Here is a 226,345-nt window from a genome sequence, read left to right on the forward strand (position 1 = left end):
TGCTGGTGCAGCTTGCCGAGGCGCCCCGGCGCACCCTGCGGATGACCGAGCTGGCCGCCGCCGTGTTGCTGTCGCGGTCGGGGGTGACCCGGATCGTCGATCGGCTGGAGCGAGTCGGGCTGGTCCGCCGCAGCGCGGTGGAGAACGATGGCCGCGGGGTCGCGGCCATCCTCACCGAGGCGGGTCTGAACCGGCTGCGCATCGCGTCCCGGACCCATCTCGCCGGCGTGGTGACGCATTTCGCCGACCGGTTGAACGCCGACGATCTGGCTGCGCTGGAACGGATCAGTCGCCGGCTGGTCGATTGACCCCCCGGCCCCGGCCTGCGCCCCGCTCGACCCGGTCCGCGGCCCGTCCGGATCCGTCGGCCCGCTCCGCGCCGATCCGTTCGGCGAGCTTCTCCAGCTCCCCGCGCAGGTAGTCGCGGGTCGCGACCTCGCCCACCGCGAGTCGCAGCGCGGCGAGCTCCCGGGCCAGGTACTCGGTGTCGGCCTTGGTCCGCTCGGCGCGCCTGCGGTCCTCGTCGAGCGAGATCCGGTCCCGGTCGTCCTGCCGGTTCTGCGCCAGCAGGATCAGCGGCGCCGCATAGGCGGCCTGGGTGGAGAACGCGAGGTTGAGCAGGATGAACGGGTAGGGGTCCCAGCGCAGCGACACCGCAAACAGGTTCAATGCGATCCACACCACGACGAGCACGGTCTGGATCGCCAGGTAGCGGCCGGTACCGAGGAACCGGGCGGCTCGCTCGGACAACCGCGCAAACTCCTCCGGATCCACATCGAGCCTGCGCCTGCCGAGGCGCGGCTGGTCGAGCCTGCGACGGGTGCGCAGCTCAGGCATGGTCCCTACCTCTCGCGGGCTCGTTCACGGCGCCGTGGCGGTGGCCGTCCCCGCGGTCCGGATGTCCCGTGCCGAGGCCTCCGACGACACCCCCGATCGGTTCGGTCAGCTCGTCGCGCCAGCCCCGGGGCAGCAGGTGGTCGAGCACGTCGTCGACGGTGACCGCGCCGAGCAGATGTTCCCCGGCGTCGACGACCGGGCCCGCGACGAGGTTGTAGGCCGCGAAGTAACGGGTGATCTGGGCGAGCGTCGCATCCGGTGACAGCTGCGCGAGCTCGCTGTCGACCAGGCCCGCCACCAGCTCGAACGGCGCCTCCCGCAACAACCGCTGGGCGTGCACGCAACCGAGATAGGGCCCGGTCGGCGTCTCCGTCGGGGGCCGGCAGACGAACGCCATGCTCGCCAGCGCGGCCGGGATGTCCGGGTTACGGATGTGCGCGAGCGCCTCGGCGACGGTGGCATCGGGGCGAAGGATGATCGGTTCGGGGGTCATCAGCCCGCCCGCGGTGTCGGCCGAGTACCGCAGCAGCCTGCGGACCGGTGCCGACTCCTCCGGCTCCATCAGGGCAAGCAGCCGGTCGGACTCGTAGGCGGGCAGCTCCCCGAGCAGATCGGCCGCGTCGTCGGGGGCCATCGCGCCGAGCACGTCGGCGGCGCGCTCGGCGCCCAGGTGACCCAGCAGCTGCCGCTGATCGGACTCCGACAGCTCCTCGAACACATCGGCCAGCCGTTCGTCGTCGAGGGCGTCGATGACCTCGTGCTGACGCTTGACCGGCAACTCGGAGAGCGCCGCGGCGACATCGGCGGCCCGCATCGTCTCGAACACCGCGAGCAGCCCCTCGGTGCCCTGCCGGTCGGACAGGGTCAGCCCCCGCACCGCCCGCCACGCCACGATGCTGACCGCGCCGCGCCGGGTCAGCCGGGTCCGCCGCGGGCGCACCGCGAGGCGTCCGACCACCCAGTCGCGGGAGCGGGTCGGCTCGATCGCCGCATCGACGACGACGACCTCCTCGCCGGAGTCGGCGAGCCGCACCGGAGCGTCGATCACCTGGCCGACGAGCAGCGCCTCGTTCGGGCGCTGACGGAACCCGCGCAGGCTCACCGAGCCGGTGGCCAGCGTGACCGCCTCGACGTCGATGCTGGTGACCCGCAACATCGGCACGAAGATCCGCCGCCGGGTGACCAGCTCGACGACGAGCCCGAGCACCCGCGGCGGGTTCGGATCGACCCGCAGCGAGATCACGACGTCACGGACCTTGCCGATCCGCTCGCCCCCGGGCCCCATGACGGCCAGACCCACCATGCGGGCCACGAACACCTGCGCCGTGCCCATGGTCACAGCCTAGGACCGCCGGGTGCGCGCGTCTGCGCACGTCACTCTAGGGTCAACGCGGTGCGGAACCTTCGATTCGACGTCGTCGACGTGTTCACCGAGCGGCCGTACGCCGGCAACCCGCTGGCCGTCGTACACGGGGCCGACGAGCTGGACCCACCGTTGGACGCCGCGGCCATGCAGGCGATCGCCGCCGAGTTCTCGCTGTCCGAGACCGTTTTCCCGCTGCGCCCGACGCTCCCCGGGGCCGACTACCGGGTGCGGATCTTCACCCCGGCCGTCGAGCTGCCCTTCGCCGGGCATCCGAGCGTGGGCGCGGCGTGGGTGCTGGCCAGGGACGGGGTGATCGGCGGCGGCGAGGTCGTGCAGGAGTGCGGCGCGGGCCTGCTTCCCGCCCGCATCGACGCCGTCGGGGCGCATATCCGCGGTGGCGCGGTCGAGGTCGGCGACGACGCCGACGCCGCGCTGCTGGCCGCTGCGGTCGGGCTGGGGCTCGACGACATCGACGGTGCGGCGGCCGCGGGCGTCGCCTCGGCGGGGGTGCCGTACGTCTTCCTGCCGGTGCGTCCGGACGCGGTGGCCGGTGCGGTCTGCGACGACGCCGCCGTGCGGGCGCAGACCGAGGGGGTGACCGGGCTCGTCGTCTTCCACGCCGACCAGGGGTGCGAGCGCGTCCACCTGCGGATGTTCGCGCCCGGTGCGGGGGTGCCGGAGGATCCGGCGACCGGTTCGGCCGCGGTCGCGCTCGCGGTGTTCCTCGTCGACCGCGGGCTGCTCGAACCCGAGGGCGAATCGAGCTTCACCATCGCCCAGGGCGCCGAGATCGGCCGGCCGTCGACGCTGCACGTCCGGGTGCGCGCGCGGGCGGGCCGCGCGACCGAGACCTGGGTCGGTGGCGGGGTGGTCGCGGTGTCCCAGGGCGAGCTGGTGGCCGTTCCGCCCGGCGGTACTGCCGGGTAACGGCCGCTCACCTCGGCTGGGTGAGAAACCAATCACCCTGTGGCGCCACCGCGGCGCGGACGTGCCAGCATTCTGGGAACCCGCGCCGACCTCGACGAGGAGTTTCCCTGTGAGCACGCCCAATCGCGCCCGCCGTTCCTGCCTCGCAGTGCCGGGATCGAGCCAGAAGTTCATCGACAAGGCCCGCACCCTGCCCGCCGACCAGGTCTTCCTCGACCTGGAGGACGCCTGCGCCCCGCTGGCCAAGGCCGATGCGCGCAAGACGATCGTGGCCGCCCTGAACGAGGGCGGCTGGGGCGACCGGATCCGGGTCGTCCGGATCAACGACTGGACCACCGAATGGACCTACCGCGACGTCACGGAGGTCGTGGAGGGCGCCGGGGCCAACCTCGACGCGATCATGCTGCCGAAGGTCCAGACGCCCGAGCAGGTCGTCGCGCTGGATCTGCTGCTGACCCAGATCGAGAAGACCATGGGCTACGAGGTCGGCCGCATCGGTATCGAGGCGCAGATCGAGAACGCGCTGGGGCTGACCAACGTCAACGCGATCGCCACGGCGTCCCCGCGCGTCGAGACGATCATCTTCGGCCCCGCCGACTTCATGGCCTCGATCAACATGCGCTCGCTGGTGGTCGGCGAGCAGCCGCCCGGCTACGACGTGGGCGACGCCTACCACCACATCTTGATGAGCATCCTGATGGCCGCGCGCGCACACGACAAGCAGGCCATCGACGGCCCGTACCTGCAGATCAAGGACGTGGACGGGTTCCGCAGGGTGGCCGGCCGCTCGGCCGCGCTCGGCTTCGACGGCAAGTGGGTGCTGCATCCCGGCCAGATCGACGCGGCGAACGAGACGTTCTCCCCGGCCCAGTCCGACTACGACCACGCCGAGAACATCCTCGACGCCTACGAGTACTACACCTCCGCGGCGGGCGGGGCGCGCGGCGCGGCGATGCTGGGCGACGAGATGATCGACGAGGCCAGTCGCAAGATGGCCCTGGTCATCGCGAGCAAGGGCCGCGCGGCCGGCATGCAGCGCACCGACCGCTGGACCCCACCTGCCGAGTGAGCACGTGCGCGGCAGCTGGTGCCGGAGTACCACTTACCGCGCACGACCACCCGTCGCCGACCGCCCTCAGGAGGAACCACCATGGCCCGGCTCGCCCAGACCGCCGGTCTGACCGAGATCCAGCAGGAGATCCTGTCCACCGTCCGCACATTCGTGGACAAGGAGATCCTTCCGCACGCGACGGCGCTCGAGCACGCCGACACCTACCCCCAGGACATCGTCGACGGGATGAAGGAGATGGGGCTGTTCGGCCTCACCATCCCGGAGGAGTACGGCGGGCTCGGCGAGTCGTTGCTCACCTACGCGCTGGTCGTGGAGCAGATCGCGCGGGGCTGGATGAGCGTCTCCGGTGTGATCAACACGCATTTCATCGTGGCGTACATGATCAACCAGCACGGCACGCCCGAGCAGAAGCAGCGCTACCTGCCGAGGATGGCCACCGGCGAGGTGCGCGGCTCGTTCTCCATGTCCGAGCCCGACCTCGGCTCCGACGTCGCCGCGATCAAGACGAAGGCCGTGTCGGACGGTGACGAGTTCGTGATCGACGGCACCAAGATGTGGCTGACCAACGGCGGCACCTCCAACCTCACCGCGGTGCTGGTCCGCACCGACGAGGGGGCGGCGAAGCCGTACCAGAACCTCACCACGTTCCTCGTGGACAAGCCCACCGGCTATGGCGAGGTCGCGCCCGGACTCATCGTGCCCGGCAAGATCGACAAGATGGGCTACAAGGGCGTGGACACCACCGAGATGGTGTTCAAGGGTCACCGGGTGCCCGCAGGGCAGATCCTCGGCGGCAAGCGGGGCGCCGGTTTCGCCCAGATGATGGACGGCGTCGAGGTCGGCCGCGTCAACGTCGCCGCCCGCGCCTGCGGTATCTCGATCCGCGCCTTCGAACTGGCGGTCGAGTACGCACAGCAGCGCAGCACGTTCGGCAAGCCGATCGCCGAGCACCAGGCCGTCGCCTTCAAGCTCGCCGAGATGGCCACCAAGGTCGAGGCGGCGCACCTGATGATGGTCAACGCCGCGCGGCTGAAAGACTCCGGCAACCGCAACGACGTCGAGGCCGGGATGGCCAAGCTGCTCGCCAGCGAGTACTGCGCGGAGGTTACCCAGGAGGCCTTCCGCATCCACGGCGGTTACGGCTACTCCAAGGAGTACGAGATCGAGCGGCTGATGCGGGAGGCGCCGTTCCTGCTGATCGGCGAGGGCACCTCGGAGATCCAAAAGACGATCATCAGCCGCGGCCTGCTGCGGGAGTACAGGCAGCGCACCTGACCCTGTGAGTGCGTAACAGTGTCAGAACACTGTTACGCACTCACGGCCCCGGGTGACCTCGCGGTATCGGGCCGCGGATCGTTCGTCCCGCTCGCGATGATTGCGAGTGGGCACTGCGGCGCACCTGCATCCGTTGGCATGATGTGGACGCCTGATGCCCAGGCGTTCCGATTCCAAGGAGACGGCCGTGACCACCCCGTTCGGGGGCCCCGCGCGAACTGCGCCAGGGCTACCCAACCTTCCCACTCCGCCGACCGGGTGGCCGGTCGGCTCCTACGCCACCTATGCGGAGGCACAGCGGGCCGTCGACCATCTGGCCGACAGCGATTTCCCGGTTCGCGACGTCACGATCGTCGGCGTCGACCTGATGCTCGTCGAACGCGTCATCGGACGGCTGACCTGGGGCCGGGTGCTGCTGTCCGGTGCCGCGTCCGGCGCCTGGTTCGGCCTGTTCGTCGGCCTGCTGCTCGGCCTGTTCACCACCGCTGCCAGCCCACTGGGTCCGATCCTGGTCGGCCTGGCCAGCGGTCTGCTGTTCGGTCTGGTCTTCGCCGCCGTCGGTTACGGCGCGAGCCGCGGTCGCCGCGACTTCACCTCGGCCAGCCAGATGGTCGCTGGCCGCTACGACGTGCTCTGCCAGCCCCGCAATGCCGAGAAGGCTCGGGAACTGCTCGCCAAGCTGGCGATGGGGTCCAACCCCGGGACCTGATCGGCGTCCCGGTCACCGCCCCGACCGGCGAATGTCTCGGATTGATCTCAGCGCCGGGGGCACCGATTGCGGGTCCGAGCGCTCCGTCCTAGGTTCGACCCAACGGCACATGCCGTGACCGCAATCACAGGCCGGTCACACCACTGGGGGGCGCCCACTCGGGTCGGTTGGGCGGGCGGAGGGGGCGGGATGAGAAAGCCGTTGGATCGACGGGGACGGCGAAGGGTGGGCCGGCGCCGCAGGCTGGCCGCGGTCGCGAGCGGCGCCCTGCTGGCCGCGGCCATGCTCGCAGGCTGCGCCGCCGAGGCAAGCGGCCCGCCGGTCCTGAACTTCTACACCCCCGCCGACAACGCGAGCGGCTACGCCGCCGCGGCCGAGGCGTGCACCGCCGAGGCGGGCGGCCGCTACCGCGTCGTCCAGCAGACCCTCCCCAAGTCCGCCGACGACCAGCGGCTGCAACTGGCGCGCCGGCTGGTGGCCGGTGACCCGGCCGTCGACCTCATGGGCCTGGACGTCATCTGGACCGCGGAGTTCGCCGAGGCCGGCTGGATCGAGCCGTGGCCTGAGGATGCGGCCGCCGCGGTCACGGAAGGCACCCTCAAGGGCCCTCTCGAGACTGCGATGTACCAGGGCAGGCTGTGGGCCGCGCCGCTGAACACGAACACCCAGCTGCTGTGGTACCGCACCGACCTCGCCCCGACGCCGCCGCAGACGTGGGACGAGATGATCGATATGTCGGAGCGGCTGAACCAGCAGGGCCTGCCGTCCTATATTGAGGTTCAGGGCGCGCAGTACGAGGGCATCGTCGTCTGGTTCAACACGCTCATGACCAGCGCCGGTGGCCAGATCGTCTCCGAGGACGGCAAGGTGCTCCTCGACGACGGGGATGCCGCGCGGCAGGCCGTGGAGATCATGCACCGCGTGGCGACCTCGCCCGCCGCCGACCCGTCGCTGTCGGTGGCGCAGGAGAACGACGGCAGGCTGGCGATGGAGGCCGGGCTGGCGGCGTTCCAGGTCAACTACCCGTTCGTCAACGCCTCGATCAACACCCCGCCACCGGACGGCGGGGGCGGCGGCACGTTCATCGACGAGCAGGGCCGTCCGACCAACGTCGACACCGGCCGCCGCGTCGTCGACGTGTTCGCGTGGGCCCCGTACCCGCGGGTCGACCCGAACGAGCCCGCGACCGTCACCATCGGCGGGCTGAACATCGGCGTCAGCACCACCGGTGGGGACCAGGGGCTGGCGTTCGAGGCAGCCCAGTGCCTGCGCAACCGGGAGAACCAGCTGCGCAACGCGCTCGAGGGCGGCGTCCCTCCGACGTTGGAGGCGCTGTACGACGACCCGGCCTTCCAACAGGAGTACCCGGCGTGGGAGGCCATCCGGAACTCGCTGCAGAACGCCAGCGTGCGGCCGAAGACGCCGGCCTACACGAGCATCTCGATCGTCCTGGCCGACCTGCTCAACCCACCCATGCAGATCAACCCGGAGACGATCGTTCCCGTGATGGCCGAGCAGGTGGAGCGTGCCGTGAACTCCGAAGGGCTGGTGCCGTAATGAGTGCGCAGGCGACCGCACCTGCGGCAGAGACCGGGAGAGCGGCGCAGGGGCGGCGGGGCAGACCGCCGGTGTCGGAGGGCGCGCGCGCCGAGCGGCGGTTGGCCTTCCTCCTCTGCACCCCCGCCGTGCTCGTCATGGTCGCGGTGACGGCATACCCGATCGTCTACGCCATCTGGCTCTCACTGCAGCGTTACGACCTCCGGTTCCCCGGCGACCGCACGTTCATCGGGCTGACCAACTACGTCACCGTGCTGTCCTCCGGGTACTGGTGGAACGCGTTCGCCGTGACAGTGATCATCACAGTCATCTCGGTGGCGATCGAGTTCGTGATCGGGCTGGTGCTGGCGCTGGTCATGCACCGGACGATCGTCGGCCGCGGCCTGACCCGCACCGTCGTGCTCATCCCGTACGGCATCGTCACCGTGGTCGCGGCGTTCAGCTGGCAGTTCGCGTGGACGCCGGACACCGGCTACCTGGCGAACCTGCTCCCCGAGGGCAGCGCCCCGCTGACCGACCAGGTGTCGGCGATCTCGGTGATCATCCTCGCGGAGGTCTGGAAGACCACACCGTTCATGGCGCTGCTGCTGCTGGCCGGCCTCGCGCTCGTGCCCGACGACCTGCTCAAGGCCGCGCAGGTGGACGGCGCCGGGCCGTGGCAGCGGCTCACGCGGATCATCCTGCCGATGATGAAGCCGGCGATCCTCGTGGCGCTGCTGTTCCGCACGCTCGATGCGTTCCGGATCTTCGACAACATCTACATCCTGACCGACGGCTCGAACGGCACGGGATCGGTGTCGATCCTCGGCTACAACAACCTGTTCCGGGCGTTCAACCTTGGGATCGGGTCGGCGATCAGCGTGCTGATCTTCATTGCAGTGGCGCTCATCGCGTTCCTTTTCATCAAGCTGTTCGGCGCCGCGGCACCGGGCTCGGAACCCGAGAGGCGTTGACATGGCGATCGGACAAGCTCGGAGCACCGGCGACAAGAGTAAGTGGGCCGTCGCCAACACGGTTGTACTGCTCTACGCGCTGATCCCGGTGCTGTGGATCCTCAGCCTGTCGTTCAAGCCGGCCAGCAGCATCACCGACGGGAACTTCATTCCGCGCGAATGGACGCTGGAGAACTATGCGCAGGTCTTCCAGGTGGACCTGTTCACCAGCGCGCTGCGCAACTCCATCGGCATCGCGATCATCGCGACCGTTCTCGCGGTGATCATCGGCACGATGGCCGCCTACGCCGTCGCCCGGCTGCGGTTCCCGGGCAAGAAGCTGCTGATCGGGGTCTCGCTGCTCATCGCGATGTTCCCGCCGATCTCGCTGGTCAGCCCGCTGTTCGACATCTGGCGGGGGATCGGGCTGTTCGACACCTGGCCCGGCCTGATCATCCCCTACATCACGTTCGCGCTGCCGCTGGCGATCTACACCCTCTCGGCGTTCTTCCGAGAGATCCCCTGGGAGCTCGAGAAGGCGGCGAAGATGGACGGCGCCACGCCGCTGCAGGCGTTCCGCTCGGTGATCGTGCCGCTGGCCGCGCCGGGCGTGTTCACCACGGCGATCCTGGTGTTCATCTTCTGCTGGAACGACTTCCTGTTCGCGATCTCGCTCACCTCGACCAGCGCCTCGCAGACGGCCACCGTCGCGATCGCCAACTTCACCGGGGCCAGCGAGTTCGCCGAGCCGACCGGCTCCATCGCGGCGGCCGCGGTGCTGCTCACCATCCCGATCATCGTCTTCGTGCTGTTCTTCCAGCGCCGGATCGTCGCCGGCCTGACCTCCGGCGCAGTGAAGGGTTGAAAGGTACCGACAATGGCTGACATCGTCCTGGATCACGTGACCAAGCGGTACCCCGACGGCACCGTCGCAGCCAACGACATCAATGTCGAGATCGCCGACGGGGAGTTCATCATCCTCGTCGGACCGTCGGGCTGCGGGAAGTCGACGGTGCTGAACATGATCGCCGGTCTGGAGGACATCTCCGACGGCGAACTGCGCATCGGCGGCAACCGGATGAACGAGCGCGCACCCAAGGACCGCGACATCGCGATGGTGTTCCAGTCCTACGCGCTCTACCCGCACATGACCGTGCGGGAGAACATGGCCTTCCCACTCAAGATCGCAAAGATGGACAAGGCGGAGATCAACCGCAAGGTCGAGGAGACCGCCATGATCCTCGATCTCAGCCAGCATCTGGACCGCAAGCCGGCGAACATGTCCGGCGGCCAGCGGCAGCGGGTGGCGATGGGGCGGGCGATCGTCCGCAACCCCAAGGCGTTCCTGATGGACGAGCCGCTGTCCAACCTGGATGCGAAGCTGCGGGTCCAGATGCGCACGATGGTCGCGAAGCTGCAGCAGCGGCTGTCCACCACGACGGTGTACGTCACCCACGACCAGACCGAGGCGATGACGCTGGGCGACCGGATTGTCGTGATGCGTGGCGGGGTGGTGCAGCAGATCGGTTCGCCGCAGCACCTCTACGACCACCCGGCGAACCTGTTCGTCGCGGGGTTCATCGGTTCGCCCGCGATGAACTTCCTGCCCGCGCGGCTGGAGAACGGGGCGCTGCGCACCGCGCTGGGTGACCTCGCCCTCTCCGACGAGTTGCGTCGCACGCTGGAGGATGCCGACGCGCCCCGCGAGGCGATCGCGGGCATCCGCCCCGAGGACTTCGAGGACGCCGCGCTCGTCGAGGACCATGTGCGTGCCCGTGGCTCGGTGTTCACCGCGGAGGTGGACGTGCTGGAGTCGATGGGGTCGGACAAGTTCGTCTACTTCAAGATCGAGGGTGAGCAGGCGATGTCCGAGGACCTGGCCGACCTTGCCGCCGACGCCGGCACCGCCGACGTCCCGGAGAGCGCGGGGCATCTGGTCACCCGGTTCGCCGCGACGTCGGTGGCGACCGAGGGCAAGCGCTGCGAGGTGTGGGTCGACACCGACAAGATCCAGGTCTTCGACCCCTCCACCGGGGCGAACCTGACCATCCCCCGGCCCGCCCCCGCCCCCTCGTCCGCGAGTCGTGGTATTTCCGCGACCGAGTCGGGGTAAAGCCGGGACCGAGTCGGGGTAAAGCCGGGACCGAGTCGCAGCGACTCGCGGGGCTCTGGCTCGCGGGGGTCAGTGGGGGCGGCCGGGGTCGGCGCGGAGGCGGGCGACCACCTCGTCGTCCCAGCGGTGGGTGCGCAGGAGCTGGTAGCGCTGACAGGCCAGCTGCAGATAGGCCTCGGCGTCGGTGCGGCCGTCGATCAGCTCGGCCTCCCGCAGCATGCGCACCACCGGCTGGAACTCCTCGGACCACCACCGGCGGGCGACCGTCTCCCGGTCGAGGTAGCGGCGCTCGTGTTGCATCAACCGGAACCCCCACGCCTCGACGGTCTCGCTGAGCTCGGCGTGGCTCCAGGGGTCGGTGACCCGGATCGAGTCCAGCGCCGGACCGGTCAGCGGGACCCGGTCCAGGAACACCCGGCGCAGGTCCTTCGTGATCAGATCGCCGCGGTACTCGACCCCGGCCGCGTCCAGCCGCGTCATCACCTCGGTGACCCTGGCTTCGATCACGCGCAGGCCGACGGCATGCGCGACCGAGACGCGGTGGTGGCCGTCGCGGACGAAGTGCAGCCCACCCACCCGGTAGACGTCGATCGGCGGAATGACCTCGCCGCGCCGCTGGGCCCGGGCGAGCCGTTCCCAGCGTTCCCGCGTGCGCTGTGAGCGCGGCCGGAACCAGCGGTCGAAGTCGGTGGTCCGATCGACGCTGCCGACGATGGAGTCCAGCGGGATCACCTGCAGTCCCAGCCGCCGCTCGCCGGTGCGCCCCAACGCGGCCACGACCTCGTCGAACGGCAGGATCTCGGAGACGTCGTCGGGCTCGCGGCGCAGCCACGACGCCAGCCGGGAGAGCACCTGGCGGCGGCGCACCCGCAGGAAGTCGTTCTCGGCGTCGGCGTGGCTGAACCCGGTGTCCATGTCACCAGCACCTCAGGACCGTGACCGGGCGCCCGCGGGGATGATCGAGGACGCGGACGGGCACAGGCTCACCCTAGGTGTGGTCACCGGCCGCAGGGAACCTGCGCGGGCGCGTCCGCTTGGGTGCGCCGCCCACGTGCGCCAGGATGCGGACGTGCCCGGACCCGATTCGAGCCGGCCGTTGGGGCCCGCGAGCCTGCCCCGCGCCTTCGACGCCCACGCCCGCAGCTACGACCGGCTGGTGGCCGCCAACCCGCGCTACCACGACCACCTCCGGCTCTCCGCGCGCCGGATGGGTCTGGCCCGGGGTTCCGGTCTGCGGCTGCTCGACGTGGGTTGCGGCACCGGGGCCTCGACCGCCGCGCTGCTCGACGCGGTGCCGGGTGCGCAGGTCGTCGGGGTCGACGCGTCGGCGGAGATGCTCGCCCAGGCCCGACGCAAGAACTGGCCCCCGGGCGTGCAGTTCGTGCACTCGCGGCTCGAGGATCTCGACCGGGCCGGGGTCACCGGCCCCTTCGACGGCATCCTCGCCGCCTATCTGGTGCGCAACCTCGCCGATCCCGACGCCGGCCTGCGCGCGATGCACGATCTGCTGCGGCCCGGCGCGCCGCTCGCGGTGCACGAGTACTCCGCGCGCGACTCGCTGCGCAGCCGGATGGTCTGGGACGCGGTGTGCTGGGGCGTGATCATCCCGATGGGACGGTTGCGCAGCGGTTCCGGCGATCTCTACCGCTACCTGTGGCGCAGCGTCCGGGCGTTCGACGGGGTCAGGTCGGTCGCCGAGCGGATGGGGCGGGCGGGCTTCATCGATATCCGCACCCAGACCGTGACGGGTTGGCAGACCCATATCGTGCACACCTTCCTCGGCAGGCGTCCCGCCGGGCCGGATCCGTCACCCGGCGCGGCTGACGAGCTCGCCGACCTCGAGACCCCGCCGGTGGGCACCCCGAGCGTGGACTGAGCGATGCTTGCGGAGCGAACCTCGGCACTGAGCGATGCTTGCGGAGCGAACCTCGGCACTGAGCGATGCTTGCGGAGCGAACCTCGGCACTGAGCGGTCATCAACGCTGAGTGATCAGCGGCTGCGCAGCGCGTAGCGCCGCTCGGCGTAGGCGATGTCGTCACGCCACAGCCGCGTCGCGGCCCCGGCCATCAGCGGGCGCAGCGTCCCGGCGATCCGTCGCGCGTGCCGGAACCCGCCTCGCTGGGAATGCGCGACAACCGCCTCGATCACGGCGGTGCGCGGGCGCCCGTCGGGTCCGGAACGCAGCGGGGTCGCGTGGGTCTCGACGACGCTGCCGGCGCCCTCACCGTCGACGATCTCCATGGTCACCGTCCGCGGGTCCGGACAGCTGAACGCGGCGACCACGGGGACGCCGAGGCGCTTCGACACCCGGAATGTCACCTCGACGAGAAAACGGTCTTCGGTGGGCGGGCAGTCGAGCGGCGGGGCGCTCGCCACCTGCAGCGCCGCGAACGAATACGGGTGGAACCAGGCGCCGTGCCAGGGATCGAGCCGGTTGGCGATGACGTCCTCGGGCTCGCAGGCGCCGATGACCGTCGCGACGGTGTCGAAGCTGGCCGCCGGATCGGGCCGCGGGCCCAGCACCGGGGCGGCGGTGGGTGGGTCCGCGCCGTCCAGCCGCACCCACGCCAGCACCCCGTCGTCGTAGGCGGGTAACGGACGCCAGTCCGGCCGCCCGCACGGGCGCAGGGCGAGCCCATGCCAGCGGCAGATGAGCCGACCCTCGTGCACGGCGGCGTCGGCGAGCGGGGCGCCGAGATGCGGGCAGGCGCCGGGGCCCACGTGTAGTGCGCCGGAGCCGTCCCGCCAGGCCACGAGCTCGCGACCGGCCACGACCCGGCCGAACGCGCGGCCCGGCCGCACCTCGCGGCTGCCGGCCAGCACGTACCAGCCCCCGGAAGGGCGGGCGAGCGCCCGGCGCAGGGCCGCGGCGATGACCGCGGGCACGGCGTCGGCGAAGGTCGGCCGCTGCTGCGTCCACGCGACGGTGCGCAGCCGGCGCAGCGGGTTGCGCGGCAGATACTCCCTCACCGCGCCGAGGCTAGGGCGGTTCGAGCGGATACCGGAATCGGCCGGTGTCGTCCCGGACCCGCGGGATGAGCCGTGAGCCACCCGGGATCGACTCGGCAGCGCTCCGGTACCGGCCCCGGCGCACCCGTGCTGCCGGTGGTCGCGTTCCGGCCGGCGAGCCGGTCACCGGTCTAGAGCCACTGGTTCTTACGGAAGTTGCGGTACAGCACCACGCAGATCAGCGCGATGACGATGAGTACGGCCGGGTAGCCGAACGGCCACTTCGTCTCGGGCATGACGTCGAAGTTCATCCCGTAGATGCCCGCGATCATGGTGGGCACGGAGATCAGCGCGGCGTAGGCGGTGATCTTGCGCATGTCCTTGTTCGACTGCATCGTGTGCTTGGTCAGGATCGCATCGACCAGCGTGGTGAGCAGCTCGTCGAAGCCCGCGACCCGCTCGGCGACGGTGCTGAGGTGGTCGTCGACGTTGCGGAAGTAGGACCGCACCTCGTGCGGGACCAGCGCGGAGTAGCCCTCGGCCAGCTTGCGCACCGGCGCGACCAGCGGCGTCACCGCCCGGCGCAGCTCGAGCACCTCGCGCTTCATGACGTAGATCTGCTCGGCGTCCATCGCTGAGCGGGGATTGAAGACCTCCCCTTCCATCTCGTCGATGTCGTCCTCGATCGCCTCGGTCACCTCGAGGTAGCTGTCGACGACATGGTCGGCGATCGCGTGCAGCACGGCGGCCGGGCCGAGCGCGAGCTGCTCGGGATCGGCCTCCAGCTTGCGGCGCACGTCCCGCAGCGCGCAGTGCTGTCCATGCCGGACGGTCACCACGAAATCGCGGCCGAGGAAGACCATCACCTCGCCGGTCTCGACGATCTCGGTGGCCGTCCGAGGCTCGGCGTGACCAACGTAACGCACCGTCTTGAGCACCATGAACAGTGTGTCGTCGAAGCGCTCCAGCTTGGGCCGCTGGTGCGCGTGCACGGCATCCTCGACGGCGAGCTCGTGCAGGCCGAAGATGTCGGCGATGCCGGTGATCTGCTCGTCGGTGGGCTCGTGCAGGCCGATCCAGACGAACCCCTCGCCGCGCCCGCGCACCTCCGCGACCGCGTCGTCGTGGGTCCAGCGGCCCGGCAGGCGCCGGCCGTCCACATAGACGGCGCAATCGACGACATAGGCCGAAACGGGCACCCGCAGCCGCGGCAGCGCGGTGTGGGTACGGCCGGTCAGGCGGGCACGAGCTGCAGCGGACCGGGTCGAAGACAGCGACGGCACGGCGAAACCTCCTGGCAGGAGACGGACGCAAGGCCCGCGGAGGGCGCTTGCACAGGACGACACGCAGGCGTCGCGTCCCCTGGGCGGCTTCCCGTGCCGCTCAGCCGGTGCCGATGCGCACAGGCGTGGGGACGCGGCAGGTACTGCAGCCGGGTGCTGACTGCACCGCGCTCACCTCCTCACCTGTGATCGCCGGCATCGGTCCGGCGGCTGGTCCGCGGGTTAGATTACCCGCTACACGAAGGTATCGGCGTTGGGAGGCGTTGACGTTGCAGTTCGGGCGGTATTTCGAGGAGTTCGAGGTCGGGGCCATCTACAAGCACTGGCCCGGCAAGACGGTCACCGAGTACGACGACCACCTGTTCTGCCTGCTGACCATGAACCACCACCCGCTGCACATGGACGCGCACTACGCGGAGGAGACGACGGACTTCAAGCGCAACGTCGTCGTCGGCAACTACATCTACTCGCTGCTGCTGGGCATGTCGGTGCCGGATGTCTCGGGCAAGGCCATCGCCAATCTGGAGGTGGAGTCGCTCAAGCACACCAAGCCGACCTTCCACGGCGACACGATCTACGGCGAGACCGAGGTCCTGGACAAGTCCGAGTCGAAGTCCAAGGACGACCGTGGGGTCGTCTACGTCGAGACCCGCGGCTACAAGCAGGACGGCACGGTGGTCTGCACGTTCCGGCGCAAGGTCATGGTGCCCAAGCGCAGCTACGGCGATACCCGCGGCGGTGAGCAGCCGGGCCGCCCCACCCCGCAGACCTGAGTGTCAACCGGGCAAGGCGTCCCATTCGGTGAGGGCCTCCACCAGCCCCTCGACGAGCGGGAGCCGGGCCAGCTCGGTGGCGTCGACCCAGCGCACGTCGGCGGCGTCGTCACCGGCGCGCAGCCTGCCGCCCGCGGGCTCGCAGTGATAGTCGGCGATGCGGTAGGGCCCGCGGACCACCTCGCCGGCGAGCGGGCCCGCCCGCACGACCAGGCCCGTCTCCTCGGCGGTCTCGCGCACGACGGCCTCGTGGTCGGTCTCCCCGGGCTCCACGCGGCCGCCGGGGACGGCCCACAGCCCGGCCCCGGGCTCGTTCGCCCGCCGCACCAGGAGCAGCCGACCCGACCGGTCGCGCACGATCGCCCCCACGCAGGGGACATCTCCGCTACCCTCGGTCATCAGCCAGAACGGTACGCTCCCCGCGCGCCGGTACCCTGACGCGGCGTGGTGCGGTAGGAATGATCACGCCAGAGTCCCTCGTGCCGGAACGAACGGTGGTTGCGTTGAACCTCAAGAAGATTCTGACGCTGCTCGGAGTCGCTCTCGTAGTGTTCTTCATCGTCACCCAGCCGACCGGGGCGGCCAACGCCTTGGGCAACATCGGCACGATCCTGCGGGATGCCGCGAACTCCGTCACCAGCTTCTTCACCCAAGTGGTGAGCTAGTCCGGTGCTCGCTCCCCGCGAGATCGACGAGTACCTGCTCCCCACGGAGCGCAGGGTCATCCGGGTGCGCCAGCACTGGGCCGTCATGGGCAAGCACATCGTCCAGACCCTGGGGTTCCTGGTGCTCGTGGTGATCGGTGAGCGGCTCCTGCCGGACAGCATGCTCATCGACAACCTGGCCTTCTACCTCGCGCTGGTGGCCGTGATCCGATTCACAGTCGTGACGATGCTGTGGTGGATCGAACGCATCGTGATCACCGACAAGCGCGTAATGCTGGCCGAGGGGATCATCACCCACAGCGTCGGGATGATGCCGCTCGGCAAGGTGACCGACCTCACGTTCCAGCGCAGCCTGTTCGGCCGGATGTTCGGCTACGGGACCATGGTCGTGGAGTCGGCAGGCCAGATCCAGGCGCTGAACCGCATCGACTACATGCCGCGCCCCGAGGAGATCTACGAGGCGTTGTCCGAACTCGTATTCGGCGAGAAGGGCAAGACTCGCGCGACCGGCATGCTCGTGAAGTCGCGCTGGCGCAGGTGAGCGCGGACGCGCCCGATAGCGTGGACGTCGTGGCCCGCATCGACCTGCACACCCACTCGAGCGCGTCGGATGGCACCGACACGCCCGAGGAACTGGTCGCCGCGGCGTCCGCGGCGGGTCTCGACGTCGTCGCGATCACCGACCACGACACCACCGGCGGCTGGGACCGGGCCGCCGCGGCGCTGCCGCCCGGGATGCGGCTGGTCCGCGGCGCCGAGTTCTCCTGCGTCAGCGACGACGGCCACGGCCGCGACATCTCGGTGCATCTGCTCGGCTACCTGTTCGACCCCGGGCACGAGACGGTTGTGGCCGAGCAGCGGCGGCTGCGCGCCGAGCGCATGCGGCGGCTGCGGCTGATGACCCAGCGGATGGCCGACGCCGGCTATCCGGTGGATGTCGACACCGTGCTCGGGCTGCTGGCCGATGGGGCCAGCGCAGGTCGGCCGCATCTGGCCCGGGCGCTGGTGGCGGCCGGGGTGGTTTCGTCGCTCGACGAGGCGTTCGCGAAGCTGCTCTACACCGGCAGCCCGTTCTACGTGCCGAGGACCGACACTCCGCTGCGGCGCGCGGTCGAGATGGTGCGCGAGGCGGGGGGTGTGACGGTGTTCGCCCATCCGCTGGCGCGCAAGCGCGGCCGGGTCGTCGAGCTCTCGGTGATCCGCGACCTGGCCGCGGCCGGGCTGACCGGGATCGAGATCGACCATCCCGACCACACCTCGTCCGACCGGGCGATGCTGCGCGAGCTGGCCGCCGAGCTGGGTCTGGTCGGCACCGGATCCAGCGACTACCACGGCACCAACAAGACCATCCCGATCGCCGCGGAGACCACCGACCCGGATGCGTTCGAGGTGCTCGTGGCGAAGGCCGACGGGGTCGAGGTCCTCACGGGGTAGCGGGCGGGCCGATCACGCGGGCCGCTACGTTGACGGGCATGGGCGCGAACGGTGGGCAGCTCGGGCTCGATTTCGGGGCCGGTTTCACCGCGAAGCCCCTGGTTCGCGTCACGCCGGCCCGGCTGGCGCTGTGGGCGCAGTGCCCGCGCCGGTTCCGGATGACCTACCTCGATCGCCCGACGCCGGCCCGCGGCGGGGCGTGGGCGCACAACACCCTGGGCGCGGTCGTGCATCTCGCGCTGCGGTCGCTGTTCGAGCTGGCCGCGGCGCGCCGCACCCCGCAGGCCGCCGCGGCCCTCGTCGACCGGCACTGGTCGTCCGAGGGATTCCGGGACCGGGCGCAGGCCGCGGAGTATCGCGACCGGGCCCGCGGCTGGGTGGCCGACTACGCCGCCGACCTCGACCCCGATGTCGAGCCGGTCGGCGTGGAGCGGTGGGTGTCGGCCCCGGTGGGCGGTCTCATCGCGGAGGGTCGGGTGGACCGGATCGACGCCCGCGGAGGCGAGCTGGTCATCGTCGACTACAAGACCGGCCGGCACCCGCTCGACACCACCGCTGCCCGCGACTCGCGGGCGCTCGCGCTCTACGCCACGGCCGCGCGGCAGCTACTGCACCGCCCGTGCACCCGGGTGGAGCTGCACCACCTGCCGACCGGGCGGGTGCTGGCCTGGGAGCACGACGCCGCGTCGCTGCGCCACCATGTCGAGGGGGCCGAGCGCGCCACCGCGGCGATCGAGGCCGCCACCGCGGGTCTGGATTCCGGCGACGACCCGGAGGCGCTGTTCCCGCCGCGCCCCTCGTCGCGCTGTTCGACGTGCGAGATGCGCAGGCTCTGCCCGGAGGGACGGGCGGCGAGCCCGGTCCTCGAGCCGTGGGCCCTGCTGGCGCCGTGAGCCGATCCGCACGGCACCCGGCCCGGGCTCGCCGCCTCGGCCGCGCGGGTCGGATGTTGCGTGGCTGCTCCGGTGCCCTCGCCGGCGGCCTGGTGATGCTCGCGGTGCTGCTGCTGGCTGGATGGCTCCTCACGACCCGGACGGGATCGGCAGGACCCGGCACGGGGATGCTCCTGGGTCACTGGCTTGCCGCCGTGGTGGCCGTCGCGGCCCAGGTCGTCGCCGATCACAGGGTGGATCGGACGGGCACCCTCGCCGCCCTCGGTGTGCTGGGGGTCGGCGCGGCAACGCTGGGAACCTACTGGTTGTAGCCCCCGTGAGTGCGTAACAGTGTTAGAACACTGTTACGCACTCACGGGGGGCGGAGTGCTGCAAGTCCGGTGCCGCGCTGTTCCAGCACGATCGAACCCTGGGCGGCGAGCGCGACCGGGCCGGTCCACCCGCCGCGGTCGATCGGGATCGTTCGCTCCACGACTCCGTCGACCGGGTTGACGACCTGAACCCCGCCGGGCACCGGCACCAGCAGCGAGCCCGCGTAGCCCGCGCCGGGGCCGAGGGTGCCGGTGAGGGTCCAGAGCGGGACGAGATCGGTGCGGTCGAGCGCGACGGTCCGCGAGCCGGTCCACCAGTAATACCGGCGCTCGTCGCTCGTCGTGGGCGCCACACCGCCGGGGGGATCGGATCGCAGGTCGGTCACGGGCACGTCGATCGGGACGAGCCCGACCTGTGTTCCGGTGTTGTCGAGAATCAGCAGCCGGGCCGGGTCGGGTAGCACCACCGCCGCCCGGTCGGCCGATACGACCAGGATCTGCGCGCCGGACCCGGGGAGCAGCGTGGAGGATTCGACCTCCGGCCGGGTCGCGTCCTGACCGTCGGGTTTGAGCACGGTAAGCCGGTCGCCGGCGTCGGACGCGCACCGCTCCAGCACGGCGAGCCTGCCCTGAGCCATCGCGAACGACCCGTACCGGCAGCCGGGACGCGGTTGCCTGCCCGGCTGCTCGGGGGTGCGCACCTCGCCGTACTCGAGGGTCTTGACCAGGTCCGAGCGCCATACCTCGAGGTACTCCGGCCCGGTGGCCGCGACGAAGCTGCCATCGCTGATCATCCGGGTGCCGGACCGGACATCAGGGTTGCGTTGCGCGACCCGGGCGCCGGTGGTGGCGTCGAGCTCGGTGAGGTCGCCGCAGTCCGTGTCCCGGCCGGAGCCCCCGCCGACACCACTGTGAAACAGCGCCAGAACCCGGCCGAACCCCTCGGCCGCGGCACAGAGCGGCACGTTCCGGGTGTAGCTCCAGCGGGCGGTCCCGGTCGCGGCGTCCCGGCCCACGACGGTCGAGCCGTCGGCGGTGACGACCACCGGCCCGGCGACGAGCGGGGCGGCGGTCGCCCCGCTGGCTGCCCGCCACGCCTCGATCAGCTGCTGCGGCACCGCGACGGCTGGGGCGGGGGGTGTCGCGGCCGCCGGGCTGGCCGTCACCGTCGTCGTATTGGCCGCCGGGCTCTGCCGCCAGTACAGCACCGCGGCGGTGACCAGGAGGACGACCAGCGAAGCGGCCGCCAGGACGTCACCACGGCGGCGCCGCTCGGGCCTGGTCGGACGCGGCCGGGGCACGAGCTAGCTGGCGGCGGCGTCCGGAGCGGCCTGGTCGGAACCACCGCTCCCGCCCTGGGCGCTGCCCCCGCGCCCGGACCTGCCGCGCCTGCGCCTGCGGGTGCGCGTGCCCTGCCCATCGGCCGCGGCGTCGGGCCCGTTGGCCGGTGCGGTCTCCGTGCCGCCGGCGAGGACCACCCCGCCCCGGCTGCGGGTGCGCTGGCGCGGCTGACGCGCGCGGCGCTCGCCGTCCCCCGCGGCGGCGCGGCGGCTCCGGTTGCGGCGCCTGCTCGACTCGGGATGGTCGCCCTCGACGTCGACGTACTCGGCGTCGAGCCCGGCCCGGGTCCGCTTGGACAGCGGCAGCCGCCCGGTGGCGTCGGCCGAGATCTCGAGGTCGGCGTACAGGTGCTCGGAGGTGGAGTAGGTCTCCACCGGCTCGTCGATGCCGAGCCCGAGCTCGTCGTTGACCAGCTTCCAGCGGGGGATCTCGTCCCAGTCGACCAGGGTGACGGCCACGCCTTCCTTGCCGGCGCGACCGGTGCGGCCGATCCGGTGCACGTAGGTCTTGGCGTCCTCGGGGCACTGGTAGTTGACCACGTGGGTCACGTCGCTGACGTCGATGCCGCGGGCGGCGACGTCCGTGGCGACCAGCACGTCGACCTTGCCGGAGCGGAACGCCCGCAACGCCTGCTCGCGGGCACCCTGGCCGAGGTCGCCGTGTACGGCCGCGGCCGCGAAGCCGCGTCCCGCGAGGTCGTCGGCCACCCGCTGCACCGTGCGCTTGGTGCGGGCGAAGATCATCGTCAGGCCGCGGTCCTTTGCCTGGAGCACGCGGGTGAGCAGCTCGACCTTGTCCATCGCGTGCGCCCGGTAGACGAGCTGACGGGTGCGTTCGTGGATGGAGCCCTGGTCGGCCTCCTCGGCGCGGATATGCGTCGGCCGGTTCAGGAACGTCCGGGAGAGCTGGATGATCGGGCCCGGCATGGTCGCCGAGAACAGCATGGTCTGGCGCTGGTCGGGCAGCATCCGAAGGATGCGTTCGACGTCGGGCAGGAAGCCGAGGTCCAGCATCTCGTCGGCTTCGTCGAGGACGAGCGCACCCACCCTGCCGAGCGCCAGGTGGCGCTGTTCGGCGAGGTCGAGCAGCCGGCCCGGGGTGCCGACGACGATGTCCACGCCCTTGCGCAGCGCCGCGAGCTGCGGCTCGTAGGCCCGGCCGCCGTAGATCGCGGTGACCCGCACACCGAGGTGGCGGCCCGCGTCGGCGAGATCCTTCGCCACCTGCACGCACAGCTCGCGGGTGGGGACCACGACGAGCGCCTGCGGGACGTCCCTGGTCCGGTCGGCGGCCTCGCCCTCGGCGGTCGCTGCGGGGCGCTCGGCGGGCGGGATGATCCGCTGCAGCAGCGGGACACCGAAGCCGAGGGTCTTACCGGTGCCGGTGCGGGCCTGGCCGATCACGTCCTCGCCGGCGAGCGCCAGCGGCAGGGTCAGCTCCTGGATGGCGAAGGTGCGCTCGATACCGGCCTCGGCCAGCGCCTTGACGATCTCGGGGCGCACACCCAGCTCGGCGAACGTGGGCGAGTCGGGGCGGGTGGGGGCGCCTGCCTGCAGCGGGTGGGCCTCTTCGATGCCGGTCTCGGCGGCGCCGAGGTCACCGGCGTGCGGTTCGCAGTCGGACTCCGAGGCGGCCGCAGGCGCGGTCGTCGATGTCGTCGCGGTAGTTGAATTGTCGTTCGGGACGGACAGAATGATCGCCTCTCTCCGCGCACAGGAGCCCAAGGCCGGCCCGTCGACCGCGGCGTCTGGACGCTCGGGCGGGAGAACCGGCGAGGCGCTGCACGCACCAATGCGTGGCGGATCGGCTCGGAGATGTCACTGTGTTCGAGATGTCACGGTGTTCTCAAGCCGGCTCCGTCGGTAAGGGCGCGCGCCCAGCAGAGCGCTGCGCTGCGTCACAGGGTACCCGCTCGCGGTGGCCGCGGGGGAGTCCGGACACCGGGGCGAGCCGGGTGATATGCGCCGCTATCCGTGAGAAAACACCGGAACATTCCACCCGGATCACCGCATACCAGCCGAAATAACGGCCGGTCAGTGGACCGGTGGACCTCCACCCGAGACTAGGCTCGCCCCATGGTGGGCGATATCAGCGTCGGCGCTGCGAAACGGCTGGTTCCGGCGCAGGCCACGGTGGATCTGCTGGGGGTGTTGGCCTACGGCGAGCTGTCGGCGTTCGATCGGCTCGCCGCGGACGCCCGCACGGCGCCGACGCTGACCGGCCGGGCGCAGCTCTCGGTGATGGCGGCGGCGGAGATCGGGCACTTCCGGCTGCTCGAGGAACACCTGTGCGGGCTCGGTGTGCCGGTCGAGGAGGCGATGGCCCCGTTCGTCGCGCCGCTGGACTCCTACCACGCGTCCACCGCCCCGCGCAGCTGGCTGGAGTCGCTGGTGAAGGCGTATATCGGCGACGGGCTGGCGGCCGACTTCTACCGCGAGGTCGCGGGCTGGGTCGACGACGCCACCGGCAAGCTCGTGCGGCAGGTGCTCGCCGACACCGGGCACAGCGCTTTCGCCGAACGCGAGGTGCGGGCCGCCTGCGAGGCCAACCGGCAGGTGCACGACCGGCTTGCGCTGTGGGGACGCCGGCTGCTCGGGGAGGCTGTCACCCAGGCTCAGCACATCGTCGCCGAGCGTGACGAGCTCGCGGACTTCATCGTGCGCGGGTCCGGCGACGCCGAGGGGCTCGCCGCGCTGATCAAGCGGCTGCAGTCCAACCACGGCAAGCGGATGACCCGCCTCGGGCTGACGTGAGGCCCCGGTTCGTGGACGGCATACTGGATGCGGGCGGTCTCGCGGCCGGGGCATCGCCGTCCTCGGTTAGCCTGGGCCGCGATTGGCGTCGAGGCGACCTCGTCTCGGCTCGCGAACCAAATGTGTGACCAGGAGGTCCCGGTGGAGGTCAAGATCGGTATCGCGGAGAGCACCCGGGAGCTCCTGGTGTCCAGCGAGCAGACCCCGGACGAGGTCGAGAAGCTCGTGAGCGACGCGCTGAAGTCCGGCGACGGGTTGCTGAGCCTGACCGACGACAAGGGGCGCCGGTTCGTCGTGCCCTCGGCGCGAATCTCCTACATCGAGATCGCGCCCGCCGACATCCGCAGGGTCGGCTTCGCCGTCGGCTCCTGACCTCGGAACGCACGATGACCGGCTGAGCGGCGCAGGCTCAGTCGTGCACGAGCGGGAAGCCCGCGAGGCCCTTCCAGGCCAGCGCCGACATCAGCGCCACGGCTTCGTCGCGGGGCACGCAGCGCTGGGTGTCCAGCCAGTACTGCGCGGCCACCTGGCTCAGACCCACCAGACCGACGGCCAGCAGCCGGGCGCGGTCGGCGTCCAGCCCGGCGTCCTCGGTGACGACGTCGGCGACGGCGTCGATGCACCGGGTCAGCGCCCCGTCGATGACGGCCGCCGCCTCCGGCTCGCCGCGCAGGTCTGATCCGAACACCAGCCGGTAGGCCTGCCCCTCGCCGGCCACGAAATCGAAGTACGCCGCGACGGCGGCGTGCACCCGGTCGCGGTTGTCGGCGTTCGTGCCGATCGCGTGCTGCACCCGCTCGGCGAGCTCGTCGGCGTAGGTGGTGAGCAATGCCCGGTAGAGTTCGAGCTTGCCGGGGAAGTGCTGGTAGAGCACCGGTTTGCTGACCCCGGCCCGCTCCGCGATGTCGTCCATCGCGGCCGCGTGGTAGCCCAGGTCGGCGAACACGTCGCGCGCGGCGACGAGCAGCTGAGCCCGTCGGGCAGTGCGCGAGAGGCGGGCCCCGCGATGCACCGGCGTCGTTGCCGTGTCCGTCATCCGACCCCCTGATCCAACCCGACCGTCGGCTCACCCTACCCGCCGGTAGCCCCGCCCGCCGCCCCGATCGTCCCGCGAATCGCGGTATTTCCGCGGGTGAGTCCCGGTGCCGCCGGACACCTTAAGCTCGGTCTCGACCGACGAGCGCCCCGCGCTCCCCTCCGGGATCACCGTGCGAACGGGAGGTAACGCCATCAGCGCGACGTCCGAGGCTCGGCGTGAGGACATCACGCGGCCGTTCCGGGACGCCATCGGTCTCGCTCCGCTCGGGGACGGCCGGTACGTTGCCGAACTCGGATCGGTGTGGGCGATTGGCGGCAAGGCACACGGCGGGCTGTTGCTGGTGCTGCTGGCCCGAGCCGGGCTGGCCCGGCTGAACGGCGATGGTGCCGGCAACGGGTCGGCGCCGCACGAGCCGCTGGCGATCGGAGCCGAGTTTCTCCGCGCCCCGGACCGCGGCCCGGTGGAGCTGCGCACCGAGGTGCTCAAGCGGGGCCGGACAGCGTCGGTCGCGGCGGTCCGGCTGCTCCAGGACGACCGGCTGATGCTGACGGCGACCGTGACCGCCGGGCGGCTGCCCGACGAGGCCCCGCGCTGGGCCGATCTGCCCGAGCTGCCCGCCGAACCCCCGGCCGAGGCGGTCGACCCGGCCGGCCAGGGCTTGATCCCGGCCAAGGGTCTCGCCACGGCGTGCGATGTGCGCGTCGACCCCGCGACGATCGGTTTCGCCCGGGGCGAGCAGGCCCCACCGGTGATTCGCGGCTGGGCCCGCCCGCTCGGCGAGGACCCCGACGTGCTGTTCGCGCTGCTGGCGGGCGACATCCTGCCGCCGTCGGTGTTCAACGTGGGGGGCTCCCTCGGCTGGGCCCCGACGGTGCAGCTCACCGCGCTGCTGCGGGGCCACCCGGCGCCCGGCTGGCTGCGGTGCGAGTCGCGGTCGGTCATGGTCGCCGGGTCATGGTTCGACGAGGACGTCACGGTGCTCGACTCGGCGGGCCGGCTGGTGTGCCAGGCCCGGCAGATCGCGCTCTCCCCATTGCCCGAGGACTCGTCGCGGTAAGACCGGTGCGGCCGGACTACCGTCGCGGCATGACACGGATCGCGGTGCTCGGAGCGGGGAAGATCGGCGAGGCGTTGTTGGCGGGACTGCTCGCCGCCGGTCGCTCGGCCTCCGACCTCATCTTCACGGAGCGGCACCCCGAGCGGGCCGCCGACCTCACGACCCGGCTCGGTGTCGAGGCCGCCGACATCACGGCCGCCGTCACGAAGGCCGACGTCGTCGTCGTCGCGGTGAAGCCGCAGGACATCGCTCCGGTGCTCGCCGAACTGGGGGCGGCGCTGCGGCCGGGCACACTCGTGGTGTCGCTGTGCGCGGGCCTGCCGACGGCGTTGTTCGAAGGCGGGCTGCCGGCGGGGACGCCGGTCGTGCGGGTCATGCCGAACACGCCCATGCTGGTCGGGGAGGCGATGAGCGCGGTATCGGCGGGCGCCCACGCCACGGACGAGCATCTGGCCGTCGCCGAGGAGATGCTGGGCGCGGTCGGGCGGGTGGTCCGCGTCCCGGAGAGCCAGCAGGACGCCGTGACGGCGCTCTCGGGCTCCGGTCCGGCGTATTTCTTCTTCCTGGTCGAGGCGATGATCGATGCGGGGATCCTGCTCGGCCTGCCCCGCTCCGTGGCCGCCGACCTCATCGTGCAGTCCGCGTTCGGCGCGGCCCGGATGCTGCGCGACTCCGACGATCACCCGGTCATCCTGCGCGAGGCGGTCACGTCCCCGGCCGGTACCACGATCGCCGCGATCCGCGAGCTGGAGCGGCACGGCGTGCGCGCCGCGCTGATCGCGGCGATCGAAGCGGCCCGGGATCGATCGGTGGAGCTGGGTCGCTCGATGCAGCGGGACTGACCTGATTGTCGGTCCATCCATCACCCTGACGCGCGGACGAAGGACACGTTCAGGTGTACTGCCATGTCGAGCAGTCACAGAAGCACCGCTAAACTCAGAGGGAACACCGACCCCCACGGGTCGGTGAGATAGGGAAGGCGGTGTGTGGATGCCGTCCGAGCAGCCCGAGCAGCTCAATCTGGCCCAGGTGCAGTTCCTGACCGTGGCCGAGGTGGCGGCGATGATGCGGGTGTCCAAGATGACCGTGTACCGGCTGGTTCATGGCGGTGAACTACCCGCCGCGAGAGTCGGGCGCTCGTTCCGCGTGCCGAAGCGCGCTGTCGAGGACTACCTGCGCAACGCCTACTTCGACGCCGGTTGATTCGCCTGGCCCGGCCGTCGCAGCCGCTGCGAGGGGCGCGGGTAGGATTCGTGACCAGTCATCGTCGCGATGTTCTGCGTGCCCGGCATGCCGCTTCGAGCGGTCCGGCCGCAGTCTTGCGCATCACCGGTTCGCCATGACAGGAAGGACTGACGCATGGGCTCAGTCATCAAGAAGCGCCGCAAGCGGATGTCGAAGAAGAAGCACCGCAAGCTGCTCCGCAAGACTCGGGTCCAGCGTCGCAAGCTCGGCAAGTGACGCGGGTCGGCGGCTCCTGGCCGAGCGGCCGGTTCGTCGTCGGCGTCGTGGTTTCGACGCCATGAGTTCCTCCCGGGTCGTCCCTTCGTCACGGCCCGGGGGGCTAGCATTCGGGGTCCGTGCGTCGGCTCTCCCTGCGAGGTCAGCTCGTTGGCACCTTCCGTTGTCCTGGTGACCGGGGTCAGCAAGTTCCTCGGTGGCAACCTCGCTGCCAGGCTCGCCGCCAACCCGGATATCGACCGGGTGCTCGGCGTGGACACCGTTCCGCCGCCCCGGGATCTGTTGCGGCGCATGGGACGTGCGGAGTTCGTCCGGGCCGATATCCGCAACCCGCTCATCGCCAAGGTCATCTCCACCGGTGCGGTCGACACCGTGGTCCACGCGTCGATCTCGGCCAATCCCGCGTCGTCGGGTGGCCGGACGACGATGAAGGAGATGAACGTCATCGGCACCATGCAGCTGCTCGCGGCCTGCCAGAAGGCGCCGAGGGTGCGCCGCGTGGTACTCAAGTCGACGACCGCCGTCTACGGCTCCAGCTCGCGCGACCCGGCGGTGTTCGACGAGTCGATGACGCCGCGGGACATGCCGTCGGGCGGATACGCCAAGGACGCCGCCGAGATCGAGGGCTATCTGCGCGGGTTCGCCCGCCGTCGCCCCGACGTCGGGGTCACCGTGCTGCGGTTCGCGAACTTCGTCGGACCACGGATCGACACGGTGCTCACCCGATACTTCGCGCTCCCCGTGATCCCCACCGTGCTCGGCTACGACGCCAGGGTGCAGCTGCTCCACGAGGAGGACGGGCTGGCCGTCCTCGAGCGCGCCTCCTGCGCGGAACTGCCGGGTGTGTTCAATGTGGCCGCCGACGGCGTGCTGCTGCTGTCCCAGGCCATCCGGCGCGCCGGGCGGGTGCCGCTACCGATCCCGAGCCCGCTGGTGGGGCCCGTCGGTCAGCTGTTCCGGTCCGCGCGGATCGTGGACTTCTCCCCCGAGCAGATGCGTTTCCTCAACTTCGGCCGCGTCGTCGACACCCGGCGGCTGCGGGAGGACTTCGGGTTCACCCCCCGATGGACGACGCCGCAGGCGTTCGACGACTACGTGCGCGGCCGGGCGCTGCGACCGGTGGTCGGGCCGGAGCAGATCGCGTCGCTGGAACGCGGCGTCCGCGCCGCGGCCCGGGCGCTCGCGCCGACACGCAGCGGTTGACCAGGAGTTTTGGGGGACGAAGGGAGCAACCGTGCCGGAAGCACGCGTCATCCCATTGCACGCCGAGGGCGGGGACCGGTGGCGATCGGGGCCCGTCGGGCGCGGCGGTGACCACCGCACCGACGCGCGGCGAGAGGCACAACCGTCACCGGCCGATGGGCCGGGACAGGCCGAACCACCGCCGGCGTGGGAGGCCGCGCTGGAGGATGTGCTGGCGTTCCTCCGCCGCAGGCTGGCCGGTGACTACCAGGTCGACGAGTTCGGCTTCGACCAGGACCTCACCGAGAACGTGCTGCTTCCCGCGCTACGCCCGCTGTACCAGAAGTGGTTCCGGGTGGAGACGATCGGCCTGCATCACGTGCCCGCGGAGGGCGGTGCGCTGGTGGTCGCGAACCATTCGGGGACGCTGCCACTGGACTCGCTGATGACCGCGGTCGCCCTGCACGACGACCACCCGGCGCGGCGGAACGTGCGTATGCTCGGCGCCGATCTGATCTTTCAGTTCCCGGTGCTTGGCGCGCTCACCCGCAAGCAGGGCGCCACCCTGGCGTGCAACCCCGACGCCGAGCGGCTGCTGGCCTCGGGCGAGCTCGTGGCGGTGTGGCCGGAGGGCTTCAAGGGCATCGGCAAACCGTTCCGGGACCGCTACAAGCTGCAGCGCTTCGGCCGCGGCGGATTCGTCTCGGCGGCGTTGCGCACCGGGGTTCCGATCATCCCGTGCTCGATCGTCGGCGCGGAGGAGATCTATCCGAAGATCGGTGACGTCAAGCCGCTGGCCCGGCTGCTGGGGGCGCCGTACTTCCCGGTCACGCCGCTGTTCCCGCTGTTCGGCGTGCTGGGAATGGTCCCGTTGCCGTCGAAGTGGTACATCGAGTTCGGCGAGCCGATCCCCACGGACTCCTACCAGGCCACCGACGCCGACGACCCGATGCTGGTGTTCAACCTGTCCGACCAGGTCCGCGAGATCATCCAGCACACGCTGTACCGGCTGCTGAGCCAGCGCCGCAATACCTTCCTGGGCTAGCGTCGGCGGTAGGCGAGCCCGGCGGCGACCGCCCCGACCACCGCCCCCGCCCCGAGGACGGTCGGCACCCCGATCCGGGCGGCCTTGCGGCCGGTCCGGAAGTCGCGGATCTGCCAGCCGCGCTCCTTGGCGATTTCGCGCAGCTCGGAGTCGGGGTTGACCGCCACCGCGGTACCCACCGCCGACAGCATCGGGACGTCGTTGACGGAGTCCGAGTACGCGCTGCAGCGCCGCAGGTCGAGGCCCTCGGCGGCGGCCAGCGCTCGGACCGCGTGCGCCTTCGCGGGTCCGTGCAGGATCTCCCCGACGAGCCGCCCGGTGTAGTGGCCATCGACGCTCTCGGCGACGGTACCCAGCGCGCCGGTCAGCTCGAGCCGCCGCGCGATGATGAGCGCGAGTTCGACCGGAGTGGCGGTGACCAGCCAGACTCGCTGGCCCGCGTCGAGGTGCATCTGGGCGAGTGCGCGGGTGCCGGCCCAGATCCGATCGGCCATCAGCTCGTCGTAGATCTCCTCGCCGAGCGCGACGACCTCGGCCACCGGACGGCCGGCGACGAACGACAGCGCGGTATCGCGGTGCCCGGCGATTCCGCTCCGGTCCTCGCGCCCGCCGACCCGGAACTTCAGCTGTTCCCAGGCGAACCCGGCGAGGTCCGCCGTGGTGAAGAACTTGCGCGCGGCCAGTCCCCGGGCGAAGTGGAAGATGGACGCGCCGACCATCATCGTGTTGTCGACGTCGAAGAACGCCGCCGCGGTGAGATCGGTGGGCGGGGCCTCGGCCGAGGCGGCCGACTCGCCCGCGGCCAGTGCCGCCGCGGCGGATGCCTCACCGGCGCGCTGGGCGGGGTCGCGCGCGGCCGGGTAATCGTGCAGAGTGGACGATTCGGCGACACCATCCACCGTGGGTCGTCCGTCGTCGCGGGGGTCTGGTTCCCCGGGGCTGCCAGCACCCTCTCCAACCACCTGCGGGCCTCCGATAGACCGAATGACGAACCTCCTCAGCCTACTGTCGCCGCCCGGTCGTGAAAGCGATGTGTCACGTTCGGCGAGCGCCGCGCCACCGACAGCGTCCATCGGTGCAGGATGACGAGGCCGCCGTGGTTTCGGACGGCGGCCTCGTGTCCGGCTCGGGGTCAGCCGATCGTGATGCCCGGCAGCCCCGGTAGCAGCGGTGGCAGCGTGATCGGTGGCAGCAGCGAACCGGAGCCCTCCCGGCCGCTGGTCGGAGCCGCCGTGGTGGTGTCCCCGGCCGAGGGGGTGCCGTCCCCGACCCCGACCCCACCGAGCGGGGTCTGATCGGGCGTGAGGCCGGACAGCAGGCCGCCCTCGGAGCTCGGCTCGGTGGGCTCGGCGGCCTCGCCGGGATCGGTCGAGGTGGCCGGACCGCTGCCGGGCGAGCTGGGGGACACTCCTGGCGACGACGGCTGCGAGGTACCCGTCAGGCCCGTCGCGGCACCGGCATCGGGCCGCGGGATGCAGGCGCCCTCGGCCGGGAGTGGGCCGAGATCGTCGACGGCCCCCGAGGTGACCTCGCTGCAGGACATCCGGGTCCGCAGCGCGTCGGCACGATCCTGCAACCGCTCGAGCAGCACCATGGACTGATCCGCCTCGGCCACCGTCGGGATGGGCAGCGCGGCGCGGAGGGCGGCCAGCCGGGCGGCCTGCGTGGCGGCCCACGTCCGAAGGTCCATCAGCCATGCGCCCGTGGCCTGCGGATCGGCGAGCAGCATCCGCGACCCTTCGCTCGCGGCGGAGTCGAACTCGCCAATGGTGGACTCCAGCAGCGCCGGATCGGGGGCCGAGGTCCGTTGCCGGGCCACGAGCTGCTCGACCTCATCCAGCCGGATGGCGGCGAGATGCAGGTGGCGGCGGGCCCTCGCCTCGTCATCGAAGGTCATGGCCAGGCTCGCCGACTCGGCGATCCGCTTGATCCCGTACAGCGCCTCACCGGGCAGCGCGTCGCGACTGGCGAACACCCCGCCGCCGGCGATCACGATCATGAGGAGCAGCGCGGCCGCGGACAGCACACCGACGCGCCTGCGCGGGCTGCGGGTGCCGGGGCGGGTCCGGTCGGCCGCTCGCCGCGGCAACGTGTGCCGGCCCCCGCGCCTGCGCGGAATACCGTGGCTGACCGTCGTGGCGGCGGTGCCGGGCCCGTCGTCGGGCGGCCCGGCCGCGGGCACGGGAGGCAGCTGCACCGTTCGCTCGGTGTCGGTCTCGTCGCCGACCGAAGGCGGTGCGGCGTCGAGCGGTGGGGTCTGGCCGGGCGGTGCGGTCTGGCCGGGGGGCGGCGTCGGGGAGTCCTCGTCCTGGTCGGTGCCGCTGTGTTCGGCCAGCGCGGCGAACAGCCGCGCGCGCATCCGCGCCGTCGCATCGGGATCTGGGGACAGCGACGTCCGGCTGCGGTCCAGCGCGGCCGCCAGCGCCACCTCGTGCGCCAGCTCGTCCGCGGCGGGAGGCCCGGTTGTTGCGGCGTCCTCGTCCGCGGCGAACCGCTGTTCGTCCTTGCCCTGTCCCGCGGGCATGTTGGCCGTCCTCACTGCATCCCTGCGCCGTCGTCGAGCACTGCGCATTGCTGACGTATACCCGCACAACGAGGCTGCCGGCCCGGGGTTACGGGGAACGGACCGTTCACCGCATCGAGTTGTTCATTCGTCGCTCGCGTAACGCCGCGGGTCGACCGGACGATGTCGTTCGCGTTCATCGGATGCCGTCCGGAAGCAGCTGGGCGAGCCGGCGGACCGCGCGGTGCTGAAGGGCCTTGACAGCGCCCTCGTTGCGGTTCATGAGTTGCGCGGTCTCCGCGACGGACAGGCCCTGGAGGAAGCGCAGCTGAATGCACTCCTGCTGGTCGGGGTTGAGTTTGGCGATGCAACGCAGCAGCTCGTCGTTGGTCGCGTTGGTGAGCACCTGCTGCTCGGGACCGTTGATGCTCGGGGCGTAGTCGACGATCTCGGCGGTGGTCGACTCCAACCGGTACCGGCTGGACTTGACGTGGTCGAAGATCAGGTTGCGGGCGATGGTGACGAACCAGGCGCCGATATCGCGGCCCTGATAGCTCACCGAGCTGATTCGGCGCAGGGCCCGCACGAAGGTCTCCTGCGTGATGTCCTCGGCCAGCGTGCGGTCGCCCGTCCGGAACAGCACATAGCGGTAGACGACCTCGTGGTAGCGGTCGAACAGCTCGCTGAAGGCCGAGATGTCACCCGCCTGGCAGGCCTTGACCAGTGCCCAGGAACCGCCGTTCTCGGCGGATGCGGCGGGTTCGGGGGCAGCCCCTGCGGCGCGCTCCGCCCGCTGCGGTCCCGGATCGGCGCCCGGAGGGGTGGCCTGCCGCTGCGGCGCGACGAGCGGGGCGGCGCCGGGCTGCGCGGCAAGATCGTCAATTCGGCCGTCGACCCTGTCGTCGCCGCGGGGAAGGCGGGGGAGCGGCATCGGCGCGCCGGGGGGCAATCCTTCGGACGGTCGGGGGCCGCCGCGGCCCTGGGCGGCTTCGAGGTGGTCAGCAGATCCGCCGGGCGCCGGAGGCGGAGGCAGGTGTGCGTCCGCGCTCCCCCGAGGGCGGACGGGTTCGGTGCGGAGCAGCCGCTGCGGTCGCATCGGTCGGGTCATGGCTCCCGGCGGGCCCGGTGCGGGGCGAGGCACGGCGTGAAGGCCGGCGGTGCGCTGGCGACAACAGGCTGCATGCCACTCCCTTGGGTGAGGCTCGCGTCGAACCGCAGGGTCCGGGCGTTAGATCATGTGTAGCGGCGGAGCATACAAACGGCCTAGGCGGCCCCTGCCGCACCGTGCCGTCGGATCCCTCCGTTCCCGGTGAGCGGCTGACTACGCGCGGTCAGCGTCATCGTGCCCGAGCGTGTCTGCCGTCACGCACCGGGGGTCGGCTCGGTGCACGCGGCGACCCTCCCGCCCCGGTCCGTGACACACTCGCGGCGCCACCCGTCGACCCTGTCGAGCCGAGGAGACCGCCGTGAACGGCGCAGACAGCGCATCCGTGCCCCGGGGCGGTGGCGCGGCACTCACCAGCCCGACGCATCTCGCGGACCTCGTCGGGTGGGTCGCGCAGCGGACCCCCGACCACCCCGCGGTCGTCGATGTGACCGCCGAGCTCACGCTGACCTGGGCCGAGCTCGACGCGGCCGCGGCGGCCGAAGCGGTCAGGCTGCGCGCGGCGGGCGTCGGCCCCGGCGACCGGGTCGTGGTGCTGCTCGGCAACGGCGCGGCCTTCTGCGTGGCCCTGTTCGGCGCGTTGCGGGCCGATGCCGTGGTGGTCCCCGTCGGGCCGTCCGCCGCGCCGCGCGAGCTGGACATCATCGCCCGGGAATGCATGCCGACCGTGATCGTCGCCGATCCCGGCGGGCATCTGGCCGCCGCGGCGGGTTCCGGCCTCGGCGCCCGATGGCTGCCGGCGCCGGACGTGGCTTCCGGCCCGGTCTCGGGCAGCGGTCCGGATTCATCGGTGAGCGGCGCACCGGAGGTCGTCGTCCCGTCGGGTGGGCAGCGCGGCGGCGAGGCGGTCGCCCTGCTCGTCTACACCTCCGGGACGACCGGCGTGCCCCGCGGCGTGCAGCTGTCGCATCGCGCGCTGCTGGTCAACCGCGAGCAGACGGCCGCGCTGCGCCCGAGCCCCGTGACACCCGTCGACCGGGTGCTGCTGACGCTGCCGCTGTTCCACATCTTCGGTCTCGGCGCCGGCCTGCTGCAGGTGTGCTGGGCGGGCGCGACCGTCGTGCTCACCGAGCGGTTCGACCCGGAGCAGGTGCTCGACACCCTCGTCCGGCACCGGGTCAGCGGCGTCGCCGGGGTGCCTTCGATGTACCGGGCGCTGCTCGACCTGCCCGCGGGGAAGCTGCGCGAGGCCTTCGCCGGGGTCCGGCTGTGCACCGCCGGCGGGGCGCCGCTCCCCGCGGGCTGGCTGGCCGAGTTCCGGGCGGTCACCGGGCTGGAGATCTTCGAGGGCTACGGGCTGACCGAGACCGGGCCGGTGCTCACCAGCACGCTGGTCGGTGGGACGGCCAAACCCGGTTCGGTCGGCCGCCCGCTGCCCGGCATCGAGCTGCGGCTCGTCGACACCGACGGCGTGGCGCTGGCCGAGCGCGAACCCGACGAACAGGGCGACGTCCTGTCCGATCCCGCGGAGGACACCGGGCTCATCGCGGTGCGCGGCCCCAACCTGTTCTCCGGGTACTGGCCCGATGGGTGGGGTGGCCCGGACGACGAGGGCTGGTTCCGCACCCCCGACGTGGGGTACCTCGACGCCGATGGCGACCTGCATCTCGTCGACCGGTCGTCGGACCTCGTCATCGTCAGCGGCTTCAACGTCTACCCGCGCGAGGTCGAGCAGGTACTGGCCGAGCTCGACGCGATCGTCGAGGCGGCCGTCGTCGGCATCCCGGACGAGCGGACCGGTGAGGCGGTGAAGGCCGTGGTCGTGCGGGCCGAGGGAAGCGGACTGTCCGAGGACGAGATCCGCACGCACTGCGCCGCCCGGCTGGCCCGCTTCAAGGTGCCCGAGGTCATCACGTTCGTCGACGCGCTGCCGCGGACCCCGACCGGCAAGGTCGCGCGCCGCCGGCTGTGAACGCCCTCGGGAAAAGGGGAGAACATGTCCGATGGACCCCGGGTCACCGTGCTGACCCGCGACGGGTGCACCGCCTGCACGGCGGCGGAGGCGGACGTCGAACGGATCTGCGACGAGCTCGGCGTCGGCTGGGTCGCGGTCGACGTCGATGGGCAGGCCGAGCTGCGCGCCGAGTACGGCGACCGGGTTCCAGTGATCATGGTCGACGGCCGGGAGCACGGCTTTTGGCGGGTGGAGGAGGCGCGGCTGCGGGCCGCGCTGGCCTGCTGACCGAGGAGGTACCACCAGTGCGGAGGGTTCGGCGATGGGCGGCAACCGGCGTGCTGGCGGCTCTGGTCTGCGGCCTCGCGGCCTGTTCCGACGCGGCCACCGGTCCGGCGGCGGCCACGGCCGCCGCAGACCCGCCACCGGTCACGGCGCAGGCCGAGGCCCCGCAGCCGGCGAGGTCGGGCGACGGCGTGACGACGAGCGCCGACGTGTTCGGCCCGGAGTGCGACCGGCTGCCGCAGGGGGAGGCTCCCGGCTCGCCGGCCGCCACGAGCGCGCAGCCGGTGGCCGGTGCGATCGCCGCCAACCCGTTGCTGACCACGCTGGCAGGCGCGGTCGACGCCGTCCCGGGGCTGGCTGACGCGCTCGACACCCAGGAGGGAGTCACCGTCTTCGCACCGGCCGACCCGGCGTTCGACGCGCTGCGGACGCAGCTGGGGGACCAGCGGTTCGAAACCCTGCTCGACAGCCCGAACGAGCTCGATGCGCTGCTGTCCTCGCACGTGGTTCCCCGGCGCCACACCGCCGCGGACCTCGTCGCCGCGGGCCGGGTCACCCAGCTCGCGGGCGGTACCGTGCGGATCGGCGGGACCGCGGCCGCGCCGACCCCGACCGACGGCGCGGGCGCGATCGCCACTGTGCTGTGCGGCAACATTCCCACGGCCAACGCGACCGTCTTCGTGATCGACAAGGTGCTCGTCCCGGCCGGCTGACGAACGCGATGAACACCACACCCGGCAGGCCCGCGACTGCGGCCTGGGTCACGAGTGAGGCGCCGAGCTGCCCAATGACCCTCCGGAGCGCGTCGAAACGGGCGGTGAACGGCTGTTGCCGGGCGGTCACCGGCCCCTTTCGAGGGCCCCGACCACCGGGCCGGACCGCGACCAAGATCGCTACTTTGTGCGTGCCTTCACAAGCGGCTACCGTGTTCCTCAGACGCCAGCCCACAGGCCCCGGTCGCTCCCGGGTCTCGCCTGCTGCGCCCGATCCGCATCCTGTCGCGGACCGTAGAGAACGGACGAACTCGAGGAGACGCCAGCGTGACGTTGCGATCGCACGCAGGTTCCTCGGCCCGCGCCGGCGGCGCCTCCCGGACGGCCGCGAAGCTGGCGCGCTCGATTCCCGAGGCCACCGTCGCGCGGCTGGCCGTGTACCTGCGCATCCTGGGTGAGCTCGCCGAGCAGGGCGCGGACACGGTGTCCAGCGAGGAGCTCGCCGCGGCCACCGGCGTCAACTCCGCCAAGCTCCGCAAGGACCTGTCCTACGTCGGCTCCTACGGCATCCGGGGAGTCGGCTACGAGGTCGTGCCGCTGCACCACGAGATCGAGCGGACGCTGGGGCTGGACCAGAAACAGGCCGTCGCACTGATCGGGGTGGGTAACCTCGGCCACGCGCTGGCGGGTTACGGCGGGTTCGGCGGTCGTGGCTTCCCGGTGACGGCGATGTTCGACGTGGACCCCGATATCGTCGGCATCCGCATCAACGGCATCCTTGTCGATCATGTACGCGATATCTCCGCGGTGTGCGCCGCGCGCGGGGTGACCATCGGCATGATCGCCACACCCGGCTCGGCCGCACAGGCGGTCTGCGACCAGTTGGTGGACGCGGGCGTCGAGTGCATCCTCAACTTCGCGCCCGTCGTGCTCCAGGTCCCGGATCGGGTCGAGGTACGCAAGGTCGACCTCGCGGTCGAGCTGCAGATCCTGGCATTCCACGTGGCGCGCAGACGGGTCGCGGGTACGGACGGGTCCGAGCCGGCGAAGGGTGCGACGAACGGATCGGTGGTGCTGCCCCGGTGAGCAGGCTTGCGAGCGAGTCGATGACCTGGCTCCTGCGTGGGATGCTTCCTGAGCGCGGCGAGGGAGTGCGATGAGCGTCTTGGTGGTCGGGATGTCGCACCGCAGCGCGCCCGTCGAAGTGCTGGAACGGGCTGCTGTGGGCGGCGAGGACGTCGCCAAGCTGTTGGACGAGATGCTGCGTGGCGAGCACGTGAGCGAGGTCGTCCTGCTCTCGACGTGCAACCGGATCGAGGTCTACGCGGTCGTCGACGCGTTCCACGGCGGTCTCGCGGACGTCTCCGCGGTGCTCGGAAGGCACACCGGCCTTCCGCTGGCCGAGCTCACCGAGCACCTCTACGTGCACTACGCCGCGTCCGCGGTGGCGCACCTGCTGTCCGTCGCCGCCGGCCTCGACTCGATGGTGGTCGGGGAGTCGCAGATCCTCGGCCAGCTGCGCGGCGCGTACGCGGCTGCCGACGAGGCCGGTTCGGTCGGTCGGGCGCTGCACGAGCTGGCCCAGCACGCGCTGCGGGTCGGCAAGCGGGTGCACGCCAGCACCGGGATCGACGCCGCGGGCGCGTCCGTCGTCTCCGAGGTGCTCGTCGACGCCGCACGGGTGCTCGGCCGCACCGTCGGGGATCTCGCCGGCACCAAGGCCGTCGTCGTCGGGGCCGGTGCGATGGGCGCGCTCGCCGCCGCGCACCTGCGCCGCTGCGGGGCCGCCGAGATCGTCGTGCTGAACCGCACGCCGGACCGGGCCGATCGGCTTGCCGAGAAGAGCACCGCCCAGGGCACGCCCACCCGCGCCGGGCGGCTCGCCGACCTCACCTCCGAGCTGGTCGACGCCGACCTGATGGTGGCCGCCACCGGCGCGATCGGCGCCGTCGTCGAACGCGCCACGGTCGCCGAGGCCACCGCGGCGCGCCCCGACCGGCCGCTCGCGGTCTGCGACCTCGGGCTGCCGCGCGCCGTGGATCCCGGCGTCGCGACCGTTCCGGGGGTCACCGTCATCGACCTCATCACGTTGCAGCGCAGGCTCACCCGCGGAACCAGCGGGGGCGCCGTCGCCGCGGCCAAGGCGATGGTGGCCGAGGAGACGCAGGCCTATCTCGCGGCGCAGCGCTCCGCCGAGGTCACCCCGACCGTCACCGCGCTGCGCAGGCGGGCCTCCGAGGTCGTGGATGCCGAGCTGCTGCGGCTGTCGGCGCGGTTGCCCGATCTCGACGAGAACGTGCGCGAGGAGTTCACCCGCACCGTCCGCCGCGTCGTAGACAAGCTGCTGCACACCCCGACGGTGCAGGTCAAACGGCTGGCGGAGGGCCCGGACGGCGGCAGCTACGCCCTGGCGCTGCGCAAACTGTTCGAGCTTGACCCACAGACCCCCGCGGCCGTCGCCACCCCGCTGAGCGGGGACGGCGTGCTGGCCGCGATCGAGGCCGAGCTCGCGCCCGGCGATGAGGAGGCCGGACGATGAGCCCGATGTCGCAGACCCAGCCGTTGCGGGTCGGCACCCGCGGCAGCGCGCTCGCGATGGCCCAGGCAGGAGGGGTCGCCGATCGCATCCGCACCGCGGGAAGGCCCACCGAGCTGGTGCCGGTGGCCACGCCGGGCGACCAGTCGTCGGCGCCGGTCGCCGAGCTGGGCGTGGGGGTGTTCGTCTCGGCGCTGCGCGACGCACTCGCCGCCGGCGAGGTCGACGTGGCGATCCACTCGTTCAAGGATCTGCCGACCGCCTCCGACCCGCGGCTCGTGCTGGCCGCGGTGCCGGCCAGAGAGGACCCCCGCGACGCGCTGGTCGCTCGCGACGGCCGGGTGCTCGGCGAGCTTCCGGCCGGGTCGCGAGTCGGCACCGGCTCGCCGCGGCGGGCGGCCCAGCTGCGGGCGTTGGGGTTGGGGCTGGAGATCGTCCCGATCCGGGGCAACGTCGACAGCCGGATCCAGAAGGTGCGTTCGGGCGAGCTCGACGCCGTGGTCCTCGCCGCGGCCGGGCTGCGCAGGCTGGGCCGGGTGAACGAGGCATCCGAGCTGCTCGACCCGCTGCAGATGCTGCCGGCCCCCGCACAGGGTGCGCTGGCCGTGGAATGCCGGGCGGGTGCGCCCGGCAGCGCCGAGCACGAACTCGCCCGGTTCCTCGCGGAGACGCTCGACGATCCCGCGGCACGGGCCGCGGCAAGCGCCGAGCGGGCGGTGCTCGCGACGTTGGAGGCCGGCTGCAGCGCTCCGGTCGGCGCGCTTGCCGACGTGGTGTCCGACTGGGAGACGACACCCGGCTCCGCCGGGGAGAGTGACGAGGGTCGGGCGGTCGACCGCCTTTCGCTGCGCGCGGTGGTCGGTACGGCGGACGGCGGGCTGGTGCGCGCCTCCGCGATGGGAGAGATGGACGACGCCGAGAAGCTCGGCGCGGCGCTGGCCGCCGAGCTTCTCGACATGGGCGCCGAGATCCTGCCTGGTACGGCCGGGCGCCCGCAGAACGCTGGATCTGGAGTTGACGAATGAACCGAGCAACCGCAACCCCGGGTCGGATCGCCTTCGTTGGCAGCGGCCCCGGCGACCCCGGGCTGCTGACCGTGCGTGCCCGGGACGTGCTCGCCGGCGCGCCGCTCGTGGTCACCGACCCCGATGTCCCGGAGGCGATCCTCGCCCTCGTCGCCGAGGGGGCCGAGGTGCGGCCCGCCGTCGGCCAGCCCGGCGACGTCGCCCGCGACCTCGTGTCCGAGGCCACCTCGGGCCGCCCGGTGGCCCGGCTCGTGGGTGGTGACCCGCTGACCGCCGACGCCGTCGTGCAGGAGGCCATGGCCGTCGCCAAGGCCGGGGTGGCCTTCGATGTGGTGCCGGGTGTCCCGGCGGGCACCGCGGTGCCCGCCTACGCCGGCGTTCCGCTGGGTTCGGCGCATGTCGAGGCCGACGTCCGCGCCGGGGTGGACTGGGCGCGGCTGGCGTCCGCCCCGGGCCCTCTGGTGCTGCACGCGGCCCCGTCGCATCTCTCCGAGGTGGCGGGCGCGCTGACCGAGCACGGGCTGGCCGAGCAGACCCCCGTCGCGGTCACCGTGCGCGGCACCGCGGCTACCCAGAAGACGGTCGAGACCACGCTGGCCGCCATGGCCGCGGACGCGGCCGAGTTCGAGGGCCCGCTGGTCCTCACGCTGGGCCCGGAGGTCGCCCGGCGGGGTGAGCTGTCGTGGTGGGAGTCGCGTGCGCTGTACGGCTGGCGGGTTCTGGTGCCGCGGACCAAGGACCAGGCGGGGGCGATGAGCGACCGGCTGCGGGTGCACGGCGCGATCTCCGAGGAGGTCCCGACCATCGCGGTCGAGCCGCCGCGCTCACCCACCCAGATGGAGCGCGCGGTCAAGGGCCTTGTCGACGGCCGCTTCCAGTGGGTCGTGTTCACCTCGACCAACGCCGTCCGGGCGATCTGGGAGAAGTTCGCCGAGTTCGGCCTCGACGCCCGCGCCTTCTCCGGGGTGAAGATCGCCTGTGTCGGCACGGCGACCGCGGAGAAGGTGCGCAGCTTCGGGATCACCCCTGAACTGGTGCCGAACATCGAGGAGGCCCAGGAGTCCACCTCGGAGGGTCTGCTCAAGATCTTCCCGCCGTACGACGACGTGCTCGATCCGGTCGACCGGGTGCTGCTCCCGCGCGCCGATATCGCCACCGAGACCCTCGCGGCCGGGCTGCGCGAGCGCGGCTGGGAGATCGACGATGTGACCGCGTACCGCACGGTGCGGGCAGCGCCGCCGCCCGCGCCGATCCGGGAGGCGATCAAGAGCGGTGGTTTCGACGCGGTCTGCTTCACCTCCTCGTCGACGGTGCGCAACTTGGTCGGGATCGCCGGCAAGCCGCACGCCCGCACGCTTGTCGCCTGCATCGGCCCGGCCACCGCGGAGACGGCGCGCGAGTTCGGCCTGCGCGTCGATGTGCAGCCGGAGGAGGCTCGGGTCCCGACCCTGGTGGACGCGCTGGCCGCACACGCCGCCCGGCTGCGCGCCGAGGGCGCCCTGCCCCCGCCGCGGAAGGTCAAGGCGCGCAGGCGCTGACGCGCCCGTGAGCGGCGAGTACCGCTGGAGCGGTACTCGCCGCTCACGAGCCGTAGGCTGGGGCGATGGCCTTTCCCACGCAGCGCCCGCGCCGGTTGCGGACGACGCCCGCGATGCGCAGGCTCGTCGCCGAGACCGATCTGCGACCGCGGCATCTCGTGCTGCCGATGTTCGTCAAGGAGGGCGCCGCGGAGCCGGTGCCGATCGGGTCGATGCCCGGTGTCGTCCAGCACACCCGCGACTCGCTGCGCAAGGCCGCGGCCGAGGCGGTCGCGGCCGGGGTCGGCGGGCTGATGCTCTTCGGTGTCCCGGTGAAGCGGGACGCCGCCGGTAGCGGCGGCACCGGCCCCGGCGGCGTGCTCAACGTCGCGCTTCGCGACCTGCGCGCCGAGGTGGGTGACGCGACCGTGTTGATGGCCGACACCTGCCTCGACGAGTTCACCGACCACGGCCACTGCGGTCTCCTGGATGCCCAGGGCCGGGTCGACAACGACGCCACGCTCGCCGTCTACGCGGAGATGGCGGTGGCCCAGGCGGCGGCCGGGGCGCATCTCGTCGGCCCGAGCGGGATGATGGACGGGCAGGTGGGCGCGATCCGGGGCGCGCTCGACGATGCCGGGTACGCCGACACCGGTATTCTCGCCTACACGGCCAAATACGCCTCGGCGTTCTACGGACCGTTCCGGGAGGCCGTGGAGTCGCAGCTGCGCGGCGACCGCAAGACCTACCAGCAGGACGGCGCCAACGTCCGGGAGGCGCTGCGCGAGCTCGCCCTCGACCTCGACGAGGGCGCGGACGTGGTCATGGTGAAGCCGGCGATGGCCTACCTCGACGTGCTTCGCGCCGTCGCGGAGAACGCCGATGTCCCGGTGGCCGCCTACCAGGTCTCCGGGGAGTACTCGATGGTCGAGGCGGCCGCGGCGAACGGTTGGCTGGACCGGGAGCGGACGATCCTCGAGACGCTGACGGGTATCCGCCGGGCCGGCGCCGATATCGTGTTGACGTACTGGGCCACCGAGGTCGCCGAACGTCTGGGATGACGCCGCCGGCCTGGCCGGACGGTGCGCGGCGGCGTCGGCACGGATGTTCCCCCGCGGGACCCGAGGTAACGGGCCTGTCACGGCGGTGACCGGTTGTCGCGCTTTCGTGGACATGACCGGTTCCGCGGCTCTACGTTCTTTCGTCGTGACGACTCCTCCCGACCCGAGCTGGCAGGGTCAGCCCGACTGGCAGGCTCCGCACAACGTGCCGCCGGGATACGGGACACCCGCCCCGCAGCAGGGCGGCTATCCGCAGCCTGGTGCACCGTCCGGATGGGGCCCTCCACCGGGAGCCGAGCCCGGCTACGGACCGCCCGCCGGGTACGGGCAGCCCGGTCACGGGCCCCCTCCGGGATACGGCCCACCGCCCGGGGCCCACCCACCGCCACCCGGCGGCTCCGGGCTCAGCATCGCCGCGGTCAGGTCCGCCTACGCCGACGCCCGGCCGCCCAAGGAGGTGCACCAGGCGTTCCGCGCGCTGATGGTGGCGCTGGCGATCGGCGTGCTGTCGTCGATCGTCGGGCTGGTGTTCACCGCGATGCTGCTGTCCAACCTGTCGGGGGGCTACGGGCTCGGCGGCTCGGTTTTCAGCCTGATCATCACCTTGATCATCTACGGGCTGGCCGTGTTCGTCGCCGTGCAGATGCGCGCGGGCCGCAGCTGGGCACGCACGACGATCGCGGTGCTCGGTGGTATCGGTCTGGTGCTCGGGGTGGTCGGGCTGTTCGCCTCGTTCGGGCTGGCCGCCGCGGTCTACGGTGGGCTCTACACGACTCTGACGCTGCTGCTCAACGTTGTTCAGCTGGCGCTGATCGCCGCCGCGCTGTACCTGATGTTCCGCCCGAACGTGAATGGGTACTTCCGGTGATCGGGCCCCGTGCCCGGATCGGCGCCGCTGAGGTCGAAGTGATCACTCGGCCGGGCCGGGCTGGAGATGGAGAGCGTTGACGTCCTCCCCCGCCGGACGGCGGGGGGTTCCGGCCGCTACGCCACCGGGGAAGGGGTGCGCGGTGCTGAGGTTCGCGGTTCACCGCGGTGGGCATCCCCGCCGCTCCCCGCGCGGTCACGGCCCGTCCGGCCGCGATGTTCCGGGCTGTGTTCAGATCGGCGTTGCTCATCTGCCCGCGGGTGCGGTAGCCCAGCTGTTCGACCGCGAGGTTCCATACGTACCGGGCGTGCCCACAGTGCGCGAGCAGGGCCTGCTCCTGCTCGCGGGTGGGGTACATCCGGAACCGCACGCCCGCACCGTCCCACGACCCACCCACAGCTTCGCGAAGGGAGGGAGCACCAGTCCGCCGCCCGCTGAAGCGGGCGGTCTCCTGGTGCAACTCTGATGACCCATGATCCCGCTTCCCCCGACGACCGTTCGCAGCCCGGCGGTGGCTGGCAGCAGCCCTACCCAGGGGGTTACGGTCAGCAGCCGCCGCCCGGATGGGGGCCCGGCGGCCCGGGCGGCCCGCCGGCCGGATACGGCGGCCCGACCGGCCCTTCCGGTTTCGGGAACCCGCAGGACCAGGCCAGAGGGTTCTTCACGGCTCTGTTCGACTTCGGTTTCAACCGGTTCGCGACGCCCGCGGTGGTGAAGGTCGTCTACATCATCGGGACGGTGGTCCTGACACTCGCCTATCTCGCCGCGATCGTGACGGGATTCCTCGACAGTTTCGGGCTCGGTCTGCTGGCGATCCTTGGCGGGGCACTTGTGTACCTGTTCTACCTGACGCTGTTCCGGATCACGCTCGAGTTCTACTACGCTGTGGTCCGCATGTCGGAGGACATCCATCACCGGCGTTGAGGCCCACGGTGTCCCCGCTTGGACACATCGATTGATCAGCCATACGGTGGCGCAGTGAGCACACCGCCGGACCCGCAGGGCCAGCCTGGCCAGCACCCGGATCGGCCGGCCGATCCGGGTCGCGAGCAGCAGCGCCGCGAGCAGGAGACAGGGCAGCCCGGGGGCGTCCAGCACCCGGGCACCGGCCAGTACCCCGAATACGGGCAGCAACCCTACGGCCAGTACCCGTATGGCCAACAACCCTACGGCCAGCCCCCGTACGACCCGTCCCAGTACGGCCAGCAGCCGTACGCCGGTCAGTACGGTCAGTACGGTCAGCCGCCCTACGGCGGGCAGTACCCGTACAACCCCTATGCCGCGACGCCGGCCGGCCTCGACGAGCAGGTGCAGCCGGTCTCCCGGCCGCCCACGGTCGTGCTGGCGCTGGTGCTGCTGGCGCTCAGCGCGCTGCCGTTCATCGTGAGCGGGGTGCTGTTCCTGACGATCCCGATCAACTTGGACGCCCTGCCGCCGGAGCTCAACCTGGACGCGGCGATGGCCGAGGCCGGGGTGACCCCGGAGCAGTTGATCGGGGTCTTCCGCGCACTGGCGGGGGCCATGCTGGCGGTGGCGCTGCTCTACGTGCTGTTCGCGGTGTTCGCGTTCCTCGGCCGCAACTGGTCGCGGATCGTCGTCACGATCATGACGGCCGGCTTCGCGATACTGCTGCTGCTGGGCATGTCCAGCGGGGTGGACGCGGCGAGCCAGGGCATTCTGGTGGCGATCCTGGTGCTGTGCGTCGGCGGCACCGTCCTGCTCTACCTGCGGCCGTCGAACCAGTTCTTCACTGCCCCCCGCCGGTAGGGGCCCGGCCACCCACACCACCGACCGGCTGCGAGACTGGTGGCCGTGAGTTCGTCGCCGAGTTCGCCCTCCACCCCCGCCCCGCCTGCTGCGCAGGCCTCCGCCCAGATGTTCGAGCGGGCGAGCAGGGCCATCCCGGGCGGGGTCAACTCCCCGGTCCGGGCGTTCAACGCGGTCGGGGGAACGCCGCGGTTCATGGTGTCGGCGCGCGGGCCGTGGCTGACCGACGCCGACGGCGTCCGCTACGTCGACCTGGTCTCCTCGTGGGGCCCGATGATCCTCGGGCACGCGCATCCGGCCGTCGTCGAGGCAGTGCGCGCGGCGGCGGGCCACGGGCTGTCGTTCGGCGCCCCGACCCCGGCCGAGATCGAGCTCGCCGAGGAGATCATCGCCAGGGTCGCGCCCGTCGAGCAGGTCCGGCTGGTGAACTCCGGAACCGAGGCGACGATGAGCGCGATCCGGCTGGCCCGCGGCATCACCGGCCGTCGGGTGATCGTCAAGTTCGCGGGCTGCTACCACGGCCACGTCGACGCCCTGCTGGCTCAGGCGGGCTCGGGGGTGGCGACGCTCGGACTGCCGACCAGCCCCGGCGTCACCGGGGCCCAGGCCGCGGACACGGTCGTGCTGCCCTACAACGACCTCGATGCCGTCCGCGCGGTATTCGCCGAGCGCGGCGCCGAGATCGCCTGCGTGATCACCGAGGCCGCCGCGGGCAACATGGGCGCGATCGCGCCCCGGCCGGGCTTCAACGCGGGCCTGCGCGAGATCACCCGCGAGCACGGCGCGCTGCTGGTGATGGACGAGGTGATGACGGGTTTCCGGGTCTCCCCGGCCGGCTGGTACGGGCTCGAGGGCGTGCCCGGCGACCTCTACACGTTCGGGAAGGTGATGTCGGGCGGGCTGCCCGCGGCGGCGTTCGGCGGGCCCGCGGCGCACCTGGCCCACCTGGCCCCGGCCGGGCCGGTCTACCAGGCCGGGACGCTGTCGGGTAACCCCGTCGCGGTGGCCGCCGGGCTGGCCACCCTGCGCCACGCCGACGAGGCCGTCTACGCCGCGCTGGACGTCAACGCGCGCAGGCTCGGCGGGCTGATCGGCGAGGCGCTGACCGCGGCGGGGGTTGCGCACCGCGTGCAGTACGCGGGCAACCTGCTCTCGGTGTTCTTCACCGCCGATGAGGTGCATGACTACGCCGGCGCGCAGGCGGCCGAGACGTTCCGCTTCCCGGCGTTCTTCCACGCGCTGCTCGAACGCGGGGTGTACCCGCCGCCGAGTGCGTTCGAGGCGTGGTTCGTCTCCGCGGCCCTCGACGACGACGCGTTCGCGGTCATCGAGTCCGCCCTGCCCGATGCGGCGAAGGCCGCCGCCGCCGCGAAGCCGACGGCATGAGCACCACGACCCTGGTGCATCTGTTGCGGCACGGCGAGGTGCACAACCCCGGCGGGGTGCTGTACGGGCGGCTCCCCGGTTTCCGGCTCTCGGAGAACGGCCTCGCGCAGGCCGAGAAGGTCGCCAAGGCGCTGGCCGAGAACGACATCACCGTCGTGCTCGCCTCGCCGCTGCAGCGGGCGCAGGAGACCGCGTCGCCCCTCGCCGCGACGCACGGCGTCGAGATCGTCACCGAGGAGCGGCTCATCGAGGCCGCCAACCGGTTCGAGGGCAAGACGTTCGGGGTGGGCGACGGGGCGCTGCGGCGTCCCCGGAACTGGCCGCTGCTGACCGACCCGTTCACCCCGTCCTGGGGCGAGCCCTACCGGCGGATCGCCCATCGGATGTTCGCCGCCGCACACCGTGCCCGGGAGCTGGCCGGCGGCCATGAGGCGGTATGCGTGTCGCATCAGCTGCCGATCTGGACGCTGCGTCGCTTCCTGCTCGGGCAGCGGCTGTGGCACGACCCGCGGCGCAGGCAGTGCGCGCTGGCGTCGCTGACCACGCTCGAGTTCACCGACCATGAGCTGACCGGGTTGCGCTACAGCGAGCCGGCCGGCGCGAGCGACCCGGCGGTGACCGGCGCATGATCCGGCTGCTGACGCTGATCGCGGCGCTGCTGCTGCTCGCGGGCTGCGCGACGACGGGCAAGGACGCCGTCGCCGTCGGCGGGGAGTTCCAGTTCGTCGCGCCCGGCGGGCAGATGACCATCACCTACGACCCGCCGGAGTCCCGCAGCAGGCTCCCGCAGCTGTCGGGGGAGAGCCTGCTGCACCCGGGGCAGACGATCGGCGTCGGCGACCACGCCGGCAAGGTGCTCGTGATCAACATCTGGGGTTCCTGGTGCGGGCCGTGCCGGGAGGAGATGCCCGATCTCCAGTTCGTGCTCGACCAGACCCGGGCCGACGGGGTGGCCATGATGGGCATCGACGTCCGCGACGACCGGGCCGCCGCCGCCGACTTCGTCCGAGACCGCGGGCTGACCTTCGACTCGATCTACGACCCACCCGGGCGGGCACTGTTTCAGCTGCGCGGGTACCCACGCAACGTCGTGCCGTCGACGATCGTGCTGGACCGCCGGCATCGGGTCGCGGCGGTCTACCTCACCCAGATCCGGGTGAGCGAGCTGCTCCCGCTGGTCGAGCGCCTCGCGGCCGAACCGGCCGTGTGAGTACGGTTCCACTACATCTTGTAGAACCCGGTGGGCGGGCCGGATGCCGGCACACCTAACCTGGTGGTCGATGGACCCCACGACCACCCTCGCGATGTCGGGACCGCTGCTGGTCGCGGTCGCGGTCGCGGCGCTTGCCGGCGCGGTGAGTTTCGCCTCACCGTGCGTGGTCCCGCTGGTCCCGGGCTATCTCGCCTATCTCGCCGGTCTCGTGGGCGCCGACGCCCCGCCCGCGACCCCCGCCGAGGCGGCTCGCCGCCGGGCGGGCCGGTTCCGCGTCGCCGGGGCGGCCGCGCTGTTCGTCGCCGGGTTCACCGCCGTGTTCGGCACGATCCTGGTCGGGGTCGTCTGGCTGGCCGACACGCTGGTGCGCAACGAGGTCGTGCTGCAACGCGTGGGCGGCATGGTGATGATCGTGATGGGGCTGGCGTTCGTCGGGCTGCTGCCCGCGCTGCAGAACGAGCGCCGCGTGCACTGGGTGCCGCGGGCGGGCCTGTGGGGCGCGCCGTTGCTCGGCGCGGTCTTCGGGCTCGGCTGGGTGCCGTGCGTGGGCCCGACGCTGGCCGGGGTGGTCGCGGTCGCCGCCGGGACGGGCGGTGGTTCACTGCGCGGGATCGTGCTCACACTCGCCTACTGCGCCGGGCTGGGGGTGCCGTTCGTGATCATCGCGTTGGGCGCGTCCCGCGCCGTGCGGGCGCTGGGCTGGCTGCGCCGGCACACCCGGGCGATCCAGGTCGGGGGCGGCGTGCTGCTGGTCGCCGTCGGCGTGCTGCTGGTGACCGGGCTGTGGGGCGGCCTGCTCGCGCAGCTTCAGGTATCCATCGCCGGCTTCACCCCGGCCTTGTAGCGCAGGCGCCGATGAGTTCGCCACCGACCGCGTCGCCGTCGCCGCCCGAGGCGGCGCCGGGTGCCGCGCCGCCGCCGCGCAGGCCGTCCGCGGCGACCCGGATGCTGGCGTTCGGCCGCAACACCTGGCGCGGGCTCACCAGCATGCGCACCGCGCTGGTACTGCTGTTCCTGCTGGCGGTGGCGGCGCTGCCGGGGGCGCTGCTGCCCCAGCGATCACTCAACCAGTCCCTCGTCGACGAGTACTTCGCCGACTACCCGTGGCTCGCGCCGATCCTCGACGACCTCGGCTTCTTCGACGTCTTCGCCGCGCCCTGGTTCGCCGCGATCTACCTGCTGCTGATGATCTCGCTGGTCGGCTGCGTGCTGCCGCGGACCGTCGAGCATCTGCGCGGGATGCGGGCCGCGCCCGTCGCCACCCCGCGCAATCTGTCCCGGCTGCCGCACCACGCATCGGCCGTGCTGGACGCGGACGCCGACACGGTGCTCGAGCGGATCCGCGGCCGGCTCGGCGCCGGCCGCCGGTTCGGCTGGCGGACCGCCGTGCGGGAGGAACCCGGCGGAGTGCGCACGGTCTCCGCGGAGAAGGGCTACCTGCGCGAGGCCGGCAACCTGGTGTTCCACCTCAGCCTGGTCGGGCTGCTGATCGGCTTCGCGGTCGGCAAGCTTTTCGGCTACGAGGGCCAGGTCATCGTGCTGACCGGGGGCGGCCAGTTCTGCAACTCCTCGATTCTGGGCTACGACTCGTTCCGCGCCGGATTGCGCGTCGACGGCACCCAGCTCCACCCGTTCTGCGTCAAGGTCGACGACTTCGAGGCCGACTACCTGCCCAACGGCCAGCCGGACAGCTTCCGGGCCGATATCGGCTACCAGACCGCCGCCGACCTGGCCGCCGGGCACACCGACCGGTGGACGCCCTATCCGCTCGCGGTGAACCACCCGTTGCGTATCGACGGGTCGCGGGTCTACCTGCTCGGCCACGGCTACGCGCCGCGGTTCACCGTGACCTGGCCCGACGGCCAGCAGCGCACCGGCGAGATCCAGTGGAAGCCCGTCGACCAGGTCACCCTGCTGTCGGAGGGGGCCACCAAGTTCGAGCGTCCCGGGGTGACCGATCCCGAGCAGCGGCGCACGAACCAGCTCGCGGTGACCGGGCTGTTCGCGCCCACGAGCTCCGGCGGTGCGCTGGTCACCTCGGTCTTCCCCGACCTGCGTGACCCGGAGGTCGCGGTCGACATCCTGCGCGGCGACCTCGGTCTCGACGACGGCCGCGGGCAGTCGATCTTCTCGGTGGACCAGAGCAAGGTCGAGTCCGGTGAGCTCGTCCGGGTGGCGCGGGCCAACCTCGCGCCGGGTGAGCAGGTCGCGCTCGACGACGGCACGACGGTGCGCTTCGACGGCGTCCAGCAGTGGGTGTCGCTGCAGATCAGCCACGACCCGGGCCAGTCGGCCGTGCTCGTGTTCGCGATCACGGTGCTGCTCGGGCTCGGCCTTTCGCTCTCGATCAAACGCCGCCGGTTCTGGGTCCGGATCCACCCCGGGGACGGGGCCGGACGCAGCACCGTCGAGCTCGGCGGGCTGGCGCGCACCGACCAGGCCGGCTACGGCGAGGAGTTCGACCGGCTGCGCGCCGACCTGCTGGATACCGACCTGCCGGGCACCGGCCTGCCGGGCCCATCGAACACGGACCCTCCACCCGACACTCACCCTGGGGACACCTGATGCCGATCGATCCGGTCCTCGCGCTGTTCAGCGACCGCCTGTTCTTCGGCGCGGTCGCCGTGTACACGCTGGCGATCCTGCTACACGCGGCGGAGTACGTGGCCGCGCGAGAGACGGTGCGCGCACCGGCGCTGGTCGGGGCGGGTGATGCGGCCGACGGGGCCGGAGCTGATGGGGCGGGAGCTGCCGGGGCCGAGCCCGCCGGCCGCTCGGGCTCGGAGCGGTTCGGGCGGATGGCCGTGTCGATCACCGTGCTCGGTGTGCTGCTGCACGGCGCGTCGATCGTGCTGCGCGGGCTCGCGACCGAGCGCTGGCCGCTGGGCAACATGTACGAGTTCACCGCGGCGATCTGCCTGGCGGTGGTGGTGACCTGGCTGGTGGTGCTGCGCCGGTCGCCGTCGCTCCGCCTGGCCGGCGCCTTCGTGCTGCCGCCGGTGTGGATCCTGATGTTCCTCGGCGGCACGGTGCTGTATGCGCAGGCCGCGCCCGTGGTGCCCGCGTTGCAGTCCTACTGGCTGGCCATCCACGTCACGACGGTGACGATCGCGTCCGGGCTGCTGGTGGTCGCCGGCGTCGCGAGCCTGCTGTACCTGCTCAGCGGCTCAGGGAAGGCCGCGGCCCTGGTGGCGAAGCTGCCCTCGGCCGCGGCGCTCGACCGGCTCGCCTACCGGGTGACCGCCGTGGCGTTCCCGATCTTCACGTTCGCCGTGATCGCCGGGGCGATCTGGGCCGAGGCGGCCTGGGGCCGGTTCTGGGGCTGGGACCCGAAGGAGACGGTCGCGTTCGTCTCGTGGATCATCTACGCCGCCTACCTGCACGCGCGGGCGACCGCGGGCTGGCGCACCACCCGCGCGGCGTGGATCAACTCTCTGGGGCTGGCCACCGTGGTGTTCAACCTGTTCTTCATCAACATGGTGGTCGCGGGGCTGCACTCCTACGCCGGGATCGGCTGATCGCGCCCACCTGATCTCGACCATGACCGTAGGCGGGACTAACGTCGCTGTACGTGAGTGAGCGAGAGCCGCAGGACTACCCGGACGGCTCAGTGGGCCGCTACGTCCGCGAGCGCTGGGGGACCGAGCCGTCGGCCACGCACCGTCCGCGCGACCGCGCGCCCGTGCCGCCCGCTCCGCGCCCGGAGCCCGAGTTCGAGTCCCGGCCGACGCCCCGGCAGTACCTCGATGCACCCGCGCGTCCGGTCGCCGAGGTCTGGGGTAGGGCGGCGGATCCGCGTTCCGTCGAGGACCTCGAGGCCGAACTCGAGGCGCCGAACCCGCCGCACGGGGCGGGCCCGGGTGCACCCAGGCGCACCGAGCCCGGGACCCCGGCGCAGGCCGCGCCGCCCCCGGCCGAGCCGCCGGCTGGGCCGCCCTCGGCTGGGCCGCTTCCGCCACCCCCGGCCCCGTCGCCCCGCCCGCCGCGGCCCAGCGGTTCGGGGTGGACCGATCCGGGCGCTGTGGCAGCGCAGGAGGCGCAGCGCGCCCGGATCGGGGAGGCCGATCTGGCCGGTGCCGCCGATCTGTCCTCGGCCCGGTTGTTGCGCCCCTCGAAGCGTCCGCCGCAGTCGGGTTGGCGCCGGGTCGTCTATCGGCTGTCCGGGCGGCTGATCAATCCGGGGGAGAGCCCCGCCGATATCCGCAAGCGCGAGCTCACCACCCGCGTCAACCAGCCCCTCCTGGGCTGCTACAAGATCGCGATGCTGAGTCTCAAGGGCGGCGTCGGCAAGACCACGATGACCGCGACGCTCGGCGCGACGTTCGCATCACTGCGCGGTGACCGGGTCGTCGCCGTCGATGCCAATCCGGACCGCGGCACGCTCAGCCAGAAGATTCCGCTGGAAACCAGCGCCACCGTGCGGCACCTGCTGCGCGACGCCCAGCGCGTGCGCCGCTACACCGACGTGCGCGCGTACACCTCTCAGGGTCCTTCGCGTCTGGAGGTGCTGGCGAGCGACCAGGACCCCGCGGTCTCCGAGGCCTTCAGCGAGGACGACTACCGGCGCACGGTCAACCTGCTCGAGCACTTCTACAACATCGTGCTCACCGACTGCGGCACCGGCCTGATGCATTCCGCGATGTACGGCGTGCTCGGGGTGGCGGATCAGCTGATCATCGTGTCGTCCGGATCGATCGACGGCGCCCGCAGCGCGTCGGCCACGATGGACTGGTTGGATGCGCACGGGCACGCCGATCTGGTGGCCAACGCGGTCGCAGTGATCAACTGCGTGCACCGGCGGGCGGGTGGGGTGGATCTGGACCGGGTGGCGGAGCATTTCGCACTGCGGTGCCGTGCGGTCGTGCGCGTCCCGTTCGATGCCCATCTGGAGGAGGGCGCGGAGGTGGATCTGGATCGACTCGATCCGGCGACCCGGATCGCGCTGCTGGAACTGGCCGCGTCGGTGGCCGACGGCTTCCCGTCCTGACGTCAGGTTGTGGGTGGGTCCTCCCGGCGCCGGACGGTCTCGTCGAGATGACGCAGGAAATCGGGGTCGTCGTCAGGTCCGCTGACCCGCGACCGAACGGCGCCACCGGATGGCCGCCACAGCGCGTGCCGGAGGCCCGGCCGGCTGCTGTTCCGTTCGGTGTTCATCGCCTTCCACAGCAGCAACGTGATGATCACGGCACTCGCGAGCGTGACGAGGAACAGCATCACAACCACCTCCGGCACGAGGTTAACCCAGGTGTGGCAAGATCCGGGTGAAGAGCCCGGCGGGTACCGAGCTCTCCCTCGGCCGACCGGGTGCTCAGCCCCGCGTGGGTACGGTCGCCTCGCTGGTGAGTTCGGCGAGCATCCCGCGAACTTCGGACTCACGGAAACGGCGGTGTCCACCGGGTGTACGGATCGAGCCGATCCGACCGGCCGACGCCCATCGGGTCACGGTCTTCGGGTCGACGCGGAACAGGGTCGCCACCTCGCCGGGGGTGAGCAGCCGCTCGTTCTGGTTCTGGGTCGGAGTCGACATCCGTGCCTCCAGGTCGTTGATTACCGGGCTATCGTGACAGCTCGGACCGTGGGTACTCGAACGGTTGTCTGAAGGTAAAGGGCTCTTAAAGGACGAATCGGACGGTTCCGGGTGGGGGTGCCACCGCCAACGCCCCGGCCCGCGGGCGGCCGTACCCTCGGGGTATGTCCAACCCCGCGTCCGAGCCGCCGGGCACCCGGCGGGATCACCCACCAGGGCTGGCCGCGACCGTCGCGCTCTACACGCTGGCCCGACTCGCGCTCGTCGCCGTCATCGGCGGGTTGCTGATGTTCGCGGGCGTCCCGCTGCTGCTGGCCATGCTGATCGCGCTGATCGTCGCGCTGCCGCTGTCGATGTTCCTGTTCCGCGGGCTGCGCGGCAGGCTCGACGCCGCGATCGCCGTCGCCGAGGAGCGACGTTCGGCGGAGCGCGAGGCGCTGCGGGCCCGGCTGCGTGGGGAGGTGGCGCCGGGCTCGGACGAGGGCTCAGACGAGGGCACCGAGCGCCAGCCCGACGCCGGTCGCGGCTGACCACACCAGCAGCAGGATCCCGGTGTCGCGCAGCACCCGGATCAGCTTTCGCCCATCCGCCCCGCCGAGGACCCGGCGCACCTGGGTGATGCCCAGCGGTAGCGCGAGCAGGCCGAGCGCCATCGGCAGGCTGCGCAGCGCGGACAGCAGCGAGAGGACGAACGGCAGGATGACGATCGCCGCGTAGAGTCGGCGGGTGTCGGCGTCGCCGAGCAGCACGGCCAGGGTGCGCTTGTCCGCCAGTTCGTCGGTCGGGATGTCGCGCAGGTTGTTGGCCACCAGCACCGCGCAGGTCAGCACCCCGACGCCGACGGCACCGACGATCGCGAGCGGCCCGGGGGCACCGCTCTGGGTGATGACCGTGCCGAGCACCGCGATCGGGCCGAAGAACACGAACACCGCAACCTCGCCGAGCCCGGTGTAGCCGTAGGGTCGCTTTCCGCCGGTGTAGAACCAGGCGCCCACAACACAGAGGACGCCGATCCCGAGGAGCCACCACTGCCGGCTCAGCGAGACCAGGGTGAGCCCGGCCAGCCCCGCGACCGCGAACCCGACGAACGCCGCCGTGCGCACCTGTACCGGCGCCGCCGCCTTGGAGCCGACGAGCCGCTGCGGTCCGACCCGGGTGTCGTCGGTGCCGCGGATGCCGTCGGAGTAGTCGTTGGCGAAGTTGACCGCGACCACCAGGGACACCGCCACGACCAGCGCGAGCAGCGCCCGCCCCGGTGCGATGGTGCCGCTGCCGATGGCGGCGCCGGTGCCGACGAGGACGGGAGAGATCGCGGTCGGGAGGGTGCGCGGACGGGCACCTTCGATCCACTGCGCCAGGGTGGCCACCCGCGCAACCTATCCGGCGGCCGGACACGCCCCGACGGCACCGGCGCCGGACACCGCGCTCGCGGCGACGAACTGGCCGGCGCCGATCCGAAGCCAGGCGTTCGGCGCGGTGCCCGTGACGCATTCGACGGGAACGTCGGCCGTGCGCACCGCGATCCCGACCTGCTCGGCGTTCCGGCTCGGTGCGGCGCGGACCGGGACGTTCTCCTTCGCCGCGACCTCCGCCAACCGGGCCGAGCCGGTCCACAGGTAGTCCACGGTCACCCAGGCGTTGTCGCGCAGGCCGAGCGCGTCCCAGAAAAGGCCGTCCGCGAGATCGATCCCCGCCGGGTTGACGACCTTGCGGCCGAACTGGTCCTTGCCGCCGTTGTAGCCGTTGCGGTAGGCGGCCTGGGCCTCGGGAAGACCCTGCGGGAGGTCCGCCCAGTTCTGCCGGACCGTGCCGGGGTTCCAGTAGTCGTCGCGGGTGTTCCACGGGCCGACGTCCCAGACCGGGGCGAACGCGCAGCGGCCGCCTGCCGTGCAGACCTTGACCGAATAGTCGCTCGTCCCGCGGGGGGACAGGGCCCGCCGCGAGGGCAGCGCGACGAAATGGTCTCGTTCGGTGATCACGTGCCCGTTGGCCGTGGTACCGCCGACCAGGCCCTCCCTGGTGGCGAAGACCCGGGAGCTGAGCGTCTTGCGCGGGACGGCCGCGGCGGTGGTCCGCGACGTCGGGTGCGCGGCCTGGCGCAGGTCCCGGACCAGCGGTCGGGCATCCGGCGTTCCGGCCAGTACGAGCCGGCTCTGCACCTCGGTGATGGGTTCGGGGAGCGTCGCGGTACCCGCGGTGTCGCGGTAGGTGGTGCCGGTCGACGTCGAGGGAATCCACTCGGTCCAGTTGCCGCCGGCGCGCCTGCCTCGCACGTCCACGGTCACGGTGCTGCCCGGTGGCAGGTCGGCGACGACCATCGAGTCGACGCGGTCGGTCGGGTGGGCGAGGGTGTGCGGGGCGAGGGTGAGCAGGCCGGTCGAGCGCACCGCGGCGGGGTCGGGGTCCGGGGCGCCCTCCGTCATCGCCGTCCGGCCGGCCGTCCCCGGATGCGCCCCGGGCGGCATGGGCCGGGCCGTGCGCTGGTCGAGCACGACGGCGTCGGCGCGTGTCGTCACCCCGGCCGCCTCGCCGGAGCGCAGGTCCGACGACCAGGTGGTGAGCGGCGGCGCGGCCGCGTAGGCCGGCGCGACGCCGGCGGCCAGCACGCCCGCGACGGTGAGCAGCAGCGCGGTACGCAGCCTCGTCCACATTCTCGCGACCCCCATGACGCGCGACCTGTTACCCGGGTGACGACAGTGGTGCCTGTGCCGTCAGGTGCGAACCACACCGCATGAGCCGGTAGTGGTCAAGAAACAGAGAGTGAGCACACTCGGGGGCGGTGCTCGGTGTCACCGGTTCGGGGCGTCTGCGTCCTCGCTGTTCGTGTCGCCCTTCTCGGCGGTCAGCAGCGCGCGGACGGCGGCCCGGTCGGGCTTGCCGACGCCGCGCAGCGGCAGCTCGGGAACCACCCGCACCCTGCGCGGCACCGCGGCCCGCCCCAGGTCCGCGCGAACGGCCGCGCGCAGGCGCTCCAGGTCGGAGGGCCCGGTCAGCACCAGCGCCGCGCCGACGACCTCGCCCCACTGCGGATCGGGCAGCCCGACCACGCAGGCCGCGCCGACCCCCGGCTGGGCAGCGAGCGCCCGCTCCACCGCGGCGGGGGCGATCTTCTTCCCGCCGGTGACGATCATGTCGTCGGCCCGGCCGAGGACGGTGAGCCGGGTGCCGTCCCAGCGCCCCAGGTCGCCGGTGCGGAACCACCCGTCGGTGAACGCGGCGGCGGTCTCGTCCGGCCTGCCGAGATAGCCTGCGGCGAGGGTGGGACCGCCGAGCAGGATGCGCTCGTCCGCGTCGAGCCGCACCCGCACGCCGTCGAGCGGGATGCCGTCGTAGACGCAGCCGCCCGCGGTCTCGCTCATCCCGTAGGTGGCGACGACGGCGACGCCCGCGGCCTCGGCCCGGGCGCGCAGGCCGGCGTCCAGCGCCGCCCCGCCGACCAGGACGGCGTCGTAGCCGCACAGCGCGTCGAGCGGCGGGCCGCCGGCGTCGAGGATGCGAAGCACCTGGGTGGGCACCAGGCTGGTGCAGCGCCGGGCGCCCGCGGCCTCGCCGGTCAGCCGGGCGGTGGCGGCGGCGAACTCGGCGGGTCGGAAGCCGTCGTGCAGATCCTGCACGACCGGTGGCGCCCCGGCCAGCAGCGCGCGCACGATCACCTGGACGCCGGCGACGTGCTCGGCGGGCAGCGCCAGCAGCCAGCGCGCCGGACCGCCGAGATGCCGCTCGGTGGCCCGGGCCGATGCGGTGAGCGCGGCGGTGGTGAGCATGACGTGTTTGGGCAGTCCGGTGGAGCCCGAGGTGGCGATCACCACCGCCGTGCCGGGGGCGGGTTCCCCGGCGGGGACGGCCCCGGGCCCGGCCACCGGGGCCACTGCGGGGCCGGTGCCGTCCAGAGCGGCGCCCAGGGCGTCGGCCAGCCGCGCGACGGCCCGGGGTGAGCCGTCGACCGGTACCACCTCCAGGGCCGTCACGACCGACCTGCCCGAGGCATGAACACCGTTTCGGAGCCCGCGACCGCGGCATGCGCGGCTCCGGCCTCCGAAACGCTGGTCATGGTGGCGGGGCCGCGGCGAACCCGGATGCCGATCATGTGGCGGTGGTCAGTAGTGCCAGGGGTAGGGCGCCCAGTCGGGCTCGCGCTTCTGCAGGAACGCGTCGCGGCCCTCCACCGCCTCGTCGGTCATATAGGCCAGCCGGGTCGCCTCGCCGGCGAACAGCTGCTGGCCGACCAGGCCGTCGTCGGCAAGGTTGAACGCGTATTTGAGCATCCGTTGCGCGGTCGGCGACTTGCCATTGATCTCCGCCGCCCATTCCAGCGCGACCTTCTCCAGGTCCGCATGCGGGACGACGGCGTTGACCGCGCCCATCCGGTGCATCTGCTCGGCGGTGTACGCGCGGCCGAGGAAGAAGATCTCGCGGGCGAACTTCTGCCCGATCTGCCGCGCCAGGTACGCCGAGCCGTAGCCGCCGTCGAAGGAGCCCACGTCGGCGTCGGTCTGCTTGAACCGGGCGTGCTCCGCGCTGGCCAGGGTGAGGTCCGCGACCGCGTGCAGGGAGTGTCCGCCGCCCGCCGCCCAGCCGGACACCACGGCGATGACGACCTTGGGCATGAACCGGATCAGGCGCTGGCATTCGAGGATGTGCAGCCGCCCCGCGCGCGCCGGGTCGACGGTCTCGGCGGTGTCGCCCGAGGCGTACTGGTAGCCGGTGCGGCCGCGGATGCGCTGGTCACCGCCGGAGCAGAACGCCCAGCCGCCGTCGCGCGGGGACGGACCGTTACCGGTGAGCAGCACGCAGCCGACGTCCGAGGTCTGCCGGGCATGGTCGAGCGCGGTGTACAGCTCGTCGACGGTGTGCGGCCGGAACGCGTTGCGGACCTCCGGGCGGTCGAAAGCGATGCGCACGGTACCGCCCGCGGGGCCCGCGGCCCCGGCGCGGTGGTAGGTGATGTCGGTGAACTCGAAACCCGGCACGGCCTTCCATGCCTCGGGGTCGAACAGCTCGGACACGGCGTCGGTCACGGCGCCGACCCTACTTTCCGCCGTCGGGGCGCCCCCGCGACCGGGCCGGATGCGGCCGATTTGACCGGTGGTATGTGGCATGCCAGTCTCCCGGACCGTGTCGGGGCGGTCACGATGAAGCAGGTCAGGCAGACGTCCACCGTCTATGCCCAGGTGCTCGACGCGCTGCGGGCCGCGGTGATCACCGGTGAGCTGCAGCCGGGCAGTCTGCACTCGGTCGCGAACCTCGCCGGCCAACTCGGGGTCTCCCGCACGCCGGTCCGGGAGGCGCTGATCAAGCTCGCCGGGCAGGGCATGGTCCGCTTCGAGCGCAATCGCGGCGTGCGCATCCTGCAGACCTCGCTGCACGATCTCGAGGAGGTCTTCGCGCTGCGGCTGCTGCTGGAGGTGCCGGCGACGCGGCGGGCGGTCGGACAGCTCGACGCGGCGGGGCGCCGGGAGCTGCGGCGGCTCTACCAGGCGATGGAGCGGGCTGCGAAGGCCGACGACGAGTTCCGGATGCTGGAGCACGACCGGCGGTTTCACCGGGTCGTGCTGGAGGCGTCGGGCAACCGGCGGCTCGCCGAGTTCGTCGACGGCCTTCGCGACATGGTGCTGCGCCGCGGGGTGTCGACCGCCCGGGCCTCGCGCAGCCTCGACGACATCGTCGTCGAGCACCACAAGATCCTCGAACCGATCGAGGCGGGTGACGCCGCCGCCGCGGCCGAGGCGATGCGGGCGCACCTCCAGCACACCGCCGAGTTGCTCATCTCCCAGGAGGCGGGTGCCGAGTCGGGCGGCGTCGATGTCGATCTGGGTTGGACGAGCCACCGTTGACGCAACGGCACGTCGCCACCGATTGACGTGTGGCATGCCACATGCCACGGTCGAGGCGCGTGTGCCAGACACGCGGTCACCCCCTCAGCGCTGAAGGGACCACGATGGCAACTGCGAACAAAGTGAGCGTCATCCCGTGCGGAGCGATGCACGCAGACCTGACCTGGCTGTTGCTCAAGGCGGGGCGGACCATCCGCCCGCGGCAGGAGAAGGACGCCAAGATCGTGTGGTCGGAGGTGCCCACGCACTGCGTTCTGGTGGAGACCGACGGGGGGAAGATCCTCTGGGACACCAGCTGTCCCCGGGACTGGGAGCAGCGCTGGGCTCCCACCGGCTTCCAGGAGTTCTTCCCCTACGACGCGGTCAGCGACGAGGAGTACCTCGACTCCCGGCTCAAGACGATGGGCGTCGGCCTCGACGAGATCGACTATGTGGTCCTGTCGCATCTGCACTTCGACCACGCCGGCAACGTGAAGATGTTCGAGAACACCAACGCCAGACTGGTCGTCAATGACAAGGAAATGGAGTTCGCACACAGTTTCGACGGGCTGTTCAGCGGGGCCCACCTCAAGACCGACTACGAGGGCGTGACGTTCGAGACGGTCTCCGGCGACGCCGAGTTCCTGCCCGGCGTCACGCTGATCGAGTCGCCCGGGCATACCCCCGGCTGCATGTCGATGCAGGTCGAGCTGCCCGATACCGGAACGATGATCTTCACCTCCGACGCTGTCTACATGGGGGACAGCTACGGCCCGCCCGCCGCCCCCGCCGCGATCGTGAACAACCTCGAGGATTGGTTCCGCTCCGTGGAGAAGCTGCGCGGCGTCCAGGAGAGGACCGGAGCTCAGATGATCTTCGGACATGATCCCGATCAGATCCACAAGATCCGGACGGTGCCGGAGGGGGCCTACACATGACAGCCGCCGACCTGACCGAGGAGACGATCTTCACCTGGGGGGCGCCGCCGCTGAAGTTCGGTGCCGGAGCCGCCGACGAGGTCGGGTTCGAGATGTCGCTCTACGGTGTCCGGCGGGTACTGATCATCACCGACCCGGGGATCAGCGCGATCGGGGCGCCGCAGCGCATCGCCGACAACCTCAAGCGCTACGAGATCGAGTCGGAGATCTTCGACGGCGTGCACGTCGAGCCGACCGACGACTCGATGAACAAGGCGACGGAGTACGCCCGCGCGCAGGGCCCCTGGGACGGCTTCGTCGCCGTCGGCGGCGGGTCCTCGATCGACACCGCCAAGGCGATCAACCTGCTCACCAGCCATCCCGGCGAGCTGATGGACTACATCAACAAGCCGATCGGGGCCGCCAAGGCACCGCCGGGGCAGCTCAAGCCGCTCATCGCGATCCCGACGACGGCGGGCACCGGTTCGGAGTCCACCGCGATGTGCGTGCTCGACATCCTGTCGATGAAGGTCAAGACCGGGATCAGCCACTGGCGGTTGCGTCCGACGCTCGCTGTGATCGACCCGCTGCTGACGATGTCGCTGCCGCCGGAGGTCACCGCGTCGGCCGGGATGGACATCGTCTGCCACGCGGTGGAGTCCTACACGGCGAAGTGGTACACGGCGTTCGACCGCAAGAAGCCCGAGGAGCGGGTGACCTACTGCGGCTCCAACCCGGTGTCGGACCTGTGGTGCGAGAAGGCGATGCGGCTGCTCGCGCAGTCCTTCCGCGACGCGGTGCACCGCGGGTCGGAGGACGTCGAAGCGCGGTCGAACATGATGATGGCCGCGACGTTCGCCGGGATGGGCTTCGGCAATTCCGGGGTGCACATCCCACACGCCAACGGCTATCCGATCGCCGGGATGGTGCGCGACTACCGGCCCGCAGGTTATCCGCAGGACGAGCCGATGGTCCCGCACGGGCAGTCGGTCTCGCTGACCGCGCCGCAGGCGTTCCGGTTCTCCTTCGAGTCCGCCCCGGAGCGGCATCTGCGGGCCGCGGAGCTGATGGACCCGCGCGCGGACAGGACGAACGACCCGCGTGAGCAACTGCCGTCGGTGCTCATCTCGCTGATGCGCGACATCGGGATCCCCAGCGGGATCGGCGCCGTCGGCTACACCGAGGCCGACGTACCCGATCTCGTTCCCGGAACGATGAAACAGCAGCGGCTGCTGGCCACCTGCCCGAAGACACCGTCCGAGGACGACATCGCCGACATCCTCACGAAATCCATCTCCAACTGGTAGCCACCTGTGAGTGCGTAACAGTGTTAGAACACTGTTACGCACTCACAGGACAGAAGGACCTGCGACGATGCCGATCTACGTCTATCGCTGTGCCTGCGGGCTCCGCTTCGAGCGGCTGACCTCCCGCGACGCCGCCGAGCCGCCGTGCCCGGACTGCGGCGGGGCGACCCGCAAGATGCCAGCGGGGATCAGTCTCGGCGGCCAGGCCGACCCCGGGCCGGCCAAGGAGCAGATGCCGCAGACCTGGCGCGGGGTCTACGACGGTGACCGGGAGTACATCACCCGGATGCAGCGGCAGTGGGAACGCAGGCAGCGGCTCGAGGCCAAATACCCGGAGCTGGCCGGGGACCAGCGCCCGATCCTCGCCCACGAGGGCCGCTACCACGATGCGCCGCTGCGCGCGGGCGACCCGCTGCCCGGCGCGGGTGCGGGTTCGGCGGGCACCGGCGCGGCCGGGCCCAGCCATGGCCACGGGCACCCGCAGCCGGCGCCCGCGAAACCGGCCACCCCCGCGTCGAAACCGGGTCCCGGTCCACACTGATCGGGTGAGTGTGCCCCCCGCCGACACCCGTGCCTTGACCGCGGATCTCGCCGCCGCCATCGCCGGTGAGGTCCGCTTCGACGCCGCGCACCGCGCGATGTGGTCGGCGGACGCATCGAACTATCGCCGGGTCCCGATCGGCGTGGTGTCCCCGCGCGACGACGCCGACGTCGAGGCCGCCCTCGCGGTCTGCCGGGCGCACGGGGTGCCGGTGCTGCCGCGGGGCGCCGGGACGTCGATCGCGGGCCAGGCCGTCAACGCCGCGGTCGTGCTCGACTTCGTCAGGCACATGAACGGCATCCTGGAGATCGATCCGCAGGCCCGGACCGCGCGGGTACAGCCGGGCCTCGTGCTCGACACCCTGCGCGACGCGGCCCGTCCGCACCGCCTGACGTTCGGCCCCGACCCGTCGACCCACAACCGCTGCACGCTCGGCGGCATGATCGGCAACAACGCGTGCGGCTCGCATTCGGTGGCGTGGGGCAAGACCGTCGACAACGTGGTCGCGCTGGACGTGCTGACCTACCGCGGCGAGCGGGTCAGCCTGGGTCCGGGGCAGCTCACCGGCGCGATCCCCGACCGGTTGCGGGCGCTCGGCGAGCGGCTGGCGGCCGACGTCCGCGCCTCGTTCCCCGACCTGACCCGCCGGGTGTCGGGCTACAACCTCGACCAACTGCTGCCCGGCGATGCCGACCTGGCCAAGGCCCTCGTCGGGACCGAGGGCACCTGCGCGACGGTGCTCGAGGCGACGGTGCGGCTGGTCGAGTCGCCGCCGGTACGGGCGCTGGCCGTGCTGGGCTTCCCGGACGCCTATCTCGCCGCGGATCACGTGATGGTCGTGCGCGAGTACAACCCGCTGACGATCGAGGGGATGGACGCCGGGCTGATCGCGGCGCTGCGCGCGGCCAACCCGGTCGAGCGGGCCGCCCGCGCGCTGCCGTCCGGCGGCGGCTGGCTCTACGTCGAGACCGGCGGCGCGACGGTGGCGGAGGCCGAAGCCGGCGCACACGCCGTCGCCGCGGCGATGAAATCCTACGGCGTCACCAGCGTGGTCGTGAGCGACCCGGCCGCGATGAAGGCGCTGTGGCGCATCCGGGAGGACGGCGCGGGCATCGTCACCCGTCTGCCCGACGGCGGAGAGGCATGGCCGGGCTGGGAGGATGCCGCGGTGCCGCCGGAGAAGCTCGGCGGCTACCTGCGCGAGTTCGACGCGCTGCTTGCCGGCCACGGCCGTCGCGGCGTCTACTACGGACATTTCGGCGACGGCTGCCTGCACGTCCGGATCGACTTCGACCTGCTCACCAGGCGCGGCATCGCGGGCTTCCGCCGCTTCATGGAGGACGCCGCCGACCTGGTCGTCGCGCACGGGGGGTCGCTGTCGGGTGAGCACGGCGACGGCCAGGCCCGCGCCGAGCTGCTCCCGCGGATGTATCCGCCGCGGATCATCGCGGGCTTCGCGGAGTTCAAGGGCATCTGGGACCCCGACGACCGGATGAACCCCGGGCGGATCGTCCGTCCCGCCATGCTGGACGAGGACCTGCGGATCTTCGTCGGGATGCCGGCCATCCCCGACACACCGCAGCTGGCGTTCGGGCACGACGGCGGCAGCTTCGCCAGGGCGACCCGGCGCTGCCTCGGCGTCGGCAAATGCGTGACGGCGTCGGGCGGGGTGATGTGTCCCAGCTACCGGGCGACCGGCGAGGAGATGCATTCCACGCGCGGCCGGGCGCGGCTGCTGTTCGAGATGGCGAACGGGCAGGTGATCACCGGTGGCTGGGAGTCGCCCGAGGTCGCCGAGGCGCTGGATCTGTGCCTGTCCTGCAAGGGCTGCAAGCGCGACTGCCCGGTCGGCGTCGATATGGCGGCGTACAAGACCGAGTACCTCGCGCAGCGCTACCAGGGCAGGCTGCGGCCGGCGTCGCACTACTCGATGGGCGCGTTGCCACGGTGGCTGTGGCTGGTCGGCGCGCTGCCGGCGCGGATGGTCGACGTGCTGAACGCGGCCGCGCGGGGGCCGCTGGGTGCCGTGGCGAAGAGGGTGGGCGGGATCGCCCCGGAGCGGTCGATCCCGCCGATCGCCCGCCGCACGTTCACCTCGGCCTTCCGCGCGGCGCGGCACCGGCGCCGCGGTTCCGGGCGGCGCGGGCGGCTGCTGCTGTGGCCGGACACGTTCACCGACCACTTCGACCCGGCGATCGCGGTCGACGCCGTGTGGGTGCTGGAGTCGCTCGGCTACACGGTCGAGATCCCGCCGCGCGCCGTGTGCTGCGGGTTGACCTGGACCTCCACCGGCCAGGTCGCCGCGGCGCGCGCCGTGCTGCGGCGGAGCCTGCGCACCATCGAGCCGTGGCTAGCCGCGGGCGTCCCCGTCGTGGGGTTGGAGCCCTCGTGCACGGCCGCGCTGCGCGCCGACGGGCCGGAGCTGTTGCCCGACGAACCGTGGACCGCCCGGCTGTCGGAGGGGGTTCGCACGTTCGCTGAGCTGCTCGGTGGGCATCTCGACGATCTGCCGGACTCCGTCGGGGCGTCTGGGGCGAGGGCGCTGGTTCAGGTGCACTGCCATCAGCACGCGGAGTTCGGGGCCGAGACCGATGCCGCGGTGCTCGCCGCGCTCGGGGTGGATGCCGAGATGCTCGACTCGGGCTGTTGCGGGCTGGCCGGCAACTTCGGCTTCGAGAAGGGCCACTACGACGTCTCGATGGCATGTGCGGAGCGCGTCCTGCTCCCGGCCGTGCGGGCCGCGGACCCCGCGGTGACCGTGCTCGCCGATGGCTTCAGCTGTCGTACCCAGCTGCGTCAGGCCGGCACCCGCGAGCCGATGCACCTCGCCCAGCTGGCCGCTCGCGTCCTGGGCCGAAGACCAGACCCAGCGTGATCGGGGCAAGGGGCCTACCGTGGGTCGGCATGTTGGCAATCACCGACAACGCGGCCGAAGCCATCAAGTCCCTGACTGCGAATGCGGATCTTCCGGAAGGGGGTGGTCTGCGCATCGCGGCGACGAACCCCGATCAAGGTTTGGAGCTGTCGCTGGCGGCTCAGCCGGTCGAGCAGGACACGGTCCTCTCCGGAGACGGCGTCTCGGTCTTCCTGGAGGCAACGGCCGCCCAGGTTCTCGACGACATGGTCCTCGATGTCCAACCGATCACGACGGCCGAGGGCAACGAGGAGCTGCGCTTCGCCATCGCCCCGCAGGCACCGGAGGGCGCCTCCGAGGGGTGAGGCCCCACGGGGTCCGATGACCACCGGCCGGTGCGCGCGTGCGGGCACCGGCCCTTGTCGTTCAGCTCTCGGTGAGCCGGCCCGCCGCCACGGACCAGCGTCGGGTGATGCGGACGGTGTCGAGCATCCGGCGGTCGTGGGTGACGAGCAACACCGTTCCGGGGAAGCTGTCCAACGCCTGCTCGAGCTGCTCGATCGCCGGTAGGTCGAGGTGGTTGGTCGGCTCGTCGAGCACCAGCAGGTTGACCTCCTGGGCTTGCAGCAGCGCCAGCGCGGCTCGGGTCCGCTCACCCGGTGACAGCGATGCGGCCGGCCGCGGGACGTGGGCGGCGGCCAGCCCGAACTTGGCCAGCAGGGTTCGGACCTGCGACTCCGACCAGTCCGGCACCGCCTCGCCGAACGCGCGGGCCAGCGGAACGTCGTCGAGGAACAGCCCGCGCGCCTGGTCGATCTCGCCGACCCGCACCCCGGCCCCCAGCCCGGCGCTGCCCTCGTCGACGGGGATGCGGCTGAGCAGGGCGCCGAGCAGCGTCGACTTCCCTGCCCCGTTCGCGCCGGTGATGACGACGCGGTCGGCCCAGGCGACCTGCGCGGTGACCGGGCCGAGGGTGAACCCACCTCGCCGTACCACCGCCCCGTTCAGGCTGGCCGCCACCGCCCCGGAACGCGGCGCCGCGGCGATCGTCATCCGCAGCTCCCACTCCTTGCGCGGCTCCTGGACGGCCTCGAGCCGCTCCATCATCCGCTGGGTCTGGCGGACCTTGGCGGCCTGTTTCTCGCTGGCCTCGACGCGGGTCCTGCGGCTGATCTTGTCGTTGTCGGGGGCCTTCCGGCGAGCGTTGCGGACGCCCTGGCTCATCCAGTTGCGCTGCATGAGGGCGCGGCTGCGCAGGCCGTCCAGCGTGTCGGCGTACTGTTCGTAGGTTTCGCGGGCGTGCCTGCGGGCGATCTCGCGCTCCGTCAGGTAGCTGTCGTAGCCCCCGTCGTAGACGCCGAGCTGCTGCTGGGCCAGATCCAGCTCGACGACCCGGTTCACCGTGCGGGCGAGGAACTCCCGGTCGTGGCTGACGATCACCGTGCCTGTTCCCCGTCCTCCCCGCAGCCCGGCGACGAACCGCTCGAGGCGCTCCAGGCCGTCGAGGTCGAGGTCGTTGGTGGGCTCGTCGAGCAGCAGCACGGCGTAACGGGAGAGCAGCAGGGCGGCGAGCCCGGCCCGGGCGGCCTGCCCGCCGGACAGCGCCGTCATCGGGGTGGCCAGGTCGACGCCGAGGCCCACCTCGGCCGCGACCTCGCCGGCCCGCTCCTCCAGGTCGGCGCCACCGAGGGCGAGCCAGCGGTCGAGCGCGCCGGCGTAGGCGTCGTCGGCGCCGGCGAGACCCTCCGCGAGAGCGGCCGCCGCGTCGTCCATCATGGACTGCGCGGCGGCGACGCCGGTGCGCCGGGCGAGGAATCCCGCGACCGTCTCGCCGGGGCGACGGTCGGGCTCCTGCGGCAGGTGCCCGATGGTGGCCTCGGGCGGGCTGAGGGTGACGGTCCCGGCCTCGGGGACGGCCTGTCCGGCCAGCAGCCGCAGCAGCGTCGACTTGCCGGCGCCGTTGGCCCCGACCAGGCCGACGACGTCGCCGGGGGCGACGACGAGGTCGAGCCCGGAGAACAGCACCCGATCCCCGTGACCGGCGGCGAGATCGGTGGCGTGGAGGGTCGCGCTCATGTCGGTGCAGACAGTAGCCGCCGGAGGTCTGGTCGACCGAGACGCACCGTCGCCGGCCGGTTGATGACAGGGTGGGACGGAGAGCGGACGGAGGAGGAGCCGGTATGCCTGAGTGCTACACCCCGATGCCCACCGACTGGAGCCGCGCGCTCGCCGTCGTCGCCCATCCGGACGACCTCGAATACGGCGGGTCCGGGGCGATCGCGCGCTGGACGGCCGAGGGACGCAGTGTCGCCTACCTGTTGGCCACCCGCGGGGAGGCGGGCATCGACACGTTGCCACCGGAGAAATGCGGTCCGCTGCGGGAGGCGGAGCAGCGGGCCGCCGCCGCGGAGGTCGGGGTCTCGGTGGTGGAGTTCCTCGACCATCCCGACGGCCTGGTTGAGTACGGCGTGCCGCTGCGTCGCGATATCGCCGAGGCGATCCGGCGGCACCGCCCGGAGCTCGTGGTGACCAGCAACCATCGGGAGCGCTGGCCGGGCGGCGGGCTCAACATGGCAGACCATCGCGCGGTCGGGCTCGCCACCCTCGACGCGGTGCGGGACGCCGCCAACCGGTGGCTGTTTCCCGACGCCGGTGAACCGTGGGACGGCGTGCGCTGGGTGGCGATCGCGGCGTCTCCGCTGGCCGGTCATGCCGTCGACATCACCGCGATGTTCGACCGCGCGGTGGCCTCCCTGCGGGCGCATCAGGCCTACCTCGCCGGACTGAGGGGCGCGATGGCCGATCCCGAGGCGTTCCTGCGCCCGGTGGCGGAGGCCGTCGGGGCCGGGCTACCCGGCGCCGAACTGGGCGTGGCGTTCGAACTGATCGACCTGTAGACGAGGCCCTGTGAGTGCGTAACAGTGTTAGAACACTGTTACGCACTCACAGGGGGTCATAGGCTGCGGGAGTGAATCCCTCGACGGCGCAGGCCACGGTGATCGTCGACGAGCTGGTGCGGACCGGCGTCACCGACGCGGTGCTGTGCCCCGGCTCGCGCAACGCCCCGCTGGCCTTCGCACTGCACGCCGCCGATGCCGCCGGACGGTTGCGGCTGCACATGCGGATCGACGAGCGCGCCGGCGGGTTCCTCGCGCTCGGCCTGGCACTGCGCTCGGGACGACCGGTGCCGGTGTGCACGACGTCGGGCACCGCGGTGGCGAACCTGCACCCGGCGGTGCTGGAGGCGGCGCACGCCCACGTGCCGCTGATCGCGCTCACCGCCGACCGTCCGCCGCAGCTGATCGGGGCCGGTGCCAGTCAGACGATCACGCAGCCCGGGATCTTCGGCTCCGCCGTCCGGCTGGCCGCGACCACCGCCGTCGCGACCCGTGCCACCGGTGAGCAGGCCCACTGGCGGTCGGTGGTCGACCGCGTCGTCGCGGCCGCCACGGGTGCGGTCGGCGGTCCGCCGGGCCCCGTGCACCTCAACGCGCCGTTCGCCGAGCCGCTCGTGCCGGACGGGACGGCGGGCTGGCCGGAGGCCCTCGAGGGCCGACCCGACGGCGGTCCATGGACGGCCGCCGTCCCGGGACGACGCAGCGCCCCCGCGCTCCCGCTCGACCCCGGCGCCGCGACGCTGGTGATCGCCGGGCACGGGGCGCCCCCCGGGCTCGACCTCGGCGGCGCCCCGTTGATCGCCGAGCCGTCCTCGGGCTACTGGGCCGACGGGTTGCGCGCGGGCCCGTGGCTGCTGGGCGCGCCGGCCGCGGCGCCGCTGCGTCCGGCCCAGGTGGTGGTGCTCGGACGGCCGACGCTGCACCGTCCGGTCCAGCGCCTGCTGGCCGATCCGGCGGTCGCGGTGTACGCGGTCGACGACCCGGCGGGCGCGCCGTGGACCGACGTCGCCGCGACCGTGCGGGCGACGGGCTCGCTGCCCGCGCTCCGCCCGCCCCGGGAGTGGATCGGCCGCTGGCACGCCGCCGATGCCGCCGCGGCGGCCGCCCTCGACACCGCGCTCGACGGCGCGGCGGCGCCGGGCGGGCCGCGGCTGGCCCGCGCGCTGCTCGCGAGCCTGCCCGGCGGGTCGGTGCTGGTGCTCGGTTCGTCGAACCCGATCCGCGACGTCGCGCTCGCCGCCGTCCCCCGCGCCGGGGTCCGGCTGCTGTCCAACCGCGGGGTGGCGGGCATCGACGGCGTGGTGTCGACGGCCGTCGGGGTGGCGCTCGCCGGTCCCGGCCGGGCCTACGCGCTGCTCGGCGATCTCACGCTGCTGCACGATACGACCGGGCTGGTGATCGGGCCCGGCGAACCCCGGCCCGATCTCACCCTCATCGTGCTCAACGACCGGGGCGGCGGCATCTTCAGCCTGCTCGAACAGGGCGCGCCCGAGCATGCGGGCGCCTTCGAACGGGTCTTCGGCACCCCGCACGCGGTCGACCTCGCGGCGCTGTGTGCCGCGACAGGCGTCGCCCATACCGACCTCGCCGACCTCGCCGACCTGCCTGCCGCGGTCGCGCCGGGGCCCGGACTGCGCATGGTGGAGGTCCGCGCCGACCGCGCCGCCTTGCGGCCGGGACACGCCGCGTTGCGGGCGGCGGTCGACGCGGCGGTCGGACGCGTCGTCGCCGCGGCGGCTTGAGCGACGGAGCCTGAGCGAGGGGGGCCGGATAGGGAGGATCATCTTCCGGTTCAATCAGGATCGCTACGGGAACGGGACGGGAGGTGCGCCGTGCGGGTTTCGGCCGGCAACGTTCGGGCGCAGCTGCCGTTCGCACTGATCGGGATCGCGTGCGTGATCGCCGGCGGGCTGGTGGCCGCGGTGACCGCCTCGGCCCCTTCCCAGCAGGCGTCGTGGGCGTCGGCTTACCTGGTGCTGGTCGGGGGTGTCGCGCAGGTCGGGTTGGGGATCGGTCAGGCGGTCTTCGCCCCGGGGACATCGACGCGGCTCGTCGCGGCACAGGTGATCGGCTGGAACGGTGGCAACGCCGCGGTGCTGCTGGGGACGCTGCTGGGCATCCTCGCGCTCGTCGACGTCGGCGGCGGGCTGCTGGTGGTGACGTTGGCCCTGTTCGTGCACAGCGTGCGGGGCGCCGCACCGCGGCGGACCGGCCTGGACCGATGGCTGCTGCGCGGCTACCGGCTGCTGGTGCTCATCGTGCTGGTGAGCGTCCCCGTCGGGCTGCTGCTCGCCCGGCTGCGGTCTTGACAGCGCGCACCGTCAGCCCTGGTCCGCCGCCTCCAGCGCCTCCCGCACCGCGAGGAGCTTGGCGGCGGCCTCGCGAACCTCGGTGTCGGGGTCGGAGTCGGCGACGATGCCGCAGCCCGCGAACAGCCGCGCGGTGCAGCCGTCGAGCTGGGCGCAGCGCAGCGCGATGCCCAGCTCCCCGTCGCCGGCGGCGTCGACCCAGCCGACCGGCCCGGCGTAGCGGCCCCGGTCCATGCCCTCCAGCTCGGCGATCAGCGAAACGGCCAGGTCGCGGGGGGTGCCACCGACGGCGGCCGTCGGGTGCACCGCCTCGGCCAGCTGTAACAGCGTGGCGGGGGAGGTCGCGTCGAGTCTGCCGCTGACGTCGCTGGCCAGGTGCGAGACGTTGTGCAGGGTGAGGGTCGAGGGCGCCTGCGGCGCGACCAGCTCGGTGCAGTACCGGCGCAGCGCATCGGTCAGCGAGTCGACGGCGAGGGCGTGCTCCCAGCGGTCCTTGGCGGAGGTGAGCAGGGCATCGTCGAGATCGGCGTCCTCACCGGGCCAGATCGTGCCGGCCAGCACCCGCGACGACACGACGTCGCCGCTGCGGCGCAGCAGCAGTTCCGGGGTGGCACCCACCAGCCCGTCGACGGCGAATGCCCAGCACGTCGGGTACCGCCGGGCCAGCCCGCCGAGCAGGAACCGGGCGTCGAGCGGCCGCTCGCCGACGGCCAGCAGGTCGTGCGCCAGCGCGGCCTTCTCCAGTTCGCCCGCGCGCATCCGGCGCACCGCCTCGGCGACCGCGCCGCGGTAGCGGTCGACCGGGAGCAGCCCGTCGCCGTAGCGCAGGGTGCCGCTGGGCCGCACCGGGATGACCGAGCGCACCGGGGGCGGGGCGTCGCCCGCGCCGAACTCGGTGATCCAGGCCTGTCCGGCGCGTCGGCCGACCACGACCCTGGGCACCACCAGCACCGACCCGAGGGAGCGGTCGCTGAAGGTGAAGCTCGCGAACGCGACCGCCCCGGTCCCGGGCCGCCCCACCTCGTCGAGGACCTCGAGCCGGTCGGTGAAGGCGCGCCACCATTCGTCGGCCGCGGCGAACCGGTGCGGGCCCGCGGCGGTGAAGCGGGCGACCTCGCCCCACCCCACGAGACCGTCGGATCCGCGGACCCACGAGAGCGGGCCGCGGTCGTCGGGGAGCAGGTCGAGCAGCCGGCCCGGGTCCTCCACCTCGCGCGTCCGCACGCGCAGCCCAGCCGGCAGCGGGGCTATGGTCACGATCCCGAGGGTAGGGAACCGTGCGCAGGCGCGCGCGTTCGGCCCGGTGGGCGCGGATCACATCATCGCTACACTCGCCTGCCGTGACCAGCAGCGCCAACGAGCTGATCGACGAGGTCGCGGGGTCGGCCCGGACTGCTCTGCGGATCCTGCGCTACCGGCTCCCGGAGCTCGTCGTGGGGCTCGCGGTGCTGATCGCGGTGCTTGCCGGGCTGGCGCTGGTCGGTTCCGCGCTCGACGATCGTTCGATCGATGCCCGCCGCGTCGTCACCACGGCCGAGGTGCTGGAGGGGTCGAGCTTCAGCCGCACCCTGGTGCGGTTCTCGCTGCCGAACGGGCAGGCCGTGGTGCCTGAGCGCGGGGTGCTGCACCCGCGCGGGGTGAGCGTCGGGGAGACGATCCTCGTCGAGTACGACGCGGCCGAACCGGAGCTGGTCCGGGTCGCGGGCCGCGGCACGGTCGACGGCCTGGGGACGGCCGGGGCCGGCGTGCTCGGGGTGTGGGCGGTGCTGGGGCCTGTGGCGTTCTGGCTGCGGCGCCGCCGCACCGAACAGGAGCGGCTCGCTCAGCGCGACGGCGTCGGCGCCGGTTCCGCGGGCTGAGTCACCCGGCCGCCCGCGGCCAGCGCCACCCCGATGACGGTGGCCGCCATCCCGGCCAGCACGATCCAGCCCAGCTGCTCGCCGAACAGCCCGAAGGCCATCACCGCCGTGATCCCGGGGACCAGGTAGAAGTAGCTGGTCACCTGCGATGCCGCGCCCCGGCGCAGCATGAGGAACAGCAGCGAGATCCCGCCGCCGGTGAGCACGAGGATCGACCAGGCGAGGGCTCCGGCCAGCTCGAGGGTCCACGTCACCCGGAACGACTCGAACGCGACGACGAACGGTGCGGTCACCACGATGGACGCGGCGAACTGCACGACCTGGCCGGTGCGCAGGTCGAACTCCGGGCAGAACCGTTTCTGGTAGAGGGTCCCGGCGGTGATCGCGACGAGCGCCAGTGTGGTCAGCCCGACGGTGAGTACCGACAGCCCGTTGGTGGTCAGCTTGGCCGAGACGACCAGCGTCACGCCGAGAAAGCCGAGCACCAGCCCGGTCGCCCGGCGCGCGCCCATCGGCTCGCCGAGCAGCCACCCGACGACCGCGGTGAGCACCGGCTGCAGGTTCACCACCAGCGCCGCCACCCCGGCGGGCATCCCGGCCGCGATCGCCGCCCACACCCCGCCGAGGTAGCCGGCCTGGATCCCGATGCCGGCAACGGCCAGATGCCCGGCCTGTCGCCACCGTGGCCACGTCGCCCGCGCGACCAGCGCGAGGCTGCCCATCAGGACGACCACGCCGGTGTAGCGCAGCAGCAGGAAGCTCAGCGGCTCGGCGTAGGGCGCGGCGTACTTCGCGACGACGAACCCGGACGCCCAGATGAGGACGAACAGGAACGGTGTGGCCCGGACGGCGAGGGAGCCGGGTGCCGTGGGTCTCGTGGAGGTCGTCGATGCCGGGGCGATGGGTCGACCGTAGGCGAGCGAGGGCGGGGTCCGCGAGACCCGGTGCCATCGAGGGTTCGCGGCGATGCGCGTAGCGTTCCGGGCCGGGACGGCGGGCAACCGCAGCGCAGCGACCCGCCGGCCGGCCCCGATGACGAGTGCGAGGAGACCAGTGAGCCGGGCCGATCTCGACAAGGATCCCGACGACGTCGCCGCGATGTTCGACGGCGTCGCGCGGCGCTACGACCTCACCAACACCGTGCTCACCGGTGGCCAGGACCGGCGCTGGCGGGCGCTGACCCGCGAGGCGTTGCGGTTGCGCCCCGGCGAGCGGGTGCTCGACCTGGCCGCGGGAACCGCGGTTTCGACGGTCGCGCTGGCCCGTTCCGGCGCCTGGTGCGTCGCCGCCGACTTCTCACTGGGGATGCTGCGGGCCGGGCGCCGGCGCGATGTCCCGAAGGTCGCGGCCGACGCGCTGCACCTGCCGTTCTGTGACGGCGCCTTCGACGCGGTGACGATCGCGTTCGGGCTGCGCAACGTCGCCGACCCGGATCTGGCGCTCGCGGAGCTCGCCAGGGTCACCCGTCCCGGTGGCCGGCTCGTCGTCTGCGAGTTCGGGACGCCGACCTGGGCGCCGTTCCGGGCCGTCTACCACGACGTCGTGCTGGGCCACCTGCTGCCGGAGGTCGCGCGGCGGGTCTCGTCCAACCCGGAGGCCTACACCTATCTCTCCGAGTCGATCCGGGACTGGCCTGCCCAGCCCGAGCTCGCCGAGCGGATCGCGAAGGCGGGCTGGACCGACGTCGCCTGGCGCAATCTCACCGGTGGCGCCGTCGCGCTGCACCGCGCCCGCCGGCCCTGATGCCCCGTCCGCACCGGTCCGCGGGCCGGATGTCACCTCGATCCACCTACCGGACGCGCACGTTGGGAACGCGCGTCCTAGACTCGGCGGTGACTTCGTGAATCTGTTCACAAGGAGCCGAATGGCCGCGCCCGAACCCACCACCGGCGCCGGGACCCGACGCCCGGACGCCGACGCCGATGTGATTGTCGTCGGGGCGGGCCCCGCGGGCTCGACCGCCGCGACCTACCTCGCCCGCGCGGGGCTCGACGTCCTGCTTCTGGAGAAGACGACGTTCCCGCGCCCCAAGGTCTGCGGCGACGGTTTCACCCCGCGCGGGATGAAGCAGCTGATCGACCTCGGCATCGACTGCTCCGAGCAGAACGGCTGGCTGCACAACAGGGGTCTGCGGGTGCTCGGCGGCGGGGTGAGCCTCGAACTGGAGTGGCCGACGCTTGCGAGCTTCCCCGACTACGGGGCGGTCCGTCCGCGCCAGGACTTCGACGAGCTCCTCGCCCGCAACGCGGTGAAGGCGGGTGCGCGGCTGCACGAGGACACGTCGGTCACCGAGGCGATGATCGAGGAGCGAACCGGCCGGGTCATGGGCGTCGCCGGATACGTCGGCAAGGGCAAGGACCGCAGCCCGGTCAGCTTCCGTGCGCCGCTCACCCTGGCCTGCGACGGCGTTTCGGCGCGGGTGGCGCTGTCGCTGGGCATCGCCAAGCGCGACGACCGCCCGATGGGTGTCGCGGTGCGCCGCTACTACACCAGTCCGCGCACGAACGACGACTTCCTCGAGTCCCACCTCGAGCTGTGGGACCGCTCGGATCCGGCCAGCCCGAAGCTGCTTCCCGGCTACGGCTGGATCTTCGGGATGGGTGACGGCACGTCGAACGTCGGGCTCGGCATCCTGTCCACCAGCCGCGCGTTCGGCTCGACCGACTACCGCGCCCTGCTCAAGTCGTGGCTGGACGGGACGCCACAGGAATGGGGCTACCGCGACGAGAACGCGGTCGGCCCGGTCGGGGGCGCCGCGCTGCCGATGGGATTCAACCGCATCCCGCACTACCGGCCGGGCCTGCTGCTCGTCGGCGACGCCGGCGGGACGGTGAACCCCTTCAACGGCGAGGGCATCGCGTACGCGATGGAGTCGGCGCAGATCGCGGCGCGCTGCGCGGTCCAGGGGCTGGCCCGCTCGGGTGCCTCGCAGGAGGCGGCGCTGGCGGGGTATCCGGCGCAGCTGAGCCAGGCACTCGGTGGCTACTACCGGATCGGTAACGTTTTCTCGCGGCTCATCGGCAATCCGACGATCATGCGGCTGGCCACCCGGCACGGCCTGCCGCGCAAGACTCTGATGGCGTTCCTGCTCAAGTTGCTGGCGAACCTGTACGACCCGAAAGAAGGTGACGTGAGCGACCGGGTCATCGCCGCGATGACCCGGCTCGCACCGAGCGTGTAGTAAGGCTGTCCTGATCGCGCTGCGGCCGCCGCCCGCGCCTAGGGTCGGCCGCCGTATCGAATCCGAAGAACTGACCGCACTCACGACGAGGGTGTGCACGAATGCTCGATCCGTATCTCCCGCTGGTGCTGTTGTTCGCGCTGGCCGGCGCGTTCGCGCTGTTCTCCGTGACGGCGGCCCCCTATGTGGGGCCGCGGCGGTACAACCGCGCCAAGCTCGACTCCTATGAGTGCGGGATCGAGCCGTCGCCGCAGCCGGTCGTCGGAGCCGGTCGCATGCCGATCGCGTACTACCTGACGGCGATGTTGTTCATCCTCTTCGATATCGAGATGGTCTTCCTCTACCCGTTCGCGGTCAGCGCCGATCTGCTCGGCCTGTTCGGGCTGGTGGAGATCGTGCTGTTCATCGTCGCGGTCGGTTTCGCGTACGTCTATGTATGGCGGCGCGGCGGCCTGGACTGGAATTAGGGGAGCACGCAGATGGGCCTCGAAGAGCACCTGCCCAACGGCGTCCTGCTGACCAGCGTGGAGAAGCTAGTCAACTGGACCAGGAAGTCCTCGCTGTGGCCCGCCACCTTCGGGCTGGCGTGCTGCGCGATCGAGATGATGACGACGGGTGCGCCGCGGTACGACCTGGCGCGCTTCGGCATGGAGGTCTTCCGGGCCTCGCCGCGGCAGGCCGATCTGATGATCGTGGCAGGCCGGGTCAGCAACAAGATGGCCCCGGTGCTGCGCCAGATCTACGACCAGATGCCCGAACCCAAATGGGTCCTCGCGATGGGCGTCTGCGCCTCCTCGGGCGGAATGTTCAACAACTACGCGATCGTCCAGGGCGTTGATCACGTGGTTCCGGTCGATATGTACCTGCCGGGCTGTCCGCCGCGTCCGGAAATGCTGATGGACGCCATTCTCAAGCTCCACGCCAAGATCATGGACGAGCCGCTGGGTGCCAAGCGGGCCGCGGCGCTGGCGGCGAGCGGTCACAAGACCGAGCTCGTCCCGTCCTCGATCAAGTACGCGCCGAAGAAGAAGACGGCGGAGATGAAGTAGATGAGCGAGCCAACCGGAACGTCCGGCAACGGCCAGCAGCCGACCGGCGGGCCACAGTCCTCGGCGGAGCGCAGCGGTGCCGCCGAACGGGAGCACCGGGAGCGCGGTGGCCAGACCGCGGAGCCCGGCGAGGTCGAGCAGATCGCGGGCAACGGCGGCACGACGCCCGAACGAGGCACCCGCCTCGCCGCGCCCGCCGGCCGTGCCCGGTCCGGCATGTTCGGGGTGGACGACACCGGGGACACCTCCGGCTTCGGCGGGCTGCGGCTGCCCGCCTACATCCCCGCCCCGGCCGAGCGGCCGTTCGGCGGCTGGTACGACGACTTCGCCGACGACTTCGCCGAGGCCCTCGACGAGCGCGATATCCCGCGCAGCGCGATCCAACAGGTGACGATCGACCGCGGCGAGATCACCTTCTACGTGCAGCGCGAGCGGATCCGTGACGTGTGCCGGACGCTGCGCGACGAGGAGACGCTGCGCTTCGAGCTGTGCTCGAGCGTGTCCGGGGTCGACTACGGCGAGGACGTGCCACAGCGCCTGCACGTCACCTACCACCTGCTGTCGATGACCTACCGGCGGCGGATCCGGCTCGAGGTCGCCGTCGACGTCGACGACCCGCACGTGCCCAGTGTCGTCGAGGTGTACCCCACCGCCGACTGGCAGGAGCGGGAGACCTGGGACATGTTCGGGGTGATCTTCGACGACCACCCCGCGCTGACCCGGATCCTCATGCCCGACGACTGGGACGGTCACCCCCAGCGCAAGGACTATCCGCTCGGCGGGATCCCCGTGGAGTACAAGGGCGCCGAGATCCCGCCGCCCGACGAGAGGCGGGCCTACTCATGAGCACGAGAGACGCGTCAGCGCAGCGAGCATCGGCACCGGGCCACGACGCCTATGCCCCGGCCCGCGAGACCACCGAGGGCACGGTCTTCACCGTCACCGGTGGCGACTGGGACACGCTGATCGACTCCGAGCACGACGACCGGGTCGTCATCAACATGGGTCCGCAGCACCCTTCGACGCACGGGGTACTGCGGCTGGTCCTCGAGCTCGAGGGCGAGTCGGTCACCCAGGCCCGATCGGTGATCGGCTACCTGCACACCGGCATCGAGAAGAACTGCGAGTACCGGACCTGGACCCAGGGCGTCACGTTCGTGACCAGGGCCGACTACCTGGCGCCGCTGTTCAACGAGGCCGCGTACTGCCTGGGTGTGGAGCGGCTGCTCGGGATCGAGGCGCCGCGGCGCGCGCAGGTCGGTCGGGTGCTGCTGATGGAGCTCAACCGGATCGGCTCGCATCTGGTGTGCATCGCCACCGGCGGTATGGAGCTGGGCGCGCTGACCGGTATGACCGCGGGCTTCCGGGAGCGCGAGGAGGTGCTCCACCTGCTGGAGTACCTGACGGGGCTGCGGATGAACCACGCGTTCGTCCGGCCCGGTGGCCTCGCCCAGGACTTCCCGGAGGACTGGAAGGAAAAGGTCACCGACTTCATCAAGCTGATGCGCAAGCGGCTTCCGGACTACGACAACCTGCTCACCGGCCAGCCGATCTGGAAGCAGCGGCTGCAGGGCGTCGGCTACCTCCCGCTCGACGGCTGCCTCGCGCTCGGCGCGACCGGGCCGATCCTGCGCTCGGCGGGTCTGCCCTGGGATCTGCGCAAGGTCGAGCCCTACCTGGGCTACGAGGAGTACGACTTCGAGGTCCCGACGGCGACCGAGGCGGACTGCTACGCGCGGTACGTGCTGCGGGTGGCCGAGATGCACGAGTCGCTCAAGATCGTCGAGCAGGCCGTGGCGAAGATGGAGCCGGGCCCGGTGATGGTCGAGGACCGCAAGGTTGCCTGGCCCGCGCAACTGTCGATCGGCGCGGACGGCATGGGCAACACCCTCGAGCACGTCCGCAAGATCATGAGCCAGTCGATGGAATCCCTGATCCACCACTTCAAGCTGGTCACCGAGGGGTTCCGCGTCCCGGCGGGCCAGGTCTACTCGGCGGTGGAGTCGCCGCGCGGAGAGCTGGGCTACCACCTCGTCTCCGACGGCGGCACCCGGCCGGTCCGCGTCCACCTGCGCGAGCCCAGCTTCGTGAACCTGCAGACCATGCCGGCCATGTGTGAGGGCGGCATGGTCGCCGACGTGATCGCCGCCGTCGCGAGTATCGACCCGGTCATGGGAGGTGTCGATCGATGACGCCGACGGAGCGCCCGGGGGCGGCAGCCGGCGGAGCCGGCGGGGTGGGTCAGCACAGCGAGGGGGAAGGATGACACTGCCCGAGGGCACGCCGGAGACCAACAGCGCCGCGCCCGCGGCACCGCAGGAGCTGACCTGGAAGCCGGTCGTCGAGGAGGGTCCGCCGGCCTCGCCGATGTTCGACGAGCTGACCCGGCAGCGCACCAAGGAGATCATCGCCCGGTATCCGCAGCCGCGCTCGGCGCTGCTCCCGCTGCTGCATCTGGTGCAGTCGGTGGAGGGCTTCGTCAGCCAGGACGGCATCCGGTACTGCGCCGAGGCGCTGGAGCTGAGCACGGCCGAGGTCGCCGCCGTCGTGACCTTCTACACGATGTACAAGCGCAGCCCGTGCGGCCAGCATCTGGTGAGCGTCTGCACGAACACGCTGTGCGCGGCGCTGGGCGGCGACGAGATCTACCGGCGGCTCTCGGAGAAGCTCGGAGTCGGCCACGAGGAGACGGCGGGGGAGCCGGGCAGCCCCGGTTCGATCACCCTGGAGCACGCCGAATGCCTGGCAGCCTGCGATCTGGCCCCGGTCGTCCAGGTCAACTACGAGTACTTCGACAACCAGACGACCGAGTCGGCGACGGAGCTGGTCGAGGCGTTGCAGCGGGACGAGAAGCCGCATCCCACCCGCGGTGCCCCGCTGACCGACTTCAGAACCGCCGAGCTCGAGCTGGCCGGGATCCACGGCGATCTCGAGCAGTCGGTGGAGGGGCCGTCGGCCGCGAAGGAGACACTGCGCGGCGTGCAACTCGCCGCCGAGTGCGGCTGGGTCGCCCCGTCGCTGCCGGCCGAGCCGCCGGCCCTGCCGCCACTGCCGGAGAAGAAGTGAGGTCATGACGACTCCCGATCCGCTCACCCCGGTCCTCACCCGACGCTGGGGTCTGCCGCGCTCCTGGTCGCTGGAGACCTACGAACAGCACGACGGGTACGCGGCGTTGCGCGCGGCGCTGGCCGCGCATCCCGATCAGATCATCCAGCTGGTGAAGGACTCCGGGCTGCGCGGCCGCGGCGGCGCGGGCTTCCCGACGGGCATGAAGTGGTCGTTCATCCCGCAGGGTCCCGACGGCGCAGGCGCCAAGCCGAAGTACCTGGTGATCAACGCCGACGAGGGCGAGCCGGGCACCTGCAAGGACATCCCGACGATGATGGCCGACCCGCATTCGCTGATCGAGGGCTGCATCATCACCAGCTACGCGATCCGCGCGCACTTCTGCGCGATCTACGTGCGCGGCGAGGCGCTGCACTGCATCCGCCGGGTCCAGGGCGCGGTGAACGAGGCCTACGCCAAGGGGTACCTCGGCAAGAACATTCTCGGCTCCGGCTTCGACCTGGACATCGTGGTGCACGCCGGGGCCGGCGCCTACATCTGCGGCGAGGAGACGGCGCTGCTCGACTCGCTCGAGGGTCGTCGCGGTCAACCTCGCCTCAAGCCTCCGTTCCCGGCCACCTCCGGGCTCTACGCCTCGCCCACCGTGGTGAACAACGTGGAGACGATCGCAACGGTTCCCGCGATCGTTGCCGGCGGCTCGGACTGGTTTCGTTCGATGGGCACGGAGCGCAGCCCGGGTCCGAAGATCTACTCGATCTCCGGGCACGTCGAGCGGCCCGGCCAGTACGAGGCCCCGCTGGGCGTCACGCTGCGCCAGTTGCTGGAGATGGCCGGCGGGATGAAGGACGGTGTCCCGCTCAAGTTCTGGACCCCGGGCGGTTCGTCGACCCCGCTGTTCACCGCCGAACATCTCGACGTCCCGCTGGACTTCGAGGGTGCCGCCGCGGCCGGCTCGATGCTGGGCACCACGGCCGTGATGGTCTTCAACGAGACCGTCTCGGTGCCGTGGGCGGTGATGAAGTGGACGGAGTTCTACAAGCACGAGTCGTGCGGCAAGTGCACCCCGTGCCGCGAGGGAACGTACTGGCTCGAACACATCCTGCACCGGATGGTGGCGGGCCAGGGCACCCCCGAGGACGTGGAGACGATGCTCGACGTCTGCGACAACATCCTGGGCCGTGCGTTCTGTGCCCTCGGCGACGGTGCGACCAGCCCGATCACCAGCGGGATCGAGTACTTCCGCCAGGAGTTCCTCGACCTGTGCGCCGCGCAGTCCGCGGTCGCGCAGCCGGAGCAGCTGGCCGAGCTGACCGGAGTGTCCGCATGAGCCTCTCCCCCGAGAAGACCGACGCCCGGCCGGTGCCCGAGGGCTACGTCCGGCTGACCATCGACGGGCTGGAGGTCGACGCGCCCAAGGGCGAGATCCTCATCCGGACCTGTGAGCGGCTCGGGATCATCGTCCCGCGGTTCTGCGACCATCCGCTGCTCGACCCGGCGGGCGCCTGCCGGCAGTGTCTGGTCGAGGTGGAGATGGGCGGGCGGCTGATGCCCAAGCCGCAGGCCAGCTGCACGATGACCGTCGCGGACGGCATGGTCGTCAAGACCCAGCACACCTCGCCCGTGGCCGACAAGGCCCAGCAGGGCGTCATGGAGATGCTGCTGATCAACCACCCGCTCGACTGCCCGATCTGCGACAAGGGCGGCGAATGCCCGTTGCAGAACCAGGCGATGTCGAACGGCCGCACGGACTCCCGGTTCGTCGACCCCAAGCGGACGTTCCCCAAGCCGTTGCCGATCAGCACTCAGGTGCTGCTCGACCGCGAGCGCTGCATCCTCTGCCAGCGCTGCACCCGCTTCTCCGAACAGATCGCCGGCGACCCGTTCATCGACCTGCTCGAGCGCGGCGCGGACCAGCAGATCGGCGTGGCGGCCGACAAGCCGTTCCAGTCCTACTTCTCGGGCAACACCATCCAGATCTGTCCGGTCGGGGCCCTGACCAGCGCGGCGTACCGGTTCCGCGCCCGCCCGTTCGACCTGGTGTCCACGCCCGGGGTGTGCGAGCACTGCGCCTCGGGCTGCGAGCAGCGCAACGACACCCGGCGGGGCACCGTGATGCGCAGGCTCGCGGGCAACGACCCCGAGGTCAACGAGGAGTGGACCTGCGACAAGGGCCGTTTCGCGTTCCGCTACCTGACCTCGAAGGAACGGATCGTGCGGCCGATGGTCCGCGGCGCCGACGGCAGGCTCGCCGAGACGTCCTGGACCAACGGGCTGCGCGTCGCCGCCGAGGGCCTGCTCGCGGCTCGGTCCTCGGGCGGAATCGGGGTGCTGCCCGGTGGGCGGCTCACGGTGGAGGACGCCTACGCCTACGCGAAGTTCGCCCGCGTCGCGGCGCACACCAATGACATCGACTTCCGGGCCCGGCCGCATTCGGGCGAGGAGCTCGACTTCCTCGCCGCGCACGTCGTCGGCACCGGCCCCGAGATCCTCGACTACACCCGCCTCGAGGCCGCGCCCGCGGTACTGTGCGTCGCGTTCGAGCCGGAGGAGGAGTCGCCGATCGTCTTCCTGAGGCTGCGCAAGGCCGCCCGCAAGCATGGTCAGAAGGTGTTCCACCTCGGTCAGTGGACGACGCCCGCGGTGCGGCGCACAGCCACCTCGACCGGGGTCGCGTCGCCCGCGGCCCGCGACAACCTGATCCGCGCGGTCCCCGGGGCCGAGGCCGCGGTGCTCGCCGAGCTGGCCGAGACGGCGCCGCATGTCATCGAGGCGCTGACCGGCGGGGGAGTGATCCTCGTCGGCGAGCGGGCCGCCGAGGTGCCGGGTCTGTACTCGGCGGTGGCGGCACTGGCGCAACGCACGGGTGCCGCCGTCGGCTGGGTGCCGCGCCGCGCCGGTGACCGCGGGGCCCTCGAGGCCGGCGCGGTCCCGACGCTGCTGCCCGGCGGCCGTCCGGTCACCGATGCCGCCGCGCGCGCCGAGATCGAGCGGGCCTGGGGACTGGCCGCGGGCACGATCCCGGCCACCCCGGGGCGGGACACCGACGACATCCTCGGCGCGGCTGCGATGGGTGAGCTGGCCGCGCTCGTGGTCGGCGGGGTGGACCCCGACGACCTGGCCGATCCGGCCGCCGCGCGCAGCGCGCTGCGCGAGGCCGGCTTCCTGGTCAGCATCGAACTGCACGCCTCGGCCGTCACCGAGGTCGCCGACGTCGTGCTCCCGGTGGCGCCCGACGCGCAGCGGGCCGGCAGCTACCTGAACTGGGAGGGCCGCCGCCGCGAGTTCGGGGTGGCGCTGGACGCCAGCGGTGTGCTGCCCGACTGCCGGGTGCTCGACACGCTGGCCGTGGAGATGGACGTCGACCTGTTCACCCAGACCCCGGCGGCCGCGGCGGGCGACCTGGCCCGGCTCGGCCGGTTCGCCGGGACGGCGCCGCCCGGTCCCGCGGCGCAGCCGGCGCGGACCCGCACGCCGGCCTACGGGCAGGCTGTGCTCGCCACCTGGCGGCAACTGGTGGACGAGAGCAGCCTCGCGATCGATGAGCCCGCGCTGGCCGGTACCGCCCGGCCCGCCCAGGTGCGGGTCAACGCCGCGACCGCCGAGCGGCTGGGGCTGACCGAGGGCCTGCTGGCGACGGTGCGTACCGAACGCGGTTCGATCACGCTGCCGGTCGCCGCCGCGGACCTGCCCGACGGAGTCGTCTGGCTGCCGGCGAACTCCGCGGGGTCGCGGGTCCGGGTCGCTCTCGGGGTCGGTCACGGCGAGCTGGTGGGCGTCAGCGCGGCGGGCGGGGCCGCCGGTGCGGCGGACGGGAACGGAGACACGGCATGAACGCGGCGCTCGTGCAGGCGGTGCTGGCACAGGGGGAGGGGATGACCCGAACCCAGCAGCTGCTGGCCGACGACCCGATCTGGTTGATCCTGCTCAAGGTCGTCGCGCTGTTCGCGATCGGCGTCGTGCTCACCCTCTTCATGATCAACTGGGAGCGCAAGGTGGTGGCCCGGATGCAGCAGCGTCCCGGCCCGAACCGGGTCGGCCCCAACGGCTGGCTGCAGTCGCTGGCCGACGGCCTGAAGCTGGCGTTCAAAGAGGACATCATGCCGGCGCTGGCCGACAGGAAGGTCTACTTCATCGCCCCGGTGATCTCCACGATCCCCGCGTTCGTGGCGCTTTCGGTGATCCCGTTCGGCGGCGAGGTCTCGATCTTCGGTGAGCCCACGGTGCTGCAGCTCGTCGACCTGCCGGTCGGAGTGCTGGTCGTGCTGGCCTGCAGCTCGATCGGGGTCTACGGGATCGTGCTCGGCGGCTGGGCATCGGGGTCGCCCTACTCGCTTCTCGGTGCGCTGCGCTCAGCGGCGCAGGTGATCTCCTACGAGATCGCGCTGGGGCTGTCGATCGTCGCGGTGATCCTGTTCACCGGAACGATGTCGACCGCGGACATCGTCGGCGCGCAGGCATCCGGCTGGTTCGCCCTCCTGCTCATCCCGAGCTTCGTCGTGTTCGTGATCTCGATGGTCGGCGAGACCAACCGCGCCCCGTTCGACCTCCCCGAGGCCGAGTCCGAGCTGGTGGGTGGCTTCCACACCGAGTACTCGTCGCTGAAGTTCGCGCTGTTCTTCCTCGCCGAGTACGTGAACATGGTGACCGTCTCGGCGATGGCCACGACGTTGTTCCTCGGCGGGGGGCAGTGGCCGTGGCCGCTGTCGTTCCTCAACAGCAACGGCTGGCTGCAGATGATCGCCTTCCTGATCAAGACGATGATCTTCCTGTTCGTCTTCATCTGGCTGCGCGGCACGCTGCCCCGGTTCCGTTACGACCAGTTCATGAAGCTGGGCTGGAAGGCGCTGGTGCCGATCAGCCTGCTGTGGATCCTGGCGATCTTCGCGATCCGTACCTACCGCACGAGCGCGGGCAGCAGCCTGACCACGCTGCTGGTCATGATCGGCATCGTGCTCGCCGTGGTGGTGGTGGTCGCGTTCCTGGTGCCGGAGCGGCGCCAGCCCGAGGCCGAGGTCGAACTGGCGTCGGACTACCCGGTGCCCCCGCTCGACCTGGCCGTGCCGACACCGCCGCGGCATCGGCTGCGGCGCCGTGCGGCCGAGTCCGCCGACCGCGAACCGGCCGGCGCGCTCAGCGGCCCCCCGAAGGAGACCGAGGATGTTTGATTTCTTCAAGGGCTTCGGTGTCACCTTCTCGACGATGTTCCGCAAGGTCGTCACCGAGGAGTACCCCGAGGACTTCCCGCCCGCCGCTCCGCGCTACCACGGCCGCCACCAGCTCAACCGGCACCCGGACGGGCTGGAGAAGTGCGTCGGGTGCGAGCTGTGTGCCTGGGCCTGTCCCGCCGATGCGATCTACGTCGAGGGCGGCGACAACACCGAGGAGGAGCGCTACTCCCCGGGCGAGCGCTACGGCGCTATCTACCAGATCAACTACCTGCGCTGCATCGGCTGCGGGTTGTGCATCGAGGCCTGCCCGACCCGGTCGCTCACGATGACCAACTTCTACGAGCTCGCCGACGACAACCGCCAGGACCTGATCTACACCAAGGAACAGCTGCTCGCGCCGTTGCTGCCGGGGATGGAGGCCCCGCCGCACCCGATGCGGCTCGGCGAGGACGAGCAGGACTACTACGTGCTCGGCCCGCAGCTTGCTCGCGCCTCCGCGGCGGGTGAGCAGGTCGCGAACGATCCGGTCGGGGAGCAGGTCCGATGATCACCGTGCTGGCCCAGGCGGCGACCGGCGCCGTCACCACCGGGGAGGCCGTTGCCTTCTGGATCCTCGGCCCGATCGCGCTGGCCGGGGCGCTGGGCATGGTCCTCGCGCGCAATGCAGTGCATTCCGCGCTGTTCCTGGCGATGACGATGCTCAGCCTCGGCGTCCTCTACATCGTGCAGCAGGCGCCGTTCCTCGGCTTCGTGCAGATCATCGTCTACACCGGCGCCGTGATGATGCTGTTCCTGTTCGTGCTCATGCTGGTGGGCCGGGACAGCTCCGACTCGATCGTCGAGGTGCTGCGGGGCCAGCGGTTCGTCGCACTGCTGCTCGGCATCGGGCTGGCCGGCTTGCTCGTCGGTGTGATCGGCAGGGCGCTCGTCGACGTCACCCCGGTGGGGCTGGCCGAGAACGCCGCGGGGAGCAACGGCAACATGCCCGGGCTCGGCAGGCTCATCTTCACCGACTATCTGCTGCCCTTCGAGCTCACCTCCGCGCTGCTCATCACCGCGGCGCTCGCCGCGATGGTGCTCACCCACGCGCAGAGCAAGGCCCACGCCAAACGCGGCCAGCGGGCGACCGTGATCGCCAGGCTGCGCGGCGAGCACGCGCGGATCTCCCCGCTGCCCGGGCCCGGGGTCTACGCCACCGGGGACTCGGTGGCCGTGCCCGCGGTCCTGCCGGACGGCTCGATCGCGCCGGAGTCGCTCTCGGAGATCATCGAGTCCACCCCGGTCGAGGAGCTCGAGCCCCCGCCCCGGCCCGACCCGCATGCGCTCACCGGCGGCACGCCCAGGCAGGACGGTAACCAGTGACTCCCACGTACTACCTGCTCCTGTCGGCGCTGCTGTTCTCCATCGGAGCGGTGGGCGTCCTGGTCCGGCGTAACGCGATCGTCGTGTTCATGTGCATCGAGCTGATGCTCAACGCGGTCAACCTCTCCCTGGTCACATTCTCGCGGATCAACGGAGCGCTGGACGGCCAGGTGATGGCGTTCTTCGTGATGGTCGTGGCCGCAGCTGAGGTCGTCGTCGGGCTGGCCATCATCATGTCGATCTTCCGCACCCGTCGGTCCGCCTCGGTGGACGACGCGAACCTGCTCAAGTACTAGGAGCGCTCCCCGTGCCTACCGAGCTCCCCGCCACGGGTGCCGTTGGTCCCGTCACCGGCGTCGCGTCGCTGGCCTGGCTGCTGTTCGCGCTGCCCGCGGCGAGCGCCGTGATCCTGTTCGTCGCCGGGCGGCGGGCGAACCGCTGGGGCCACTGGCTCGGCGTCCTGTCCGTCGCCGCCGCGTTCGTCATCGGCGCGTTGATCTTCGTGCAGACCCTCGGGCTCGACCCCGCACAGCGCACCCGCGAGATCTCGCTCTACGAGTGGATCCCCGTCGCCGGGCTGAACATCGACTTCGGGTTCCGGCTCGACCCGCTCTCGCTGACGTTCGTGCTGCTCATCACCGGGGTCGGCGGGTTGATCCACCTCTACTCGGTCGGCTATATGGCCCCGCATGCCACCGACGGCGGCGAGCCGGCGGACGATTCGAGCAGGCGGCGCTTCTTCGCGCAGCTGAACCTGTTCATCGCGGCCATGCTGCTGCTGGTCCTCGGCAACAACTTCGTGCTGCTCTACCTGGGCTGGGAGGGCGTCGGCCTGGCGTCCTACCTGCTCATCGGCTTCTACCAGAACCGCCCGTCCGCGGCGACCGCGGCGAAGAAGGCGTTCCTGATGAACCGCGTCGGCGACGTCGGGCTCGCGCTGGCGATCTTCCTGATCTGGATGGAACTGGGCACCGTCCAGTACACCGACGTGTTCGCCCGGATCGGAGAGGTGCCCGGCGGCACGATCCTTGCGATCACGCTGCTGCTGTTGCTCGGGGCGTGCGGCAAGTCCGGCCAGTTCCCGCTGCAGGCCTGGTTGCCCGACGCGATGGAGGGCCCGACCCCGGTCTCGGCGCTGATCCACGCGGCCACGATGGTCACCGCGGGTGTCTTCCTCGTCGCCCGGATGAACCCGATCTACAACATCACCGAGACCGGGCGCCTCGCCGTCGCGATCATCGGGGTGATCACGTTGCTCATCGGCGCGATCATCGGCTGCGCCTACGACGACATCAAGAAGGTGCTCGCGTACTCGACGGTCAGCCAGATCGGTTACATGATCCTCGCCGTCGGGCTCGGCCCGGCCGGATACGCGCTGGGCATCCTGCACCTGCTGGCCCACGGCTTCTTCAAGGCCGGGCTGTTCCTCGGTGCCGGTTCGGTCATGCACGCCATGCACGACGAGGTGGACATGCGCCGGTTCGGCGGGCTGGCCCGGTACATGCCGATCACCACGGTGACGTTCGGGCTCGGCTACCTCGCCATCATCGGGTTCCCGTTCCTGTCCGGCTACTACACCAAGGACGCGATCATCGCGGCCACCTTCGGGCAGGGCGGCTGGCAGGGCGCCGTGTTCGGCGGGGTGGCGGTGCTCGCCGCGGGGCTCACCGCGTTCTACATGACCCGGCTGGTGCTCATGACGTTCTTCGGCGAGAAGCGCTGGCAGAACCTGCGCGTCGGGGACACCCCGGACGGCGCGCAGTACCACCCGCACGAGTCTCCCGCGGTGATGACCATTCCGATGATCGTCCTCGCGTTCGGTTCGGTAGCCGCGGGTTTCCTGTTGACCTGGGACGGCGCGCTGGTGCGGTGGCTGCAGCCGACGCTCGGCGAGCTCGAGGAGAGCGCGGCGGGGCCGCTGTCGCACACCGCGGTCGCGATCGTGACCGTGGCCGTCTCCGCGCTGGGCGCGCTCATCGCCTACCTGGTGGTCGGCCGCAGGCCGGTCCCGGTGCAGCGGCCGGAGCCGGTCTCGTTCCCGGTTCGCGCCGCGCGCCGCGACCTCTACGCCAACGCGATCAACGAGGTACTCATCGCCCGGCCGGGGATCTGGCTGTCCCGCGCGCTGGTCTACATCGACAACCGCGGGGTGGACGGGCTGGTCAACGGCACCGCCGCCCTGCTCGGGGGCAGCTCGGGCCGGCTGCGCAGGTTGCAGACCGGGTTCGTCCGCTCCTACGCGCTGAGCATGCTCGGCGGCTCGGTCCTGGTCATCGCCGCATTGCTGGCGGTGAGGTTCGCGTGAGGCGCGCCGTCCTGGCCGAGGTATCGCCATGAACACTGGGGGCTCTGTGCTTCTCCTCGTCCTACTGCTGGTGCCGTTGGTCGGCTCACTGGCGGTCGCGCCGCTGCGAAACGACGACCGGGCGGCAAAGCGCGTCGCCTTCGGGATCGCGATCATCGAGCTCACACTGGCCGGCGTGGCCTGGGCGATGTACTCGGTGGCCGACGCGGCGGCCGGGACCCGCTTCCAGCTCGAGTTCGCCTATCCGTGGATCCCCGCCTTCGGCACCAGCTTCGCGCTGGGCGTCGACGGGATCGCGCTGGTCATGATCGCGCTCACCGCCCTGCTGGTGCCGATCGTGATGGGCTTCTCCTGGGAGGAGAAGCTGCCCGAGGGCCGCAGCGCGGCCAGCTTCTTCGCGTTGCTGCTGGCCACCGAGGGCCTGTTGATCGGGGTCTTCGCGGCCACCGACGTCTTCCTGTTCTACGTGTTCTTCGAGGCCATGCTGGTCCCGATGTACTTCCTGATCGGTCGGTTCGGCGGCCCGCGCAGGCAGTACGCCGCGGTGAAGTTCTTCCTGTACTCGCTGCTCGGCGGGCTGGTGATGCTCGCGTCGGTGATCGGGCTGTTCGTCGTCAGCGGCGAGCGGCTGGGGGAGGGCACCTTCACCTGGGCCGAGCTTCAGCGGATCGCCGCGAGCGTGCCCGAGTCCACCCAGATCTGGCTGTTCCTCGGGTTCTTCCTGGCCTTTGCGATCAAGGCGCCGCTGGTGCCGTTCCACACGTGGCTGCCCGACGCCGGTGCCGAGGCCCCCATCGGGGTCGGTGTGCTGCTCGTCGGCGTGCTCGACAAGGTCGGCACATTCGGGTTCCTGCGCTACTGCCTGCCGCTGTTCCCGGCCGCGTCGCGGACCCTCGCGCCGCTGGTGCTGGTCCTCGCGGTGATCGGGGTGCTCTACGGCGCGCTGCTCGCCGTCGCCCAGAGCGACCTGAAGCGGTTCGTCTCCTACACCTCGGTCGCGCACTTCGGGTACATCGCGCTGGGAATCTTCGCGTTCTCCACGCAGGCCTTCGCCGGGTCCGTGCTCTACATGGTCAACCACGGGCTGACCACCGGCATGCTGTTCATCGTGGTCGGCATGCTGATCGCCCGCGGCGGGTCGCGGCTGATCGCCGACTACGGGGGCGTCGCGAAGCTCGCCCCGCTGCTGGCCGGGACGTTTCTGCTCGCGGGCCTCGCCTCGCTGGCGCTGCCGGGAACCAACTCCTTCGTCAGCGAGTTCCTGGTGCTGATCGGCTCGTTCCCGCGCGAGCCCGTCTACACCATCCTGGCCACGGTCGGGATCATCTTTGCGGCGCTCTACATCCTGTGGGTGTACCAACGCACGATGCAGGGTCCGGTGCGCGGCACCGCCGTGCTGGCGGCCCTCGGCGGTCCGGGCGACGGGCCCGGCACCATGCTCGACCCGGCCGTCGCCGTGAAACGCAGGGGGGTCGGCTTCCCCGACCTGTCCAAACGGGAGATCGCGGTGCTGACACCGTTGATCGTGTTGATCGTGGGCCTCGGGTTCTTCCCGGGCCCCGTGCTCGACGTGATCAACCCGTCGGTGGCCGCCACGATGTCTGAGGTCGGGCTGACCGACCCGGTGGGAGGGGTGTCGCGGTGACCGCGGTTCTCTTGGCCCAGGCGCCCCTGATCGAGGCGCCGCCCATCGATTACGCGGCCATCGCGCCGATGCTCATCGTGCTCGGTGGGGCGTGTGTGTCGGTGCTGGCCGAGGCGTTCCTGCCGCGCCACCAGCGCTGGCCGGTCCAGGTGTCGCTCACCCTGGTGGTGCTGGCCTGCGCCGGGATCACGCTCGGGGTGTATGCGGGCGGCAACCCGGCCGGGCTCACCACCCTCGGTGACACGCTGGCCGTCGACCGACCCACGCTGTTCCTGTGGGGCACGCTGCTGTTCCTCGGTCTGGGGAGCGTTCTGGTGATGGCCGACCGGTCCGTCGAGCCGGGCGGGGCGTTCCTCGCCACGGCGGTGTCCCGGGCGCGGGCGGCGGTCGGGGGCGGCTCGGGAGGCGGTCCGGGCGGTACGGTCGGTCCCGAGGACCGCGACTACGGCCGGCCCGGCGAGGCACCGACCATGCAGACCGAGATCTTCCCGTTCGCCCTGTTCGCGCTCGGCGGGATGATGGTCTTCTGCGCGGCGAACGATCTGCTGACGATGTTCATCGCGCTCGAGGTGCTCTCACTGCCGCTGTACATCATGTGCGGTCTGGGCCGCCGCCGCCGGCTGCTCTCCCAGGAGGCGGCGGTCAAGTATTTCCTGCTCGGCGCGTTCGCCTCGGCGTTCTTCCTCTACGGGCTGGCGCTGCTCTACGGCTACGCAGGCTCGGTGCGGCTCACCGCGATCGCCGAGGCGGCGGCCGGTTCGGACCGGTCCGACGCGCTGCTGTTCGGCGGGCTCGCGTTGCTCGTGGTCGGCCTGATGTTCAAGGGTTCGGTCGCTCCGTTCCACACCTGGACCCCCGACGTCTACCAGGGTGCGCCGACTCCGGTCACGGCGTTCATGGCGACCTGCACCAAAGTCGCCGCGTTCGGCGCCATCATGCGGGTGCTCTTCGTGGCCTTCGGCAGCACCCGCTGGGAATGGCGCGGAGTGCTGTGGGCCATCGCGATCGTGTCGATGGTCGTCGGGGCGGTGCTCGGTCTGACCCAGACCGATATCAAGCGGATGATCGCCTACTCCTCGATCGCGCACGCGGGCTTCCTGCTGCTCGGGGCGATGACGATCACTGAGGCCGGTACCGCGGGCACGCTGTTCTACCTGCTCGCCTACGGGTTCACGACGCTGGCGGTCTTCGCCGTGATCTCGTTGGTCCGCACCGCCGACGGGGAGGCGGGGCATCTGTCGCAGTGGGCCGGGCTGGCCAGGCGGTCGCCCCTGCTGGCCGCGGTCATGACGTTCCTGCTGCTCGCTCTCGCCGGGATCCCGTTGACCAGCGGGTTCACCGCGAAGTTCGCGGTGTTCTCGGCGGCCCTGGAGGACGGGATGGCGCCGCTGGTCGTGATCGCGCTGGTCGCCAGCGCGATCGCCGCGTTCTACTACGTCCGCGTGATCGTCTTGATGTACTTCAGCGATCCGGCGCCGGACGGGCCTACGGTGACGGTGCCCGGTGCCTTCACCACCGTGGCGATCACCCTCGGGGTCCTCATCACGCTGCTGCTGGGCATCGTTCCGTCGCTGGCCTTGGACTGGGCCGGCGGAGGCACGTTCGTAGGCTGACCGGGTGGACACGCACAGCGTCGCCGGCGTCGAGCTCGGCGATCCCGATCTGGCCGTGGCAGCGGCCGACGCCCTGAAACGGGTCGAGGATCTGCTGCACCGCGAGGTGCACAGCGACTACCGGTTCGTCACCGAGACCTCGCTGCATCTCATCGATGCCGGCGGTAAGCGGTTCCGACCGCTGTTCACGCTGCTCGGGGCGAATATCGGGCCGCGGCCCGACTCCGACGAGGTGATCGTCGCGGCGGCCGTCGTCGAACTGATCCACCTGGCGACCCTGTACCACGACGACGTGATGGACTCGGCGACGATGCGCCGCGGGGCGGAGAGCGCCAATTCCCGGTGGGACAACACCGTCGCGATCCTGACCGGGGACTTCCTGTTCGCGCACGCGTCGCGGCTCGTGGCCGATCTCGGGCCGGACGCGGTGCGGATCATCGCCGAGACCTTCGCCGAGCTCGTCACCGGCCAGATGCGCGAGACCCGCGGCCCCGGCCCGGACGACGATCCGGTGGAGCACTACCTCACCGTCATCGCCGAGAAGACCGGCTCGCTCATCGCCACGGCCGGGCTCTACGGGGGCATGTTCTCCGGCTGCACCCGGGCGCAGGTGGATTCGTTGCGCCGGTTCGGCGCGACGATCGGGACCGCGTTCCAGATCTCCGACGACGTCATCGACATCGCCTCGCCGTCGGACAGCTCCGGGAAGACGCCCGGCACCGACCTGCGCGAGGGCGTGCATACGCTGCCGATGCTCTATGCGCTGCAAGAGACCGGCTCGGCCGCCGATCGGCTGCGGGTGCTGCTGGCCGGCCCGATCACCGACGATGCCGAGGTCGATGAGGCCCTCACGCTGCTGCGTGCCGGTTCCGGGTTGGTCCGCGCCCGGGAGACACTCGCCGGCTTCGCGGCCGTGGCGAGAGCCGAGCTGGCGAAGCTGCCCGGCTGCCCGGCCACGTCCGCTCTGGCGGTGCTGACGTCCTATGTGGTCGACCGCACCGGCTGACCTCGAGAGAAGCGGCGTGCCGCGTCATGCCGCGGGGTGGGCCTCCCGATAGGCGGCGAGAACGCTTGCCGGGATGCGGCCCCGGTCGGAAACCTTGTGGCCCGCCCGCAGCGCCCACTCGCGGATCTCGGCGCTGCGCTTCCGGTCGCTACTGGCCCGCCGCATGGCGGTCCGCCGGGCGCCGCCGGGCACCCTGCGCGCGGCCTCGATGAACGGCGCCAGTGCATTACGGAACCGCACAGCGTTTTCGCTCGACAGATCGATCTCGTATGCCTTGCCCTCGACCGCGAAGCCGATAGTTTCCGCCGCCCTCTTACCGTCGAGATCGTCAATGAGGATGACCTCTTCAATGCGTGCCATACGGCCACCGCCTTTCCCTCACGAATAGACGCTGGAAAGGCCACGATAGGCGATATTGCGGGTAGAGGCGAACAGAAACGCTGTGCCACCCCCCACTACGGTTGTAGAGGCGCATTTCTGCGGGTCCAGTGGCCTACCGCGGGCCTCGGCGGGCCAGAGCGCCCGCGGTGCGCGGACTGCGCGCGCCGCGGGCGGTGCCGAGCGCCGAACTGCTGCCGGTCGCCGAACTCGTAATACCGCGACTCGGTCGCGGAAACACCCCGACTCGCGGGAAGAGGTTGGCCTCAGCCCGCGATGGTCCAGGTGTCGCGGCCGTTGAGCAGGGTTTGCAGGTCGGCGGCGGTGTGGTGTTTGGCCTGGTCGAGCTGGTGGCGGACGGCGTCGTCGTAGGTGGTGCGGGTGGTGTCGCGGAAGATGCCCACCACGGTGTGGTTGAGGTCCTGGTCGGACAGCCGCGACAGGGCGAAGGCGAGGTTGTGGTCGGTCTGGTCGTGGACCACGATCTGGGCGGGGTCGATCTCGTCGGTTGCGGCGACGGTGAGCCCGAACCCGTCGCGGACCACGGCGTAGCGGGGCTGGCCGTCGGGGCCGGGGGGGCCGAAGCGGATCGGCTCCCCGTGGGTCAGCGGGATCAGCCGCTGGTCGGCGGTGTCGGGTTTGCGCAGCACGTCGAAGCTGCCGTCGTTGAAGATCGGGCAGTCCTGGTAGATCTCGACCAGGGCGGCGCCGCGGTGCGCGGCTGCGGCGGCCAGGACCGCGGTGAGGTGTTTGCGGTCGGAGTCCAGGGCGCGGCCGACGAAGCCGGCCTCGGCGCCCAGCGCGAGCGAGACCGGGTTGAACGGTTGGTCGATCGAGCCCACCGGGGTGGACTTGGTGACCTTGCCGACCTCGCTGGTGGGGGAGTACTGGCCCTTGGTCAGCCCGTAGATCCGGTTGTTGAACAGCAGGATGGTGAGGTTGACATTCCGGCGTAGCGCGTGGATGAGGTGGTTGCCGCCGATCGAGAGCGCGTCGCCGTCCCCGGTGACCACCCACACGCTCAGGTCCGGGCGGGTGACCGCGAGCCCGGTGGCGATGGTCGGGGCGCGGCCGTGGATGGAGTGCATCCCGTAGGTGTTGAGGTAGTAGGGGAACCGCGAGCTGCAGCCGATCCCGGAGACGAACACGGTGTTCTCCCGGCGGATGCCCAGGGTGGGCAGGAACGCCCGGACCGCGGCGAGCACGGCGTAGTCGCCGCAGCCCGGGCACCAGCGCACCTCCTGGTCGCTGGTGTAGTCGCGGGCGGTCTGCTTGTCTTCGGTGGTGGGGACGCCGTGCAGCCCGCCGATGCCCGGCAGCCCCAGGTTCAGGGCGTTCACGCTGCCTCCTCCGCGCGCACAGATGCCTCGGTCACGATGCCGTCTCCGCGGGTCATGCCGGTACTTCCTGTCTGCCGTGGCCCTGGCCGTTGCCGTTGCCGTGGCCGGGGTGGGCCGGGGTGGGGCCGTCGAGGTGGCCCAGGATCACCTCTTGCAGCTCCTGGGCCCGGAACGGCAGCCCGGCCACCTTGGTGTAGGACCGGGCGTCGATCAGGTAGCGGGCGCGTAGCAGCAGCGCCAGCTGCCCGAGGTTCATCTCCGGCACCAGCACCCGGCGGTAGCGCCCGAGCAGCGCGCCGAGGTTGGCCGGCAGCGGGTTGAGGTGGCGCAGGTGCGCGGTGGCCACCGGGTGGCCGAGGTTGCGCACCCGGCGGGCGGCGGCGCCGATCGGCCCGTAGGTCGAGCCCCAGCCCAGCACCAGCAGCGGCGCGTCCCCGGTCGGGTCGTCGACCTCGAGATCGGGCACCGGGATGTGGTCGATCTTGGCCTGGCGGAGCCGGACCATCCGGTCGTGGTTGTCCGGGTCGTAGGAGATCACCCCGCGCCCGTCGGCCTTCTCCAGCCCGCCGAGCCGGTGCTCGCACCCCGGGGTGCCCGGGGTCGCCCACGGCCGGGCATGGGTGTGCGGGTCGCGCAGATACGGCCAGAACTCCTCCGAGCCGTCGGGGGCGTTGGGTGCGGTGGCGAACCCCGGGTCCACCGGGGGCAGGGCGGCGGCATCGGGCACCCGCCACGGCTCCGACCCGTTGGCCAGCGAGCCGTCCGAGAGCAGGATCACCGGGGTCCGGTAGGTGATCGCGATCGCGGCGGCCTCCAGCGCGGCGTCGAAACAGTCCCCCGGACTCTGCGGGGCGATCACCGGTACCGGCGCCTCCCCGTTGCGTCCGTACATCGCCTGCAGCAGATCGGCCTGCTCGGTCTTGGTCGGCAACCCGGTGGACGGGCCGCCGCGCTGCACGTCGATGATCAGCAGCGGCAGTTCCAGGGCCACCGCCAGCCCGATCGTCTCGGACTTCAGGCTGATCCCGGGCCCAGAGGTGGTGGTCACCCCCAGCGCCCCGCCGAAGCTCGCGCCCAGCGCCGCCCCGACCCCGGCGATCTCGTCCTCGGCCTGGAACGTGGTCACCCCGAAGGCCTTGTGCCGGGCCAGCTCGTGCAGGATGTCGGAGGCCGGGGTGATCGGGTACGAGCCCAGGAACACCGGCAGCCCGCTGGTCTGCCCGGCCGCGACGATCCCGTACGCGAGGGCGGTGTTCCCGGTGATCTGCCGGTAGGTGCCCACCGCCAGCTTGGCCGGGGGCACCTCGTAGGTGACCGCGAAGCTCTCGGTGGTCTCCCCGTAGGCGTGCCCGGCGCGGAAGGCCAGGATGTTGGCCTCGGCCAGCTCCGGGCGGCGGGCGAACTTCTCCCGCAGGAACCGCTCGGTGCCCTCGTGCGGCCGGTGATACATCCACGACAGCAGCCCCAGGGCGAACATGTTCTTCGCCCGCTCGGCGTCCTTCTTGGGCAACCCGGTCTCGGCCAGCGCGCCCCGGGCCAGCGTGGCCATCGCCACCGGATGCACCTGATACTGGGCCAGCGAGCCGTCCTCCAGCGGATCGGCCTCATACCCGACCTTGGCCAGGTTCCGCCGGGTGAACTCGTCGGTGTTGACGATCAACACCCCACCCGGGGGCAGATCGGCCAGGTTCGCCTTCAACGCCGCCGGGTTCATCGCCACCAGCACATCCGGGCGATCCCCGGGGGTGAGGATGTCGTAGTCGGCGAAGTGCAGCTGGAAGCTCGACACCCCCGGCAACGTGCCGGCCGGCGCCCGGATCTCCGCGGGGAAACTCGGCAACGTGGACAGATCATTGCCGAACGCCGCCGTCTCCGCGGTGAACCGGTCACCGGTGAGCTGCATCCCGTCCCCGGAGTCCCCGGCGAACCGGATCACCACCCTGTCACGCTTCTGGACCGTCCGCCCGTTGGCGGGGGAACCCGCCGCTGGACGATCAACGGCGGTATCGCTAGACGTCATGTCGAGGTCAGTCCCTCGGTTCAAAAGTAGGAAGGAGCCAACATGGCGAGGTTAACTCCCCGTGTCTTGTAGTGTCTTCGTACCCTGCCTGAGGTCACAGCGAACCGTTCGGCCCAGCGGAACATCACCGTTTGCTGATCTTCTTCTGCAGCGCCTCGACCCGTTCCTGGAAGGCCGCCGAACGGACGGACGCAGCCTGAGCGCGCACCTCGAGCTCGGTGGCGTCGGCGTGTGCGGTCATCGCGGCGGTGATCCGCATGCTCGCCTTCGTCGTCGTGATCAGGTCGCGCGGCGCCGCGGCGGCGCGGGCCGCGAGGTCCAGGGCGCCGGCGCGCAGCCCTTCGTCGCCGGCGTAGCGGCGCCAGACCAGCCCCACCCGTTCGGCCTCCGCCGCGTCGAGGACGTCGCAGAACAGCGTCATCGCGGCGGCGCCCTGCGGGCCGAGGATCCGATCGATCATCCACGTGTAGCCGCCGCCGGGGTGCAGGCCGAGCTGCATGAAGCGGGTGTCGAATCGGGCGGACGGCCCGGCGAGCCGGACGTCGCAGGCCAGCGCGAGGTTGAGTCCGGCGCCGACGGCGGGTCCGTTCACCGCGGCGATCGTCGGCAGCGGGAAGTTCGCGACCTCGAGAAAGCCCGAGTACACGGTCTTGAGCGTGTCGGGGTCGGCGTTCTGTAGCTCGGAGAGGTCACCACCCGCGCAGAACGCCGGCGGCTCGCCGGTGAGGACGACGGCGCCGATTTCCTCGTCGGCGGCCGCGGCCTGCAGCGCGGCGACGAGCTTCGCCGACAGCTCCAGGTCGAGCGCGTTTCGTCGCTGCGGATTGGACAGCGTCAGGAGTGCGACCCGGTCGCTGATCTCGGTGCGGACCTCGGCGCTCATGACGCGATCCCGGCGAGCACATCGTGATTGGCCATGTCGGTCATCCTGCCCGCTCGATTACCGTCGGCCGGGTGTCAGGTTCGATCTCACAGACCGCTGCCTCTGCTGTCCCTGCCGATGCGGCCGACCGGCCCGTACCGCATCCCGACGCGCCCTCGCCCGGTACTCCCCTTGACCAGCACTATGCCCACTGCTTCGGCTGCGGCGATCTCGAACACGGTCTTCGGATGCGGTTCGTCGCGGGCGAGGACCTGAGCCTGACCGGCACCTTCACGGTCGCCCCGGAGCATCAGGGCGCCCCGGGACTGGCCCACGGCGGCCTGCTCACCACAGCGTTCGACGAGGCGCTCGGTGCGTTGCAGGTCTTCTTCCGGGAGCCCGCGGTGACCGCTGAGCTGAGCACGCGGTTCCGGCGTCCGGTGCCCGTCGGGTCGACCCTGTACCTCGCCGCGCGGGTGGATCGCAAGGAGGGCCGCAAGCTCTGGGTGAGCGCGACCGGCCGACTCGACGCCCCCGACGGGCCGCTCGCGGCGGAGTCCAGCGCGCTGTTCCTCGTCGTGCCCATCGAGCACTTCGTCCGGCACGGCCGGGCGCAGGAGGTGGCGGCCGCGGGACTTCCGGCCGGCCAGTACCGCGAGGTCAACCCCTGACCGGAACGCTGGCCGTCCGAGGGTCGTTCACCCGATGGGACCGATGGTGGGTCCCGGAAGGACGGAACCTCCGGTGCACAGGCACGTGAACGGGCTGAAGACCGCCCTGTTGCTCGGCGGGATGAGCGCGCTCGTGGTGGGGATCGGGTCGCTGTTCGGCCGAACCGGGTTGGTCATCGCGGTGATCGTCGCGTTGGGTGTGAACGGCTTCGCCTACTTCAACTCGGCGAAGCTCGCGTTGCGGGCGATGCACGCGCGGCCGATCACCGAGGCCGAGCACCCGGGGATGTACCGGGTCGTCCGCGAGCTGAGCCAGGCCGCTCGCCAGCCGATGCCGCAGCTCTACCTCAGCCCCACCGATGCACCCAACGCGTTCGCCACCGGGCGCAACCCACGTAACGCCGCCGTCTGCGCCACGACCGGCCTGCTGGAGATCCTCAACGAGCGTGAGCTGCGAGCCGTGCTCGGGCACGAGCTCAGCCACGTCTACAACCGCGACATCCTGATCTCCTCCGTGGCCGGTGCCATGGCCACCATGGTGAGTTTCCTGGCCAATATGGCGATGTTCGCCGGACTGTTCGGGGGCGACGACGAGGATCGGCCGAACCCCATCGCGATGATCCTGATCGTATTGCTCGGGCCGATCGCGGCCGGCGTGGTGCAGATGGCGGTCAGCCGCTCCCGGGAGTACCAGGCCGACGCCTCCGGCGCTCGGCTCACCGGCGACCCGCTCGCGCTCGCCTCGGCGCTGCGCAAGCTGCAGCGCGGGACGCAGCTCGCGCCGCTCCCGCCGGAGCCGCAGCTGGTGTCGCAGTCGCATCTGATGATCGCCAACCCGTTCCGGCCCGGCGAGCAGATGGCGCGGTTGTTCTCCACGCACCCGCCGATCGAGGAGCGCATCCGCCGCCTGGAACGAATGGTCTGAACCCTGATTGTCGGTGCGCTGCGTCATCCTGGTGACGTGCAGGAGATGTCGACGGCCAGCGAGTACGGCCTCCTCCGCGGGCCCGGAACCGGCTTCCGGCTCGACCGTTTCCCTCCTGGCGCCAACCTGGCGCCGTTGGTCGAGCGACATTGGCTGGTCAGCTGGGAGCTGCCCGAGGGACGGACGGGCTCGGCCACGCTGCTGCCCCACCCCTGTGTGAACCTGGTGCTCGACCGGGGCCGGCTGGGAATCGCCGGCGTCGGGCTCGAGCGATTCACCTACTCCTTTCGGAGCCAGGGTCGGGTGTTCGGCACGAAGTTCCGGCCCGGCGGCTTCCGGGGGTGCCTGTCCGCGCCGGTCTCGAGTCTGACGGGGAGGTTGCTGCCCGCCGAGCAGCTGTGGGGGCCGTCCGCCGTCGCGCTGGCGGCATCGCTGACCGGTCCGGTCGAAAACCTGATCGCGCAGGTCGAGGAGTTCCTCCGGGCCCGAATGCCGGCGCCGGACCCGAACGTGGAGCTGGTCGGACAGATCGTCGCGGCGCTGCTGTTCGACCGCACGATCACCCGTGTCGACGACGTGACGGCGCGGTTCGGAGTGGCCCCGCGGACCCTGCAGCGACTGTTCGCGCGCTACGTCGGGGTCAGCCCGAAATGGGTGCTTCGTCGTTACCGGTTACACGAGGCAGCGGCCCGGCTGGCGGAGGGGCACGACCGGCCCTGGGCCGAGGTCGCCGCCGAGCTGGGCTATTTCGACCAGCCACATTTCATCCGTGACTTCACCGCGGCAGTCGGGCTGACGCCGGTCGCCTACGCGCAGCTGTGCCGACGCGAGCAGGCGCCGGTGCGGGCCTGATCGCAGCTGACCGCCCGTCCGGCCGGAGCCGGAGGTTCCCCAACCGGGATCGGCGACCGTCCTGGCTGTGGCCGCCCCTGCTGGGCCGGGGCGGCCGGTCTCGTCAGCGGTAGTTGACGAACTGCAGCGCGATCCCGAAATCCTTGCTCTTGAGCAGCGTGATGACGGCCTGCAGGTCGTCCTTCTTCTTTCCCGAGACGCGCAGCTGATCGCCCTGAATCTGGGCCTGCACGCCCTTGAGCTTCTCGTCGCGGATGGTCTTGCTGATCTCCTTGGCCTTGTCCGCGGCGATGCCCTGCAGGATCTTGCCGTTGACCTTGTAGGTCTTGCCCGACACCGCGGGGTCGCCCGCCTCGAAGGCCTTCAGCGAGATGCCCCGCTTGATCAGTTTCTCCTTGAAGACGTCGACGGCTGCCTTCGCCCGCTCCTCGGTGCCGGACTCGATCGTGATCGCCTCGTCGCCGGACCAGGAGATGGAGGTGTCGGTGCCGCGGAAGTCGAAGCGTTGCGAAAGCTCCTTGGCCGCCTGGTTGAGGGCATTGTCGACCTCCTGCCGATCGACCTTGCTCACCACGTCGAACGACGGGTCGGCCATGTTGTCCTCCTCTAGACCGGGCCCGGAGTGAACCCGGATCATCGGCTGTCGTATCCTTGCTTCCGCGCCAAGCGCACCCCGGCAGGTTGCCCGAGTGGCCAAAGGGAGCGGACTGTAAATCCGTCGGCTTAGCCTACGAAGGTTCGAATCCTTCACCTGCCACACCCTGCGAGAACGGCCCCTGACCAGCGGAAACGCAGGACAGGGGCTGTTTCGTCCCGTCCGGCTCTGTCTGGCTGGCGTCCCCTCTCCACGGGTGTTCACGGACGCGATCATGAAGCACCCTCACGGAGAGCTTGCTCCACCCGCCGGCGCGATGCGTCGTCCTGGCCGGCGATGCACTTCGCGTAGACGCGCAGGAGGACGTTCACGCTGTGGCCGGCCCACTCTGCGACCTGGGGCGCCGGGACGCCGCCGTTCAGCCACGTGGAGACTGCGGCGTGTCGGAGGTCGTATGGGCGACGAGCGAGCGGCGAGACGAACTCCTCGGGCGAGAGGGCAGCAGCGCGAGCAGCCGACCAGATGCGGCCGTACAGGCTCTCGGACAGCGGTCCGCCTCGAACGCCACGGAAGAGCCGGCCGCCGTCGGTCGTGCCGTGCTCGGTGAGGTGCTCCCGCAGGAGTGCAGTCAGCTCAGGCGGCGCCGGGACGATCCGGACCTCATCAACGCCACGATGCTTGAGCTGGCGAGGCTCCCGACGCGTGCCTGACTCGCTCCACGACCGACCGGCAGATGGCGCCGAGGTGCTCAGGTAGAGCTCGCCCCATCCGGACTCCGGCAACGACAGGGCCTCCTTGTGGAGGTCCACCGCCTCCGCCGGGCGTAACCCGGAGTAGTACATGACGGCGAAGAACGCAACGAGCGCGCCGCCTGACTGCTGTTGCCGAACAGCTTTGAGCAACGCCTTGGCCTGGGCGTGGTTCAGCACTACCCGGGGGTTCACCGCCTCGGCGATCTTCGGGCCTTCCAGCGGAGTGACGCGATCGGGTTGCCCTGGAGGTGCCCCAGTTCGACTGCGTACTCCACCGCGTTGTAGAAGATCGCTCGCTTCCGGCTGACCGTCGAAGCGGCGGCCGGTCGCCCGTCCATGCGTAGAGCGAGCGCGTCCAGCGCCGGCCGGAGAACCGCAGGATCGGCGAGATCAGCCACCGGACGTGTGCTCGCAGCGACCCACCGCTCTGCCCGGACCAGGTGGTCGTCCGGGGCGCCGGCAGCACGTCGACGGGCGTTGAAGGACCAGCCGTAGAGCACGGCCCGGAGCGCCGTTGCGCTCGGTCGGCTCTTCGTCGAAGTGAGGAGAGCGGGCGTGACGGTCGCGAGTGCGTCGGCGATCCCCTGCTGGCTCTTGCCCGCCGCATGCGGCCACTTCATGTCCACGTAGGCGCAAGCGTGGTCGTACCAACTGATCCGGACCGGTTCCGTGCGTCGCCGATATACGGGCTGCCCGGTCGCTATGTCGAAGGGCTCACCCTGTCTGGTCAGGCTCAGCAGATCCGCGCGGAAGCTCTCGGCGAGTGCGCGGGTGGTGAAGCTCTCGTGCCACTCCTTACCGGCGACCAGCCAGCGCACGCGGTAGGTTGTCCCGCTCTTCCACGCCCGCTTGCTGATGCCCCAGATCCGCACCTCGTACGTGGCCTCGCCACCGCTGGTCATGCGGCGTCCATCAACCCAGCGAGCCAAGTTTCGAAGTCGTCGCGTCGGATTCGAATCGCCCCGTTCGGGAGCCGAATGCAGCGCGGAGCCTTCCCGACCTGCCGCCACTGGTAGAAGGTCGAGCGGGCCACCTGCAGCTCCGCGCAGAGCTGATCCACCGTTAGCTGCTCGACCACCGTCCGAGCCTTCCGCACGGTCTTGCTCATGCTGCCTCGCTTTCGGTTGCCGAACGGTTCTGGTGGGGTGGCTCGCCCGCGGTGAGGAGGGCGGCGTCGTAGTCGGCGCGCCATCGTTGCCGCTGGTGGATCGCGTGCAGCAGGAGCACGGGGCGGGGTGGGACGTCGGTGTCGCCGGGGCGGGTGCGCTCCCATTCGAACGGGCCGTCGTCGACGGCGTGGGCGGGCTGGATGCCGGCGCGGGCGAGCAGTTGCCGAACGAACTCGGCGCGTTCGGCGCGGTGATCGGTCAGGGACTTGTTCGACCACTTGCGGGAGACGAGGACCCGGCGGCCGGCGATGCCGAGGTGTTCGGGCCGGTGGGCCTTGCCCTTGCAGCGCCCCGAGGTCATGGACAGTCGGGCGCCCTTGGGTTGGATGCCGTAGAGCAGCCAGATCGCACACCGCGGCGAGCACGGAGTGACGGCGAGTTCAGCGGTCAGGCGCCGCACGTGCTCGCGCTTGCGCGCAGAGGTGGTGTCGTCGAGGCCGGCGGCCTGGCCGATGCTCTTGGTCAGGTAGCCGATGCGCCGGCCGGCCTCCTCGGTGCCGCCGAGGATGCCCTTGACGTGCACCTGGGCGCCGAAGGTGACGGTGTGCGCCGGTTCGGGGAGCACGTCCGGGTCGGTGGCCTGCTCCCAGGTGGGCAGGGGTTCGCGGGTGTCGGGGTCGACGAACCCCTTGACCTGGTCGTCCCAGCGGGGCAGCCGGTCGCCGGTGTAGCGGAGCTCGTCGTGGGGCGGCCACCAGACCTGGTGGTAGGTGGCCGCGACGAGGGCGCGGAGTTCGGTGCGGGGGATGGTGCCGCGGATCGCGGCGTGGAGGTGCGGAGCGCCCCGCTTCTGGGGTTCGACGGTGCCGAAGTATTGGACGTCCCAGCCGACGCAGCGGCGGGTGTTCTGCCAGAACCGGTCCACCAGCCGCGGGAAGGGGATCGCGTCGCGGGCGGCGCGGCGGTAGTCGTAGGCGTCGGGGTCGAGGGCGGCGCTGTCGGCGTCCACCCGCCCGTAGGAGTCCAGGGTCAACATGAGGAAGGTGGAGGGCCGGTAGCGGCCGCCGTAGACCTGCCGGAGGGTGCGGTTCTCCACCCGGCGTCGCGGGAGGTTGGGTGCGTCCTGGCGCCGGCGGGTCGACCGCGTCAGCGCGGGGGCGGGGATCGAGCGGGGCCAGCGGGCCGCGGATACCGGCGGCGCGGATCTCGGCGTCCAGTTCCGCGACGACCTCCCGGATCTCTTCGAACGCCTCCTCGTCGCCGTCCTGTCGGGCGGCGGTGTAGGGCGGCGTGCAGGTCCACGCGAGCGGCCAGCAGGTCCTTCTGTGCCTCACTCGGGGCGGCCGGGGTCGGCACGGGCTCGTGCTCGAGGTGCCAGCCCTCGCGGCATTGGACCATCCGCAGCCGCCGCGCCTTGTCCGCGCAGGGCCGGCACTGGTCCTCGCGGGTGGACCCGCAGGGGACCGGGACGACGTCGACTTTCCCGGTGGTGAGGTCGATGCGGCGCAGCGCCAGCGGGCGCACACAGACGCCGTGGTCCTCAGCGAGCTGCCGGGCGACGTCGGTGGACAGGGCCAGGAGGGCCTTCCGCGCGTGGGTGAGCTGGTCCTGATCGATCGATTCGGACGGCCCGTCCGTGGCCGGTTCGAGGGGAGCGGGGTGGGTCACGCGGCCTCCTTCGCGGGGGTCGACGCGACAGGTTGAGAGACGGTCGGGAGGGTTCGCGGCGCGGGAGCGGCGGCGAGGTAGCCGGCCAGGTCGTCGAGGTCGGCATCGGTGATTCGGTAGGCGCGGACCCGCTCGACCGCGCGGCGGCCGTCGGTGCAGATCCAGGCCACGCCGGGGGTCTCCTGGCTGATCAGGTGCGCGGCCGCGACGCGTTCGCGGGCGCCGTCACCGAGGGCAAGGTCGACCTGATCCGGTTCGTCAAGGCGCCGCCTCCGGCGGCGCGGGCCCCGCTCGGCTCGCGCGCTCCTGCCTCCGGCACGCGCGCGGCCGGCGGAACCGGCTACCCGGCACCCCACCAGCCGCCGACAAGCGCTAATCACCCAGGGAAGCCGGGGCGGCCGCGAACCCTCTGCCTACGATGCGCCATGACCAGCAACCGCTCGTACGAGAACCTGCGGGCAGGCCAGCAGCGCTACGCCGTGATCGAGTTCTGCTCTAACGCGGAGGCCGCATGGGCGAAGATCGCGTCACGCAAGTACGACTGGCTCGGCGTGAAGGACTCGATCTTCGTCTTTGGACGTCCCCCGGCCGGTGGGATGACCGGCGGCGGGGCGATGACGATCGGGACACCAGGGGCCGACGGAACGCCAGCAAGCGCAGACCACGTTGTCGAGGTCCGAGTACCGGGTGGCCCTGGACCGAGCCGGCTTCTCCATGCCACGGCCGATTCGGCACGTGCAGAGTACCGAGCGATGCTCGAACAGCTGGGGGAGCCTGACGGCGCCTCGGGGCTGTTTCGCGTCAGCCTGATCACCAACGGGCGTGGAGGATGAGCAGCTCGTCGTACGGCTGCTCCCGAACATCCTGTAGTAGCCATAGCCGTGCCTTCGGCGACTGGGCTCCGCCCAGAGCCGGCACCGCTTCAGAGATCAGCCAGGTGCAGGCTGATCTCCTCACGGCGCGCCGAGACGGCTGCCGGGCCGCGAGGAGATCAGCACGAGGGGCACCGGTGACGTCGGGGACGACGTCCGAAGATGATCATCGAACAGTCTCAGTTCTAGTCTCATTCGCCCCCGTTCGGGCGGTCCCACTGCGGAGGGCCCCGCCGATGCGGGCGCAGGTCAGGACGTGGACGGAGCCGCCCGGCCGCCCGCCTCCAGAGTTGGAAAGCGTGCTGGCACGCTACGAAGTCATCAGGACGAGGCCGTCGTGTTCGGCGAAGTCCGCGTAGTCCTTGGTGTTCAGGGTCGCGAGCGGGAGATCGTTGGCGAGACAGCAGGCCGCGATCCATGAGTCGTTCACGGGCCGTGTGCTGCCGCGGAGTCTCGCGGTGGCGCAGATCCGGCCCCAGGTCCGGGAGGAGGCATCGTCGGAGTCCAGGATCACGACGTGGCCGAGCCAGTCGTCGAGCTGCTCCCGGGTGCGGTGGCCCCAGTGGCGGATCTCGGCCCACTGCCACAACTCGGCCACGGTCACGAACGTGACACACCACGTGGTGCCGATCAGCTTCGTGGCGAGAGGTCCGGCGAGCCGATTCTTGAGGATCTGGGACGAGACGTCGGTGTCCAGGACGACGGGCCGCATCGACTACGCGAGCCCGGCCTGCCGCTCGGCACGGACGAAGGTGAGGAACTCGTCGAGTTCCTCGTCGGAGGCGAACACGTCCCGAGCCATGTCGTCGAGCGACTCGACTGGACGCACACCCTTGCGGCGGGCCAGCTCCTCAACCGACACGCGTGGACGCGGGGTCAGTCTGCTGTCGTCAGCGCTGTTGCTCGTCATGAACGCCTCCTCCCGTGCTCGACACCGAGTATCGCACCTTCTCCGCCGGCGAGGTGATCTGACCTGGCGCGGACTATGCACGGAAGCGGAGGCCGGGGACTTGGAAGAACCGCAGGTCAGGCCCACGTTGTCAGTCCACTGTAAATCCGTCGGTTTAGAGCGCCCGGCAAATGAGGGTCAGCGCAAGCGGCGGGTGGTGGGCCGGGTGGGCCAGCGGTAGAGGCTGCGAGCGCGGTTGATCAAGCGGCGGATCACGGTGAGCGCGGCGGCGAGGCAGAGGTAGAACTCGACGACGACCTTGCGCTGGTCGGTGCAGCGGCGCAGCTTGCCGTAGCCGTTCAGCCAGGCGTGGCAGCGTTCGCTGGGCCAGCGGCGGCCGGCCTGGATCGGAGCGGGTTGGCCCTTGGCGGCGATGTGGGGTTCGAAGCCCAGCACGTGGAGCAGGTCGTGGGTCTTGGCGGACTCGTAGCCGCGGTCCAGGTGCAGGTTCGGGAGGTCGTCGCGGCCCTGGGGCAACGGGCCGATCATGTCGCAGACCCCGGCCAGGGTGGGCTCCAGCAGCGGCGAGTCGTGCTCGTTCGCCCGGGCGGCGACCAGGTGCCGCGGGATCCCGCCGCCGTCGGCCGCGACCGACCGCTTGGTGCCCTGTTTGCCCCGGTCCACCGGGCTGCGTCCGGACACCTCCCCGCCACACGGGGATTTGGTGATCGCCCCGTCCACCGACAGGTCCTCCAGATCCAGGCCGATCATCCGGTCGAACGCGGCCAGCACGATCTTCAGTAGGCCTTGGCGTGGCCGGTTGGGACCCACTCGGCCGGCCGGCGGCGGATGGTGCGGTCCGAGCAGCCCGGGGAGGCGAGCCGTTCGGCGCCGCTGCCGTGCACCAGCGCGGCGAGCACGTGGTCGAACACGACCCGGTCGGGGACCCGGCAGCGGTGACAGCCCCAGGGGTGGGTCGGGGAGAACTCGGGCCGGTGGTCGGCCCCGATCAGGGCGGCGAACTCGCCCCACAACGGCTCGATCAGCGATGCTGGCAACAGAGGCACGGACCCTCCACACGATCATCGGGCGTCAGCACCTCGATAATCTGGTGGGTCCGTGTCTCGCCCTGCAACGACACTCCGGCAACCTCATTTGCCGGGCTAAGCGGGCTTTCGCGCCAGCAGAGCGCTGCGGTCACCGGCATCGGTGAACATGTCCCCGGTGATGACCTCGATCCGGTCGGCCAGCCCGCGCGCTCGCAGGAGAGTGCGCGCGGCGACGTCGACCGGAGCCCGCTCGAACACTCCGGCCCGCGCGTCCGGACGGTCCCGGAGCGCCGCCGCCACGTAGACGCCCGACTCCCGCCCACATCGAGCAGATCCGTCACGGGGATGTCCGCGATGGCGTCGGCGAGGGCCGGACCCAGGAAGGCCCCCGCGCATCCATCGCGGCCGTGAACCGCTGCGCGAAAGCAGCGTCGCCCAGCCGACCCGACCAATCCGTCTCCCGATCGTCGGCTGTGGCACCGGCGCTGGCCCATGCGGCCTGCCGGTCCGTCCGCAGGACGTCGGCGAGTTCGCGCGCGGTCGGTCGCTCGGCGAGCGAGCCGAAGTAGGAGCGCAGGTCGCACTCCGCGACGGCGGCGATGAGGAGGTCGGCCGCGTAGGAGCCGTCGCGGATGCGGTAGAGAGCGGTGGGATCCGGGACTTGAGCGGCAGCCTTGATCACAACCTGGACGACAGGCGTGACGGCGACGGGAGGCGGCGAATCGTGTGGGCAACGATCCCGCAGGCAGCCGGGTTGTTCGCCGTCACGAACATCGACGACATCGTGCTTCTGTCGTTGTTCTTCGGCCGGGCGGGCCGAGCCCGCGGCGGCGCGCTGCGCATCGCGATCGGGCAGTACCTCGGGTTCGGCGGCATCCTCGCGGTCGCGGTCGCCGTGGCACTCGGTGTCCGGCTGCTACCCGAGGCCGTTGTTCCGTACTTCGGGGTGCTGCCGCTCCTGCTCGGGCTGCGTGCCGCGTGGACGGTCTGGCGCGAGCGCGGCGACCGAGGCGACGAGGGCGTCGGTGCGGGCACGGCAGGCGAACCCGGCGCGCTGGCCGTGGCCGCGGTGACCGTCGCCAACGGAGGCGACAACATCGCCGTCTATGTGCCGGTCTTCGCTACCGTCGGCCCCGCGGACCTGACGGTCTACCTGGTCGTCTTCCTGATCCTCGTCGCCGTCTGGTGCCTGGCCGGGCGGTACCTCGCCACCCGCCCGCTGGTCGCGCGGGCCCTCGCCCGGTGGGGGCACGTGCTGCTCCCGATCGTGCTCATCGGCTTAGGCCTGATCATCCTGGTTGACGGTGGCGTCAACCCGTGGGCCTTGAGCCGATGACGACGGTGGCGTCCAGCTCCGCGCAGCGGATGATCCGCGGGATCAACCCGTTGCGCGCCATGGCATCCGCGGTCCGCAGCGCCTGACCCTCGCCGGTCTCGATCAGGAGTGAGCCGCCCGGCGACAGCTGCCGCGGCGCCACGGCGATCACCCTGCGCTGGACGTCGAGCCCGTCCGCGCCGCCGTCGAGCGCCACCGGCGGTTCGTGCACGCGCGCCTCCGGGGGCAACAGCCCGACCGCCTCGGTGGGCACGTAGGGAGCGTTGGCGACCAGGACGTCGACGCGACCGTGCAGGGCGGCCGGCAGCGGCTCGTCGAGATCGCCCTCGTATACCCGAGCGCCGGCGGCGGCGAGGTTGCGGCGGGCGCACCGCACGGCGGCGGGGTCGATATCGACGGCGTACAGCTCGACCCGGTCGCCGGCCGCGGCCAGCGCCGCACCCACCGCACCCGAGCCGCAGCACAGGTCGAGCACGACCGCGCCGGGGCGCAGGAGGACGAGGGCCTCGCGGACGAGGAACTCGGTGCGGCGGCGGGGGACGAAGACCCCCGGTTCCACGGCGATCCGCAGCCCGCAGAACTCCGCCCAGCCGAGAACCTGCTCGAGGGGTAACCCGGCGGCCCGCCGGTCCACCATGGCCTCGAGGTCCGACGGCGTGCGCGCCGCCGCGATGAGCAGGCGCGCCTCGTCCTCGGCGAAGACGCAGCCGGCGGCCCGAAGCCGGGCGACGACGGATCGGGAGTGATCTGACGGGGCAGTAGACACGCGGGCCTCACTCATCGGGACGGCCACACTACCCGCTGGCGGGGCGCGGAGATCGTCGTGGCGGCCGTGTCGATCCGGCTGAGGAGGGTCCGGCGCGCGACGACCGGCTGCGACTGATCTTCACCTGCTGTCATCCCGCGCTGGCCCCGAGCCCCGTCGTGGCGCTCAACCGCGCGGTCGCTGTCGCCGAGATCGAGGGGCCCGCTGCGGCGCAGCCGCAAGGGCGGCGACGGCGGCCTCGTAGCCGAACCGGACCGCCCGCTCCACCCGCGGGACGTCGATGGTCAGCCCCCGGACCCCGGCGGTACGGGCCGGTGTGATCGCGAGCAGGTGCGCCCCGTCGCGGTCGGGGTGGGCGGCGTCGGACAGGAGCGCGAGGCTGTCGGCGTGCCTGCGGACGTCCTGGGCCATCGCACCCAGCCCCGGGACGATCACGTCGAGCGAGCGGGCCCACAGTGGGGTCCGCTCGCCGGGATCGGAGCGGCGCAACTCCGGGACCGTGCGGGTGAGCAGCGCGAGGACGTGGGTGGCCCCGTCACGCAACGCCCGCAGCACCGGAAGCGGATCGCCGACCGAGCCGTCGATCCAGCGCCGCCCATCCAGCTCGACGGGCGGGCCCGCGAGCCATGGGATCGTCGCGGTGGCTCGCATCACCCGTTTCCAGGCGAGCACGGTCGGCAGCCGCTCGAGCACGTGCGGGCGCATGTTCTCGGCGTCGGTGACGACGACGCGCACCGGAACCGGACTGTCGAGCAGGGCGTCCCAGTCTGCGGGCCTGGTGTGCACGAGAACCTCGTCGATCAGGTAGTCGAGCGAGACCATCGGCGCCCGTGCGCCCAGCCGGCGCGGGTCGATGAACTCCTTGCACGCCATGTCGTCGGGGAAGATCCGAGCGGCGTCGTGGCCGCGTCCGAGGACGAGCGCCGAACCGACGAACGCGCCGGCGGAGGCCCCGTAGACGACATCGAAGGCATCGGCCAGCCCGGCCTGTTGCAGCGCGTGCACCATGCCGCCCGCGTAGGCGCCCCGCATCCCGCCACCCCCGACGACCAGCGCGATCCGGTGGTTGTCGGTGCGCGAGCCGGGGCGACTACCGGCCGCGCGGCGGCGCAGCAGGGCATGCAGCACCTCGTCGTCGCCCGACAGCGCGGCATCCGCCTGCCGGGCGGGTTCCGGATTCGGTGCTGCGGCACTCATGACCCGATTCTGACGTCCGCCCGGTGCGGGGCATGACCGGGGACGCCGGCCTGCATGGCGCCGGCGGCATGGACCGCAGCCTGGCGGTGGAGATCGCCACACTGGGATCGACCGCCGGTAGGGTCGCAGCCGTGGCCGTGCTCAAAGTGGAAGCCGAACCGGGGGAGGTCGGGTTCGACCCCGATCGGCTGACCCGGATCGACGCGCATTTCCAGCGCTATGTGGACGACGGCAGGCTGGCCGGCTGGTCGATCGCGGTCGCCCGGCGCGGCCGCGTCGCGCACCTGAGCCATTACGGCCGGCGCGATCTGGAGGCCGGCCTGCCCGTCGAGAGCGACACGCTGTGGCGCATCTACTCGATGACCAAGCCGATCACATCGGTCGCCGCGCTGATGCTCTACGAGCAGGGCGCGCTGGAGCTGACGGATCCGGTGTCGCGCTATATCCCGTCGTTCGCCGACCTGCGGGTCTACGAGGCGGGCTCGGCGCTCAAGCCGGCGACCGTGCCTGCCATCGAGCCGGTGCGCGTCTGGCACCTGCTCACCCATACCGCCGGGCTGACCTACGGGTTCCACCACGCCCACCCCGTGGACGAGATGTACCGGGCAAGGGGTTTCGAGTTCGGTGCGCCGCGGGGCATGGACCTCGCGACGGCCTGCGACGCCTGGGCCGCGCTGCCGCTGCTGTTCCAGCCGGGCACGGAGTGGAACTACTCGGTCGCCACCGATGTGCTGGGCCGGGTCGTCGAGGTCGCCTCGAGACAGTCGCTCGACGTGTTCCTCGCCGAACGCATCCTCGGCCCGCTCGGCATGACCGAGACGGCGTTCTCGGTGCCGCCGGAGGACCTTGACCGGCTGGCCGCGCTCTACTCGCCCAATCCGACGGGCGGGCTGATCCGCAACAAGGCGCTCGCCGAGGCCATCACCCGGCCGCCCTCGATACTCTCCGGCGGGGGCGGGCTCGTCTCCACCCTGGCCGACTACCACCGCTTCACCCAGATGCTGGCCGGCGGCGGCGAGCTCGACGGCGAGCGGCTGCTCGGCCCCCGGACGCTGCGCTACGCCACGCAGAACCACCTGCCCGGCAACGCCGACCTCGACGTATTCGGCAGGCCGATCTTCGCCGAGTCGGCGTTCGCCGGGGTCGGCTTCGGCCTCGGCTTCTCCGTGGTCGTCGACCCGCTCGCGGGTAAGGTCCTCACCAGCCCCGGTGAGTTCGCCTGGGGCGGGCTGGCCAGCACGTCGTTCTATGTCGACCCGGTCGAGGACGTCACCGCGGTGTTCATGACCCAGCTCATGCCCTCGAGTACCTATCGGATCCGCCCGCAGCTGCGGGCACTGGTCGCCCAGGCTTTGGTGGACTGATGCCGAACGCACTCGCCCTCGCCATCCGCGTCGCTGTCGTCGCGGTCGCGCTCTGGGTCTCGACGCTTCTGGTCGACGGAATCGAGCTGGGCGCCGGCACCAACAGTGTCCGGCTCGGCACCCTCGTCGTGGTCGCGATCATCTTCGGCCTGGTGAACGCGGTGCTCAAACCGCTGATCAAGATCGTCGGCTGCCCACTCTACATCCTGACCCTCGGCCTGATCAGCCTGGTGGTGAACGCCCTGCTGTTCATGCTGGTCGGGGTGATCGCCGAGGGGGTCGGGCTGCCGTTCACCGTCACCGGGTTCTGGGCGGCCTTCTGGGGTGCGATCGTGGTCGGGGTCGTCGGGTTCCTCCTGCATCTGGTCATCCCCGACCGCCTCGACCGGCGCTGACGCGCCCGTGCGTGGGACGCAGCGCCGGACCGGTACGTCCCACGCACGAGGCCTACACGGGCCAGGACTCGCGGCGGTACCCCGCGTCCCAGAACATCCACTCGTACCGTGAGGTCGTGCGGAAGTGCTCGCGGACCTGCTCCAGCTCGCGTGCGGTCAGCTCGGCCCCGATCCGCTCGGTCACCGCCAGCACCTCGTCGACGACGACCTGGAAGTCGCTGCCGCCGTACATCGCGATCCAGCGCGCGTAGAGGGGATCAGGCGAGCTGCGGGCCAGCAGCTCCTCACCGACCTTGGCATAGATCCAGTAGCAGGGCAGGACCGCCGCGACGCCCTCGGCATACGAGCCGCCGTAGGTCGTGGCGAGCAGATAGCTCAGGTAGGCCCGCGTCGTCGGGGCGACCGACTCGGCGGCGGCGGCGTCCGCGGAGCTGCCCAGCGCCGCCATCAGCTCGGCGTGCAGATCCTGCTCGGCCGCGATCGCGCCCGCCGCATGCTGGACGAACATGGCCGTATCGCCCTCGACCGGCGCCTTCGCCGCGCACACGGCGAGCGCACGAGCGTAACCGCGCAGGTAGTGCGCGTCCTGGATGATGTAGTGCCGGAACGACTCGCGCGGCAGCGTGCCGTCGGTCAGCCCGGCGATGAACGGGTGCGCCAGCACCTTTGCATAGATTTCGGCGATATCGGACCACAGCAGTTTGGTGATGCTCAGCGTGTCGGTCATCGGGCGAGGCTAACCCGGTTCGAGGAGTGTGAGTGCCGCGCCGCGGGGGTGCTAGGCCGGCAGTGCCCGGAGCCGAGGCGCGGCGAGACGCCTTCGGCAGGGCGCGGCGAGTGAGAGCCTCGTCACTCTTCGGGTATGCGGCGGCGGAGTCATCGGCGCGGTAGTTCACGATGGTGTACTGAGATGCGTCTCAGCGCCGAGCCGCGTCGGCCCGCATTCCCTGACGCGGAGGTCAATCGACAGTGAGTCCCGTTCCCATGGATCATCACGAGAAGATGCGCCTGAGAGCCGCCGCCTTCAGAGTGACCCGCCTGTATCCTGGCCCGGTCGGCGAGGTGCTCTCTCGCGAGCTGCTGAGCTGGGAGGAGTTCGGTTACCGGCTCGGCGGCAGCCAGCTGGTGATGCGGCTGGTCGACCACGTGCTCGCCACGCCGCTCGCCCCGAACGACGCGGCGGCCTGACGCCGGTCCCCGGCGGCAGGGCCGCTCAGGCCCCGGTCAACCGCTCCCGCAGCTCGCGCTTGAGCACCTTCCCCGCCGCTGACACCGGAATATCGTCGACCAGCACCATCTGACGCAGCCGCTTGTAGGGCGTCACCCTCGCGTTGACGGTCTTCATCAGGGCTTGCACGCCCGCATCGTCGAGTCCCGGGGCCACGACGAACGCGACCGGCAGCTCCCCGACGTCCGGATCCCGGCGGCTCACCACCGCAGCGCCGACCACACCGTCCTGGGCGAACAGCAGTTCCTCCAGCTCGCGCGGGTAGACGTTGTACCCCTTGTAGATCAGCATGTCCTTCTTGCGGTCGACGATGCTGAGGTAGCCGTCCTCGTCGAGTGCCCCGATGTCACCGGTGTGCAGCCAGTCGCCGGCCAGCGCGACCGCGGTCTCCTCCGGCCGGTTGTGGTAGCCGATCATCACCTGCGGGCCGCGGACGCACACCTCGCCCGGCTCGCCCGCGGGCAACTCGCGCCCGTCGTCGTCGAGGATGCACACCTGGGTGTCGTAGACCGGGAGCCCGACGGTGCCGGCCTTGCGCACCGCGGAGCGCGCCGCCGGACCGATCGTCACACCCATCGTCACCTCCGTCAGACCGTAGCCTTCGGTGATCACGACGTCGTCGCCGAACCGCCGCTGCAGGGCCTGGATCAGCTCCACGGGCAGAGGTGCGGCGCCCGAGCTGATGCCCCGCACCGACGACAGGTCACGCGACGCGAACTCGGGATGCCGGACCAGCGCCGCGAACAGCGGCGGCGCCCCGGACAGGCTCGTCACCCGGAACCGCTCCGCGTCGGCGAGGTACGCGCCCGGGTTGAAGCGGTCGTGCAGCACGGTCGTCGATCCGGTCAGCATCGGGAGGTTCAACGCGCCGATCGTGCCCATCGCGTGGAACCAGGGCGTCAGGTTGATCGCGATCCCGGTGCCCAGCCGCACCGGATACTCTGCGGCGGATCCGACCTGGTCGAGCCGCAACCCGCCCGCATCATCGAGCGCAGGCACCGAACCGCTGCCCCAGCAGGCGTACTGCAGGGTGTTCACCACGACGTTGCGATGCGGCAGCCGCACGCCCTTGGACCGGCCGGTGGTACCGCCGGTATAGGCCAGATGGGCGAGATCGCGACCGGCGTCGATCTCGGTATCGATCTCGAGGGCCGCGTCGAGCGCGGTTGCCCCGGCGTGGAACGCTTCGAAGTCCCGCGCATCCGGGAGGGCGCCGGTGTCCACCGCGTGCGTCGGGTCGAGCGCCTGCTGCCGGTCCGTGACCAGCAGCAGCCACACCGGCGTGCGGTCCCGCACGGCGACCAGCGCATCCGCGGGGCCAGGGCTCGCGGGCAGCACCCAGCTCACCGCCGCGACGGCGTTGGCGTCGCTCAGCTGCGCGGCAAGCTCGGCGGGCGGCAGCAGGGGACTGGCCGGGGTGAACGCGGCGCCGGCCAGCAGGGTCCCGAAATAGGCGACGGCATACTGCGGACAGTTGGGCAGGTGGATCGCGACGACGTCGCCGCGGCCGATCCCGGCCCCGCGAAGCGCCGCGGCGAACGCGCTCGCCCGCTCGTACAGTTCGGCGAAGCTCAGCTCGCGACCGTAGTAGTGCAGCGCCGTCCGCCCGCCGAACCGGCGCGCGGCGCCCGCGAGGGTCGCCCCCGCGGGGACGGCCGGATAGTCCAGCGTCAGCGCGGCACCGGTGTCCGCGGGCCGGGCCGTCATCGGGTCCCTCCCGGGGTGAACGCGACCGGCAGATGCTTGATGCCGTTGATGAACATCGAACGCAGCCGGTGCGGCTGCCCCGTCGCGTGGATGTCGGGTATCCGGGTGAGCAGCTCGCGGAACATCACCGACATCTCGCGGCGAGCCAGATGCGCACCCAGGCAGAAATGCGGCCCGGGCGCGCCGAAACCCACGTGCGGGTTGGGTGTGCGGCGGACATCGAACGCGTCGGGGTCGGTGAAGTGTGCGGGGTCGCGGTTGGCCGCCCAGTAGAACAGCGCGACCTTGTCGCCGGCCCGCAGCTGCTTGCCGCCCAGCACCGTGTAGGTCTCGCAGGTGCGCCGCATGAAGATCACCGGCGACGCCCAGCGGACGATCTCCTCGACCGCGGTCGGGGTGACGTCGTCGAGATCGGCCAGCCACACCGCGCGCTGGTCCGGATGTTCGGACAGCAGGTGCAGACCCCAGCTGATGGCGTTGCGGGTGGTCTCGTTGCCCGCGACCACGAGCAGGATGAAGAAGCTCGCGAGCTCGTCGGGGGTCAGCCGCTCGCCGTCGACCTCGGCGTTGACCAGGGCGGAGGTGACGTCGTCGGTCGGGTTCGCCATGCGGAACTCGCCGAGCTCGCGCATCAGCCCGGCCAGTTCGGCGCCGGCCTGCAGCAGGGCGGCCGCGATGTTCTCGGCGTCGGGCACGAATTCGGGGTCACCGGCGCCGAGGACGACGTTGGTGCGGTCGAAGACGAACCGGTACTGGCTCTCCGGAATCCCCATCATGTCGCAGACGATCTTGAGTGGCAGCCGGGCCGCGATCTCCGTGACCGCGTCGCACTTGCCGTCGTCGATCACATCGTCGACGATCTGGCGGGCGGTCAGCTCGACATCCTCGGTGAGCTGGCCCAGCCGGCGCGGGGTGAACCCGCGGGAGACGATGCGCCGGAGCCGGGCGTGCCGGGGATCGTCCATGCCGATCATCGATCCGAAGAACTCGCGGAACTCGCCGGGCATGTCGGCGATCGATGTCGAGCCTCGGCCCGAGCGGAAGACCTGCGCGTTCCGGCTGGCCTCGAGGACGTCGTCGAGCCGGGTCAGCGCGTGGAAGCCGGGCCCCGGCGCGACATAGGAGAACTGCGGCTCCGGGTAGAAGGGGATCGGGTCGCGCTCGCGCAGCGCCGCGAAGGCGGCGGCGCGTTCCGCGATCGGAGCGCTCCAGAAGCCGTCGATATCGGACAGGTCGGCCCGATCCGGGCCCACAGTTGTTACCTCAGCCGGCGCCATTGCCGTACCTCCGCCGTCGATCTGACCGGTCAGGGCGAGCATAGTTACCGTTCGGTAGGTTGTGATCAACCTAACGACTGGTGTCCGTCGGATCGTTCGGATGCACTCGGATGGAGCAGGCAGACGCTCAGCCGGCGCCGAGAAGCAGCCCACGTGCGTAGGCGATCGAGACCGCCTCGGTGCGGCTGCCCGCGCCGAGCTTGGCCATCACCCGTGACAGGTGGACGCTCACGGTCTTCTCGCTGATGAACAGCTCCGCGCCGACCTGCTTGTTCGTGCGCCCTCCGGCGACCAGCGCGAGCACCGACCGTTCCCGCGGCGTGAGCGGATCGGGGCCCTTCGCGGCCGGGCGGCGGATCGGCTCCTCGCGGGCGAGGCCGAGCCCGGCGCGCCCGGCCAGCGCCCGCACAGTGGCGGCCAGCGGTGCCGCACCGAGGGACTCCGCGGTCGCCAGAGCCTGGTTCAGCTCCGCTGCGGCCTCGGCGCGGGCGGCGGGGGTCGTCGTCTCGGTACACCCGGCGAGCAGGGCCTCGGCGCGACGCCACCGCGCCATCGCCTGCCGATAGCCGTCCTCGTACCCGTAGCCCTCGACGACCTGCGCCCATGCCTGCGGATCCGAGCAGCCCCGCGCCCGGGAGAGCTCGGCATCGATGCGGCGCAGCCAGGCCCGGCTCTCGACACCCAGGGTGACGCCACGCGGCCGGCCCTTCGCAGCGGTGTCGTGCCCGTCCGCGGCCAGCGCCTCCGCGGCGGCGACCGCCTTTGCGGAGCCACCAGCCGCGAGCTCGGCCTGCGCCGCCACGCCGAGCGCGCAGAGCATGATCCCGGCCAGGTGGTGCCGATCCCACGCGCGCACCCCGCGGAGCGCCTCGTCGACGCGCTCCGCCGCCAGCTCCGGCTGCCCCTGCCACAGCGCCGACTCCGCCCCGGCCTGCCCGATGAGCAGGATCATCTGATCGTCGGTCGGCCCGGTGGCGACGAGCTGGGCGCGGCGGTGTTCGGCGGCCGCGAGGCGACCCCGGCCCACTGTGGTGAGCAGCTCGGCGGCGGCGACCCGCCCCGCGACCGTCGCCGATACCGCCGCCCGGCCGAGCTCCGCGGCGGCCTCGGCGTCGTCCCAGGCGCCGCGCATGAACGCCGTGAGCACGTGCGCGACGCGTAGCTCAAGGCCGTACCCGCTCCACGTCGTCCCGGTGGCGACGGCTCGCGTCTCGCCCGCGACGAACTCGGCCGCGGCCTCGGCCAGCCGTCCGGCGTCGAGCAGCGAGATACCCGTGTTGAAGAACGACCGCAGCTCGACACCGAGATTGCCCGACGCGTGCGCGAGCTGCTTCGCCTCGGCGAGCCGGGCTCTGGCCTGCTCGCCGCGGCCGAGGTTCTCCGCACACAGCGCGAGCGTGACCAGTGCGTCGGCCTCGGCGCCGAGCGCATCGTGGTGGTGGTCGGCACCCGGGGCGGACCCGCGGGCCGATCCGAGCGAGCGGGCCGTGCGGAGGGCGAGCTGGGCACCGCGGCCTGCCTCGGCGACGTCGTCGAGGCAGAGCATCACCCGGGCCGCGACCGCTCGGGCCCACGCCAGCTCGGAGGACTCCGGGGCGTCCTCGAGCACGGTCATGGCCTGCTGGACCACCGGCAGGGCCGCCTCGGCGCGGCCGAGCTCGAGCAGCTGGATCGCATAGCGGATTCGCAGATCGGCAGCGAGGCACGGATCATCGCGCTGGTCGGCCAGCTCCAGCGCGCGGCGGGCGAGCGCCATCCCACGATCGGGATCACCCGTGGCGCTGGCCGCCCAGGCCGCCCACCGGGTGACGATGGCCTCGGGGACACCGGTGAGCCGCTCCGCGTCGGGCACCGCGGGCCACAGGTCGAGTGCTCGTTCGGCATGCAGCAGCACCTCGCCCGGCCCGCCGCGCTGGTCGGCCTCGTCGACGGCGCGGATCGACGCAGACAGCGCCAGCGGCAGGTCGTGCGCGGCGAGCGCGTGGTGAGCGAGCTCGGCGACGCTGCCCGGCGCGTTGCCGGCCTCGGCCAGCAGCGCGGCGTAGGCCCCGTGCAGCCTGCTGCGCTCGCCCGGCAGCAGATCCTGGTAGACGGCCTCGTGCAGCAGCGCATGTCGGAAGAGGTAGGCGTCGTCGGCGCCGGGCGAGTCGGGAACGAGCACGTGGTGGGCCACCGCGTCGCGCAGCGCCTGTTCGAGCTCGTCGGTGCCGAGCCCGGACACCGCGGCCAGCCGATCGTGCCGCACCCGGCGCCCGGCGACCGCGGCGAGCCGCAGTACCCGCTGCGCCGTCGCGGGTAGCCGTTCGAGTCTGGCCAGCAGTACTTCGGCGAGACCGTCGGGCACGGCCTCGCCGGACGCCGAGACCAACTCCTCGGCGAAGAACGCGTTGCCCTCGCTGCGCCGTGCGATGCGGTGCAGGGCTCGCTCGTCGAGACTGCCGTCGGCCAGGCTCCGCACGAGGGCGAGCGCGTCGCCGCGCCCCAGCGGCGTCAGGTCGAGCCGTTCGACGGCCGGCAGCCGCACCAGCTCGGCGAGCAGCGGCCGCAGCGGGTGCCTGCTGTGCAGATCGTCGTCCCGGTAGCTGGCGAGCACGACCAGCCGCTGCCCACCGAGCCGCGACACCAGGAAGACCAGCAGGTCGCGACTGGATCGGTCGGCCCAGTGCAGGTCCTCCAGCACCAGCAGGACGGGGGCCTTGGCCGACAGCTCGGCGAGCCCGGACAGCGCCGCGTCGAACATTCGGAGCTGGCCGAGATCGCGATCGTCCGCCGACAGCTCCGCCCGGGGCCGCCCACCGGGCAGCAGCCTGCGCAGCTCGGGATGCGCGGCGACCACCTCGGGCCGGTCCGCGGCGAGCCGTCCGAGCGCTTCGGTGAACGGGAGGTACGGCAGCGCGGACTCGCCGGTATCGAGGCAGCGACCGGTGAGCACGACGAATCCTGCGGCGCCGGCCCGCTCGGCAGCCTCGGTGATCAGCCGGGTCTTGCCGACGCCCGCCTCGCCCGACAGCAGCACGGCGCAGGCCGAACCAGCCGCCGCCCGGTCGAGCGCGGCGGACAGCACGCGGACCTCGCTGCGGCGGCCGACCAACGGTATTCCGAAACCCAGCCGCGCCACGTCGGTCATGCTCGCACGGCACTCCGACAATCCGCGTCGTTTCGCGCCGCTGCTTGCGGACTCGCTGCTTCCGGGCCCGCTGTCTTCGCGCTCGCGGCGGGAGGTCGCGGGTCCGCTCGTCGATCGGTGCGCCGCCGGTCGGCCCGGGCGATCCGGACCAGCCGGAAGTGCTCGGCCTCGGCCAGCAACCGGTCGCGGCGGGCCATGGCCTCCACGTCGAGGGGGTACTGGGCGATCACGGCCACGACGCTCGTGCTGAGGCATCGGTATCGGCATCGGGCGATCGCGTCGTCCTCGCGGTCGCCGGGGGCTTGCACCCCCTTACCAGCCCCGACGCGGCGTAAGGGCTGCCGGCCGTGCGCATATCGGGCCGGAGCCATCCATGGTCAACCGCGCGGGGCGGCCGGAACTGCGCGAGGATATCCGAGGTACCGCCGAGTTCGGAGAGGAGCACGGGAGCGATGCCCAGTCCCGCCCGGAAGCCGATGCGCCCCCCGCGGCGCAAGGTCAACCCGCTGCACGCCAAACGGATCGAGACGGTCGACTGGAAGGACGTCGCGCTGTTGCGCACGTTCATCTCCGACCGCGGCAAGATCCGGTCCCGGCGCGTCACCGGGCTGACGCCCCAGCAACAGCGCGAGGTTGCCATCGCCATCAAGAACGCCCGGGAGATGGCGCTGATCCCGTACCCGAGGTCCGGACGGACCTGAGCGGTCCCGGGAAGCGTGGCTCGGCTCCGGCCGACCCCCGGGTTCCGCCTGCCAGGGAGGGGTTGTGTAACATCATGCAGGCCCGCCGGGAAGCCGCTTCTGCCACGAAGTCGCAGCGCGACTGCCCGAAGGGTGGTGCCGCCCCTTTAGCTCAGTCGGCAGAGCGTCTCCATGGTAAGGAGAAGGTCTACGGTTCGATTCCGTAAAGGGGCTCGGGCGAGGTGTGTGACCGGCCTCGCGAGGCGGTGTAGCTCAGTCGGTAGAGCAAGCGGCTCATAATCGCTGTGTCGCCGGTTCAAGTCCGGCCACCGCTACCAGACTGACGAGAATCCGAAGGTAAAGCAGGAGGCACCCGCGATGGCCAAGGCCACCGACGTACGGCCGAAGATCACGCTGGCGTGCGAGCAGTGCAAGCACCGGAACTACATCACCAAGAAGAACCGGCGCAACGACCCCGACCGCCTCACCATCAAGAAGTTCTGCCCGAACTGCGGCACCCACCGGGAACACCGCGAAACGCGCTGAGGTGCCCGACCCGTCCTACGTCGGCCGCAGCCTGTCTCCGGCCGAGCCGTACCAGGTGAGCAGGGAGAAGATCCGCGAGTTCGCCTCGGCCATCGGGGAGGATTCGCGGATCTGCCATGAGCTCGACGCCGCACGCGCCGCCGGTCATCCCGACCTCGTCGCGCCCCCCACGTTCGCGGTGACATTCACGATGCCGCTCATCGAGACGTTCCTCCGCGACCCGGATTTCGGCTGGGACTACAGCCGGATGGTGCACGGTGACCAGTCGATCACGCTGCACCGCCCGATCCGCGGCGGCGATGAGCTGGTCACGACGATCCACGTCGAGAACCTCACGACCCGCGCGGGCAGCCACATGCTGACGTTGCGGTGCGAGGTCGCCGATGTCGTGGGCGAACCGGTCGCCACCACCAAGGCCCTGCTCGTCACCCAGGCGACATCGTGAACGCGTCCATGCCCGCCTGGTCCGCGATCGCCAAGGGCGACGAGCTCCCACCGCTGGAGCTACGCCTCACCCGTGCCGATCTGGTCCGGTATGCCGGCGCCTCCGGCGACTTCAACCCGATCCACTGGAGTGACCGCACCGCGGCCGCCGTCGGGCTGCCCGGGGTGATCGCGCACGGAATGCTGACGATGGCGCTCGCCGGGCGCCTGGTGACGCGCTGGGTCGGGGACCCGGCGGCGGTGCGCAGCTACGCGGTGCGCTTCACCCGCCCCGTGGTCGTTCCCGACGACGATGCGGGCGCCCTGCTCGAGCTCAGCGGCAAGGTCGGCGACGTCCGCGAGGCGGAACCGGACAGCTGCCGGGTCGCCACGATCGACATCACCGCCCGGTTCGCCGGCAAGACCGTGCTCGGGCGCGCCGCGGCGGAGGTCGTCCTCCCGGAGTGAGCCTCGAGTTGCCCTGATCGCCCGCCGGGCCGATGCTGCCGAGGTCAACCCCATCCCGGCGGAGGGAGCACGACGTGAAGTTCGGCAAGCTCGTGGACAAGGCCTGGGAGGACAAGACGGCGGCGGAGATCCTCAAGGCGCCCCCGTCGGCCATGGAAGGCCTCAGCGAAAAGCACGACGAGCAACTGAAGGCCCTCGGCATCAAGACGATCGGTGACCTGGCGAACTGGACGTACGCCAAGCGGGCGGCCGCGCTGGCGATGCTCGCCGACACCGACAAGTGAACGCCGGGCGGGGCGCGCTGCGTCCGCGCCCCGCCCGGGTGTCTCGTGACTACCGCGCCTCGGCCAGCAGTTCCGCCATCCGGCCGACGCCGGTGCGCAGGTCGTCGTCGCCGAGGGCATAGGACAGCCGGAAGAAACCAGGAGTCCCGAAGGCCTCGCCCGGGACGACGGCGACCTCGGCATGTTCGAGAACGGCGGCGGCCAGTTCGACCGTGGTCTCCGCGCGGGTGCCCCGGATCTGCTTGCCCAGCAGCTCCCGGACCGCGGGATAGACGTAGAACGCCCCCCGCGGGGTCGGGCATTGAACGCCCGGGATCGCCGAGAGCAGCTCGACGATGGTGCGCCTGCGCCGGTCGAACGCCGCGCGCATCTCGGCCACCGCGTCGAGCGGACCCGCGACCGCCTCCAGTGCGGCGCGCTGCGCGACGTTGCATACGTTCGAGGTCAGGTGGGACTGGAGATTGGTGGCGGCCTTGATGACGTCGGCGGGCGCGGCCATCCAGCCCACCCGCCAGCCGGTCATCGCGTACGTCTTGGCGACGCCGTTGAGCACGATGCAGCGGTCGGCGATCTCCGGGACCGCGACGGGCATCGAGACGGCTTCCGCGCCGTCGTAGACGAGGTGCTCGTAGATCTCGTCGGTGATCACCCAGATGCCGTTGTCCGCGGCCCAGCGACCGACGGCCTCGGTGAGCGCGCGGTCGGCCACCGAGCCGGTCGGGTTGGAGGGCGAGCACCACAGCAGCACCTTGGTCCGCTCGGTGCGGACGGCCTCGAGCTGCTCGACCGACGGCAGGTAGTCGGCTTCGGGCTCGGTCCGCACGACGACGGCGACGCCGCCGGCCAGTGCGACCGCCTCCGGATAGGTGGTCCAGTACGGCGCGGGCAGGATGACCTCGTCGCCCGGGTCGAGGAGGGTGGCGAAGGCCTGGTACACGGCCTGCTTGCCGCCGTTGGTGATGAGCACCTGGTTGGCGGTGATCTCGTAGCCGGAGTCGCGCTTGGTCTTGGCGGCGACGGCCTCGCGCAGCTCGGGCAGCCCGGCGGCGGGGGAGTAGCGGTGGTTGCGCGGGTCCGCGCAGGCGGCCTCGGCGGCGGCGACGATCGGCTCCGGGGTCGGGAAGTCGGGCTCGCCCGCGCCGAAGCCGATGACCGGTCTGCCCGCCGCCTTGAGGGCCTTGGCCTTCGCGTCGACGGCCAGTGTGGCTGACTCGGCGATCCCGCTGATCCGGGCGGAGATCCGGTTTTGGGTCGACGTGGTCGAAGCGGTGGCCATGCGCCCATCCTCCCGCACCGCGCAGACGCCGGCGGCAACGGGTTTCCCCGCCTGTTCCCGGTCTGCAGGTGTGCGATTTCGGCTGCCGGATGCGGGTGCCGTACACTCGATGAAGCCGGGCGCATCGGAATGGTCCAGGTGCGCCCGCCCTGTGTCGGCCGAACAGGGCTCAGGGCTGGCTTAGGGGTGTAGCTCAACTGGCAGAGCAGCGGTCTCCAAAACCGCAGGTTGCAGGTTCAAGTCCTGTCACCCCTGCCACCGTGACATGCAAGGAGACCAGTACGGACGGTCGGACGAGCGTCAGCGAGGAGATCCGGTGAGCGATGAGCGCGAGTCGGGCCGGTCCGGGCAGGAGCGTCCGAGCACCGCGGCTGACCGTCGCGGACGGCACGTCGCCCCGGTGCCCGCCGCGGGCGGTGGGGCGTCCAAGGGCCGGCCCACCCCGGTCCGCGACGGCCGCCCGGCAAAGGGTTCGTTGCCGAACCGGATCATGCGCTTCCTCCGCGAGGTCGTCGCCGAGCTCCGCAAGGTGATCTGGCCGACGCGCAGGGAGATGGTGACCTACACCATCGTCGTGCTGATCTTCGTGTCGTTCATGGTCGCTCTGGTGGCACTGATGGACTTCGTGTTCGGGCAGGGTGTGCTGTTCCTGTTCGGGACGTGACCCCGCCGCCGATCGAGCGAAGCACGCAGACGAAGGAAGCGAGACGCAGGTGACCTCCTCAGAAGGCGGCCAGCGGTTGACCGATGGCGAACTCGAGGCCGAGCAGGTCTCGGAGACCGCGATCGACACCGCGGCCGACCACAGCGACGCAGAGACCGAGGCCGCGTCCGCGCCGGACGCCGCCGAGGCCGCGGACGGCGAGGACGGCGGTACCACCGAGGCCGAGGCGCCCGAGGCGGATGAGGTCGATCCGGCCGAGGAGCTGCGGGCCGCGCTGCGCCGCGCGCCCGGCGAGTGGTATGTCGTCCATTCGTACGCGGGCTACGAGAACAAGGTGAAGACCAACCTCGAGACCCGGGTCCAGACCCTGGGTGTGGAGGACTACGTCTACCAGGTCGAGGTGCCCACCGAAGAGGTCACCGAGATCAAGAACGGCCAGCGCAAGCAGGTGCAGCGCAAGGTGCTGCCCGGCTACATCCTCGTCCGGATGGAGCTGAACGACCAGTCCTGGGGCGCGGTGCGCAACACGCCGGGCGTCACCGGCTTCGTCGGTGCGACCTCGCGACCGTCCCCGCTGAGCATCGACGACGTGGTCAAGTTCCTGCTTCCGAAGACCGAGCAGCCCCGCAAGGACGTGGCAGGCAAGTCCGGCGCCGCGGCCGCCGCCGGCAAGGCGCCGGTCGAGGTCGACTTCGAGGTCGGCGAGTCCGTGACGGTGATGGACGGTCCGTTCGCCACGCTGCCGGCGACGATCAGCGAGGTCAACGTCGACGGGCAGAAACTCAAGGTGCTCGTCTCCATCTTCGGCCGGGAGACCCCGGTCGAGTTGGCCTTCAGTCAGGTCTCGAAGATCTGACCCCACAACCCGCGCCCGGCAGGCAGGTCCGCGGCGTACCCCGAGCAGGGATCGAAGAGGAATCACGACATGCCACCCAAGAAGCGGAAGCTCTCCGCGATCATCAAGCTCCAGATCCAGGCGGGCGCGGCCACTCCCGCCCCGCCGGTCGGCCCCGCGCTCGGTCAGCACGGCGTCAACATCATGGAGTTCTGCAAGGCCTACAACGCCGCCACCGAGTCGCAGCGCGGCAACGTGGTGCCGGTCGAGATCTCGGTGTACGAGGACCGTTCGTTCACCTTCGAGCTCAAGACCCCGCCCGCGGCCAAGCTGCTGCTCAAGGCGGCCGGCGTGGAGAAGGGCTCCGGCGAGCCGCACCGCAACAAGGTCGCCACGGTGACCATGGACCAGGTGCGGGAGATCGCGCAGACCAAGATGCAGGACCTCAACGCAAACGATCTCGACCACGCCGCGAAGATCATCGCCGGCACCGCGCGGTCGATGGGCATCAACGTCTCGGGCTGAGGCATCCGAAGGTATCCGTACGCATGGGAGAGCCGGGCGCGGCTCGAACCACGACCTGACCAGCGGTCCCGCCCGGGATCGTGGAACCGAGGACAGACATGAAGCGCAGCAAGAACTACCGCAAGGCCGCCGACTTGGTCGATCGCGACCGGCTCTACAGCCCGCTCGAGGCCGCCGGGCTGGCGAAGGAGACCGCCGCCACCTCGAAGATGGACCCGACCGTCGAGGTGGCGATGCGCCTCGGCGTCGACCCGCGCAAGGCCGACCAGATGGTGCGTGGGACCGTGAACCTGCCGCACGGTACCGGTAAGACCGCCCGGGTGATCGTGTTCGCCACCGGTGACAAGGCGGCCGAGGCGGAGGCCGCCGGAGCCGACGTCGTGGGCGCCGAGGACCTCATCGAACGCATCCAGGGCGGGTGGCTCGAGTTCGACGCCGCGATCGCGACGCCGGACCAGATGGCCAAGGTCGGCCGGATCGCCCGGATCCTGGGTCCGCGCGGCCTGATGCCGAACCCGAAGACCGGCACGGTGACCCCGGACGTCACCAAGGCCGTCGGGGACATCAAGGGCGGTAAGATCAACTTTCGGGTCGACAAGCAGGCGAACCTGCACCTGATCATCGGCAAGGCGTCGTTCGACACGGCCAAGCTGGTGGAGAACTACGGCGCCGCGCTCGACGAGATCCTGCGGGCCAAGCCGTCGGCCGCCAAGGGGCGGTACATCAAGAAGATCACGATCTCCACGACCACGGGGCCCGGTATCCCGGTCGACCCGAACCGCACGCGCAACCTCCTCGTCGACGAGGCGCACAGCGCCTGAGTCGCAGCCCTGCTCGACCGCACCCCCCGTTGCTCCGGCGACGGGGGGTGCGCGCGTCTGCGGTGCTCTCACGACACTGTCGGAGAATCTGTTAGCGACTATCATGTGTTAGTCGCTAACAGCTTGGAGGTCCGCCATGAGCACCTCGGCCATGGCCATTGTGGACGCCGGGCCGACCCCGTTGGTGCGCAGGCCGGGTCTGATCCACCGGCGGCTCGCCGAGACCTACCGCCGCGGCCGGGTCCTGCTCGCGGGCGACGCCGCGCATATCCGCAGCCCGTTCGGCGGGCAGGAATGAACACCGGACTCGGGGACGCCGAGAACCTGGCCTGGAAGCTGGCGCTGGTCGTCCGAGGCCGGGCCGGGGAGGCGCTGCTGGACAGCTACCCGGCCGAGCGCCGCCCCGCCCGGTGGCGGCGGAGGTGCTGACCGGAACGAGCCGCCTGACCGGCTGGTCCTCGGCGGCAGCGGCCCGGCCCGGTTGGTGCGCGACCACGTGCTCGTCCGGCTACTGGACCGGGCGCTGGTGCAGCGGTTGATCTGGGAACAGGCCTCGCAACTGAAGGTCGGTTACCGTGGCGGTCCGCTCGTGCCGGGCCGGTGGTCGCCGGGGCGTCGGGGCCGCTGCCCCGGCGATCGGGTGGCGGATCTGGACTGTGCCCGGCCGGACGGTGCGCGGACCCGGCTGTACGCCGAGCTCGGGCCGCGGTGGGCGGTGCTCGCCCCGGCGGGTGCGGCGGGGGAGGAGATCGCGGCCGCGGCGCGCCGGTTCCTGGGGCCCGATCTGGTCACCAGGCTGGTCACCACGGACGGAGCACGCGCGCCGCGGCTCGTCCGGCCCGACGGGCATCTCGCGTGGACAGGCCGCGACCCGGCCGCGCTCGTCCGGCTGCTCGGGAAGGTCCTGAACCACCCCACCGCGCCCGTCCGGCCCGCCGCCGGGTCCCGGGAGACCGGAACCGATATCGCATGAGCGGGCTGTGCGAGCAGCGCAAGCAGCAGACCCGGCGGCGGATCCAGGAGCACGCTCTGCGGCTGTTTCTGGCCGACGGCTACGAGGCGACGACGGTCGAGCGGATTGCGGCGGCGGCCGGCGTCTCGCACATGACGTTCTTCCGGCATTTCCCGACCAAGGAGTCGGTGATCGACACCGACGACTACGACCCGCTCATCGCCGAGCTGATCCGCGAGCGGCCGGCCGGTGAGCCCCCGCTCACCGCGATCCACCAGGGGCTGGTGACCGCGCTGCGAGCCATGCCGGCCACCGAGATCGATGCGCTGCGGGTGCGCACCCGGCTGGTCCTCGGCACGCCTGCGCTGCGCGCGCGGATGTGGGAGAACCAGCGAGCCACGCAGGAGCTCTTCGCCGCCGCGCTGGCCGAGCGGGAAGGCGCGGCGGAGGTTTCGCTGCAGCTGCGGGTGCTGGCCGGTGCGGCGCTCGCCGCGCTCACCGCCGCGTTGGTCCTGTGGTCCGGATCCGGCGGTGACCTGCCGGATCTCATCGACGCAGCCTTCGCCCCCCGTGAGGGCGTAACAGTGGTAGAACACTGTTACGCCCTCACAGGGCGGGTCCATGTGCGGAGAACCTCGTCGACGGATTCGGCGGCACCCGGCTGCGGCGGGACCTGCGCCGGGGTGCGGGAGAAGCGCGGGGCGGGCGCGGCCTGCGGCACCCCGTCCGGTGCGACGATCGTCGAGCGCGCGGCCAGCTGCGGGTGGTCGGCGGCCTCTCCGAAGGCGAGCACCGGCGTCACGCACGCGTCCGTGCCGGTGAACACGGCGGTCCACTCGTCGCGGGTCCGGGTGGCGAACACCTCGGTGAACCGGGCGCGAACGGTCGGCCAGCCCTGCCGGTCCATCTGCTCGGGCAGCTCGTCCGCGGCGATCCCGAGACCCTCGAGAAGCTGGGCGTAGAACTGCGGCTCGATCGCACCGACGGCCACATGCCTGCCGTCCGCGCAGGTATAGGTGTCGTAGAACGGGGCCGCGCCGTCGAGCAGATTGCTGTCCGGCCGGTCGGTCCAGACCTTCTTGGCCAGCAGCGACCAGATCATCTGGACCAGGAGGCTCGCGCCGTCGATCATCGCGGCGTCGACGACCTGGCCCTGCCCGGAGCGCTCGGCTTCCCAGAGCGCGGCGAGCACCCCGATGACCAGCAGCATCGACCCGCCGCCGAAGTCACCGACGAGGTTGAGCGGGGGCACCGGGCGCTCACCGGCGCGTCCGATGGCATACAACGCGCCGGTGAGCGAGATGTAGTTGATGTCATGGCCAGCCCGCGGAGCCATCGGACCGTCCTGGCCCCAGCCGGTCATCCGGGCATAGACCAGCCGCGGGTTGCGGGCGTGGCAGTCGTGCGGGCCGACGCCCAGCCGTTCGGTGACCCCGGGCCGGTAGCCCTCGAGCAGCACGTCGGCGTGCTCGACCAGGCGCAACACGGTTTCTCTTCCCGCCGAGTCCTTGAGGTCGGCGGCCACCCGGCGGCGACCGCGCAGCAGGGGGTCGGCGGGGTCGGGCGAGCCGAGCGTCAGACCGCCCGGCCGATCGATGCGCACGACGTCGGCGCCGAGGTCGGCCAGGATCATCGCCGCATGCGGCCCGGGGCCGATCCCGGCCAGTTCGACCACCCGAAGCCCCCGGAGGGGTCCGTCCCGCAGCCCCATGCCTACCTCCTACCGATCGTCCGTTCATCGGACTCTAGGGCAGCGCGTCCCGCGTTCCGCATGACTCAGACCACGGCGACCGGCTCGGTGTCACCGGGGCTCGCACCGCCCAGGTCGTTCCACGCCGTGGCCAGCCGCACCAGCGCGACGACCACACGGTCGCGGCACAGCGTGTAGGGCAGCCGGAGAAACCGTTCGAACGCCCCGTCGATGCCGAATCGGGGGCTGGCGGCGAGCAGTACCCCGCGCCGGCGGGCGGCAGAGGTGAGCAGGCTCGACACGGGCGCGCCGAGATCGACCCACAGGCTCAGTCCGCCGGTCGAGCGGGACGGCCGCCAGTCCGGGAACTGCTCGTCGAGTCGGCCCATGAGGGTGATCGCGGGCCGTCGTGAGCTCGGCGCGGTGCGCGTTCCGGATCGAGTCGATGGTGCGGCAGCTCGACGAGCGTCTCGTCCAGGACGAGCGGAGTGCCCGTCCGGCGGGCCAGCGCGACCAGCCCTGCGCGGGTCTCGGGGTCCATGAGTGCGCCGGTGGGGTTGTGGAAGTCCGGGACGAGGTAGGTCGGCCGGGGCGCGGCGTCCCGGACCGCCGCGGTCAGCAGGTCGAGATCCCAGCCTCCGTCGGGGGTGAGCGCGACCGGAACGGCCCACCCGCCGCGGGCGCGAATCGCGTCGAGGGCGTGGGGATAAGGAACCCGCCGCACGGAGCGAGTCGTAGGCGGTCGCGACCGTCGTGCGACTGACGTCCAGTGCCACGGCCAGGTCGCGCTCGGCGGGCACCCGGGTCTGCAGCGGCAGCCTTCCGTCCAGGACGAGCAGCCTGATCCGGTCGGCCAACGCTGCCGCGAGCCGCCGGCCGCCGAACGGCCGCCAGTTGCCGAGCAGCCGCGCGAAGCTGTGCGCACCGATACGCCGCTCGATGTCGACGCCCGATGTCGACGCCCGATGTCGACGCCCGCGGCGACACCGGTCCGGCGGATCTCCCCGGCAGGGTGCATCGATCCACTTTCCCAGAATTGACCTTCAGTGAGTGGGCCGATTCTGGGCACGGTCGGGTGGTGACGATGCCGCTTTGGCTCCTCTTGGCGGTCCTCGTCGGGATCGCGCTGATCACACCGCGGTACGGTGCCGACACCCGCGACTGCGCCGACTGGACCGTCCGCCCTGGCTCGTCGGTCTCCCCTCCACTGCCATATCCGGTGCGGCGGCACACCGTGACCGGTGACCTCAGGCGACTGGTCCGCGCCGGTCGCCGGATATCCCGTCGTCCTCGTGGATCGCTTCCTCATGATCGGCATTTGGGTGCCCGCAACCGCGATTTTCGCGGCTGACACTGCCCAGACGCCGATCACGCCCGGACGCCGATCATGCGGAGCGTCGTCGGGGTCCGGCGAGGGTGCTACCGGGGGCGATGTCCTGGTCCCGGGGGTGCTCGCGTACGCTCGACGTCGGTTCCACCGAAGACCGCAGGTCTGCGCCGCCCGCCGGGTGGCGTACGAAGGTCCCGCCGTGGCGGGCGGCCCGCGCAGGAGGACGAGGTCATCCGGGCCGTCCCGGCCCGTTCCGCCCCGTGCGCTCCTGCGCCGGGGCGTTCGTCGTCTCGGGGTCGGAAGCGGTGGTACCCGTACCGACACCGAGAGGAGGCAAGGGATGGCCCGACCCGACAAGGTCGAAGCGGTCGACGAGATCGCCGACCGCTTCCGGGGAGCGACCGCCTCGGTGGTCACCGAGTACCGCGGCCTCACAACGGCCCAGCTCACCACGCTGCGGCGCGCGCTCGGCCCCGACGCCACGTACCGCATTGCCAAGAACACCCTGGTCAAGCGGGCGGCCCAGGATGCGGGCGTCGAGGGGCTCGACGAGCTGCTCACCGGCCCGACGGCCATCGCCTTCGTACAGGGCGAGCCGGTCGACGCGGCCAAGGCACTGCGCGACTTCGCCAAGGACAACAAGGGCCTGACGATCAAGGGCGGCTTCATGGACGGTCGCCCGCTGACCGTCGCCGAGGTCAACCGGCTCGCCGATCTGGAGTCCCGCGAGGTCCTGCTGGCCAAGCTGGCCGGCGCGATGAAGGCCAACCTGAGCAAGGCTGCGGCCCTGTTCCAGGCGCCCGCTTCGCAGGTTGCCCGGCTCGCCCAGGCCCTGACCGACAAGCGCGCGAAGGAGGGTGACGGCCCAGCCGTCCCCGCCGACGCCGCCGCGGACAGCACGAGCTGACCACCCACCACCCGCACCACCCGAGTCGCAGAGAAGAGAGGCCGACAATGGCGAAGCTGTCCACCGACGAGCTGCTCGAGGCGTTCAAGGACCTGACGCTGATCGAGCTGTCGGAGTTCGTGAAGAAGTTCGAGGAGACCTTCGAGGTCACCGCGGCCGCCCCGGTCGCCGTCGCCGCCGCGCCCGGTGCGGCCGCCGGTGCCGCCCCCGCCGAGGCCGCCGAGGAGAAGGACGAGTTCAACGTCGTCCTCGAGGCAGCAGGCGACAAGAAGATCCAGGTCATCAAGGTGGTCCGCGAGCTCGTCTCGGGCCTGGGTCTCAAGGAGGCCAAGGACCTCGTCGAGGCGGCCCCGAAGCCGATCCTGGAGGCCGTGGCCAAGGACGCCGCCGAGGCCGCCAAGACGAAGCTCGAGGAGGCCGGCGCCAAGGTCACCGTCAGCTGACCGGCGCACCGTAGCAACACGCGAGGGGCGACACCCGATCGGGTGTCGCCCCTCGCGTGTTGCGGGCCGCGGCTCCGGTCAGGTCCGCTCGCGGGCCCGCAGCTCGCGGCGCAGCAGCTTGCCGGTCACGGTCTTGGGGATCTCGTCGAGGAACTCGATCTGGCGCGGATACTTGTAGGCGGCCATCCGCTCCTTGACGAACCCGATGAGCTCGTCGGCGGTGACCGCCCGGCCGGGCCGCAGGCTGACGAAGGCCTTCACGGTCTCGCCGCGGTAGGCGTCGGGCACCCCGACCACGGCCGCCTCGCGGACGGCCTCGTGCTCGTAGAGCACGTCCTCGACCTCGCGCGGCCACACCTTGTATCCGCCGGCGTTGATCTGGTCCTTCTTCCGGTCGACGATGTAGAACCAGCCCGCCGCGTCCATGTACCCCACGTCGCCGGTGTGCAGGGCCCCGCCCGGGATCGCGGCGGCGGTCTCCTCCGGCTTCCCCCAGTACCCGGGCACGACCATCGGCCCGATCGTGACGATCTCGCCGATCTCCCCGGCCGGCAGGTCCCGCCCGTCGTCGCCGACGACCCGCACCACCGCGTTGTAGATCGGCACCCCGACCGAGAGCGCCCCGGAGGCCTCGTCCACCGGCGCCTCGGCGTGGAACGGCACGCCGTGGCTGGGCGAGGTGGTCTCGGTCAGCCCGTAGATGTTGTGGATGTACTGGCCGAACGCCCCGGAGAACGCCTTCACCGTCGACGGGGGGATCGGCGCCCCGCCCGACCAGATCTTGGTCAGCGACGCCAAGGCGTCCGGGTCGGCGTTCGGGGCGTTCATCAGCGCGATGAACACGGTGATCGAGCCGACGGTGAACGTCGGCCGCTCCGACCGGATGGTGTCGATCGCGACCGCCGGCTCGAAGCGGTGAAACAGCACCAGCGGGACACCGAGCAGCAGCGAGACCGTGATGTGCGCGATCAGGCCGGTGATGTGGAACAGCGGGGCCACGCCGAGGATGACGTCGTCGTCGCCCAGCCCGCACCACTGCCGGTAGGCCTGGGAGTTGAACACCACATTGCCGTGGGTGTTCATCGCGCCCTTCGGCGGCCCTGTCGTCCCTGAGGTGTAGGTGAGGAACGCCGTGTCACCGGGGGTGAACGACACCGGTGGCGGCCGCCGGCCGCGGAACCGGTCGATCAGCTCCGCCATGTCGACGGTGTTCTCGCCGCGGACGCGTTCGACCCCGGCGAAGACCCGTTCGTCGCCCGTGGTCTGGTACTCCAGCTCCGAGGTGGTGATGACGGTCTGCACCGCGGTCCGGCCGACGATCTTCGCCGCGACGTCGCGATGCAGACTCTCCAGCGCGATCAGCACCCGCGCGCCGGAATCCTTGAGCAGCAGCTCCAACTCCCGCTCCCGGTTCATCGGGTTGATCGAGACGGCGATCCCGCCGGCCTTCCAGGTCCCGACCAGCCCGATGACGAACTGCGGGACGTTCTGCAGGTACAGCGCCACCCGGTCGCCGGGCGTGACCCCGGTGTCGAGCAGCCCCGCCGCGAACGCGTCGGTCAGCTCGTCGAGCTCGCGCAGGGTGATGCGCCCGTCGAAGTAGCGGATGGCGTCCCCGTCGGGGTTGCGGGCCACGGACGCGGCGAACATCGCCAGCGCGTCGGTGAACTCGGGCGTGATCTCGGCAGGCTGCTCCTTGTCGTAGATGCCCAGCCAAGGCTTCTCGTCGTAGCTGCTCATGACTCGAGTCCTCGGGGTCGCTAGCGGATGGCGATCGGGTTGACCGGCGCGCCGGTGCCCTTGACCACCTTGAGCGGCGCCGCGGCGTAGAGGAAACTCCACCGGCCGTCGGCGGCGCACGCCTCGGCCAGCTCGTCGAACCAGGCGATCTCGGTGAGCGCCACCCCCAGGTTGCGCATCAGCGCGCAGTGCAGCGGCAGCGCCACCCCGGTCGCGGGCTCGTAGGTGACCTCGTTGGCGATGGTGTCGGTGACGAGGTTCGGGATCTCCCGGGTCTGGAACCATTCGACGAGCTCGCGGGAGTAGGTCAGGCCGGGTTCGTTGAACCCGTCGTAGAACGACTCCTTGTCATCCAGCTGGTACCAGTAGCGCAGCCAGCCGGTGCGTACGCACAGGATGTCGTGCGGCTCGATGCTCACGCCCTGGGCCTTGGCGGCGTCCTCGAGGTCGTTGTGGTCGAACGTCTCGCCCTTGTCCAGCCACGGCTTGCCGCGGTGGCGGGCCATGTCGATGAGCACCCCGCGCCCGACCACGCCCTTCTCCGCGATCGGCAGCACCGAGGCCTTCTCCATCGCCTCGACGGTGGTGCGGGCGTCGTAGCCGTTCCACAGCTGGCCGTCGTACCAGACATGGCCCAGCGCGTCGTACTGGGTGGAACCCTGCAGGAAGATCAGCGCGGTGTCGTCGGCGTAGTGCAGCCCGCCGGGAAACTGCGGCGCGCCCTCGCCGTCCCACGTCGACTCGTCCATCACGTTCTGCCGCTGGATGCCCTCGCGGCCGGGCCACAGCGGGTCGCCGGGCCCCTCGGTGCGGCCCATCTGGATCTGCAGGGTGAACACCTCACCCGACTTGATGTGTTGCACCCCGCGCAGCACCTCGCCGGCATCGAGGTAGTTCAGGCAGCCCAACTCGTCGTCCGGGCCCCACTTGCCCCAGTTGCTCGGCGTATCGGCGCCCAGGAGATCCCGCATGGCAGGAGCGTCGGACATCGTCGGCCTCCCTCGTCTCGGTGATTCAGGCGACTGCTTGATCGTGTTGCGCTGCTCGTGGTGGTGTCAAGGACGCCTGGCGAGTCCCTCCGAATGCCACCGGCGCCGAGCGGATCGGTATGATGAGCCCGCCTCGTCCGACGGCGGACGGTGTCCTTCCGCTCTCTCGCGGCCATACCCGGCGAACGGTCGGATGTCCGCTGCCAGAGGGGCTGGCCGTCGCCGACCGGTGCGCTGTGATGATCCACCGGATTGGGTGCGCCGGTCGTCCTTCAAAAGGGACCACTTACCGACGCGTAGAGTCTTGACTCGGTGCGCCTGTCAGGTCACTCTTAGGTCTCAGATGGTTTCCTCGGTGACCCGTCTCGACAGCGGCTGCCTTTGCGGCTAGACTGGCTCTTTGCGCTGCCTTCGTCCAGGCTCTGTGTGCGCGCCGCCGGAAGTCTCGATCGGGAAAGATCTGGCCGCGAATGTGGGTCCTGGCCGATGGCCGCGCCACGACAACAGACGGCGTGCACCAAATCCGGACAACCCGACAGTCACCCGGCCCGGGCTCCCACCCCGGGCGAGACGACCAGACGGTAGCGCGAAGGACGGGGTGCCCGCCAGACGAGAGCGTAGTTCTCGGAAGGACGCATCTTGGCTGTCTCCCGCGCCACCGTGACCACTGCGACCCCCGCTACCGCTGTTTCGGCCAACCCGAGCTTCCCGGGCGCACCGACCCGCGTCTCGTTCGCGAAGATCCGCGAGCCGCTCGAGGTGCCCGACCTCCTCGATCTGCAGATCCAGTCCTTCGAGTGGCTGGTCGGCGACGAGGCGTGGTTCCAGCGGCGGATCGACGCCGGTGACGACGACCCCGTCGGTGGCCTCGGGGAGATCCTGGCGGAGATCTCCCCGATCGAAGACTTCTCCGGATCCATGTCCCTATCGTTCTCCGACCCACGCTTCGACGAGGTCAAGGCCTCCGTCGAGGAGTGCCGGGACAAGGACATGACCTACGCCGCCCCGCTGTTCGTGACGGCGGAGTTCACCAACAACACCACCGGCGAGATCAAGAGCCAGACGGTGTTCATGGGCGACTTCCCGATGATGACCGACAAGGGCACGTTCATCATCAACGGCACCGAGCGGGTCGTCGTGTCGCAGCTCGTCCGTTCCCCGGGAGTGTATTTCGACCACACGATCGACAAGACGACCGAGAAGGACGTCTACTCGGTCAAGATCATCCCGAGCCGCGGGGCGTGGCTGGAGTTCGACGTCGACAAGCGCGACACCGTCGGCGTCCGGATCGACCGCAAGCGCCGCCAGCCGGTGACCGTGCTGCTCAAGGCGCTCGGCTGGACCGCCGAGCAGATCCAGGCGCGCTTCGGCTTCTCCGAGACGGTCCTGGCGACGCTGGAGAAGGACCACACCGCGGGTCAGGACGAGGCGCTGCTCGACATCTACCGCAAGCTGCGTCCCGGCGAGCCGCCGACGCGGGAGAGCGCGCAGACCCTGCTGGAGAACCTGTTCTTCAAGGACAAGCGCTACGACCTCGCCAAGGTCGGCCGGTACAAGGCCAACAAGAAGCTGGGTCTCGCCATCGACACCTCGGTGGGCACGCTCACCGAGGAGGACATCGCCACCACGATCGAGTACCTCGTGCGGCTGCACGCCGGCGAGACCTCGATGACGGTCGGTGAGGGCGAGAACGCGGTCACGATCCCGGTCGAGACCGACGACATCGACCACTTCGGCAACCGCCGCCTGCGCACCGTCGGCGAGCTGATCCAGAACCAGGTCCGGGTCGGGCTCTCGCGCATGGAGCGCGTCGTCCGCGAGCGGATGACCACCCAGGACGTCGAGGCCATCACGCCGCAGACTCTGATCAACATCCGGCCGGTCGTGGCCGCGATCAAGGAGTTCTTCGGGACCTCGCAGCTGTCGCAGTTCATGGACCAGCACAACCCGCTGGCCGGGCTGACCCACAAGCGCAGGCTGTCCGCCCTCGGCCCGGGCGGTCTGTCCCGCGAGCGCGCCGGTTTCGAGGTCCGCGACGTGCACACCAGCCACTACGGCCGGATGTGCCCGATCGAGACCCCGGAGGGTCCCAACATCGGCCTGATCGGGTCGCTGTCGACGTTTGCGCAGGTCAACCCGTTCGGCTTCATCCAGACGCCGTACCGCAAGGTCGAGGACGGCCGGGTCACCGAGCAGATCGACTACCTGACCGCGGACGAGGAGGACCGCTTCGTCATCGCGCAGGCCAACGCGCCACTGACCGACGACGGTCACTTCCAGGAGAACCGGGTCCTGGTCCGCCGCAAGGGCGGCGAGGTCGACTTCATCTCCCCGGCAGGCGTCGACTACATCGACGTCTCCCCGCGGCAGATGGTGTCGGTCGCGACCGCGCTGATCCCGTTCCTCGAGCACGACGACGCCAACCGCGCACTGATGGGCGCCAACATGCAGCGTCAGGCGGTGCCGCTGCTGCGCAGCGAGGCGCCGCTGGTTGGTACCGGGATGGAGTTGCGGGCCGCGGTCGACGCCGGTGACGTGCTGGTGGCCGACAAGGCCGGCGTGGTCGAGGAGCTGTGCGCCGACTACATCACGGTGATGTCCGACGAGGGCGTCCGCCAGACCTACCGGCTCAACAAGTTCCGCCGCTCCAACCAGGGCACCTGCAACAACCAGAAGCCCATCGTCGACGAGGGCCAGCGGGTCGAGGCGGGCCAGGTGCTGGCCGACGGGCCGTGCACCGAGAACGGTGAGATGGCGCTGGGCAAGAACCTGCTCGTGGCGATCATGCCGTGGGAGGGCCACAACTACGAGGACGCGATCATCCTCTCGCAGCGTCTCGTGCAGGACGACGTGCTGACGTCGATCCACATCGAGGAGCACGAGATCGACGCCCGCGACACCAAGCTGGGTGCCGAGGAGATCACCCGGGACATCCCGAACGTCTCCGAGGATGTGCTGGCGGATCTCGACGAGCGCGGCATCGTCCGGATCGGTGCCGAGGTCCAGCCCGGCGACATCCTGGTCGGCAAGGTCACGCCCAAGGGCGAGACGGAGCTGACCCCGGAGGAGCGGCTGCTACGCGCGATCTTCGGGGAGAAGGCGCGCGAGGTGCGCGACACGTCGCTGAAGGTGCCGCACGGCGAGAACGGCAAGGTCATCGGCATCCGGGTGTTCTCCCGCGACGACGAGGACGAGCTCGCGCCGGGGGTCAACGAGCTGGTGCGGGTCTACGTGGCTCAGAAGCGCAAGATCTCCGACGGCGACAAGCTCGCGGGCCGGCACGGCAACAAGGGCGTGATCGGCAAGATCCTGCCCGTCGAGGACATGCCGTTCCTGCCGGACGGCACGCCGGTCGACATCATCCTCAACACCCACGGTGTGCCGCGCCGGATGAACATCGGCCAGATCCTGGAAACCCACCTCGGCTGGATCGCCAAGTCGGGCTGGGAGATCCAGGGCAGCCCGGACTGGGCGTCGAAGCTGCCCGAGGAGCTCCACTCCGCGGCCCCCGGCACGAACACCGCCGTGCCGGTCTTCGACGGCGCCCGGGAGAACGAGATCACCGGGCTGCTCGGCGCGACGCTGCCCAACCGGGACGGCGAGCGTCTGGTCGGCCCGGACGGCAAGGCCCAGCTGTTCGACGGGCGCTCCGGCGAGCCGTACCCGTACCCGGTGGCGGTCGGCTACATGTACATCCTGAAGCTGGCCCACCTGGTCGACGACAAGATCCACGCGCGGTCGACGGGCCCGTACTCGATGATCACCCAGCAGCCGCTCGGTGGTAAGGCCCAGTTCGGCGGCCAGCGCTTCGGCGAGATGGAGTGCTGGGCGATGCAGGCCTACGGCGCGGCCTACACCCTGCAGGAGCTGCTCACCATCAAGTCGGACGACGTGGTGGGCCGGGTGAAGGTCTACGAGGCCATCGTGAAGGGGGAGAACATTCCGGAGCCGGGCATTCCGGAGTCGTTCAAGGTGCTGCTCAAGGAGCTGCAGTCGCTGTGCCTCAACGTCGAGGTGCTGTCCAGCGACGGAGCGGCCATCGAGATGCGCGACACCGATGACGAGGATCTCGAGCGGGCCGCGGCGAACCTGGGCATCAACCTGTCCAGCCGCCCGGGCTCGGATTCGATCGGCGTCGACGATGTCGTCAACTGACCGTCGGGGGCCCCACCGATCTCCACAGGCCCCCCCGATCGCTCCCCGGAATGCAGCCCCCAGCGCCACAAACGAGGATTGAAGGACACACGTGCTCGACGTCAACTTCTTCGACGAGCTGCGCATCGGCCTGGCCACCGCCGACGACATCCGCCAGTGGTCCCACGGCGAGGTGAAGAAGCCCGAGACCATCAACTACCGGACGCTGAAGCCGGAGAAGGACGGGCTGTTCTGCGAGAAGATCTTCGGTCCCACCCGGGACTGGGAGTGCTACTGCGGTAAGTACAAGCGCGTCCGGTTCAAGGGCATCATCTGCGAGCGCTGCGGCGTGGAGGTCACCCGCGCCAAGGTGCGGCGCGAGCGGATGGGGCATATCGAGCTGGCCGCCCCGGTCACGCACATCTGGTACTTCAAGGGTGTGCCGAGCCGGCTGGGCTACCTGCTCGACCTGGCGCCGAAGGATCTCGAAAAGATCATTTACTTCGCGGCCTACGTGATCACCTCGGTGAACACGGAGCTGCGGCACAACGACCTCACCACGCTCGAGAACGAGATGAGCGTGGAGCGCAAGCGGGTCGAGCAGCGCCGCGACACCGACGTCGAGGCCCGGGCGCAGAAGCTGGAGGCCGATCTGGCCGAGCTCGAGGCGGAGGGCGCCAAGAGCGACGTCCGCCGCAAGGTCAAGGAGGGCGGCGAGCGTGAGATGCGCCAGCTCCGTGACCGTGCCCAGCGCGAGCTCGACCGGCTCGACGAGATCTGGACGACCTTCACCAAGTTGGAGGTCCAGCAGCTGATCGCCGACGAGGGGCTCTACCGCGAGCTCTACGACCGCTACGGCGACTACTTCACGGGTTCCATGGGCGCCGAGGCGATCCAGAACCTGCTGCAGAACTTCGACATCGACGCCGAGGCCGAGAACCTGCGGGAGACCATCCGCAGCGGCAAGGGCCAGAAGAAGCTGCGCGCGCTCAAGCGGCTCAAGGTCGTCGCGGCGTTCCAGGCCACCGGCAACTCGCCGATGGGCATGGTGCTCGACTGCGTGCCGGTCATCCCGCCGGACCTGCGTCCGATGGTGCAGCTCGACGGTGGCCGCTTCGCGACGAGCGACCTCAACGACCTGTACCGCCGGGTCATCAACCGCAACAACCGCCTCAAGCGGCTGATCGACCTCGGCGCGCCCGAGATCATCGTCAATAACGAGAAGCGGATGCTGCAGGAGGCCGTCGACGCGCTGTTCGACAACGGCCGCCGCGGCCGTCCGGTGACCGGCCCGGGCAACCGGCCGCTCAAGTCGCTGTCCGACCTGCTCAAGGGCAAGCAGGGCCGATTCCGGCAGAACCTGCTCGGCAAGCGCGTCGACTACTCCGGCCGTTCGGTCATCGTGGTCGGCCCGCAGCTCAAGCTGCACCAGTGCGGGCTGCCCAAGCAGATGGCGCTGGAGCTGTTCAAGCCGTTCGTCATGAAGCGGCTGGTCGACCTCAACCATGCGCAGAACATCAAGTCCGCCAAGCGGATGGTCGAGCGCGGCCGCTCGCAGGTGTGGGACGTGCTCGAGGAGGTCATCACCGAGCATCCGGTGCTGCTCAACCGCGCGCCGACGCTGCACCGGCTGGGCATCCAGGCCTTCGAGCCGCAGCTGGTGGAGGGCAAGGCCATCCAGCTGCACCCGCTGGTCTGCGAGGCGTTCAACGCCGACTTCGACGGCGACCAGATGGCCGTGCACCTGCCGCTGTCGGCCGAGGCGCAGTCCGAGGCCAGGGTGCTGATGCTCTCGAGCAACAACATCCTCTCGCCTGCCTCGGGCCGCCCGCTGGCGATGCCGCGGCTGGACATGGTCACAGGACTGTTCCACCTCACCCGCGAGCGCCCGGGGGCCGAGGGCGAGGGGTACTCCTTCGGCTCGCCGGCCGAGGCGATCATGGCCTTCGACCGCAAGGTGCTCGACCTGCAGGCGAAGATCAAGGTTCGGCTCATCGATGTCGTGCCCGGCGCGGGCGTGACGCTCGCCGACGGCGAGGTCTGGCGGGCGGAGACGACGCTGGGTCGGGTGCTGTTCAACGAGCTGCTGCCGCCGGACTATCCGTTCGTCAACGAGCCGCTGCCGAAGAAGCGCCAGGCGGCGATCATCAACGACCTGGCCGAGCGGTACACGATGACCGAGGTCGCCCAGGTCCTCGACCGGCTCAAGGACGCCGGCTTCTACTGGGCCACCCGGTCCGGCGTGACGCTGGCGATCGACGACGTCGTGGTCCCGCCGAACAAGCAGGAGATCCTCGACCAGTACGAGGCCAAGGCCGACCAGGTCAACAAGCGCTACCAGCGGGGCGCGCTGTCCCACCAGGAGCGCAACGACGAGATGGTCAAGATCTGGTCCCAGGCGTCCGAGGAGGTCGCCAGGGCCATGGAGGAGAACTTCCCGGAGGACAACCCGATCCCGACGATCGTGAAGTCGGGCGCGGCGGGCAACATGACCCAGGTCCGGCAGCTGGCCGGGATGCGCGGTCTGGTGGCCAACCCGAAGGGCGAGTACATCCCCCGCCCGATCAAGGCCAACTTCCGCGAGGGCCTCTCGGTGCTGGAGTACTTCATCTCCACCCACGGCACTCGCAAGGGTCTTGCGGACACCGCCCTGCGGACCGCGGACTCGGGCTACCTCACCCGGCGGCTCGTCGACGTCTCCCAGGACGTCATCGTCCGGGAGGTCGACTGCGGGACCGAGCGCTCGATCATGATGCCGGTCACGGAGGACGCAGGCGACGGCCGGCTCATCCCGCACCGCTATCTGCGGACGTCGGTGTATGCCCGGTCGGCCGCGGAGGACGTGGTCGGGCCCGACGGGGAGTTCGTCGTCCGGCGCGGCGAGGACCTCGGCGACCCGGCGCTGGACGCACTGGTGGCGGCCGGCGTTCGGCAGATCAAGGTGCGCAGCGCGCTGACCTGCGCGTCGGCCACGGGTATCTGCGCGATGTGCTACGGCCGCTCGATGGCCACCGGCAAGCTGGTGGATGTCGGCGAGGCCGTCGGCATCGTGGCCGCACAGTCGATCGGTGAGCCCGGCACGCAGTTGACGATGCGTACCTTCCACACCGGTGGTGTGGCCGGTGACGACATCACCACGGGTCTGCCGCGTGTCCAGGAGCTGTTCGAGGCGCGGATTCCGCGCGGCAAGGCGCCCATCGCCGATGTCGACGGCCGGATCCGGATCGAGGACGGCGACCGCTTCTGGAAGATCACCCTCATTCCGGACGACGGCGGCGACGAGATCGTCTACGACAAGCTGTCCAAGCGGCAGTGGCTGGCGATGACCACCGTCGACGGTCAGGAGCGTCCGCTGACCGACGGTGACCACGTGCAGGTGGGTCAGCTCCTGCTCGAGGGCACCGCCGACCCCCACGAGGTGCTGCGGGTCATGGGTCCGCGCGAGGTGCAGCTGCATCTGGTGCGTGAGGTGCAGAAGGTGTACCGCACGCAGAGCGTGGACATCCACGACAAGCACATCGAGGTCATCGTCCGGCAGATGCTGCGCCGGGTGACGATCATCGACTCGGGGGCCACCGAGTTCCTGCCCGGTGCGCTGGCCGAACGGGCCGAGTTCGAGGCGGAGAACCGGCGCGTGGTGGCCGAGGGCGGCGAGCCCGCCTCGGGACGGCCGGTGCTGATGGGGATCACGAAGGCATCGCTGGCAACGGAGTCGTGGTTGTCCGCGGCCTCGTTCCAGGAGACCACCCGGATCCTCACCGATGCCGCGATCAACGGGAAGCGCGACAAGCTCGTCGGGCTGAAGGAGAACGTGATCATCGGCAAGCTGATTCCGGCCGGTACCGGGATCAGCCGGTACCGCAACATCCAGGTGCAGCCCACCGAGGAGGCCCGCGCGGCCGCCTACGCGCTGCCGAGCTACGACGACGGCTACTACGGCCCGGACGTGTTCGGCACGGGTACCGGTGCCGCGGTGCCGTTGGACGACTACGACTTCGGGCGCGACTATCGATAGCCGATAGCGCCTGAGGCCGGCCTGCGACGACGGGGCCGGGGACCGCTCTCCCGCGGCGGTTCCCGGCCCCGTTTTCCGGCTCCTGCCGGATCTGCGCCGGAAGCGATCCCCGTGATCAGCCTCTGGCCCGGAGCGGTGATCGACGGTTCGGCTGCGGGAGCCGCGGTTTCCGCGGTCGCGCGCTCCAATCATTGACCTTGAAGGCGTGGGCGGGGTCACGGAGCGTACGCCGGGAACGGGAAAGCTGCGGCGAGCGGGCGTCGCTACGCGGCGAACGGGCGAGTGAGCTTGCGGTGCGATCGCCGGTGCGGCACCCTGCGCTTGGGCGGCCGGAGCCGACCCCGGACCCGTTTTGACCCCCTCCCAGCGGGGCGAGTACTCTGTGGTCTTGCGCTCGACCATGGTCGAGCCGATCCGTGTGCCTGTTGGTCACCGGCTCCGCGCACCAGCGTCGAGCAGGTTCTCGCGGGCAGCGGGCCCCGGACTCTCTGCAGGGTTTCCTCGATCCTGGCACGAGGCGCCCGGGAGCGACACGCCCGACCTCGGGTACGGGTGGCCGGTTTCCGCCGGTTGCCCGCCGAGCCTCCAGAGCACGATCCAGCCGAGTACGCCGACGGGAAGAAGTAAACGGTCCATGCCCACGATCCAGCAGCTGGTCCGCAAGGGCCGTCAGGACAAGGTCACCAAGACCAAGAGTGCCGCGCTCAAGGGGAGTCCCCAGCGCCGCGGGGTCTGCACGCGCGTATACACCACGACGCCCAAGAAGCCGAACTCCGCGCTGCGCAAGGTGGCCCGTGTCCGGTTGACCAGCCTGATCGAGGTCACGGCCTATATCCCGGGTGAGGGCCACAACCTCCAGGAGCACTCGATCGTGCTCGTGCGCGGCGGCCGCGTGAAGGACCTCCCGGGTGTCCGCTACAAGATCGTCCGTGGGTCGCTGGACACCCAGGGCGTCAAGAACCGCAAGCAGGCGCGAAGCCGCTACGGCGCGAAGAAGGAGAAGAGCTGATGCCCCGCAAGGGTCCCGCCCCGAAGCGGCCGCTGGTCTCCGACCCGGTCTACGGCTCGCCGCTGGTCACCCAGTTGGTGAACAAGGTGCTCAAGGACGGCAAGCGCTCGCTCGCCGAGCGCATCGTCTACGCCGCCCTCGAGGGCACCCGCGAGAAGACCGGCACGGATCCGGTCGTCACGCTCAAGCGGGCGATGGACAACGTGAAGCCGGCCCTCGAGGTCCGCAGCCGCCGCGTCGGTGGCGCGACCTACCAGGTGCCGGTCGAGGTGCGCGCGCCACGGCAGACCACCCTCGCGCTGCGTTGGCTGGTGACGTTCGCCGGGCATCGCCGGGAGAAGACAATGGTCGAGCGGCTGATGAACGAGCTGCTCGACGCCAGCAACGGGCTGGGTGCCAGCGTCAAGCGGCGCGAGGACATGCACAAGATGGCGGAGTCCAACAAGGCCTTCGCCCACTACCGCTGGTGACGGGCCGACCGTCCGCGCCAACTGACTGGGAGAGTTGAGACGTGGCACGCGACGTGCTGACGGACCTGGGCAAGGTTCGCAACATCGGCATCATGGCGCATATCGACGCCGGCAAGACCACCACCACCGAGCGGATCCTGTTCTACACCGGGATCAACTACAAGATCGGTGAGACGCACGACGGCTCCGCCACGATGGACTGGATGGAGGAGGAGCAGAAGCGCGGCATCACGATCACGTCCGCCGCGACGACATGCTTCTGGAAAGACCACCAGATCAACATCATCGACACCCCGGGCCACGTGGACTTCACCGTGGAGGTGGAGCGGTCGCTGCGGGTGCTCGACGGCGCCGTCGCGGTGTTCGACGGCAAGGAGGGCGTCGAGCCCCAGTCCGAGCAGGTCTGGCGGCAGGCGACCAAGTACGACGTACCGCGCATCTGCTTCGTCAACAAGATGGACAAGCTGGGTGCGGACTTCTACTTCACCCTGCGCACCATCGAGGAGCGCCTGGCCGCCCGGCCGCTGCCGCTGCAGCTGCCGATCGGTTCCGAGAGCGACTTCATCGGCGTCGTCGACCTCGTCGGGATGCGCGCCCTGACCTGGCGCGGCGAGGTTCAGAAGGGCGAGGACTACGCGGTCGAGGAGGTCCCGGCCGAGCTCGCCGACCGGGCCGCCGAGTACCGGGAGAAGCTCATCGAGGCCGTCGCCGAGACCGACGACGCCCTGATGGAGGCCTACCTCGGCGGTGAGGAGCTGACCCTCGACCAGATCAAGCACGGCATCCGGAAGATCGTGAACAACCGGACCGCCTACCCGGTGCTGTGCGGCTCGGCGTTCAAGAACAAGGGCATCCAGCCGATGCTCGACGCGGTCATCGACTACCTGCCCTCGCCGCTCGACCTGCCGCCGGTCGATGGCACGCTGCTCGACGGGGAGACTCCGGCCAGCCGCAGGCCCTCGGTCGACGAGCCGTTCTCCGGCCTGGCCTACAAGATCGCCGCGCACCCGTTCTTCGGCAAGCTCACCTACGTCCGGGTGTACTCCGGCCGGGTCACCCCGGGCACCCAGGTCCTCAACTCGACCAAGGACCGCAAGGAGCGCATCGGGAAGCTCTTCCAGATGCACGCCAACAAGGAGAACCCGGTCGACGAGGCGCTGGCCGGCCACATCTACGCGGTCATCGGCCTGAAGGACACGACAACCGGCGACACGCTCTGCGACGCGCAGGCCCCGATCATTCTGGAGTCGATGACCTTCCCCGACCCGGTGATCGAGGTGGCGGTCGAGCCGAAGACGAAGGCCGACCAGGAGAAGCTCTCCACTGCGATCCAGAAGCTCGCCGAGGAGGACCCGACGTTCCAGGTCGCCCTCGACGAGGAGACCGGTCAGACGATCATCAAGGGGATGGGTGAGCTCCACCTCGAGGTGCTCGTCCACCGGATGAAGAGCGACTTCAAGGTCGAGGCCAACATCGGTAAGCCGCAGGTCGCCTACCGGGAGACGATCCGGCGCACGGTGGAGAAGCTCGAGTACACGCACAAGAAGCAGACCGGTGGCTCGGGCCAGTTCGCCCGGGTGATCATCAAGCTGGAGCCGCTCGGTACCGCCGACGGTGCGCTGTACGAGTTCGACAATCAGGTCACCGGTGGCCGCATCCCGCGGGAGTACATCCCGTCGGTGGACGCCGGTGCCCAGGACGCCATGCAGTACGGCGTGCTGGCGGGCTACCCGCTGGTCGGTCTCAAGGTGACGCTGCTGGATGGCCAGTACCACGAGGTCGACTCGTCGGAGATGGCCTTCAAGGTCGCCGGTTCGATGGCCCTGAAGGAAGCTGCGCGCAAGGCCGATCCGGCGCTGCTCGAGCCAATGATGGCCGTCGAGGTCACGACGCCCGAGGACTACATGGGCGAGGTGATCGGCGACCTGAACTCCCGCCGTGGCCAGATCCAGGCCATGGAGGAGCGGGCCGGTGCCCGCGTCGTCAAGGCGCTGGTGCCGCTGTCGGAGATGTTCGGTTATGTCGGTGACCTCCGGTCGCGGACCCAGGGCCGGGCGAACTACACGATGGTCTTCGACTCGTACGCGGAGGTTCCGACCAACGTGGCCAAGGAGATCATCGCCAAGGCGACGGGCGAGTGAGTGGCACCGGGTGCGGACCGGTAGGGTCCGCGCCCGTTCCCGCGACGGAACCCGCACGATCCACCAGACCTGCCGTCAGCACGGCGGACAAGAAGAACTGAAGTCCAGGAGGACCCTGCAGTGGCGAAGGCGAAGTTCGAGCGGACCAAGCCGCACGTCAACATCGGCACGATTGGTCACATCGACCACGGCAAGACCACGCTGACGGCGGCCATCACCAAGGTTCTGCACGACAAGTACCCGAACCTCAACGAGGCGTCGGCGTTCGACATGATCGACAAGGCGCCGGAGGAGCGCCAGCGCGGTATCACGATCTCGATCTCGCACGTTGAGTACCAGACCGAGAAGCGGCACTACGCGCACGTCGACTGCCCCGGCCACGCCGACTACATCAAGAACATGATCACCGGTGCGGCGCAGATGGACGGCGCCATCCTGGTGGTTGCCGCGACCGACGGCCCGATGCCGCAGACCCGCGAGCACGTGCTGCTCGCCCGTCAGGTCGGCGTGCCCTACATCGTGGTCGCGCTGAACAAGTCCGACATGGTCGACGACGAGGAGATCCTCGAGCTCGTCGAGCTCGAGGTTCGCGAGCTGCTGTCGTCCCAGGAGTACCCGGGTGACGATCTGCCGATCGTGCGCGTCTCGGCCCTGAAGGCGCTCGAGGGCGACTCCGAGTGGGCCGAGAAGCTGCTCGAGCTGATGAACGCGGTCGACGAGTCGATTCCGGAGCCGGTCCGCGACACCGACAAGCCCTTCCTCATGCCCGTCGAGGACGTCTTCACGATCACCGGCCGCGGCACCGTGGTCACCGGCCGCATCGAGCGCGGCATCGTGAAGGTGAACGAAGAGGTCGAGATCGTCGGCATCCGCGAGAAGTCGACCAAGACCATCGTCACCGGTGTCGAGATGTTCCGCAAGATCCTCGACGAGGGTCGCGCGGGCGAGAACGTGGGCCTGCTGCTGCGCGGTATCAAGCGCGAGGACGTCGAGCGCGGTCAGGTCGTCGTGAAGCCGGGCTCGATCACCCCGCACACCGAGTTCGAGGGTCAGGTCTACATCCTGTCCAAGGACGAGGGCGGCCGGCACACGCCGTTCTTCAACAACTACCGTCCGCAGTTCTACTTCCGGACCACGGACGTGACGGGCGTGGTGACCCTGCCCAGCGGCACCGAGATGGTCATGCCGGGTGACAACACCTCGATGAGCGTTCAGCTGATCCAGCCGATCGCCATGGAGGAGGGTCTGCAGTTCGCCATCCGCGAGGGTGGGCGGACCGTGGGCGCCGGCCAGGTCACCAAGATCGTCAAGTAGTACCCCCGGTCGAGGACGTCGCACGCCGGTGTGGCATCCTTGACGGGTTGCGCGTAGGGCTGCGGCGCGCGGAACCCCCGTTCCGCGCGCCGCGTCCGGCGCCAGCCCAGACCACCGCACCCCCCGGGTGTGTATGCGACCTGGGGACCGGTGTGAGGTTCGAGCGCGACACGCCCGACCTCGTGGACCGGAGCCCGACGAGTGCAGACCCGAACGCAACGGCGCGCGCCGGCCCCGGCGACCCGACCGAACCACGGGCTTGGCTCGGGAGCACGCGTACCGGGGACGGAAGCCGGCGGAGCCGGCCGGGCGGGTAAGACACAGCGGCAGAAGAAGAGGACGACCGACGACCATGGCGGGACAGAAGATCCGCATCAGGCTGAAGGCCTACGACCACGAGGCAATCGACGCGTCTGCTCGCAAGATCGTCGAGACGGTGACGCGTACCGGTGCCAGGGTCGTCGGGCCGGTGCCGCTGCCGACGGAGAAGAACGTCTACTGCGTCATCCGCTCGCCGCACAAGTACAAGGACTCGCGCGAGCACTTCGAGATGCGCACCCACAAGCGGCTGATCGACATTCTCGACCCGACGCCCAAGACGGTCGACGCGCTCATGCGCATCGACCTGCCGGCCAGCGTCGACGTGAACATCCAGTAGGGCTGACCACGCGATGACTGCATCGATTTCCAAGCAGACCAGGCAGATCACCGGGATCCTGGGCACCAAGCTCGGGATGACCCAGGTGTTCGACGAGAACAACCGGGTGGTGCCGGTCACCGTGGTCCAGGCCGGGCCCAACGTCGTGACCCAGATCCGCTCCCCGGAGACCGACGGCTACAGCGCCGTCCAGCTCGCCTTCGGCGCGGTGGACCCGCGCAGGGTGAACAAGCCGGAGACCGGCCACTTCGCCAAGGCCGGCGTCACGCCGCGGCGCTACACGGTCGAGCTGCGCACCTCGGATGCCGGCGAGTACACCGTCGGCCAGGAGATCACCGCCGAGGTGTTCGCGCCGGGCGCGACGGTCGACGTGGTCGGCACCAGCAAGGGCAAGGGCACCGCGGGCGTGATGAAGCGCCACGGCTTCGGCGGCCTCGGCGGCAGCCACGGCACCCAGCGCAAGCACCGCTCGCCGGGCTCGATCGGCGGCTGCGCGACGCCGGGCCGGGTGTTCAAGGGCCTCCGGATGGCCGGGCGCATGGGTGTTGCGCGGGTGACCACCCAGAACCTGACCGTGCACCGGGTCGACGCCGAGCGCGGCCTGCTGCTGATCAAGGGCGCTGTTCCCGGACCGCGCGGCGGCCTCGTCGTCGTGAAGACGGCTGCGAAGGGTGGTTCGAAGAAGTGACTGGCAGCAACGTCATCGAGATCAAGACCCCCGAGGGTACGTCGAGCGGGACCGTCGAACTGCCCGCGCACATCTTCGACGTGGCGGCGAACATCCCGCTGATGCACCAGGTCGTGGTGGCCCAGCAGGCGGCTGCCCGGCAGGGCACCCACGACACCAAGACCCGTGGTGAGGTCCGCGGCGGTGGCCGCAAGCCCTACCGGCAGAAGGGGACCGGCCGCGCCCGTCAGGGCTCGATCCGGGCCCCGCAGTTCACCGGTGGCGGGGTCGTGCACGGGCCGACACCGCGCGACTACTCGCAGCGGACGCCGAAGAAGATGAAGGCCGCCGCCCTGCGCGGGGCGCTGTCCGACCGCGCTCGCGCGGGCCAGGTGCGGGTCATCTCGGGGATCGTCACCGGCGACACCCCGTCGACGAAGGCCGCTCGCAAGGTGATCGAGAGCGTGGTCAGCGCGGAGCGCACCCGGGTGCTCGCCGTCGTCGGCCGCGCCGACGCGGTCAACCTGCTGAGCCTGCGCAACCTGCCGAACGTGCACCTGATCGCGCCCGACCAGCTGAACACCTACGACGTGCTCGTCAACGACGTCGTGCTGTTCACCACGGAGGCCCTGGACGCGTTCCTGGCCAGCCCGGTGGCGCAGCTGAAGCCGAGCAAGCGCACCGCTGGCGCTGCGCCCGGTGCTGAGGAGGCCAAGTGATCCCCGACCCGCGCGACGTGCTGCTCGCACCGGTCGTCTCGGAGAAGAGCTACGGGCTGCTCGAGGAGCGGCAGTACACCTTCCTCGTCCGGCCGGACGCGAACAAGACAGAGATCAAGATCGCCGTGGAGAAGGTGTTCGGGGTCAAGGTGCTCAGCGTCAACACGCTGAACCGCCCGGGCAAGCGCAAGCGCTCCCGCACCGGCTACGGCAAGCGCAAGGACACCAAGCGCGCGATCGTCACCCTCTCCCAGGAGAGCAAGCCGATCGACGTGTTCGGCGGCCCGGCGAGCTGAGGGAGCGAGTAGAGCATGGGCATTCGCAAGTACAAGCCGACCACCCCGGGCCGGCGCGGCGCCAGCGTCTCCGACTTCGCCGAGATCACCCGCTCGACCCCGGAGAAGTCGCTGGTCCGGCCGCTGCACGGCAAGGGCGGCCGGAACGTGCACGGCAGGATCACCACCCGTCACAAGGGTGGTGGGCACAAGCGGGCCTACCGCGTCATCGACTTCCGTCGCCATGACAAGGACGGGGTCCCGGCCAAGGTCGCGCACATCGAGTACGACCCGAACCGCAGCTCGCGGATCGCGTTGCTGCACTACGCCGACGGGGAGAAGCGCTACATCGTGGCGCCTGCCCGGCTCAAGCAGGGCGACCGGGTGGAGAGCGGCCCGAAGGCCGATATCAAGGTCGGGAACAACCTACCTCTGCGCAACATCCCGACCGGCACCGTGGTGCACGCGATCGAGCTCCGCCCCGGCGGCGGCGCCAAGATCGCGCGCGCGGCGGGCTCCGGCGTGCAGCTGGTCGCCAAGGAGGGCCCGTACGCGCAGCTGCGCATGCCGTCCGGCGAGATCCGTAACGTCGACGTGCGCTGCCGCGCGACCGTCGGCGAGGTGGGCAACAGCGACCACGCGAACATCAACTGGGGCAAGGCGGGCCGGATGCGCTGGAAGGGCAGGCGCCCGGTGGTTCGCGGTGTCGCCATGAACCCGGTGGACCACCCGCACGGTGGTGGCGAGGGCAAGACCTCGGGTGGCCGGCACCCGGTGAACCCGGCCGGTAAGCCGGAGGGGCGCACCCGCCGCCGCAAGGCATCCGACACGTTGATCGTCCGCCGGCGTCGTACCGGCAAGAAGCGCTGAGCAGGGAGGTAAAAGATGCCGCGCAGCCTGAAGAAGGGCCCGTTCGTGGACGACCACCTGCTCAAGAAGGTGGACGCCCTCAACGAGTCGGGCAAGAAGACCGTCGTCCGGACCTGGTCCCGCCGGTCCACCATCATCCCCGACATGATCGGACACACGATCGCGGTGCACGACGGCCGCAAGCATGTGCCGGTGTTCATCTCGGACGCGATGGTGGGCCACAAGCTGGGGGAGTTCGCCCCCACGCGGACCTTCCGGGGTCATGTGAAGGACGATCGCAAGGCGCGCAGGCGCTGACGTGGCCCGAGTAGCGACCAGGAGAAGGTGGAAGTAGATGGCTGAGAGCCAGAACCCCGCCGGCGCTGCGTTCGAGCTGCCTCGCGCGTACGCCAGGGCACGGTTCGTCCACATGTCCCCGACCAAGGTGCGGCGGGTGGTCGAACTGATCAAGGGCAGGCCGGTCGAGGAGGCGCTGAGCGTGCTGCGGTTCGCCGCGCAGGCGGCCGCCGAGCCCGTGGCCAAGGTCGTGGCCAGTGCCGCGGCCAACGCCCAGAACAATTTCGACATGGACCCCGACACCCTCGTGGTGGCCACGGCCTATGTCGACGAGGGCCCGACGCTCAAGCGCATCCGGCCGCGCGCGCAGGGCCGCGCGTACCGGATCCGCAAGCGGACGAGCCACATCACCATCGAGGTCGAGTCGCGGCCTGCGGCGTCGTCCGGTCGGCGCGGCGCCGGCGCTCGGGGTGCGAAGGGAAGGGCCCGCTGATGGGACAGAAGATCAACCCGCACGGGTTCCGGCTCGGTATCACCACGGACTGGAAGTCCCGCTGGTATGCCGACAAGCAGTACGCCGAGTACGTCAAGGAGGACGTCGCGATCCGCCGCATGCTCTCCAAGGGCATGGAGCGGGCCGGCATCTCCAAGGTCGAGATCGAGCGGACCCGGGACCGCGTGCGGGTGGACATCCACACCGCGCGTCCGGGCATCGTCATCGGCCGCCGTGGCGCCGAGGCCGACCGTATCCGCGGCCAGCTCGAGAAGCTGACCCAGAAGCAGGTCCAGCTCAACATCCTCGAGGTGAAGAACGCCGAGTCGGACGCGCAGCTCGTCGCGCAGGGTGTCGCCGAGCAGCTGTCCAACCGGGTGGCCTTCCGCCGCGCGATGCGCAAGGCGATCCAGTCGGCGATGCGCTCGCCGCAGGTCAAGGGCATCCGGGTGCAGTGCTCGGGCCGCCTCGGCGGCGCCGAGATGTCGCGCTCGGAGTTCTACCGCGAGGGTCGGGTGCCGCTGCACACGCTGCGGGCCGACATCGACTACGGCCTGTTCGAGGCCCGCACCACCTTCGGGCGGATCGGCGTGAAGGTGTGGATCTACAAGGGCGACGTGGTCGGCGGCCGCCGCGAGGGCGTGCCCGCGGCCGAACCCAGCCGTGGTGGGCGTCGTGAGCGTCCGCCGCGCCGTCGTTCCGGCGCCTCGGGCACGACGGCCACGAGCACCGATGCCGGCCGGGCGGCAGCTGGTCGGGGCGGCGGGGTCGCCACCGAGACCGCACCGGCCGACAACCCGCAAGGGGAGGCCTGAGCCATGCTGATCCCGCGCAAGGTCAAGCACCGCAAGCAGCACCGTCCGCACCGGACGGGCATGGCGTCCGGGGGTACCCGGGTCACCTTCGGTGACTTCGGGATCCAGGCGCTCGAGCCTGCGTACGTGACCAACCGGCAGATCGAGTCGGCGCGTATCGCGATCAACCGGCACATCCGCCGTGGTGGCAAGGTGTGGATCAACGTCTTCCCGGACCGGCCGCTGACCAAGAAGCCTGCGGAGACCCGGATGGGTTCCGGCAAGGGTTCTCCGGAGAAGTGGGTGACCAACGTGAAGCCCGGCCGGGTGCTCTTCGAGATGAGCTACCCGAACGAGCAGACCGCTCGCGAGGCGCTGCGTCGCGCCATCCACAAGCTGCCGATGAAGTGCCGGATCGTGACCCGTGAGGGTGGTGACATCTGATGGCACGCACGGGGTCGGGTACCACCGCCGCCGAGCTGCGTGAGCTCTCCGACGAGGAGCTCGCGCTGCGTGTGCGGGAGGCCAAGGAGGAGCTGTTCAACCTCCGCTTCCAGATGGCGACCGGGCAGCTGGACAACAACCGGCGGCTGCGGACCGTCCGGCACGACATCGCGCGGATCTACACCGTGATGCGCGAGCGCGAGCTGGGTCTGTCCTCGGCGCCGATCGATGACGAGGGCGCGGCATGAGCGAACAGACTCAGCAGAGTGGAACGGCGACGCGCGGGGAACGGAAGGTCCGCGAGGGGCTGGTCGTGTCCGACAAGATGGACAAGACGATCGTGGTCTCCCTCGAAGACCGGGTGAAGCACCCGCTGTACGGCAAGGTCATCCGGCGGACCAGCAAGGTCAAGGCGCACGACGAGACCAACTCGGCCGGCGTCGGTGACCGCGTCCGGCTGATGGAGACCCGACCGCTGTCGGCGACCAAGCGCTGGCGGCTGGTGGAGATCCTGGAGAAGGCGAAGTGATCCAGCAGGAGTCGCGGCTGCGCGTCGCCGACAACACCGGGGCCAAGGAGATCCTGTGCATCCGGGTGCTGGGTGGTTCGGCGCGGCGCTACGCGGGGATCGGGGACACCATCGTCGCGACGGTGAAGGACGCCATCCCCGGTGCCGGGGTGAAGCGGGGTGACGTGGTCAAGGCCGTCATCGTGCGCACCGTCAAGGAGAAGCGTCGTCCGGACGGCAGCTACATCCGGTTCGACGAGAACGCCGCCGTGCTGATCAAGCCGGACGGCGAGCCGCGGGGGACCCGCATCTTCGGACCCGTCGGTCGCGAGCTGCGCGACAAGCGGTTCATGAAGATCATCTCCCTCGCTCCGGAGGTGCTGTAGTCATGAAGGTGAAGAAGGGCGACACGGTGCTCGTGATCGCCGGCAAGGACAAGGGCGCCAAGGGCAAGGTCATCCAGGCCTACCCGGCCCGCGACCGGGTCCTCGTCGAGGGCGTGAACCGCATCAAGAAGCACACGCGGATCAGCCAGAATCAGCGCGGTGCGCAATCCGGCGGCATCGTCACCCAGGAGGCGCCTATCCACGTCTCGAACGTGATGGTGATCGACTCCGACGGGAAGCCGACGCGGGTGGGCAAGAAGGTCACCGAGGACGGTACGCGGGTGCGGATCTCCAAGCGCAACGGAAAGGAGATCTGATGACCACCGTCGAAACGCCGGCGAAGGTGCCTCCGCGCCTGCGCCAGCGCTACCGGGACGAGATCCGCGGCCAGCTGCAGGAGCAGTTCGGCTACGGCAACGTCATGCAGATCCCGGGTGTGGTCAAGGTCGTCGTCAACATGGGCGTCGGCGACGCCGCCCGGGACGCGAAGCTGATCGACGGCGCGGTCCGCGACCTCGCGACCATCACCGGCCAGCGTCCGCAGATCCGCCGGGCGACCCGATCGATCGCGCAGTTCAAGCTGCGCGAGGGCATGCCGATCGGCGCCAAGGTCACCCTGCGCGGTGATCGGATGTGGGAGTTCCTCGACCGGATGCTGACGATCGCGCTGCCGCGTATCCGCGACTTCCGGGGGCTCTCGCCGAACCAGTTCGACGGCCGGGGCAACTACACGTTCGGTCTCACCGAGCAGTCGATGTTCCACGAGATCAACCCGGACACGATCGATCGGCCGCGGGGCATGGACATCACCGTCGTGACCACCGCGACCACGGACGAGGAGGGCCGGTCGCTGCTGCGCAGGCTGGGCTTCCCCTTCAAGGAGAGCTGACCAGCCGATGGCCAAGAAGGCGTTGATCATCAAGGCGGCCAAGAAGCCGAAGTTCGCCGTCCGCGGCTACACCCGCTGCCAGAAGTGCGGGCGGCCGCGCGCGGTACTGCGCAAGTTCGGGCTGTGCCGGGTCTGCCTGCGCCAGATGGCGCATGCAGGCGAGCTGCCCGGCGTGAGCAAGAGCAGTTGGTAATGCACTTCGTGCCCGTGAGTGGCGAGTAGCGCCATGGCGTCACTCGGCACTCACGGGGGTGGAGCCCAATCGCCACAGGCCCCGCGGGGAACCAGGGCGGGAAAGTGACGTCACCATGACGATGACCGATCCGATCGCAGACATGCTGACCCGTCTGCGGAATGCGAACTCGGCATACCACGACCGTGTCGTGATGCCCCACTCCAAGCTGAAGGTGGCGATCGCGGAGATCCTTCAGCGGGAGGGTTACATCGCCTCGCACCGCACCGAGGACGCCGAGGTCGGCAAGTCCCTGGTGATCGAGCTCAAGTACGGGCGCAACCGGGAGCGCAGCATCGCCGGGGTACGCCGGGTGTCCAAGCCCGGCCTGCGGGTCTACGCGAAGTCCAACAACCTGCCGCGCGTGCTCGGCGGCCTCGGCGTCGCGATCATCTCGACGTCGAAGGGGCTGCTGACGGACAAGCAGGCCAATCGGGACGGCGTGGGCGGGGAAGTCCTCGCCTACGTCTGGTGAGAGGGGAGGAGTAGCGATGTCCCGCATCGGGAAACTGCCGATCACCGTTCCGTCCGGTGTCGATGTGACCATCGAGGGCCGCACGGTCACCGTCAAGGGCCCCAAGGGCACCCTGTCGCACACCCTGATCGATCCGATCACGGTCGAGCGCGGCGAGGACGGCGTAGTACTGGTGAAGCGCCCTGACGACGAGCGCAAGACGAAGGCCTACCACGGCCTGTCCCGCACGCTCGTGAACAACCTCGTCATCGGCGTGACGGCCGGTTACGAGAAGAAGATGGAGATTCACGGCGTCGGCTACCGCGTCGCGCTGAAGGGCTCCAGTCTCGAGTTCGCGCTGGGCTACAGCCACCCGGTCGTCGTCGAGGCTCCGGAGGGCATCATCTTCGCGGTGGAGTCACCCACCCGGTTCTCCGTCTCCGGTATCGACAAGCAGGTGGTCGGCGAGACCGCCGCGAACATCCGGAAGCTGCGCAGGCCGGACCCGTACAAGGGCAAGGGTGTGCGGTACGCCGGCGAGGTGGTCCGCCGCAAGGTCGGGAAGACGGGTAAGTGATGGCCGACACGATTTCCGCAGCCGCGACCTCGTCGGCTGCCAAGAAGCGGGCTGGGTCGACGGTGTCGAGCAAGCGCCGGATCGCCAGGGCGCGCCGGCACACCCGGCTCCGCAAGAAGATCCAGGGCAGCCCGCAGCGTCCGCGTCTCGCTGTCCACCGCAGCTCGCGGCACATGTTCGTGCAGATCATCGACGATCTTGCGGGCCGCACGCTCGCCTCGGCATCGTCGATGGAGGCCGACGTCCGTGCGCTGGAGGGCGACAAGAAGGCCAAGGCGGCCAAGGTCGGCGAGCTGCTCGCCGCGCGGGCTCGCGAGGCCGGCGTGACCGCCGTCGTGTTCGACCGAGGTGGTTACAACTACCACGGTCGGATCGCGGCGCTCGCGGACGCGGCGCGCGAGAACGGGCTGGAGTTCTAGTGCAGGCGACGATTCGTGCGGCCTGCTCGAAGGGCCGAACCATCAAGACAACGGAAGGGAACGCCTGATGCCGGGACGTGCACGGCGTGACGGCGGAGGGCCCGGCGGCAGCGGCGACAGCCGTGACCGCCGGGACCGCCGGGACGGAGGCCGTGGCGGGGCGGCCCAGGACAAGACCCCGTACATCGAGCGGCTGGTCACGATCAACCGCGTGGCGAAGGTCGTCAAGGGTGGTCGGCGCTTCAGCTTCACCGCCCTGATGATCGTGGGCGACGGCGACGGCCTCGTCGGCGTCGGCTACGGCAAGGCCAAGGAGGTGCCCGCGGCGATCGCCAAGGGTGTCGAGGAGGCGAAGAAGAACTTCTTCCGCGTCCCGCGCATCGGCGGCACGATCGTGCACCGGGTCCAGGGCGAGGCGGCCGCCGGTGTGGTGCTGCTGCGCCCGGCCAGCCCGGGTACCGGTGTCATCGCCGGCGGCCCGGTCCGCGCGGTGCTGGAATGCGCCGGCATCCACGACGTGCTCTCGAAGTCGTTGGGCAGTGACAACGCGATCAACATCGTGCACGCCACGGTGGCCGCGCTCAAGCAGCTGCAGCGCCCGGAGGAGGTCGCGGCCCGCCGCAACCTGCCGCTGGAGGACGTCATGCCCGCCTACATGATGCGTGCCCGTGCCGCCGCGGCTCAGGGCTCGAGGGCGTGAGCACCATGGCTGAGACGGCTCAGAGGCTGAAGATCACCCAGGTGCGCAGCGTCATCGGCAGCAAGCAGAACCAGCGGGCGACCCTGCAGTCCCTCGGGCTTCGCAAGATTCGCCAGAGCGTGGAGCGCGAGGACACCCCGCAGATCCGCGGGATGATCAACACTGTGCGACACCTCGTGACGGTGGAGGAGGTCGAAGCCCGATGAGCGAGGCCATCAAGATCCACCACCTGCGTCCGGCGCCTGGCGCGAAGACTGCGAAGACGCGGGTCGGCCGGGGTGACGGGAGCAAGGGCAAGACCGCGGGACGCGGTACGAAGGGCACGAAGGCCCGCAAGACCGTCCCCGCCGCCTTCGAGGGTGGGCAGATGCCGCTGCACATGCGGCTGCCCAAGCTCAAGGGCTTCAAGAACCGGTTTCGGGTGGAGTACCAGGTCGTGAACGTGGGTGACCTGGCGGAGCTCTTCCCGCAGGGCGGCTCGGTGGGCCCGGACGAGCTGGCCGCGGCCGGCGCCGTCCGCGCCAACCGGCCGGTCAAGGTGCTCGGCAACGGGGACATCGACGGGATCGCGCTGACGGTGCGTGCGCACGCATTCTCCGGCAGCGCCCGCGACAAGATCACCGCCGCCGGCGGATCCGTCACCGAGCTGTAGTCCGCAGCCCGCCGCCCGTAGCCCGGACTCGTGGACATCGCCCACGAGCGGGGGTACGGGCGGCGGCGTCGTTCCGCAGCGCCGCTGTTAAAGTCGTTGCGCGCCCGGGCCGGCAGGTTGGATGCGGGCGCAGGGCGGGTGCAGGTGGGAGCGCGAGCGAGCCGCCCCCCGCCCCCGTGGGTCGGAGCGATTCGGCCGGCGGCGGCAGCGTGCCGCTGACGTACAGGAGGGGCCCGAGTGCTCAGCGCTTTCCGGTCGGCACTTGCGACGCCCGACCTCCGGAAGAAGATCCTCTTTACCCTGGGCGTCGTCGCGGTGTACCGCCTCGGCGCCAACATCCCGTCGCCGGGGGTTTCCTACCCCAACGTGCAGGAGTGCATCAAGCAGGTTGAGGGCGGGGAGAACGCCAACGTCTACTCCCTGATCAACCTGTTCTCCGGCGGGGCGCTGCTGCAATTGTCGATCCTCGCATTGGGGATCATGCCCTACATCACGGCGAGCATCATCGTCCAGTTGCTCACCGTCGTCATTCCGCGGTTCGAGCAGTTGAAGAAGGAAGGGCAGTCGGGTCAGAACAAGCTGACCCAGTACACCCGATATCTGACGATCGCGCTGGCCATCCTGCAATCCACCGGCATCGTCGCGTTGGCCGACCGTGGCCAGCTGTTCGCCAACTGCTCGCTACCCGTCATCCCCGACTCGAGCGTGTACTCGCTCTCGGTGATCGTCATCGTGATGACGGCGGGCACCGCCGTCGTGATGTGGCTCGGCGAGCAGATCACCGAGCGCGGCGTCGGCAACGGCATGTCGCTGCTGATCTTCACCTCGATCGCGCACCGCGTCCCGGCCGAGGGCAAGAACATCCTCGACAACTCCGGCGGCCTCGTGTTCGTGGGTGTCTGCGTCTTCGCTCTCGCGATCTTCGCCAGCGTGGTGTTCGTCGAGCAGGGCCAGCGGCGGATCCCGGTGCAGTACGCCAAGCGCATGGTCGGCAGGCGGATGTACGGCGGCACGTCGACCTACCTGCCGTTGAAGGTCAACCAGGCAGGGGTCATCCCGGTCATCTTCGGCAGCTCGCTGCTCTACATGCCCCAACTCCTCTCCCAGCTGGCCGGCAGCGAAAGCGGCGGGTTCCAGCAGTTCGTGCAGACCTACCTGGTCGACCAGTCCAACTGGCTGCACATCATGCTGTACGTCGGGCTGATCATCTTCTTCACGTACTTCTATGTCGGCATCACGTTCAACCCCGACGAGCGGGCCGACGAGATGAAGAAGTTCGGCGGTTTCATCCCGGGTATCCGGCCCGGCCGCCCGACCGCCGAGTACCTGCATTTCGTGCTCTCCCGCATCACCCTGCCCGGATCGCTGTATCTCGGCATCGTCGCCGTGCTGCCGAACTTCTTCCTCGGGATCACCGGAACTGGGCAGAACCAGAACTTCCCGTTCGGCGGCACCGCGGTGCTGATCATGGTGGGTGTGGGGCTGGACACAGTGAAACAGATCGAGAGTCAGCTCATGCAGCGAAACTACGAGGGATTCCTGCGTTAAGGTGCGGTGACGGATCCCCGGCTGTACGGCGCCGCGGTGGTGCTGTGCGCAGATGAGGGACTCGGACCCGCCGCCCCACCGATCGGTAACGGCGACCGGCAGCACACCAGAGACACCAGGGAGGTTGGGTTCGCGTGCGACTCGTTCTGGTTGGCCCGCCTGGCGCGGGCAAGGGCACCCAGGCGGAGCGTCTGGCCGAGCGCTTGGACATTCCGCACATTTCGACGGGGGATCTGTTCCGCGCGAACCTCCGCGACGAGACTCCGCTGGGCGTCGAGGCGAAGCGCTACATGGACGCCGGTGAGCTCGTTCCCGACACGGTGACCGTGGGCATGGTCCGCGATCGGCTGGCGCAGCCGGACGCTGCGAAGGGCTTCCTCCTCGACGGGTTTCCGCGCACCGTCACCCAGGCCGAGGCCCTCTCCGGGCTGCTGGCCGAGATCGGCGACGAGCTCGACGCGGTCGTCGAGTTCGTCGTGCCGGAGGACGAGCTGGTGCAGCGGCTGCTCGGCCGCGGTCGATCCGACGACACCGAGGATGTCATCCGGCGCCGCCAGCAGGTCTACCGCGAGGAGACCTCGCCGCTGCTGGACTTCTACCGCGACCGGCTGCTGACCGTCGACGCGGTGGGCACGGTCGACGAGATCACCAACCGGGTCTTCGAGGTCCTGCCGGACCGGCGTTGAGGACGCCGGCGGCCCGGATATGACAGGAGTACAGCCGTGAGCGGTGGCCGAGTGGGTGTCCGCCGGGCACTCGCCCGGCTCCGCGGGCGCGATATCGAGATCAAGAGCCAGGGCGAGCTCGAGGCCATGCGGGCCGCGGGTGCGCTGGTGGCGAGGACGCTCGCGGCGGTGACCGAGCGGGCTCGGCCCGGGGTCACCACCGCGGAGCTGGATGCACTGGCCGAGCAGACGATTCGCGACGCCGGCGCCGTCCCGTCCTTCCTCGGCTACCACGGCTATCCCGCATCGATCTGCGCGTCGGTGAACGAGCAGATCGTGCACGGGATCCCGTCGGCGTCGACGGTGCTCGCCGACGGCGACCTCGTCTCCGTCGACTGCGGAGCCGTGCTCGACGGCTGGCACGGCGACGCGGCGGTCACCATCCCGGTCGGGGTGGTCTCGGAGGCCGACCTTGCGCTGTCCGCGGCCTGCCGGGAGTCACTGCGCGCCGGGATCGCCGCCGTGCGGGCCGGCGGGCGGCTCTCGGACATCTCGCACGCCGTGCAGGTGGCCGTCGAGCAAGCCGCGCAGCGCAGCGGCGGCGACTACGGCATCGTCGCGGAGTACGGCGGCCACGGCATCGGCTCGTCGATGCACATGGACCCGTTCTTGCCCAACCTCGGCAGCCCGGGCCAGGGGCCCCGGCTGCGCCCGGGCATGGCGCTGGCCATCGAACCGATGCTGACCGCGGGCGACCCGGAAACGCGGGAGCTCGCGGACGGTTGGACGGTCGTGACCGTCGACGGGAGCCGTGCCGTGCACTGGGAGCACACGGTCGCCGTGACCGAGGACGGTCCGTGGCTGCTCACGGTTCCGGCCGACTAACCGGATCGATTCGGACATCTGGTCAGGAACCTCCCCACCTGGACGGCTCGGACGGTGTGATGTTGGTCGGCGCACGGCCGGAAACCGGCTGGTCTAAATTCTCGGCATGAGTGCAGAAGCCGCAGCGCGTGACCGCACCACCGTGGGTGTGCCTCGGGAGGCCGGTGCGGGCGAGCGCCGGGTGGCGCTGGTGCCCAAGGTGGTGGAGAGGCTCCGTGGGCGGGGCGTCGAGGTCGTGGTGGAGTCGGGTGCCGGGTTGGGTGCGTTGATCCCGGATGAGTTGTTCATCGCTGCGGGGGCCTCGATCGGCGATCCGTGGTCGGCGGATGTGGTGGTGAAGGTGGCGCCGCCGGCACCGGAGGAGATCGGCCGGTTGCGGACGGGTTCGACGGTGATCGGGTTCCTGGCGCCGCTGACGTCGCCGGAGACGGTGGTCGCGCTGCGGTCGGCCGGGGTGACCGGATTCGCGATGGAGTCGATCCCGCGGATCTCACGGGCGCAGTCCATGGACGCGTTGTCGTCGCAGGCGAACGTGGCGGGCTACAAGGCGGTGTTGCTGGCCGCGGAGCGGTCCACCCGGTTCTTCCCGATGCTCACGACGGCGGCGGGCACCGTGAAACCGGCGACGGCGCTGGTGCTGGGGGTCGGGGTCGCCGGCTTGCAGGCGCTGGCCACGGCGAAGCGGCTGGGGTCGCGCACCACCGGATACGACGTGCGCCCCGAGGTGGCCGATCAGGTGCGCTCGCTGGGTGCGCAGTGGCTGGATCTGGGCATCGAGGCGGTCGGTGAGGGCGGGTACGCCCGCGAGCTGACCGAGGCCGAGCGGGCCGAGCAGCAGCAGCGGTTGGAGGAGGCGATCACCGGCTTCGACGTGGTGATCACCACCGCGAACGTCCCGGGACGGCGGGCCCCGACGCTGGTGACGGCGAAGGCGGTGCAGGGGATGCGTCCCGGCAGCGTCGTGGTCGATCTGGCCGGAGAGAGCGGTGGCAACTGCGAGCTGACCGAGCCGGGCGAGACCGTCGTCAAGCATGACGTGACGATCGCGTCGCCGCTGAACCTGCCGGCATCGATGCCGGAGCACGCCTCGGAGCTGTACGCGCGCAACGTATCGGCGTTGCTGGAGTTGATGCTCGACGAGCACGGCGCGTTGGCGCCGGACTGGTCGGACGAGGTATTGGCCAGGTCGTGCATCACGCGCACGGAGGAGACGAGCTGATGGAGTCCGGGCTGTTGGCGGACATCGCGATCCTGGTACTGGCCGGGTTCGTGGGGTTCGCGGTGATCTCGAAGGTGCCGAACACCCTGCACACCCCGCTGATGTCGGGCACGAACGCGATCCACGGCATCGTGCTGCTGGGCGGGTTGATCGTGCTCGGGCGGCTGGAGGACCCCACGGTGCTCGATTCGATCATCCTGGTGGTGGCGATCGCCTTCGGCATGATCAACGTGATCGGTGGGTTCCTGGTGACCGACCGGATGCTGGGCATGTTCAAGTCCAAGCCGGTGCCGCCGAAGGCCGGCGCGGCCGCGTCCAACGGAAAGGTCGAGCGCTGAGATGGACACCTTGGTCGCGGCCCTGTACATCATCGCGTTCTCGCTGTTCATCTATGGCCTGATGGGCCTGACCGGCCCGAAGACCGCGGTGCGCGGCAACCTGATCGCGGCGGTCGGCATGACCATCGCGGTGGTCGCGACACTGCTGCGGGTGCAGCACAACTGGGTGCTGATCATCGTCGGTCTGGTCGTCGGCGCCGCGCTGGGCATCCCGGCGGCACGGCAGGTGAAGATGACCGCGATGCCGCAGATGGTGGCACTGTTCAACGGGGTCGGCGGCGGTGCGGTCGCCCTGATCGCCTGGTCGGAGTTCCGCACCTCAGACGGGTTTGCCGCGGAACCGCTGTATGTCATCGTCGCGTCGCTGCTCGCGGCGATCATCGGATCGGTGTCGTTCTGGGGCTCGCTCATCGCGTTCGGCAAGCTGCAGGAGCTGGTGCCCGGCAGGCCGATCGGCCTGGGCCGCGGGCAGCAGCTGGTGAACCTGCTGTTGCTCGCCGGGGCGATCGTGTGCGCGGTGATCGCCGGGCTGGGCGGCGCCTCGCAGTGGTGGGTCATCGCCGTGCTGCTGCTCGCGGCCGCGCTCGGGGTGATGGTGGTGCTGCCGATCGGCGGCGCGGACATGCCGGTGGTCATCTCCCTGCTCAACGCCTTGACCGGGCTGTCGGCCGCGGCGGCCGGGCTGGCGCTGGGCAACACCGCGATGATCGTCGCCGGGATGATCGTCGGGGCGTCCGGTTCGATCCTGACCAACCTGATGGCCAAGGCGATGAACCGGTCGATCCCGGCGATCGTGGCCGGTGGGTTCGGCGGCGGCGGGGCCCTCCCGGGAGGCGGCGACGGGGTCGAGCGCACCGCGCGCGCCACCAGCGCGGCCGATGCGGCGATCCAGATGGCCTACGCCGCCCAGGTCGTCGTGGTGCCCGGCTACGGGATGGCGGTGGCCCAGGCCCAGCACGCGGTCCGGGACATGGCCAAGCTGCTGGAGGCCAAGGGCGTCGAGGTCAAGTACGCGATCCATCCGGTCGCCGGCCGGATGCCCGGACACATGAACGTCCTGCTCGCCGAGGCCGACGTCCCCTACGAGCAGCTCAAGGAGATGGATGAGATCAACGACGAGTTCTCCCGCACCGACGTCACGCTGGTGATCGGGGCGAACGACGTCACCAATCCGGCGGCGCGCAACGACCCCAGCTCGCCGATCCACGGGATGCCGATCCTCAACGTGGACGAGTCCAGGTCCGTCATCGTGCTCAAGCGGTCGATGAACTCCGGCTTCGCGGGCATCGACAACCCGCTTTTCTACGCCGAACGCACCTCCATGCTGTTCGGCGATGCCAAGAAGTCGGTGGTCGAGGTGACCGAGGAACTCAAGGCGCTGTAGCGCCCGTGCGCGTGAAGCCTCGCTGGAGCGAGGTTCACGCGCACGACCCCGGTGAGCCGCCGGCCGAGCGGGCGTTGTGGCAGTCAGAGGGGGTCGTCTCGGTGCTCACGGGGGGAGACTCGACCACCTGCACCCCGGTTCAGGTCAACCGGACTCGGAGCGACCAACCGGTCCCGCCGCGCACGCGCGCGTACCCCATGTGCGTCGGTCTGTGCAACACCCGTACACTGGAGCATCGGCGCGCCTCGTGTCGCCGGTTCCGGTCGTGCCCTCCCGCACTCCTTCGGTTCCGTCGCCCCATCGCGCGTCGCGCACCGGGACCGGCCGTCCGGCGTCCGGTGCGGAACGAGACAACCGACAACTGTCACGGAACGCGGAGGACATGGCCAAGAAGGATGGGGCGATCGAGGTCGAGGGCCGGGTCGTCGAACCCCTGCCGAACGCGATGTTCCGCGTGGAGTTGGAGAACGGGCACCGGGTCCTCGCGCACATCAGCGGGAAGATGCGGCAGCACTACATTCGGATCCTCCCCGAGGACCGGGTGGTCGTGGAACTCTCTCCCTACGACCTCACCCGCGGCCGCATCGTCTACCGCTACAAGTGACCACGCAAGAGCAGGGATCAACGACGTGAAGGTCCAGCCGAGCGTCAAGAAGATCTGCGACAAATGCAAGGTGATCCGCCGGCACGGCCGGGTCATGGTGATCTGCGAGAACCTGCGCCACAAGCAGCGCCAGGGCTGAGCGGGCACCGCCGAGCACGTCGCGGTCCTCTCGACCGCACCAGCACAGCAGCAACACGAGTAACACAGCGGAACTCCGCGCACCTGCCGGGCCACGCGGGCCCGGTCCACCCCCGGAACCAGGCCGGGGCCCGGGTCCAGTCGAGCGAGTCGGACCGCGGGACGGGCGCGGAGCAGACCTGGGAGTACGACTAAGGAGAACCCGCCGCATGGCACGACTCGCCGGCGTCGACCTCCCCCGCGAGAAGCGGATGGAGATCGCGCTCACCTACATCTACGGGATCGGCCGGTCCCGCTCGAAGGAGATCCTCGAGGCCATCGGGATCAGCGCCGATCTGCGCACCCGCGACCTGAGCGACGAGGACCTCGCGAAGCTGCGCGAGTACATCGAGAACAACTACCGCGTCGAGGGCGACCTGCGCCGTGAGGTCCAGGCCGATATCCGGCGCAAGATCGAGATCGGCTGCTACCAGGGGATCCGGCACCGCCGGGGGCTTCCGGTGCGCGGCCAGCGCACGAAGACCAACGCCCGCGGCCGGAAGGGACCGAAGAAGACGGTCGCCGGCAAGAAGAAGGCAGGTAAGAAGTAATGCCGCCCCGCACGCGTGCCGCGTCCGGACCCAAGAAGGTCCGGCGCAAGGAGAAGAAGAACGTCGCGCACGGCCATGCGCACATCAAGAGCACCTTCAACAACACCATCGTGTCCATCACCGACCCGAACGGCGCCGTGATCGCCTGGGCCTCGGCCGGCCACGTCGGTTTCAAGGGCTCGCGCAAGTCGACGCCGTTCGCCGCACAGATGGCCGCCGAGAACGCTGCCCGCAAGGCCGCCGAGCACGGGATGAAGAAGGTCGACGTGTTCGTGAAGGGCCCGGGCTCGGGACGGGAGACCGCGATCCGTTCGCTGCAGGCCGCGGGCCTCGAGGTCGGCACCATCTCCGACGTCACCCCCCAGCCGCACAACGGCTGCCGTCCGCCCAAGCGGCGCCGGGTCTAAGGGGAGGGAGAACCAGACATGGCTCGTTACACCGGACCCATGACCCGCAAGTCCCGCCGGCTGAAGGTCGACCTCGTCGGCGGCGACCAGGCATTCGAACGCCGTCCCTACCCGCCCGGCCAGCACGGCCGGATCCGGATCAAGGAGACCGAGTACCTCCTGCAGCTGCAGGAGAAGCAGAAGGCGCGCTTCGGCTACGGCGTGCTGGAGAAGCAGTTCCGCCGGTACTACGAGGAGGCCAACCGGCGTCCCGGCAAGACCGGTGACAACCTGCTGCAGATCCTCGAGTCGCGGCTGGACAACGTCGTGTACCGGGCGGGCCTCGCGCGCACCCGACGGATGGCGCGCCAGCTGGTGAACCACGGCCACTTCCTCGTCAACGGCGAGAAGGTGAACATCCCCAGCTACCGCGTCTCGCGCTACGACATCATCGACGTCCGACCGAAGTCGCTGAACACGGATCCGTTCATCATCGCCAAAGAGCTGCTGGGCGACCGGCCGATTCCCGCGTGGCTGCAGGTTGTGCCGTCCAACCTGCGCGTCCTGGTCCACCAGCTGCCGGAGCGGGCCCAGATTGACACCCAGGTCACCGAGCAGCTGATCGTCGAGCTCTACTCGAAGTAGGTCCTCGTGGGCGCTGCCCCCGAGGACCCGGAAGGGCAAGGCCCGGCCAGGCCGGGCGGTCCTTTCAACCCCCGGCACGGAGAAGGCCGTGCCGGGGGCGCGGCATCAAATAGCGGTTGCCGCGCCGATGAGAGGAAAACCACCAATGCTGATCTCTCAGCGTCCCGCCCTGACCGAGGACTCGGTCACCGATACCCGGTCTCGGTTCGTCATCGAGCCGTTGGAGCCGGGGTTCGGATACACGCTGGGCAACTCGCTCCGGCGCACTCTGCTCTCCTCCATCCCGGGGGCGGCGGTGACCAGCATCCGCATCGACGGCGTGCTGCACGAGTTCACCACCGTGCCCGGCGTCAAGGAGGACGTCACCGACATCATCCTCAACCTCAAGGAGCTCGTCGTCAGCTCCGAGGAGGACGAGCCGGTCACGATGTACCTGCGCAAGCAGGGCCCCGGCCCGGTCACCGCCGGTGACATCGTGCCCCCGGCCGGTGTCACGGTGCACAACCCGGACCTGCACATCGCGATGCTGAACGACAAGGGCAGGCTCGAGGTCGAGCTCGTCGTCGAGCGGGGCCGCGGCTACGTGCCCGCCATGCAGAACAAGGCCACCGGCGCCGAGATCGGCCGCATTCCGATCGACTCGATCTACTCGCCGGTGCTCAAGGTGACCTACAAGGTCGAGGCCACCCGTGTCGAACAGCGCACCGACTTCGACAAGCTGGTGCTCGACGTCGAGACCAAGCCCTCGATCACCCCGCGCGACGCGCTGGCCTCGGCCGGTAAGACCCTGGTTGAACTCTTCGGGCTGGCCCGGGAGCTGAACGTCGACGCCGAGGGCATCGAGATCGGGCCGTCGCCGCAGGAGGCGGACACCATCGCGGCGTTCGCGATGCCGATCGAGGAGCTGGACCTCACCGTCCGCTCCTACAACTGCCTCAAGCGCGAGGGCATTCACACTGTGGGCGAGCTGGTGGGTCGCAGCGAGGCCGACCTGCTCGACATCCGCAACTTCGGTGCCAAGTCGATAGACGAGGTCAAGATGAAGCTCGTCGGCCTCGGCCTGGCGCTCAAGGACAGCCCGCCCGGATTCGATCCGTCGGCCGCCGCCACGGACTATGGCTCCGACGGGTTCGACCCCGACACCTTCGGGGACGACGGCCAGGACTACGCAGAAACGGAGCAGCTGTAGCCATGCCACAGCCCACCAAGGGGCGCCGTCTCGGCGGATCGCCCGCCCACCAGCGGCTGATGCTGGCGAACCTGGCGACCTCGCTGTTCGAGCACGGCCGGATCACGACGACCGAGGCCAAGGCGCGGCGGCTGCGCCCCTACGCCGAGCGCCTGATCACCAAGGCCAAGCGCGGCGACCTGCACAACCGCCGGGAGATCCAGAAGGTGATCCGGGACAAGGACGTCGTGCACCGGCTGATGGCCGAGATCGGTCCGTTCTTCGCCGACCGGCAGGGCGGCTACACGCGGATCACCAAGACGCTGCCGCGTCAGGGCGACAACGCGCCGATGGCCGTGATCGAGCTCGTCTCGCAGAAGACGGTCACCGACGAGGCCGAGCGGGCCCGCAGGGTCGCCGCCTCCCAGGCGGCCGCGCAGGCCCCGACCGAGGCGGCGACACCGCAGCCGGCCGCCGCGGAGGCCCCGGCGAGCGATTCGGCGAGCGAGGCGGAGGAGTCCGCCTCCACCGATGAGGCGCCCTACGGCGAGGGCAGCCACGCTCCGCTGGCCGACGCCGCGGAGGCCCCGGAGGGCTTCCCGATCAAGGGCAACGAGGATTCGAAGCTGTACCACGTCCCCGGTTCGGGGCACTACGACCGCACCGTGGCCGAGGTCTGGTTCGCCACCGCCGAGGCCGCCGAGGCCGCCGGGTTCTCGCTGCCGGCCGCGCAGCAGGAGTCCTCCGCTCCGGAGGACGGGTCCTGACCCACCCGCACGACACCGCCGAGCCCGCCGCCCACCCGGACGGCGGGCTCGGTGCTGTTGCCAGGCCCCACAGGCGGTTTCGGCTGGACGTCGCCTACGACGGCACCGACTTCTCCGGGTGGGCGGTGCAGCCGGGGCGCCGCACCGTCTGCGGGGCGCTCACCGGCGCGCTGGTGACCGTGCTGCGGGTGCCGGTGGCGCTCACCGTCGCCGGTCGCACGGACGCGGGCGTGCACGCCCGCGGGCAGGTGGCGCACGCCGATCTGCCCTCCGATCTGAACCCGGAGTGGATGGTCCGCAGGCTCGCGCGGCTGCTGCCGCCGGACGTCCGGGTGCGTGCGGTGACGCCGGTGCCCACGGAGTTCGACGCGCGCTTCTCCGCGTTGCGCAGGCACTACCGCTACCGCGTGGCCACAACCCCGTACGGCGCCGAGCCGCTGCGGGCCCGCGACACGCTCTCCTGGCCGCATCCGCTCGACCTCGACGCCGTCAACGCCGCGTCGGCCGGGCTGTTGGGTGAGCACGACTTCGCCGCCTTCTGCAAGCGTCGCGAGGGAGCCACCACCGTCCGGCACCTGCAGCGGCTGAGCTGGACCCGCGGTGCCGATGGGGTGGTCGTTGCCGCGGTGTCGGCCGACGCGTTCTGCCATTCGATGGTGCGCAGCCTGGTCGGCGCCTTGCTCGACGTCGGGCGGGACCGCCGGGAGGCCGAGTGGGCCGTGGCGTTGCTGACCCGCGGCGAGCGGGTGAGCGACGTCGCGGTCGCCCCGCCGCACGGGCTCACGCTGGTCGGGGTGGATTACCCGCCCGACGACGAGCTCGCCGCCCGCGCCGCCGTGACCCGCAATATGCGTCGGAGCCCCCTGTGAGTGCGTAACAGTGTTCTAACACTGTTACGCACTCACAGGGGGCTGTACTCACGGCGGCTGCATTTTGATGAACCGGCCGCGGGCGGGTGCCCGCCCGGCTAGCGTCCGGGCTCGTGCCCCGCGCCGCCGTGACCCGGGCCCCGGTGACCCGCGACCATGCCGATGCCTACCGCTACGGGCTGCGCCGGCTCGAGTCCGCGCTCGTCAGCGGGGATCCCGTCCCGCTGCACGAGCAGATCCGCTCCCAGCGCCGGGCCGCGTTCGCCGGGGTTCTGGTCGCGCTGCTCGCGCTCGGTGGCGTCGCGATCTACGCGCTGATCGCCCCGCGTCCGGACTGGACACGCCAGCTGCTCGTCGTCGGCGACCGTTCGGGATCGATGTACGTCGTCGCGCACGACCCGGACCGGCTCGTCCCGGTCGCGAACCTGGCCGCGGGACGGCTCGTGCTCGCCGCTCTCGGGAACGGGGGCGGCGCGACGGCGGTCCCGGTCGTCGTCCGCGACGAGGATCTCGCCCCGGTGCCGCGCACGCCCACCGCGGCGATCGCCGGCGCGGTCGCGGTGCATCCGGACGGGCCGGGAATCCCCCCGCGCTGGTCGGTCTGCGACCGCACCACCACGGCCGGCCGACCCCGGCCGGCCGGAACGACGGTCGTCGCGGGGGCGGCGGCCACCGAGCCGACCCCCGGCGTGGGCGTGCTGCTCGCCGTGCCAGACGGGGGCACCTACGCGGTGATCGAGGGGCACCGGCACCGCATCGGCCTGTCCGACCGTCCGGTTCTCGCCGCGCTCGGACTGGCCGGCCGCAGCGCCCGGCCGGCCAGCTCCGGGATGGTGTCCGGCATCCCGGAGGGATTGCCGCTGGTCACGCCCGAGCTACCGGCCGGACGCGGACCCGCGGGAGTGCCCGGCCGGGTCGGCGACGTCCTCACGGTCACCCCGATCGGTGCCCCCGGGCGCTACTACGTGGTGCTGCCCGATGGGCTGCAGGAGGTCCCGGCGCTGGCCGCGCAGGTGCTCGCGGCGACCACCGGCCGCGAGCCCGTCGAAGTCGGGACGGGGCTCGTGGCGTCCGTCCCGCTCGTCGACACCCTCGATGTAGCCGGATGGCCTGCCCCGCCCACCCGCTGGGCCGAGCCCGCCGATGCGCCGGTGGTGTGCTGGACATGGACCCCAGAGGCCACGTCGGTGCAGCTCGGGGATCGGATTCCGGCGCCGGACCAGGCCGTGGTGATCGATCTCGCGCAGGCCGACGGCCCCGGCGATCGGGTGGACGCGGTCGTCCTCGGACCCGGTGGCGGTGGACCGGTCCGCTCGACCGCACCCGGGCAGCCGTCCGGGACGGGGAGCCTGTGGCTCATCTCCGCGACCGGCGTCGGCTACGGGGTGGCGGATCACCCCTCGGCCGCCGCGCTCGGCATCAACGGCGCTGAACCGGCCCCCGAGGCGGCGCTGCGGCTGCTCCCGACGGGGCCGGCGCTGGACCTGGCGGCCGCGGCGCGGGTGGTCGACGTGGGGACATCCGCCATCCCCCGAGCCGCGCCGTGATGATCGCCGCGCCGCCGAGCAGGATGGCCGCGACCAGGACCGCCGGCGATGCCGGATCGGTGTCGGTGGGTGGGTTCCCTCCGGCCCCGGGCAGCGCGGCCGTGGGACGGGCCGGGGGCTCGGCTGGGCGATCCGCGCCGGTCGGGACGAGTGGCTCCGCGGTGAGCGCAGCCAGCGGGTCGACCACACCGTGTCCGACGGCCTCGTTCAGCCCGGCGGCGGATCTGCGTGCGGTCGCGATGATCCGGTCGGCCACCTGTCGGGCGGACAACCGCGGGAACCGCTGCCGCACCAGCGCGGCGGTGCCGGCCACCCACGGGACGGCGAAACTCGTTCCGCGCAGGTCCGCGCCGGTGAACCCGCCACCGGCCGCCAGCGAACGCAGCCTCGTGCCCGGCGCCGCGACATCGACCCACGGACCGTGCAGGCTGATCTCCGACGGCGACCCACCCGGCTCCACGGCGGCCACCGTGAGCAGGTCGTCGCCCAACCATCCGGGCAGCGACACCAGACCGGCCGCACCGCAGCCGCCGGTGCCGATATTGCCCGCCGCGGCGACCACCACGACATCGGAGTCGGCGGCGTAGCGCAGCGCGGCCCGCAACCTGGCCCCGGCGCTCGCCGCCCGAGCCGGGGGCAGGCAGACCGCCCCGGAGATGTTGACGACCGTCGCATCCCGCCGCACGGCGAGCACGACCGCGTCGGCCAGGGTGTCGGTGTCGCCGCCTGGTTGTGCCGCGCCGTCGGGACCGCGGACGGTGAGCACGGTGCTGGACTGGCGGATCGACAGGACCCGTGCGGCGGGGGCGATGCCGGTGAAGCCGTCGGCGTCGTCCGGTGCGGCGGCGAGCAGGCCCGCGACGGCGGTGCCGTGGCCGTCGCAGTCGTCGAGGCCGTCGCCACCCTGCAGATAGTCCCCGATCCCGGTCAGCCGCCCCGCCAGTCGCGGGTGCGGGCTGACCCCGGTGTCGATCACGGCGATGCGCTGGCCCGCCCCGGTGGCCAGCCGGTGCACGGTATCGAGCCGCAGGCCCGCCGCGGCGACGTCGACGACCGGCCCGGGGCTTCCGGCCCCCTCCGGCGGAGCGCAGCTGTCCGGTGCCTGGAGCCCGGCGGTCGGCCCGGGCACGCCACTCCCCGGGGGCGGTGGGGGAGCCGGGACGACCACCATGGCGAGCGCCACCAGCAGCGCCGCGCTCACCATCCGCGCACCAGCCCGTAGAGCCCGGCCGCCCCGGCCGCCAGCGGGATCGCGACGACGAGGAGTCCCACCTCCAGCAGGTCCGCGGCGCGGCGGGTGACCGGCGACCAGGCCCGGCCCCGGGCGGAGACCATCGCGGCCGCGGCGGCCAGCAGCGCCAGCCCGAGCCCGACCCGGACCCCGGGGCCGGTCGTGAACGCGAGCGGCACCAGCCCGAGACCCGCGGCGGCGCCGCCGATCAGCAGGGCGCGGGCCGTCGCCGGGTCGGCGAACCCGCGGGAGCGCAACAGCAGCACCGTGGCCGTCACCGCCGCGAAGGCCGGGCCGACCCACCCGGGCATCCGGCCGGCCAGCCACGCGCCCACCGCCGCGGCCGCGGCGCCGCCGCCGACAAGGCCTGCGAGGTAGCCGCGGGCCAGGTCGGCGCGTTCGGCGAGCTCGGCAGGAAGCAGGTCTGGCCCGCGGTCGGCGGCCACGAGCTCGCTCGCGTCGGTGGGCACCTGCGGCCGCGGTATCCCGGCCAGCCGCAGCGCGCACCTGGGCAGCAGCGGCCCGGCCGCCAGCGCCGCCGCCGTCACTCCGCTGCCCACCGCCCCCGGGGAACCGCCGGTCCGGAGCAGGGCCAGCGCCCCGATCCCGGCTGCCACCGCCGCGACCACCAGCCCGACCAGCAGCGGCGCCACCACCCGCACGGCCAGCTGACCCGCGGCCGCGACGGTGCCAGCCGCGACGGTGGCCAGGAGCGCCTGGGTGGGTCCCGGTGGCCCGGGTAGCGTCGCCCACCCCGCCGCCGCGGCGAGCGGGACCGCGGCCAGCACCGCGGTGAGCGCGGCGACCCGGTCGTGCCCCTCACTGAGCCGGGCGGCGTGCAGCACCGCCGCGACCGCGGCGAACGCGCCGCCGACGACGGCGAGCGCGACCAGCCACGGTCGCGCCCCCGAGGCGCGGATTCCGGCCAGCAGGACCGCCGCGACACCGGCCAGCAGCACCACCGCGGCCGGGCCGAGCCCGCGCGCCTGGCTCGCCCGCGGGTGGTCGTGCACGGCCGTGTGGTCGTGCACGGCAGTGTGGTCGTGCACGGCAGTGTGGTCGTGCACGGCGGCGGCCAGCGCCTCGGCGGGATCGTCGAAGACTGGCGCGGGCGGCGGCGGGGTGTCCGGGCCGATCCGCAGCAGCTCGCCGTCGAGGATCCCGAGGTCGGCCAGGGTCGCGTCGGGCGGCAGAGGTCCGCCCGCCGGTCCGCTGAGCCGCCACGGCACCGGCCGCCGTCCGGGCCCGGTGCGCGCGGGCTCGCCGAGCAGTTCGAGCACCATCGGCACGAGCTCGGCGAGGGGGACGTCGGCGGGCAGCGCGAGATCCACGCGGGAGCGTGGAGCCAGCACACTGACCCGGCAGAACGTCGACGAGTTCGGCTGCACGGGTGCCTCTCGGTTGCGCCAAACGGCCCCGTGGGCCGCACCGGATGCCTAGTATCGCCACGCCCTGTCCCCGGGAAGGGCCGTTCCGGACAACTCGTCGCCGACAGCGGGAGGGTCGCGATGCGCACTGTGGGGGTGACGCGGCCGCGCCGCCGACCGCTGCCGATGCCGGGCGGCGAGCTGGCGCTGGAGCCGCCGCCGGAGCCCGAGCGCGTCATCCCGGCCGGGGTGCTGAGCCGGTTGCTCCCGGTGGTGATGATCGCGGCGTCGATCGGCTTCGTCGCCGTCCTCGGGCCCGGCAACCCGACGTCGTGGCTGTTCGGCGGGATGTTCGTGATCTCGACGCTCGGCATGATGCTCACCGGCGGCGGGCGCGGCGGCGGACAGCGGGCCGCCGGGATCGACGAGGACCGCCGCGACTACCTGCGCTACCTCGGTTCGATGCGCCGCCGGATGCGCGAGATCGCCGCGGCGCAGCGCGGCGCGCTGGAGAACGGGCACCCCGAGCCCGCGGCGTGGCCCTCGGTGCTCGCCGCGGGCAGGCTGTGGGAACGACGCACCGCCGACGTCGACTTTGGCCGGCTGCGCATCGGATGCGGCACCCAGCGGCTCGCGACCCGGCTGATCGCGCCGCAGACGGGGCCGGTCGAGGGGGTCGAGCCGGTCACCGCCCTGGCCCTGCGCCGGTTCCTGACCGGCCATTCCGTGGTGGCCGAGCTGCCCGTCGCGGTGTCGGTGCGGCACAGCTCGACGGTGTGGCTGGAGCCCGCGGACCACGAGCTGGCGCCGGCTCGCGGGCTGGCCAGGGCAATGGTCGCGCAGTACGCGCTGTGGCACAGCCCGACCGACGCGCTGCTGGCGGTCGTCGCCCCGCCGTCGCTGGCGGCGGCGTGGGAGTGGGCGAAATGGCTTCCACACGTCGCGCATCCCCGGCTGCGCGACGCCATCGGACCGCTGCGGATGTTCACCGCCGACGCCGACGAGCTGCGCCGCTGGTGGATCACCGAGCTCGCCGGGCGTCCGCCGGGGCCCGGCGAGGGCGAACCGCACCTGCTCGTCGTCGTCGACGGGATGGCGGCGACCCCGGGGCCATGGGCCGGCGTGGCCGGGGTGACCGTGCTGCGCGTCGGCGCCCCACCCGGGCGACGGCCCGCGCCGTCGGTCGTGCGGCTGGCGGTGGGCCCGGCCCGGCTCGCCCGGTTGAACCGCAACGACCCCGTGGGCGCCGAGATCGGACGCCCCGACGCGCTGTCGGTCGCCGAGGCGCGCGCCCTCGCCCGCAGGCTCGCCCGGTACCGCCCGGCGGGCGCCGCGTCCGGCGACGAGGACACCGCGGCCGGGCCCACCGGGTTGCCCGCCCTGCTCGGGATCGCCGAGCGGCCCGGTCCCGCGGCGGTCGAGGAGCTGCGGGAGCGCTGGGGGAAGGCCGAGGCCGACCGGCTGCGGGTGCCGATCGGCGTCGACGAGCGGGGACAGCCGGTGGCGCTGGATCTCAAGGAGTCGGCGCACGGCGGCAGCGGTCCGCACGGGCTGTGCGTCGGCGCGACGGGCTCGGGCAAGAGCGAACTGTTGCGGACTCTCGTGCTCGGGCTCGCCGCCACGCATTCCCCGGCCGATCTCAACCTGGTGCTCGTCGACTTCAAGGGCGGCGCCACGTTCCTCGGTTTCGCCGAGCTGCCCCATGTCTCCGCGGTGATCACCAACCTGGTCGACGAGCTCACCCTCGTCGACCGGATGGCCGACGCGCTGGCCGGCGAGATCACCCGGCGCCAGGAGCTGCTGCGGGCGGCGGGGAACCTGACCGACGTCACCGGGTACGCGGCCGCCCGGCGGGCCGGCGCGGATCTGCCGCCGCTGCCCGCGCTGCTCGTCGTCGTCGACGAGTTCTCCGAGCTGCTCGCCCAGCGCCCCGAGCTGATCGATCTGCTCGTCACGATCGGTCGGCTGGGCCGCTCGCTCGGGCTGCACCTGCTGCTGGCCTCGCAGCGCCTCGACGAGGGCAGGCTGCGCGGTCTGGAATCCCATCTGTCCTACCGGATCGCGTTGCGCACCTTCTCCGCCGCGGAGTCGCGTGCGGTGCTCGGCGTGCCCGACGCCCACCAGCTCCCACCGGCCCCCGGCTCGGCGTTCCTGGCGACCGGCACCGGGGAGCTGGTGCGCTTCCGCGGCGCCTACGTCTCCGGCCCGCCCGCGGGATCCACGGGGCCGGGACCGTCGGGGCAGCCGCGAGCGTTGCCGTTCCGGGCCGGGCGGGTGCGCGCGCCGTCCACGGGCAGCGCACTGGCCGCGCCGGGCGATACCGCGCCGACCGTCCTGGACGGGATGCTGGATGCGCTGCGGGGACGCGGCCCGGCCGCGCACCGGGTGTGGATGCCGCCACTGGACGTCCCGCCGCCCCTGGACGAGCTACTCGGCCCGATCACCCCGACGGCCGGTCGGGGGCTGAGCGTGGGCGGACCGGTCGGGACGCTCCAGGTGCCGATCGGCCTGATCGACCGGCCCTACCAGCAGCGCCGGGATCCGCTCGTCGCCGACCTCTCCGGGGCGGCCGGGCATCTCGTGGTCGTCGGGGGCCCGCGATCGGGCAAGTCGACGGCCCTGCGCGCCCTGGTGCTCGGCCTCGCGCTCACCCACACCCCCGCGGAGCTGGGCGTGCACGTCCTGGACTTCGGCGGTGGCGGGCTCGCGGCGCTCGCCGGGCTGCCGCATGTCGGCACCGTCGCGGATCGCCAGCAGCCCGACCTCGTCCGGCGCACCCTCGCCGAGGTCAACGCCGTGCTGACCCGCCGGGAACGGCTGTTCCGCGACGCCGGTCTCGGCGCCGTCGAGGAGTTTCGGACGCGTCGGGCGCGCGGGGAGTTCGCCGGGGAGCCGGCCACCGATCTGCTGCTCGTGCTCGACGGCTATCTGACGCTGCGCGCGGAGTTCGAGGACCTGGAGGCCCGGCTCCTGCCGCTGGCCACCCAGGGGCTGGGTTACGGCGTGCACCTGGCGCTGTCGGCGAGTCGCTGGACCGAGCTGCGTCCGGCGCTCAAGGACCTGCTCGGAACGCGACTGGAGCTGCGGCTGGGGGAGCCGTCGGAGTCGGAGGCGGAGCGGCGCAAGGCGGCCGGGGTGCCGGCCCGGCCCGGGCACGGACTGGCCGCCGACGGGGCCCCGATGGTCCTTGCCGCGCCGCGCTGCGGCGAGCACGCCGACACCCCATCGTTGGTCGAGGCCATCGCCCGCTCCTGGTCGGGCCCCCCGGTCGCGCCGGTGCGGCTGCTGCCGACCCGGCTGGAGCATGTGGCGCTTGCACCGGGGGACCCCACGCGGGTCCCGCTCGGCGTCGACGAGGACCGGCTGGCGCTCGTCGAGCTCGACTTCGCCGCCGAACCGCACCTGTTCTGCTTCGCCGACGCCGAGAGCGGGAAGACCAACCTGCTGCGGCTGCTCGCCCGGGGGATCACCGACCGGTTCACCCCCGAACAGGCGCGGGTCGTGCTCGTCGACTACCGGCGCGGGTTGTTCGGGGCCGTCGCGCCGTCCCATCTGATCGGCCACGCCAGCACCGCCGAGGCCGCGGCGACGGCGCTGCGCGAGGTGGCCGAGTCGCTGCGCCGCAGGTTGCCGGGGCCCGATGTGACAGCGCGGCAGCTGCGGGAGCGCAGCTGGTGGTCCGGGCCGGAGGTGTTCGTACTCGTCGACGACTACGACCTGGTCGCCCCGATCGGCGCCACTGTGGCGAACCCGCTGCTGCCGCTGGTCGAGTTCCTCCCGCAGGCCAAGGACGTCGGGCTGCATCTGGTGGTGACCCGGCGCTGCGGCGGCGCCGGGCGCGCGCTGTACGACCCGCTGCTCAGCCGGTTGCGCGAGCTCGCCGCTCCGGGCCTGGTGATGAACGGCAGCCCGGACGAGGGCGCACTGGTCGAGTCGGTGAAGCCGGCTCCGATGCCGCCGGGACGGGCCGTCCTCGTCGACCGCAGGCGCGGCCCGCGCCGGGTGCAGCTCGCCTGGCTGCCCGACCCCGGCGACGCGCCGTGATCGGCTCTCCGCAGTGCCCGTCCCGGGTCGCGGTGCATCCCGGGACGGGTGCGACGCGGGTGGCCGTGGTCGATCCCGGTGGCGAGCCCCGGCTGCTCGCCCGGCTGCCGGGCCGGTGCGACGTCGACGACGTGCTCGGGGTGCTGTTCGCCGACCGCCGGCCCGAGCCGGTGGTCGTGGGCGCGGCGGGGGTGCCGGTCGCGGTCGCGGTCGGCGGTGGGTTGCCGCGGATCGTGATCGACGGCGGGGTCTCCGGCACCGAGGTGACGCTTGTCGGGCCGGACGGCGTGGGCCCGACCCGGACCGTCGACGTGGGTGGGGCCCGCTGCGACACGGTCGCGCGTGAGCTGTTGAGCGGTGCCTCGCTCGAGGAGGCGCGCCGCGTCCGCGAGGGCCTCTCGCTGCTGCCCGCGGTGACGGCCGACGGCGGGGTCCGGCTCGACGCCGGCACGCTGCGCCGGGCGCTGGCCGAGCCGATGTCCCTGATCGTCGATGCCGCCGCCGAGGTCGCCGAGCTCGCCGGCGGCGGGGTCGCGGAGGTGGTGCTGGTCGGCGGGCTGGCCCGCACCCCGCTGCTGGCCGAGCTGTTCGACGCGGCGGGCGTGGGGCCGGTGCGGGTGCCGCCGGTGCCCGACGTCGCCGCGGTCCTCGGCGCCCTGACCCCTCTCCCCTCCAGCCCCCGTCCTTCTGCGAGTCGCGGTGTTTCCGCGACCGAGTCGGGGTATTCCTGCGACCGAGTCGGAGTTTCCCCGGGCCCCCCGCTCCTGCCGCCGATCCCCCCGCGCCGGCACCGCGTCCGGCGGGCCGCGCTGGGCGTCGCGGTGGGCCTCATCGCGCTCCTCGGCGCCGGCGCAGCGCTGGTCCCCGGCCGGCACCTCGCGAACACCGCGGGCGAGCTGGTCCAGTACGGCTACCGGCTGGCGCTGCCCGCCGGGTGGGCGCATACCGGCGGGCTTCCCGAACGTCGTCGCACACTGATCACCCCGACCATGGCGCCCGCCGGGAGCGATCTGGTCTCGATCGAGCTGAGCGAGCTGGGCTACGACGCCGATGCCGAGCCCGCTCGCGCCCGCGCGGAACTGCGGTCCGCCTTCCACGCGGCGGTCGCCGGTGGGGAGCGGCTCACGGGATTCGACCCGGACGGCCGCTTCGCCGGCCGCGCCGTGGCCGTCTATCGGCAGGATCTGCGGGGCACGGTCGTCGACTGGTACGTCGTGTTCGACGGCGGCGCACAGTTCAGCATCGGGTGCCGGCACACGCCGTCCGGAGTGGTCGCGGTCGATGCGGCGTGTGCAACGGTCGTCGCCTCGGTGCGGCCGGCGTGAGGCGGCGCGCCACGGGGGCAATGGCGCCCCGTGGCGGCCCACGTTGTCGAGATCCGGCGGCATGACTACCTCGATCCGGTTGTCCAGCAACTGATCGGCGAGGTGCAGGACGAGTACGTCGTCCGCTACGGCGATGCGGACCGCTCGCCCGTCGATCCCGCCGAGTTCACCCCGCCGCGCGGGGCCGTTCTCCTCGCCTGGTGCGACGACGACGCGGTGGCCTCGGTCGCGCTGCGCGCGGTCCCGGACACGCCCGCAACGGCCGAGGTCAAACGGCTGTACGTGCGCAGGCACCACCGTCGCCGGGGCCTGGGACGCACCCTGCTGCGGGCGGCCGAGGACCGCGCTCGGGCCATGGGATACCGCCGGGTCATCCTGGAGACCGGCACCCGACAGCCCGAGTCGCTGCGGCTCTACGCGAGCGAGGGCTACCACCGGATCCCCGGGTACGGCTACTACGCCCACCAGCCGCAGACGGTCTGCTTCGGCAAGGACCTCCGGTAGCGGCTTCCCGATCGCGAACCCGATCGTCGGAACCGCCACGCCCGCGGGTCTCCTCCTGCAACGGTGTCCCCGCTCGCGAGACGGACACGCTGACACGAGGGGCTGATCGGCATGGCAGGTGGCTTCGGGACGACCACCGAGGAGATGGCCCGCGCGGGCCGGCACGTACTGGAGGTGAACGACGCCGTGCAGTCCGAGCTGTCGGTTCTGCGCGGCAGGCTCGCACCCCTCGCGGGGGCATGGCGCGGCGACGCGGCGACGGCGTTCGCCTCGCTGATGGCTCGTTGGGACGCCGACGCGCGATCGCTCAGCGAGGCGCTTCGCGGGATCGGTGAGGCGATCCAGGGATCGGCACAGGCGTACCAGCGCCAGGAGGACGAGCAGGCCGGTGGCCTCTCGTCGATCCGGACGGCGCTGGGCTGAGGAGAGCGGAGAACATGTCCGAGATCAAGGTCACCTTTGCCGAGCTGGCTGCGGCGCAGAGCAACGTCGCGACGTCTGTCCAGCGCATCTTCGGCAGGCTCGACGAGCTCAAGCGCTTCCTCGCGCCGCTCGCCGCGACCTGGGAGGGCCAGGCTGCGACCGACTATCAGGCCCGGCAGCGACAGTGGGATACCGCGGCGGCCGACCTGGCATCCGTGCTGACCCGGATCAGTGTTGCGCTCGGTGCCGCGAACGACAACTACCAGCAGGTCGAGCGGGTGAACGCACGCCGCTGGCAGTGATCGACGGCGGCCGACGGCCGGTCCGGGGGGTCGTTTTGACCCGCATTCGGGGCGGCAGGTACTCTCGGCTCTCGATATGCGGCGGGTGAGCTGCGGCTGTCACGGGTTTCTCGGGTGGCGTGCTCATCTTCCGGTCGCTCCGATGCGGCCTGCTGCACCGCGCGACGACAGGCATCCCGAGCCGAGAACGACGAGGTAGGTCCGTGCCCACGTACAGCCCCAAACCCGGCGATATCACCCGCGCCTGGCACGTGATCGACGCCACCGATGTGGTGCTCGGCCGGCTGGCCAGCCATGCCGCGACGCTGCTGCGCGGCAAGCACAAGCCGACCTACGCCCCGCACGTGGACACGGGCGACTTCGTCGTGATCGTGAACGCCGAGAAGATCGCCGTGTCCGGTAACAAGCGCGACAACAAGTTCGTCTATCGCCACTCGGGTTACCCCGGTGGCCTTCGGCGCCGCTCGGTCGGCGAGATGATCGAGAAGCACCCGGACCGGCTTGTCGAGAAGGCGGTCAAGGGCATGCTGCCCAAGAACCGGCTCGGTCGTGCGATGGCCAAGAAGCTGAAGGTCTACGCCGGGCCCTCGCACCCGCACACCGCGCAGAAGCCGCAGACCTTCGAGATCACCCAGGTGGCGCAGTGACGACCGCCGACCCGAGCAACGAAGAGGGACAGCACGTGACCACCCCTGAGCCCGAGGCCGGCGACGCCGTCGCCGCTGAGGCCGTCGCCGCTGAGGCCGTCGACACCGAGGCCGTCGACACCGAGGCCGTCGACACCGAGGCCGTCGACACCGAGGCCGTTGCCGGCGAGGCCGTGGAGTCCTACGAGTACCCGGCCGATGAGGCGTTCGTCGCCGAGGCCCCGAGCGTCCTTCCGGACCGGCCCATCCAGACCGTTGGCCGGCGCAAGGAGGCCGTGGTCCGGGTTCGGCTGGTCCCCGGCTCCGGCGCCTTCACGCTCAACGGCAAGTCGCTGGAGACCTACTTCCCGAACAAGCTGCACCAGCAGCTCGTCCGGGAGCCCCTGGTCACCGTGGAGAAGACCGAACGCTACGACATCTTCGCCAACCTCACCGGCGGCGGTACGTCCGGTCAGGCCGGGGCCCTACGCCTGGCGATCGCGCGGGCGCTGGTCGAGGCCGACTCCGAGGACCGGCCGTCACTCAAGCGCGCCGGCTTCCTGACCAGGGACGCCCGCGTCACCGAGCGAAAGAAGTACGGCCTGAAGAAGGCCCGCAAGGCGCCCCAGTACAGCAAGCGCTGACCCTCGCCGGATGCGTCGCCTCTTCGGAACCGACGGTGTCCGGGGCCTGGCCAATGGCGAGCTCCTCACACCGGAGCTCGCCATGGCCGTTGCGGCCTCGGCCGCGCGGGTCCTCGTCGAGCACGATCCTTCGCGCCGTCCGGTGGCCGTGGTGGGACGGGACCCGCGGGCGAGCGGTGAGATGCTGGAGTCCGCGGTGGTCGCCGGCCTCGCGTCCGCCGGCGCGGATGCCGTTCGGGTCGGGGTGTTGCCCACCCCGGCGGTCGCCTTCCTCGTCGCCGAGCTGGGTGCCGACCTCGGCGTGATGATCTCGGCATCACACAATTCGATGCCGGACAACGGGATCAAGTTGTTCGCCGTCGGCGGGCACAAGCTGCCCGACGATGTCGAACTGGCCATCGAGAACGGGCTGGAGCCGCCTGCCGTGCGGCCGACCGGGTCCGGGGTCGGCCGAGTGCGGGACCTCGCCGATGCCGTCGACCGGTACACCGCCCATCTCCTGACGAGCACGACCCAGTCGCTGGCGGGGCTACGGGTGGTCGTCGACTGTGCGTACGGCGCCGCGTCGACTGCGGCGCCGGACTGCTACGCCAAGGCCGGTGCCGATGTCGTCGCGCTGCACGCGACGCCCAACGGGATCAATATCAACGATGGGGTCGGCTCGACGCATCTCGGGCCGTTACGCAACGCCGTCGTCGCGCACGGGGCGGACCTGGGCATCGCGCACGACGGCGACGCCGACCGATGCCTGGCCATCGACGCCGCCGGTAACGAGATCGACGGCGACCGGATCATGGCGATCCTGGCGTTGGCCCTGCGCGAGGCGGGCGAGCTCGCGGGCGACACCCTCGTCGCGACGGTCATGAGCAACCTCGGCCTGCACCTGGCCATGCGCGCCGCCGGGATCGCGGTACGCACCACCGCGGTCGGAGACCGGTACGTGCTCGAGGAGCTGCGGGCGGGCGGATACAGCCTGGGCGGTGAGCAGTCGGGGCACGTCGTGCTGCCCGCGCACGCCACCACCGGGGACGGGCTGCTCACCGCGCTGCGGCTGATGGCGCGGCTGGCGCAGACCGGCTCGTCGCTGGCCGAGCTCGCCGCGGTGGTCACGCCGCTGCCGCAGATCCTGCGCAACGTACGGGTGGTCGACCGGGCCGCCGCCGTGTCGTCGGATGCCGTCCGGGAGGCCGTGGCGGCCGCGGAGGCGGAGCTGGGCGACACCGGCCGGGTGCTGTTGCGTCCGTCGGGGACCGAGCAGCTGGTGCGGGTGATGGTCGAGGCCGCGACCGCCGAGCAGGCCGAGCACATCGCCACCCGCCTGGCCGAGATCGTCGCCGCGACCCGCTGACCCGACCCCCGCGAGTCGCGGTTTCCGAGCGCGAGTCGGGGAGCTCCGCGTCCGAGTTGTGGGGTCCGGGCCGGCGACTTGACCGGAACGGCCCCATGAGCCGCCTGCTCTGCGCCAGGCTTGGCCCATGCCGCCAGACATTCATCTCGACGGCGACCGCCTGCGGGAGCACGCGGCCCGCGTGGCCGCGCTCGCTGAGCGGTTGCTGACCCATCCCACGCCGGAGGCCGCGGATGTGCTGGTCGGTTGCCGGAGCGGGACGGCGACCGCTCTCGTATCGGACATGGAACGGCTGACGGCGACGGTGGAGCGAGCCGCAGGGCGCCTCGTCGATCTCGGTTGCGCCCTCCAGATCGCTGCGGCCGACGCCCAGGAGGTCGATCGGCGCATCCGTGACCGGGTCCTCCGCGCGGGATGGGAGATGGGTCCATGAGCACTCCGGAGCATGAGCCGGATGTGGTGGCCGCCGCGTTCGAGCAGGTCGCAGCGTGGTTGGACGATTTCGTCGATGTCCTCGACGACGGAATGCAGGAGATCCGCAGATTGGTGACCGCCGTCGTCGAGGACTGGCCCGACGCGCGTGGCCGCGAGTGGTGCTCCCAGGCCGAGTTCATCCAGCGGGAGTTCGGACGACAGATGGACCTCGGCCTGGAACTGTCGCGGGCAGCCGGACGGACGGCGGCCGAGATCAGCGCGTCGGCGGCAGCGGAGCCGACCGAGACGCAGCCGGGACAGGCGCCGGACGGGATCCGGCTCGGCGGGACCGAAGGAAGCCGGGTGGGCGGCTGGTCCGGGATGCGGATCGCGACGCTGCCCGATCCGGACGTGCCGGTGCGGTGAGCGTGCCGGCGCGACTCGGTCGCGCGAATACCCCGGCTCGCGCTCGGAATACCGCGACTCGCGGAGGTGGGGTTGGGGGTCAGCGGGTGGTGAGCTCGGTGCCGGGAACCTTGCCGTCCACCAGCTCGGCGACCCGGTCCTCGCCGCAGAGGTGGTGGAGCAGGAACGCGGTGACGAGTGCCCGGGTGATCCGGCGGGTGCGCTCGTCCTTCTTGGTCGCCAGCAGCAGATCGCTCCAGTGCCTGCCCTCGAGGAACGCGGTGTGGCCTGCCTTGGGCAGCGTCCGCACCCACACCCTCCCGCCCACGGCCATCGAGATCGCCTCGGCGTGCCCGGCCGGCGGGGCGACCGTGTCCTTGCCCGCCACGATGTGCAGCGTCGGCACCGTGACGGCCCGGGCGGCCTCGACCGCGGAGGGCCGGGTCTGCGCCGGGGCGATCGTGACGACGGCCGCGACCCGTGGGTGCGTCGCCGCGGCCAGTAGCGCCGCGCCGGCGCCGATACCGTGCCCGGCCAGCGCCATCCGGCGCGAGTCGACGCTGATCTTCCCCTCGCCGAGCCGGACCCCCGCGCAGGTGTCCAGGGCGGTTCGCAGATCGGCGGAGAACCGGGCGATGCTCGGCAGCGCACCGCGGTGACTGGCCGGGGCGGCCACCACGATTCCCCAGGACGCGAGATGGCGCAGCAACTCGGTGTACCGGGCGGGCGGCTGCAGCCAGTCGTGGCCGAACGCCACCGCCGGCAGCCCGAGGCCCTCGGCGGGCGCGAACACGACGCCGGGCACCCCGACGAGCCCGAGGTCTCCGCGTAGCACCGTGTTCGGGCCGGGGCGCGAGAGCTGAGCGAGGGCGTCCTTGGTCTTGCGCACCGGCTCCGGCCGGGTGAACGTGCTGGTCCGGGTCACAGCGCAGCACCGTACCGCCGACGATCACCTCCCGCCTACTCTGGGCGCCATGTGCGGCATCGTCGGATACGTCGGTCATCGCCCTGCGCTGGAGGTCGTACTGGCCGGCCTGCGGCGGCTGGAGTACCGCGGGTACGACTCGGCAGGCGTCGCCGTGCTGAACGGCCGGGGCGAGCTGGCGGTCGAGCGCAAGGCCGGGCCGCTGGGCAACCTCGAGGCCCGGCTGGACGAGGTGGGCCGCGAGCGGCTGGCCGGTACCACCGGCATGGGCCATACCCGATGGGCCACGCACGGCGCCCCGACCGACCGCAACGCACATCCGCATCGCAGCGCGGCCGGGGACGTGGCCGTGGTGCACAACGGGATCGTCGAGAACTACCTGCCGCTGCGCAGCGAGATCGAGGCGGCCGGGATCGAGCTGACCAGCGCCACGGACAGCGAGACCGTCGCACACCTGGTGGCGCTGGCGTACGCGGGCGGGCCCACGAGAGGCGATCTGAAGGCCGCCGTGCGCGCCGTCGCGCGCCGGTTGGAGGGTGCGTTCACCCTGCTGATCACGCATGCCCACCATCCCGGCACGATCGTCGCCGCGCGCCGCTCCTCACCGCTGGTGCTGGGCCTCGGGACGGGGGAGACGTTCCTGGCCTCCGACGTCGCCGCGTTCATCGAGTTCACCCGCGACGCGGTCGAGCTGGGTCAGGACCAGATCGTCACGATCACCCGGGACGGCTACTCGGTGACCGACTTCGCCGGCAACGCGGTCGAGGCCACGCCGTTCGAGGTGACCTGGGATCTCGCGGCCGCCGAGAAAGGCGGCCACGAGTACTTCATGCTCAAGGAGATCGAGGAGCAGCCTGCCGCGGTCGCGAACACCCTGCGCGGGCACTTCGTCGACCACCGGATCGTCCTGGACGAGCAGCGCCTGTCCGACCAGGACCTGCGTGACGTCGACAAGGTCTTCGTCGTCGCGTGCGGAACGGCCTACCACTCCGGGTTGCTGGCCAAGTACGCCATCGAGCACTGGACCCGCCTGCCCGTCGAGGTCGAGCTCGCCAGCGAGTTCCGCTACCGCGATCCCGTGCTGGACCGCTGCACCCTCGTCGTCGCGATCTCCCAGTCCGGGGAGACGGCCGACACCCTGGAGGCGATCCGGCACGCCAAGGACCAGAAGGCCCGGGTGCTCGCGATCTGCAACACCAACGGCGCGCAGATCCCGCGCGAGTCCGACGCCGTCATCTACACCCACGCGGGCCCCGAGATCGGCGTCGCGGCCACGAAGACCTTCACCGCCCAGATCGCCGCGAACTACCTCGTCGGCCTCGCCCTCGCCCAGGCCCGCGGCACCAAGTACCCCGACGAGGTGGCCCGCGAGTTCCGCGAGCTCGCGGCCATGCCCGAGGCGGTGGCGCGCACCCTGGAGAGCTTGGAGACGGCCCGCTCACTGGGCGGCGAACTCGCGGGCTCCAAGGCGGTGCTGTTCCTCGGTCGTCACGTCGGTTACCCGGTGGCGCTGGAGGGCGCGCTCAAGCTCAAGGAGCTCGCCTATATGCACGCCGAGGCGTTCGCGGCCGGTGAGCTCAAGCACGGCCCGATCGCGCTGATCGAGGAGGGGCTGCCGGTCATCGTCGTCATGCCCTCGCCCAAGGGGCGCGCCGTGCTGCACGCCAAGCTGCTGAGCAACATCCAGGAGATCCGGGCCCGCGGCGCGCGCACGGTCGTCATCGCCGAGGAGGGCGACGAGACGGTGTGGCCGTTCGCGCAGCACCTGTTCGAGGTGCCCGCGGTGCCGACGCTGCTGCAGCCCCTGGTGTCGACGATCCCGCTGCAGGTGATCGCCGCCGAGATCGCCCGAGCCCGCGGGTACGACGTGGACCGGCCCCGCAACCTGGCGAAGTCCGTCACGGTGGAGTAGGCCGGTCCCGCTAGCGTCGGGGCCGTGAAGGGCGTATGGACCTCCCTGCAGATCCGCGAGGCCGAGCAGGTGCTGCTCGACCGCAGCCCCGAGGGCGCGTTGATGCGGCGCGCGGCATTCGGGCTGGAGGTGGTCGTTCGCCGGATGCTGGCCGAACGGGCCGGCGGGGTCTCCGGGCGGCGGGTGGCGCTGCTGGTCGGCGCCGGCAACAACGGCGGTGACGCGCTGTGGGCCGGGGCGGGGCTGCGCCGGCGGGGGGCGGGGGTCACCGCGGTGCTGCTCGCCCCGGACAAGGCCCATCCGGCCGGCCTCGCGGCACTGTGCCGCGCCGGGGGCCGGGTGCTGGCGGCGGGCGATGACGGTGCGCGCAGCGCGGTGACCGAGGCGGACGTCCTGGTCGACGGGATCGTCGGTATCGCGGGGCGGGGGCCGCTGCGCCCGGCCGCCGCGAGCCTCGTCGCGGCGGCCGACGAGGCCGGGGTGCCGGTCGTCGCGGTCGACCTGCCCAGCGGCGTCGATCCCGACACCGGCGCCGTCGACGGGCCCGCGGTCGCGGCGGCGCGGACCGTCACGTTCGGCGCGCTGAAGCCGGTGCACGTGCTCGCGGCGCCGCGGTGCGGCCCGGTGCAGTTGGTCGACATCGGGCTCGGCCCGTTGCTGCCCGCCCCGCACGCCCAGGTGCTCGACGCCGCGGACGTGGCCGCGGGCTGGCCGGTTCCGGGTCCGGCCGACGACAAGTACACCCAGGGCGTGGCCGGCGTCGCCGCCGGGTCGGCGACCTACCCGGGCGCGGCGGTGCTCACCACCGGCGCCGCGGTGCTCGCCACCAGCGGGATGGTCCGCTACGCCGGGCCTGCGGCCGACGAGGTGCGCGCCCGCTGGCCCGAGGTCGTGGCGTCGGACACCCTGGATGCGGCCGGGCAGACCCGGTCCTGGGCGGTCGGGCCGGGGATCGGCCTCGACGAGGCCGCCCGCGGCACGCTGGCTGCGGTGATCGACCGCGGCGTCCCGCTCTGCATCGACGCGGACGCGATCACGCTGCTGTCCCGGCACGAGGACCTTCGCCACGCCGTACGGGGCAGGTCGGTGGTGCTCACCCCGCACGACCGGGAGTTCGCGCGGCTGTGCGGCGACGTCGGGACCGACCGGATCGGGGCCGCTCGCCGCGCGGCCGCCGACCTGGACGTCACGGTGCTGCTCAAGGGCAACGCGACGGTCGTCGCGGCGCCGGACGGACGGGTGCTGGTGCACCCCTCGCCGGAATCGTGGGCGGCGACGGCCGGTTCCGGTGACGTGCTGTCCGGGATCGTGGGCGCGCTGCTCGCCGCGGGGCGGGAGCCGTGCTGGGCGGGCGGCGCTGCGACCTTCCTGCACGGCAGGGCGGCCGTGCTGGCCGCCCGGGGTGCCCCGGCGCCGGCGTCGATGCTCCAGGTGGCGATCCCGGCGGCGATCCGGGCGCTGCGTGCCCCCGCGCGCCGCCGGGCCGGGTGATCTGCCTCGCGTCGGCCGCGCGCGCCGACCGGCCGTCGGGGCCGGATGCGATGATGCGGACGTGGCCGATGCAGGAATGTCCGCCCCGGGACCGCGCGCGGAGGCGGTGATCGACCTTGCCGCGATCCGGTACAACGTCGGTCTGCTCGCCGGCATGGCGGCCGCGTCGGGCGCGCAGGCGATGGTCGTGGTCAAGGCCGACGGCTACAGCCACGGCGCGGTGCCCGTCGCCCGCGCCGCGCTGGAGGCGGGCGCGGCCTGGCTGGGGGTGTGCACCCTCGATGAGGCCATGGCGCTGCGTTCGGCGGGTATCACCGCACCGGTGCTGTCCTGGCTGCATCTGCCCGACGAGGACTTCGCGCCTGCGGTGGGCGCCGGCATCGACCTCTCGGTCTCCTCGCGCGCGCACCTGGCCGCGGTGCTCGACGGCGCGCGAAGGGCAGGCCGCCCGGCCAGGCTGCACCTCAAGATCGACACAGGGCTGAGCCGCAACGGGGCGCAACCCGCGGATTGGCCCGATCTCGTCGACGACGCGGCGAAAGGGGCCGCCGAGGGTGCCTGCGAGGTGGTCGCCGTGTGGTCGCACCTCGCGCATGCCGACGCCCCGCACCACCTCGTGATCGACCGGCAGGCCGAGCGGCTGAACGCGGCCTGGCAGGCCGTCCGCGAGCGCGGTCTGCACCCGATCCGGCATCTGGCCAACTCCGCGGCCACGATGACCCGGCCCGACCTGCACTTCGACCTGGTGCGCCCGGGCATCGCCGTCTACGGCCTCGACCCGCTCGACCGGCCCGTCGCCGATGGTCCGTTGCGCCCGGCGATGACGCTGCGGGCACGGGTCGTGCTGGTCAAGCGAGTGCCGGCCGGCGAAGGAGTGTCATATGGGCACGAATGGACCACCCCGCACGAGACCACGCTGGCGCTGCTGCCCATCGGCTACGCCGACGGGGTGCCGCGCAGGCTCAACCGGGCGGGCCGGATGCGGGTGTGGTTGGCGGGGCGGTCGCGGCCGGTGGTCGGCCGGGTGTGCATGGACCAGATCGTCGTGGACTGCGGGGACGACCCGGTGACCGAGGGGCAGACCGCGGTGCTCTTCGGGCCCGGCGACGGCGGTACCCCGACCGCCCAGGAGTGGGCCGCTGAGCTCGGCACGATCCACTACGAGATCGTCACGGGCGTGCGCGGGCGGGTGCGCCGGACGGTGGTCGACGGGGCGGGCCCGCCGTGAAGCGCGCGGCATGGCAGGCGCTCGGCGTCGCGAGCGGGGCCGCCGGCGCGGTCCTCGGGATCAGCATGGCGGCGCACCGGCGCTCCCAGCACGTGGCCGAGCGGCGCCGGCTCGCCACCGAGCTGGCGGGCGGTGCCGTCCTCGGTGCCCTGCCGCCGGGGGAGGACTGCTCGGTCACCGCCGACGACGGCGTCCGACTGGCCTGCGAGCAGATCATGCCGGCGAACGGACGCCGACCCGCGCTGACCGTCGTGCTCATCCACGGTTTCGCACTCGACCGGCGCACCTGGTTGCTCCAGCGTCGGGCGCTCGCGGAGCTCGCCGACCCGGCCGTCCGGCTGGTCCTCTACGACCAGCGCAGCCACGGCCGCTCCGAGCGCGCGGGCCGGGACAGCTGCACGCTCGAACAGCTGGGCCGCGATATCGACACCGTCATCCGCACGCTGGTCCCCGATGGTCCGCTGGTGCTCGTCGGACATTCGATGGGCGGGATGGCGCTGATGGCGTTCGCGGAGCAGCATCCGGACCTGGTCACCGAGCGCGTGGCCGGGATGGCGTTCATCTCGACCTCGGCCGGGGAGATCGCGAGCAAGGGTCTTCCCGGGACCCTGCTGTCCCGGCACAACCCGTTGACCCGCGGCGTCGGGTTGCTGGCCAGGGCGCAGCCCCAGCTCGTCGAGGGCGTTCGCCGGGCCGCGGCCGAGCTGATCTGGACGATCACCCGCAGCCTCGCCTACGCCGACCACCAGGTCGACCCGGCGCTCGTCGACCTGGTCGACGAGATGATCCGCAGCAACGCGGTCGACGCGCTGACCGACTTCGTCGACACCCTGGGCAGCCACGACCGCAGCGCGGCCCTGCCCGCGCTGGCCAGCTGCGAGGTTCTGGTCGCGGCCGGCACCGCCGACCGGGTCATCCCGTTCACCCACAGCCTGCGGATCGCCGCCGAGCTGCCCGACGCAACGCTGCTGCAGCTGCTCGAGACCGGGCACATGCCTATGCTCGAGCGCGCCACCCTGATCGACGAGGCGCTGACCGAACTGATCATCCGCAGCGCGCGCCGGACGCGGACCGGTCCCCGCCTGCGGCGCCTGCGGAGGCGGGCGTGAGCGATACCACCCTGGTCTGGAACACCGAGATCGAGCTCCCCGAACCGTCCGACACCGAGGAGCTCGGGGCCGCGTTGGCCGCGCAGCTGCGGGCGGGGGATCTCGTCGTGCTGTCGGGGCCGCTGGGTGCGGGCAAGACGGTGCTGGTCCGGGGCCTGGCGCGGGGACTGGGGGTCACCGGGCCGGTCACCTCCCCCACGTTCGTCATTGCCCGGGAACATCGGCCGTCGCCGGGTGGCGCGGGGGTGCCGCTGGTGCACGTCGACGCCTACCGCCTCGGGGGACCGGACGAGCTGGACGACCTCGACCTCGATACCGAGCTGTCCGAGGCCGTCGTCGCCGTCGAGTGGGGGGAAGGGGTCGCCGAGCGGCTCGCCGAACGGCATGTGCTGGTGCGGCTGTGGCGCCGCCCCGACGATGTCCGTGTCGCGTCGGTGGAGCGTGTGGAGGCGGCGTGACCGGGGCGGGGTGCGGCCGACCGGTTCCCGGTCGGTCCTCGTAGGCTCTGTGCTGTGCTCGTGCTGGCAGTGGACACCGCGACACCTGCCGTGACCGCGGGGGTCGTGGAGCTGCCCCCCGATCCCGCGGGTCCGGCGCGCACCCGGGCGGAGCGGGTCGCCCACGACGCCCGGCGGCATGGCGAGCTGCTCATGCCCAGTGTGCTGGACGCATGCGCGGAGGCGGATGTGCGGCTGCGCAACCTCGACGCGATCGTCGTCGGCACGGGGCCGGGCCCGTTCACCGGGCTGCGCGTCGGCATGGTCACCGCGCTCGCGCTCGCCGACGCCCTCGACGTCCCGGTGCACGGCGTCTGCTCGCTCGACGCGATCGCGGCCGACGCCGCCGCGACGGCCTGCGGTCGTTTCCTGGTGGTCACCGACGCCCGGCGCCGCGAGGTCTACTGGGCCGCCTACGACGAGCAGGCCCGCAGGCAGGACGGTCCGCACGTCGAGGCGCCCGCCGCGCTGGTCGAACGGTTGAGCGCGCCGGCCGCGGTGGCCGCGGCGGGCGGGTCGGCGGCGCTGACCGGGCTGGCGGTGCTGGAGCCCGCCTCGCCGAGCCCGCGCGGCCTGGTGACCGTCGCCGCCGCTGCGGTGCGTGCGGGGGCTTCCGGTGCGCCGCCGCAGCCGCTCTACCTGCGCAGGCCGGACGCGGTGGAGTCCAGGTCACGGAAGCGGGTGAGCACACCGTGAGCTTCGACGCCGAACTGCGCGAGTTCACCATCGGCCCGCTCTACCGCGCCGACGCCGAGCGTTGTGCCGAACTGGAGCGGGTGCTGTTCCCCGGCGACGACCCCTGGAGCGCGCAGGCGTTCCGCGCGGAGGTCGCCGCGGGCCATCACTACGTCGCCGCCCGCGACGGCGACCGGCGGCTCATCGGATACGCCGGGCTCGCGTTCGTCGCCGCGCTGCCGCACGCCGAGGCGGAGATCCATACGATCGGGGTGGACCCGGCCCACCGGCGGCGCGGGGTCGGCCGGGCGTTGCTGCGTGCGCTGCTCGGGCCCGCCGACGCCGTCGGCGCAACGGTGTTCCTCGAGGTGCGGACGGACAATGAGGCGGCCCGCGCGCTGTACGAGGCCGAGGGTTTCACCGTCGTCGGGCTGCGCAAGCGGTACTACCGGCCCAGCGGGGCGGACGCCCACACGATGCGAAGGGATCCCCGGTGAGCGGCCTCGTGCTCGGTATCGAGACCTCGTGCGACGAGACCGGCGTCGGTCTGGTGCGCATCGACGGCAACGGTCGCGTGACCCTGCTCGCCAACGAGATCGCTTCCAGCGTCGACGAGCACGCACGGTTCGGCGGGGTCGTTCCGGAGGTGGCGTCGCGGGCACACCTGCAGGCGATGGTCCCGACGGTGCGTCGAGCGATGGCGACGGCGGGGGTGCGGCCGCGCGATATCGATGCGGTGGCCGTCACCGCCGGGCCGGGGCTGGCCGGGGCGCTGCTGGTCGGCGTCGCGGCGGCCAAGGCGTACGCGGCGGCGTGGGATGTGCCGCTCTACGGGGTCAACCACCTGACCGCGCACGTCGCCGTCGACACGGTGCAGCACGGGCCGTTGCCCCCCGCGCTCGCCCTATTGGTCTCCGGCGGGCATTCCAACCTGCTCGACGTGCCCGACCTGGCCGGTCGGATCACCTCGATCGGTGCCACGATCGACGACGCCGCGGGCGAGGCGTTCGACAAGGTCGCCCGGCTGCTCGGGCTGCCCTTCCCCGGCGGCCCGCATATCGATCGGATGGCCCGCGACGGGGACAACGCCGCGATCGCCTTCCCCCGCGGGCTCACCGGACCTCGGGACGCCCCGTTCGACTTCTCGTTCTCGGGGTTGAAGACCGCCGTCGCCCGGTATGTCGAGGCCCTCGAACGCGTCGGTAGGCCGATCCCGGTGGCCGATGTCGCGGCCAGCTTCCAGGAGGCCGTCGTCGATGTGCTCACCGCGAAGGCCGTGCGAGCGGCGCGGGAGCGGGGGATGGACACGCTGCTTCTCGGCGGGGGAGTGGCGGCCAACTCCCGGTTGCGCGCGCTGGCCCAGGAGCGCTGCGCTGCGGCCGGGCTGGCGCTGCGGGTGCCTCGGCCCGCGTTGTGCACCGACAACGGCGCGATGGTCGCGGCGCTGGGCGCCCACCTGCTCGCCGCCGGCGCCAAACCCTCCGACCTCGACCTCCCCTGTGAGTGCGTAACAGCGTTCTAACACTGTTACGCACTCACAGGAGGGGCTGACGTGGGAGGGTAGCTCCCCGCATTGAGCGATTGGCACTCTCATGGGTAGAGTGCCAATCGCACAGTCCCGGTCGGGTCCTCGACACCCGCGACGGCGGGGGCCTGGTCGGCTGTCGGTTGCCAGAGTGACGAGCAGGTAAGCACCCCAGGAAGGGGAGGTCATCCAGTGGCGAACATCAAGCCGCTCGAGGACAAGATCGTCGTCCAGGCCAGCGAGGCGGAGACCACCACCGCCTCCGGCATCGTCATCCCGGACACGGCGAAGGAGAAGCCCCAGGAGGGGAAGGTACTCGCCGTCGGACCGGGCCGGATCGACGACAACGGGAACCGTATCCCGCTGGACGTGAACGTCGGCGACGTCGTCATCTACTCGAAGTACGGCGGCACCGAGGTCAAGTACAACGGCGAGGAGTACCTCATCCTCTCCGCGCGCGACGTTCTCGCCGTCGTCAACTGACACATCCGGCTGATCGCAGCCAACCCCGCGCCGCCCCGGCCGTCCGTCGACCCACGGGCAGCCGGGGCGGTGTCGTGTGGTCGGTACCCCGATACCGGGGGCTGTCGATCTGGCTCATTGCTCTGACCTCGTAGATCTGACCTCACAGATCTGACGCTGTAGATCCTGGAGAGAGGCGAACATGCCGAAGCAGATCAGCTTCGACGAGACGGCGCGTCGGGCGCTGGAGCGCGGGGTGAACCAGCTCGCCGACGCGGTGAAGGTCACCCTGGGTCCACGCGGCCGGAACGTCGTGCTGGACAAGAAGTTCGGCGGCCCGTCGGTGACCAACGACGGCGTCACCATCGCCCGTGACATCGACCTGGACGATCCGTTCGAGAACCTGGGCGCCCAGCTGGTCAAGACCGTCGCCACCAAGACCAACGATGTCGCGGGTGACGGCACCACCACCGCCACCGTGCTGGCTCAGGCGCTGGTCCGGGAGGGCCTGCGCAACGTGGCCGCAGGCGCCAACCCGGCCGCGCTGGGCCGGGGGATCGCCGCGGCGGCGGAGAAGGTCTCCGAGGCGCTCGCGGAGAAGGCGATTCCGGTCGACGGCTCCTCGCGGATCGCGCAGGTCGGCGCGATCGCCTCCCGCGAGGAGACGATCGGGCAGCTCATCAGCGAGGCGCTCGAGCAGGTCGGCGCCGACGGCGTCATCACCGTCGAGGAAGGCTCCACGCTCGCGACCGAGCTGGAGCTGACCGAGGGCCTGCAGTTCGACAAGGGCTACCTTTCGCCCTATTTCGTGACGGACCCGGAGTCGATGGAAGCTGTGCTGGAGGACGCCTACGTCCTGCTGCACCGCGAGAAGATCAGCGCCATCGCCGACCTGCTCCCGCTGCTGGAGAAGGTGCTTGCCGACGGTAAGCCGCTGCTGATCCTCGCCGAGGACGTCGAGGGCGAGGCGCTGTCCACCCTGGTCGTCAACTCGATCCGCAAGACCGTCAAGGTCGTCGCGGTGAAGTCGCCGTTCTTCGGCGACCGACGCAAGGCGTTCATGGACGACCTGGCCATCGCGACCGGCGGCCAGGTCATCAACCCGGAGGTCGGCCTGAAGCTGGCCGAGGCGGGTCTGGACCTGCTGGGCACGGTGCGCCGCGTGGTCGTCACGAAGGACACCACGACACTGGTCGAGGGCGCGGGCGGCAAGGACGCGATCGACGGCCGGATCGCCCAGCTCAGGCGGGAGATCGAGGAGACCGACTCCGACTGGGACCGGGAGAAGCTGCAGGAGCGGCTGGCCAAGCTGTCCGGGGGCGTCGCGGTGATCAAGGTCGGCGCGGCCACCGAGATCGAGCTCAAAGAGCGCAAGCACCGGATCGAGGACGCGGTGTCGGCCACCCGGGCCGCGGTCGAGGAGGGCATCGTGCCGGGCGGCGGCGCCTCGCTCGTGCACGCCGCCGCCGTGCTCGCCGACGGGCTCGGCGTGACCGGCGACGAGGCGACGGGCGTCGACATCGTGCGGCGCGCGCTGGCGGCCCCGCTGTTCTGGATCGCCGCGAACGGGGGCCTGGAGGGCGCCGTCGTGACGGCCAAGGTCGCCGACCAGGAGTGGGGCCACGGCTTCAACGCCGAGACCCTGGAGTACTCCGACCTGCTCGCCGACGGGGTCATCGACCCGGTCAAGGTCACCCGTTCCGCGGTGGTCAACGCGGCGTCGATCGCCCGGATGGTGCTCACCACCGAGAGCGCGGTCGTCGACAAGCCCCAGCCGCCGGCACCCGCGCCGGCCGGGGGCCACGGGCACGGCCACGGGCACTGAGCGGGCCTGTAGTAGCGAAGGGCGGGCCGTCCACCGACGAGGTGGACGGCCCGCCCTTTTTCCGTCGGGAACGAACTTGTGGTGGCCGGGCCTCGATGATCACCACAAGTCCGTTGGCGACGGGTGGGACGATCTCGGTTGACCCGAACGGCAGGCGGCCTGATGGGGGAGTCGCCACTGCTTCCCGGGGGGGCGCGCGGTACTGTAATTACTCCGTTCGGAGCTTCGTCACCCACTTGATGAGTGCAACTCGGCGAAAAACTCTCGAATGGAGGGCACAAAGCCGCCCTGATCGTGTCAAGGTGAGCCTGTCGCCCGCCGTTTCGGCGGGTGATGACCACCCGGCTGCAGGAAGCTGCAGGAAGGAATCGTCGTGACGACGGTACTCATCTGCGACGATCGTCGCAGCGTCCGCGAAGGTCTGACCCGCGTCATGTCCGCGGTACCCGGGGTGCACCGGATCGACTGCGTCGCGCACGGAGACGAGTTGTTGGCCCGGTTCTCCCGGCAGCCGGTCGACGTCGTTCTGGTGGGCACCCAGCGTGCGGTGCCCACCGGGGTGGAGGCAACGCGGCGGCTCGTCGCGGCGCACCCCCAGGCGAACGTCATCGTCTTCGGGGCTCCCGACGACGCGGGGAGCATCGCCGCGGCCATCGCGGGCGGCGCCCGCGGCTATCTGCGATGGGACGCCTCCCGTCCCGAGCTCGTCGCGGCGCTCGCCCACACGCTGGCCAGCACCGCGGTTCCCACCCCGCGCACGCCCGCCGACCCCGGTGTCCAGCTCACCGAGCGTGAGCTGCAGGTGCTGCGCGGGATGAGCCAGGGTAAGAGCAACGGCCAGATCGGGCGCGAACTCTACTTGTCCGAGGACACGGTGAAGACGCACGCCCGCAGGCTGTTCCGCAAGCTCGGGGTCCGCGACCGCGCACAGGCGGTCGCGCACGGGTTCCGCCGCGGCCTGGTCTCCTGACGCCTCCGATGCACCCGACTCGCTCACGCACGCCCTGACCGCAGGGCAACCCTTCCTCATACCTGCGCGTCTTCCCTCGTGAGGACTCGTCCGCGGACGGCCGAACAGCTTCGCTACGGTGGTCCGGGCCGAGGATTCGAACCGACACACTCCGTGTTCGGCCTCACGAACGGACGATGACGAACATGCTGCGTAACGCTCGGACGACACTGTGCGATGAGTGAGTCGACAGACGTTCTTGACGAGCTGGTGGCGCCTGCGATGACAGGCGACCGCAGAGCGGTCGAACGTGTACTGGCCATCATCCGGCCGCTCGTCGTCCGCTACTGCCGGGCGCGGCTCGGTCGGCTGGACCGATCGTCCGTCTCGGCGGACGACGTCGCGCAGGAGGTGTGTCTGGCGGTGCTGACGGCCTTGCCTGGTTATCGCGTCCAGGGTCGACCTTTTCTGGCGTTCGTCTACGGCATTGCCTCCCACAAGGTCATCGATGCGCACCGTGCCGCGACCCGCAACCGGTCCGAACCGGTTGCCGACATCCCCGACTCCGCGGAGTCGTCCGATGGGCCCGAGCAGCGAGCACTCCGCGTCGAGTTGTCCGGCCAGATGGCTCGGCTGCTCGGCCAGCTCCCCGACAAGCAACGCGAGATCCTGGTCCTGCGGGTCGTGGTCGGGCTGTCGGCCGAGGAGACGGCCACCGCCGTCGGATCGACGCCGGGAGCGGTCCGGGTCGCCCAGCACCGGGCGCTGGCCCGGCTCCGCAAGTCCATGCCCGAGGAGGAGGTGGTCTGAATGCGCGAACCGGACAGGCGTGACGGGGGCCGGGACCACCTCGAGGGCTCCGAGGCCGCCTCTCGCGACGTCGCCACCGGCGCCGAAGGCCCGTCGCCCGCCGGTAACAACGGTGTTCCCGTCGAGGACATGCCGGTCCAGCCCGTTCCGCTGGAGGACGTCGCGGAGGAACCGATCGATCTCGTGGCGGTTCAGGCCGACAACGAGCTGATCGACGCGCTGGCCGCGGGGCTGCCTCTCTCCGAGCCCGGCCTCGACGGCTACGACGACGACGATCGTTTCGTCGCCATGCTGGCCGCGTGGAAGGCCGAGGTCGACGCGGAACCGATTCCCGAGCTCGTCGACACCGAGACCGCGGTCGCCACCATCGCCGCTGCCAGCCGGCCGCCCCGCCGCCGCGCCCGGCACCTGGTGCCGCTGGCCGCCGCCGCGGCGCTGATCGTCTTCGCCGTCACCGGGGTCTCCCTCGGCGCGCACAACGCCCATCCCGGCGATCCGCTGTTCGGCGTGACCCAGGTCCTCTACCGGGAGATCGCCCAGTCCCGGCAGGCCGCGGTCGAGGCGGAGGCCGGCATCTCCGCGGTGAACCTCTCGCTGGCCCGCGGCGAGACCGGCAAGGCCGCTCAGCAGCTCACCACGATCGAGCAGCTGGTGGACAAGGTGAAGCCGGAGGACGGGGCCGCGGCGCTCGCGGCGACGCAGCGGTTCCTCAGCGCGAAGCTGCAGGAGACCCCGGCCGGGATGCCGACCGATCCCCAGGCGCCGCTCAAGGACGGCACACCGCGGCCCGCGCTGCCCGACATCGACGGCGACGCCGGGCCGACCACCTCCGTCCGGCCCGGCACGACGACGCCGGGGACCTCGACGACCGCGCCGACCACCGGTCCGAGCACCTCGCCGACGGTGGATCCGCGGATCCTCGGGGTCCCACCGACGACATCGTCGCCAGCACCGCCCACCGGGACGCCGAGCCCGTCGCCGAAACCGACCACGGAAGGCAGGCCCGACCCCACGACCCCGACCGGCCAGGGGGAGGTTCCGACCTCAGGGTCCGGTTCGACCACGACGGCCGGCTCCGCGACGGCGGCGGGATCGAGCACGACCTCGCCGAGCAATACGACGACGACCGATCAGGGCGTGTCGTCCCCGGTGTGAACACGATGGACCGCGGCGAGCCTGGCCGCCGCGGTCGAGTGATCGCTCAGCTGTCGCTGAGCAGGGCGTCCGCGTAGCCCCGGCAGTACTCCCAGGTGACGTAGTCCGCCGGGTCGGGGTCGAAGGCGGGCTCGTGCGGCCGCATCTGGCCCTCGTCGAGCAACTGCTGAAGGCTCGCCCGCAGCAGGCTCCACTCGTGGAAATGCTGTTCGCCGCAGTCGCCGCAGTCGACGACGATGCCGCGCACGCCCCGTGTCTCCAGCAGGGCCTGGTACACGGCGAGGTCGGCCAGATCGGCGACGATCTCGTCGCGCTCCTGCTCGCTCAGCACCTCCGGCTCGGTGGCGTCGGGCCCGTCGAGGGACAGCGCCGGATCGTGGGGGTCCCCGGCGAACGGGTCGGGCGGCAGCGCGTCAGGTGACACGGCTACACGGTACCCCGATGAACCGACATCTCTCCGCGCGGCCGGACAAGACCGGCCGGACGAGACCGGGCCGGACGGGACTGGGCAAACGCGACATCGGGGCGCGCACTCCGGTGATCTGCCACGAGCTGTGTGCGGTGCCTCGCCCGCTCGGGCGCGCCACCCCGAGCCGCCCGGATACGATGTCGGTCGGCGGCACGCTCGCGCCGCCGAGTCGCGAGTGGTGAGGGGCTGAAGGCCAGCGATGACGAGCGAATCCGCCGGACTGCCGCCCAAGTTCGCCATGTTGGGCCTGACATTCGACGATGTGCTGCTGCTGCCTGCCGAATCGGACGTCGTTCCGAGCGCCGCGGACACCGGCACCCAGCTGAGCAGGCGGGTGCGGCTTCAGGTGCCACTGGTGTCCTCCCCGATGGACACCGTCACCGAGGCGCGGATGGCCATCGCCATGGCCAGGGCCGGCGGGCTGGGGGTGCTGCACCGCAACCTCTCGCCAGAGGAGCAGGCCTCGCAGGTCGAGGTCGTCAAGCGCTCCGAGGCCGGGATGGTGACCGACCCGGTGACCTGCGGGCCCGATGCCACACTGGCCGACGTCGATGCCCTGTGCGCGAAGTACCGGATCTCCGGGGTCCCGGTGACCGACGCCGGCGGATACCTCGTCGGCATCATCACCAATCGCGATATGCGCTTCGAGGTGGATTACAGCCGGTCGGTCCACGAGGTCATGACGAAGGCCCCGCTGGTCACCGCGCAGGTCGGGGTCACCGCCGAAGCCGCGCTGGGGCTGCTGCGCCGGCACAAGCTGGAGAAGCTGCCGATCGTCGACGGCGACGGCATCCTGCGCGGACTCATCACGATCAAGGACTTCAGCAAGACCGAGAAGTATCCGCTCGCCACCAAGGACCCGGACGGCAGGCTGGTCGTGGCCGCCGCGGTCGGGGTCGGCGAGGACGCGCACGCCAGGGCGATGGGCCTGGTCGAGGCGGGCGTCGACGTGCTGATGGTCGATACCGCGCACGGGCATTCCCGACGGGTCCTGGAGACCGTCGCGAAGCTGCGCGCCGTGGTCGGCGAGACCGTCGACGTCGTCGGCGGCAACGTGGCCACCTACGCCGGTGCGCGGGCGCTGGTCGAGGCCGGGGCGGACGCGGTCAAGGTCGGGGTCGGGCCCGGCTCGATCTGCACCACCCGGGTCGTCGCCGGGGTCGGTGCCCCGCAGATCACCGCGATCTACGAGGCCGCCAGGGCGTGCGCCCCGGCCGGGGTGCCGGTGATCGGCGACGGCGGTATCCAGTACTCCGGCGATATCGCCAAGGCCATCGCCGCGGGCGCGTCGTCGGTGATGCTGGGCAGCCTGCTGGCCGGCACCGCCGAGTCCCCGGGTGAGCTGGTGCTCGTCGGCGGAAAGCAGTTCAAGACCTACCGAGGGATGGGTTCGCTCGGCGCGATGCAGTCGCGCGGGAACGACAGGTCGTACTCCAAGGACCGCTACGCCCAGGACGACGTGCTCAGCGAGGACAAGCTGGTGCCGGAGGGCATCGAGGGGCGGATCCCGTTCCGCGGGCCGCTGCAGCAGGTCGTGCACCAGCTCGTCGGCGGGCTGCGCTCGGGGATGGGGTACGCGGGCGCGCAGACGATCCCGCAGCTGCAGCAGGCGCAGCTCGTGCGCATCACCGCCGCCGGGCTCAAGGAGAGCCACCCGCACGACATCACGATGACCGTCGAGGCACCGAACTACGTGTCCCGGTAGGCGTCTACGCTGGTCACCGTGCGTGACCTCGTGGAGATCGGGATGGGCCGGACGGCCCGTCGCAGCTTCGACCTGCATCAGATCGAGATCGTTCCCTCGCGGCGGACGCGGAGCTCGAAGGAGGTCTCGACGGCCTGGCGGCTCGATGCCTACCGGTTCGAGATCCCGCTGATGACCCATCCGACCGACGCGGTGGTCTCGCCGGCCACCGCGGTCCGGGTCGGTGAGCTCGGCGGCCTCGGCGTGCTGAACGCCGAGGGGCTGTGGGCGCGGCATGCCGACGCCGAGGGCGCGCTGGCGCGGGTCGTCGCGGCCGCCGAGGACGAGGACCCGACCGCCGCGATCCGGATGCTCCAGGAGCTGCATTCGGCACCCATCCAGCCCGATCTGCTGGCCGAGGCGCTCAAGACCATCCGCGAGGCGGGCGTGACGGTGGCGGCGCGGGTCAGCCCGCAGCGGGCCCGGGAACTCACCCCGGCCCTGCTGGCCGCTGGCGTCGAGGTCCTCGTCGTGCAGGGGACGATCATCTCGGCCGAGCACGTATCGGCGGGTGAGCCGCTCAACCTCAAGGAGTTCATCGCCGAGCTCGACATCCCGGTCGTCGCGGGCGGGGTGGGGGACTACCGCACCGCGATGCATCTGATGCGCACCGGCGCCGCGGGGGTCATCGTCGGCTATGGCCAGTCCTCGGCCACCACCACCGACTCGGTCCTCGGGATCGGCATCCCGATGGCCACCGCGATCGTCGATGCCGCCGCGGCCCGCCGCGACTACCTCGACGAGACCGGCGGCCGGTACGTGCACGTCATCGCGGACGGTGGCATGGACGGCTCCGGCGATATGGCCAAGGCCATCGCCTGCGGGGCCGACGCGGTGATGCTCGGCGAGCAGCTCGCGGACGCCGCCGAGTCGCCCGGCACGGGGCTGTACTGGACCTCCGCCGCCGCGCACCCCTCGCTGCCGCGCTCGGAGATCTCCGGGTTCGTGCCGAGCGACCGCTCGCTGGAGACCGTGCTGTTCGGCCCCTCGACCAGCCCCTACGGCAACGTCGACCTGTTCGGTGCGTTGCGCAGGGCGATGGCCAAGACCGGCTACTCGGATCTCAAGGAGTTCCAGCGGGCGGGACTCACGGTCCGCGGTTGATCGCCGGTTCCGCGACGGCCGGGCGGCCGAGGGCGCGCACCGTCCAGCCCGCGCCGCGCCACCGCTCGGCGGGCAGCGCGTTGCGGGCGTCGACGTGTTGGTGGCGTGCACGATCGCGGCGACCGCGCGCGGGTCGAGTTCGCGATACTGCGGCCACTCGGTCAGATGCAGCACGACATCGGCGTGTTCGCAGGCCTTCTCGATATCGGGTGCGTAGTCCAGGGTCGGGAACTGGGTGCGGGCGTTGTCGATCGCGACCGGATCGTGGACCCGGACCCGCGCGCCCTGCAGCTGGATCGACGCCGCGACGTTGAGCGCGGGTGAGTCGCGCACGTCGTCGCTGTCCGGTTTGAACGCGGCGCCGAGCACGGCGACGTTGCGGCCGAGGAAGGAGCCGCCGAGCAGTTCCCTGGCGACGTCCACGGTGCGCAGCCGGCGGCGCATGTTGATCTCGTCGACCTCGCGCAGGAACGTCACCACGCCGGCCACGCCGAGCTCGCCCGCCCGCGCCATCAGCGCGCGGATGTCCTTGGGCAGGCAGCCACCGCCGAACCCGAGGCCCGCGGAGAGGAACCGGTGACCGATGCGCTTGTCGTGGCCGATGGCGGCGGCGAGGGTGGTGATGTCCGCGCCGGCCGCCTCGCACACGTCCGCGATCGCGTTGATGAAGGAGATCTTGGTGGCGAGGAACGCGTTCGCCGAGACCTTGACCAGCTCGGCCGTCGCCAGATCGGTCGAGACCCAGGGAGCCGGGCTGGTCCGCAGGATCGGGCCGTAGACCGTGCGCAGGACGGCGTCCGCCTCGGTCGAGGTGGCCCCGACCACCACCCGATCCGGCTGCAGCGTGTCGCGGACCGCGAAGCCCTCGCGGAGGAACTCGGGGTTCCAGGCCAGCTCGGCTCCCGCGCCGACCGGGGCCAGCTCGGCGATTCGTGCCGCCAGCCCGGCCGCCGTGCCCACCGGCACGGTCGACTTGCCGACGACGAGGGCCGCGCGGCGCAGGTGCGGTGCGAGAGCGTCCACCGCGGCCTCGAGGTGGCTCAGATCGGCGGCGTTGGAACCGGCCCGTTGGGGGGTTCCGACACAGAGGAAATGGACGTCGCCGAAGTCCGCGGCCTCGGCAGGCGAGGTGGAGAACCGCAGCCGGCCCGACTCGACGGTGCGGACCAGGATCTCGCCGAGGTCGGGCTCGTGGAACGGCGGTCTGCCCGCGGCCAGCGACTCGATCTTGGCCGGGTCGACGTCCACACCGAGCACCTCGTGCCCGATGTCGGCCATGCAGGCGGCGTGCACCGCGCCGAGATAGCCGGTGCCGATGACGGACAAGCGCATGGGGGCTCCTGCTGGGAGATGGGCTCGTGGTGGGTGGGTGGCGCGGGATGGCGTATGGCCTCACCAGCCGAAGGCCCAGATGGCATAGGCCGGGTAGTTCGCCGCGGCGATCCCGGCCGCGATGGCCACGGTGAGCGCGGTGGCGAGCGCGGGCCGCACCGTGCCGACGGCGGTGCCGAACCGCACCCGCGCGGCCCGGGCGGACTCGCGGGCGTGCAGCAGCGGCAGCGCCAGGGCGACGACGGCGTAGCTCACCGCGGCGAGCAGGCACAGGAAGACGTAGCCGGCCGCCCTGGTGTGGGTTTCGCCCCACAGCGCGGCCCCGGACATCACCAGGCTGACCAGCGCGTACGGCGCGACCAGTCGCAGCGGGAACGGCTCGAGCCCGCCCGGCCCCTTCGGCGTCACCCGGAAGGTGATCTGCCGGGGCCGGATCGCCTGCAGTAGGGCGGCACATACTCCCCAGCCGATCAACGGCCACCGGCTCAGGCAGTACAGGTAGTTCTCCCAGCTGAGGATGGGCGCGTCGGGTGGGCGCAGGAGCCCGCGTCGGCGCAGCAGCACGGTGATGGCGACGATCCAGATCGAGATCGCCCACCAGTGCAGGAGGAACTCGACGTAGTTGACCTGGATCCAGGGGGCGCCGGTCACGGCGGCGATCGGGGCGAGAGCGAGCCCGCCGACGGTCGTGAGCGCGATCAGCGGGTAGTAGAGCAGCGCGTAGAGAAACCGGATCCGCAGCCGCCACGGCAGCCGGGGCAGGTGGCGCGGGACCAGCCCGAGCAGCACGGTGGTGAGGCTGCGCGACCACTGGAACTCCTGGACGAGCATCGCCGAGAAGGTCGGCGGCCCGTCGCCGCGCGCCTCGGCGTCGATCGCGAAGGCGCCCTCCCACCCCCCGGAGTTGAGCAGGAACGTGGTGGAGAAGTCCTCGGCCAGCTCCGGTCCGATCCCGCCGATCTGGGCCAGTGCGGCGGTCCGGACCGCGTAGTGCGACCCGATGCAGACCGGGGCGAGGCCCGCGCTGTGCCCGAGCTGGGCCGGGCCGTGGAAGGTCGCCTCTCGGTGCAGCCGTCCGCGGGCCGACCACGACTGCTCGGTGTTGGTGTCGCAGACGCTGGGTGCGGCGACGTAGCCGACGGCCCGGTCGATGAACGGCCGGACCATCGCCGCGAGGTAGCCCGGTGCGGGGACGTGGTCGCAGTCCAGCTGCGCGACGACGTCGTAGTCCCGGTAGCCGACGCGGTCGTAGAAGTAGGCGAGGTTGCCCTCCTTGCAGCGGGTCCGCCGCGGCCAGGTCGAGCGGTGGTAGGCGGTCACCCCGGCGCGGGTGGAGATCCGCACGCCGTGCCGGGCGCACCAGTCCCGGACCTCGTCGGTGGGGGACTCGTCGCAGAGCCAGACGTCGTAGCGGCGCGGATAGTCCTGCGCCAGCATCGCGCACAGGGTCCGGCCGGCGACCGCCCAGGGTTCGGATGGCGCCTTGGTCACCACGAACGCCACGCGCAGGTTGGGCAGGGGCAGGTCCGGACGGACCCGCCGGAGCCGGTTGACCCCGATCATGAAGTAGATCGGCATCCCGGACAGGTAGAGCAGGACGAGGCCGTTGAGCGCGAGTCCGAGCCAGCCGGCCCGGTGGGCGGGCTGCAGCAGCCAGACCCAGAACCAGACGAGGCAGCCGAACCAGCCGACGGTCAGCGCGGCGACGAGGAGGCGCTCGCGGCGCTCGAGCACCGGTTCGAACGTCGTCGGCTGCAGCGGGTGTCGCCACCGCCGAGCCAGGACCGGGCCCGACGGGGGGATGGCGACGACATTGCCGCCGGAGCGGCGATGGATCTCCTCGGCCGGGTTCGGTGGGTCGACGGCGCGGAACGCGACGGTCTCGGCGTCGGCGACCGAGGGCAGCACGGTCGTCGGGACGTCCTCCGCGACGACCCGCCCGCGGCCCGCGGCCCGTGCGGCCGGGGGTGGCGCTCCTCGGCGCGGCGGTGGCGGCCCGCCCGTGCGGCGGCTGCGTGCGGGGTGCGGGGTCCGGGGCCGCCGAGGTCAGGTCGAGGCGAGCTCACCGGGCACGTCCACGGGGGTCGCCCCGTCGAGCTGGCCGCCGGCGATCTCGGCCCGTGCGGCGGTGACCTCGTCGAGGCGGCGACGGAAGTACGCGACCGTCCGGGCCAGCCCGTCCTCGGCCGAGGTCTCGGGCTCCCAGCCGAGGAGCTCCCCCGCGCGGGTGATGACGGGTCTGCGGCGGGTCGGATCGTCGAGCGGGAGGTCGTGGTACTCCAGCGAGGATCGCGACCCGGTGAGGCGCAGCACCAGTTCGGCCAGCTCGGCGACGCTGCGTTCCACCGGGTTGCCGAGGTTGATCGGCCCCGGCTCGGTCGAGTCGATCATGGCGACGAGGCCGCGCACCAGATCGTCGATGTAACAGAAGCTGCGGGTCTGGCTGCCGTCGCCGTAGATCGTCAGCGGGTCGTCGTTCAGCGCCTGGGCGATGAAGTTGGTGACGACACGGCCGTCGTGCGGGCGCATCCGCGGCCCGTAGGTGTTGAAGATGCGCACGATCGCGGTGTCGACGCCGAGCTGGTTCCGGTAGGCCGTGGTGAGCGCCTCGGCGAAGCGCTTGGCCTCGTCGTAGACGCTGCGCGGTCCGATCGGGTTGACGTTGCCCCAGTAGTCCTCGGGCTGGGGGTGGACGAGCGGGTCGCCGTAGACCTCGCTCGTGGAGGCGAGCAGGAAGCGCGCTCCGGTGCGCTGGGCCAGCCGAAGCCCGTTCTCGGTTCCCCTGCTGCCGACGGCGAGCGTCTGCAGTGGACGGCGGTGGTAGTCCGGCGGCGAGGCGGGGCTCGCCAGATGCGCCACGACGTCGACGTCGCCCTCGATGTCCAGCGACGCCGACACGTCTGCCTCGACGAACGTGAAGGCGGGGTCGTCGAGCAGGTGTCCGATGTTGGCCGGCCGGCCGGTGGAGAGATCGTCGATGCAGACGACGACGTCTCCGCGGGCGAGCAGCGACTCACAGAGGTGCGAGCCGACGAAGCCGGCGCCGCCGGTCACGACTGTACGCATCACGTCTCCGAGGGATCAGGACATCCGGAACTCACTCCGCCATCGATGGCTACCGAATGTCCGTTACAGAAAGATCATTCATCACAACGTATCTTCACCTGTATGGCCTAGCATACTGCGCCGCACGGCGGTGAAAATTAATCCGCTTTGTGACGATAGTGGGATGTTCGGGCGATCTGCGCGAGGTCCGAGGGCTCGCCGATACTGTCACCGGGCGGACGGCCATCGGGACGCTGTCTCCGAAGCCCGGACCCCGATCGCCCCGCCCGCGACGAGCGGCCATTCGTCCCGACCGGAGACCCAGGTGCTCTCACGACGACAGTTGATCTCGACGATGGCCGGCATGGCCGGGGTCGCCGCCACCGCGGCCTGTATCGGACCGTTCCCCACCGACAGCGCCGCACCGCCGTCCCGCGCGCCCGAGGTCCCGGTCGGCCCGCCGCGGGTGCTGCCGCCGATCGACCACGTCCGCGGCGCCGACCTCTCGTTCACCCTGCAGCTCGAGGCCGTAGGGCGGACTTTCAGCGACCGGGGCCGGACGGCGCCCGTCGAGCAGTTGCTTGCGGCGCGCGGGGCGAACCTGGTCCGGCTGCGGCTGTGGGTGAACCCACCGCCCGCCACCAATGACCTCGCCACCGCACTGGTGCTCGGCAGGCGCGCGAACTCGGCGGGCTGTCATCTCCTGCTCGACCTGCACTATTCCGACTTCTGGGCGGACCCGGGGATTCAGGCGCCGCCGGCCGCCTGGACGGGCCAGGACCTCGCGCGGCTCGGCCGGACCGTCCACGGGTACACCCGCGACGTCGTCGCCGCCTTCGTCGCCCAGGGCACGCCGCCCGCGATGATCCAGATCGGCAACGAGGTCTCCCGCGGGATGCTCTGGCCGCTCGGCGCGATCTACCGGGACGGCGGCGAGCGCTGGGACGCGTTCGCCGAGCTGCTGAAGGCCGGGGTGGCCGGCGCCCGCGAGGGCGCCCCGAACGGGGTCCAGACGATCGTCCACGTCGAGACGGGCGGGGACAACCTCGCCTGCCGGCACTTCTACGACAACATCGGCCGCCGCGGCGTCGAGTTCGATCTCATCGGGCTGTCGTACTTTCCGTGGTGGCACGGGTCGCTGCCGATGCTGCGTGCCAACATGGCCGACCTGGCCCCGCGCTACGGCAAGGACGTGCTGATCGTCGAGACCGGGTACCCGTGGATCCTCCCCGACACCGACGGGGTGTCCTACTACGTCTCCAAGCCCGCACAGCTGCCCGAACGCGACCGGTTCCCCGCGACCCCCGACGGGCAGGCCGCGTTCTTCGAGCAGCTGCGCGCGATCCGGTCCGAGGTCCCGGACGGGCGCGGGTTCGGCTTCGTCGCCTGGGAGCCCGCCTGGATGCCGGAGATCCGGGCGAGCCGGGGCGAGGAGAACCGCTACGCCAACATCACGATGTTCGACTGGTACGGCGCGGGGCTGCCGTCGCTGGGCGCGTTCCGTGCCTGAGCGCCCGCCTGAGTACCCGCCTGAGTACCGTGGCAGCGTGCAACCGCCGACCGTCCTCGTCGTCGACTACGGGGCGCAGTACGCCCAGCTGATCGCCCGCCGGGTGCGGGAGGCGCAGGTCTACTCCGAGATCATCCCGGCCGATACGTCGGTCGCCGACATCGTCGCCCGCAACCCGGTCGCGGTCATCCTCTCCGGCGGCCCGGCCAGCGTCTACGCCGAGGACGCTCCGCGCGTCGACCCGGAGCTGTTCGAGACCGGCATCCCGATCCTCGGGCTCTGCTACGGCTTCCAGGCCATGGCCCAGGCGCTCGGCGGCGAGGTCGCCCCGGACGGCACCCGCGAGTACGGCCGCACCGAGCTGCGGCTGACCGGGACCGCCGGCGTGCTGCACGCGGGGCTGCCGTCGCGGCATCCGGTGTGGATGAGCCACGGCGACTCGGTGGTGCGCGCGCCCGCGGGATTCACGGTGACGGCGTCGTCGGACCGGGTGGCCGTCGCGGCGTTCGAGGACACCGAGCGACGGCTGGCGGGGGTGCAGTACCACCCCGAGGTCGGGCACTCCCCGCACGGCCAGGAGGTGCTGCGGCGGTATCTGCGCGAGGTCGCCGGGATCACTCCGAGCTGGACCACCGCGTCGATCATCGACGAGACCGTGGCGGCGGTGCGCGCCCAGATCGGTACCGGCCGGGCGATCTGCGGGCTGTCCGGCGGCGTCGATTCCGCGGTCGCCGCAGCGCTCGTCCATCGGGCCATCGGAGACCGGCTGACCTGCGTGTTCGTCGACCACGGGCTGCTGCGCGCGGGGGAGCGGGCGCAGGTCGAGCACGACTTCGTCGCCGCCACCGGGGCCACGCTGCACACGGTCGACGCCGAGAAGCGGTTCCTCGACGCGCTCGCCGGGGTTACCGATCCGGAGCAGAAAAGGAAGATCATCGGCCGCGAGTTCATCCGGGTGTTCGAGGCCGCGACCGCCGAGGTGGCCGCGGAGGAGACGGTCGGCTTCCTCGTGCAGGGTACGCTCTACCCGGACGTCGTCGAGTCGGGCGGGGGCTCCGGTCCGGGATCGACCACGGCGACGATCAAGAGCCACCACAACGTCGGCGGGCTGCCGGACGATATCGAGTTCGAGCTGGTCGAGCCGCTGCGCGCGCTGTTCAAGGACGAGGTGCGCCGGGTCGGCATCGAGCTCGGGCTGCCGGAGACGATCGTGGCCCGCCAGCCGTTCCCCGGTCCCGGCCTCGGCATCAGGATCATCGGCGAGGTCACCGCGGACCGGCTGGAAATCCTGCGCGCCGCCGACGCGATCGCCCGCGAGGAGCTCACCGCCGCGGGGCTCGACGGGACGATCTGGCAGTGCCCGGTGGTACTGCTCGCCGACGTGCGCAGCGTGGGGGTGCAGGGTGACGCGCGCACCTACGGGCATCCGGTGGTCCTACGCCCGGTGAGCTCCGAGGACGCGATGACCGCCGACTGGACCCGGCTGCCCTATGACGTGCTGGAGCGGATCTCCACCCGGATCACCAACGAGGTGGCCGAGGTCAACCGCGTGGTGCTGGACGTGACCAGCAAACCACCGGGCACCATCGAGTGGGAGTGAGTGTGGTCGCGGCGATCGCGCCGGAGGTCCCCGGCCGGCTGGCCGATGCCCTGCGCACCGGGCGCTTCGCGGTCACCGCGGAGATCGGGCCGCCGCGCGGCGCGGACCTCGGGCCGGTCCGGCGGGCGGCCGAGGTGCTGTACGGCTGGGTCGACGCGGTGAACGTCACCGACAACCAGGGCGCCACGGTCCGCGTCTCCAGCCTGGCCGGGAGCCTCGCGCTGCTGGATGCCGGGGTCGAGCCGGTCATGCAGATGACCTGCCGGGACCGCAACCGGATCGCGTTGCAGTCCGACCTGCTCGCCGCGGGCGCGCTCGGTATCCCGAACCTGGTGCTGATGGGCGGCGATCGTCCCGAGCATGGCGACCACGCCGCCGCCAAAGCGGTCTTCGACCTCGACTCCGCCGCGCTGATGTCCGCCGCCCGCGGGCTGCGCGACGACGGGACGCTGCTGTCGGGACGCGCGGTCGACCCGCCGCCGCGCTTCCTGCTCGGTGCCGTGGACAACCCCGGTCCCGACGTCGAGCGGCTCGCCAAGAAGATCGACGCGGGCGCCGAGTTCGCGCAGACCCAGTTCGTCTTCGACCTCGACGCGTTCCGCGGCTGGCTGGACCGGGTCCGGGACCGGGGGCTCGACGCCCGCTGCGGGATCCTCGCCGGCGTCGGACCGGTGCGGTCGCTGCGCGCGCTGGAGTTCCTCGCCGGACTCCCCGGGGTGGTCGTCCCGCCTGCGCTGGAGCGGCGGCTGCGTGGCGTGCCGTCCGGCCGGGTGGGTGCGGAGGGCGTGCGGGTCTGCGTGGAGACGGTGCAGGTGCTGCGCGAGATGCCCGGCGTCGCCGGGGTACACGTCATGGTGGTCGGCGACGAGGGCGGGATCCCGGAGATCCTCGACGCCGCCGGGTTCCGCCGGGGATAGCCCGGACATGCGGAAGGGCACGGGCTCCGTCGAGAAGTCCGTGCCCTCCGCGGGTGGTCGCCCGGCCCCGGTGCGGCCCTACCCCTGTCGGTCGCCCGGACGACCTGGCCGGCGGTTCTCCCCAGTACCGCCGGTGGCTCGCTATCGGTCCCGGTTGCGCAGGCTGCCCACCAGCAGCAGCACCCCCAGCCCGACCGCGGCGCCGGCGAGCAGCCAGCGCGGGTCGAACCCGCTCACCCCGGGCACCAGCCCGGCGAACGCGGTGCCGGCGACCCCGAGGCTGAACAGGCCGACGAGCAGCGTCAGCAGATCGGGCATCCGGCGCCGGGTCGGGGTCTGGTCGGTCATCTCGTACCTCCGATACTCGGCCGCATGGTCAGCCACGCTGCACCAGCACCTCTCCCAGACCCGCCCGCAGCTCGAGCTCGAGCGGGCGCCCGGAACGAACGCCGTCCGCCCCCAGGTCGTCGGTGATGGTCAGTGCCGCGCGCGGACCATCGCTGCGCTGCGTTCCGAACTCGACGTTGCCGGCGCCCGCGGAGCCGTGGATGGTCAGGTCGGCATTCGCCGGCACCTGCACCAGAACGTGGCCCACGCCGACCGATGCGGAGGTCCGCACCGGCGGGAGGTCCGCGGGGTCGGTGCCGGGAGGAACCGAGAGGTCGAGGTGGCGCAGGTCGAGCTCGATCGACCCGATGGCCCGCTGGTACTCGGGAGCGAGCACCGTGATCGCGGTCGGCGCGGCCCGGGTGTCGCCGATGCCGCCGTCCATCGTGCTGAGCGGCGCCACCATCGACCCCCAGGTCAGCACGGCCGTCAGCAGCGCGAACGGGATCAGCCCGCGCCCGCCGCGGACGAACGAGCCGATCACCAGCCCGGCGCCGAGGATCACGAGCACGATCCCGAACAGCACCGGCAGCGTGGTCACGCCGTGACCGAGCAGCAGCAGGCTGCCCAGCACGCCGCCGGTGAGCAGCGCCAGCGCGAGCGTCACCGCGGTCACCTTGGACCGGCGGCGCGCCGGTGGCGCGGGCGGAGCCGGCGCGGGCGACGGCTCGGGCAGATCCCAGGCGAACGGCGCGGCACCCAGCGGGTCCCAGGAGGGCGGGGTCCGGCGCGGCTGGCCGGTCACCGGGTCGCGCTCGGTGGTCGGCCCGTCCGATCCGCCTGCCGGGGCCGCCGCCCCCGTGGCCCGCGTCGGAGCGTCCGCTCCACCTGCGGGAGCCTGCGCACCGTCGGTCGGTGCCGTCGGTGCCGTCGATGCGGTGGCCGCGGTCGTCTTCGGGTCGCCCGCGGGTGGTCCGGCTGCCGTTCCCGGGTGCGCAGGCGCGGTCGGTCCGCGATCGCCTCGGGCCCGGTGCAGCAGGAACAGCAGCCCGAACACGGCGAGCGCGGGAAGCAGCACGCCGCCGTCTCGGCCGAAGAACATCCCGCTCCCGACGATCAGCACGATGACGAGGCCGAGCATCAGCAGCGGATGCGGGGCGGCGGGCTTGTTCGTCCCGGCGGTACCGGGAACGCCCGCGCCGTCGGTCGGGTCGTCCTCGCGAGCGGGCGGTAGCAACACCCAGCCCGCGAGGTACAGCGCGACGCCGATCCCGTACAGGGCCGCCACCACGAAACCGACGCGGACCAGCACCGGGTCGATGTCGTAGCGCCGCGCGATCGCCGCCGCGACCCCCGCGATCTTGCGGTCGTGCCGGGGCCGGCTGGGGCGCGTCTCCCACATCTCGCGCAGTGTCGTCTGCACGTCCGTTCCGGTCATGGCTCCAGCGTGGCTCGCCCGCGGGGGCGCGTGTATCGGGGAAGGCCCTGAGCCGCCCCGGAGGTCGTCCCCGATGCCAGGGTGCCCCGCGCGTGTGACGATGGTGGCGTGAGTCAGCCAGTCACCACACAGGCCCCGGTCGCCGGCCGGGAGCCGGTGGTGCGCCGCCGTTCCGGGCGGCTGGTGGCCGGCGTCGCCGGCGGGGTGGCCGACCATCTCGGTGTCGACGTCCTGTGGGTGCGTGCGGCATTCGTCCTGCTCGCCGCCGTCAATGGGGCGGGTGTGCTGGCCTACGGGTTGCTGTGGATCTTCGTGCGGCAGGAGAGCGCGGAGGTCACCCGCACGATCGGGCGCATCGAACGGCAGCAGGCGGTCGGTCTGGTCGCGCTCGGCATCGGTGTGGGGCTGGCCGCGGCGGCGCTGGGCAACTCGTTCGTCGGCTGGATCGTCGGGCCGCTCGGGGTGGCCGCGGTCGGTGCCGCCGTGGTCTGGCGCGAGGCCGACGAGTCGCAGCGGCGCAGGTGGGCCGAGGGTGCGCGGTCCGGGGTCAACGGTCTCACCGGAACCGGACGCGCCGCGCTGCTGCGCGTGCTGGCGGGGGTGCTGTTCGTCGCGCTCGGGATCGGTGTGTTCCTGGTCGGCAACCTCGATCTCGGCCAGCTGCAGTTCGGCCTGCTCGCCGTGCTGGCCACCCTCGTCGGGGTCGCGGTGCTCACCGTGCCGTGGTGGGTGCGGCTCGCCCGCGACCTCGGTGAGGAGCGCCGGAACCGGATCGTCGAGGCGGAACGCGCGGAGATCGCGGCGCATCTGCACGATTCGGTGCTGCAGACCCTGGCGCTCATCCAGCGGCAGTCCGATCAGCCGCGCGAGGTGCTTCGGCTGGCCCGCGGCCAGGAGCGGGAGCTGCGGCATTGGCTCTACGGCCCCACCGGATACGGCCGTGGCAGCACGAAGAACCCCGCGCTGGACGAGGGCCTCGCCGAGGCGTTGACCAACGCGGCGGCGGAGGTGGAGGACGCCTACGCGCTCACCGTGAGCCCGGTGCTCGTCGGTTCCGACCGCCCGCTCGACGACGACCTGCGCGCGCTCGTGCTGGCCACCCGCGAGGCGATGGTCAACGCCGCCAAGCACGCCGGGGTCGGCGAGATCAGCGTGTACGTGGAGATCGAGCCCGACGAGGTGAACGTGTTCGTCCGGGACCGCGGCGTCGGGTTCGACCCGGACGCGGTGCCCGCCGACCGGCATGGGCTCAGCGACTCCATCCGGGGCAGGATGGAGCGTCACGGTGGCACGGTCAGGTTGCGCAGCGCGGCAGGGGAGGGCACCGAGGTGCAGCTGTCGATGCGGATCGCGGTCGAGACCGAACGGGAAGGGGCGGCGTCATGACCGGCGGCGAGACGGCAGGGCCGGGGGGCGGGGACGCCCCGGTCCGGGTGTTCCTTGTCGACGACCACGGGCTGTTCCGCGCCGGGGTGCGCGCGGAGCTCGACCGGGTCGACGGGGTGGCGGTGATCGGGGAGGCCGGTTCCGTCGACGAGGCGGTGGCCGCGATCCGGCACCTTCGCCCGGACGTAGTGCTGCTCGATGTGCATATGCCCGACGGCGGCGGGGCCGAGGTGCTGCGGCAGATCCGTCCCGATCTGCCGGGCGTGGTGTTCCTGGCGCTGAGCGTGTCCGACGCGGCGGAGGATGTCATCGCGGTGATCAGGGCCGGGGCGCGCGGATACGTCACCAAGACGATCTCCGGGCGGGATCTGGCGGATGCGGTGCGCCGGGTCCACGGTGGCGACGCGGTGTTCTCCCCGCGGCTGGCCGGGTTCGTGCTCGACGTGTTCTCCGATCGGCCCGGCGCCGCTCCGCCCGGTGACCCGGAGCTGGACATGCTGACCCCGCGCGAGCGAGACGTGCTGCGGCTGCTGGCGCGTGGATATGCCTACAAGGAGATCGCGGGCGAGCTGTTCATCTCGGTGAAGACGGTGGAGACGCACGTGTCGAGCGTGCTGCGCAAGACGCAGCTGTCGAACCGGTACGAGCTGTCGCGCTGGGCTTCCGACCGGAGGCTCGTGTAGGCCGCCTGCGGCCGGAGCTGGCCGCAGGGAGCATAGGCACCGACCGGAGGCTCGTGTAGGCCGCCTGCGGGCCGCTCAGCCCAGGAGGCCGCCCGCCAGGCTGTCCACGGTCTGGCCCGCGCCCTCGACGACCCCGCCGAGACCCTTGCCGACCGTCGTGCTGACGGGCTTCGGGGTGTCCTTGCCGTTCGATGCCTCGCCGTGCCCGTTGTTGTCGCGCGGGGGCGCCAGCAGATCGGTCACGGGCTTCGCGGCGGGCACCACACCGGTCACGACTTCGGAGACGGGCTCCGTGACCGGCTCGGCGACCTTCTGCACGGTGCCGACGGCGGCGTCCGCGGTGTTGCCGAGCCCCTTGCCGGTTTCGCTGACCGTGGAGCCGAGCTTCTTGACCGGGCCGCCCACCGGGTCTGGCGCGGCATCGCCGACGCCCTCGGCGGCGCCACCCACCGCTCCGGTCACGCCGGAGACGGCGCTGCCGACCGGCCCGGTCGGGGAATCGGCGCCGTGGCCGCCTCCACCGGGGTTGCCGTGGTTGCCGGAGTTGCCCTCGTTCCCGGAGCTTCCGTGGCCGCCCCCGCCGGGGTTGCCGTGGTTGCCGGGTGCCGGGGCCGGGGTGGCGGCGCCCTGGACGACCGGCGAGCCCACCCACGGCCCGGCCGCTCGAACGGCGGGAGTACCACTGCCGCCACTGCCGCCGGGCAGGTCGGAACCCGCGGTGGCGCCGGGGTTCAGCCGTGTGGGGAAGGCGACCGTCATCCACGATGTCGGAGCGGGGATCCCGGCGTCGAGACCGCCGGCTCCGGCGTCGCCACCGTCGGTCGCCATCGCGTTCGGTGCGCCGCCGTCGCGGAGACCGTGGCCGGGGTAGCTTCCGCCCAGACCGTCCTGGGCCGCCGAGCTGTTGGATGCCGCCTCGGTGAATACGGCGGCGCCGAGCACGGAACCGACGGCGACCAGGGTGCCCGCGGCGATGGTGGCCCGACGGGCGGCCGTCGAGCGGCCGGTGGTCTGCGTATCGTCGCCCTCGCCGGAGTACCGGTTGGCTCGCGGGAGCAGCGGCCGGTCGGCCGCGTGCGGGGCACGGCCCTCGCGGCGCAGCAGGCTTCCGACGGAGACGAACTCCGCGGGGGTGTCGCCGTCGGTGTCGGTGGTGGCGCGCTGGACCGGGATGTTGCGGCTCAACAGCTCAGCGACGGTGACCACTCCGGGGAGTCCGGCGGGGGTGCCGTCACGGCGCACGATCTCGGCCACAGCTCCGACATCCTCTCTCGGGCGAACGAACATCCGGATGTCTACCGGGTCGGCCCGAGATTCACCAAGTGTCATTCATCCGCTCACCGACGTCACTCGTTCGGGGGAACTCCGTTCGTCGATCGTTACCGACCGCTAGTCGATGGACACGGTGCGAAGCGGTGTGGCTCACGGATCATCACCGCCTGGTCAGCTGCCTGGTCGCCGCCGATGCCACCGGTGATGGACGTGGTCAGGGAAGCTGGCGGCGGAACTCGCGCCGGGTCGAGTCGAGCGCCTGCTTGGCGGCCAGCCCGGCGCCGCCGCCAAGGACGAGGCCCAGCACGTCGGGCGCGAAGCCACCGCTGGTGAGCAGCAGCCCGAGCAGCGCCACCGCGGCCGTGATGCCCGCGACCTTCCAGCGGCTGTTGACGTAGTCGATCGTGGCGCCGCCGGCGAGCCCCCGCTTCTTCGCACTTCCGTTCAGCATGGCCAGGTAGCCCAGGTGGCCGAGAGCGGCCAGCAGGCCGATCAGCGCCACCAGCGTCGCAACGATCCCGAAGACGGTCCCCATGACTTCCACATTGCCACGGTTCGGCCTCGCGGCGGCGGGGAAATCTCAGCGCGCGCCCAGCCGGCCGCGGCCGAGCCGCAGCAACAGCATTCCGAGCTCGCGGCCCTCGGCGCCGAGCTCGCGGAAGCGAGCGAGCACGGCCATCTCCCGGCTGTAGACGATGCGTGGACCACCCGCGGCCATCCGCGCGGCGCCGATACGCCGCGACACCTCGGTGCGACGGTTGATCAAGCGCAGGATCTCCGCGTCCAGGCGGTCGATCTGGAGCCGCAGCTCGTCGATCTCCGCCGCGGTGGGAAGCTCCTCGGCACGGCCCTGATCGGTGGTCACGGACATGGTCTCCTCCTCGTTCGGGGTCCACCGGCCCGTGACAGGCAACCGCCCCGGGTCCTCGTGGACTCCGGGGCGTCGGGTCTGTGGGTCAGGCGGCGACGGGAACCGGGGTCCGGCACCCGTAAAAAAATCGTCCGCGCTGAATGGCCACGTTCGGCAGTGTGTCACACCGGCGTCGTCGCGTGCACTGTCGGGTCTCGCCGGTACCGTGTCCTCTTACGATGAGTGCGCTGTTCGAACTCCCCTCCCATGACATGGCCACCCCCACCTCGGCCCGAGGCGCCGAGCTGCTCGAGGGCCTCAACCCGCGCCAGCGGGAGGCCGTGACGCACTCCGGGTCCCCGTTGCTGATCGTCGCGGGTGCGGGGTCGGGGAAGACGCGTGTGCTCACCCACCGGATCGCCTACCTGCTCGCCGAACGGGGAGTGCATCCGGGCGAGATCATGTCGATCACGTTCACCAACAAGGCCGCGGCCGAGATGGCCGAGCGTGTCGACGCGCTCGTCGGCAGGCGGGCGAACGCGATGTGGGTATCGACGTTCCACTCGATGTGCGTGCGGATCCTGCGCCGGGAGGCCAAGCACCTCGGCGTGCGCAGCGCGTTCTCGATCTACGACGCCGACGACACCCGCCGCCTCGTCGGCCTCGTCGCACGCGACCTCGAGCTCGACCCGAAGAAGTTCTCCGCGCGCGGGCTCGCCGCCCAGATCTCGAACCACAAGAACGAGCTGTTGTCCGCCGAGGACGTCGCGGCCAAGGCCGGCAACGACTTCGAGCGCAGAATCGCCGAGGTCTACACCACCTACCAGGCCCGGCTGCGGCAGGCCAACGCGTTCGACTTCGATGACCTGATCATGGAGACTGTGGCGCTGCTGCAGCGGCTGCCCGCTGTCGCCGAGTACTACCGGCGCCGGTTCCGGCACGTGCTCGTCGACGAATACCAGGACACCAACCACGCGCAGTATGTGCTGGTCCGCGAGCTGGTGACGCCTGCGGCGCAGGACGTGCCCGGCGCGGAGCTCTGCGTCGTCGGCGACTCCGACCAGTCGATCTACGCGTTCCGTGGGGCCAGTATCCGCAACATCATCGAGTTCGAGCAGGACTTCCCCGATGCCCGCACGATCCTGCTGGAGCAGAACTACCGCTCGACGCAGACGATCCTGTCCGCGGCCAACGCGGTGATCGCGCGCAATCCCGAGCGCCGGGACAAGCGGCTGTGGTCGGAGCAGGGCGACGGCGAGAAGGTCGTCGGCTATGTGGCCGACAACGAGCACGACGAGGCCGCGTTCGTCGCCGCCGAGATCGACCGGCTCGTCGACACCGGCGCGGTGCGCAACTACGACGTCGCGGTGTTCTACCGGACCAACGCCCAGTCCCGGGTCTTCGAGGACGTGTTCCTGCGCGTCGGGTTGCCCTACAAGGTCGTCGGCGGGGTCCGGTTCTACGAGCGCCGCGAGATCCGGGACGCGCTGGCCTACCTGCGGGTGCTGTCCAACCCGGAGGACACGGTCAGCCTCCGTCGGATCCTCAACGTGCCCAAGCGCGGCATCGGCGAACGGGCCGAGGCCCTGGTCGCCGAGCACGCCGAGCGGGAACGCATCTCATTCGCGGCGGCGCTGCGGATCGCGGCCGAGCAGCCGGCGCGGATACCCGCGCTGGCCACCCGTTCCCAGCGCTGCATCGCCGGGTTCGTCCGGGTCCTCGACGAGCTCGGGGAGCTCGTGGAGCGCGGCGAGGAGACCGCCGCCATCCTGGAGGTGGTCTACGCGCGCACCGGCTACACCGCGGAGCTGGAGGCCAGCGAGGACCCGCAGGACGGTTCGCGGCTGGAGAACCTGGCCGAGCTCGTCACCGTCGCCAGGGAGTTCGCCGGCGATGCGGCCGTCGCCGATCCGGACGACTCCGACGTCGCGGCGGGTGTCCCGGAACCGGGTTCGCTGGCGGCGTTCCTGGAGCGGGTCGCGCTCGTCGCCGACGCCGACTCCATCCCCGATGACGACTCGGGCGTCGTCACGCTGATGACCCTGCACACGGCCAAGGGCCTCGAGTTCCCGGTCGTGTTCCTCACCGGCTGGGAGGACGGCGTCTTCCCGCATCTGCGCACGCTGGGTGACCCGGGCGAGCTGGCCGAGGAACGCCGGTTGGCCTATGTGGGGATCACCAGGGCGATGCGTCGGGTGTATCTGTCGCGGGCCATCGTCCGGTCGGCGTTCGGGCAGCCGAACACCAATCCGGCCTCGCGGTTCCTCGACGAGGTTCCCGCCGAGCTCGTCGAATGGCGGCGTAGCCGGCCCGAGCGGCCCTCGGCGCCCGTCGGCCGGTTCGGTTTCGGCCGTCCCGCCGCGCGCGGCGGCAGGGGCGATTGGCGGGTTCCCGAACGCAGCCTGACGCCCACGATCAGCCTCGATGTGGGCGATCGGGTCAACCACGACAAGTACGGCCTGGGCACCGTCGTCGCGACTGATGGGTCCGGGCCGCACTCCACCGTGACGATCGACTTCGGCAGCGCGGGTACCGTGCGGCTGATGCTCATCGGCGGGGTGCCACTGCAGAAGCTGTAGCGCTCGAGCCCGGGAGCCCCGAGGCCGCCGTCGACCGAGTTGGTGGCGTCCTCCACCACCGCCCTTTCGTCCGCCGCCAGATCGATCGGCACGATCGAGGTAGGCGACGTTCGTGTTATGGCTCCATAACGCGGTTGGGACGGTCCGTTCCAGCGCGTTATGGCTCCATAATGCATGGTGGAACCGCTCAGCCGCCAGCGCCGGAGATGCGCAGGCCGTGGGCGGCCAGCCAGGCCAGCGGGTTGATCTTGGTTCCGTCGGCCCGCCAGACCTCGAAATGCAGGTGCGGGCCGGTGGATTGGCCCCGGTTGCCCATCTCCGCGATCTGCTCGCCCGCCGAGACCTGTTGTCCCACCGTGACCAGCGAGCGGTTGATGTGCCCGTACACACTGTGCGAGCCGTCGCGGTGCCGCAGCACCACCCACAACCCGAAGCCGCTGGCCGCGCCGGACTCTTCGACGACCCCGTCCGTGACGGCGTAGATCGGGGTACCGATGCGGTTGGCGACGTCGATGCCGTAGTGCATGACGCCCCAGCGCCCGCCGAAACCGGACGTCAGGCGGCCGAGGGCCGGCAGCGCATAGGCGGTGCCACCGGACAGCGCGGCCTGCGGGGCTCCCTCCGCGAGCGCGGACCGCAGCAGGGCGGCCTCCTTCGCGAGCTGGGCGCCGATGTCCGCGGCCTTGGTCAGGTTCTGGACGTCGACCTGGGAGCGCGGGTCGAGCTCGGGTAGGGCAAGGGAGTCCGGGACGAGCTGGTCACCGCCGATCGCCGGGATCGCGGCCGGACCGCGCTCGGCAGCGGGCTCATCGACGCCCGTCACCGGGATCAAGGCGTTGGCGGCGAGCTTCTTGTAGGCGTCCTCGACGGGATCGGCCGGGCGCAGGGAGACCATCGACTGCCCGGCCGCGACGACGGCACCTGCCGCGATGGCGGCGATCGTCGCGCGGCCGCGCAACGATGCGGACGGTGGCGCCGGAACCCGGTGACCCCCCTGAACGTCGAACGCGCATGTCGGCGCTCGATGGTCGGGGTCCGGTTGGGCGCCGCTTGGGGAGCGGTGGCGCGCCAAGACCTGCCCTTCTCGACAGCGATGTGGCGGCCCGCGGCACCGGATCGCGGCGGTGCCGGGTGGGGAATCCCGCAGGGCCGATCGGGGTCGGACCTGCTCACCGCCGTGATCAGTCTGTGACACGGACCGGGGGACCCTAGCGAGGCCGGCGCTCGATCGGCAACTCCCCCGGAGGTGTGTTGCCGAGATCACTCCATTCGGGTGTCAGGCCGGCGTGGGTGCGGTGCGCGCGGTCTCCGGGATCCGGTGCAGGCACTGGGATCTGCGCCGAAACTGGTGACTCTCCGTATGCGACTGGGCCAGCCGGGTCGCGATCCAATGCACCGCCCGCGGGTCGATCGGCAGCGAGAGGTGACCCGCATCACGCAGCTCCAGCTCCTCGACGTGCAGATCGGGATGGAGCAGGCGGGCGTTGCGCTGGGGCAGGACCATCTGGTCCATCCGGCTCCACACGACGAGGAAGCGGGTCGTGCAGCCGGGGGCCGGCTGGGCGAGCTCGGTGAGCACCTCGGAACCGGGGCGCAGCTGCCGGGCCAGCGGCGTGGGCAGCGCGTAGGCGGCCAGCGTGCCGCTGTGCGGGCTGCCCAGCGTGACCAGCGTGTCGACGTTCGCCGAACCGCCCATCAGCTGGACGTAGTAGCGGGCGATCATCCCGCCGAGCGAGTGCCCGACGATATGGACCTTCTCGGCTCCGGTCTGCTCGCACAGTCGCTCGACATGGCCGTGCAGCTCCTGTGCGGCGGTTCGCAGGTCGCCGGTCAGGACGCTGTAGTTCACCGCGTGCACCGCGCCGAACCCGCGCCTGCGCAGCGCGATGCGGAACACGCTGAACACCGATCGGTTGTCCAATATCCCGTGCACCAGCAGGATCGGGGTGCCGGCCGCCGCCATATCGGCGACGACCAGGCTGCGCCGGCTCGGCTGGAGCGCATCGGTGCGGTAGACGCCGTTCTCCGTGGAGGACTCCCGCAGCAGCCCCAGCGGGTAGGACGCGAGATGTGCGGCGAGCCACGTGCATTCCACGGCGAGCCCGCGCAGGCCCCCCGGTGAGCCGAACGTGCGCAGGGCGTAGCCGGTCGCCCGGGCGAGATCGGCGGCGACGGACCGCAATCCACCAGCCGTTTCGGCCAGGTGGTCCAACCCACACTGGACCGGTTCCATGATGCGACGGTAAGTCATATCCGGCCGCGGTGCCCACTCACGAGCCTCAATTCGTTACCTTCCCTCGGGATCGGCGACAACCGTGATCGGTGTCACCGGGGCAGGTCAGGGCAGGTGCCGGCGGCGTCGCTAGGGTCCTTCAGCATCAGCACGGTCGGGCCCCTGCGGGGTGGTGCCGGGGCACGCCCACCCTCGCCCGTGGCCACCCGGGAACGACGGATCGAGCAGGAGAGCCGAGTGGACCTGTACGAGTACCAGGCGAAGGAGCTCTTCGCCGCGCACGGAGTCCCGGTGCTGCCGGGCAGGACGGTGGAGACGGCCGACGACGCGGCCGCCGCCGCGGCCGAGATCGGCGGGACCGTCGTGGTCAAGGCGCAGGTGAAGACGGGGGGGCGTGGGAAGGCGGGCGGTGTCAAGCTCGCCGAGACGCCCGACGAGGCGCGCGAGAAGGCCGGGGCCATCCTCGGGATGGACATCAAGGGCCACACCGTGCACCGCGTCCTGGTCACCGAGGCCAGCGACATCGCCGAGGAGTACTACTTCTCCTTCCTGCTCGACCGGTCGAACCGGACATTCCTCGCGATGGCCTCGGCCGAGGGCGGCATGGAGATCGAACAGCTGGCCGTCGAGCGTCCCGAGGCGCTGGCGAAGGTGCCGGTCGATCCGATCGCCGGGGTCGACAGAGCCAAGGCCGACGAGATCGTCGCGCAGGCCAAGCTCCCGGCCGAGGTCGCGGACGAGGCCGCACGGGTCATCGTCGAGCTGTGGGAGGCCTTCGTCGCCGAGGACGCGACGCTGGTCGAGGTCAACCCGCTGGTGCGCGACCCGCAGGACAGGATCATCGCCCTGGACGGCAAGGTCACGCTGGACGACAATGCCGTCTTCCGGCAGCCGGCGCACGCCGACCTCGTCGACCAGCGTACCGAGGACCCGCTGGAGGCCAAGGCCAAGGCCAAGGACCTCAACTACGTCAAACTCGACGGCGAGGTCGGCGTCATCGGTAACGGCGCGGGCCTGGTCATGAGCACCCTCGACGTGGTCGCCTACGCGGGCGAGCGGCACGGCGGCGTCAAGCCGGCGAACTTCCTCGACATCGGCGGCGGCGCCTCGGCCGAGGTGATGGCGGCCGGCCTGGACATCATCCTCGGTGACCCGGCCGTCAAATCCGTCTTCGTCAACGTGTTCGGCGGCATCACCGCATGTGACGCGGTGGCCAACGGCATCGTCGAGGCGCTGAAGATGCTCGGCGACAACGCGACCAAACCGCTGGTCGTCCGGCTCGACGGGAACAACGTCGAGGAGGGCAGGCGGATCCTTCAGGAGGCGAACCACCCGCTGGTGACACAGGTGGGCACGATGGACGACGCGGCCGACAAGGCCGCGGAGCTGGCAGCGGCGGGAGCCTGAGAGATGTCGATCTTCCTCAACGAGAACAGCAAGGTCATCGTCCAGGGCATCACCGGCTCCGAGGGCACCAAGCACAGCACCAAGATGCTGGCGGCCGGCACGAACATCGTCGGCGGCGTGAACGCCCGCAAGGCCGGTCAGACGGTGACGATCGGCGGTAAGGACCTCACGGTCTTCGGCACCGTGGAGGAGGCGATGAAGGAGACCGGCGCCGACGTCAGCGTCGTGTTCGTCCCGCCGAAGTTCGCCAAGGACGCGGTGGTCGAGGCGATCGACGCCGAGATCCCGCTCGCCGTCGTCATCACCGAGGGCATCCCGGTGCACGACTCGGCCTACTTCTGGGCGCACGCCGTCGCCAAGGGCGGCAAGACCCGCATCATCGGCCCGAACTGCCCCGGCATCATCAGCCCCGGCAGATCCAATGCCGGCATCATCCCGGCCGATATCTCCGGCGCGGGCCCGATCGGGCTGGTGTCGAAGTCGGGCACGCTGACCTACCAGATGATGTTCGAGCTGCGCGATATCGGTTTCTCCACCGCGATCGGCATCGGCGGCGACCCGGTCATCGGCACCACGCACATCGACGCGCTCGAGGCGTTCGAGGCCGACCCCGGGACCAAGGCGATCGTCATGATCGGTGAGATCGGCGGCGACGCTGAGGAGCGCGCGGCCGACTTCGTCAAGGCCAACATGACCAAGCCCGTCGTCGGCTACGTCGCCGGGTTCACCGCGCCCGAGGGCAAGACGATGGGCCACGCGGGCGCGATCGTGTCCGGCTCGGCCGGTACCGCGCAGGCGAAGAAGGAGGCTCTGGAGGCGGCCGGGGTGAAGGTCGGCAAGACCCCGAGCGAGACCGCGGCGTTGATGAAGGAGGTCGTCGCCGCACTCTGACAGCGCTCACCGACAGCCCGCGGGGGCGGCCGCCGGGAACCGGTGGCCGCCTCCGCGCGTTCCTATGGTCGGGAGCGGCCACCGCACGCGGACAGGGCCGATGGGCTAGCGTCCCCCCGAGCCGGTCAACAAGCCGAGACCGCGGCCAGCCGCGGTACCGAGGAGCACTCGATGACCCAGCCCGCCGAGACACCGGTTGCGAAGGACTCGTCCCGAAGCGGCGAAACCGGAGACGACGAAGCGCGGCAGCTCGCACCCGGTCCCGCCCGGCTGCTGGTGCTTGCCGCCGGCCTGCTCGGGGTGATCATCTACTTCTGCGCGTTCTCCAGTGCCGCGCTCCTCTACCTGGTACAGGCGCCTCAGCTGCTGCTGGGCGGGGGATTGCTGGCCGCGTCCGCGGTGCTGCCGCGGGCGCGCACCATGCTGATTCCCGGAGCGATCATCGGCGTGGTGGGGGCACTGGCCGCGTTGCAGGGAGCGGTCGTCGTCAGCTCCGGTCTGGACGATCTCGCGGGCGGTTTCGGCGGCCCGGCCTCGGGTTCCCTGCCGTTCATCTTGATCGTCGTGCTGGTGCTGGCCTTCCTCGAGGCCGCGGCCCTCGTCGGCGCGGTGCTGATGGAGTTCGGCCTGCTGAAGGTGCCGACCCCCCGTCGGGCGAGCGGGTCCGCCGGCCTCGGCGCCGGGTACGGCCAGCAGCCCGGCTATGGCGGTCAGCAGCCCGGCTATGGCGGTCAGCAGCCGTACGGCCAGGGCCCGCCGAGCGGATACGGCCCGTACGGCGGCTACCCCCAGCATCCCGGGTACGGCGGCTACGGCGCGTCGCAGCCCCCGGGCTACCCGCCGCAGCAGGGCGCGTATTCGCAGCAGCCGACCACCGCATTCGGCCCGCAGGGTTCGCCGGGCTATGGCGGGTACCCGCCGGCGCAGCCACCCGCTGCGGCCGAGCAGTCCGCGCCCGCATGGCCGGGCAGCCCCGCCCAGCCGGTCGATGTCACCCGCGGGATGAGCGGACCCGACCTGCCCCGGCCGCCCGAGTGGGCGGGCCCGCCCACCGGTCCGGGCCCGGTCGGCGCCGAACCGGGTCCCGGCGCGGAGCAGCAGCCCGGTCGGCACGGCGGCGCCGAGGAGATGCCCCCGGCCGAGCAGACCCGGACGATCCCGGCTTCCGACCGCGACGATCGCACGGGCGGCTGAGCCAGCCGCCCGTGCGCGCGCCCGGCGCGCCTGCCCGAAACCGGCGACGTCCGCTGCGAGGGTGATCGGGTGCGCGGAACCCGCTCCACGACAGATCGATCGGCCGATCTCACGGCCGGGGACCATGAGCCCGCGTCCGGAATCGAGGGCCTGGACCGGTTGCGCATCTTGCTGGCCGCGGCCATGGGCACGGTGCTCGTCAGCTACGCACTGACTGTCGTCGCGGCCGGGCTGGTCGGGCTCGCGGCGGGCGCCGGAATCTCCGTCGACGGTGCCTTCGCCGTGGCGATCCCGCTGTGGCTGGCCGCGCATCAGGTTCCGCTCCAGCTGGACGGCCAGCCGCTGAGCGTGCTGCCGCTGCTGCCGACGCTGGTCCTGGTCGCGGTCGTCCTCGTCGGCTCGAGCTGGTCGCTGCGCAGGCTGGGCGGACGGATCCGTACCGACTCGGGGCCCGTGCTCGCGGCCCAGGCCGGGGCACACGCGGCGGTCGCGGTGCTGGCCGGGGCGCTGCTGCCCCGCGACGCCGCCGTGGTCGCCACGCCGTGGGCCGCGATGGTCGGGGCGGGTGTCGTCGCCGGGATGGCGGCCGGTCTCGGCCTGCTGCGGGTGGGCGGGCTGCCCACCGAATGGCGCGAGCGGGTCCCGGGCTGGGGGGCTGCCGCGGTGCGCGGGGCCGCCGTGGGGACGGTCGCGCTGCTGGGCGTCGGGGGGCTGGCGCTGACCGCCGGGCTGCTGCTGCGCGCGAGCGCCGTGGAGCAGGCGTTCGCCGAGATCGCCCCCGGCTTCGGCGCCGCGCTCGGCGTCACCCTGCTCGCGCTGGCCTACCTGCCCAACGCGGTCGTCGCCGGACTGTGCTGGGCGCTGGGTCCGGGATTGTCGGTCGGGACGTCGGCGGCGTCGCCGTTCGCCGCGGAACCCGGTCCCGCGCCGCCGTTCCCGCTGCTCGCGGCGATGCCGGTGAGTAGACCGGCGGTCTGGGCGATCGGGGTTGTCCTGCTGCCGCTGGCCGCGGGCGTCCTCGTCGGGCTGAGCTGCCGGCGCCGGCTCGGGCCGCACGCCGACGGCGCGGCCCGGCTGCGCGCGGCCGGTGCGGCGACCGTGCTGGTCGCGTTCGCGGTCGGGTTGCTGGCCCTGCTTTCCGGGGGCCGGCTCGCAACCGGCCCCTTCGACCCGGTGCGGCTGCCCGCCGAGCTGGTCGTGCCCGCGGTGCTGGTCTGGATCGGCGGGCCCGCGATGCTCGTCGCCGCGTTCCAGCGCTCGGGCCCGGACCGGAAGGCCACGGCCACGCTCGATCCCGGCCCGGACGACCCCGACCACGACGAGGACGACGAGTCCGGCCACGACGAGTCCGGCCACGACGAGGCCACCGGCGCGCCGGATCCCGTCGACCCCGGCGAGGGAGGCGACGGTGACGAGCCCGCGCTCACCGAGCCGGACAGTGCCGATCCGGCGAGCGATCCCGAACCCGCTCCCCGCACGGTGGCCGAACTGGTGGCGCTGCGTGCCCGGCAGGACGCGGCGGCCGAACGCCCGGCGGACCGGGAGAACGGCTCCGAATCGGACGCGACGACGGTGTGACGCGTGCTGCGGCTTACGCTTGACCTGGCATGAGCTGTCGTCGAAGCGGATCGGGGAGCCCTGGTTGCCTGCGTTGTCGAGCGGTGCCCACCGGGTAGCGCTCCCTGTTCCTTGCCGTGTCGTCGTGCTGGCCTCGGGTTCGGGCACGCTGTTGCAGGCGCTGCTCGACGTGGCCGCCGATCCGGACTATCCGGCCGACGTCGTCGCCGTCGCCTCCGACCGTACCGGGGCCGAGGCCCTGGCCAGGGCCGAACGTGCGGGGGTACCGGCGTTCGCCGTGTGCACCGCGGACCATCCCGACCGGGCGGCCTGGGACGTCGCGCTCACCGTCGCGGTGGCCGCGCACAGGCCGGACCTGGTGGTCAGCGCGGGCTTCATGAAGATCCTCGGGCCGGCGTTCCTGTCCGGCATCGGATGTCCGATGATCAACACCCATCCGGCGCTGCTGCCGTCGTTCCCGGGGGCCAGGGCGGTGCGCGACGCGCTGGCCCACGGCGTCAAGATCACCGGGGCAACGGTGCATCTCGTGGACGACGGTGTCGATACCGGGCCGATCCTGGCTCAGCACGCGGTGCCGGTGCTGCCCGGGGACACTGAAGCCGAGCTGCACGAACGCATCAAGATCGAGGAGCGGCGGTTGCTCGTGGGCACCGTCGCCGCGCTGGCCCGGTTCGGGGCGAGCGTGAGCGGACGAAAGGTGACGATCGGGTGAACGAACGCAGGCCGGTGCGGCGCGCGTTGATCAGCGTGTACGACAAGACGGGGCTGCTGGATCTGGCCACCGGGCTGCACGCACTGGGCGTCGAGATCGTCTCCACCGGGTCGACGGCGCAGCGCATCGCCGACGCCGGGGTGCCCGTCACTCCCGTCGAGAAGCTCACCGGCTTCCCCGAATGCCTCGATGGCCGGGTCAAGACGCTGCACCCGCGGGTGCACGCCGGGCTGCTCGCCGACACCCGCAAGTCCGAGCACCTGACCCAGCTCGACCAGTTGGGCATCGCGCCGTTCGACATGCTGGTGTCCAACCTCTACCCGTTCACCGAGACGGTGGCGTCGGGGGCGGACTCGCAGGAGTGTGTCGAGCAGATCGACATCGGCGGGCCGGCGATGGTGCGAGCCTCGGCGAAGAACCACGACAGCGTGGCCGTCGTCGTCGACCCCGCGCGTTACGAGTGGGTGCTCGAGCAGGTCAAGTGCGGTGGTTTCGAGCTCGCCGACCGGCGCAGGCTCGCCGCCGAGGCGTTCCGGCACACCGCGACCTACGACGTCGCCGTCGCGTCCTGGATGGGATCGGTGCTCGCCCCCGAGCCGGAGGGTGGGCTGTTTCCCGTCTGGGCCGGTGCGGTCTGGGAGCGCCGGGCCACGTTGCGCTACGGCGAGAACCCGCATCAGTCCGCCGCGCTCTACGTCGGCGGGCCGGGTGGGCTGGCCGGCGCCGAACAGTTGCACGGCAAGGAGATGTCCTACAACAACTACGTCGACGCCGACGCGGCGTGGCGGGCCGCGCACGACCACGGTGACGTCCCGACCGTCGCGGTGATCAAGCATGCGAACCCGTGCGGGATCGCCGTCGGCTCCGATATCGCCGAGGCCCACCGCAAGGCCCACGCCACCGATCCGGTCAGCGCCTACGGCGGGGTCATCGCGGCGAACACCGAGGTCAGCGAGGCGATGGCCGAGCAGGTGGGCGGAGTGTTCGCCGAGGTGGTGCTGGCGCCGTCGTACGCGCCGGCGGCGTTGGAGATCCTCGCCCGCAAGAAGAACCTCCGGCTGCTGCGGTTGCCGGGGCCGGTGCAGCGCGATGGCGCGGAGCTACGGGCGATCAGCGGCGGGCTGCTGCTGCAGCAGCGGGACGCGATCGACGCGCCGGGCGACGACCCGGCATCGTGGACGCTCGCGACCGGCGACCCGGTCCCCGAGGAGGTGCTCGCCGATCTCGTGTTCGCCTGGCGGGCCTGCCGTTCGGTGAAGTCCAACGCGATCCTGCTGGCGTCCGGCGGCGCGGCCGTCGGGATCGGGATGGGGCAGGTCAACCGGGTCGATTCCGCGCGGCTCGCGGTGACGAGGGCCGGCGACCGGGCCCGCGGTTCGGTAGCCGCCTCGGACGCGTTCTTCCCGTTCCCGGACGGCCTGGAGGTGCTGTTGGCGGCGGGGGTGCGTGCGGTCGTGCAGCCGGGCGGGTCGGTGCGCGACGCCGAGGTGATCGCGGCCGCGGCTGCGGCGGGCGTCCCGCTGTACCTGACCGGCACCCGGCACTTCGCGCACTGATGTCGTTCGGCCCCGCTTGAGGGTTCCGCCGGCCGGGCCTTATAGTGAGTATCGAACGTTGGTTCGAGTATGCCGACTTCCCCTCGGCGCGGTCGCGACCTTGCTGGGAGGAGCGCGATGGTCGAGGCGGCGCTTGGCGATGTAACGAGCCGGCTGGCGGCGGCCCGCAGGCTGCTGTGGCGGATGGAGGACCGGTCGGAGAGTGCGCCGCCGGGTCCGTCCTCCGGGTCCGAAGGGCGAATGCTCCCGGTGACGGCCCCGTTGGCCCGGGTACTGCCGGCGGGTGGGCTGCGCCGGGGGTCGACGGTGGCGCTTGCCGCGGGTCCGGGAACCACCTCGCTGCTGTTTGCGCTGCTCGCGGCGGCCTCGGTCGGGGGGCCTGGGCCGCTGTGGTCGGTCGGCCGGGGCTCGGGCTGGTGGCCGCGGCCGAGGCCGGCGTGCGGTTGGAGCGGCTGGCGCTGGTCCCGCACCCGAAGCGGGAGCTGGTGGCGGTCGCCGCGGCGCTGCTCGACGGGATCGACCTGGTGACGGTCGCCGGGGCCGAGCGGGCCGGAATGCGCGCGGCGGACCGGCAGCGGCTGATGGCCAGGGCGCGGCAGCGCGGTGCGGTGCTGCTGGTGCTGGGTTCCTGGCCGGGCGCCGATCTGGAGCTGAGCTGCTCGTGTCCGCGATGGCAGGGTCTCGGCGGCGAGGGGACTGGGCGGTTGTGCGCGCCGGGTCCGGGTACGGCTGCGGGGCCGGGCGGTGGGGCCTGCCGGGCGCAGCACCGGGATGCTGCTGCCCGCGCCCGGCGGGGCGGCGGGGCCCGCCGGGGCCGGGCGGATCGGATCGCGGGCGGCCGGGTGAACGCGGGTGCGAGCGGCAGCCCGGCCCGAGTGCTCGCGCTGTGGTCCCCGGACTGGCCGGTGACGGCCGCCGCGCAGGCCGAGCGGGTTCCGGCGCACCGGCCCGCGGCCGTGGTCGTGGCCAACCGGGTACTGGCCTACTCGGCCACAGCCAGGGCACAGGGGGTACGCCGCGGGTTGCGCCGCCGCGAGGCGCAGGCCCGCTGCCCCGAGCTGGCCGTGCTCACCCCCGATGCCGGGCGGGACGCGCGGTTGTTCGAGCCGGTGGTGGCCGCGGTCGAGGAGCTGGCGACCGGCGTCGAGGTGATCCGGCCCGGGCTGGTCGCGCTGCTCGCCCGCGGACCGGTGG

231 protein-coding genes, 4 tRNA genes and 7 pseudogenes (2 of these 242 running past the window's edge) are annotated in these 226,345 nt (G+C 71.6%); 177 read left to right on the forward strand and 65 right to left on the reverse strand.

Going from position 1 to position 226,345, the window contains the following annotated elements; genetic code table 11:
• Positions 1-308 carry the 3' portion of a MarR family winged helix-turn-helix transcriptional regulator gene (locus G567_RS0104585; RefSeq protein WP_028929045.1) on the forward strand. The gene continues 187 nt to the left of window position 1, outside the view, so only the last 308 of its 495 coding nucleotides appear in the window; its start codon lies off the left edge, out of view; the stop codon is at positions 306-308.
• On the opposite strand, the gene G567_RS0104590 is transcribed toward G567_RS0104585, so the two are convergent.
• Both G567_RS0104590 and G567_RS26810 read right to left on the reverse strand, forming a co-directional pair.
• Positions 286-837 carry a DUF1003 domain-containing protein gene (locus G567_RS0104590; protein WP_028929046.1) on the reverse strand — a complete coding sequence of 184 codons (552 nt, stop codon included), beginning with the start codon at positions 835-837 and terminating at the stop codon, positions 286-288. The two genes, G567_RS0104585 and G567_RS0104590, sit on opposite strands and share 23 nt — an antisense overlap.
• Positions 830-2,170 carry a magnesium transporter MgtE N-terminal domain-containing protein gene (locus G567_RS26810; protein WP_084795898.1) on the reverse strand — a complete coding sequence of 447 codons (1,341 nt, stop codon included), beginning with the start codon at positions 2,168-2,170 and terminating at the stop codon, positions 830-832. The genes G567_RS0104590 and G567_RS26810 overlap by 8 nt, the downstream gene beginning before the upstream one ends.
• Before the next feature lie 60 nt (positions 2,171-2,230).
• Here G567_RS26810 and G567_RS0104600 point away from each other — a divergent pair, with 60 nt between their 5' ends.
• The 8 genes from G567_RS0104600 (at position 2,231) to G567_RS26815 (ending at position 10,788) form a co-directional block, all read left to right on the forward strand.
• Positions 2,231-3,130, forward strand: a complete 900-nt coding sequence (locus G567_RS0104600) for a PhzF family phenazine biosynthesis protein (RefSeq protein ID WP_028929047.1) — start codon at positions 2,231-2,233, stop codon at positions 3,128-3,130.
• A gap of 109 nt (positions 3,131-3,239) precedes the next feature.
• Positions 3,240-4,199: an HpcH/HpaI aldolase/citrate lyase family protein gene (locus tag G567_RS0104605; protein WP_028929048.1), complete on the forward strand. Its 960-nt coding sequence runs from the start codon at positions 3,240-3,242 to the stop codon at positions 4,197-4,199.
• Positions 4,200-4,280: 81 nt separating this feature from the next.
• Positions 4,281-5,477 carry an acyl-CoA dehydrogenase family protein gene (locus tag G567_RS0104610; RefSeq protein ID WP_028929049.1) on the forward strand — a complete coding sequence of 399 codons (1,197 nt, stop codon included), beginning with the start codon at positions 4,281-4,283 and terminating at the stop codon, positions 5,475-5,477.
• A 187-nt stretch (positions 5,478-5,664) separates the two neighbouring features.
• The gene (locus G567_RS0104615; RefSeq protein WP_028929050.1) at positions 5,665-6,186 is read left to right on the forward strand and encodes a YflT domain-containing protein; all 522 of its coding nucleotides are present in this window, start codon (positions 5,665-5,667) and stop codon (positions 6,184-6,186) included.
• Between the two features lie 189 nt (positions 6,187-6,375).
• On the forward strand, positions 6,376-7,743 hold the full coding sequence (locus G567_RS0104620) for an ABC transporter substrate-binding protein (RefSeq protein WP_084795866.1): 1,368 nt from the start codon (positions 6,376-6,378) through the stop codon (positions 7,741-7,743).
• Positions 7,743-8,696 carry a carbohydrate ABC transporter permease gene (locus tag G567_RS0104625; protein WP_028929052.1) on the forward strand — a complete coding sequence of 318 codons (954 nt, stop codon included), beginning with the start codon at positions 7,743-7,745 and terminating at the stop codon, positions 8,694-8,696. Before G567_RS0104620 ends, G567_RS0104625 begins: the two co-directional genes overlap by 1 nt.
• Before the next feature lies 1 nt (position 8,697).
• Positions 8,698-9,540, forward strand: a complete 843-nt coding sequence (locus G567_RS0104630) for a carbohydrate ABC transporter permease (RefSeq protein ID WP_028929053.1) — start codon at positions 8,698-8,700, stop codon at positions 9,538-9,540.
• Between the two features lie 12 nt (positions 9,541-9,552).
• Complete coding sequence (locus G567_RS26815; protein WP_051232298.1) at positions 9,553-10,788, forward strand: ABC transporter ATP-binding protein; 1,236 nt, start codon at positions 9,553-9,555, stop codon at positions 10,786-10,788.
• A gap of 69 nt (positions 10,789-10,857) precedes the next feature.
• Here G567_RS26815 and G567_RS0104640 read toward each other — a convergent pair whose 3' ends face one another.
• Entirely contained in the window at positions 10,858-11,703 is an 846-nt protein-coding gene (locus G567_RS0104640) for a ParB N-terminal domain-containing protein (RefSeq protein ID WP_028929054.1), read from the reverse strand.
• 154 nt (positions 11,704-11,857) lie between these two features.
• Here G567_RS0104640 and G567_RS0104645 point away from each other — a divergent pair, with 154 nt between their 5' ends.
• On the forward strand, positions 11,858-12,664 hold the full coding sequence (locus tag G567_RS0104645) for a class I SAM-dependent methyltransferase (RefSeq protein ID WP_028929055.1): 807 nt from the start codon (positions 11,858-11,860) through the stop codon (positions 12,662-12,664).
• A 114-nt stretch (positions 12,665-12,778) separates the two neighbouring features.
• Here the strand turns inward: G567_RS0104645 and G567_RS0104650 are convergent, their stop codons facing one another.
• Entirely contained in the window at positions 12,779-13,759 is a 981-nt protein-coding gene (locus tag G567_RS0104650; protein ID WP_245585538.1) for a DUF5914 domain-containing protein, read from the reverse strand.
• 170 nt (positions 13,760-13,929) lie between these two features.
• The gene (locus tag G567_RS0104655) at positions 13,930-15,021 is read right to left on the reverse strand and encodes a magnesium and cobalt transport protein CorA (RefSeq protein ID WP_028929057.1); all 1,092 of its coding nucleotides are present in this window, start codon (positions 15,019-15,021) and stop codon (positions 13,930-13,932) included.
• A 269-nt stretch (positions 15,022-15,290) separates the two neighbouring features.
• On the opposite strand from G567_RS0104655, the gene G567_RS0104660 reads away from it, so the two are divergent.
• On the forward strand, positions 15,291-15,794 hold the full coding sequence (locus G567_RS0104660) for a MaoC family dehydratase (RefSeq protein WP_028929058.1): 504 nt from the start codon (positions 15,291-15,293) through the stop codon (positions 15,792-15,794).
• 3 nt (positions 15,795-15,797) lie between these two features.
• On the opposite strand, the gene G567_RS0104665 is transcribed toward G567_RS0104660, so the two are convergent.
• Entirely contained in the window at positions 15,798-16,193 is a 396-nt protein-coding gene (locus tag G567_RS0104665; protein WP_028929059.1) for an NUDIX hydrolase, read from the reverse strand.
• A gap of 59 nt (positions 16,194-16,252) precedes the next feature.
• Here G567_RS0104665 and G567_RS35090 point away from each other — a divergent pair, with 59 nt between their 5' ends.
• Genes G567_RS35090 through G567_RS31785 form a run of 5 tightly spaced genes read left to right on the forward strand, consistent with a single transcriptional unit; the run spans position 16,253 to position 19,097 of the window.
• The gene (locus G567_RS35090; RefSeq protein WP_154667123.1) at positions 16,253-16,459 is read left to right on the forward strand and encodes a hypothetical protein; all 207 of its coding nucleotides are present in this window, start codon (positions 16,253-16,255) and stop codon (positions 16,457-16,459) included.
• Positions 16,460-16,463: 4 nt separating this feature from the next.
• On the forward strand, positions 16,464-17,000 hold the full coding sequence (locus G567_RS0104675; RefSeq protein ID WP_028929060.1) for a PH domain-containing protein: 537 nt from the start codon (positions 16,464-16,466) through the stop codon (positions 16,998-17,000).
• Positions 17,001-17,029: 29 nt separating this feature from the next.
• Positions 17,030-17,893, forward strand: coding sequence for a PHP domain-containing protein (locus G567_RS0104680; RefSeq protein WP_028929061.1), 864 nt, complete (start codon positions 17,030-17,032; stop codon positions 17,891-17,893).
• A gap of 38 nt (positions 17,894-17,931) precedes the next feature.
• A complete protein-coding gene (locus G567_RS0104685) occupies positions 17,932-18,786 on the forward strand; it encodes a RecB family exonuclease (RefSeq protein ID WP_028929062.1) in 855 nt (284 codons plus the stop codon).
• The gene (locus tag G567_RS31785) at positions 18,783-19,097 is read left to right on the forward strand and encodes a hypothetical protein (RefSeq protein WP_147201227.1); all 315 of its coding nucleotides are present in this window, start codon (positions 18,783-18,785) and stop codon (positions 19,095-19,097) included. The genes G567_RS0104685 and G567_RS31785 overlap by 4 nt, the downstream gene beginning before the upstream one ends.
• Before the next feature lie 41 nt (positions 19,098-19,138).
• On the opposite strand, the gene G567_RS0104695 is transcribed toward G567_RS31785, so the two are convergent.
• Positions 19,139-20,398 (reverse strand): Rv3212 family protein, encoded by a 1,260-nt coding sequence (locus tag G567_RS0104695; protein WP_051232302.1) that lies wholly within the window; start codon positions 20,396-20,398, stop codon positions 19,139-19,141.
• Positions 20,399-20,401: 3 nt separating this feature from the next.
• Positions 20,402-22,162 carry a DEAD/DEAH box helicase gene (locus G567_RS0104700; RefSeq protein WP_084795868.1) on the reverse strand — a complete coding sequence of 587 codons (1,761 nt, stop codon included), beginning with the start codon at positions 22,160-22,162 and terminating at the stop codon, positions 20,402-20,404.
• A gap of 351 nt (positions 22,163-22,513) precedes the next feature.
• Here G567_RS0104700 and G567_RS0104705 point away from each other — a divergent pair, with 351 nt between their 5' ends.
• Entirely contained in the window at positions 22,514-23,191 is a 678-nt protein-coding gene (locus tag G567_RS0104705; RefSeq protein WP_028929065.1) for a ferritin-like fold-containing protein, read from the forward strand.
• A gap of 141 nt (positions 23,192-23,332) precedes the next feature.
• Positions 23,333-23,563 carry a DUF3107 domain-containing protein gene (locus G567_RS0104710; RefSeq protein WP_028929066.1) on the forward strand — a complete coding sequence of 77 codons (231 nt, stop codon included), beginning with the start codon at positions 23,333-23,335 and terminating at the stop codon, positions 23,561-23,563.
• Between the two features lie 37 nt (positions 23,564-23,600).
• Here the strand turns inward: G567_RS0104710 and G567_RS0104715 are convergent, their stop codons facing one another.
• The gene (locus tag G567_RS0104715; RefSeq protein ID WP_028929067.1) at positions 23,601-24,227 is read right to left on the reverse strand and encodes a TetR/AcrR family transcriptional regulator; all 627 of its coding nucleotides are present in this window, start codon (positions 24,225-24,227) and stop codon (positions 23,601-23,603) included.
• 301 nt (positions 24,228-24,528) lie between these two features.
• On the opposite strand from G567_RS0104715, the gene G567_RS0104720 reads away from it, so the two are divergent.
• From G567_RS0104720 to G567_RS0104745, 6 genes are all read left to right on the forward strand, one after another.
• Positions 24,529-25,287 carry a thioesterase family protein gene (locus tag G567_RS0104720; RefSeq protein ID WP_245585539.1) on the forward strand — a complete coding sequence of 253 codons (759 nt, stop codon included), beginning with the start codon at positions 24,529-24,531 and terminating at the stop codon, positions 25,285-25,287.
• A gap of 29 nt (positions 25,288-25,316) precedes the next feature.
• Positions 25,317-26,129, forward strand: coding sequence for a pyrroline-5-carboxylate reductase (gene proC / locus G567_RS0104725; RefSeq protein WP_028929069.1), 813 nt, complete (start codon positions 25,317-25,319; stop codon positions 26,127-26,129).
• 148 nt (positions 26,130-26,277) lie between these two features.
• The gene (locus tag G567_RS0104730; protein ID WP_028929070.1) at positions 26,278-26,490 is read left to right on the forward strand and encodes a helix-turn-helix domain-containing protein; all 213 of its coding nucleotides are present in this window, start codon (positions 26,278-26,280) and stop codon (positions 26,488-26,490) included.
• Positions 26,491-26,646: 156 nt separating this feature from the next.
• On the forward strand, positions 26,647-26,748 hold the full coding sequence (locus tag G567_RS32795) for a 30S ribosomal protein bS22 (RefSeq protein WP_010241351.1): 102 nt from the start codon (positions 26,647-26,649) through the stop codon (positions 26,746-26,748).
• 150 nt (positions 26,749-26,898) lie between these two features.
• Positions 26,899-27,951: an NAD-dependent epimerase/dehydratase family protein gene (locus G567_RS0104740; RefSeq protein ID WP_028929071.1), complete on the forward strand. Its 1,053-nt coding sequence runs from the start codon at positions 26,899-26,901 to the stop codon at positions 27,949-27,951.
• Positions 27,952-27,982: 31 nt separating this feature from the next.
• Positions 27,983-28,975, forward strand: coding sequence for a lysophospholipid acyltransferase family protein (locus G567_RS0104745; protein WP_028929072.1), 993 nt, complete (start codon positions 27,983-27,985; stop codon positions 28,973-28,975).
• Here G567_RS0104745 and G567_RS0104750 read toward each other — a convergent pair.
• The 3 genes from G567_RS0104750 to G567_RS26825 form a co-directional block, all read right to left on the reverse strand.
• Positions 28,972-29,874 (reverse strand): HAD family hydrolase, encoded by a 903-nt coding sequence (locus G567_RS0104750; protein ID WP_084795869.1) that lies wholly within the window; start codon positions 29,872-29,874, stop codon positions 28,972-28,974. The two genes, G567_RS0104745 and G567_RS0104750, sit on opposite strands and share 4 nt — an antisense overlap.
• 233 nt (positions 29,875-30,107) lie before the next feature.
• Positions 30,108-31,499, reverse strand: a complete 1,392-nt coding sequence (locus G567_RS0104755) for a DUF5667 domain-containing protein (protein WP_028929074.1) — start codon at positions 31,497-31,499, stop codon at positions 30,108-30,110.
• 175 nt (positions 31,500-31,674) lie between these two features.
• Positions 31,675-32,409, reverse strand: coding sequence for a sigma-70 family RNA polymerase sigma factor (locus G567_RS26825; protein ID WP_245585540.1), 735 nt, complete (start codon positions 32,407-32,409; stop codon positions 31,675-31,677).
• Positions 32,410-32,944: 535 nt separating this feature from the next.
• On the opposite strand from G567_RS26825, the gene G567_RS0104765 reads away from it, so the two are divergent.
• From G567_RS0104765 to G567_RS35375, 9 genes are all read left to right on the forward strand, one after another.
• Positions 32,945-34,555, forward strand: a complete 1,611-nt coding sequence (locus G567_RS0104765; protein ID WP_084795870.1) for an AMP-binding protein — start codon at positions 32,945-32,947, stop codon at positions 34,553-34,555.
• Positions 34,556-34,579: 24 nt separating this feature from the next.
• Entirely contained in the window at positions 34,580-34,825 is a 246-nt protein-coding gene (locus G567_RS0104770; RefSeq protein ID WP_028929076.1) for a glutaredoxin family protein, read from the forward strand.
• Positions 34,826-34,842: 17 nt separating this feature from the next.
• A complete protein-coding gene (locus tag G567_RS0104775; RefSeq protein ID WP_084795871.1) occupies positions 34,843-35,535 on the forward strand; it encodes a fasciclin domain-containing protein in 693 nt (230 codons plus the stop codon).
• A gap of 327 nt (positions 35,536-35,862) precedes the next feature.
• A complete protein-coding gene (locus tag G567_RS26830; protein WP_051232304.1) occupies positions 35,863-36,621 on the forward strand; it encodes a redox-sensing transcriptional repressor Rex in 759 nt (252 codons plus the stop codon).
• A 70-nt stretch (positions 36,622-36,691) separates the two neighbouring features.
• On the forward strand, positions 36,692-38,074 hold the full coding sequence (locus tag G567_RS0104785; RefSeq protein WP_028929078.1) for a glutamyl-tRNA reductase: 1,383 nt from the start codon (positions 36,692-36,694) through the stop codon (positions 38,072-38,074).
• Complete coding sequence (gene hemC, locus G567_RS26835; protein WP_084795873.1) at positions 38,071-39,096, forward strand: hydroxymethylbilane synthase; 1,026 nt, start codon at positions 38,071-38,073, stop codon at positions 39,094-39,096. The genes G567_RS0104785 and hemC overlap by 4 nt, the downstream gene beginning before the upstream one ends.
• Positions 39,093-40,634: a bifunctional uroporphyrinogen-III C-methyltransferase/uroporphyrinogen-III synthase gene (locus tag G567_RS0104795; protein WP_028929079.1), complete on the forward strand. Its 1,542-nt coding sequence runs from the start codon at positions 39,093-39,095 to the stop codon at positions 40,632-40,634. Before hemC ends, G567_RS0104795 begins: the two co-directional genes overlap by 4 nt.
• Positions 40,635-40,699: 65 nt before the next feature.
• Positions 40,700-41,674: a porphobilinogen synthase gene (hemB, locus tag G567_RS0104800; RefSeq protein ID WP_084795874.1), complete on the forward strand. Its 975-nt coding sequence runs from the start codon at positions 40,700-40,702 to the stop codon at positions 41,672-41,674.
• A 145-nt stretch (positions 41,675-41,819) separates the two neighbouring features.
• Positions 41,820-42,542 (forward strand): hypothetical protein, encoded by a 723-nt coding sequence (locus G567_RS35375; RefSeq protein WP_186814231.1) that lies wholly within the window; start codon positions 41,820-41,822, stop codon positions 42,540-42,542.
• Here G567_RS35375 and G567_RS35380 read toward each other — a convergent pair.
• A complete protein-coding gene (locus tag G567_RS35380) occupies positions 42,463-42,939 on the reverse strand; it encodes a helix-turn-helix domain-containing protein (protein WP_342662903.1) in 477 nt (158 codons plus the stop codon). The genes G567_RS35375 and G567_RS35380 overlap by 80 nt on opposite strands.
• A gap of 68 nt (positions 42,940-43,007) precedes the next feature.
• Here G567_RS35380 and G567_RS0104810 point away from each other — a divergent pair, with 68 nt between their 5' ends.
• The 9 genes from G567_RS0104810 (at position 43,008) to G567_RS26850 (ending at position 51,895) form a co-directional block, all read left to right on the forward strand.
• Positions 43,008-43,466 (forward strand): DUF4282 domain-containing protein, encoded by a 459-nt coding sequence (locus tag G567_RS0104810; protein WP_037055888.1) that lies wholly within the window; start codon positions 43,008-43,010, stop codon positions 43,464-43,466.
• Positions 43,467-43,520: 54 nt separating this feature from the next.
• Complete coding sequence (locus G567_RS35095) at positions 43,521-44,309, forward strand: hypothetical protein (RefSeq protein ID WP_051232306.1); 789 nt, start codon at positions 43,521-43,523, stop codon at positions 44,307-44,309.
• 45 nt (positions 44,310-44,354) lie between these two features.
• The gene (gene hemL, locus G567_RS0104820) at positions 44,355-45,695 is read left to right on the forward strand and encodes a glutamate-1-semialdehyde 2,1-aminomutase (protein ID WP_261763806.1); all 1,341 of its coding nucleotides are present in this window, start codon (positions 44,355-44,357) and stop codon (positions 45,693-45,695) included.
• Positions 45,692-46,324 carry a histidine phosphatase family protein gene (locus tag G567_RS0104825; protein ID WP_028929084.1) on the forward strand — a complete coding sequence of 211 codons (633 nt, stop codon included), beginning with the start codon at positions 45,692-45,694 and terminating at the stop codon, positions 46,322-46,324. The genes hemL and G567_RS0104825 overlap by 4 nt, the downstream gene beginning before the upstream one ends.
• Positions 46,321-46,905, forward strand: a complete 585-nt coding sequence (locus tag G567_RS0104830; RefSeq protein ID WP_028929085.1) for a TlpA disulfide reductase family protein — start codon at positions 46,321-46,323, stop codon at positions 46,903-46,905. Before G567_RS0104825 ends, G567_RS0104830 begins: the two co-directional genes overlap by 4 nt.
• A 70-nt stretch (positions 46,906-46,975) precedes the next feature.
• On the forward strand, positions 46,976-47,752 hold the full coding sequence (locus G567_RS0104835; protein WP_028929086.1) for a cytochrome c biogenesis CcdA family protein: 777 nt from the start codon (positions 46,976-46,978) through the stop codon (positions 47,750-47,752).
• An 11-nt stretch (positions 47,753-47,763) separates the two neighbouring features.
• Positions 47,764-49,473 (forward strand): cytochrome c biogenesis protein ResB, encoded by a 1,710-nt coding sequence (gene resB / locus G567_RS26845; RefSeq protein ID WP_084795875.1) that lies wholly within the window; start codon positions 47,764-47,766, stop codon positions 49,471-49,473.
• A complete protein-coding gene (ccsB, locus tag G567_RS0104845) occupies positions 49,473-50,426 on the forward strand; it encodes a c-type cytochrome biogenesis protein CcsB (protein WP_028929087.1) in 954 nt (317 codons plus the stop codon). Before resB ends, ccsB begins: the two co-directional genes overlap by 1 nt.
• Before the next feature lie 53 nt (positions 50,427-50,479).
• A complete protein-coding gene (locus G567_RS26850) occupies positions 50,480-51,895 on the forward strand; it encodes a MinD/ParA family ATP-binding protein (protein WP_245585541.1) in 1,416 nt (471 codons plus the stop codon).
• 2 nt (positions 51,896-51,897) lie between these two features.
• On the opposite strand, the gene G567_RS0104855 is transcribed toward G567_RS26850, so the two are convergent.
• Entirely contained in the window at positions 51,898-52,122 is a 225-nt protein-coding gene (locus G567_RS0104855; protein ID WP_211223852.1) for a hypothetical protein, read from the reverse strand.
• Between the two features lie 94 nt (positions 52,123-52,216).
• Positions 52,217-52,435, reverse strand: a complete 219-nt coding sequence (locus tag G567_RS0104860) for a BldC family transcriptional regulator (RefSeq protein ID WP_028929089.1) — start codon at positions 52,433-52,435, stop codon at positions 52,217-52,219.
• 164 nt (positions 52,436-52,599) lie between these two features.
• Here G567_RS0104860 and G567_RS26855 point away from each other — a divergent pair, with 164 nt between their 5' ends.
• Positions 52,600-52,965: a DUF4229 domain-containing protein gene (locus G567_RS26855; protein WP_084795877.1), complete on the forward strand. Its 366-nt coding sequence runs from the start codon at positions 52,600-52,602 to the stop codon at positions 52,963-52,965.
• Here G567_RS26855 and G567_RS0104870 read toward each other — a convergent pair.
• The 4 genes from G567_RS0104870 to G567_RS0104885 all read right to left on the reverse strand — a co-directional run bounded on the left by G567_RS0104870 (position 52,921) and on the right by G567_RS0104885 (position 57,453).
• Complete coding sequence (locus G567_RS0104870) at positions 52,921-53,802, reverse strand: 1,4-dihydroxy-2-naphthoate polyprenyltransferase (protein ID WP_028929090.1); 882 nt, start codon at positions 53,800-53,802, stop codon at positions 52,921-52,923. The genes G567_RS26855 and G567_RS0104870 overlap by 45 nt on opposite strands.
• Positions 53,803-53,811: 9 nt before the next feature.
• Positions 53,812-55,101: a hypothetical protein gene (locus G567_RS26860; protein ID WP_211223853.1), complete on the reverse strand. Its 1,290-nt coding sequence runs from the start codon at positions 55,099-55,101 to the stop codon at positions 53,812-53,814.
• Between the two features lie 123 nt (positions 55,102-55,224).
• The gene (gene menE / locus G567_RS0104880) at positions 55,225-56,394 is read right to left on the reverse strand and encodes an o-succinylbenzoate--CoA ligase (protein ID WP_037055989.1); all 1,170 of its coding nucleotides are present in this window, start codon (positions 56,392-56,394) and stop codon (positions 55,225-55,227) included.
• A gap of 138 nt (positions 56,395-56,532) precedes the next feature.
• Positions 56,533-57,453 carry a 1,4-dihydroxy-2-naphthoyl-CoA synthase gene (locus G567_RS0104885; RefSeq protein WP_028929092.1) on the reverse strand — a complete coding sequence of 307 codons (921 nt, stop codon included), beginning with the start codon at positions 57,451-57,453 and terminating at the stop codon, positions 56,533-56,535.
• Positions 57,454-57,567: 114 nt separating this feature from the next.
• Between G567_RS0104885 and G567_RS0104890 the strand changes: the two genes are divergently transcribed.
• The 6 genes from G567_RS0104890 to G567_RS0104915 all read left to right on the forward strand — a co-directional run bounded on the left by G567_RS0104890 (position 57,568) and on the right by G567_RS0104915 (position 64,232).
• On the forward strand, positions 57,568-58,269 hold the full coding sequence (locus G567_RS0104890) for a GntR family transcriptional regulator (protein ID WP_028929093.1): 702 nt from the start codon (positions 57,568-57,570) through the stop codon (positions 58,267-58,269).
• Positions 58,270-58,415: 146 nt separating this feature from the next.
• The gene (locus tag G567_RS0104895; protein ID WP_245585542.1) at positions 58,416-59,186 is read left to right on the forward strand and encodes an N-acyl homoserine lactonase family protein; all 771 of its coding nucleotides are present in this window, start codon (positions 58,416-58,418) and stop codon (positions 59,184-59,186) included.
• On the forward strand, positions 59,183-60,472 hold the full coding sequence (locus tag G567_RS0104900; RefSeq protein ID WP_028929095.1) for a hydroxyacid-oxoacid transhydrogenase: 1,290 nt from the start codon (positions 59,183-59,185) through the stop codon (positions 60,470-60,472). Before G567_RS0104895 ends, G567_RS0104900 begins: the two co-directional genes overlap by 4 nt.
• Positions 60,473-60,539: 67 nt before the next feature.
• On the forward strand, positions 60,540-61,013 hold the full coding sequence (locus tag G567_RS26865; RefSeq protein ID WP_084795878.1) for an FmdB family zinc ribbon protein: 474 nt from the start codon (positions 60,540-60,542) through the stop codon (positions 61,011-61,013).
• Positions 61,014-61,017: 4 nt separating this feature from the next.
• Positions 61,018-63,888, forward strand: a complete 2,871-nt coding sequence (locus tag G567_RS0104910) for an FAD-binding and (Fe-S)-binding domain-containing protein (RefSeq protein WP_245585543.1) — start codon at positions 61,018-61,020, stop codon at positions 63,886-63,888.
• Between the two features lie 29 nt (positions 63,889-63,917).
• Positions 63,918-64,232: an adhesin gene (locus G567_RS0104915; RefSeq protein ID WP_028929097.1), complete on the forward strand. Its 315-nt coding sequence runs from the start codon at positions 63,918-63,920 to the stop codon at positions 64,230-64,232.
• Between the two features lie 61 nt (positions 64,233-64,293).
• Here G567_RS0104915 and G567_RS0104920 read toward each other — a convergent pair whose 3' ends face one another.
• Positions 64,294-65,943 carry an ABC-F family ATP-binding cassette domain-containing protein gene (locus G567_RS0104920; RefSeq protein WP_028929098.1) on the reverse strand — a complete coding sequence of 550 codons (1,650 nt, stop codon included), beginning with the start codon at positions 65,941-65,943 and terminating at the stop codon, positions 64,294-64,296.
• A 104-nt stretch (positions 65,944-66,047) separates the two neighbouring features.
• Between G567_RS0104920 and G567_RS0104925 the strand changes: the two genes are divergently transcribed.
• The 3 genes from G567_RS0104925 to G567_RS0104935 all read left to right on the forward strand — a co-directional run bounded on the left by G567_RS0104925 (position 66,048) and on the right by G567_RS0104935 (position 69,073).
• On the forward strand, positions 66,048-66,764 hold the full coding sequence (locus G567_RS0104925; RefSeq protein ID WP_028929099.1) for a PIG-L deacetylase family protein: 717 nt from the start codon (positions 66,048-66,050) through the stop codon (positions 66,762-66,764).
• A gap of 71 nt (positions 66,765-66,835) precedes the next feature.
• Entirely contained in the window at positions 66,836-68,506 is a 1,671-nt protein-coding gene (gene menD / locus G567_RS0104930) for a 2-succinyl-5-enolpyruvyl-6-hydroxy-3-cyclohexene-1-carboxylic-acid synthase (protein ID WP_028929100.1), read from the forward strand.
• Between the two features lie 90 nt (positions 68,507-68,596).
• On the forward strand, positions 68,597-69,073 hold the full coding sequence (locus G567_RS0104935) for a hypothetical protein (protein ID WP_028929101.1): 477 nt from the start codon (positions 68,597-68,599) through the stop codon (positions 69,071-69,073).
• Between the two features lie 12 nt (positions 69,074-69,085).
• Here the strand turns inward: G567_RS0104935 and G567_RS0104940 are convergent, their stop codons facing one another.
• Positions 69,086-70,330, reverse strand: coding sequence for an isochorismate synthase (locus G567_RS0104940; protein ID WP_028929102.1), 1,245 nt, complete (start codon positions 70,328-70,330; stop codon positions 69,086-69,088).
• An 83-nt stretch (positions 70,331-70,413) separates the two neighbouring features.
• On the opposite strand from G567_RS0104940, the gene G567_RS26870 reads away from it, so the two are divergent.
• Positions 70,414-70,932 carry a DUF3592 domain-containing protein gene (locus G567_RS26870; protein WP_051232315.1) on the forward strand — a complete coding sequence of 173 codons (519 nt, stop codon included), beginning with the start codon at positions 70,414-70,416 and terminating at the stop codon, positions 70,930-70,932.
• Here the strand turns inward: G567_RS26870 and G567_RS26875 are convergent.
• On the reverse strand, positions 70,896-72,008 hold the full coding sequence (locus G567_RS26875; protein ID WP_211223854.1) for a DMT family transporter: 1,113 nt from the start codon (positions 72,006-72,008) through the stop codon (positions 70,896-70,898). The genes G567_RS26870 and G567_RS26875 overlap by 37 nt on opposite strands.
• Between G567_RS26875 and G567_RS0104955 the strand changes: the two genes are divergently transcribed.
• The 17 genes from G567_RS0104955 (at position 71,986) to G567_RS0105035 (ending at position 91,327) form a co-directional block, all read left to right on the forward strand.
• Complete coding sequence (locus G567_RS0104955) at positions 71,986-72,675, forward strand: demethylmenaquinone methyltransferase (RefSeq protein WP_028929103.1); 690 nt, start codon at positions 71,986-71,988, stop codon at positions 72,673-72,675. The genes G567_RS26875 and G567_RS0104955 overlap by 23 nt on opposite strands.
• 121 nt (positions 72,676-72,796) lie before the next feature.
• Positions 72,797-74,113 carry a geranylgeranyl reductase family protein gene (locus G567_RS0104960; protein ID WP_028929104.1) on the forward strand — a complete coding sequence of 439 codons (1,317 nt, stop codon included), beginning with the start codon at positions 72,797-72,799 and terminating at the stop codon, positions 74,111-74,113.
• A 101-nt stretch (positions 74,114-74,214) separates the two neighbouring features.
• Positions 74,215-74,580: an NADH-quinone oxidoreductase subunit A gene (locus G567_RS0104965; protein WP_028929105.1), complete on the forward strand. Its 366-nt coding sequence runs from the start codon at positions 74,215-74,217 to the stop codon at positions 74,578-74,580.
• A 12-nt stretch (positions 74,581-74,592) separates the two neighbouring features.
• On the forward strand, positions 74,593-75,162 hold the full coding sequence (locus G567_RS0104970) for a NuoB/complex I 20 kDa subunit family protein (RefSeq protein WP_028929106.1): 570 nt from the start codon (positions 74,593-74,595) through the stop codon (positions 75,160-75,162).
• Positions 75,163-76,008, forward strand: coding sequence for an NADH-quinone oxidoreductase subunit C (locus G567_RS0104975; protein ID WP_028929107.1), 846 nt, complete (start codon positions 75,163-75,165; stop codon positions 76,006-76,008).
• The gene (locus tag G567_RS0104980; protein WP_028929108.1) at positions 76,005-77,354 is read left to right on the forward strand and encodes an NADH-quinone oxidoreductase subunit D; all 1,350 of its coding nucleotides are present in this window, start codon (positions 76,005-76,007) and stop codon (positions 77,352-77,354) included. Before G567_RS0104975 ends, G567_RS0104980 begins: the two co-directional genes overlap by 4 nt.
• A 70-nt stretch (positions 77,355-77,424) precedes the next feature.
• Positions 77,425-78,228, forward strand: a complete 804-nt coding sequence (gene nuoE, locus G567_RS0104985; RefSeq protein WP_028929109.1) for an NADH-quinone oxidoreductase subunit NuoE — start codon at positions 77,425-77,427, stop codon at positions 78,226-78,228.
• Positions 78,229-78,232: 4 nt separating this feature from the next.
• Positions 78,233-79,555, forward strand: a complete 1,323-nt coding sequence (gene nuoF, locus G567_RS0104990) for an NADH-quinone oxidoreductase subunit NuoF (protein ID WP_028929110.1) — start codon at positions 78,233-78,235, stop codon at positions 79,553-79,555.
• Entirely contained in the window at positions 79,552-82,059 is a 2,508-nt protein-coding gene (locus G567_RS0104995; RefSeq protein WP_028929111.1) for an NADH-quinone oxidoreductase subunit G, read from the forward strand. Before nuoF ends, G567_RS0104995 begins: the two co-directional genes overlap by 4 nt.
• A gap of 41 nt (positions 82,060-82,100) precedes the next feature.
• The gene (gene nuoH / locus G567_RS0105000) at positions 82,101-83,393 is read left to right on the forward strand and encodes an NADH-quinone oxidoreductase subunit NuoH (protein WP_028929112.1); all 1,293 of its coding nucleotides are present in this window, start codon (positions 82,101-82,103) and stop codon (positions 83,391-83,393) included.
• The gene (gene nuoI, locus G567_RS0105005) at positions 83,386-83,943 is read left to right on the forward strand and encodes an NADH-quinone oxidoreductase subunit NuoI (protein WP_028929113.1); all 558 of its coding nucleotides are present in this window, start codon (positions 83,386-83,388) and stop codon (positions 83,941-83,943) included. Before nuoH ends, nuoI begins: the two co-directional genes overlap by 8 nt.
• A complete protein-coding gene (locus G567_RS0105010; protein ID WP_028929114.1) occupies positions 83,940-84,758 on the forward strand; it encodes an NADH-quinone oxidoreductase subunit J in 819 nt (272 codons plus the stop codon). The genes nuoI and G567_RS0105010 overlap by 4 nt, the downstream gene beginning before the upstream one ends.
• Positions 84,755-85,054, forward strand: a complete 300-nt coding sequence (gene nuoK / locus G567_RS0105015; protein ID WP_028929115.1) for an NADH-quinone oxidoreductase subunit NuoK — start codon at positions 84,755-84,757, stop codon at positions 85,052-85,054. The genes G567_RS0105010 and nuoK overlap by 4 nt, the downstream gene beginning before the upstream one ends.
• Before the next feature lie 11 nt (positions 85,055-85,065).
• Entirely contained in the window at positions 85,066-87,063 is a 1,998-nt protein-coding gene (gene nuoL / locus G567_RS0105020; protein WP_028929116.1) for an NADH-quinone oxidoreductase subunit L, read from the forward strand.
• Between the two features lie 28 nt (positions 87,064-87,091).
• The gene (locus tag G567_RS0105025; protein WP_037055893.1) at positions 87,092-88,708 is read left to right on the forward strand and encodes an NADH-quinone oxidoreductase subunit M; all 1,617 of its coding nucleotides are present in this window, start codon (positions 87,092-87,094) and stop codon (positions 88,706-88,708) included.
• On the forward strand, positions 88,705-90,321 hold the full coding sequence (gene nuoN / locus G567_RS0105030) for an NADH-quinone oxidoreductase subunit NuoN (protein ID WP_028929118.1): 1,617 nt from the start codon (positions 88,705-88,707) through the stop codon (positions 90,319-90,321). The genes G567_RS0105025 and nuoN overlap by 4 nt, the downstream gene beginning before the upstream one ends.
• A gap of 4 nt (positions 90,322-90,325) precedes the next feature.
• Entirely contained in the window at positions 90,326-91,327 is a 1,002-nt protein-coding gene (locus G567_RS0105035) for a polyprenyl synthetase family protein (protein WP_028929119.1), read from the forward strand.
• A 24-nt stretch (positions 91,328-91,351) separates the two neighbouring features.
• On the opposite strand, the gene G567_RS0105040 is transcribed toward G567_RS0105035, so the two are convergent.
• The 4 genes from G567_RS0105040 to G567_RS0105055 form a co-directional block, all read right to left on the reverse strand.
• Complete coding sequence (locus tag G567_RS0105040) at positions 91,352-91,687, reverse strand: histone-like nucleoid-structuring protein Lsr2 (protein ID WP_028929120.1); 336 nt, start codon at positions 91,685-91,687, stop codon at positions 91,352-91,354.
• Between the two features lie 284 nt (positions 91,688-91,971).
• Entirely contained in the window at positions 91,972-93,045 is a 1,074-nt protein-coding gene (locus G567_RS0105045) for a 2-oxoacid:ferredoxin oxidoreductase subunit beta (protein ID WP_028929121.1), read from the reverse strand.
• A gap of 52 nt (positions 93,046-93,097) precedes the next feature.
• On the reverse strand, positions 93,098-95,065 hold the full coding sequence (locus G567_RS26880) for a 2-oxoacid:acceptor oxidoreductase subunit alpha (RefSeq protein ID WP_051232318.1): 1,968 nt from the start codon (positions 95,063-95,065) through the stop codon (positions 93,098-93,100).
• A 124-nt stretch (positions 95,066-95,189) separates the two neighbouring features.
• A complete protein-coding gene (locus G567_RS0105055) occupies positions 95,190-95,948 on the reverse strand; it encodes an enoyl-CoA hydratase (RefSeq protein WP_028929122.1) in 759 nt (252 codons plus the stop codon).
• A 227-nt stretch (positions 95,949-96,175) separates the two neighbouring features.
• Between G567_RS0105055 and G567_RS26885 the strand changes: the two genes are divergently transcribed.
• The 3 genes from G567_RS26885 (at position 96,176) to G567_RS0105070 (ending at position 98,375) form a co-directional block, all read left to right on the forward strand.
• Entirely contained in the window at positions 96,176-96,598 is a 423-nt protein-coding gene (locus tag G567_RS26885) for a PaaI family thioesterase (protein WP_307724110.1), read from the forward strand.
• A 73-nt stretch (positions 96,599-96,671) separates the two neighbouring features.
• The gene (htpX, locus tag G567_RS0105065; protein WP_028929123.1) at positions 96,672-97,523 is read left to right on the forward strand and encodes a zinc metalloprotease HtpX; all 852 of its coding nucleotides are present in this window, start codon (positions 96,672-96,674) and stop codon (positions 97,521-97,523) included.
• 45 nt (positions 97,524-97,568) lie between these two features.
• Positions 97,569-98,375, forward strand: coding sequence for a helix-turn-helix domain-containing protein (locus G567_RS0105070; protein ID WP_037056001.1), 807 nt, complete (start codon positions 97,569-97,571; stop codon positions 98,373-98,375).
• 103 nt (positions 98,376-98,478) lie between these two features.
• On the opposite strand, the gene G567_RS0105075 is transcribed toward G567_RS0105070, so the two are convergent.
• Positions 98,479-98,970, reverse strand: coding sequence for a YajQ family cyclic di-GMP-binding protein (locus G567_RS0105075; protein ID WP_028929125.1), 492 nt, complete (start codon positions 98,968-98,970; stop codon positions 98,479-98,481).
• A gap of 80 nt (positions 98,971-99,050) precedes the next feature.
• On the opposite strand from G567_RS0105075, the gene G567_RS0105080 reads away from it, so the two are divergent.
• Positions 99,051-99,132 (forward strand) — tRNA-Tyr (locus tag G567_RS0105080).
• Between the two features lie 110 nt (positions 99,133-99,242).
• On the opposite strand, the gene G567_RS35950 is transcribed toward G567_RS0105080, so the two are convergent.
• The 6 genes from G567_RS35950 to G567_RS35385 are packed head-to-tail and all read right to left on the reverse strand — an operon-like array spanning position 99,243 to position 102,669.
• Positions 99,243-99,914: a tyrosine-type recombinase/integrase gene (locus G567_RS35950; protein WP_245585544.1), complete on the reverse strand. Its 672-nt coding sequence runs from the start codon at positions 99,912-99,914 to the stop codon at positions 99,243-99,245.
• Entirely contained in the window at positions 99,911-100,624 is a 714-nt protein-coding gene (locus tag G567_RS35955; RefSeq protein WP_245585545.1) for a hypothetical protein, read from the reverse strand. Before G567_RS35955 ends, G567_RS35950 begins: the two co-directional genes overlap by 4 nt.
• Positions 100,621-100,830, reverse strand: a complete 210-nt coding sequence (locus G567_RS0105090) for a helix-turn-helix transcriptional regulator (RefSeq protein ID WP_037055894.1) — start codon at positions 100,828-100,830, stop codon at positions 100,621-100,623. Before G567_RS0105090 ends, G567_RS35955 begins: the two co-directional genes overlap by 4 nt.
• The gene (locus tag G567_RS26895; RefSeq protein ID WP_342662906.1) at positions 100,827-101,996 is read right to left on the reverse strand and encodes a replication initiator; all 1,170 of its coding nucleotides are present in this window, start codon (positions 101,994-101,996) and stop codon (positions 100,827-100,829) included. The genes G567_RS0105090 and G567_RS26895 overlap by 4 nt, the downstream gene beginning before the upstream one ends.
• Positions 101,978-102,499 carry a replication initiator gene (locus G567_RS36815; RefSeq protein WP_342662905.1) on the reverse strand — a complete coding sequence of 174 codons (522 nt, stop codon included), beginning with the start codon at positions 102,497-102,499 and terminating at the stop codon, positions 101,978-101,980. The genes G567_RS26895 and G567_RS36815 overlap by 19 nt, the downstream gene beginning before the upstream one ends.
• Positions 102,496-102,669, reverse strand: a complete 174-nt coding sequence (locus tag G567_RS35385; RefSeq protein WP_186814173.1) for a hypothetical protein — start codon at positions 102,667-102,669, stop codon at positions 102,496-102,498. Before G567_RS35385 ends, G567_RS36815 begins: the two co-directional genes overlap by 4 nt.
• Positions 102,670-102,924: 255 nt before the next feature.
• Between G567_RS35385 and G567_RS0105105 the strand changes: the two genes are divergently transcribed.
• Positions 102,925-103,332, forward strand: a complete 408-nt coding sequence (locus G567_RS0105105) for a hypothetical protein (RefSeq protein WP_028929128.1) — start codon at positions 102,925-102,927, stop codon at positions 103,330-103,332.
• A 349-nt stretch (positions 103,333-103,681) separates the two neighbouring features.
• Here the strand turns inward: G567_RS0105105 and G567_RS0105110 are convergent, their stop codons facing one another.
• The 5 genes and pseudogenes from G567_RS0105110 to G567_RS0105130 form a co-directional block, all read right to left on the reverse strand.
• The gene (locus tag G567_RS0105110; RefSeq protein ID WP_028929129.1) at positions 103,682-104,083 is read right to left on the reverse strand and encodes a type II toxin-antitoxin system VapC family toxin; all 402 of its coding nucleotides are present in this window, start codon (positions 104,081-104,083) and stop codon (positions 103,682-103,684) included.
• Between the two features lie 3 nt (positions 104,084-104,086).
• On the reverse strand, positions 104,087-104,281 hold the full coding sequence (locus tag G567_RS0105115; RefSeq protein ID WP_028929130.1) for a hypothetical protein: 195 nt from the start codon (positions 104,279-104,281) through the stop codon (positions 104,087-104,089).
• Positions 104,282-104,458: 177 nt separating this feature from the next.
• Positions 104,459-105,327: pseudogene (locus G567_RS26900) on the reverse strand (transposase).
• Between the two features lie 96 nt (positions 105,328-105,423).
• Positions 105,424-105,609, reverse strand: coding sequence for a hypothetical protein (locus G567_RS0105125; protein ID WP_028929131.1), 186 nt, complete (start codon positions 105,607-105,609; stop codon positions 105,424-105,426).
• Between the two features lie 37 nt (positions 105,610-105,646).
• Complete coding sequence (locus G567_RS0105130; RefSeq protein ID WP_028929132.1) at positions 105,647-105,991, reverse strand: hypothetical protein; 345 nt, start codon at positions 105,989-105,991, stop codon at positions 105,647-105,649.
• Positions 105,992-106,030: 39 nt separating this feature from the next.
• Here G567_RS0105130 and G567_RS26905 point away from each other — a divergent pair, with 39 nt between their 5' ends.
• Positions 106,031-106,645 carry a cadmium resistance transporter gene (locus tag G567_RS26905; protein WP_037056003.1) on the forward strand — a complete coding sequence of 205 codons (615 nt, stop codon included), beginning with the start codon at positions 106,031-106,033 and terminating at the stop codon, positions 106,643-106,645.
• On the opposite strand, the gene G567_RS0105140 is transcribed toward G567_RS26905, so the two are convergent.
• Positions 106,620-107,426 (reverse strand): putative protein N(5)-glutamine methyltransferase, encoded by an 807-nt coding sequence (locus tag G567_RS0105140; protein ID WP_051232378.1) that lies wholly within the window; start codon positions 107,424-107,426, stop codon positions 106,620-106,622. The two genes, G567_RS26905 and G567_RS0105140, sit on opposite strands and share 26 nt — an antisense overlap.
• A 150-nt stretch (positions 107,427-107,576) precedes the next feature.
• Entirely contained in the window at positions 107,577-108,608 is a 1,032-nt protein-coding gene (locus tag G567_RS31795; protein WP_051232320.1) for a patatin-like phospholipase family protein, read from the reverse strand.
• 131 nt (positions 108,609-108,739) lie between these two features.
• Here G567_RS31795 and G567_RS0105150 point away from each other — a divergent pair, with 131 nt between their 5' ends.
• Entirely contained in the window at positions 108,740-109,972 is a 1,233-nt protein-coding gene (locus G567_RS0105150; protein WP_028929134.1) for a serine hydrolase domain-containing protein, read from the forward strand.
• On the forward strand, positions 109,972-110,367 hold the full coding sequence (locus G567_RS0105155; RefSeq protein ID WP_028929135.1) for a phage holin family protein: 396 nt from the start codon (positions 109,972-109,974) through the stop codon (positions 110,365-110,367). The genes G567_RS0105150 and G567_RS0105155 overlap by 1 nt, the downstream gene beginning before the upstream one ends.
• 52 nt (positions 110,368-110,419) lie before the next feature.
• Here G567_RS0105155 and tenA read toward each other — a convergent pair whose 3' ends face one another.
• On the reverse strand, positions 110,420-111,094 hold the full coding sequence (gene tenA, locus G567_RS0105160) for a thiaminase II (RefSeq protein WP_037055895.1): 675 nt from the start codon (positions 111,092-111,094) through the stop codon (positions 110,420-110,422).
• A gap of 302 nt (positions 111,095-111,396) precedes the next feature.
• Here tenA and G567_RS0105165 point away from each other — a divergent pair, with 302 nt between their 5' ends.
• Positions 111,397-111,555 (forward strand): hypothetical protein, encoded by a 159-nt coding sequence (locus G567_RS0105165; RefSeq protein ID WP_245585546.1) that lies wholly within the window; start codon positions 111,397-111,399, stop codon positions 111,553-111,555.
• Positions 111,556-111,580: 25 nt separating this feature from the next.
• Here G567_RS0105165 and G567_RS26915 read toward each other — a convergent pair whose 3' ends face one another.
• The 3 genes from G567_RS26915 to G567_RS0105180 form a co-directional block, all read right to left on the reverse strand.
• Positions 111,581-113,302 carry a class I adenylate-forming enzyme family protein gene (locus G567_RS26915; protein ID WP_037055896.1) on the reverse strand — a complete coding sequence of 574 codons (1,722 nt, stop codon included), beginning with the start codon at positions 113,300-113,302 and terminating at the stop codon, positions 111,581-111,583.
• On the reverse strand, positions 113,299-114,555 hold the full coding sequence (locus G567_RS0105175; RefSeq protein ID WP_028929138.1) for a cytochrome P450: 1,257 nt from the start codon (positions 114,553-114,555) through the stop codon (positions 113,299-113,301). Before G567_RS0105175 ends, G567_RS26915 begins: the two co-directional genes overlap by 4 nt.
• A 151-nt stretch (positions 114,556-114,706) precedes the next feature.
• Complete coding sequence (locus G567_RS0105180) at positions 114,707-117,706, reverse strand: helix-turn-helix transcriptional regulator (RefSeq protein WP_028929139.1); 3,000 nt, start codon at positions 117,704-117,706, stop codon at positions 114,707-114,709.
• A gap of 452 nt (positions 117,707-118,158) precedes the next feature.
• Here G567_RS0105180 and rpsR point away from each other — a divergent pair, with 452 nt between their 5' ends.
• The 7 genes from rpsR (at position 118,159) to G567_RS0105220 (ending at position 120,107) form a co-directional block, all read left to right on the forward strand.
• Entirely contained in the window at positions 118,159-118,407 is a 249-nt protein-coding gene (gene rpsR / locus G567_RS0105190) for a 30S ribosomal protein S18 (protein WP_028929140.1), read from the forward strand.
• Positions 118,408-118,547: 140 nt separating this feature from the next.
• Positions 118,548-118,620, forward strand: a tRNA-Thr gene (locus G567_RS0105195).
• A 28-nt stretch (positions 118,621-118,648) separates the two neighbouring features.
• Positions 118,649-118,724, forward strand: a tRNA-Met gene (locus tag G567_RS0105200).
• A gap of 40 nt (positions 118,725-118,764) precedes the next feature.
• On the forward strand, positions 118,765-118,932 hold the full coding sequence (gene rpmG, locus G567_RS0105205) for a 50S ribosomal protein L33 (protein ID WP_028929141.1): 168 nt from the start codon (positions 118,765-118,767) through the stop codon (positions 118,930-118,932).
• A gap of 1 nt (position 118,933) precedes the next feature.
• On the forward strand, positions 118,934-119,377 hold the full coding sequence (locus G567_RS0105210) for an FAS1-like dehydratase domain-containing protein (protein WP_028929142.1): 444 nt from the start codon (positions 118,934-118,936) through the stop codon (positions 119,375-119,377).
• 8 nt (positions 119,378-119,385) lie between these two features.
• The gene (locus G567_RS0105215; protein ID WP_028929143.1) at positions 119,386-119,823 is read left to right on the forward strand and encodes a MaoC family dehydratase; all 438 of its coding nucleotides are present in this window, start codon (positions 119,386-119,388) and stop codon (positions 119,821-119,823) included.
• Positions 119,824-119,897: 74 nt separating this feature from the next.
• The gene (locus tag G567_RS0105220; RefSeq protein WP_028929144.1) at positions 119,898-120,107 is read left to right on the forward strand and encodes a hypothetical protein; all 210 of its coding nucleotides are present in this window, start codon (positions 119,898-119,900) and stop codon (positions 120,105-120,107) included.
• A 49-nt stretch (positions 120,108-120,156) separates the two neighbouring features.
• Here G567_RS0105220 and G567_RS0105225 read toward each other — a convergent pair whose 3' ends face one another.
• Positions 120,157-121,383, reverse strand: coding sequence for a pyridoxal phosphate-dependent aminotransferase (locus G567_RS0105225; protein ID WP_028929145.1), 1,227 nt, complete (start codon positions 121,381-121,383; stop codon positions 120,157-120,159).
• Between the two features lie 182 nt (positions 121,384-121,565).
• On the opposite strand from G567_RS0105225, the gene G567_RS0105230 reads away from it, so the two are divergent.
• The 8 genes and pseudogenes from G567_RS0105230 to G567_RS37040 all read left to right on the forward strand — a co-directional run.
• Positions 121,566-121,641: transfer RNA gene (locus G567_RS0105230), tRNA-Trp, on the forward strand.
• A 58-nt stretch (positions 121,642-121,699) separates the two neighbouring features.
• Entirely contained in the window at positions 121,700-122,047 is a 348-nt protein-coding gene (gene secE / locus G567_RS0105235) for a preprotein translocase subunit SecE (RefSeq protein ID WP_028929146.1), read from the forward strand.
• Positions 122,048-122,096: 49 nt separating this feature from the next.
• Entirely contained in the window at positions 122,097-122,903 is an 807-nt protein-coding gene (nusG, locus tag G567_RS0105240; protein WP_028929147.1) for a transcription termination/antitermination protein NusG, read from the forward strand.
• A 69-nt stretch (positions 122,904-122,972) separates the two neighbouring features.
• The gene (gene rplK, locus G567_RS0105245) at positions 122,973-123,407 is read left to right on the forward strand and encodes a 50S ribosomal protein L11 (RefSeq protein WP_028929148.1); all 435 of its coding nucleotides are present in this window, start codon (positions 122,973-122,975) and stop codon (positions 123,405-123,407) included.
• Between the two features lie 98 nt (positions 123,408-123,505).
• Positions 123,506-124,228: a 50S ribosomal protein L1 gene (gene rplA / locus G567_RS0105250; RefSeq protein WP_028929149.1), complete on the forward strand. Its 723-nt coding sequence runs from the start codon at positions 123,506-123,508 to the stop codon at positions 124,226-124,228.
• 151 nt (positions 124,229-124,379) lie between these two features.
• A pseudogene (locus G567_RS33925) lies at positions 124,380-124,657 on the forward strand (FAD-dependent monooxygenase).
• 55 nt (positions 124,658-124,712) lie between these two features.
• Positions 124,713-125,201, forward strand: a complete 489-nt coding sequence (locus tag G567_RS33930) for an aromatic-ring hydroxylase C-terminal domain-containing protein (RefSeq protein ID WP_147200879.1) — start codon at positions 124,713-124,715, stop codon at positions 125,199-125,201.
• Positions 125,198-125,686 (forward strand): annotated as a pseudogene (locus G567_RS37040) (TetR/AcrR family transcriptional regulator); the annotation flags it as partial. The gene G567_RS33930 and the pseudogene G567_RS37040, both read left to right, overlap by 4 nt.
• Positions 125,687-125,778: 92 nt before the next feature.
• Here G567_RS37040 and G567_RS35965 read toward each other — a convergent pair.
• The 4 genes and pseudogenes from G567_RS35965 to G567_RS35980 all read right to left on the reverse strand — a co-directional run.
• On the reverse strand, positions 125,779-126,891 hold the full coding sequence (locus G567_RS35965; protein WP_028929151.1) for a CaiB/BaiF CoA transferase family protein: 1,113 nt from the start codon (positions 126,889-126,891) through the stop codon (positions 125,779-125,781).
• Positions 126,892-126,956: 65 nt separating this feature from the next.
• On the reverse strand, positions 126,957-127,172 hold the full coding sequence (locus G567_RS35970; RefSeq protein ID WP_245585561.1) for a hypothetical protein: 216 nt from the start codon (positions 127,170-127,172) through the stop codon (positions 126,957-126,959).
• A 26-nt stretch (positions 127,173-127,198) separates the two neighbouring features.
• Positions 127,199-127,594 carry an aminotransferase class I/II-fold pyridoxal phosphate-dependent enzyme gene (locus tag G567_RS35975; protein ID WP_028929153.1) on the reverse strand — a complete coding sequence of 132 codons (396 nt, stop codon included), beginning with the start codon at positions 127,592-127,594 and terminating at the stop codon, positions 127,199-127,201.
• A 25-nt stretch (positions 127,595-127,619) separates the two neighbouring features.
• Positions 127,620-127,727, reverse strand: a pseudogene (locus tag G567_RS35980) (GntR family transcriptional regulator); the annotation flags it as partial.
• Positions 127,728-128,540: 813 nt separating this feature from the next.
• On the opposite strand from G567_RS35980, the gene rplJ reads away from it, so the two are divergent.
• Entirely contained in the window at positions 128,541-129,107 is a 567-nt protein-coding gene (rplJ, locus tag G567_RS0105295; RefSeq protein ID WP_028929154.1) for a 50S ribosomal protein L10, read from the forward strand.
• A 47-nt stretch (positions 129,108-129,154) separates the two neighbouring features.
• Positions 129,155-129,550: a 50S ribosomal protein L7/L12 gene (gene rplL / locus G567_RS0105300; protein ID WP_028929155.1), complete on the forward strand. Its 396-nt coding sequence runs from the start codon at positions 129,155-129,157 to the stop codon at positions 129,548-129,550.
• Between the two features lie 78 nt (positions 129,551-129,628).
• Here rplL and G567_RS0105305 read toward each other — a convergent pair whose 3' ends face one another.
• Both G567_RS0105305 and G567_RS0105310 read right to left on the reverse strand, forming a co-directional pair.
• Complete coding sequence (locus G567_RS0105305; protein WP_028929156.1) at positions 129,629-131,290, reverse strand: class I adenylate-forming enzyme family protein; 1,662 nt, start codon at positions 131,288-131,290, stop codon at positions 129,629-129,631.
• A gap of 20 nt (positions 131,291-131,310) precedes the next feature.
• Complete coding sequence (locus G567_RS0105310) at positions 131,311-132,279, reverse strand: cyclase family protein (protein ID WP_028929157.1); 969 nt, start codon at positions 132,277-132,279, stop codon at positions 131,311-131,313.
• Between the two features lie 639 nt (positions 132,280-132,918).
• Between G567_RS0105310 and rpoB the strand changes: the two genes are divergently transcribed.
• From rpoB to eccB, 42 genes are all read left to right on the forward strand, one after another.
• Positions 132,919-136,434, forward strand: a complete 3,516-nt coding sequence (gene rpoB, locus G567_RS0105315; protein WP_028929158.1) for a DNA-directed RNA polymerase subunit beta — start codon at positions 132,919-132,921, stop codon at positions 136,432-136,434.
• A gap of 91 nt (positions 136,435-136,525) precedes the next feature.
• Positions 136,526-140,428 (forward strand): DNA-directed RNA polymerase subunit beta', encoded by a 3,903-nt coding sequence (locus G567_RS0105320; protein ID WP_028929159.1) that lies wholly within the window; start codon positions 136,526-136,528, stop codon positions 140,426-140,428.
• A gap of 634 nt (positions 140,429-141,062) precedes the next feature.
• Positions 141,063-141,437: a 30S ribosomal protein S12 gene (gene rpsL / locus G567_RS0105325; RefSeq protein WP_028929160.1), complete on the forward strand. Its 375-nt coding sequence runs from the start codon at positions 141,063-141,065 to the stop codon at positions 141,435-141,437.
• Positions 141,437-141,907: a 30S ribosomal protein S7 gene (gene rpsG / locus G567_RS0105330; RefSeq protein WP_028929161.1), complete on the forward strand. Its 471-nt coding sequence runs from the start codon at positions 141,437-141,439 to the stop codon at positions 141,905-141,907. Before rpsL ends, rpsG begins: the two co-directional genes overlap by 1 nt.
• A gap of 41 nt (positions 141,908-141,948) precedes the next feature.
• Positions 141,949-144,048, forward strand: a complete 2,100-nt coding sequence (fusA, locus tag G567_RS0105335; RefSeq protein WP_028929162.1) for an elongation factor G — start codon at positions 141,949-141,951, stop codon at positions 144,046-144,048.
• A 120-nt stretch (positions 144,049-144,168) separates the two neighbouring features.
• Positions 144,169-145,362, forward strand: a complete 1,194-nt coding sequence (gene tuf, locus G567_RS0105340; RefSeq protein WP_028929163.1) for an elongation factor Tu — start codon at positions 144,169-144,171, stop codon at positions 145,360-145,362.
• A gap of 352 nt (positions 145,363-145,714) precedes the next feature.
• Positions 145,715-146,020, forward strand: coding sequence for a 30S ribosomal protein S10 (gene rpsJ / locus G567_RS0105345; RefSeq protein ID WP_003938093.1), 306 nt, complete (start codon positions 145,715-145,717; stop codon positions 146,018-146,020).
• A gap of 13 nt (positions 146,021-146,033) precedes the next feature.
• A complete protein-coding gene (rplC, locus tag G567_RS0105350) occupies positions 146,034-146,708 on the forward strand; it encodes a 50S ribosomal protein L3 (RefSeq protein WP_037055899.1) in 675 nt (224 codons plus the stop codon).
• On the forward strand, positions 146,705-147,406 hold the full coding sequence (gene rplD, locus G567_RS0105355; RefSeq protein ID WP_028929165.1) for a 50S ribosomal protein L4: 702 nt from the start codon (positions 146,705-146,707) through the stop codon (positions 147,404-147,406). Before rplC ends, rplD begins: the two co-directional genes overlap by 4 nt.
• Entirely contained in the window at positions 147,403-147,702 is a 300-nt protein-coding gene (gene rplW, locus G567_RS0105360) for a 50S ribosomal protein L23 (protein WP_028929166.1), read from the forward strand. The genes rplD and rplW overlap by 4 nt, the downstream gene beginning before the upstream one ends.
• Positions 147,703-147,717: 15 nt before the next feature.
• Positions 147,718-148,551: a 50S ribosomal protein L2 gene (gene rplB / locus G567_RS0105365; protein WP_028929167.1), complete on the forward strand. Its 834-nt coding sequence runs from the start codon at positions 147,718-147,720 to the stop codon at positions 148,549-148,551.
• 15 nt (positions 148,552-148,566) lie between these two features.
• The gene (gene rpsS, locus G567_RS0105370) at positions 148,567-148,848 is read left to right on the forward strand and encodes a 30S ribosomal protein S19 (RefSeq protein WP_028929168.1); all 282 of its coding nucleotides are present in this window, start codon (positions 148,567-148,569) and stop codon (positions 148,846-148,848) included.
• 37 nt (positions 148,849-148,885) lie between these two features.
• A complete protein-coding gene (gene rplV / locus G567_RS0105375) occupies positions 148,886-149,320 on the forward strand; it encodes a 50S ribosomal protein L22 (RefSeq protein WP_037055901.1) in 435 nt (144 codons plus the stop codon).
• A complete protein-coding gene (gene rpsC, locus G567_RS0105380) occupies positions 149,320-150,135 on the forward strand; it encodes a 30S ribosomal protein S3 (protein ID WP_028929170.1) in 816 nt (271 codons plus the stop codon). The genes rplV and rpsC overlap by 1 nt, the downstream gene beginning before the upstream one ends.
• A 3-nt stretch (positions 150,136-150,138) precedes the next feature.
• Positions 150,139-150,558, forward strand: a complete 420-nt coding sequence (gene rplP, locus G567_RS0105385) for a 50S ribosomal protein L16 (RefSeq protein ID WP_028929171.1) — start codon at positions 150,139-150,141, stop codon at positions 150,556-150,558.
• On the forward strand, positions 150,558-150,806 hold the full coding sequence (rpmC, locus tag G567_RS0105390; RefSeq protein WP_028929172.1) for a 50S ribosomal protein L29: 249 nt from the start codon (positions 150,558-150,560) through the stop codon (positions 150,804-150,806). The genes rplP and rpmC overlap by 1 nt, the downstream gene beginning before the upstream one ends.
• Positions 150,803-151,087 (forward strand): 30S ribosomal protein S17, encoded by a 285-nt coding sequence (gene rpsQ, locus G567_RS0105395; RefSeq protein WP_028929173.1) that lies wholly within the window; start codon positions 150,803-150,805, stop codon positions 151,085-151,087. The genes rpmC and rpsQ overlap by 4 nt, the downstream gene beginning before the upstream one ends.
• A complete protein-coding gene (gene rplN, locus G567_RS0105400; RefSeq protein ID WP_028929174.1) occupies positions 151,084-151,452 on the forward strand; it encodes a 50S ribosomal protein L14 in 369 nt (122 codons plus the stop codon). The genes rpsQ and rplN overlap by 4 nt, the downstream gene beginning before the upstream one ends.
• Positions 151,453-151,454: 2 nt before the next feature.
• On the forward strand, positions 151,455-151,769 hold the full coding sequence (gene rplX / locus G567_RS0105405) for a 50S ribosomal protein L24 (RefSeq protein WP_028929175.1): 315 nt from the start codon (positions 151,455-151,457) through the stop codon (positions 151,767-151,769).
• Positions 151,769-152,341 carry a 50S ribosomal protein L5 gene (gene rplE, locus G567_RS0105410; protein WP_028929176.1) on the forward strand — a complete coding sequence of 191 codons (573 nt, stop codon included), beginning with the start codon at positions 151,769-151,771 and terminating at the stop codon, positions 152,339-152,341. Before rplX ends, rplE begins: the two co-directional genes overlap by 1 nt.
• A gap of 7 nt (positions 152,342-152,348) precedes the next feature.
• Complete coding sequence (locus G567_RS0105415; RefSeq protein WP_028929177.1) at positions 152,349-152,534, forward strand: type Z 30S ribosomal protein S14; 186 nt, start codon at positions 152,349-152,351, stop codon at positions 152,532-152,534.
• Between the two features lie 115 nt (positions 152,535-152,649).
• Positions 152,650-153,048: a 30S ribosomal protein S8 gene (rpsH, locus tag G567_RS0105420; RefSeq protein WP_028929178.1), complete on the forward strand. Its 399-nt coding sequence runs from the start codon at positions 152,650-152,652 to the stop codon at positions 153,046-153,048.
• A 16-nt stretch (positions 153,049-153,064) separates the two neighbouring features.
• On the forward strand, positions 153,065-153,604 hold the full coding sequence (gene rplF / locus G567_RS0105425; protein WP_028929179.1) for a 50S ribosomal protein L6: 540 nt from the start codon (positions 153,065-153,067) through the stop codon (positions 153,602-153,604).
• A complete protein-coding gene (gene rplR / locus G567_RS0105430; RefSeq protein WP_037055904.1) occupies positions 153,604-154,023 on the forward strand; it encodes a 50S ribosomal protein L18 in 420 nt (139 codons plus the stop codon). The genes rplF and rplR overlap by 1 nt, the downstream gene beginning before the upstream one ends.
• A gap of 67 nt (positions 154,024-154,090) precedes the next feature.
• On the forward strand, positions 154,091-154,723 hold the full coding sequence (gene rpsE / locus G567_RS0105435) for a 30S ribosomal protein S5 (protein WP_028929181.1): 633 nt from the start codon (positions 154,091-154,093) through the stop codon (positions 154,721-154,723).
• A gap of 5 nt (positions 154,724-154,728) precedes the next feature.
• Entirely contained in the window at positions 154,729-154,929 is a 201-nt protein-coding gene (gene rpmD, locus G567_RS0105440; RefSeq protein WP_028929182.1) for a 50S ribosomal protein L30, read from the forward strand.
• Positions 154,926-155,375, forward strand: coding sequence for a 50S ribosomal protein L15 (rplO, locus tag G567_RS0105445; protein ID WP_028929183.1), 450 nt, complete (start codon positions 154,926-154,928; stop codon positions 155,373-155,375). Before rpmD ends, rplO begins: the two co-directional genes overlap by 4 nt.
• A 237-nt stretch (positions 155,376-155,612) precedes the next feature.
• Positions 155,613-156,923, forward strand: a complete 1,311-nt coding sequence (secY, locus tag G567_RS0105450; protein WP_028929184.1) for a preprotein translocase subunit SecY — start codon at positions 155,613-155,615, stop codon at positions 156,921-156,923.
• Positions 156,924-157,057: 134 nt separating this feature from the next.
• Positions 157,058-157,609, forward strand: a complete 552-nt coding sequence (locus tag G567_RS0105455; RefSeq protein WP_028929185.1) for an adenylate kinase — start codon at positions 157,058-157,060, stop codon at positions 157,607-157,609.
• Positions 157,610-157,645: 36 nt separating this feature from the next.
• Entirely contained in the window at positions 157,646-158,473 is an 828-nt protein-coding gene (gene map, locus G567_RS0105460; protein ID WP_084795881.1) for a type I methionyl aminopeptidase, read from the forward strand.
• A gap of 106 nt (positions 158,474-158,579) precedes the next feature.
• The gene (locus G567_RS0105465; protein ID WP_028929187.1) at positions 158,580-159,692 is read left to right on the forward strand and encodes an NAD(P) transhydrogenase subunit alpha; all 1,113 of its coding nucleotides are present in this window, start codon (positions 158,580-158,582) and stop codon (positions 159,690-159,692) included.
• Positions 159,692-160,030, forward strand: a complete 339-nt coding sequence (locus G567_RS0105470; protein WP_028929188.1) for an NAD(P) transhydrogenase subunit alpha part 2 — start codon at positions 159,692-159,694, stop codon at positions 160,028-160,030. The genes G567_RS0105465 and G567_RS0105470 overlap by 1 nt, the downstream gene beginning before the upstream one ends.
• A 1-nt stretch (position 160,031) precedes the next feature.
• Positions 160,032-161,414 (forward strand): NAD(P)(+) transhydrogenase (Re/Si-specific) subunit beta, encoded by a 1,383-nt coding sequence (locus G567_RS0105475; RefSeq protein ID WP_028929189.1) that lies wholly within the window; start codon positions 160,032-160,034, stop codon positions 161,412-161,414.
• 382 nt (positions 161,415-161,796) lie between these two features.
• Positions 161,797-162,018: a translation initiation factor IF-1 gene (infA, locus tag G567_RS0105480; protein ID WP_028929190.1), complete on the forward strand. Its 222-nt coding sequence runs from the start codon at positions 161,797-161,799 to the stop codon at positions 162,016-162,018.
• 25 nt (positions 162,019-162,043) lie between these two features.
• A complete protein-coding gene (rpmJ, locus tag G567_RS0105485) occupies positions 162,044-162,157 on the forward strand; it encodes a 50S ribosomal protein L36 (protein WP_010148647.1) in 114 nt (37 codons plus the stop codon).
• Between the two features lie 208 nt (positions 162,158-162,365).
• Positions 162,366-162,746 (forward strand): 30S ribosomal protein S13, encoded by a 381-nt coding sequence (rpsM, locus tag G567_RS0105490; protein ID WP_028929191.1) that lies wholly within the window; start codon positions 162,366-162,368, stop codon positions 162,744-162,746.
• Positions 162,746-163,153: a 30S ribosomal protein S11 gene (gene rpsK / locus G567_RS0105495; protein WP_028929192.1), complete on the forward strand. Its 408-nt coding sequence runs from the start codon at positions 162,746-162,748 to the stop codon at positions 163,151-163,153. Before rpsM ends, rpsK begins: the two co-directional genes overlap by 1 nt.
• Positions 163,154-163,171: 18 nt before the next feature.
• Complete coding sequence (gene rpsD / locus G567_RS0105500) at positions 163,172-163,777, forward strand: 30S ribosomal protein S4 (RefSeq protein ID WP_028929193.1); 606 nt, start codon at positions 163,172-163,174, stop codon at positions 163,775-163,777.
• A gap of 145 nt (positions 163,778-163,922) precedes the next feature.
• Positions 163,923-164,966 (forward strand): DNA-directed RNA polymerase subunit alpha, encoded by a 1,044-nt coding sequence (locus G567_RS0105505; protein WP_028929194.1) that lies wholly within the window; start codon positions 163,923-163,925, stop codon positions 164,964-164,966.
• A 2-nt stretch (positions 164,967-164,968) separates the two neighbouring features.
• Positions 164,969-165,712: a 50S ribosomal protein L17, sunset domain variant gene (gene rplQ / locus G567_RS0105510; RefSeq protein WP_028929195.1), complete on the forward strand. Its 744-nt coding sequence runs from the start codon at positions 164,969-164,971 to the stop codon at positions 165,710-165,712.
• Positions 165,713-165,795: 83 nt separating this feature from the next.
• Positions 165,796-166,581: a tRNA pseudouridine(38-40) synthase TruA gene (gene truA / locus G567_RS0105515; RefSeq protein WP_028929196.1), complete on the forward strand. Its 786-nt coding sequence runs from the start codon at positions 165,796-165,798 to the stop codon at positions 166,579-166,581.
• A gap of 113 nt (positions 166,582-166,694) precedes the next feature.
• The gene (eccB, locus tag G567_RS0105520) at positions 166,695-168,128 is read left to right on the forward strand and encodes a type VII secretion protein EccB (RefSeq protein ID WP_161631669.1); all 1,434 of its coding nucleotides are present in this window, start codon (positions 166,695-166,697) and stop codon (positions 168,126-168,128) included.
• Between the two features lie 19 nt (positions 168,129-168,147).
• Here the strand turns inward: eccB and mycP are convergent.
• Together mycP and eccD are read right to left on the reverse strand one after the other, a co-directional pair.
• Positions 168,148-169,332, reverse strand: a pseudogene (gene mycP, locus G567_RS35985) (type VII secretion-associated serine protease mycosin); the annotation flags it as partial.
• On the reverse strand, positions 169,326-170,747 hold the full coding sequence (eccD, locus tag G567_RS0105535) for a type VII secretion integral membrane protein EccD (RefSeq protein ID WP_084795884.1): 1,422 nt from the start codon (positions 170,745-170,747) through the stop codon (positions 169,326-169,328). The gene eccD and the pseudogene mycP, both read right to left, overlap by 7 nt.
• 120 nt (positions 170,748-170,867) lie before the next feature.
• Between eccD and G567_RS0105540 the strand changes: the two genes are divergently transcribed.
• From G567_RS0105540 to G567_RS0105585, 10 genes are all read left to right on the forward strand, one after another.
• Positions 170,868-174,770 (forward strand): type VII secretion protein EccC, encoded by a 3,903-nt coding sequence (locus G567_RS0105540; protein ID WP_028929201.1) that lies wholly within the window; start codon positions 170,868-170,870, stop codon positions 174,768-174,770.
• A 59-nt stretch (positions 174,771-174,829) separates the two neighbouring features.
• Complete coding sequence (locus G567_RS0105545; protein WP_147200878.1) at positions 174,830-176,095, forward strand: type VII secretion-associated protein; 1,266 nt, start codon at positions 174,830-174,832, stop codon at positions 176,093-176,095.
• 30 nt (positions 176,096-176,125) lie between these two features.
• Positions 176,126-176,599: a GNAT family N-acetyltransferase gene (locus tag G567_RS0105550; protein ID WP_051232323.1), complete on the forward strand. Its 474-nt coding sequence runs from the start codon at positions 176,126-176,128 to the stop codon at positions 176,597-176,599.
• A gap of 111 nt (positions 176,600-176,710) precedes the next feature.
• A complete protein-coding gene (locus G567_RS0105555) occupies positions 176,711-177,022 on the forward strand; it encodes a WXG100 family type VII secretion target (RefSeq protein WP_028929204.1) in 312 nt (103 codons plus the stop codon).
• A gap of 14 nt (positions 177,023-177,036) precedes the next feature.
• Positions 177,037-177,324 carry a WXG100 family type VII secretion target gene (locus G567_RS0105560; RefSeq protein ID WP_028929205.1) on the forward strand — a complete coding sequence of 96 codons (288 nt, stop codon included), beginning with the start codon at positions 177,037-177,039 and terminating at the stop codon, positions 177,322-177,324.
• A 203-nt stretch (positions 177,325-177,527) separates the two neighbouring features.
• Positions 177,528-177,971 (forward strand): 50S ribosomal protein L13, encoded by a 444-nt coding sequence (gene rplM, locus G567_RS0105565; protein ID WP_028929206.1) that lies wholly within the window; start codon positions 177,528-177,530, stop codon positions 177,969-177,971.
• Between the two features lie 35 nt (positions 177,972-178,006).
• Positions 178,007-178,594 carry a 30S ribosomal protein S9 gene (gene rpsI / locus G567_RS32825; RefSeq protein WP_084795900.1) on the forward strand — a complete coding sequence of 196 codons (588 nt, stop codon included), beginning with the start codon at positions 178,007-178,009 and terminating at the stop codon, positions 178,592-178,594.
• Between the two features lie 10 nt (positions 178,595-178,604).
• Complete coding sequence (glmM, locus tag G567_RS0105575; protein ID WP_028929208.1) at positions 178,605-179,942, forward strand: phosphoglucosamine mutase; 1,338 nt, start codon at positions 178,605-178,607, stop codon at positions 179,940-179,942.
• Positions 179,943-180,069: 127 nt separating this feature from the next.
• Complete coding sequence (locus G567_RS0105580; RefSeq protein WP_028929209.1) at positions 180,070-180,375, forward strand: hypothetical protein; 306 nt, start codon at positions 180,070-180,072, stop codon at positions 180,373-180,375.
• The gene (locus tag G567_RS0105585) at positions 180,372-180,782 is read left to right on the forward strand and encodes a hypothetical protein (RefSeq protein ID WP_147200877.1); all 411 of its coding nucleotides are present in this window, start codon (positions 180,372-180,374) and stop codon (positions 180,780-180,782) included. The genes G567_RS0105580 and G567_RS0105585 overlap by 4 nt, the downstream gene beginning before the upstream one ends.
• A 79-nt stretch (positions 180,783-180,861) precedes the next feature.
• On the opposite strand, the gene G567_RS26925 is transcribed toward G567_RS0105585, so the two are convergent.
• Positions 180,862-181,686 (reverse strand): dienelactone hydrolase family protein, encoded by an 825-nt coding sequence (locus tag G567_RS26925; RefSeq protein ID WP_051232325.1) that lies wholly within the window; start codon positions 181,684-181,686, stop codon positions 180,862-180,864.
• A gap of 49 nt (positions 181,687-181,735) precedes the next feature.
• On the opposite strand from G567_RS26925, the gene glmS reads away from it, so the two are divergent.
• The 13 genes from glmS (at position 181,736) to G567_RS31805 (ending at position 195,324) form a co-directional block, all read left to right on the forward strand.
• Positions 181,736-183,598, forward strand: a complete 1,863-nt coding sequence (gene glmS / locus G567_RS0105595) for a glutamine--fructose-6-phosphate transaminase (isomerizing) (protein ID WP_028929211.1) — start codon at positions 181,736-181,738, stop codon at positions 183,596-183,598.
• 24 nt (positions 183,599-183,622) lie between these two features.
• Complete coding sequence (locus G567_RS0105600; RefSeq protein WP_028929212.1) at positions 183,623-185,089, forward strand: bifunctional ADP-dependent NAD(P)H-hydrate dehydratase/NAD(P)H-hydrate epimerase; 1,467 nt, start codon at positions 183,623-183,625, stop codon at positions 185,087-185,089.
• A gap of 76 nt (positions 185,090-185,165) precedes the next feature.
• Positions 185,166-186,317, forward strand: coding sequence for an alanine racemase (alr, locus tag G567_RS0105605; RefSeq protein ID WP_028929213.1), 1,152 nt, complete (start codon positions 185,166-185,168; stop codon positions 186,315-186,317).
• Positions 186,314-187,426, forward strand: coding sequence for an alpha/beta fold hydrolase (locus G567_RS0105610; protein ID WP_028929214.1), 1,113 nt, complete (start codon positions 186,314-186,316; stop codon positions 187,424-187,426). The genes alr and G567_RS0105610 overlap by 4 nt, the downstream gene beginning before the upstream one ends.
• Positions 187,423-187,884 carry a tRNA (adenosine(37)-N6)-threonylcarbamoyltransferase complex ATPase subunit type 1 TsaE gene (tsaE, locus tag G567_RS0105615; RefSeq protein ID WP_084795885.1) on the forward strand — a complete coding sequence of 154 codons (462 nt, stop codon included), beginning with the start codon at positions 187,423-187,425 and terminating at the stop codon, positions 187,882-187,884. The genes G567_RS0105610 and tsaE overlap by 4 nt, the downstream gene beginning before the upstream one ends.
• Before the next feature lie 54 nt (positions 187,885-187,938).
• Complete coding sequence (gene tsaB / locus G567_RS35395; protein WP_028929216.1) at positions 187,939-188,619, forward strand: tRNA (adenosine(37)-N6)-threonylcarbamoyltransferase complex dimerization subunit type 1 TsaB; 681 nt, start codon at positions 187,939-187,941, stop codon at positions 188,617-188,619.
• Positions 188,616-189,095: a ribosomal protein S18-alanine N-acetyltransferase gene (gene rimI, locus G567_RS35400; RefSeq protein ID WP_245585549.1), complete on the forward strand. Its 480-nt coding sequence runs from the start codon at positions 188,616-188,618 to the stop codon at positions 189,093-189,095. Before tsaB ends, rimI begins: the two co-directional genes overlap by 4 nt.
• Entirely contained in the window at positions 189,092-190,120 is a 1,029-nt protein-coding gene (gene tsaD / locus G567_RS0105630; protein WP_028929218.1) for a tRNA (adenosine(37)-N6)-threonylcarbamoyltransferase complex transferase subunit TsaD, read from the forward strand. Before rimI ends, tsaD begins: the two co-directional genes overlap by 4 nt.
• A gap of 195 nt (positions 190,121-190,315) precedes the next feature.
• Positions 190,316-190,606: a co-chaperone GroES gene (groES, locus tag G567_RS0105635; RefSeq protein ID WP_028929219.1), complete on the forward strand. Its 291-nt coding sequence runs from the start codon at positions 190,316-190,318 to the stop codon at positions 190,604-190,606.
• Positions 190,607-190,787: 181 nt separating this feature from the next.
• On the forward strand, positions 190,788-192,410 hold the full coding sequence (gene groL, locus G567_RS0105640) for a chaperonin GroEL (RefSeq protein ID WP_028929220.1): 1,623 nt from the start codon (positions 190,788-190,790) through the stop codon (positions 192,408-192,410).
• A gap of 373 nt (positions 192,411-192,783) precedes the next feature.
• Positions 192,784-193,380, forward strand: coding sequence for a response regulator transcription factor (locus G567_RS0105645; RefSeq protein WP_013677394.1), 597 nt, complete (start codon positions 192,784-192,786; stop codon positions 193,378-193,380).
• Positions 193,381-193,596: 216 nt separating this feature from the next.
• The gene (locus tag G567_RS0105650) at positions 193,597-194,169 is read left to right on the forward strand and encodes a sigma-70 family RNA polymerase sigma factor (RefSeq protein ID WP_028929221.1); all 573 of its coding nucleotides are present in this window, start codon (positions 193,597-193,599) and stop codon (positions 194,167-194,169) included.
• Positions 194,170-195,324, forward strand: a complete 1,155-nt coding sequence (locus tag G567_RS31805; protein WP_051232327.1) for an anti-sigma-D factor RsdA — start codon at positions 194,170-194,172, stop codon at positions 195,322-195,324. It begins immediately after the preceding gene.
• 46 nt (positions 195,325-195,370) lie between these two features.
• Here G567_RS31805 and G567_RS0105660 read toward each other — a convergent pair whose 3' ends face one another.
• A complete protein-coding gene (locus G567_RS0105660; protein WP_037055909.1) occupies positions 195,371-195,748 on the reverse strand; it encodes a DUF5319 domain-containing protein in 378 nt (125 codons plus the stop codon).
• A 17-nt stretch (positions 195,749-195,765) separates the two neighbouring features.
• Here G567_RS0105660 and G567_RS33945 point away from each other — a divergent pair, with 17 nt between their 5' ends.
• The 3 genes from G567_RS33945 to G567_RS0105670 are packed head-to-tail and all read left to right on the forward strand — an operon-like array spanning position 195,766 to position 198,641.
• The gene (locus G567_RS33945; protein ID WP_147200876.1) at positions 195,766-195,975 is read left to right on the forward strand and encodes a hypothetical protein; all 210 of its coding nucleotides are present in this window, start codon (positions 195,766-195,768) and stop codon (positions 195,973-195,975) included.
• Between the two features lie 17 nt (positions 195,976-195,992).
• The gene (gene guaB, locus G567_RS0105665) at positions 195,993-197,498 is read left to right on the forward strand and encodes an IMP dehydrogenase (RefSeq protein ID WP_028929223.1); all 1,506 of its coding nucleotides are present in this window, start codon (positions 195,993-195,995) and stop codon (positions 197,496-197,498) included.
• Between the two features lie 18 nt (positions 197,499-197,516).
• Positions 197,517-198,641, forward strand: coding sequence for a GuaB3 family IMP dehydrogenase-related protein (locus G567_RS0105670; RefSeq protein WP_028929224.1), 1,125 nt, complete (start codon positions 197,517-197,519; stop codon positions 198,639-198,641).
• 165 nt (positions 198,642-198,806) lie between these two features.
• Here G567_RS0105670 and G567_RS32835 read toward each other — a convergent pair.
• The 3 genes and pseudogenes from G567_RS32835 to G567_RS26940 form a co-directional block, all read right to left on the reverse strand.
• Positions 198,807-199,973: pseudogene (locus G567_RS32835) on the reverse strand (UDP-glucose dehydrogenase family protein); the annotation flags it as partial.
• 60 nt (positions 199,974-200,033) lie between these two features.
• Positions 200,034-201,881, reverse strand: coding sequence for a glycosyltransferase (locus G567_RS26935; protein WP_084795887.1), 1,848 nt, complete (start codon positions 201,879-201,881; stop codon positions 200,034-200,036).
• A 138-nt stretch (positions 201,882-202,019) separates the two neighbouring features.
• The gene (locus G567_RS26940) at positions 202,020-203,039 is read right to left on the reverse strand and encodes a UDP-glucuronic acid decarboxylase family protein (RefSeq protein WP_084795902.1); all 1,020 of its coding nucleotides are present in this window, start codon (positions 203,037-203,039) and stop codon (positions 202,020-202,022) included.
• A gap of 343 nt (positions 203,040-203,382) precedes the next feature.
• Between G567_RS26940 and G567_RS0105705 the strand changes: the two genes are divergently transcribed.
• From G567_RS0105705 to G567_RS0105715, 3 genes are read left to right on the forward strand one after another with little or no spacing between them, the layout of a single operon-like run.
• The gene (locus G567_RS0105705) at positions 203,383-204,528 is read left to right on the forward strand and encodes a glycoside hydrolase family 53 protein (RefSeq protein ID WP_051232329.1); all 1,146 of its coding nucleotides are present in this window, start codon (positions 203,383-203,385) and stop codon (positions 204,526-204,528) included.
• A gap of 37 nt (positions 204,529-204,565) precedes the next feature.
• A complete protein-coding gene (guaA, locus tag G567_RS0105710) occupies positions 204,566-206,128 on the forward strand; it encodes a glutamine-hydrolyzing GMP synthase (RefSeq protein WP_028929229.1) in 1,563 nt (520 codons plus the stop codon).
• Complete coding sequence (locus tag G567_RS0105715; RefSeq protein WP_245585550.1) at positions 206,125-207,045, forward strand: methylenetetrahydrofolate reductase; 921 nt, start codon at positions 206,125-206,127, stop codon at positions 207,043-207,045. The genes guaA and G567_RS0105715 overlap by 4 nt, the downstream gene beginning before the upstream one ends.
• 141 nt (positions 207,046-207,186) lie before the next feature.
• On the opposite strand, the gene G567_RS0105720 is transcribed toward G567_RS0105715, so the two are convergent.
• Positions 207,187-207,429 (reverse strand): hypothetical protein, encoded by a 243-nt coding sequence (locus G567_RS0105720; RefSeq protein WP_037055911.1) that lies wholly within the window; start codon positions 207,427-207,429, stop codon positions 207,187-207,189.
• Positions 207,422-208,810 carry a PspC domain-containing protein gene (locus G567_RS0105725; protein ID WP_028929232.1) on the reverse strand — a complete coding sequence of 463 codons (1,389 nt, stop codon included), beginning with the start codon at positions 208,808-208,810 and terminating at the stop codon, positions 207,422-207,424. Before G567_RS0105725 ends, G567_RS0105720 begins: the two co-directional genes overlap by 8 nt.
• A 108-nt stretch (positions 208,811-208,918) precedes the next feature.
• Here G567_RS0105725 and G567_RS0105730 point away from each other — a divergent pair, with 108 nt between their 5' ends.
• Positions 208,919-210,196: an ATP-binding protein gene (locus G567_RS0105730; RefSeq protein WP_245585551.1), complete on the forward strand. Its 1,278-nt coding sequence runs from the start codon at positions 208,919-208,921 to the stop codon at positions 210,194-210,196.
• Positions 210,193-210,879, forward strand: coding sequence for a response regulator (locus G567_RS0105735; RefSeq protein WP_028929234.1), 687 nt, complete (start codon positions 210,193-210,195; stop codon positions 210,877-210,879). Before G567_RS0105730 ends, G567_RS0105735 begins: the two co-directional genes overlap by 4 nt.
• Positions 210,880-210,954: 75 nt before the next feature.
• On the opposite strand, the gene G567_RS0105740 is transcribed toward G567_RS0105735, so the two are convergent.
• The 3 genes from G567_RS0105740 to G567_RS0105750 all read right to left on the reverse strand — a co-directional run bounded on the left by G567_RS0105740 (position 210,955) and on the right by G567_RS0105750 (position 213,064).
• Complete coding sequence (locus G567_RS0105740) at positions 210,955-212,133, reverse strand: hypothetical protein (RefSeq protein WP_028929235.1); 1,179 nt, start codon at positions 212,131-212,133, stop codon at positions 210,955-210,957.
• 232 nt (positions 212,134-212,365) lie between these two features.
• Positions 212,366-212,686 carry a hypothetical protein gene (locus G567_RS0105745; protein WP_028929236.1) on the reverse strand — a complete coding sequence of 107 codons (321 nt, stop codon included), beginning with the start codon at positions 212,684-212,686 and terminating at the stop codon, positions 212,366-212,368.
• A gap of 45 nt (positions 212,687-212,731) precedes the next feature.
• Positions 212,732-213,064, reverse strand: coding sequence for a chorismate mutase (locus G567_RS0105750; protein WP_261763805.1), 333 nt, complete (start codon positions 213,062-213,064; stop codon positions 212,732-212,734).
• Between the two features lie 176 nt (positions 213,065-213,240).
• Here G567_RS0105750 and pcrA point away from each other — a divergent pair, with 176 nt between their 5' ends.
• Positions 213,241-215,580, forward strand: a complete 2,340-nt coding sequence (gene pcrA / locus G567_RS0105755; RefSeq protein WP_028929238.1) for a DNA helicase PcrA — start codon at positions 213,241-213,243, stop codon at positions 215,578-215,580.
• A 187-nt stretch (positions 215,581-215,767) separates the two neighbouring features.
• On the opposite strand, the gene G567_RS0105760 is transcribed toward pcrA, so the two are convergent.
• The gene (locus tag G567_RS0105760) at positions 215,768-216,538 is read right to left on the reverse strand and encodes a M23 family metallopeptidase (RefSeq protein WP_037055913.1); all 771 of its coding nucleotides are present in this window, start codon (positions 216,536-216,538) and stop codon (positions 215,768-215,770) included.
• A gap of 318 nt (positions 216,539-216,856) precedes the next feature.
• A complete protein-coding gene (locus G567_RS26945) occupies positions 216,857-217,813 on the reverse strand; it encodes an esterase/lipase family protein (RefSeq protein ID WP_051232332.1) in 957 nt (318 codons plus the stop codon).
• A gap of 219 nt (positions 217,814-218,032) precedes the next feature.
• On the opposite strand from G567_RS26945, the gene sucC reads away from it, so the two are divergent.
• The 7 genes and pseudogenes from sucC to G567_RS31815 all read left to right on the forward strand — a co-directional run.
• Positions 218,033-219,220 carry an ADP-forming succinate--CoA ligase subunit beta gene (gene sucC, locus G567_RS0105770; protein WP_342662907.1) on the forward strand — a complete coding sequence of 396 codons (1,188 nt, stop codon included), beginning with the start codon at positions 218,033-218,035 and terminating at the stop codon, positions 219,218-219,220.
• 3 nt (positions 219,221-219,223) lie between these two features.
• Positions 219,224-220,111, forward strand: coding sequence for a succinate--CoA ligase subunit alpha (gene sucD, locus G567_RS0105775; protein WP_028929241.1), 888 nt, complete (start codon positions 219,224-219,226; stop codon positions 220,109-220,111).
• A 171-nt stretch (positions 220,112-220,282) separates the two neighbouring features.
• Complete coding sequence (locus tag G567_RS31810) at positions 220,283-221,305, forward strand: DUF5336 domain-containing protein (RefSeq protein ID WP_028929242.1); 1,023 nt, start codon at positions 220,283-220,285, stop codon at positions 221,303-221,305.
• A gap of 69 nt (positions 221,306-221,374) precedes the next feature.
• Complete coding sequence (locus G567_RS26955) at positions 221,375-222,883, forward strand: cell division protein PerM (protein WP_051232334.1); 1,509 nt, start codon at positions 221,375-221,377, stop codon at positions 222,881-222,883.
• A 124-nt stretch (positions 222,884-223,007) separates the two neighbouring features.
• Positions 223,008-223,595, forward strand: a complete 588-nt coding sequence (gene purN, locus G567_RS0105790) for a phosphoribosylglycinamide formyltransferase (protein WP_028929243.1) — start codon at positions 223,008-223,010, stop codon at positions 223,593-223,595.
• Positions 223,592-225,151 (forward strand): bifunctional phosphoribosylaminoimidazolecarboxamide formyltransferase/IMP cyclohydrolase, encoded by a 1,560-nt coding sequence (purH, locus tag G567_RS0105795; protein WP_028929244.1) that lies wholly within the window; start codon positions 223,592-223,594, stop codon positions 225,149-225,151. The genes purN and purH overlap by 4 nt, the downstream gene beginning before the upstream one ends.
• A gap of 875 nt (positions 225,152-226,026) precedes the next feature.
• Positions 226,027-226,345 (forward strand): annotated as a pseudogene (locus tag G567_RS31815) (DNA polymerase Y family protein); its annotated part runs 521 nt beyond the window's last position; the annotation flags it as partial.

This window comes from Pseudonocardia asaccharolytica DSM 44247 = NBRC 16224, from assembly GCF_000423625.1.
In the GTDB taxonomy this organism is placed as follows: Bacteria; Actinomycetota; Actinomycetes; order Mycobacteriales; family Pseudonocardiaceae; genus Pseudonocardia; species Pseudonocardia asaccharolytica.

Excerpts from the sequence above, each read along its gene's own strand:
- G567_RS0104590 (WP_028929046.1), bottom strand. The coding sequence starts at position 837 with ATGCCTGAGCTGCGCACCCGTCGCAGGCTCGACCAGCCGCGCCTCGGC.
- G567_RS26810 (WP_084795898.1), bottom strand. The coding sequence starts at position 2,170 with ATGGGCACGGCGCAGGTGTTCGTGGCCCGCATGGTGGGTCTGGCCGTC.
- G567_RS0104610 (WP_028929049.1), top strand. The coding sequence starts at position 4,281 with ATGGCCCGGCTCGCCCAGACCGCCGGTCTGACCGAGATCCAGCAGGAG.
- G567_RS0104620 (WP_084795866.1), top strand. The coding sequence starts at position 6,376 with ATGAGAAAGCCGTTGGATCGACGGGGACGGCGAAGGGTGGGCCGGCGC.
- G567_RS0104625 (WP_028929052.1), top strand. The coding sequence starts at position 7,743 with ATGAGTGCGCAGGCGACCGCACCTGCGGCAGAGACCGGGAGAGCGGCG.
- G567_RS0104630 (WP_028929053.1), top strand. The coding sequence starts at position 8,698 with ATGGCGATCGGACAAGCTCGGAGCACCGGCGACAAGAGTAAGTGGGCC.
- G567_RS26815 (WP_051232298.1), top strand. The coding sequence starts at position 9,553 with ATGGCTGACATCGTCCTGGATCACGTGACCAAGCGGTACCCCGACGGC.
- G567_RS0104640 (WP_028929054.1), bottom strand. The coding sequence starts at position 11,703 with ATGGACACCGGGTTCAGCCACGCCGACGCCGAGAACGACTTCCTGCGG.
- G567_RS0104665 (WP_028929059.1), bottom strand. The coding sequence starts at position 16,193 with ATGACCGAGGGTAGCGGAGATGTCCCCTGCGTGGGGGCGATCGTGCGC.
- G567_RS35090 (WP_154667123.1), top strand. The coding sequence starts at position 16,253 with ATGATCACGCCAGAGTCCCTCGTGCCGGAACGAACGGTGGTTGCGTTG.
- G567_RS0104685 (WP_028929062.1), top strand. The coding sequence starts at position 17,932 with ATGGGCGCGAACGGTGGGCAGCTCGGGCTCGATTTCGGGGCCGGTTTC.
- G567_RS0104705 (WP_028929065.1), top strand. The coding sequence starts at position 22,514 with ATGGTGGGCGATATCAGCGTCGGCGCTGCGAAACGGCTGGTTCCGGCG.
- G567_RS0104715 (WP_028929067.1), bottom strand. The coding sequence starts at position 24,227 with ATGACGGACACGGCAACGACGCCGGTGCATCGCGGGGCCCGCCTCTCG.
- proC (WP_028929069.1), top strand. The coding sequence starts at position 25,317 with ATGACACGGATCGCGGTGCTCGGAGCGGGGAAGATCGGCGAGGCGTTG.
- G567_RS0104730 (WP_028929070.1), top strand. The coding sequence starts at position 26,278 with ATGCCGTCCGAGCAGCCCGAGCAGCTCAATCTGGCCCAGGTGCAGTTC.
- G567_RS32795 (WP_010241351.1), top strand. The coding sequence starts at position 26,647 with ATGGGCTCAGTCATCAAGAAGCGCCGCAAGCGGATGTCGAAGAAGAAG.
- G567_RS0104755 (WP_028929074.1), bottom strand. The coding sequence starts at position 31,499 with ATGCCCGCGGGACAGGGCAAGGACGAACAGCGGTTCGCCGCGGACGAG.
- G567_RS26825 (WP_245585540.1), bottom strand. The coding sequence starts at position 32,409 with ATGCCGCTCCCCCGCCTTCCCCGCGGCGACGACAGGGTCGACGGCCGA.
- G567_RS0104770 (WP_028929076.1), top strand. The coding sequence starts at position 34,580 with ATGTCCGATGGACCCCGGGTCACCGTGCTGACCCGCGACGGGTGCACC.
- G567_RS0104785 (WP_028929078.1), top strand. The coding sequence starts at position 36,692 with ATGAGCGTCTTGGTGGTCGGGATGTCGCACCGCAGCGCGCCCGTCGAA.
- hemC (WP_084795873.1), top strand. The coding sequence starts at position 38,071 with ATGAGCCCGATGTCGCAGACCCAGCCGTTGCGGGTCGGCACCCGCGGC.
- G567_RS0104795 (WP_028929079.1), top strand. The coding sequence starts at position 39,093 with ATGAACCGAGCAACCGCAACCCCGGGTCGGATCGCCTTCGTTGGCAGC.
- hemB (WP_084795874.1), top strand. The coding sequence starts at position 40,700 with ATGGCCTTTCCCACGCAGCGCCCGCGCCGGTTGCGGACGACGCCCGCG.
- G567_RS0104810 (WP_037055888.1), top strand. The coding sequence starts at position 43,008 with ATGACCCATGATCCCGCTTCCCCCGACGACCGTTCGCAGCCCGGCGGT.
- G567_RS0104825 (WP_028929084.1), top strand. The coding sequence starts at position 45,692 with ATGAGCACCACGACCCTGGTGCATCTGTTGCGGCACGGCGAGGTGCAC.
- G567_RS0104830 (WP_028929085.1), top strand. The coding sequence starts at position 46,321 with ATGATCCGGCTGCTGACGCTGATCGCGGCGCTGCTGCTGCTCGCGGGC.
- G567_RS0104835 (WP_028929086.1), top strand. The coding sequence starts at position 46,976 with ATGGACCCCACGACCACCCTCGCGATGTCGGGACCGCTGCTGGTCGCG.
- resB (WP_084795875.1), top strand. The coding sequence starts at position 47,764 with ATGAGTTCGCCACCGACCGCGTCGCCGTCGCCGCCCGAGGCGGCGCCG.
- ccsB (WP_028929087.1), top strand. The coding sequence starts at position 49,473 with ATGCCGATCGATCCGGTCCTCGCGCTGTTCAGCGACCGCCTGTTCTTC.
- G567_RS0104855 (WP_211223852.1), bottom strand. The coding sequence starts at position 52,122 with ATGCTGTTCCTCGTCACGCTCGCGAGTGCCGTGATCATCACGTTGCTG.
- G567_RS0104860 (WP_028929089.1), bottom strand. The coding sequence starts at position 52,435 with ATGTCGACTCCGACCCAGAACCAGAACGAGCGGCTGCTCACCCCCGGC.
- G567_RS26855 (WP_084795877.1), top strand. The coding sequence starts at position 52,600 with ATGTCCAACCCCGCGTCCGAGCCGCCGGGCACCCGGCGGGATCACCCA.
- G567_RS26860 (WP_211223853.1), bottom strand. The coding sequence starts at position 55,101 with ATGGGGGTCGCGAGAATGTGGACGAGGCTGCGTACCGCGCTGCTGCTC.
- G567_RS0104890 (WP_028929093.1), top strand. The coding sequence starts at position 57,568 with ATGAAGCAGGTCAGGCAGACGTCCACCGTCTATGCCCAGGTGCTCGAC.
- G567_RS0104895 (WP_245585542.1), top strand. The coding sequence starts at position 58,416 with ATGCACGCAGACCTGACCTGGCTGTTGCTCAAGGCGGGGCGGACCATC.
- G567_RS0104900 (WP_028929095.1), top strand. The coding sequence starts at position 59,183 with ATGACAGCCGCCGACCTGACCGAGGAGACGATCTTCACCTGGGGGGCG.
- G567_RS26865 (WP_084795878.1), top strand. The coding sequence starts at position 60,540 with ATGCCGATCTACGTCTATCGCTGTGCCTGCGGGCTCCGCTTCGAGCGG.
- G567_RS0104915 (WP_028929097.1), top strand. The coding sequence starts at position 63,918 with ATGTTGGCAATCACCGACAACGCGGCCGAAGCCATCAAGTCCCTGACT.
- G567_RS0104920 (WP_028929098.1), bottom strand. The coding sequence starts at position 65,943 with ATGAGCGCGACCCTCCACGCCACCGATCTCGCCGCCGGTCACGGGGAT.
- G567_RS0104925 (WP_028929099.1), top strand. The coding sequence starts at position 66,048 with ATGCCTGAGTGCTACACCCCGATGCCCACCGACTGGAGCCGCGCGCTC.
- G567_RS0104960 (WP_028929104.1), top strand. The coding sequence starts at position 72,797 with ATGGCCGCGCCCGAACCCACCACCGGCGCCGGGACCCGACGCCCGGAC.
- G567_RS0104965 (WP_028929105.1), top strand. The coding sequence starts at position 74,215 with ATGCTCGATCCGTATCTCCCGCTGGTGCTGTTGTTCGCGCTGGCCGGC.
- G567_RS0104970 (WP_028929106.1), top strand. The coding sequence starts at position 74,593 with ATGGGCCTCGAAGAGCACCTGCCCAACGGCGTCCTGCTGACCAGCGTG.
- G567_RS0104975 (WP_028929107.1), top strand. The coding sequence starts at position 75,163 with ATGAGCGAGCCAACCGGAACGTCCGGCAACGGCCAGCAGCCGACCGGC.
- G567_RS0104980 (WP_028929108.1), top strand. The coding sequence starts at position 76,005 with ATGAGCACGAGAGACGCGTCAGCGCAGCGAGCATCGGCACCGGGCCAC.
- nuoE (WP_028929109.1), top strand. The coding sequence starts at position 77,425 with ATGACACTGCCCGAGGGCACGCCGGAGACCAACAGCGCCGCGCCCGCG.
- nuoF (WP_028929110.1), top strand. The coding sequence starts at position 78,233 with ATGACGACTCCCGATCCGCTCACCCCGGTCCTCACCCGACGCTGGGGT.
- G567_RS0104995 (WP_028929111.1), top strand. The coding sequence starts at position 79,552 with ATGAGCCTCTCCCCCGAGAAGACCGACGCCCGGCCGGTGCCCGAGGGC.
- nuoH (WP_028929112.1), top strand. The coding sequence starts at position 82,101 with ATGACCCGAACCCAGCAGCTGCTGGCCGACGACCCGATCTGGTTGATC.
- nuoI (WP_028929113.1), top strand. The coding sequence starts at position 83,386 with ATGTTTGATTTCTTCAAGGGCTTCGGTGTCACCTTCTCGACGATGTTC.
- G567_RS0105010 (WP_028929114.1), top strand. The coding sequence starts at position 83,940 with ATGATCACCGTGCTGGCCCAGGCGGCGACCGGCGCCGTCACCACCGGG.
- G567_RS0105025 (WP_037055893.1), top strand. The coding sequence starts at position 87,092 with ATGAACACTGGGGGCTCTGTGCTTCTCCTCGTCCTACTGCTGGTGCCG.
- G567_RS0105040 (WP_028929120.1), bottom strand. The coding sequence starts at position 91,687 with ATGGCACGCATTGAAGAGGTCATCCTCATTGACGATCTCGACGGTAAG.
- G567_RS26880 (WP_051232318.1), bottom strand. The coding sequence starts at position 95,065 with ATGACGTCTAGCGATACCGCCGTTGATCGTCCAGCGGCGGGTTCCCCC.
- G567_RS0105055 (WP_028929122.1), bottom strand. The coding sequence starts at position 95,948 with ATGAGCGCCGAGGTCCGCACCGAGATCAGCGACCGGGTCGCACTCCTG.
- G567_RS26885 (WP_307724110.1), top strand. The coding sequence starts at position 96,176 with ATGCGGTTCGTCGCGGGCGAGGACCTGAGCCTGACCGGCACCTTCACG.
- G567_RS0105070 (WP_037056001.1), top strand. The coding sequence starts at position 97,569 with ATGTCGACGGCCAGCGAGTACGGCCTCCTCCGCGGGCCCGGAACCGGC.
- G567_RS0105075 (WP_028929125.1), bottom strand. The coding sequence starts at position 98,970 with ATGGCCGACCCGTCGTTCGACGTGGTGAGCAAGGTCGATCGGCAGGAG.
- G567_RS35955 (WP_245585545.1), bottom strand. The coding sequence starts at position 100,624 with ATGACCAGCGGTGGCGAGGCCACGTACGAGGTGCGGATCTGGGGCATC.
- G567_RS0105090 (WP_037055894.1), bottom strand. The coding sequence starts at position 100,830 with ATGAGCAAGACCGTGCGGAAGGCTCGGACGGTGGTCGAGCAGCTAACG.
- G567_RS0105105 (WP_028929128.1), top strand. The coding sequence starts at position 102,925 with ATGACCAGCAACCGCTCGTACGAGAACCTGCGGGCAGGCCAGCAGCGC.
- G567_RS0105110 (WP_028929129.1), bottom strand. The coding sequence starts at position 104,083 with ATGCGGCCCGTCGTCCTGGACACCGACGTCTCGTCCCAGATCCTCAAG.
- G567_RS0105115 (WP_028929130.1), bottom strand. The coding sequence starts at position 104,281 with ATGACGAGCAACAGCGCTGACGACAGCAGACTGACCCCGCGTCCACGC.
- G567_RS0105140 (WP_051232378.1), bottom strand. The coding sequence starts at position 107,426 with ATGAGTGAGGCCCGCGTGTCTACTGCCCCGTCAGATCACTCCCGATCC.
- G567_RS31795 (WP_051232320.1), bottom strand. The coding sequence starts at position 108,608 with ATGAGTGCCGCAGCACCGAATCCGGAACCCGCCCGGCAGGCGGATGCC.
- G567_RS0105155 (WP_028929135.1), top strand. The coding sequence starts at position 109,972 with ATGCCGAACGCACTCGCCCTCGCCATCCGCGTCGCTGTCGTCGCGGTC.
- tenA (WP_037055895.1), bottom strand. The coding sequence starts at position 111,094 with ATGACCGACACGCTGAGCATCACCAAACTGCTGTGGTCCGATATCGCC.
- G567_RS26915 (WP_037055896.1), bottom strand. The coding sequence starts at position 113,302 with ATGACGGCCCGGCCCGCGGACACCGGTGCCGCGCTGACGCTGGACTAT.
- G567_RS0105180 (WP_028929139.1), bottom strand. The coding sequence starts at position 117,706 with ATGACCGACGTGGCGCGGCTGGGTTTCGGAATACCGTTGGTCGGCCGC.
- rpsR (WP_028929140.1), top strand. The coding sequence starts at position 118,159 with ATGCCCAGTCCCGCCCGGAAGCCGATGCGCCCCCCGCGGCGCAAGGTC.
- rpmG (WP_028929141.1), top strand. The coding sequence starts at position 118,765 with ATGGCCAAGGCCACCGACGTACGGCCGAAGATCACGCTGGCGTGCGAG.
- G567_RS0105215 (WP_028929143.1), top strand. The coding sequence starts at position 119,386 with ATGCCCGCCTGGTCCGCGATCGCCAAGGGCGACGAGCTCCCACCGCTG.
- G567_RS0105225 (WP_028929145.1), bottom strand. The coding sequence starts at position 121,383 with ATGGCCACCGCTTCGACCACGTCGACCCAAAACCGGATCTCCGCCCGG.
- rplK (WP_028929148.1), top strand. The coding sequence starts at position 122,973 with ATGCCACCCAAGAAGCGGAAGCTCTCCGCGATCATCAAGCTCCAGATC.
- rplA (WP_028929149.1), top strand. The coding sequence starts at position 123,506 with ATGAAGCGCAGCAAGAACTACCGCAAGGCCGCCGACTTGGTCGATCGC.
- G567_RS35965 (WP_028929151.1), bottom strand. The coding sequence starts at position 126,891 with ATGGGGCTGCGGGACGGACCCCTCCGGGGGCTTCGGGTGGTCGAACTG.
- rplJ (WP_028929154.1), top strand. The coding sequence starts at position 128,541 with ATGGCCCGACCCGACAAGGTCGAAGCGGTCGACGAGATCGCCGACCGC.
- rplL (WP_028929155.1), top strand. The coding sequence starts at position 129,155 with ATGGCGAAGCTGTCCACCGACGAGCTGCTCGAGGCGTTCAAGGACCTG.
- G567_RS0105305 (WP_028929156.1), bottom strand. The coding sequence starts at position 131,290 with ATGAGCAGCTACGACGAGAAGCCTTGGCTGGGCATCTACGACAAGGAG.
- G567_RS0105310 (WP_028929157.1), bottom strand. The coding sequence starts at position 132,279 with ATGTCCGACGCTCCTGCCATGCGGGATCTCCTGGGCGCCGATACGCCG.
- rpsL (WP_028929160.1), top strand. The coding sequence starts at position 141,063 with ATGCCCACGATCCAGCAGCTGGTCCGCAAGGGCCGTCAGGACAAGGTC.
- rpsG (WP_028929161.1), top strand. The coding sequence starts at position 141,437 with ATGCCCCGCAAGGGTCCCGCCCCGAAGCGGCCGCTGGTCTCCGACCCG.
- rpsJ (WP_003938093.1), top strand. The coding sequence starts at position 145,715 with ATGGCGGGACAGAAGATCCGCATCAGGCTGAAGGCCTACGACCACGAG.
- rplC (WP_037055899.1), top strand. The coding sequence starts at position 146,034 with ATGACTGCATCGATTTCCAAGCAGACCAGGCAGATCACCGGGATCCTG.
- rplB (WP_028929167.1), top strand. The coding sequence starts at position 147,718 with ATGGGCATTCGCAAGTACAAGCCGACCACCCCGGGCCGGCGCGGCGCC.
- rpsS (WP_028929168.1), top strand. The coding sequence starts at position 148,567 with ATGCCGCGCAGCCTGAAGAAGGGCCCGTTCGTGGACGACCACCTGCTC.
- rplV (WP_037055901.1), top strand. The coding sequence starts at position 148,886 with ATGGCTGAGAGCCAGAACCCCGCCGGCGCTGCGTTCGAGCTGCCTCGC.
- rpsC (WP_028929170.1), top strand. The coding sequence starts at position 149,320 with ATGGGACAGAAGATCAACCCGCACGGGTTCCGGCTCGGTATCACCACG.
- rplP (WP_028929171.1), top strand. The coding sequence starts at position 150,139 with ATGCTGATCCCGCGCAAGGTCAAGCACCGCAAGCAGCACCGTCCGCAC.
- rpmC (WP_028929172.1), top strand. The coding sequence starts at position 150,558 with ATGGCACGCACGGGGTCGGGTACCACCGCCGCCGAGCTGCGTGAGCTC.
- rpsQ (WP_028929173.1), top strand. The coding sequence starts at position 150,803 with ATGAGCGAACAGACTCAGCAGAGTGGAACGGCGACGCGCGGGGAACGG.
- rplX (WP_028929175.1), top strand. The coding sequence starts at position 151,455 with ATGAAGGTGAAGAAGGGCGACACGGTGCTCGTGATCGCCGGCAAGGAC.
- rplE (WP_028929176.1), top strand. The coding sequence starts at position 151,769 with ATGACCACCGTCGAAACGCCGGCGAAGGTGCCTCCGCGCCTGCGCCAG.
- G567_RS0105415 (WP_028929177.1), top strand. The coding sequence starts at position 152,349 with ATGGCCAAGAAGGCGTTGATCATCAAGGCGGCCAAGAAGCCGAAGTTC.
- rpsH (WP_028929178.1), top strand. The coding sequence starts at position 152,650 with ATGACGATGACCGATCCGATCGCAGACATGCTGACCCGTCTGCGGAAT.
- rplF (WP_028929179.1), top strand. The coding sequence starts at position 153,065 with ATGTCCCGCATCGGGAAACTGCCGATCACCGTTCCGTCCGGTGTCGAT.
- rplR (WP_037055904.1), top strand. The coding sequence starts at position 153,604 with ATGGCCGACACGATTTCCGCAGCCGCGACCTCGTCGGCTGCCAAGAAG.
- rpsE (WP_028929181.1), top strand. The coding sequence starts at position 154,091 with ATGCCGGGACGTGCACGGCGTGACGGCGGAGGGCCCGGCGGCAGCGGC.
- rpmD (WP_028929182.1), top strand. The coding sequence starts at position 154,729 with ATGGCTGAGACGGCTCAGAGGCTGAAGATCACCCAGGTGCGCAGCGTC.
- rplO (WP_028929183.1), top strand. The coding sequence starts at position 154,926 with ATGAGCGAGGCCATCAAGATCCACCACCTGCGTCCGGCGCCTGGCGCG.
- G567_RS0105465 (WP_028929187.1), top strand. The coding sequence starts at position 158,580 with ATGAGTGCAGAAGCCGCAGCGCGTGACCGCACCACCGTGGGTGTGCCT.
- G567_RS0105470 (WP_028929188.1), top strand. The coding sequence starts at position 159,692 with ATGGAGTCCGGGCTGTTGGCGGACATCGCGATCCTGGTACTGGCCGGG.
- G567_RS0105475 (WP_028929189.1), top strand. The coding sequence starts at position 160,032 with ATGGACACCTTGGTCGCGGCCCTGTACATCATCGCGTTCTCGCTGTTC.
- infA (WP_028929190.1), top strand. The coding sequence starts at position 161,797 with ATGGCCAAGAAGGATGGGGCGATCGAGGTCGAGGGCCGGGTCGTCGAA.
- rpsM (WP_028929191.1), top strand. The coding sequence starts at position 162,366 with ATGGCACGACTCGCCGGCGTCGACCTCCCCCGCGAGAAGCGGATGGAG.
- rpsK (WP_028929192.1), top strand. The coding sequence starts at position 162,746 with ATGCCGCCCCGCACGCGTGCCGCGTCCGGACCCAAGAAGGTCCGGCGC.
- rpsD (WP_028929193.1), top strand. The coding sequence starts at position 163,172 with ATGGCTCGTTACACCGGACCCATGACCCGCAAGTCCCGCCGGCTGAAG.
- G567_RS0105505 (WP_028929194.1), top strand. The coding sequence starts at position 163,923 with ATGCTGATCTCTCAGCGTCCCGCCCTGACCGAGGACTCGGTCACCGAT.
- rplQ (WP_028929195.1), top strand. The coding sequence starts at position 164,969 with ATGCCACAGCCCACCAAGGGGCGCCGTCTCGGCGGATCGCCCGCCCAC.
- G567_RS0105540 (WP_028929201.1), top strand. The coding sequence starts at position 170,868 with ATGCGCACTGTGGGGGTGACGCGGCCGCGCCGCCGACCGCTGCCGATG.
- G567_RS0105555 (WP_028929204.1), top strand. The coding sequence starts at position 176,711 with ATGGCAGGTGGCTTCGGGACGACCACCGAGGAGATGGCCCGCGCGGGC.
- G567_RS0105560 (WP_028929205.1), top strand. The coding sequence starts at position 177,037 with ATGTCCGAGATCAAGGTCACCTTTGCCGAGCTGGCTGCGGCGCAGAGC.
- glmM (WP_028929208.1), top strand. The coding sequence starts at position 178,605 with ATGCGTCGCCTCTTCGGAACCGACGGTGTCCGGGGCCTGGCCAATGGC.
- G567_RS0105580 (WP_028929209.1), top strand. The coding sequence starts at position 180,070 with ATGCCGCCAGACATTCATCTCGACGGCGACCGCCTGCGGGAGCACGCG.
- G567_RS0105585 (WP_147200877.1), top strand. The coding sequence starts at position 180,372 with ATGAGCACTCCGGAGCATGAGCCGGATGTGGTGGCCGCCGCGTTCGAG.
- glmS (WP_028929211.1), top strand. The coding sequence starts at position 181,736 with ATGTGCGGCATCGTCGGATACGTCGGTCATCGCCCTGCGCTGGAGGTC.
- alr (WP_028929213.1), top strand. The coding sequence starts at position 185,166 with ATGTCCGCCCCGGGACCGCGCGCGGAGGCGGTGATCGACCTTGCCGCG.
- groL (WP_028929220.1), top strand. The coding sequence starts at position 190,788 with ATGCCGAAGCAGATCAGCTTCGACGAGACGGCGCGTCGGGCGCTGGAG.
- G567_RS0105650 (WP_028929221.1), top strand. The coding sequence starts at position 193,597 with ATGAGTGAGTCGACAGACGTTCTTGACGAGCTGGTGGCGCCTGCGATG.
- G567_RS31805 (WP_051232327.1), top strand. The coding sequence starts at position 194,170 with ATGCGCGAACCGGACAGGCGTGACGGGGGCCGGGACCACCTCGAGGGC.
- G567_RS33945 (WP_147200876.1), top strand. The coding sequence starts at position 195,766 with ATGAACCGACATCTCTCCGCGCGGCCGGACAAGACCGGCCGGACGAGA.
- guaB (WP_028929223.1), top strand. The coding sequence starts at position 195,993 with ATGACGAGCGAATCCGCCGGACTGCCGCCCAAGTTCGCCATGTTGGGC.
- G567_RS26940 (WP_084795902.1), bottom strand. The coding sequence starts at position 203,039 with ATGCGTACAGTCGTGACCGGCGGCGCCGGCTTCGTCGGCTCGCACCTC.
- G567_RS0105705 (WP_051232329.1), top strand. The coding sequence starts at position 203,383 with ATGGCCGGGGTCGCCGCCACCGCGGCCTGTATCGGACCGTTCCCCACC.
- G567_RS0105725 (WP_028929232.1), bottom strand. The coding sequence starts at position 208,810 with ATGACCGGAACGGACGTGCAGACGACACTGCGCGAGATGTGGGAGACG.
- G567_RS0105735 (WP_028929234.1), top strand. The coding sequence starts at position 210,193 with ATGACCGGCGGCGAGACGGCAGGGCCGGGGGGCGGGGACGCCCCGGTC.
- G567_RS0105745 (WP_028929236.1), bottom strand. The coding sequence starts at position 212,686 with ATGGGGACCGTCTTCGGGATCGTTGCGACGCTGGTGGCGCTGATCGGC.
- pcrA (WP_028929238.1), top strand. The coding sequence starts at position 213,241 with ATGAGTGCGCTGTTCGAACTCCCCTCCCATGACATGGCCACCCCCACC.
- G567_RS26945 (WP_051232332.1), bottom strand. The coding sequence starts at position 217,813 with ATGGAACCGGTCCAGTGTGGGTTGGACCACCTGGCCGAAACGGCTGGT.
- sucD (WP_028929241.1), top strand. The coding sequence starts at position 219,224 with ATGTCGATCTTCCTCAACGAGAACAGCAAGGTCATCGTCCAGGGCATC.
- G567_RS31810 (WP_028929242.1), top strand. The coding sequence starts at position 220,283 with ATGACCCAGCCCGCCGAGACACCGGTTGCGAAGGACTCGTCCCGAAGC.